Annotated in this window: 207 protein-coding genes and 6 pseudogenes (2 of these 213 cut by a window edge); 107 read left to right on the top strand and 106 right to left on the bottom strand. The window is 59.9% G+C overall.

Annotated features, from left to right (window positions below; translation table 11 throughout):
* The 3 genes from ACWHXD_RS31070 to ACWHXD_RS31060 form a co-directional block, all read left to right on the top strand.
* A protein-coding gene (locus tag ACWHXD_RS31070) for a PAAR domain-containing protein (RefSeq protein ID WP_138762560.1) crosses the window boundary here: on the top strand, window positions 1–140 show its 3' portion. 1282 nt of this gene lie to the left of the window's left edge; only the last 140 of its 1422 coding nucleotides appear in the window; its start codon lies beyond the left edge, outside the window; the stop codon is at window positions 138–140.
* A complete protein-coding gene (locus tag ACWHXD_RS31065) occupies window positions 137–526 on the top strand; it encodes a hypothetical protein (protein ID WP_032894467.1) in 390 nt (129 codons plus the stop codon). The genes ACWHXD_RS31070 and ACWHXD_RS31065 overlap by 4 nt, the downstream gene beginning before the upstream one ends.
* Window positions 527–1067: 541 nt before the next feature.
* Window positions 1068–1457, top strand: a complete 390-nt coding sequence (locus ACWHXD_RS31060) for a hypothetical protein (RefSeq protein WP_138762561.1) — start codon at window positions 1068–1070, stop codon at window positions 1455–1457.
* Window positions 1458–1584: 127 nt separating this feature from the next.
* On the opposite strand, the gene ACWHXD_RS31055 is transcribed toward ACWHXD_RS31060, so the two are convergent.
* The 18 genes from ACWHXD_RS31055 to aspA form a co-directional block, all read right to left on the bottom strand.
* Window positions 1585–2811 carry a hypothetical protein gene (locus ACWHXD_RS31055; RefSeq protein ID WP_032894469.1) on the bottom strand — a complete coding sequence of 409 codons (1227 nt, stop codon included), beginning with the start codon at window positions 2809–2811 and terminating at the stop codon, window positions 1585–1587.
* Window positions 2812–3262: 451 nt separating this feature from the next.
* Window positions 3263–4222, bottom strand: coding sequence for a PDR/VanB family oxidoreductase (locus ACWHXD_RS31050; protein WP_138761975.1), 960 nt, complete (start codon window positions 4220–4222; stop codon window positions 3263–3265).
* Window positions 4219–5253, bottom strand: a complete 1035-nt coding sequence (locus ACWHXD_RS31045) for a Rieske 2Fe-2S domain-containing protein (protein WP_034134089.1) — start codon at window positions 5251–5253, stop codon at window positions 4219–4221. Before ACWHXD_RS31045 ends, ACWHXD_RS31050 begins: the two co-directional genes overlap by 4 nt.
* A gap of 19 nt (window positions 5254–5272) precedes the next feature.
* The gene (locus ACWHXD_RS31040; RefSeq protein ID WP_032894471.1) at window positions 5273–5500 is read right to left on the bottom strand and encodes a recombinase-like helix-turn-helix domain-containing protein; all 228 of its coding nucleotides are present in this window, start codon (window positions 5498–5500) and stop codon (window positions 5273–5275) included.
* 17 nt (window positions 5501–5517) lie between these two features.
* Window positions 5518–6660, bottom strand: a complete 1143-nt coding sequence (locus ACWHXD_RS31035; RefSeq protein ID WP_138761976.1) for an FAD-dependent monooxygenase — start codon at window positions 6658–6660, stop codon at window positions 5518–5520.
* A 13-nt stretch (window positions 6661–6673) separates the two neighbouring features.
* Window positions 6674–7639 carry a VOC family protein gene (locus tag ACWHXD_RS31030; protein WP_014720531.1) on the bottom strand — a complete coding sequence of 322 codons (966 nt, stop codon included), beginning with the start codon at window positions 7637–7639 and terminating at the stop codon, window positions 6674–6676.
* The gene (locus tag ACWHXD_RS31025) at window positions 7636–9132 is read right to left on the bottom strand and encodes an aldehyde dehydrogenase (protein WP_032894473.1); all 1497 of its coding nucleotides are present in this window, start codon (window positions 9130–9132) and stop codon (window positions 7636–7638) included. The genes ACWHXD_RS31030 and ACWHXD_RS31025 overlap by 4 nt, the downstream gene beginning before the upstream one ends.
* 9 nt (window positions 9133–9141) lie before the next feature.
* Complete coding sequence (locus ACWHXD_RS31020) at window positions 9142–9945, bottom strand: aspartate dehydrogenase (RefSeq protein WP_032894474.1); 804 nt, start codon at window positions 9943–9945, stop codon at window positions 9142–9144.
* 10 nt (window positions 9946–9955) lie between these two features.
* Window positions 9956–11641 (bottom strand): thiamine pyrophosphate-binding protein, encoded by a 1686-nt coding sequence (locus ACWHXD_RS31015; protein WP_138761977.1) that lies wholly within the window; start codon window positions 11639–11641, stop codon window positions 9956–9958.
* Window positions 11634–12431 (bottom strand): SDR family oxidoreductase, encoded by a 798-nt coding sequence (locus ACWHXD_RS31010; protein ID WP_138761978.1) that lies wholly within the window; start codon window positions 12429–12431, stop codon window positions 11634–11636. The genes ACWHXD_RS31015 and ACWHXD_RS31010 overlap by 8 nt, the downstream gene beginning before the upstream one ends.
* 1 nt (window position 12432) lies before the next feature.
* Complete coding sequence (locus ACWHXD_RS31005) at window positions 12433–13266, bottom strand: IclR family transcriptional regulator (protein ID WP_003195671.1); 834 nt, start codon at window positions 13264–13266, stop codon at window positions 12433–12435.
* Window positions 13263–14141: an alpha/beta fold hydrolase gene (locus ACWHXD_RS31000; protein WP_138761979.1), complete on the bottom strand. Its 879-nt coding sequence runs from the start codon at window positions 14139–14141 to the stop codon at window positions 13263–13265. Before ACWHXD_RS31000 ends, ACWHXD_RS31005 begins: the two co-directional genes overlap by 4 nt.
* Before the next feature lie 4 nt (window positions 14142–14145).
* Window positions 14146–14685: a cupin domain-containing protein gene (locus ACWHXD_RS30995; RefSeq protein ID WP_032894482.1), complete on the bottom strand. Its 540-nt coding sequence runs from the start codon at window positions 14683–14685 to the stop codon at window positions 14146–14148.
* 13 nt (window positions 14686–14698) lie between these two features.
* A complete protein-coding gene (locus tag ACWHXD_RS30990; RefSeq protein ID WP_171905447.1) occupies window positions 14699–15466 on the bottom strand; it encodes an SDR family oxidoreductase in 768 nt (255 codons plus the stop codon).
* Window positions 15463–16239, bottom strand: a complete 777-nt coding sequence (locus ACWHXD_RS30985; RefSeq protein WP_032894483.1) for an ABC transporter permease — start codon at window positions 16237–16239, stop codon at window positions 15463–15465. The genes ACWHXD_RS30990 and ACWHXD_RS30985 overlap by 4 nt, the downstream gene beginning before the upstream one ends.
* 27 nt (window positions 16240–16266) lie before the next feature.
* The gene (locus ACWHXD_RS30980; protein ID WP_032894484.1) at window positions 16267–17259 is read right to left on the bottom strand and encodes an ABC transporter substrate-binding protein; all 993 of its coding nucleotides are present in this window, start codon (window positions 17257–17259) and stop codon (window positions 16267–16269) included.
* A gap of 39 nt (window positions 17260–17298) precedes the next feature.
* Entirely contained in the window at window positions 17299–18135 is an 837-nt protein-coding gene (locus ACWHXD_RS30975; RefSeq protein ID WP_050499539.1) for an ABC transporter ATP-binding protein, read from the bottom strand.
* Window positions 18136–18544: 409 nt separating this feature from the next.
* On the bottom strand, window positions 18545–19969 hold the full coding sequence (gene aspA / locus ACWHXD_RS30970) for an aspartate ammonia-lyase (RefSeq protein ID WP_003195657.1): 1425 nt from the start codon (window positions 19967–19969) through the stop codon (window positions 18545–18547).
* 181 nt (window positions 19970–20150) lie between these two features.
* Between aspA and ACWHXD_RS30965 the strand changes: the two genes are divergently transcribed.
* The gene (locus tag ACWHXD_RS30965; protein WP_032894486.1) at window positions 20151–21065 is read left to right on the top strand and encodes a LysR substrate-binding domain-containing protein; all 915 of its coding nucleotides are present in this window, start codon (window positions 20151–20153) and stop codon (window positions 21063–21065) included.
* Between the two features lie 61 nt (window positions 21066–21126).
* Here the strand turns inward: ACWHXD_RS30965 and ACWHXD_RS30960 are convergent, their stop codons facing one another.
* Window positions 21127–21780: a M12 family metallo-peptidase gene (locus tag ACWHXD_RS30960; protein WP_098950024.1), complete on the bottom strand. Its 654-nt coding sequence runs from the start codon at window positions 21778–21780 to the stop codon at window positions 21127–21129.
* Between the two features lie 361 nt (window positions 21781–22141).
* On the opposite strand from ACWHXD_RS30960, the gene purE reads away from it, so the two are divergent.
* The 4 genes from purE (at window position 22142) to ACWHXD_RS30940 (ending at window position 24695) form a co-directional block, all read left to right on the top strand.
* Window positions 22142–22633, top strand: coding sequence for a 5-(carboxyamino)imidazole ribonucleotide mutase (gene purE / locus ACWHXD_RS30955; protein ID WP_003195648.1), 492 nt, complete (start codon window positions 22142–22144; stop codon window positions 22631–22633).
* 11 nt (window positions 22634–22644) lie between these two features.
* Window positions 22645–23730, top strand: a complete 1086-nt coding sequence (locus ACWHXD_RS30950) for a 5-(carboxyamino)imidazole ribonucleotide synthase (protein ID WP_032894489.1) — start codon at window positions 22645–22647, stop codon at window positions 23728–23730.
* Window positions 23731–23835: 105 nt separating this feature from the next.
* Window positions 23836–24081, top strand: a complete 246-nt coding sequence (locus ACWHXD_RS30945; RefSeq protein ID WP_003195642.1) for a GlsB/YeaQ/YmgE family stress response membrane protein — start codon at window positions 23836–23838, stop codon at window positions 24079–24081.
* Window positions 24082–24158: 77 nt separating this feature from the next.
* Window positions 24159–24695 (top strand): DUF3299 domain-containing protein, encoded by a 537-nt coding sequence (locus ACWHXD_RS30940; RefSeq protein WP_003195640.1) that lies wholly within the window; start codon window positions 24159–24161, stop codon window positions 24693–24695.
* A 143-nt stretch (window positions 24696–24838) separates the two neighbouring features.
* Here ACWHXD_RS30940 and ACWHXD_RS30935 read toward each other — a convergent pair whose 3' ends face one another.
* A complete protein-coding gene (locus ACWHXD_RS30935; protein WP_138761980.1) occupies window positions 24839–25738 on the bottom strand; it encodes a D-hexose-6-phosphate mutarotase in 900 nt (299 codons plus the stop codon).
* A 58-nt stretch (window positions 25739–25796) separates the two neighbouring features.
* The gene (locus tag ACWHXD_RS30930) at window positions 25797–26201 is read right to left on the bottom strand and encodes an acyl-CoA thioesterase (protein ID WP_003176975.1); all 405 of its coding nucleotides are present in this window, start codon (window positions 26199–26201) and stop codon (window positions 25797–25799) included.
* A gap of 561 nt (window positions 26202–26762) precedes the next feature.
* On the opposite strand from ACWHXD_RS30930, the gene ACWHXD_RS30925 reads away from it, so the two are divergent.
* The 7 genes from ACWHXD_RS30925 to ACWHXD_RS30895 all read left to right on the top strand — a co-directional run bounded on the left by ACWHXD_RS30925 (window position 26763) and on the right by ACWHXD_RS30895 (window position 36313).
* Window positions 26763–28043 (top strand): MFS transporter, encoded by a 1281-nt coding sequence (locus ACWHXD_RS30925; protein ID WP_192901635.1) that lies wholly within the window; start codon window positions 26763–26765, stop codon window positions 28041–28043.
* 186 nt (window positions 28044–28229) lie between these two features.
* Window positions 28230–29216, top strand: a complete 987-nt coding sequence (locus tag ACWHXD_RS30920) for a phosphate ABC transporter substrate-binding protein PstS (protein WP_003195633.1) — start codon at window positions 28230–28232, stop codon at window positions 29214–29216.
* A 484-nt stretch (window positions 29217–29700) separates the two neighbouring features.
* Complete coding sequence (locus tag ACWHXD_RS30915) at window positions 29701–31734, top strand: ABC transporter permease subunit (RefSeq protein WP_169918549.1); 2034 nt, start codon at window positions 29701–29703, stop codon at window positions 31732–31734.
* Between the two features lie 15 nt (window positions 31735–31749).
* Entirely contained in the window at window positions 31750–33420 is a 1671-nt protein-coding gene (gene pstA / locus ACWHXD_RS30910) for a phosphate ABC transporter permease PstA (protein WP_003195629.1), read from the top strand.
* 163 nt (window positions 33421–33583) lie between these two features.
* Entirely contained in the window at window positions 33584–34417 is an 834-nt protein-coding gene (gene pstB, locus ACWHXD_RS30905) for a phosphate ABC transporter ATP-binding protein PstB (RefSeq protein WP_003195626.1), read from the top strand.
* Between the two features lie 70 nt (window positions 34418–34487).
* Entirely contained in the window at window positions 34488–35249 is a 762-nt protein-coding gene (phoU, locus tag ACWHXD_RS30900; RefSeq protein ID WP_003195624.1) for a phosphate signaling complex protein PhoU, read from the top strand.
* 164 nt (window positions 35250–35413) lie between these two features.
* Window positions 35414–36313, top strand: a complete 900-nt coding sequence (locus ACWHXD_RS30895; protein WP_014720514.1) for a response regulator — start codon at window positions 35414–35416, stop codon at window positions 36311–36313.
* A 131-nt stretch (window positions 36314–36444) separates the two neighbouring features.
* On the opposite strand, the gene ACWHXD_RS30890 is transcribed toward ACWHXD_RS30895, so the two are convergent.
* The 3 genes from ACWHXD_RS30890 to phoB form a co-directional block, all read right to left on the bottom strand.
* A complete protein-coding gene (locus ACWHXD_RS30890) occupies window positions 36445–37785 on the bottom strand; it encodes a hemolysin family protein (RefSeq protein ID WP_003195620.1) in 1341 nt (446 codons plus the stop codon).
* A 269-nt stretch (window positions 37786–38054) separates the two neighbouring features.
* Entirely contained in the window at window positions 38055–39341 is a 1287-nt protein-coding gene (phoR, locus tag ACWHXD_RS30885; RefSeq protein WP_178110596.1) for a phosphate regulon sensor histidine kinase PhoR, read from the bottom strand.
* Window positions 39342–39436: 95 nt separating this feature from the next.
* Window positions 39437–40126, bottom strand: coding sequence for a phosphate regulon transcriptional regulator PhoB (gene phoB, locus ACWHXD_RS30880; protein ID WP_003195617.1), 690 nt, complete (start codon window positions 40124–40126; stop codon window positions 39437–39439).
* A 154-nt stretch (window positions 40127–40280) separates the two neighbouring features.
* Between phoB and ACWHXD_RS30875 the strand changes: the two genes are divergently transcribed.
* Complete coding sequence (locus ACWHXD_RS30875) at window positions 40281–40658, top strand: COG4315 family predicted lipoprotein (protein ID WP_138761982.1); 378 nt, start codon at window positions 40281–40283, stop codon at window positions 40656–40658.
* 120 nt (window positions 40659–40778) lie between these two features.
* Here the strand turns inward: ACWHXD_RS30875 and ubiA are convergent, their stop codons facing one another.
* On the bottom strand, window positions 40779–41669 hold the full coding sequence (ubiA, locus tag ACWHXD_RS30870) for a 4-hydroxybenzoate octaprenyltransferase (RefSeq protein WP_014720511.1): 891 nt from the start codon (window positions 41667–41669) through the stop codon (window positions 40779–40781).
* On the bottom strand, window positions 41669–42232 hold the full coding sequence (locus tag ACWHXD_RS30865; RefSeq protein WP_138761983.1) for a chorismate--pyruvate lyase family protein: 564 nt from the start codon (window positions 42230–42232) through the stop codon (window positions 41669–41671). The genes ubiA and ACWHXD_RS30865 overlap by 1 nt, the downstream gene beginning before the upstream one ends.
* Window positions 42233–42427: 195 nt before the next feature.
* On the opposite strand from ACWHXD_RS30865, the gene ACWHXD_RS30860 reads away from it, so the two are divergent.
* The 3 genes from ACWHXD_RS30860 (at window position 42428) to ACWHXD_RS30850 (ending at window position 44246) form a co-directional block, all read left to right on the top strand.
* Window positions 42428–42595 (top strand): rubredoxin, encoded by a 168-nt coding sequence (locus tag ACWHXD_RS30860; protein WP_014720509.1) that lies wholly within the window; start codon window positions 42428–42430, stop codon window positions 42593–42595.
* A 36-nt stretch (window positions 42596–42631) separates the two neighbouring features.
* The gene (locus ACWHXD_RS30855) at window positions 42632–43780 is read left to right on the top strand and encodes an NAD(P)/FAD-dependent oxidoreductase (protein ID WP_003195591.1); all 1149 of its coding nucleotides are present in this window, start codon (window positions 42632–42634) and stop codon (window positions 43778–43780) included.
* 190 nt (window positions 43781–43970) lie between these two features.
* The gene (locus ACWHXD_RS30850) at window positions 43971–44246 is read left to right on the top strand and encodes an HU family DNA-binding protein (protein ID WP_003213368.1); all 276 of its coding nucleotides are present in this window, start codon (window positions 43971–43973) and stop codon (window positions 44244–44246) included.
* A gap of 93 nt (window positions 44247–44339) precedes the next feature.
* On the opposite strand, the gene ACWHXD_RS30845 is transcribed toward ACWHXD_RS30850, so the two are convergent.
* The 12 genes from ACWHXD_RS30845 to tssA form a co-directional block, all read right to left on the bottom strand.
* The gene (locus tag ACWHXD_RS30845) at window positions 44340–45002 is read right to left on the bottom strand and encodes a hypothetical protein (RefSeq protein ID WP_032894500.1); all 663 of its coding nucleotides are present in this window, start codon (window positions 45000–45002) and stop codon (window positions 44340–44342) included.
* A 13-nt stretch (window positions 45003–45015) separates the two neighbouring features.
* Window positions 45016–49380 carry an RHS repeat-associated core domain-containing protein gene (locus ACWHXD_RS30840; RefSeq protein ID WP_238344548.1) on the bottom strand — a complete coding sequence of 1455 codons (4365 nt, stop codon included), beginning with the start codon at window positions 49378–49380 and terminating at the stop codon, window positions 45016–45018.
* Between the two features lie 12 nt (window positions 49381–49392).
* On the bottom strand, window positions 49393–49827 hold the full coding sequence (locus ACWHXD_RS30835) for a DcrB-related protein (protein ID WP_060763892.1): 435 nt from the start codon (window positions 49825–49827) through the stop codon (window positions 49393–49395).
* Between the two features lie 15 nt (window positions 49828–49842).
* Window positions 49843–51786 (bottom strand): type VI secretion system Vgr family protein, encoded by a 1944-nt coding sequence (locus ACWHXD_RS30830; protein ID WP_032894502.1) that lies wholly within the window; start codon window positions 51784–51786, stop codon window positions 49843–49845.
* A 159-nt stretch (window positions 51787–51945) separates the two neighbouring features.
* On the bottom strand, window positions 51946–54606 hold the full coding sequence (gene tssH / locus ACWHXD_RS30825) for a type VI secretion system ATPase TssH (RefSeq protein WP_138761984.1): 2661 nt from the start codon (window positions 54604–54606) through the stop codon (window positions 51946–51948).
* On the bottom strand, window positions 54599–55642 hold the full coding sequence (tssG, locus tag ACWHXD_RS30820; protein ID WP_032894505.1) for a type VI secretion system baseplate subunit TssG: 1044 nt from the start codon (window positions 55640–55642) through the stop codon (window positions 54599–54601). The genes tssH and tssG overlap by 8 nt, the downstream gene beginning before the upstream one ends.
* Window positions 55606–57465: a type VI secretion system baseplate subunit TssF gene (tssF, locus tag ACWHXD_RS30815; protein WP_003195564.1), complete on the bottom strand. Its 1860-nt coding sequence runs from the start codon at window positions 57463–57465 to the stop codon at window positions 55606–55608. The genes tssG and tssF overlap by 37 nt, the downstream gene beginning before the upstream one ends.
* Entirely contained in the window at window positions 57462–57977 is a 516-nt protein-coding gene (gene tssE / locus ACWHXD_RS30810) for a type VI secretion system baseplate subunit TssE (RefSeq protein WP_003195563.1), read from the bottom strand. The genes tssF and tssE overlap by 4 nt, the downstream gene beginning before the upstream one ends.
* Before the next feature lie 72 nt (window positions 57978–58049).
* Complete coding sequence (locus tag ACWHXD_RS30805) at window positions 58050–58538, bottom strand: Hcp family type VI secretion system effector (protein WP_003195562.1); 489 nt, start codon at window positions 58536–58538, stop codon at window positions 58050–58052.
* A 160-nt stretch (window positions 58539–58698) separates the two neighbouring features.
* The gene (gene tssC / locus ACWHXD_RS30800; RefSeq protein ID WP_003195559.1) at window positions 58699–60195 is read right to left on the bottom strand and encodes a type VI secretion system contractile sheath large subunit; all 1497 of its coding nucleotides are present in this window, start codon (window positions 60193–60195) and stop codon (window positions 58699–58701) included.
* 2 nt (window positions 60196–60197) lie between these two features.
* A complete protein-coding gene (gene tssB, locus ACWHXD_RS30795) occupies window positions 60198–60704 on the bottom strand; it encodes a type VI secretion system contractile sheath small subunit (protein ID WP_003195557.1) in 507 nt (168 codons plus the stop codon).
* 54 nt (window positions 60705–60758) lie between these two features.
* A complete protein-coding gene (gene tssA, locus ACWHXD_RS30790; RefSeq protein WP_138761985.1) occupies window positions 60759–61778 on the bottom strand; it encodes a type VI secretion system protein TssA in 1020 nt (339 codons plus the stop codon).
* A gap of 393 nt (window positions 61779–62171) precedes the next feature.
* Between tssA and tagH the strand changes: the two genes are divergently transcribed.
* The 13 genes from tagH (at window position 62172) to ACWHXD_RS30725 (ending at window position 79658) form a co-directional block, all read left to right on the top strand.
* Complete coding sequence (gene tagH / locus ACWHXD_RS30785; RefSeq protein WP_138761986.1) at window positions 62172–63500, top strand: type VI secretion system-associated FHA domain protein TagH; 1329 nt, start codon at window positions 62172–62174, stop codon at window positions 63498–63500.
* A gap of 57 nt (window positions 63501–63557) precedes the next feature.
* The gene (tssJ, locus tag ACWHXD_RS30780) at window positions 63558–64067 is read left to right on the top strand and encodes a type VI secretion system lipoprotein TssJ (RefSeq protein WP_138761987.1); all 510 of its coding nucleotides are present in this window, start codon (window positions 63558–63560) and stop codon (window positions 64065–64067) included.
* Between the two features lie 18 nt (window positions 64068–64085).
* Entirely contained in the window at window positions 64086–65420 is a 1335-nt protein-coding gene (tssK, locus tag ACWHXD_RS30775; protein WP_138761988.1) for a type VI secretion system baseplate subunit TssK, read from the top strand.
* A gap of 6 nt (window positions 65421–65426) precedes the next feature.
* Window positions 65427–66716 (top strand): DotU family type VI secretion system protein, encoded by a 1290-nt coding sequence (locus tag ACWHXD_RS30770; RefSeq protein WP_499084986.1) that lies wholly within the window; start codon window positions 65427–65429, stop codon window positions 66714–66716.
* Window positions 66713–70213 carry a type VI secretion system membrane subunit TssM gene (gene tssM, locus ACWHXD_RS30765; protein WP_138761990.1) on the top strand — a complete coding sequence of 1167 codons (3501 nt, stop codon included), beginning with the start codon at window positions 66713–66715 and terminating at the stop codon, window positions 70211–70213. Before ACWHXD_RS30770 ends, tssM begins: the two co-directional genes overlap by 4 nt.
* Window positions 70210–70863: a type VI secretion system-associated protein TagF gene (gene tagF, locus ACWHXD_RS30760; RefSeq protein WP_047712083.1), complete on the top strand. Its 654-nt coding sequence runs from the start codon at window positions 70210–70212 to the stop codon at window positions 70861–70863. Before tssM ends, tagF begins: the two co-directional genes overlap by 4 nt.
* A complete protein-coding gene (locus ACWHXD_RS30755; protein ID WP_034129104.1) occupies window positions 70864–71583 on the top strand; it encodes a PP2C family protein-serine/threonine phosphatase in 720 nt (239 codons plus the stop codon). It begins immediately after the preceding gene.
* Window positions 71580–74558, top strand: coding sequence for a serine/threonine-protein kinase (locus ACWHXD_RS30750; protein WP_138761991.1), 2979 nt, complete (start codon window positions 71580–71582; stop codon window positions 74556–74558). The genes ACWHXD_RS30755 and ACWHXD_RS30750 overlap by 4 nt, the downstream gene beginning before the upstream one ends.
* Window positions 74558–75262 carry an ABC transporter ATP-binding protein gene (locus tag ACWHXD_RS30745; RefSeq protein ID WP_138761992.1) on the top strand — a complete coding sequence of 235 codons (705 nt, stop codon included), beginning with the start codon at window positions 74558–74560 and terminating at the stop codon, window positions 75260–75262. The genes ACWHXD_RS30750 and ACWHXD_RS30745 overlap by 1 nt, the downstream gene beginning before the upstream one ends.
* Complete coding sequence (locus tag ACWHXD_RS30740; protein WP_138761993.1) at window positions 75262–76446, top strand: FtsX-like permease family protein; 1185 nt, start codon at window positions 75262–75264, stop codon at window positions 76444–76446. Before ACWHXD_RS30745 ends, ACWHXD_RS30740 begins: the two co-directional genes overlap by 1 nt.
* The gene (locus tag ACWHXD_RS30735; RefSeq protein WP_138761994.1) at window positions 76439–78151 is read left to right on the top strand and encodes a formylglycine-generating enzyme family protein; all 1713 of its coding nucleotides are present in this window, start codon (window positions 76439–76441) and stop codon (window positions 78149–78151) included. The genes ACWHXD_RS30740 and ACWHXD_RS30735 overlap by 8 nt, the downstream gene beginning before the upstream one ends.
* An 84-nt stretch (window positions 78152–78235) precedes the next feature.
* A complete protein-coding gene (gene tagQ / locus ACWHXD_RS30730; protein WP_003195532.1) occupies window positions 78236–79159 on the top strand; it encodes a type VI secretion system-associated lipoprotein TagQ in 924 nt (307 codons plus the stop codon).
* Between the two features lie 124 nt (window positions 79160–79283).
* On the top strand, window positions 79284–79658 hold the full coding sequence (locus ACWHXD_RS30725) for a hypothetical protein (protein WP_003195530.1): 375 nt from the start codon (window positions 79284–79286) through the stop codon (window positions 79656–79658).
* 271 nt (window positions 79659–79929) lie between these two features.
* On the opposite strand, the gene ACWHXD_RS30720 is transcribed toward ACWHXD_RS30725, so the two are convergent.
* A complete protein-coding gene (locus tag ACWHXD_RS30720) occupies window positions 79930–80172 on the bottom strand; it encodes a DUF6124 family protein (protein WP_057710580.1) in 243 nt (80 codons plus the stop codon).
* Window positions 80173–80695: 523 nt separating this feature from the next.
* Here ACWHXD_RS30720 and ACWHXD_RS30715 point away from each other — a divergent pair.
* Together ACWHXD_RS30715 and ACWHXD_RS30710 are read left to right on the top strand one after the other, a co-directional pair.
* On the top strand, window positions 80696–82162 hold the full coding sequence (locus tag ACWHXD_RS30715; RefSeq protein WP_138761995.1) for an S-type pyocin domain-containing protein: 1467 nt from the start codon (window positions 80696–80698) through the stop codon (window positions 82160–82162).
* Complete coding sequence (locus tag ACWHXD_RS30710; protein ID WP_138761996.1) at window positions 82162–82638, top strand: DUF6392 family protein; 477 nt, start codon at window positions 82162–82164, stop codon at window positions 82636–82638. Before ACWHXD_RS30715 ends, ACWHXD_RS30710 begins: the two co-directional genes overlap by 1 nt.
* Before the next feature lie 187 nt (window positions 82639–82825).
* On the opposite strand, the gene ACWHXD_RS30705 is transcribed toward ACWHXD_RS30710, so the two are convergent.
* From ACWHXD_RS30705 to exbB, 6 genes are all read right to left on the bottom strand, one after another.
* Window positions 82826–84226: an aminoacyl-tRNA deacylase and HDOD domain-containing protein gene (locus tag ACWHXD_RS30705; protein WP_094774741.1), complete on the bottom strand. Its 1401-nt coding sequence runs from the start codon at window positions 84224–84226 to the stop codon at window positions 82826–82828.
* Window positions 84227–84438: 212 nt separating this feature from the next.
* Complete coding sequence (gene recG / locus ACWHXD_RS30700; RefSeq protein ID WP_138761998.1) at window positions 84439–86514, bottom strand: ATP-dependent DNA helicase RecG; 2076 nt, start codon at window positions 86512–86514, stop codon at window positions 84439–84441.
* 8 nt (window positions 86515–86522) lie between these two features.
* Window positions 86523–87443 (bottom strand): hydrogen peroxide-inducible genes activator, encoded by a 921-nt coding sequence (locus ACWHXD_RS30695; protein WP_003195523.1) that lies wholly within the window; start codon window positions 87441–87443, stop codon window positions 86523–86525.
* 156 nt (window positions 87444–87599) lie between these two features.
* Window positions 87600–88346, bottom strand: coding sequence for an energy transducer TonB family protein (locus ACWHXD_RS30690; RefSeq protein WP_003195521.1), 747 nt, complete (start codon window positions 88344–88346; stop codon window positions 87600–87602).
* A complete protein-coding gene (gene exbD / locus ACWHXD_RS30685; protein WP_003195519.1) occupies window positions 88343–88768 on the bottom strand; it encodes a TonB system transport protein ExbD in 426 nt (141 codons plus the stop codon). Before exbD ends, ACWHXD_RS30690 begins: the two co-directional genes overlap by 4 nt.
* 6 nt (window positions 88769–88774) lie before the next feature.
* Window positions 88775–89758 (bottom strand): tonB-system energizer ExbB, encoded by a 984-nt coding sequence (gene exbB, locus ACWHXD_RS30680; RefSeq protein WP_032894531.1) that lies wholly within the window; start codon window positions 89756–89758, stop codon window positions 88775–88777.
* Between the two features lie 187 nt (window positions 89759–89945).
* Between exbB and ACWHXD_RS30675 the strand changes: the two genes are divergently transcribed.
* Window positions 89946–90797, top strand: a complete 852-nt coding sequence (locus tag ACWHXD_RS30675) for an SDR family oxidoreductase (RefSeq protein ID WP_098950042.1) — start codon at window positions 89946–89948, stop codon at window positions 90795–90797.
* Window positions 90798–91260: 463 nt separating this feature from the next.
* Here the strand turns inward: ACWHXD_RS30675 and ACWHXD_RS30670 are convergent, their stop codons facing one another.
* The 6 genes from ACWHXD_RS30670 to ACWHXD_RS30645 form a co-directional block, all read right to left on the bottom strand.
* Window positions 91261–92001 (bottom strand): hypothetical protein, encoded by a 741-nt coding sequence (locus tag ACWHXD_RS30670; protein WP_003195513.1) that lies wholly within the window; start codon window positions 91999–92001, stop codon window positions 91261–91263.
* Window positions 92002–92057: 56 nt separating this feature from the next.
* Entirely contained in the window at window positions 92058–92438 is a 381-nt protein-coding gene (locus tag ACWHXD_RS30665; protein ID WP_003176922.1) for a RidA family protein, read from the bottom strand.
* Between the two features lie 24 nt (window positions 92439–92462).
* A complete protein-coding gene (gene spoT / locus ACWHXD_RS30660) occupies window positions 92463–94568 on the bottom strand; it encodes a bifunctional GTP diphosphokinase/guanosine-3',5'-bis pyrophosphate 3'-pyrophosphohydrolase (protein WP_003195510.1) in 2106 nt (701 codons plus the stop codon).
* Between the two features lie 60 nt (window positions 94569–94628).
* Complete coding sequence (gene rpoZ, locus ACWHXD_RS30655) at window positions 94629–94892, bottom strand: DNA-directed RNA polymerase subunit omega (protein WP_003195508.1); 264 nt, start codon at window positions 94890–94892, stop codon at window positions 94629–94631.
* A gap of 167 nt (window positions 94893–95059) precedes the next feature.
* Window positions 95060–95680 carry a guanylate kinase gene (gmk, locus tag ACWHXD_RS30650; RefSeq protein ID WP_003195506.1) on the bottom strand — a complete coding sequence of 207 codons (621 nt, stop codon included), beginning with the start codon at window positions 95678–95680 and terminating at the stop codon, window positions 95060–95062.
* A 10-nt stretch (window positions 95681–95690) separates the two neighbouring features.
* The gene (locus ACWHXD_RS30645; RefSeq protein ID WP_003195504.1) at window positions 95691–96554 is read right to left on the bottom strand and encodes a YicC/YloC family endoribonuclease; all 864 of its coding nucleotides are present in this window, start codon (window positions 96552–96554) and stop codon (window positions 95691–95693) included.
* A 287-nt stretch (window positions 96555–96841) separates the two neighbouring features.
* Between ACWHXD_RS30645 and rph the strand changes: the two genes are divergently transcribed.
* Together rph and ACWHXD_RS30635 are read left to right on the top strand one after the other, a co-directional pair.
* Window positions 96842–97564, top strand: a complete 723-nt coding sequence (gene rph / locus ACWHXD_RS30640; protein WP_003195497.1) for a ribonuclease PH — start codon at window positions 96842–96844, stop codon at window positions 97562–97564.
* Window positions 97565–97586: 22 nt separating this feature from the next.
* Window positions 97587–97955, top strand: a complete 369-nt coding sequence (locus ACWHXD_RS30635) for a DUF4870 domain-containing protein (RefSeq protein WP_032894534.1) — start codon at window positions 97587–97589, stop codon at window positions 97953–97955.
* 59 nt (window positions 97956–98014) lie between these two features.
* Here the strand turns inward: ACWHXD_RS30635 and crc are convergent, their stop codons facing one another.
* Complete coding sequence (crc, locus tag ACWHXD_RS30630; RefSeq protein ID WP_003195493.1) at window positions 98015–98794, bottom strand: catabolite repression control protein Crc; 780 nt, start codon at window positions 98792–98794, stop codon at window positions 98015–98017.
* Window positions 98795–98876: 82 nt separating this feature from the next.
* On the opposite strand from crc, the gene pyrE reads away from it, so the two are divergent.
* Window positions 98877–99521, top strand: a complete 645-nt coding sequence (gene pyrE, locus ACWHXD_RS30625) for an orotate phosphoribosyltransferase (RefSeq protein WP_003195489.1) — start codon at window positions 98877–98879, stop codon at window positions 99519–99521.
* A 162-nt stretch (window positions 99522–99683) separates the two neighbouring features.
* Here the strand turns inward: pyrE and argB are convergent, their stop codons facing one another.
* From argB to coaBC, 4 genes and pseudogenes are all read right to left on the bottom strand, one after another.
* Entirely contained in the window at window positions 99684–100589 is a 906-nt protein-coding gene (gene argB / locus ACWHXD_RS30620) for an acetylglutamate kinase (protein WP_032894535.1), read from the bottom strand.
* A 19-nt stretch (window positions 100590–100608) separates the two neighbouring features.
* Window positions 100609–102015 (bottom strand): annotated as a pseudogene (locus ACWHXD_RS30615) (phosphomannomutase/phosphoglucomutase); the annotation flags it as partial.
* A 254-nt stretch (window positions 102016–102269) separates the two neighbouring features.
* On the bottom strand, window positions 102270–102725 hold the full coding sequence (gene dut, locus ACWHXD_RS30610; RefSeq protein WP_003195482.1) for a dUTP diphosphatase: 456 nt from the start codon (window positions 102723–102725) through the stop codon (window positions 102270–102272).
* Window positions 102726–102730: 5 nt separating this feature from the next.
* Window positions 102731–103939, bottom strand: coding sequence for a bifunctional phosphopantothenoylcysteine decarboxylase/phosphopantothenate--cysteine ligase CoaBC (gene coaBC, locus ACWHXD_RS30605; protein ID WP_003195481.1), 1209 nt, complete (start codon window positions 103937–103939; stop codon window positions 102731–102733).
* Window positions 103940–104081: 142 nt separating this feature from the next.
* Between coaBC and radC the strand changes: the two are divergent.
* From radC to ACWHXD_RS30585, 4 genes and pseudogenes are all read left to right on the top strand, one after another.
* A pseudogene (radC, locus tag ACWHXD_RS30600) lies at window positions 104082–104597 on the top strand (RadC family protein); the annotation flags it as partial.
* 495 nt (window positions 104598–105092) lie between these two features.
* Window positions 105093–106130, top strand: coding sequence for a hypothetical protein (locus ACWHXD_RS30595; protein ID WP_003253411.1), 1038 nt, complete (start codon window positions 105093–105095; stop codon window positions 106128–106130).
* Window positions 106096–106470, top strand: a complete 375-nt coding sequence (locus tag ACWHXD_RS30590) for a hypothetical protein (protein WP_223255136.1) — start codon at window positions 106096–106098, stop codon at window positions 106468–106470. Before ACWHXD_RS30595 ends, ACWHXD_RS30590 begins: the two co-directional genes overlap by 35 nt.
* On the top strand, window positions 106467–107363 hold the full coding sequence (locus tag ACWHXD_RS30585; protein WP_014754857.1) for an alpha/beta fold hydrolase: 897 nt from the start codon (window positions 106467–106469) through the stop codon (window positions 107361–107363). Before ACWHXD_RS30590 ends, ACWHXD_RS30585 begins: the two co-directional genes overlap by 4 nt.
* On the opposite strand, the gene ACWHXD_RS30580 is transcribed toward ACWHXD_RS30585, so the two are convergent.
* Window positions 107356–107889 (bottom strand): hypothetical protein, encoded by a 534-nt coding sequence (locus ACWHXD_RS30580; protein WP_009682000.1) that lies wholly within the window; start codon window positions 107887–107889, stop codon window positions 107356–107358. The genes ACWHXD_RS30585 and ACWHXD_RS30580 overlap by 8 nt on opposite strands.
* A 99-nt stretch (window positions 107890–107988) precedes the next feature.
* Between ACWHXD_RS30580 and ACWHXD_RS30575 the strand changes: the two genes are divergently transcribed.
* Entirely contained in the window at window positions 107989–108528 is a 540-nt protein-coding gene (locus ACWHXD_RS30575) for a hypothetical protein (RefSeq protein ID WP_003253418.1), read from the top strand.
* Window positions 108529–108803: 275 nt separating this feature from the next.
* Window positions 108804–109040: a hypothetical protein gene (locus ACWHXD_RS30570; RefSeq protein ID WP_074059229.1), complete on the top strand. Its 237-nt coding sequence runs from the start codon at window positions 108804–108806 to the stop codon at window positions 109038–109040.
* A gap of 535 nt (window positions 109041–109575) precedes the next feature.
* Here the strand turns inward: ACWHXD_RS30570 and ACWHXD_RS30565 are convergent.
* Entirely contained in the window at window positions 109576–110250 is a 675-nt protein-coding gene (locus tag ACWHXD_RS30565; protein ID WP_003253420.1) for a heavy metal response regulator transcription factor, read from the bottom strand.
* Between the two features lie 489 nt (window positions 110251–110739).
* Window positions 110740–112083, bottom strand: coding sequence for an OprD family porin (locus ACWHXD_RS30560; RefSeq protein ID WP_019818113.1), 1344 nt, complete (start codon window positions 112081–112083; stop codon window positions 110740–110742).
* Window positions 112084–112487: 404 nt separating this feature from the next.
* Here ACWHXD_RS30560 and ACWHXD_RS30555 point away from each other — a divergent pair, with 404 nt between their 5' ends.
* From ACWHXD_RS30555 to ACWHXD_RS30535, 5 genes are all read left to right on the top strand, one after another.
* A complete protein-coding gene (locus tag ACWHXD_RS30555; protein ID WP_016712696.1) occupies window positions 112488–113759 on the top strand; it encodes a TolC family protein in 1272 nt (423 codons plus the stop codon).
* Window positions 113760–113827: 68 nt separating this feature from the next.
* Window positions 113828–115078, top strand: coding sequence for an efflux RND transporter periplasmic adaptor subunit (locus ACWHXD_RS30550; RefSeq protein WP_003253426.1), 1251 nt, complete (start codon window positions 113828–113830; stop codon window positions 115076–115078).
* Between the two features lie 24 nt (window positions 115079–115102).
* Window positions 115103–118264: a CusA/CzcA family heavy metal efflux RND transporter gene (locus ACWHXD_RS30545; protein WP_003253428.1), complete on the top strand. Its 3162-nt coding sequence runs from the start codon at window positions 115103–115105 to the stop codon at window positions 118262–118264.
* A 162-nt stretch (window positions 118265–118426) separates the two neighbouring features.
* Window positions 118427–118750: a DUF2790 domain-containing protein gene (locus ACWHXD_RS30540; protein WP_003253432.1), complete on the top strand. Its 324-nt coding sequence runs from the start codon at window positions 118427–118429 to the stop codon at window positions 118748–118750.
* Window positions 118751–118951: 201 nt separating this feature from the next.
* Window positions 118952–120949: a heavy metal translocating P-type ATPase gene (locus tag ACWHXD_RS30535; protein ID WP_046786872.1), complete on the top strand. Its 1998-nt coding sequence runs from the start codon at window positions 118952–118954 to the stop codon at window positions 120947–120949.
* 90 nt (window positions 120950–121039) lie between these two features.
* Here ACWHXD_RS30535 and ACWHXD_RS30530 read toward each other — a convergent pair whose 3' ends face one another.
* From ACWHXD_RS30530 to ACWHXD_RS30520, 3 genes and pseudogenes are all read right to left on the bottom strand, one after another.
* Entirely contained in the window at window positions 121040–121264 is a 225-nt protein-coding gene (locus tag ACWHXD_RS30530) for a hypothetical protein (RefSeq protein ID WP_003253436.1), read from the bottom strand.
* A 127-nt stretch (window positions 121265–121391) separates the two neighbouring features.
* Entirely contained in the window at window positions 121392–122417 is a 1026-nt protein-coding gene (locus tag ACWHXD_RS30525; protein WP_003253439.1) for a hypothetical protein, read from the bottom strand.
* A 298-nt stretch (window positions 122418–122715) separates the two neighbouring features.
* Window positions 122716–123030 (bottom strand): annotated as a pseudogene (locus ACWHXD_RS30520) (porin); the annotation flags it as partial.
* Here ACWHXD_RS30520 and ACWHXD_RS30515 point away from each other — a divergent pair.
* A pseudogene (locus tag ACWHXD_RS30515) lies at window positions 123018–123308 on the top strand (phospholipid carrier-dependent glycosyltransferase); the annotation flags it as partial. The pseudogenes ACWHXD_RS30520 and ACWHXD_RS30515 overlap by 13 nt on opposite strands.
* 82 nt (window positions 123309–123390) lie before the next feature.
* On the opposite strand, the gene ACWHXD_RS30510 reads toward ACWHXD_RS30515, so the two are convergent.
* Window positions 123391–123612 carry a hypothetical protein gene (locus ACWHXD_RS30510; protein ID WP_003253450.1) on the bottom strand — a complete coding sequence of 74 codons (222 nt, stop codon included), beginning with the start codon at window positions 123610–123612 and terminating at the stop codon, window positions 123391–123393.
* A 266-nt stretch (window positions 123613–123878) separates the two neighbouring features.
* Between ACWHXD_RS30510 and ACWHXD_RS30505 the strand changes: the two genes are divergently transcribed.
* On the top strand, window positions 123879–124466 hold the full coding sequence (locus ACWHXD_RS30505) for a hypothetical protein (RefSeq protein WP_003253452.1): 588 nt from the start codon (window positions 123879–123881) through the stop codon (window positions 124464–124466).
* A gap of 57 nt (window positions 124467–124523) precedes the next feature.
* Here ACWHXD_RS30505 and ACWHXD_RS30500 read toward each other — a convergent pair whose 3' ends face one another.
* Both ACWHXD_RS30500 and ACWHXD_RS30495 read right to left on the bottom strand, forming a co-directional pair.
* Entirely contained in the window at window positions 124524–125942 is a 1419-nt protein-coding gene (locus tag ACWHXD_RS30500) for a heavy metal sensor histidine kinase (protein WP_009682005.1), read from the bottom strand.
* Entirely contained in the window at window positions 125939–126613 is a 675-nt protein-coding gene (locus ACWHXD_RS30495) for a heavy metal response regulator transcription factor (RefSeq protein ID WP_003253457.1), read from the bottom strand. Before ACWHXD_RS30495 ends, ACWHXD_RS30500 begins: the two co-directional genes overlap by 4 nt.
* A 689-nt stretch (window positions 126614–127302) precedes the next feature.
* On the opposite strand from ACWHXD_RS30495, the gene ACWHXD_RS30490 reads away from it, so the two are divergent.
* The gene (locus tag ACWHXD_RS30490; protein WP_003253458.1) at window positions 127303–127629 is read left to right on the top strand and encodes a DUF2790 domain-containing protein; all 327 of its coding nucleotides are present in this window, start codon (window positions 127303–127305) and stop codon (window positions 127627–127629) included.
* Between the two features lie 32 nt (window positions 127630–127661).
* On the opposite strand, the gene ACWHXD_RS30485 is transcribed toward ACWHXD_RS30490, so the two are convergent.
* The 3 genes from ACWHXD_RS30485 to ACWHXD_RS30475 form a co-directional block, all read right to left on the bottom strand.
* Window positions 127662–128012 carry a DUF3147 family protein gene (locus ACWHXD_RS30485; protein ID WP_003253461.1) on the bottom strand — a complete coding sequence of 117 codons (351 nt, stop codon included), beginning with the start codon at window positions 128010–128012 and terminating at the stop codon, window positions 127662–127664.
* Window positions 128013–128169: 157 nt separating this feature from the next.
* The gene (locus ACWHXD_RS30480; protein ID WP_003253462.1) at window positions 128170–129075 is read right to left on the bottom strand and encodes a cation diffusion facilitator family transporter; all 906 of its coding nucleotides are present in this window, start codon (window positions 129073–129075) and stop codon (window positions 128170–128172) included.
* A 54-nt stretch (window positions 129076–129129) separates the two neighbouring features.
* On the bottom strand, window positions 129130–129330 hold the full coding sequence (locus ACWHXD_RS30475; RefSeq protein ID WP_223255137.1) for a zinc ribbon domain-containing protein: 201 nt from the start codon (window positions 129328–129330) through the stop codon (window positions 129130–129132).
* On the opposite strand from ACWHXD_RS30475, the gene ACWHXD_RS30470 reads away from it, so the two are divergent.
* A complete protein-coding gene (locus ACWHXD_RS30470; protein WP_003253464.1) occupies window positions 129310–129516 on the top strand; it encodes a hypothetical protein in 207 nt (68 codons plus the stop codon). The two genes, ACWHXD_RS30475 and ACWHXD_RS30470, sit on opposite strands and share 21 nt — an antisense overlap.
* Before the next feature lie 440 nt (window positions 129517–129956).
* Window positions 129957–131654: a phosphoethanolamine transferase gene (locus tag ACWHXD_RS30465; RefSeq protein WP_003253466.1), complete on the top strand. Its 1698-nt coding sequence runs from the start codon at window positions 129957–129959 to the stop codon at window positions 131652–131654.
* A gap of 323 nt (window positions 131655–131977) precedes the next feature.
* Here ACWHXD_RS30465 and ACWHXD_RS30460 read toward each other — a convergent pair whose 3' ends face one another.
* Window positions 131978–133204: an OprD family porin gene (locus ACWHXD_RS30460; RefSeq protein WP_009682006.1), complete on the bottom strand. Its 1227-nt coding sequence runs from the start codon at window positions 133202–133204 to the stop codon at window positions 131978–131980.
* 202 nt (window positions 133205–133406) lie between these two features.
* Here ACWHXD_RS30460 and ACWHXD_RS30455 point away from each other — a divergent pair, with 202 nt between their 5' ends.
* The 3 genes from ACWHXD_RS30455 (at window position 133407) to ACWHXD_RS30445 (ending at window position 137744) form a co-directional block, all read left to right on the top strand.
* The gene (locus tag ACWHXD_RS30455) at window positions 133407–134318 is read left to right on the top strand and encodes a LysR family transcriptional regulator (protein ID WP_003253472.1); all 912 of its coding nucleotides are present in this window, start codon (window positions 133407–133409) and stop codon (window positions 134316–134318) included.
* A 112-nt stretch (window positions 134319–134430) separates the two neighbouring features.
* A complete protein-coding gene (locus ACWHXD_RS30450) occupies window positions 134431–135870 on the top strand; it encodes a YfcC family protein (RefSeq protein ID WP_003253475.1) in 1440 nt (479 codons plus the stop codon).
* Window positions 135871–135914: 44 nt separating this feature from the next.
* The gene (locus ACWHXD_RS30445; RefSeq protein ID WP_003253477.1) at window positions 135915–137744 is read left to right on the top strand and encodes a CocE/NonD family hydrolase; all 1830 of its coding nucleotides are present in this window, start codon (window positions 135915–135917) and stop codon (window positions 137742–137744) included.
* A 130-nt stretch (window positions 137745–137874) separates the two neighbouring features.
* Here the strand turns inward: ACWHXD_RS30445 and ACWHXD_RS30440 are convergent, their stop codons facing one another.
* The 3 genes from ACWHXD_RS30440 to ACWHXD_RS30430 form a co-directional block, all read right to left on the bottom strand.
* Entirely contained in the window at window positions 137875–138795 is a 921-nt protein-coding gene (locus ACWHXD_RS30440) for a hypothetical protein (protein ID WP_003253479.1), read from the bottom strand.
* Window positions 138796–139751: 956 nt separating this feature from the next.
* Window positions 139752–140111 (bottom strand): histone-like nucleoid-structuring protein, MvaT/MvaU family, encoded by a 360-nt coding sequence (locus ACWHXD_RS30435; protein WP_003253484.1) that lies wholly within the window; start codon window positions 140109–140111, stop codon window positions 139752–139754.
* Window positions 140112–140260: 149 nt separating this feature from the next.
* Window positions 140261–140581: a helix-turn-helix domain-containing protein gene (locus tag ACWHXD_RS30430; protein WP_003253486.1), complete on the bottom strand. Its 321-nt coding sequence runs from the start codon at window positions 140579–140581 to the stop codon at window positions 140261–140263.
* A gap of 83 nt (window positions 140582–140664) precedes the next feature.
* Between ACWHXD_RS30430 and ACWHXD_RS30425 the strand changes: the two genes are divergently transcribed.
* A complete protein-coding gene (locus tag ACWHXD_RS30425) occupies window positions 140665–141087 on the top strand; it encodes a hypothetical protein (RefSeq protein WP_003253488.1) in 423 nt (140 codons plus the stop codon).
* Between the two features lie 8 nt (window positions 141088–141095).
* On the opposite strand, the gene ACWHXD_RS30420 is transcribed toward ACWHXD_RS30425, so the two are convergent.
* Genes ACWHXD_RS30420 through ACWHXD_RS30405 form a run of 4 tightly spaced genes read right to left on the bottom strand, consistent with a single transcriptional unit; the run spans window position 141096 to window position 146617 of the window.
* On the bottom strand, window positions 141096–141455 hold the full coding sequence (locus ACWHXD_RS30420; protein WP_003253491.1) for a hypothetical protein: 360 nt from the start codon (window positions 141453–141455) through the stop codon (window positions 141096–141098).
* Window positions 141452–143854 (bottom strand): site-specific integrase, encoded by a 2403-nt coding sequence (locus ACWHXD_RS30415; RefSeq protein WP_003253492.1) that lies wholly within the window; start codon window positions 143852–143854, stop codon window positions 141452–141454. The genes ACWHXD_RS30420 and ACWHXD_RS30415 overlap by 4 nt, the downstream gene beginning before the upstream one ends.
* Window positions 143851–145458 (bottom strand): site-specific integrase, encoded by a 1608-nt coding sequence (locus tag ACWHXD_RS30410; RefSeq protein ID WP_003253494.1) that lies wholly within the window; start codon window positions 145456–145458, stop codon window positions 143851–143853. The genes ACWHXD_RS30415 and ACWHXD_RS30410 overlap by 4 nt, the downstream gene beginning before the upstream one ends.
* Window positions 145451–146617 carry a tyrosine-type recombinase/integrase gene (locus tag ACWHXD_RS30405; protein WP_223817826.1) on the bottom strand — a complete coding sequence of 389 codons (1167 nt, stop codon included), beginning with the start codon at window positions 146615–146617 and terminating at the stop codon, window positions 145451–145453. The genes ACWHXD_RS30410 and ACWHXD_RS30405 overlap by 8 nt, the downstream gene beginning before the upstream one ends.
* 73 nt (window positions 146618–146690) lie before the next feature.
* On the opposite strand from ACWHXD_RS30405, the pseudogene ACWHXD_RS30400 reads away from it, so the two are divergent.
* Window positions 146691–146852: pseudogene (locus ACWHXD_RS30400) on the top strand (JAB domain-containing protein); the annotation flags it as partial.
* 126 nt (window positions 146853–146978) lie between these two features.
* Here ACWHXD_RS30400 and ACWHXD_RS30395 read toward each other — a convergent pair.
* The gene (locus ACWHXD_RS30395) at window positions 146979–148571 is read right to left on the bottom strand and encodes an ABC transporter substrate-binding protein (protein WP_138761999.1); all 1593 of its coding nucleotides are present in this window, start codon (window positions 148569–148571) and stop codon (window positions 146979–146981) included.
* 457 nt (window positions 148572–149028) lie between these two features.
* Here ACWHXD_RS30395 and rpmB point away from each other — a divergent pair, with 457 nt between their 5' ends.
* Together rpmB and rpmG are read left to right on the top strand one after the other, a co-directional pair.
* Complete coding sequence (gene rpmB, locus ACWHXD_RS30390) at window positions 149029–149262, top strand: 50S ribosomal protein L28 (RefSeq protein ID WP_003176907.1); 234 nt, start codon at window positions 149029–149031, stop codon at window positions 149260–149262.
* A gap of 11 nt (window positions 149263–149273) precedes the next feature.
* Window positions 149274–149429: a 50S ribosomal protein L33 gene (rpmG, locus tag ACWHXD_RS30385; RefSeq protein ID WP_003176906.1), complete on the top strand. Its 156-nt coding sequence runs from the start codon at window positions 149274–149276 to the stop codon at window positions 149427–149429.
* Window positions 149430–149578: 149 nt separating this feature from the next.
* Here rpmG and ACWHXD_RS30380 read toward each other — a convergent pair whose 3' ends face one another.
* Window positions 149579–149941, bottom strand: coding sequence for a cupin domain-containing protein (locus ACWHXD_RS30380; RefSeq protein WP_014720478.1), 363 nt, complete (start codon window positions 149939–149941; stop codon window positions 149579–149581).
* A gap of 230 nt (window positions 149942–150171) precedes the next feature.
* On the opposite strand from ACWHXD_RS30380, the gene ACWHXD_RS30375 reads away from it, so the two are divergent.
* The gene (locus tag ACWHXD_RS30375) at window positions 150172–151665 is read left to right on the top strand and encodes an aldehyde dehydrogenase (RefSeq protein ID WP_003195472.1); all 1494 of its coding nucleotides are present in this window, start codon (window positions 150172–150174) and stop codon (window positions 151663–151665) included.
* A 159-nt stretch (window positions 151666–151824) separates the two neighbouring features.
* Window positions 151825–152967 (top strand): MFS transporter, encoded by a 1143-nt coding sequence (locus ACWHXD_RS30370; protein WP_138762000.1) that lies wholly within the window; start codon window positions 151825–151827, stop codon window positions 152965–152967.
* 125 nt (window positions 152968–153092) lie between these two features.
* On the opposite strand, the gene ACWHXD_RS30365 is transcribed toward ACWHXD_RS30370, so the two are convergent.
* Both ACWHXD_RS30365 and ACWHXD_RS30360 read right to left on the bottom strand, forming a co-directional pair.
* On the bottom strand, window positions 153093–154661 hold the full coding sequence (locus tag ACWHXD_RS30365; protein ID WP_138762001.1) for a phospholipase D family protein: 1569 nt from the start codon (window positions 154659–154661) through the stop codon (window positions 153093–153095).
* Between the two features lie 61 nt (window positions 154662–154722).
* Window positions 154723–156147, bottom strand: coding sequence for an aminotransferase-like domain-containing protein (locus tag ACWHXD_RS30360; RefSeq protein WP_138762002.1), 1425 nt, complete (start codon window positions 156145–156147; stop codon window positions 154723–154725).
* 166 nt (window positions 156148–156313) lie between these two features.
* Between ACWHXD_RS30360 and ACWHXD_RS30355 the strand changes: the two genes are divergently transcribed.
* Window positions 156314–156538, top strand: coding sequence for a DUF1127 domain-containing protein (locus ACWHXD_RS30355; protein ID WP_032894543.1), 225 nt, complete (start codon window positions 156314–156316; stop codon window positions 156536–156538).
* Here ACWHXD_RS30355 and ACWHXD_RS30350 read toward each other — a convergent pair whose 3' ends face one another.
* Window positions 156539–157831 (bottom strand): NAD(P)/FAD-dependent oxidoreductase, encoded by a 1293-nt coding sequence (locus ACWHXD_RS30350; RefSeq protein ID WP_138762003.1) that lies wholly within the window; start codon window positions 157829–157831, stop codon window positions 156539–156541. It abuts the gene before it with no gap.
* Between the two features lie 114 nt (window positions 157832–157945).
* On the opposite strand from ACWHXD_RS30350, the gene ACWHXD_RS30345 reads away from it, so the two are divergent.
* The gene (locus ACWHXD_RS30345) at window positions 157946–158299 is read left to right on the top strand and encodes a YkgJ family cysteine cluster protein (RefSeq protein ID WP_003195461.1); all 354 of its coding nucleotides are present in this window, start codon (window positions 157946–157948) and stop codon (window positions 158297–158299) included.
* A gap of 132 nt (window positions 158300–158431) precedes the next feature.
* Here the strand turns inward: ACWHXD_RS30345 and ACWHXD_RS30340 are convergent, their stop codons facing one another.
* Entirely contained in the window at window positions 158432–158920 is a 489-nt protein-coding gene (locus ACWHXD_RS30340) for an Lrp/AsnC ligand binding domain-containing protein (RefSeq protein WP_003176896.1), read from the bottom strand.
* Between the two features lie 156 nt (window positions 158921–159076).
* On the opposite strand from ACWHXD_RS30340, the gene dadA reads away from it, so the two are divergent.
* The 6 genes from dadA (at window position 159077) to ACWHXD_RS30310 (ending at window position 165176) form a co-directional block, all read left to right on the top strand.
* On the top strand, window positions 159077–160378 hold the full coding sequence (dadA, locus tag ACWHXD_RS30335) for a D-amino acid dehydrogenase (RefSeq protein ID WP_003195458.1): 1302 nt from the start codon (window positions 159077–159079) through the stop codon (window positions 160376–160378).
* Entirely contained in the window at window positions 160350–160703 is a 354-nt protein-coding gene (locus ACWHXD_RS30330) for a RidA family protein (protein WP_032894546.1), read from the top strand. Before dadA ends, ACWHXD_RS30330 begins: the two co-directional genes overlap by 29 nt.
* A 77-nt stretch (window positions 160704–160780) precedes the next feature.
* Complete coding sequence (gene alr / locus ACWHXD_RS30325; protein WP_032894547.1) at window positions 160781–161854, top strand: alanine racemase; 1074 nt, start codon at window positions 160781–160783, stop codon at window positions 161852–161854.
* Window positions 161855–161970: 116 nt separating this feature from the next.
* On the top strand, window positions 161971–162519 hold the full coding sequence (locus ACWHXD_RS30320; RefSeq protein ID WP_032894548.1) for a cupin domain-containing protein: 549 nt from the start codon (window positions 161971–161973) through the stop codon (window positions 162517–162519).
* Between the two features lie 182 nt (window positions 162520–162701).
* Window positions 162702–163115: a c-type cytochrome gene (locus ACWHXD_RS30315; protein ID WP_032894549.1), complete on the top strand. Its 414-nt coding sequence runs from the start codon at window positions 162702–162704 to the stop codon at window positions 163113–163115.
* 138 nt (window positions 163116–163253) lie between these two features.
* A complete protein-coding gene (locus ACWHXD_RS30310) occupies window positions 163254–165176 on the top strand; it encodes an acetyl-CoA hydrolase/transferase C-terminal domain-containing protein (protein ID WP_138762004.1) in 1923 nt (640 codons plus the stop codon).
* Between the two features lie 132 nt (window positions 165177–165308).
* On the opposite strand, the gene ACWHXD_RS30305 is transcribed toward ACWHXD_RS30310, so the two are convergent.
* A complete protein-coding gene (locus ACWHXD_RS30305; RefSeq protein ID WP_003195447.1) occupies window positions 165309–165881 on the bottom strand; it encodes a xanthine phosphoribosyltransferase in 573 nt (190 codons plus the stop codon).
* A 58-nt stretch (window positions 165882–165939) separates the two neighbouring features.
* On the bottom strand, window positions 165940–167949 hold the full coding sequence (gene rep, locus ACWHXD_RS30300) for a DNA helicase Rep (RefSeq protein WP_003195444.1): 2010 nt from the start codon (window positions 167947–167949) through the stop codon (window positions 165940–165942).
* A gap of 266 nt (window positions 167950–168215) precedes the next feature.
* Between rep and ACWHXD_RS30295 the strand changes: the two genes are divergently transcribed.
* Complete coding sequence (locus ACWHXD_RS30295) at window positions 168216–169880, top strand: putative bifunctional diguanylate cyclase/phosphodiesterase (RefSeq protein WP_032894551.1); 1665 nt, start codon at window positions 168216–168218, stop codon at window positions 169878–169880.
* Window positions 169881–170456: 576 nt separating this feature from the next.
* Here the strand turns inward: ACWHXD_RS30295 and ACWHXD_RS30290 are convergent.
* Complete coding sequence (locus tag ACWHXD_RS30290) at window positions 170457–171860, bottom strand: NorM family multidrug efflux MATE transporter (protein WP_138762005.1); 1404 nt, start codon at window positions 171858–171860, stop codon at window positions 170457–170459.
* 152 nt (window positions 171861–172012) lie between these two features.
* Between ACWHXD_RS30290 and ACWHXD_RS30285 the strand changes: the two genes are divergently transcribed.
* The 3 genes and pseudogenes from ACWHXD_RS30285 to ACWHXD_RS30275 all read left to right on the top strand — a co-directional run bounded on the left by ACWHXD_RS30285 (window position 172013) and on the right by ACWHXD_RS30275 (window position 175086).
* Window positions 172013–172933: a LysR substrate-binding domain-containing protein gene (locus tag ACWHXD_RS30285; protein WP_003195439.1), complete on the top strand. Its 921-nt coding sequence runs from the start codon at window positions 172013–172015 to the stop codon at window positions 172931–172933.
* A 176-nt stretch (window positions 172934–173109) separates the two neighbouring features.
* Window positions 173110–174183: pseudogene (locus ACWHXD_RS30280) on the top strand (Cache 3/Cache 2 fusion domain-containing protein); the annotation flags it as partial.
* A gap of 42 nt (window positions 174184–174225) precedes the next feature.
* Window positions 174226–175086, top strand: a complete 861-nt coding sequence (locus ACWHXD_RS30275; RefSeq protein WP_425608145.1) for a methyl-accepting chemotaxis protein — start codon at window positions 174226–174228, stop codon at window positions 175084–175086.
* Between the two features lie 32 nt (window positions 175087–175118).
* Here ACWHXD_RS30275 and ACWHXD_RS30270 read toward each other — a convergent pair whose 3' ends face one another.
* Both ACWHXD_RS30270 and ACWHXD_RS30265 read right to left on the bottom strand, forming a co-directional pair.
* Window positions 175119–176615 (bottom strand): YifB family Mg chelatase-like AAA ATPase, encoded by a 1497-nt coding sequence (locus tag ACWHXD_RS30270; protein ID WP_138762007.1) that lies wholly within the window; start codon window positions 176613–176615, stop codon window positions 175119–175121.
* 740 nt (window positions 176616–177355) lie between these two features.
* Window positions 177356–177619, bottom strand: coding sequence for an accessory factor UbiK family protein (locus ACWHXD_RS30265; RefSeq protein ID WP_003195432.1), 264 nt, complete (start codon window positions 177617–177619; stop codon window positions 177356–177358).
* Window positions 177620–178042: 423 nt separating this feature from the next.
* On the opposite strand from ACWHXD_RS30265, the gene glnK reads away from it, so the two are divergent.
* The 4 genes from glnK to sutA all read left to right on the top strand — a co-directional run bounded on the left by glnK (window position 178043) and on the right by sutA (window position 180826).
* A complete protein-coding gene (gene glnK, locus ACWHXD_RS30260; RefSeq protein WP_002555808.1) occupies window positions 178043–178381 on the top strand; it encodes a P-II family nitrogen regulator in 339 nt (112 codons plus the stop codon).
* A 34-nt stretch (window positions 178382–178415) separates the two neighbouring features.
* Window positions 178416–179753 (top strand): ammonium transporter, encoded by a 1338-nt coding sequence (locus ACWHXD_RS30255; protein ID WP_020302863.1) that lies wholly within the window; start codon window positions 178416–178418, stop codon window positions 179751–179753.
* Window positions 179754–179962: 209 nt separating this feature from the next.
* A complete protein-coding gene (locus ACWHXD_RS30250; protein ID WP_032894557.1) occupies window positions 179963–180388 on the top strand; it encodes a secondary thiamine-phosphate synthase enzyme YjbQ in 426 nt (141 codons plus the stop codon).
* Window positions 180389–180490: 102 nt separating this feature from the next.
* On the top strand, window positions 180491–180826 hold the full coding sequence (sutA, locus tag ACWHXD_RS30245; RefSeq protein ID WP_003195427.1) for a dormancy-specific transcriptional regulator SutA: 336 nt from the start codon (window positions 180491–180493) through the stop codon (window positions 180824–180826).
* Between the two features lie 189 nt (window positions 180827–181015).
* Here sutA and ACWHXD_RS30240 read toward each other — a convergent pair whose 3' ends face one another.
* From ACWHXD_RS30240 to lptM, 6 genes are read right to left on the bottom strand one after another with little or no spacing between them, the layout of a single operon-like run.
* Window positions 181016–181711 (bottom strand): HAD family hydrolase, encoded by a 696-nt coding sequence (locus ACWHXD_RS30240; protein WP_138762009.1) that lies wholly within the window; start codon window positions 181709–181711, stop codon window positions 181016–181018.
* Complete coding sequence (gene xerC, locus ACWHXD_RS30235; protein WP_056790979.1) at window positions 181708–182607, bottom strand: tyrosine recombinase XerC; 900 nt, start codon at window positions 182605–182607, stop codon at window positions 181708–181710. Before xerC ends, ACWHXD_RS30240 begins: the two co-directional genes overlap by 4 nt.
* A gap of 2 nt (window positions 182608–182609) precedes the next feature.
* A complete protein-coding gene (locus ACWHXD_RS30230; protein ID WP_014720458.1) occupies window positions 182610–183326 on the bottom strand; it encodes a DUF484 family protein in 717 nt (238 codons plus the stop codon).
* 13 nt (window positions 183327–183339) lie between these two features.
* The gene (gene dapF, locus ACWHXD_RS30225; protein ID WP_056790985.1) at window positions 183340–184170 is read right to left on the bottom strand and encodes a diaminopimelate epimerase; all 831 of its coding nucleotides are present in this window, start codon (window positions 184168–184170) and stop codon (window positions 183340–183342) included.
* 3 nt (window positions 184171–184173) lie between these two features.
* Window positions 184174–185421: a diaminopimelate decarboxylase gene (gene lysA, locus ACWHXD_RS30220; protein ID WP_078467847.1), complete on the bottom strand. Its 1248-nt coding sequence runs from the start codon at window positions 185419–185421 to the stop codon at window positions 184174–184176.
* Between the two features lie 14 nt (window positions 185422–185435).
* On the bottom strand, window positions 185436–185603 hold the full coding sequence (lptM, locus tag ACWHXD_RS30215) for an LPS translocon maturation chaperone LptM (protein ID WP_003195417.1): 168 nt from the start codon (window positions 185601–185603) through the stop codon (window positions 185436–185438).
* A gap of 238 nt (window positions 185604–185841) precedes the next feature.
* On the opposite strand from lptM, the gene cyaY reads away from it, so the two are divergent.
* From cyaY to rnk, 3 genes are all read left to right on the top strand, one after another.
* Window positions 185842–186174, top strand: a complete 333-nt coding sequence (gene cyaY / locus ACWHXD_RS30210; RefSeq protein ID WP_032894564.1) for an iron donor protein CyaY — start codon at window positions 185842–185844, stop codon at window positions 186172–186174.
* Window positions 186175–186176: 2 nt separating this feature from the next.
* Window positions 186177–186395: a DUF1289 domain-containing protein gene (locus ACWHXD_RS30205; RefSeq protein ID WP_032897694.1), complete on the top strand. Its 219-nt coding sequence runs from the start codon at window positions 186177–186179 to the stop codon at window positions 186393–186395.
* 131 nt (window positions 186396–186526) lie between these two features.
* Window positions 186527–186940, top strand: coding sequence for a nucleoside diphosphate kinase regulator (rnk, locus tag ACWHXD_RS30200; RefSeq protein ID WP_032894565.1), 414 nt, complete (start codon window positions 186527–186529; stop codon window positions 186938–186940).
* On the opposite strand, the gene ACWHXD_RS30195 is transcribed toward rnk, so the two are convergent.
* From ACWHXD_RS30195 to ACWHXD_RS30185, 3 genes are all read right to left on the bottom strand, one after another.
* Complete coding sequence (locus tag ACWHXD_RS30195) at window positions 186937–189777, bottom strand: class I adenylate cyclase (RefSeq protein WP_138762010.1); 2841 nt, start codon at window positions 189775–189777, stop codon at window positions 186937–186939. The genes rnk and ACWHXD_RS30195 overlap by 4 nt on opposite strands.
* Before the next feature lie 169 nt (window positions 189778–189946).
* Entirely contained in the window at window positions 189947–190198 is a 252-nt protein-coding gene (locus ACWHXD_RS30190) for a TIGR02647 family protein (protein ID WP_138762011.1), read from the bottom strand.
* Between the two features lie 95 nt (window positions 190199–190293).
* On the bottom strand, window positions 190294–190581 hold the full coding sequence (locus ACWHXD_RS30185; RefSeq protein WP_138762012.1) for a hypothetical protein: 288 nt from the start codon (window positions 190579–190581) through the stop codon (window positions 190294–190296).
* Window positions 190582–190706: 125 nt separating this feature from the next.
* Here ACWHXD_RS30185 and ACWHXD_RS30180 point away from each other — a divergent pair, with 125 nt between their 5' ends.
* Window positions 190707–191366: a glutathione S-transferase family protein gene (locus tag ACWHXD_RS30180; RefSeq protein WP_138762013.1), complete on the top strand. Its 660-nt coding sequence runs from the start codon at window positions 190707–190709 to the stop codon at window positions 191364–191366.
* A 96-nt stretch (window positions 191367–191462) separates the two neighbouring features.
* On the opposite strand, the gene argH is transcribed toward ACWHXD_RS30180, so the two are convergent.
* Window positions 191463–192857 (bottom strand): argininosuccinate lyase, encoded by a 1395-nt coding sequence (gene argH / locus ACWHXD_RS30175; RefSeq protein ID WP_020302866.1) that lies wholly within the window; start codon window positions 192855–192857, stop codon window positions 191463–191465.
* A 501-nt stretch (window positions 192858–193358) separates the two neighbouring features.
* Between argH and ACWHXD_RS30170 the strand changes: the two genes are divergently transcribed.
* From ACWHXD_RS30170 to ACWHXD_RS30140, 7 genes are all read left to right on the top strand, one after another.
* Complete coding sequence (locus ACWHXD_RS30170) at window positions 193359–194105, top strand: LytR/AlgR family response regulator transcription factor (RefSeq protein WP_098950059.1); 747 nt, start codon at window positions 193359–193361, stop codon at window positions 194103–194105.
* Window positions 194106–194243: 138 nt separating this feature from the next.
* The gene (hemC, locus tag ACWHXD_RS30165; RefSeq protein WP_098950060.1) at window positions 194244–195185 is read left to right on the top strand and encodes a hydroxymethylbilane synthase; all 942 of its coding nucleotides are present in this window, start codon (window positions 194244–194246) and stop codon (window positions 195183–195185) included.
* Window positions 195182–195940: a uroporphyrinogen-III synthase gene (locus ACWHXD_RS30160; RefSeq protein ID WP_098950061.1), complete on the top strand. Its 759-nt coding sequence runs from the start codon at window positions 195182–195184 to the stop codon at window positions 195938–195940. Before hemC ends, ACWHXD_RS30160 begins: the two co-directional genes overlap by 4 nt.
* An 18-nt stretch (window positions 195941–195958) precedes the next feature.
* A complete protein-coding gene (locus tag ACWHXD_RS30155) occupies window positions 195959–197074 on the top strand; it encodes a uroporphyrinogen-III C-methyltransferase (RefSeq protein ID WP_032894572.1) in 1116 nt (371 codons plus the stop codon).
* A 5-nt stretch (window positions 197075–197079) separates the two neighbouring features.
* The gene (locus tag ACWHXD_RS30150) at window positions 197080–198321 is read left to right on the top strand and encodes a heme biosynthesis protein HemY (protein WP_032894573.1); all 1242 of its coding nucleotides are present in this window, start codon (window positions 197080–197082) and stop codon (window positions 198319–198321) included.
* 236 nt (window positions 198322–198557) lie between these two features.
* Window positions 198558–199079 (top strand): disulfide bond formation protein B, encoded by a 522-nt coding sequence (locus ACWHXD_RS30145; protein WP_098950062.1) that lies wholly within the window; start codon window positions 198558–198560, stop codon window positions 199077–199079.
* Window positions 199080–199288: 209 nt separating this feature from the next.
* A complete protein-coding gene (locus tag ACWHXD_RS30140; protein ID WP_032894575.1) occupies window positions 199289–199747 on the top strand; it encodes an Rsd/AlgQ family anti-sigma factor in 459 nt (152 codons plus the stop codon).
* A gap of 52 nt (window positions 199748–199799) precedes the next feature.
* Here ACWHXD_RS30140 and ACWHXD_RS30135 read toward each other — a convergent pair whose 3' ends face one another.
* The gene (locus ACWHXD_RS30135) at window positions 199800–200477 is read right to left on the bottom strand and encodes an FKBP-type peptidyl-prolyl cis-trans isomerase (protein ID WP_138762014.1); all 678 of its coding nucleotides are present in this window, start codon (window positions 200475–200477) and stop codon (window positions 199800–199802) included.
* A gap of 192 nt (window positions 200478–200669) precedes the next feature.
* Between ACWHXD_RS30135 and ACWHXD_RS30130 the strand changes: the two genes are divergently transcribed.
* On the top strand, window positions 200670–201857 hold the full coding sequence (locus tag ACWHXD_RS30130) for an AlgP family protein (protein ID WP_138762015.1): 1188 nt from the start codon (window positions 200670–200672) through the stop codon (window positions 201855–201857).
* On the opposite strand, the gene ACWHXD_RS30125 is transcribed toward ACWHXD_RS30130, so the two are convergent.
* Window positions 201854–202318 carry a TIGR02444 family protein gene (locus tag ACWHXD_RS30125; RefSeq protein ID WP_032894577.1) on the bottom strand — a complete coding sequence of 155 codons (465 nt, stop codon included), beginning with the start codon at window positions 202316–202318 and terminating at the stop codon, window positions 201854–201856. The genes ACWHXD_RS30130 and ACWHXD_RS30125 overlap by 4 nt on opposite strands.
* Before the next feature lie 50 nt (window positions 202319–202368).
* Between ACWHXD_RS30125 and abc-f the strand changes: the two genes are divergently transcribed.
* The 5 genes from abc-f (at window position 202369) to ACWHXD_RS30100 (ending at window position 208121) form a co-directional block, all read left to right on the top strand.
* Window positions 202369–204279, top strand: coding sequence for a ribosomal protection-like ABC-F family protein (gene abc-f, locus ACWHXD_RS30120; RefSeq protein ID WP_003195374.1), 1911 nt, complete (start codon window positions 202369–202371; stop codon window positions 204277–204279).
* Window positions 204279–204845, top strand: a complete 567-nt coding sequence (locus ACWHXD_RS30115) for a mechanosensitive ion channel family protein (RefSeq protein WP_003195372.1) — start codon at window positions 204279–204281, stop codon at window positions 204843–204845. The genes abc-f and ACWHXD_RS30115 overlap by 1 nt, the downstream gene beginning before the upstream one ends.
* 168 nt (window positions 204846–205013) lie before the next feature.
* Entirely contained in the window at window positions 205014–205646 is a 633-nt protein-coding gene (locus ACWHXD_RS30110) for a LysE family transporter (RefSeq protein WP_005792425.1), read from the top strand.
* A 122-nt stretch (window positions 205647–205768) separates the two neighbouring features.
* Window positions 205769–207664 (top strand): FTR1 family protein, encoded by a 1896-nt coding sequence (locus ACWHXD_RS30105; protein WP_032894580.1) that lies wholly within the window; start codon window positions 205769–205771, stop codon window positions 207662–207664.
* Between the two features lies 1 nt (window position 207665).
* Window positions 207666–208121 (top strand): YaiI/YqxD family protein, encoded by a 456-nt coding sequence (locus ACWHXD_RS30100; protein WP_032894581.1) that lies wholly within the window; start codon window positions 207666–207668, stop codon window positions 208119–208121.
* A gap of 106 nt (window positions 208122–208227) precedes the next feature.
* Here the strand turns inward: ACWHXD_RS30100 and elbB are convergent, their stop codons facing one another.
* Window positions 208228–208893, bottom strand: coding sequence for an isoprenoid biosynthesis glyoxalase ElbB (gene elbB / locus ACWHXD_RS30095; protein WP_032894583.1), 666 nt, complete (start codon window positions 208891–208893; stop codon window positions 208228–208230).
* Between the two features lie 115 nt (window positions 208894–209008).
* Between elbB and ACWHXD_RS30090 the strand changes: the two genes are divergently transcribed.
* Window positions 209009–210244 (top strand): sterol desaturase family protein, encoded by a 1236-nt coding sequence (locus tag ACWHXD_RS30090; RefSeq protein ID WP_138762018.1) that lies wholly within the window; start codon window positions 209009–209011, stop codon window positions 210242–210244.
* On the opposite strand, the gene ACWHXD_RS30085 is transcribed toward ACWHXD_RS30090, so the two are convergent.
* Window positions 210225–210860, bottom strand: a complete 636-nt coding sequence (locus ACWHXD_RS30085; protein WP_032894585.1) for a DedA family protein — start codon at window positions 210858–210860, stop codon at window positions 210225–210227. The two genes, ACWHXD_RS30090 and ACWHXD_RS30085, sit on opposite strands and share 20 nt — an antisense overlap.
* Before the next feature lie 208 nt (window positions 210861–211068).
* Here ACWHXD_RS30085 and hemB point away from each other — a divergent pair, with 208 nt between their 5' ends.
* Together hemB and ppk1 are read left to right on the top strand one after the other, a co-directional pair.
* Window positions 211069–212082, top strand: a complete 1014-nt coding sequence (gene hemB / locus ACWHXD_RS30080; RefSeq protein WP_032894586.1) for a porphobilinogen synthase — start codon at window positions 211069–211071, stop codon at window positions 212080–212082.
* 18 nt (window positions 212083–212100) lie between these two features.
* On the top strand, window positions 212101–214323 hold the full coding sequence (gene ppk1, locus ACWHXD_RS30075) for a polyphosphate kinase 1 (protein ID WP_138762019.1): 2223 nt from the start codon (window positions 212101–212103) through the stop codon (window positions 214321–214323).
* Window positions 214324–214451: 128 nt separating this feature from the next.
* On the opposite strand, the gene ppx is transcribed toward ppk1, so the two are convergent.
* Window positions 214452–215954 carry an exopolyphosphatase gene (gene ppx, locus ACWHXD_RS30070; protein ID WP_003195352.1) on the bottom strand — a complete coding sequence of 501 codons (1503 nt, stop codon included), beginning with the start codon at window positions 215952–215954 and terminating at the stop codon, window positions 214452–214454.
* Window positions 215955–216433: 479 nt separating this feature from the next.
* Here ppx and ACWHXD_RS30065 point away from each other — a divergent pair, with 479 nt between their 5' ends.
* From ACWHXD_RS30065 to ACWHXD_RS30050, 4 genes are all read left to right on the top strand, one after another.
* Entirely contained in the window at window positions 216434–217081 is a 648-nt protein-coding gene (locus ACWHXD_RS30065; RefSeq protein ID WP_032894588.1) for a DUF1120 domain-containing protein, read from the top strand.
* Between the two features lie 104 nt (window positions 217082–217185).
* The gene (locus ACWHXD_RS30060; protein ID WP_499084968.1) at window positions 217186–217887 is read left to right on the top strand and encodes a fimbria/pilus chaperone family protein; all 702 of its coding nucleotides are present in this window, start codon (window positions 217186–217188) and stop codon (window positions 217885–217887) included.
* A gap of 7 nt (window positions 217888–217894) precedes the next feature.
* The gene (locus ACWHXD_RS30055) at window positions 217895–220393 is read left to right on the top strand and encodes a fimbria/pilus outer membrane usher protein (protein WP_238344549.1); all 2499 of its coding nucleotides are present in this window, start codon (window positions 217895–217897) and stop codon (window positions 220391–220393) included.
* On the top strand, window positions 220359–220934 hold the full coding sequence (locus ACWHXD_RS30050) for a DUF1120 domain-containing protein (RefSeq protein ID WP_499084966.1): 576 nt from the start codon (window positions 220359–220361) through the stop codon (window positions 220932–220934). Before ACWHXD_RS30055 ends, ACWHXD_RS30050 begins: the two co-directional genes overlap by 35 nt.
* Here ACWHXD_RS30050 and ACWHXD_RS30045 read toward each other — a convergent pair.
* The 4 genes from ACWHXD_RS30045 to ACWHXD_RS30030 are packed head-to-tail and all read right to left on the bottom strand — an operon-like array spanning window position 220906 to window position 223745.
* Window positions 220906–221643, bottom strand: coding sequence for an amino acid ABC transporter ATP-binding protein (locus ACWHXD_RS30045; RefSeq protein ID WP_138762021.1), 738 nt, complete (start codon window positions 221641–221643; stop codon window positions 220906–220908). The two genes, ACWHXD_RS30050 and ACWHXD_RS30045, sit on opposite strands and share 29 nt — an antisense overlap.
* Complete coding sequence (locus ACWHXD_RS30040; protein WP_032894590.1) at window positions 221630–222280, bottom strand: amino acid ABC transporter permease; 651 nt, start codon at window positions 222278–222280, stop codon at window positions 221630–221632. The genes ACWHXD_RS30045 and ACWHXD_RS30040 overlap by 14 nt, the downstream gene beginning before the upstream one ends.
* On the bottom strand, window positions 222277–222945 hold the full coding sequence (locus ACWHXD_RS30035) for an amino acid ABC transporter permease (protein ID WP_138762022.1): 669 nt from the start codon (window positions 222943–222945) through the stop codon (window positions 222277–222279). Before ACWHXD_RS30035 ends, ACWHXD_RS30040 begins: the two co-directional genes overlap by 4 nt.
* A 14-nt stretch (window positions 222946–222959) precedes the next feature.
* Window positions 222960–223745, bottom strand: coding sequence for a transporter substrate-binding domain-containing protein (locus ACWHXD_RS30030; protein ID WP_032894592.1), 786 nt, complete (start codon window positions 223743–223745; stop codon window positions 222960–222962).
* A gap of 255 nt (window positions 223746–224000) precedes the next feature.
* On the opposite strand from ACWHXD_RS30030, the gene ACWHXD_RS30025 reads away from it, so the two are divergent.
* The 4 genes from ACWHXD_RS30025 to ACWHXD_RS30010 form a co-directional block, all read left to right on the top strand.
* Window positions 224001–224696 (top strand): FadR/GntR family transcriptional regulator, encoded by a 696-nt coding sequence (locus tag ACWHXD_RS30025; RefSeq protein ID WP_032894594.1) that lies wholly within the window; start codon window positions 224001–224003, stop codon window positions 224694–224696.
* A gap of 120 nt (window positions 224697–224816) precedes the next feature.
* Window positions 224817–225146 (top strand): thioredoxin TrxA, encoded by a 330-nt coding sequence (trxA, locus tag ACWHXD_RS30020; protein ID WP_032894595.1) that lies wholly within the window; start codon window positions 224817–224819, stop codon window positions 225144–225146.
* A 234-nt stretch (window positions 225147–225380) separates the two neighbouring features.
* On the top strand, window positions 225381–226640 hold the full coding sequence (gene rho / locus ACWHXD_RS30015) for a transcription termination factor Rho (RefSeq protein ID WP_003176825.1): 1260 nt from the start codon (window positions 225381–225383) through the stop codon (window positions 226638–226640).
* Between the two features lie 157 nt (window positions 226641–226797).
* Window positions 226798–227874: the 5' portion of an acyltransferase family protein gene (locus ACWHXD_RS30010; protein ID WP_138762023.1), read on the top strand. Its footprint extends 906 nt past the window's final position; 1077 of the gene's 1983 nt are visible here — the first part of the coding sequence; its start codon is at window positions 226798–226800; the stop codon falls past the right edge of the window.

The following is a 227874-nucleotide window of genomic DNA, read 5'->3' as shown; positions in this document are numbered from 1 at the left end:
TTGGCGTAGCCACCGGAGGTATTGGGGGCGTTGTCTGTGTAGCAGCTGTAGTAGGGGGTAGTACATGGGCCGGTACGACAGTCGGTGGATTGGGGGGCGAATACATGGGCGAGTTAATTTACGAGGTTACTCAGCCATGACCAGTATCGATACCTGGCCAACGTGGGTTGCGCTGATTTTTGTTGGAGGTCCAACTCTGCTGGCCATCGTCGGCCTTTCATACAGCTTGTACATGACCCACCACCATCTGGAGGCTATAAAAGAGGCCCTGAAAAACAGCCGTTACATTTACCTTTGGGGGCCGAGCCTAGGGAAGCGTGGCTTGATTTGGTCCCTCTACGAGATGGCAAAGATCGCCGGAATGATAGTGTGGCCCAAGGCAGCGATCATTAACGGAGAACTGGATCCTGTCGATCTGAAAAACTTCCCGCCTCAGCTAAAACGCCGTCTGATTATCCTAACGACAATGTCGTTCACTGGTGTGGCTTGGGCGGTAATGGCTGCGGTGCTGATAAAGCTCAGATAGGTCAACAGCCAACTGTTTCAAACTGACAGCCCCCTAACGGTCAACAGCCAGCCAGTGTTCAACGGGATAAAGTCACAGTCCAGGGGGGGCTGTAGCAATGCTCATCCCCACTAGGCGTTGTCTCCCCTGAGGCCCCAGCGAGAGCAAGCTCCCTGGCCACCGATGGCGCTCGCCTTTGATTGACGAGGTACCAGCCGACTCCAGCCTTGAGTAACCACGCGCCCAAAAAAATTGGCCGCTGGTGGGTGACATCAGGTGCCTGCTGTCGTCATTGAAATCGCAGATTTATACGACTAAGAACACGGAATCGTCTGACTTTACCCTAAGTAAATCCCTCTCCAAAGTTTGGCTTGCCACTGACTTTTCCTGACTCGTTTACCTCGATTAGAACGCGCCACGCGTCAGTTTTCTTATCGAGATGAGCAGGAAATCAGGGCAAAAAACCATGGGTAAGAGGTAAGAAAATGAGCGTAGGTCATTTCATCTGTCAGGGTGGAGGGGGCGAGTATTTGGGAGATAAAATTTATGAGGTTTCTCAACCATGACCAGTATCGACACTTGGTCACCTTGGGTTGCGATATTTGTGACTGGGGGGCCAATTATTCTTGGGGTTGTGAGCACTGCATACACCCTTTACCTGAGCCACCGTCACTTGGATGCCATGAAGGAAGTCCTGAAGAATAGCCGCTACATTTATCTATGGGGGCCAAGTTTGGGGAGACGGGGCGTGATTTGGTCTCTTTTGGAAATAGCGAAAATCGCAGGAATGGTCACATGGTCAAAAGCGTATATCCGAACTGGAGATGTAAACCCTGTTGATCTTGAAAACTTTCCGCCCTACCTGAAACGTCTTTTGTTCATTGATGCAGCGATGAAAATCGTTGGTTTTAGCTGGATTATTATCGTGGGCGTATTGCTGAAACTGAAGTAGTGGGTGATTGATAATGAGGCCGCCCCCTGTGGGAGCGGGCTTGCTCGCGAAGGCGGTGGGTCAGTCAACGCATGCAGTGGCTGGTATGGCGCATTCGCGAGCAAGCCCGCTCCCACAGGGGGGGATGTCAGAAGTAGTAACCGATGTTGACGTTGGTGCGGTAATACCAGTCGTTGCTCCCCACCGAATTGGTGCTGGTAAAGCCGCTGCCATTCTCCGCACCACCATAGGGATTGGCATTGCGCGCCCAGGTGAGATCTACCCAGGCCATCACTGGCATCGCTAGGAACTGCGCGCCCACGGTGAACATCTGCGAGTCGTCCCAGGCACTTTTGTCTTTCATCATCCGGCTGTAATCGCTGTACAGCTTGATCTTCTTCAGTTGTCCCAGCCGGGGCGTGTGGATGTCGTAGCCGACGTTGAGCGAGGCCAGGCTGGCCTTGGAGGCGATCAGGTACGCAGGCGTCAGGCCATTGCCGCCCATCAGCACCGAGTCGTTGCTCACGCCGGCCGGGTTTTCGGGGTCGTATTCGTAGCGGATGGCTTGGGTGGTGACGGTCCACAGGCCCTTGCTGATGATGGCGTGCACGCCGGCGGCCCAGTAGTCGCCATTGTCCTTGGTGGTGGCGTTGTACAGTTGGGCGGTGGCGAGCGAGGCGCCGACTTCGGTCTTCCAGCCCTCGTTGTTGAAGGTACGTGCCACGCGGGCGTTGAATTGGTTGCGCTTCTCGTTGTCCTGGCGCGATTGGGTGAAGGCAATCGCGTTGTCATTCAAGTCGGCGTAACGCCCCACTTCCGGTGAGTAACGCAGGTCGCTGGGCAGCATGCGTGGGAAATAGCCGAGCTGCACGTCCCAGTCCTGGTCCTTGTAGCTGTATTTAAGGCCGGTGCCGGCACTCACCGCGTAGCCCATGAAAAACGGCAGGTGGTAGCTCCAGCCAAATTGCGGATAAGGCTCCAGGCCGAAGGGTTTGAACGGTGCCCCCAGTTGCAGGTTGGCGTTGGCATTGAGCCGGTAGCCCACAAACCCGCGATCAATGGAACGCTTGCCGTCATCCTGGAACCAGTAGCCGACATCGCTGTAGAGGCTCTTGTAGGTGGCCTGCACATCCAGGCGGAACGTATCGAACAGAAACCGGCCGTTATTCTCGGTGGTGTCCCAATGCTCGTCGCGATAGTTGGTGCGCAGCGCCCCGCCGATGTCCAGGCTGCTGTCGCCGCTATCGCTGCGCCAGGAGATATGCGGGAAAGGTTTGTTGGCGGCGTTGGCCCGCACCGGCTCGGAGGGAATGGGTTCTGCGGCGAAACTGCTGAAACTGGCAAACATCAAACCTGCACACAAGACGCGCTTCATAGAGACCTCTCTACCGGGTGATCGGCAACACTCGTCCGCTTGCCTTTAAAGGCAACTAAGGAGGGAGCGGGTCTTACCGGGTTTAAGTGTTGGTTATTATTGTTTTATCGGCGAAACGCCGTTTAATCAGTGAATGCACAGGAGTAGAGCAGGAAGTGTGCCAGGCAGGCTGTTAGTTTGTTTTTTATAAAAAACATCATCAAAAACAGTTGTTTATATGGGAAACAAAGCTGTTTGTATAACCCGTGAAACAACCCGCAAGTGCGGTAACAAAGTTGCCCGTGATAGGTGCGTATTTATTGCACGCTGCCTATGAAACGGGCACTTTGCGGGTGATCCTGTAGGAGCGAGCTTGCTCGCGAAAAACGTTAACGGTAATACGTGCACCCTGAAATAACGCGGTGCCTGGACGTTCTTCGCGAGCAAGCTCGCTCCTACAAGGGGTGGGGGGTTAAAGGTCGAGCACCAACCGTCGGCTCTTGCAGCCAGAAACGCACACCATCATCGATTTGTTCGCCGCCCGCTCGGCTTTGGTCAGCACCCCATCGCGGTGGTCGATTTCGCCTTCCACCACCCGCGTTTCGCAGGAGCCACACACGCCTTCGCGGCAGCTGTGATCAATGTCGCAGCCCGCCTCCAACAACACATCCAGCAAACTCAAGCCAGGTTCCACCGCCAGGGTTTTGCCGGACCTTTTCAGCTCAACGCTATAGCTGCTCTGGGCGTCTTCGCTGGGCGGCAGTTCGGCGGCGGCAAAGCGCTCGATGTGGGCATGGGGATAACCCAGGCGCTCACAGGTACTTTCGAAAGCGTCGAGCATCGGCGTCGGGCCGCAGCAGTACAGATGGGTATCGGCAGGTTGGCCGGCGAGGTAGGCGGCAAGATCAGGCGGCACGCCTTTTTCGTCGTTGAAGTGGTAGGTCACCCGCGCATCGAGCCCGCTCAAGGCTTCCACCAGCGCTGCCTCCTGGCGTGAGCGGGCGCAGTAGATCAACTCGGCGGATTTTCCCAGCGCCAGCAAATGGCGGAACATGCAGTAGATCGGCGTGATCCCGATGCCACCGGCCACCAGCACACTGTGGCTGGCGCTCAGGTCCAGTTCGAAGTTGTTGCGCGGCGGCGAGATCGACAGCGGCATGCCGACCCGCAACTGGCTGTGTACATACTCCGACCCGCCACGGCTGTTGCGGTCACGCAGGATGCCCACCACATAACGCCCACGGTCGCTGGGCGAGTTGAGCAGCGAATAACTGCGCACCAGGCCGTTGGCCAGGTGCAGGTCGATGTGCGAGCCGGCGTCGAACGGCGCGAATACGGTATCGCCCAAAGGCCGCAGTTCGACGCTGATGATGCCTTCGGCTTCATAGCGCAGGGTGTGGACGCGGGCGTTGAGGAGCGCGGCTTTATTCATGGCAATTGCTTCGCGTCGATCAACTCGAGCTGGGCTTTGGCGGCGTTCTTCAGGTAGCGCCGCAGCCGCACTACGCCCAGGTCGTGCTGGTAGAGGTTTTCACGTTGATTGGCATCCGGCTCCATGAATTCCAGCAGCACCCGATCTTGTTCCAGCACCGCCCAATGCCGCGCTTCCAGACGGTTTTTGTACAAGAAGCGCCAGGTGTCACGCTGCCAGCCGGTCAGTGGGCGGCAGCGCCAGTGAAATGCGGCGGCCAGCGAACGACTGCTGGGGGTGTAGCTGCCGATGATGGTGAAGTTGCCGCCGGGACCGCCGGTTTTCGGATAGGGGATTTCCAGGCGCAACCAGTGGCAGCCGTTGTCCACGAACTCGGTCCAGTCGAAGTTCACGCCGCGCTGGCCTTCCTTCTCGAAGAAAAAGCCGGTGTCGGTGTCGCGGGTGACGAACTTGGCGGTGGCTTCGCCTTCGCTCATCGAGTGCGACATCTTGTGCAGGTAGGTGCCGTGCATCGGGTCCATGACGTTGTCGATCACGTAGCGATAGTCGCCTTTCCACTCGGTGTAGCAGACGAAGCTGCTCCACTCGGGCGAGGTCAATTGTTCGGGCAGCACCAGCTGTGGCGCAACGTCCAGGTGCGGGTCGGTGGCGTTGAACAAGAAGATCGCGCCAGCGGCTTCGCGGGTGTGGAACATCCGCGTGGGCCGGCTGCCTTCCAGTTTGCAGCCGGGGCTGCCGGGTACTTTGGTGACGGTGCCGTCGCAGCGCACTTCAACGCCGTGATACGGGCACTGCAGGCGATCGCCCAGCACCGGCCCTTGGGACAGCGGGGCGCCGCGATGGGGGCAATGGTCTTCCAGCGCGTGAACGCTGCCATCGTTGTCGCGCCACAGGGCGATCTTGTAGCCCAGGCGTCGTATCGACAGCGGCTTCTCACCCAAAAGGTCCGACGGCAATACCGGGAACCAGAGGTCTTTGAGGCCATTGGCCAGATGCTGTTCAACAGGGTCGACGGTCAATTGCATGTTCATTTTTTTTCCTTCTGCCGGGTCATTCGCCCAGCCGGGCCATCAGGGTTTTGTAGGCGTCTTCGGTCCACTCGCCGCTGGTCAGCGGGCACGGCGGGCCGGCCAGGTTCAAGTGCGCGAGCAGGGCCGCAAGCTCGGTCACGCCACTGCCGAACGCGCGCTCGATGGAGTCGCCCAGCAACTCTTCGAACTGGGTGTTGGGCCGTTTACGCGCCTGATGGGGTTGCAGGTAGGGTTCGTGAGTACTCATGGTGTTGACCTCCGTATTCAGGCTGCGTGAGTTGTCGAGACGCCCCAGGCGTCGTAGCCGTAGACCCAATCGGCATTACCGCCGTCCTTGAGCCACTGGTTGCCCCGCGAGCCGATCTGGATCTGGCTGGTACGCTCAAGACGCGCTTGCTGGTAAGCCTGCAAGGCACCGGCCACCGAGGCCTGGCTGTCGAGGTCTTGCAGGTAGCGCGCGAGCACCACCGCATCTTCGATGGCCTGGCCGGCACCCTGGGCCATGAACGGCATCATTGGGTGGCAGGCATCGCCCAGCAGGGTGATCGCGCCCTTGGACCAGAACGGCAGCGGGTCACGCTCGTACAGCGCGGTCTTGAGCACATCGGTGCAGGCATCGAGCAGGGCGCGGGCGTCCGGGTGGAACGCCTGGTAGTGGCTGCGCAGCTCATCGGCATCGCCGGCGCTGGTCCACGACTCTTCGTGCCAGCTGTCCTGGGCGGTGGTGGCGAAGATGAAGATGTCTTTGCCCTGGTTCAGCGGGAAGGTGACGATCTGGCTTTGCGGGTTCGGCCCCCACCATTTGGTGAACGCCTGGATGTTCGGCACATGCGCCACCTGCTCGGCCGGCACCACCGCGCGATACGCCACCACGCCGGTAAAGCGCGGATGCTCTTCGCCAAACAGCGCGTTGCGCACCACCGAATGGATACCGTCGGCGCCAATCAACACGTCACAGCGGTGCTGGCTACCATCCTTGAAGTGCAAGGTAATGCCGTCGTCAGCCTGCTCTACCCGTTCGGCACGTTTGGCGAACTGCACGTTGCCCAGTGGGAACACCTCGGCCAGGGCCGCGAGCAGGTCGGCGCGGTGGATGGTCAATTGCGGCGCGCCGTATTTCTGTTCGGCGGCGTCGGACATCTCCAGGCGCGAAGTCTCCTCGCCGGTGTCCCACATGCGACTGATGCGGTGAGTAGGCCGGGCCGCCGGGATGCGCACGGCGGGGCCAATGCCCAGGCCATCCAGCGCACGGACTGCGTTGGGGGTGAGGTTGATATCGGCACCGACGCGCAAAAACGCCTTGGACTGTTCGAACACGGTGACCTGGTGACCGGCGCGATGCAGGGCGATGGCGGCGGTCAGGCCGCCGATACCGGCACCGGCGATAGCAATATTCAGGGAGGGCATGGGCGACTCCTGCTCAAGGTTTGGGTTTGTCGGTGAGGAACTTGCCTTGCGGCGCCTCGACGTGTTGCTGGCGCCGGGTGTTGCCGTCGATACCGCCAGCAATGGCCCATTCGGCGAACACTGTGGGGCCGGGCTCAAAGGTGCGTGGCTGCCATTCGCCGGTCAGTTGGTCTTCATCGGCGTAGTACTCCACCAGCGCGCCTGCCGGGTTCTTGAAGTACCAGAAAAACGCCGAAGACACCGGATGGCGGCCCGGCCCGATCTCGGTCGGCCAGCCGCTGCGGGACACGTGCATGCCACCACCAAACACCTCATGAACATCGCGCACGGTAAACGCCACATGGTTCAGCCCCGCCCGTGGCGCCGGCAGTTGCAGCATGAACAGGTCGTGATGGCCACCTTCTTCGGCGGTGCGCAAGAAGGCCCCGCGGTCGGGGTAACGGTCCGAGGCCTGGAAGCCGAAACGCTCGTGGTAGAAGGCTTCGCAGGCGTTTACGTCCTTGACGAAAAACACCACATGGCCGACCTCAATCGGTGTGGCGCGCTCATAGATCGGCGCCGCCTTGTTGATCCGGCCCTTGGTCTGCCAGGTGTTGTGGCCGCTGCATTCAATCTCCAGTTCACGCTTGCGCGTGACTTGCAGGCGAATCGCCAAACCGTTGGGGTCGGTGCAGCCGATGCGCCCGTCGCGTTCGATAAACCCGGGGTCATTGGCGATGCGTTGGCTGTACAGCGCCAGGTCGGCAGTGCTGGCCACACCCCAGACCACTTCGCGCACCGTGGAGCCGGCTTCGATGGCCGGTGGCAGGCCCGGCTTGTTCAGGTCGGCAAGCACTACGCGGCAGCCGTTGAGGGTCTCGAATACCACTTCATCCGGTTGCGCGCTGACTTGGGTCAGGCCCCAGTCGCTGAAAAAACGCACACAGGTGTCCAAGTCCTCGACGCCATAGGTGACTTCATCAATCCCTAACACGCTCATTGCGCTACCTCTCGTGGCACACCGGCCCAGGCCAGTGGCTGTTCGTTCATGCCCCAGTAGAGGCTCTTTTGTTCCATGTACTGCAGGATGCCCAGGCGACCTTTTTCCCGGCCCAGGCCGCTGTCGCGCCAGCCGCCAAACGGCGTGGAGATCGAGAACTGCTTGTAGGTGTTGATCCACACCGTACCGGCCTGCAAACGCCGGCCCAGGGCCCAGGCGCGCTTGTAGTCGCGGGTCCAGATGCCAGCGGCGAGGGCGTAGACGCTGTCGTTGGCCTGCTCCAGCAGTTGTGCTTCGTCGTCGAACGGCATGGCGACCAATACCGGCCCGAAGATTTCCTCTTGGCACACTTGCTGGTGGTTGCTCAGGCCCTCGAGGATGGTCGGCGGGTAGAAGTAACCCTGGTCATACACACCACCGCTGGGGCGCTGCCCACCCAGGCGCAGGCGCCCGCCTTCGGCCAGGCCGAGGGCGACGTAACGCTCCACGGACTCGCGATGGCTGGCGCTGATCAACGGGCCCATCTGTGTGTGTTCGTCGGCTGGGTCACCCACCCGCAGGTTCGCGGCGGCGGCGACCAGGCGCTGCATGAAGGGCTCGTACAAAGCACGGGCGATGAACAACCGTGAGCCGGCGATGCAGGCTTCGCCCGACGAACTGAAGATGCCGTACAGCACCCCGGCCACCGCATGCTCAAGGTCGGCGTCCTCGAGGACGATGGTCGGTGACTTGCCGCCCAGCTCCAGGGACACCGGCATCATCTTGTCGGCGGCGATATGGGCGATGTGCTTGCCGGTGCGCGTACCACCGGTAAACGACACGCGCTTGACCAGCGGGTGGCGGGTCAGCGCATCCCCCAGCAACGAACCCTTGCCCGGCAGCACGCTGATCAAGCCCTTGGGCAGGCCGGCTTCTTCACACAGACGCGCCAGGCGCAGGGCCAGCAGCGGGGTGATTTCCGCAGGCTTGATCACCACCGCGTTGCCGGCTGCCAGTGCCGGCGCAACCTTCTGCGCCTCGCTGGCAATCGGCGAGTTCCACGGGGTGATCGCGGCGACCACGCCCATCGGTTCATACACGCTCATGCTGACGAAATCACCGCGTGACGGCGTGATGGTTTCTTCCAGGGTTTCGCAGGCTGCGGCGAAAAACTGGAAGGTGCCGGCAGCACTGGCTACCAAGGCGCGGGTTTCATTGATCGGCTTGCCGTTGTCCTGGCGTTGCAGTTGCGCCAGCTCTTCGCTGTGCACGCGGATCAGCTCGGCGATGCGGTACAACACACCGGCGCGCTCATGGGGTTTGCGCTGGGCCCAGCCGCTGTGCAGGAACGCCTGGTGTGCGCCCTGGATGGCCTCTTCTACATCCTGCAGGTCGGCGGCATTCAGCCAGGCCACGGCTTCGCCAGTGGCCGGGTAGCGGCTGGCGTAGCGCTCGCCACGGCCTGGGCGCCACTGGCCGGCGATGCAGATGGGTAGTGTCTGTTCAGTGTTCATCGACGGCTCCTAAATGGAAATCGCGTGGGCATGGTTGCCCAAGGCACGGACCACGCTGTACACGGTCAGCGCCGAGGTTTTCGGGTTGGCCAGCAAGGGCTTGCCGCGCAGGCTCAACTCGAAGCGGCCAAAGGCGCCACGGGCTTCGAAGTAGTGGACGTTTTCATCGCTGTGGGGGTCGGCGATCAACGTCACATGGGTGCGGTCCAGGCCCAGCCCGGCCAGCGACAGGGTGGCCGCGACGTTGGCGTTCTTGGGGTACAGGCGCGCCGCTTCGCGAGCGCTGCCCTGGAAGATCACCGTGGCTTGCTCGATGGTGTCCAGGTCGCAGGCCTGTTCGCCGGGGGTGTTCTTCCAGGCGCGGGCCGGCTTGCGGCCGGTGTAGTTGACCGCGTCCAGCCCGCCGACCTTGGCCGCCGACAGCGCATCGATGCCGCCGATGGCGCCGGGCAGCAACTCGATGCGGGTCTTGCCGCGCTCGGCCGCCGCTTCCAGGCGTTCCACCAGGCCGACCTCGGACAGCGCGCCCACCGACACAATCAGGCAGGCAATGCCACGCTCCAGCGCCGGCAGCACATGTTCTTCAATGGCGCGATGCCCGGCGCACTCCACCAGCAAGTCCGGGCGGGCATCGGCGGGCAAGGCGGTCAGCACCTGTGGCGGCTGTTTGAAACTGGCCAGGCGCTGGCGCACCAAGGCTTCGGAGCCCTCGGACGCGATGACGTAATCCACGCACAGCTGTGGGTCGTTCTCCAGCAGCTCCAGCACACCGACGCCAATGGCACCGCAGCCGATCATGGTGATATGCAACATGGTGCGATCCTCAGGCGGTGGCCTTCTGGGCTTTGGTTTCGCTGTTGGGCGGGCCGGCAAACTGGGTGGCGAAGTTGCCGACGCTGAGCATGTCCACTTCCAGCAGGAACGGGCCCGGCTGGCTCAGGGCGCTGTCCACCACCTTGCCGAAGTCCTTGAGATCGGTGACCAGGCCATGGCGCAGGCCCAGGGAGTCGGCGAGCTTGGTGTAGTCCGGGGTGTGCAGGTCGACGTAGCAATGGCGGCTGCCGTAGACCGCGTCCTGGATATTGCGGATCACGCCGTAGCGCTGGTCGTTCATCAGCAGGATCACCAGGTTGGCGCGCTCCTGCACCAGAGTCGCCAGCTCACCCAGGTTGAGGATGAAACCGCCGTCACCCGCGATGGCGAACACTTTGCGCTCGGGCGCTGTTTCCGCTGCGGCGACCGCTGCGCCGATGCCCATGGCCAGCCCCTGGCCAATTCCGCCGCCCAGCGCATGGATGCCTGCGCGTGGGTGATACAGGGTCAGCAGGCGGTTGCCCCAGATGCTGTTGGACAGGGTCACATCGCGTACCCAGGAGAAGTTGCGCCCGGTCACGGCCTGCAATTGCTCGACCATGGCCGAGTACGGCCCGAGGTCGGCCATCAGTTGGCTACGTGATTGCTCGCGCACGGCTTTGAGTTCAGCGAGAAAGCTCGGGTCGGTGTGCAAGCGACCTTCCAGGCGATCCGCCAGGCCTTCGAGCGCCAGCGCCGCATCGCCGCAGACAAACAGTTCGCTGGCGTAACTGCGGCCTTCGATTGCCGGGTTGGCGTCGATGCGCAAAAGGTTCGACGGCAGTTTCAATGCGTACTTGAAGGTTTCGTTACTGCGCAGGCGCGAGCCGGCGATCAGCAGCGCATCGCAGGTTTGCAGGAACTGTTCGACGCGCTTGTTTTGTGAGAACGCCCCCAGGCAACGCTCGTCGTCTTCATTGACCACGCCGCGTCCTTGCGTGGAGGTGATCACGCCCACGCCCATCGCCAGCAGGCGCTTGACCTGTGCGCCTGCATGCCGGGCGCCGCCGCCGAGCCAGAGCATCGGCCGCTTGGCGCTGGCCAGGCGGTCGGCCATAAGGTCCAGGGCTTCCGGCGCGGGCACGGCCACCGGGATCGGCAGGGGCGACAGGTCGGTGGGCATCGGGATAAAGGTGGACTGGATATCGATAGGGATTTCGACGCTCACCGGCCCGGTGGGTGCGGTGAGAGCGGTCTGCACCGCGAGCTTCATGGTGCTCAGGGCGGTCTCGACGCTGCGTACGCGAAAGGCGGCCTTGGACACGGCCTTGAGCATGTTCAACTGGTCGCGGGCTTCGTGGATATAAGCCAGTTCCTGGTCCAGGTACGGCGTTTCGATCTGCCCGGTGATGTGCAGCAGCGGGGTGCCTGCAGTTTGGGCTTCGACCATCGCGCCGGCGGCATTGCCGGCGGCGGTGCCGGTGGAAGTCAGGCACACACCCAGGCCGCCGGTGGTGCGGGCATAGGCGTCGGCCATGTTGGCGGCGCCGGCTTCGCCCCGGGCCATGACGAAGCGGATATTGCCGCGCACTGCAAAGGCATCGAGGATCGGCATGTTGTGGATCGAGATCACGCCGAACACAGCCTTGACGTCGCATTGCTCAAGGAAGGCGGTGATGGCAGCGCCCACGGTGACAGTGTTGTTTTCATTACGCATGGCGGGACAGGCCTCCGGATACATCGATATGGCTGCCTGTGGTGTAAGCCGACAGAGGCGAGGCCAGAAACAGGATCGCGCGGGCCGCTTCAATCGGCAGGCCCAGGCGCCCCAAGGGAATGTGTTTTTGTTGTGCTAGCCGTGCGGTCCATTGCGCCCAGCCGAGGTCGCGTTCTTCGCGCGCTTCGAAACGCCGGCGCCATTGGCCGGATTCCACCAGGCCGATCAGGATGCCGTTGACGCGGATGCCCTGCGGGGCGAATTCAGTGGCCATCGAGCGCACCAGGTTCTTGAGCCCGGCGCGTGCGGCGGAGGTGGCGACCATGTGCGGTTCGGGCTGGCTGGCCAGCAGCGAATTGACGCAGACGATGGCGGCGTCAGGCTGGCTTTCCAGCTGAGGCTTGAAGGCGCGGACCGGGTTGATCACCGAGAAAAACTTCAGGTTCAGCTCTTCGGTCCAGGCGCTGTCGGTGGTGTCGGCAAAGGTCGAGACCCGGCCTTGCCCGGCGTTATTGATCAGCACGTTGGCCGCCCCCAGCGCAGCCAGGCTGGCGGCGGCAAACGCGTTGACCGACTCGGCATCGAGCACATCGCAGGCCTGGGCCAACAGGCGGGCTTTCGGGAAACGCTCGCGCAAACCGGCTTCAGCACGGCGCAGGCGCTCTTCATCGCGACCGCAGAGCGCCACCGCCGCACCGGCTTCCAGCAGCAGTTCGACACAGGCCAGGCCGATGCCCGAAGAACCCCCGGTGACAATGGCGACGCGGCCCTGCAATTGGTAAAGGCTCATGTCAGTCTCTCATCAAGGCGGTGACGCGCGGCTGACCGTTATGGGCGCCGCCGTTGTAGTTGAGCAGGCGCGACAGCTCGTCGGCGCTGCGCCGGACCTGATTCAAGAGTTCTTCAAAGTTGACGTGGCCGATCTGCGCCGTCGGGATGGTCACGCCCAGGGCCGCGACGATGCCGCCGCTCTGGTCACGCACTGGCGCGGCCACGGTAGAAATCGCCGATTCGAAAAAACCTTCGCCGCTGACAAACCCGCGCTGACGGTCGGCCTGGACCAGGTCGAACAGGGCCATCACGGTTTTCGGCGTGCAGGGCGAGTGTTGTTCCAAGTGCTCTTCGGGGTACAACTCGCGCAACTCGGCCAGCGACAGGTCTTCGAGCAGGATGCGCCCCAGCACGGTGGCGTGGGCGGGCAGGCGGGTGCCGACGTTGACCGCGTTGGAGAACACCGAAGGCGGCGAAACCTTGGCCACGTAGACAATCGAGCGACCGTCACGCACCACCAGGTTGCTCGGGTAGTTGACCCGGTCGCACAAGCGCGCCAGCAACGGCTGGCCCAGTTCGGTCAGCTCCAGCGACGCCAGGTACTCGAAGCCCAGGCGCAGCACGGACATGCCGAGGCGGTATTCATTGCCGCTGCGGGTGACGAAGCCCATGGTCTCCAGGGTGGTCAGCAGGCGGAAAATGGTCGAGCGGGGCAGTGCCAGGCGGCGTGCCAGCTCCGGCGCGGTCAGGGTGCGGTTGCGCCGGCTGAACTCGCAGAGCAGGAGCAGGCCGCGCTCCAGGCCTGGAACGATGTATTTGTCCTGAGCGTCTTTGAGCAGATCGGAATCGTTCATAGGGTTCTACCAGTCAGGGATTGATGAATGGCGCAGGCCAGGCGCCCGGCTACCACTTGGGGTTGCTCGATGGGGCTGGCGTGGCCGGCGTCGGCAATCAGGTTGAAGCTGGCGCCCAGCGCCTTTGCCACGCTCAGGCAGGCCTCGGCGGGGGTGATGCTGTCGGCTTCACCGCAATGCACCTCGCAGGCCATGTCCGGTTGACCATGGCGCAGCAGGTCATCGCCGCACAGCAATTCAATGGCCTGGCGATAACCCACGGGGTTCAGGCGCGCCATGTTCCAACGCACCCAGGCCAGGGCCTGGGGCGTGGCGCGAGGCGACAACATGTGGGCGCTGCGTTTTTCGGCCAGGCCAGCGATGCCCAGGCGTTGCAGGTTGTCCAGGCGTTGCTGACGCACCTGTTGGCGCTGTTGGCCAAGGGCTGGAGCGCCGTAGCCGCGCGCCGGGCTGATCAGCACCAGCCGGTTGACGCGATGGGCTTGTGAACTGCGGGCGAACGCCAGGGCGGTGAGGGCGCCAAGGGAATGGCCGACCAGCACACATTCCTCGACACCCAGTGCATCCAGCATCTGCGCCAGACGGGCTGCGTACTGTTCGGCCTTGGGCGCATCCGACTCCAGCGGGCTGGAGTCGCCGTAGCCGGGAGCGTCCCAGGCGATGACACGGGCCTGGGGCGCCAGTTGCCGCGCCACTTGCAGCCAGGACGCCGCCCCGGAGCCGATACCGTGCAGCAGCACCACCACCGGCCCCGCGCCACACTCGCGCAACGCCTGCTGACCACCGGCCGAGGCCACCAGGCGCTGAGGAAAATCGCGCTCCAGCTGGGTTTGCAGGTCGGCCGTCGGCGCGGCTTGAGAGAGTCCTGGCAGCATGGGCTTATCCGCGCTTGATCGAGGCCAGAGGGTGCTCTGGCGGGTAGGTCGGCGTGATGGGTTTTTTCGCGCCGAGCATCACGCACATCAACGCATCTTCATCGCCGATGTTGATCTCTTCGCGGTACACGCCCGGTGGTACGGAAATCACGTCGCGGTCGGTGAGGATGGTCTCGAAGCGCTCGCCGTCTTTTTCCAGCACCACTTTGAGCTTGCCGCGCAGCACGAAGAACACTTCTTCGACATCGATGTGCAGGTGCGGCGGGCCTTCGTGGCCGGCCGGGATCACCATGGTGGAAAAAGTGAAATGCTCCGACGGGATGGTGTTCATGTCGGTGCTGATACCGGTGCCACCTGTGCCGATGTAGCGCATTTGTGCACGGCGGAACTTGGGGTCGTAGTCGGCCTGGAACTTCAGCGCATCCCAGTCGTACTTGCGCGTTTCGTAACGGGCGATACGGGTGTTCATCCAGCTTTCCAGGCTGGCGCCGGTCGGGCGATCCCAGCTTTTCGGGGTGTCGTTTTGGGCAGATAGATCAGTCATGACAGTCTCCAGATCAAGGCATGACGAACCCGCCGTTGACCGGCAGGGTTTGTCCAGTGATGAAGCGGGCAAGGTCGGACAGCGCGAACAGCACGGCGCCGCTGACGTCTTCGGGCAATTGCGGGCGTTGAATCGCCCGCTGGTCGTTGTACAAACGGTGGCGTGCCTCGGGCACGTAGGCGGTGGCTTCCACCAGCACCAGGCCAGGGGCGATGGCGTTGACCGTGATGTTGTCGGCGCCCAGCTCGCGGGCCAGGCTGCGGGTCATGGCGATGATTGCGCCCTTGCTGGCAACGTAGGCCAACAGGTTCGGCGCGCCCCACAGGGGCGTGTCGGAGGCCAGGTTGACGATGGCGCCGTGGCCGCTGGCTCGCAGCGCCGGCAGGCAGGCGGTAGTCATCAGCCAGGTGCCGCGCACGTTGACCTGCATCACCTGATCCCAGGTGTCGATGCTCAGGTCTTCGCAGCCTTTGCCACCGGAGTTGGTGATGGAGGCGTTGTTCACCAGGCCATCGAGGCCGCCCAGCACATCGAGTGTCGCGGCGATGCATGCCTGGATCGACTCAGGCTGGGCCAGGTCGACAGTGACAGCGTGAACGTCCAGGCCCAGGGCCTGCAGTTCACAGGCTGCCTGTTGCACACGGTCTTGCAGCACATCGGCAATCACCACGCGCGCACCGGCCTGGCCGATGGCTTGGGCGAACCCGTAACCCAGGCCACGGGCACCGCCGGTTACCAGTACGCGACGACCTTCGAGCAAACGGTTTTGATTGTTCATCATTGCGTGCTCAACATGGCTTTGGGCATGTAGTGCAGGACGCGTTTTTCTGCCCACACCACGGCGCCGTAGGCGACCACCCCAATCAGGGTGAGCATGACGATGGCGACGAATACCCCGGCCGTGTTGCCTTGGCCCTCGGCGTCCACCAACAGGAAGCCCAGGCCCTGGTTACCGCCGACCAGCTCGCCGACGGTGACGCCGATCACCGCCAGGGTAGAGGCGATGCGCAGGCCGGAAAACAGCGCGGCCATGGCGGAGGGGAATTCCACCAGGCGAAAGATCTGCCAGCGGCTGGCGTTCATGGTGCGCACCAGGTTGATCATGTCCGGGTCGACCGTGCGGATCGCCGAGAGCACGTTGATCATCACCGGGAAAAACACGATCAGGATCGCGATCAGAATCTTCGGGTAGATGGTGTAGCCCAGCCACATCACGAACAGCGGCGCAAAGGCGACCTTCGGTGCAATCTGCAACGCCAGGATATAGGGCGACAGCATCGCTTCAGCCGCGGGCGACAGGCCCAGGGACACCCCAATCATCACGCCCAGCAAGGCGCCCAGGGCAAAGCCGACGACGATCTCCATGGCGGTGATCAGAGTGTGTTCCAGTAGGCCGCCGCTGTGCCACATCACCAGGCTTTCCTGGGCCACGCGGCTGAGTTTGGGCATGACGAACTCGGGCATGCCGAGCAGCCCAGGGCCCCATTGCCAGAGCGCCAGGAACAGGATCAGCAGCGCCACGCTACCGAGCACGGAGGGGTTCAGGTTTTTCATCGTATGCGTACCTTGTTGTCCGGTGCGTTATTGCGCGGCGACCGGGCTGTCGACGAATTGGTTGGTGAACAGCTCGTCCAGCGGGGTTTCCCGGGGGACGATGCCTTCGCTCACGTAGAACTGACGCACCTTGTCCAGACGCTCGGGGTCGATGTGCCCCAATACGCGCTGGTTGGCGTAGACGTGCTCGACATAGAGCTTGAAGATCTTCTCCAGCGAGTCTTCCTTGCCGGCGTAGGTCGGGACCGCTTTGGCAAAAGTGACGGCGGCGGCGCGCGGGTCCTGGATAATGTCGTGCATGCCTTTGAGGGTGGCCTGGACCACGCCGCGTACCACCTGGGGGTGATTCTTGATGGCGTCATCCGAGGCGAGGATGGCCTGGGCCATGCTTTCGAAAATCTGCTCCTGGGGAATCAGCTTGATCTGCGCGCCGGCTTCTTCGGCGGTGACCATCCAATCCGGCACACCGGCCATGGCCTGGGCCTTGTTGGCTGTAAACAACTGCCAGACCCCGGCAGGCCCCGCGGCCTGAATGTCCACGTCGTTCTTGCCAAGGCCCGCCTTGCGCAACGAAGCGAGCAGCGCGTAGTAGGTGGTGTCGGAATACGACATCACCGTCATGGTCTTGCCCTTGAGGTCGCTGACGTTATTGATGTTGTCCTTGGAGTGGGTTGCGATCATGGTCACGCCGCCCGCACCCAGCACCGCCACGGCGCGCACCGGGATGCCGTTGCCGCGCACCATGATCGGCGTGTCGCCGATGGCGCCGCCGAGCAGGGCATTGCCGGCGCCGATCTGCTTGGCCACATCCACACCACCTTTGGCGGCAATGAACGTGAGGTTCAGGTTCTGGGCCGCGTAATAGCCTTTTTCCTTGGCGATGATCCACGGTGCAAAGGCTGGCAAGTTGGGCGGGGCCGGCAGCAGGTAGGTGACGTCGGTTGGCTGCGCCTGGGCCGCGCAGGTCAGGCCGAGGCCAAGGCTGAGCGCGCAAAAACGTTGGAACAGAGACTTGAGCATGGGAACTCCTGAATCGGTTGGGGGCCGCAAGTGCGGTAATCAGTGCAGTTCGGTGTCGGCGCCGACGTGCAGCAGCTCCATCAGGCGACCGACCAGCGGGCCGATCTCCGGTAGCTTGCGGCGCTCCAGCGGGTTATCGCGAAACGGCAGGTCGATGCTGATTTCTTCGATGATGGTGCCGGGGCGGGCGCTCATGACCAGCAACCGGTCGGACATGGCGATGCCCTCGATCAGGTCGTGGGTGATGAACAGCGCAGTCTTCTTTTCATCGAACAGCATCCGCGCCATGTCCTGTTGCAGGATCATCTTGGTCTGGGCGTCGAGGGCGGAAAACGGCTCATCGAGGAACAGCACCTGGGGGTCGATGGCCAGGGTGCGTGCCAGGGCGGCGCGTTGGCGCATGCCGCCAGAGAGCTGGAACGGGTAGTGGTCGGCGAAGCCGTTGAGGTGGCAACGGTCGAGCAAGTCCAGGGCTACCTTCTGCCGGGTCGCGCTGGGCACGCCTTGAATCTCCAGGCCCAATTCGACGTTGCGGCGAATGCTGCGCCAGGGCATCAGCAAATCTTTTTGCAGCATGAACGCGACTTGTGGCACAGGCCCGGTCACCGGCTCGCCGCCCACGAAGACTTCACCTTCAGTGGGCCGATACAGGCCAGAACCCATATTGAGGATGGTGCTCTTGCCACAGCCGGACGGACCGATGATCGACACGACCTCGCCGCGACGAATCTTGAAGTTCACATCGCGAATGGCAAATGGCGCTTCTGTTTTACCTTTGGCTGGGAAACATTTACCGACATTACGGAATTCAATTTCAGTCGGCTCCAGCTCTTCCTTAAGTGCGGGCGTATTCCATTGGGGCGTCACGGCGTACATCTCTTTCACAGCCATCAGGAAGGTACTCTGGTCTGTTTTATAGGTGATACGCCGTTTAGTGCATGAACAATGCCAGTGAGTTAATTCCTACAAATTTTTGTTGAATTCCCTTTTAAATTAATTGGTTGCGAGACTAAGGTTGCTTATTGAGCGTTTCATATATGAAACCATTGTTTTTATATGGCACGAAACTGCACACCGTTTGTGCATGCAATGGGAACTTGCAATGAATCAATGCTTTTTCAAGTAACGCCGCAGGCGTGATGTTTTATAGGTGAAACGCATTAACAGCGCTTTATATAAGGAGAGGAATTACGGGCAAAAAAAAGGGCCTGAAGAACGAGTCTTCAAGCCCTCAAAAGGTGAGAGGTGTCTAGTCCCTCAGCCTGGTGAGCGGTGCAACAAACGCTTAGGCCTTCAGTGGGACCAAGCGTGGGGCAATCATGTTTTCCGGGCGCAGGATGTCGTCGAGCATGGCGTCGTCGAGCAAGCCTTCTTCGCGTACCAGTTCCAGCACGCCGCGCCCGCTTTCAAGCGCGATACGCGCAATGCGGGTGGCGTTTTCATAGCCGATGTACGGGTTCAGCGCGGTGACCAGGCCGATGGAGTGTTCCACCAGTTCGCGGCAGCGGGCTTCGTTGGCGGTGATGCCGACGATGCAGTGCTCGCGCAGCATGTCCATGGCGCGTTGCAACAGGCGGATCGAGTCGAAGATCTTGAAGGCGATCAGCGGCTCCATCACGTTCAACTGCAGTTGGCCGCCTTCGGCTGCCATGGTCAGGGCCAGGTCGTTACCGATGACCTGGAACGCTACCTGGTTGACCGCTTCCGGGATCACCGGGTTGACCTTGCCGGGCATGATCGAGCTGCCTGGCTGGCGAGCCGGCAGGTTGATCTCGTTGATGCCGGTGCGTGGGCCGCTGGACAGCAGGCGCAGGTCGTTGCAGATCTTCGACAGCTTCACGGCGGTACGCTTGAGCATGCCGGAGAACAGTACGAAGGCGCCCATGTCGGAGGTGGCTTCGATCAGGTCGGCCGCCGGTACCAGCGGCTGGCCGCTGATGGTGGCCAGGCGTTGTACGGCCAGGGCCTGGTAGCGCGGGTCGGCGTTGATGCCGGTACCGATCGCGGTGCCGCCCAGGTTCACTTCGGTCAGCAGCTCTGGCGCCAGGGTTTTCAGGCGGGCCAGGTCTTCACCCAGGGTGGTGGCGAACGCGCGGAATTCCTGGCCGAGGGTCATCGGCACGGCGTCTTGCAATTGGGTGCGGCCCATTTTCAGCACATGGCTGAACTCGGCGCCTTTGGCGGCGAACGCCTGGATCAGGCTGTCGAGGCTGGCCAGCAGCGCGTCATGGCCCAGCAGCAGACCCAGGCGGATCGCGGTCGGGTAGGCGTCGTTGGTCGACTGCGCCATGTTCACGTCGTTGTTGGGGTGCAGGTACTGGTACTCACCCTTCTGGTGACCCATGGCCTCCAGCGCGATGTTGGCGATGACTTCGTTGGCATTCATGTTGGTTGAAGTGCCAGCGCCGCCTTGAATCATGTCCACCACGAACTCTTCGTGGAAATCGCCGCGGATCAGACGAGCACAGGCTTCGCTGATGGCAGCGTGCTTGGCTTCGCTGAGCTGGCCCAACTCGCGGTTGGCGTCAGCCGCTGCTTGCTTGACCATTGCCAGACCGACCACCAATTTCGGGTAATGCGAAATCGGAACGCCCGAGAGACGGAAGTTATTCACCGCTCGCAGGGTCTGGATGCCGTAATACGCTTGAGCCGGTACTTCGAGTACGCCAAGCAGGTCTTTTTCGGTACGGAAAGATGCAGCAGAGGACATGACGGAAATCATCTCAATATGGACCCGGGACTGGCCGGAACGCTGCGAATGCTAGGCTTGTAGAACTTTTTGGGCCAATGCTGTTAAACACTGGCCTATGCACAAACGGCATAATGTGGATGTGACCCGGTTATCTTGGCGGGCGTGTGTGCCAAAATGGTGCATTCCGTGGGAGGCAGTGATGAACCTTGAGAGCAAGTGGTTGGAAGACTTCAGCGCCCTGGCGGCGACGCGTAGTTTTTCCCAGGCGGCTGAGCGGCGCTTTGTCACCCAGCCGGCGTTCAGTCGGCGTATCCGCAGCCTGGAAGCCGCGTTGGGGCTGACGCTGGTCAACCGTTCACGCACGCCGGTGGAGCTGACAGCGGCCGGGCAGTTGTTTCTGGTGACGGCGCGCACGGTGGTCGAACAGCTGGGCGAAGTGCTGCGCCATTTGCATCACCTGGAAGGCGGGCAGGGCGAAGTCATGCAAGTGGCGGCCGCCCACTCCCTGGCCTTGGGGTTCTTCCCGCGGTGGATCGCGCAGTTGCGCAACGAAGGGCTGAACATCGCCACGCGATTGGTCGCCACTAACGTCGGCGACGCGGTACATGCCCTGCGCGAAGGCGGCTGCGACCTGATGCTGGCGTTCTACGACCCGGACGCGGCGATGCAAATGGATGCCGAGATTTTCCCGTCGCTGCACCTGGGCAACACCGAAATGCTCCCGGTGTGCGCCGCCGATGCCGATGGCAAGCCGCTGTTCGACCTGGAGGGCGAGGGCAGCGTACCGCTGCTGGCCTACAGCGCCGGCGCGTTCCTGGGCCGCTCGGTGAATTTGCTACTGCGCCAGCGGGCCCTGCGCTTTACGACCATTTACGAAACCGCCATGGCCGACAGCCTCAAGAGCATGGCGCTCGAAGGCTTGGGTATTGCTTGGGTGCCGCAGTTGAGCGTGCGTGCAGAGTTGGCACGCGGCGAACTGGTGGTGTGCGGCGGGCCGCAATGGCATGTGCCCCTGGAGATTCGCTTGTATCGCTGCGCGTTGGTGCGCAAGGCGAATGTGCGGTTGTTGTGGCGCAAGCTCGAGAGTGGCATCGCAGTGAGTTCCTCCGCATGAGCGGAGGCAGGTCAGTGATTGTTCGAGCTGATGGAAGTAAAACGTAAAAGCGCAGTTGGTATTAATCTTTACTGGCCAGATAATTCTTAATATTTTGCCGATTGGCGGGGCTGAAAGTGTAAGTGGTGGAACTACTACTGTGGGGTGCCATATAGGTATAAGTCTTAATGTCCTCGTACCAGCTTCCGAATAGCCGCCAAGCCTCAAGGAGCTTAATACCACTGGCCCAGCGGCGCTTGATATGCACTTCAGAGTCGTCATGTTTGGCCCCTAGTAAATGACCGATCTCATGCGCGACGACTTCTGGCGAGACCAATGAAGCGATGGCGAATGTTCCGCCTTTGCTTTCCCCATATGTCCTCGCGGCGCCTAAAACTCTATCGTTTAATTTGTCGTTGGTAACGAGAACGACTTTGGTCAAATCATTGGTTTTTAAGCCGTTTTTAGTCATTTCGTCGAGAATTTTAGCGCCGAGAGTTGTCCAGCGTGTTGCAGCGTCATCAAAATCATCACCTTTGTATTCCATACTGCTTTGGGGCTCGCCCTGCGCGAAGATGACATTGATTTTCCGCTCTGCGAAGCTCTCCAGCTCTTTTACGACGGCGTGAAAATAATCAGCGTAAATGGTTTTTCGTTTGGACTGTGCCACGTCATTATGAATAACAGCGATAATGGTAATGTCTTTTTTGGATGTACCTTCGATTGTCTGAGTCATCCTTTAATCCTTCAAGAAGTTAAAAGTAATTGATAGTGAATCAGGATGCCGGTGAGTTTATTGAATGAGGGCGTTCCCTCTGGCGGTAATTAATTCTCGACGGTACGTCGGTTTGGCGAGCGGACGTGAGTGTCGTGCTTTGGGTGCGTTAGAGGCTGACCTTAGAGTCAATAAATCGCTCGGTAGCTAGGAATGACAGATGGTCATCCCAGGGGCTGTTTATCTGGATTATTACGGTATACTGCGCGGCCTTCGGCCGGTCCAACCGGCCTTAATTCGTACACCAAGCCACGCCGGATTTCCTGCGTGGCTTGTTGTTTTTTGACGCGCCTGCGGGCGCCCAGAGAGAAGAGGCACGACGATGAGTGCATTGGTTGGCGTGATCATGGGCTCCAAGTCCGATTGGTCCACCCTTAGCCACACCGCCGATATGCTGGAAAAACTCGGCATTCCGTACGAAGTGAAGGTGGTCTCCGCCCACCGCACCCCGGATTTGCTGTTCCAGTATGCCGATGAAGCAGAATCCCGTGGCATCGAGGTGATCATCGCCGGTGCCGGCGGCGCTGCGCACTTGCCTGGCATGTGTGCGGCCAAGACTCACCTGCCCGTACTTGGCGTGCCGGTGCAGTCGTCGATGCTCTCGGGCGTGGATTCGCTGTTGTCCATCGTGCAGATGCCGGCCGGCATCCCGGTGGCAACCCTGGCGATCGGCAAGGCCGGCGCGATCAACGCAGCCTTGCTGTCGGCCAGCATCCTGGGCGCCAAGCACCCGCAGTTTCATGCGGTGCTGAAAAAATTCCGTGCTGAGCAGACAGACAGCGTGCTGGACAATCCAGACCCACGCATTGCCTGAGGTTGTTATTGATGAAGATCGGTGTAATCGGTGGCGGCCAACTGGGCCGCATGCTGGCTTTGGCGGGTACGCCGCTGGGGATGAACTTCGCTTTCCTGGACCCGGCGCCTGACGCCTGCGCTGCGGCCCTGGGTGAACACCTGCGCGCTGACTACAGCGACCCGGACCACCTGCGCCAACTGGCCGATGAAGTTGACCTGGTGACCTTCGAATTCGAAAGCGTCCCGGCCGAAACCGTGGCCTTCCTGTCGCAGTTCGTGCCGGTGTACCCGAGCGCCGAAGCTTTGCGCATCGCTCGCGACCGCTGGTTCGAAAAGAGCATGTTCAAGGACCTGGGCATTCCGACACCCGCCTTCGCCGATATCCAGTCCCAGGCCGACCTGGACGCTGCGGTTGCCAGCATCGGCCTGCCGGCGGTGTTGAAAACCCGCACCCTGGGCTACGACGGCAAGGGCCAGAAAGTCCTGCGCACCGCCGCCGATGTGGTCGGTACTTTTGCCGAGCTGGGCAGCGTCGCCTGCCTGCTGGAAGGCTTTGTGCCGTTCACCGGCGAAGTCTCGCTGATCGCCGTGCGTGCCCGCGATGGCGAAACACGCTTTTACCCGTTGGTGCACAACACCCACGTCAACGGCATCCTGAAGGTGTCGGTAGCCAGCACTGACCACCCGCTGCAGGCCCTGGCCGAAGATTATTCCAGCCGCGTCCTCAAGCAACTGGATTATGTCGGCGTGATGGCGTTCGAGTTCTTTGAAGTCGACGGTGGCCTGAAGGCCAACGAAATCGCCCCGCGTGTGCACAACTCCGGGCACTGGACCACCGAAGGCGCCGAGTGCAGCCAGTTCGAAAACCACCTGCGGGCGGTGGCGGGCTTGCCGTTGGGCTCCACGGCCAAGATCGGCGAGAGCGCCATGCTCAACTTCATCGGTTCTGTGCCGCCGGTAGAGCGCGTGATGGCGATCAAGGATTGCCATGTGCATCACTACGGCAAGGCCTTCAAGGCTGGGCGCAAGGTCGGCCACGCCAACCTGCGTTGCAAGGACCGTGCGACGTTGCAGGCGCAGATCCTCAAGGTTGAAGCGCTGATCGCCGAACAATAAGCCTGGCCCTGGCGGGAACCATTGGGGTTCTGCGTCTCTCTGATTGCAGGATGCCAAAGCCTGACTAGGCTTTGGCATGACTCATACCAATCAGAGGGAAATGCCATGGGTATCATCGGAACCATCTTTATCGGCTTGATCGTCGGCCTCCTGGCGCGCTTCCTCAAGCCTGGCGACGACAGCATGGGCTGGATCATGACCATCCTGCTGGGTATCGCCGGTTCCCTGGCCGCGACCTACGGCGGTCAGGCCCTGGGGATCTACCAGGCAGGCCAGGGCGCAGGCTTCATCGGCGCGCTGGTAGGTGCCATCGTGTTGCTGGTGATCTACGGCCTGGTCAAAAAGAAGTAATCAGCCGACAAAGTCCTCTGCGCTGCGCAGGCGCAGAGGGCTAGAATGCTCGGCACTTGTATTTGCCGAGCCTCTCCATGCGCCGTCTTCTGTTAACGCTTCTTCTGCTGGGCTCTGGCCTGGCGCACGCTGGCGAACTGCCGGAAACCGACTGGCTCGACCTGATGCCGCTGTCGGATCAGAAAGCCCTCGAGGCCATGCCCGAGATCGACCACAACTCCCCCGAAGCCCAAGGCACGTTTACCGAAAAGGGTGGCTTGAAGCAGAGCAAGGGCCTGCCTGCGGTGATGTATTCCACCAAGACCGTAGCGGCCATGAACGGTAAGAATATCCGCATTGGTGGGTATCCGGTGCCGCTTGAAACGGACGCCAAGGGCCGCAGCACGCTGTTCTTCCTAGTGCCTTACCCGGGCGCATGTATCCATGTGCCGCCACCGCCGCCCAATCAATTGGTGCTGGTGCGCTATCCCAAGGGGCTGAAGCTGGATGATATCTACACGCCGCTGTGGGTCACGGGCACGCTGAAGGTGGAGAAGGTCAATAACGACTTGGCGGATGCTGCGTATGCGCTGGAGGCGGGGAAGGTGCGGGTAGTAAAGGAATCTGATCTCTAAAGCCCAATACATAACCAATGTGGGAGGGCCCTGAACTCTGTAGGAGCGAGTTTGCTCGCGAAAAACGTCAACGATAACGCGTGTTTCCTGAATAAACACGGCGTCTGTGGGTTTTTCGCGAGCAAGCTCGCTCCTACAATTTACTACAGGGTGATAGCGGTGATGCTTACGCCCAGAGTGTGGCTTTCACCGGGTGCCAAAGCCACCACATCATCCAGCACATTCGCTGTCTCGATGCACAACATACCCTGCCAGCCGTCATCGGCCATATCGTCGAAAGCCTTGGCGCGTTCGGTCCAGGGGTTCCAGACCACGGTGGATTTGGAGCCTTCGCTGGTGAGCTGGATACGGCGCTGCCAGTCGCTATCAACGATATTCAACTGTGCAGGCGTATTCAGGTAAATGCGGTCTGTCTCGGCGCGAAAGTGCAGCAGCCCGGCTTGCTGCTTCTCGGCCCACCCATCGGCGGTATCGATGTAATCCACGCCATCCAGGCCCTCGACCTGCACCTTGCGCACATCGCTCACGGCGAAGTAGGTGTGCAATGCCTGGCTGAGGGTCACGGTGTCGGTGCCACGGTTGTGACTGGTCAGGCGGATATGCAGTTGATCGTCCAGCAGCAGGCTCAGCGTCAGGTCTACCTGATGGGGCCAGCCTGGAAAACCGCCCGCCGGCACCGGCAATACCAGGTCGACTCGCAGCGTCTGGCCGTCGAGTTCGGTGGCGGCCAGTTCCCAGCGGGCGGTGCGCACAAAACCGTGGGCGCCGGCAGGCTGATCGCTCTGGCGCATGGCTTTGACGCTTTGCGGGTTGCGGTCGAACACCCCAAACCACGGCCAGCACACCGGTACGCCGGTACGAATGCCTTTGCCCTGCTTGAACACGGCCTCAGGGTTCGGCCAGATCAGTGGCTGTTCGCCCTCGCGCTGGTAACTGAAGATATGCGCACCCTGTTGGGCCACCATCAACTCGGCGCCGTTGTGGCGGATGCGCCAGCAGTCCAGCTCGTCGATTTTTACCGTCTCAACGTGGGGCGTAGGCATGACAAAGCTCTCTTAGTGGCAGGCAATGGGGCAATTGACCGTTAAAACCCGGCGAGGTTTAACGCGCCCGTGACGGTACCGAGCGCGTGCGGCCGCTGCCATCGATGGCGACGAACACAAATACGGCTTCGGTCACCTTGCGCCATTCGCTGGACAACGGATCGTCGCTCCACACTTCGACCATCATCTGGATCGAGCTGCGGCCGATTTCCAGGGCTTGGGTATAGAAGGAAAGCTGCGCGCCCACGGCCACCGGCACCAGGAACGCCATGCGATCAATGGCCACGGTGGCCACGCGCCCACCGGCGACCTTGCTGGCCATTGCCGTGCCCGCCAGGTCCATCTGTGCGACCAACCAGCCGCCGAAGATATCGCCAAAGCCGTTGGTTTCACGCGGAAGCGCGGTGATTTGCAGGGCGAGATCGCCTTGCGGGATAGGATCTTCTTGTTCGAGTTCGATCATGCCGGGGGTGCCTCTGACCCGTGACTCTTGGACTATGTAATCGGTGAATAGCCGTCTTGGAAAAACGATTCAGCCCCGAACATACTACGTTCGTCACGTTTTTCGAAAGGCGCCTTGAGGGAAACTCTGCGAAATCGGCTGGCCGGTGCCAACGACGGTTTCGCGCAACTTCCACGCAATAGACAGGTGCAGGGCTGGGAGTATATCGGTCGATAGCCTGCGCGACGACCATCTGCTCCTGATTTTGTGCATCTATATAGACGAGTTTCCAGGCGTCAAAAAATTGGCCAAAACGGTCATTCAAGTTGAGGGGTTTGACCATTGTTTCTTTTTAGCGCTGGCCGTCAGTATTTGATGGCGTTTTCGGCCCCCCATAATAATTCGGGAAGGGAATAAGTCGCTTCGCAAGTGGGGATGCTTGCGAGGTGGCGCTGATGCGGCGCAAGGGTTTGGACTGTGCTTTTCCGGGCAATTTGCTATCGTGCCGGACCTGCCAGGCGCAAACCCACGCTGTTGCGGATTCCTGATCTGACTAATAAGAGAAGCCTTGCCATGACCACAGTGCCTTCAAGCATTGCGCCGCCCGCACGACCACTTAACCGCAACGACTACAAAACCCTGTCGCTGTCTGCCCTGGGTGGGGCGCTGGAGTTCTACGACTTCATCATCTTCGTGTTTTTCGCCACCGTGGTCGGGAAACTGTTCTTCCCTGTCGACATGCCCGAATGGCTGCGCATGATGCAGACGTTCGGCATCTTCGCGGCCGGCTACCTGGCGCGCCCGCTGGGCGGCATCATCATGGCGCACTTCGGTGACCTGCTGGGCCGCAAGAAGATGTTCACCCTGAGCATCTTCATGATGGCCGTGCCGACCCTGATCATGGGCCTGCTGCCGACCTATGCACAGATCGGCCTGTGGGCGCCGCTGCTGCTGCTGTTGATGCGCGTGATCCAGGGCGCAGCGATTGGCGGCGAAGTACCGGGCGCTTGGGTGTTCGTCTCCGAGCACGTCCCGCCGCGCCACATCGGCTACGCCTGCGGCACCCTGACCAGCGGCCTCACCGCCGGTATTTTGCTCGGCTCGCTGGTAGCCACCGCTATTAATACGGCCTATACACCGGAACAGGTCTCTGATTACGCCTGGCGTATCCCGTTCCTGCTCGGTGGCGTATTCGGCCTGCTGTCGGTGTACCTGCGTCGCTGGCTGCATGAAACCCCGATCTTCGCCGAGATGCAGCAACGCAAAAGCCTGGCCGCTGAACTGCCGTTGCGCGCCGTGTTGCGCGATCACCGTGGCGCCATTGTGCTGTCGATGCTGCTGACCTGGCTGCTGTCGGCCGGCGTGGTGGTGGTGATCCTGATGACCCCGACCGTGCTGCAAACCATCTACCACTTCAGCCCTACGGTTGCGCTGCAAGCCAACAGCCTGGCCATCGTGACCCTGAGCCTGGGCTGCATCGCCTCGGGTGCCCTGGCCGACCGTTTTGGCGCCGGCCGCGTGCTGGTAACCGGTTGCGCACTGCTGCTGGCAACTTCCTGGACGCTGTACCACAGCCTGATGGCCCACCCGGACTGGCTGTTCCCGTTGTATGCCTTGACTGGCCTGTTTGTCGGCACCATCGGTGTGGTGCCCTACGTGATGGTCAAAGCCTTCCCGCCGGTGGTGCGCTTCAGCGGTCTGTCGTTCTCCTACAACGTTGCTTATGCCGTGTTCGGTGGGCTGACGCCATTGGTGGTGTCGCTGCTGATGAAGGAGAGCCCGATGGGGCCGGCTTACTACGTGGCTATCCTCTGTGTGATGGGGATGGCGGTAGGCGGCTACCTGTGGAAACGCGGCCGCTAAAAACCGCCTGATCACTGTGGTGGGTGAGTAGGCTTCCTCACCACAGTGAACGTGTTTGTTCTGTTTTTTACTTCGCTTCCCGATAGTGGCCTTTCATCTAATTGTCATATTTAAGACATAGAGTGTTCACACGGCCTGCCGATACTTGGCCCCGATCCAATTATCCCTATCTGCTAGGAGCAAGGCATGAAACTGAAACGTTTGATGGCGGCAATGACTTTTGTCGCTGCTGGCGTTGCGACCGCCAACGCGGTGGCCGCTGGTGTTGATCCGGCAATCCCGGCTTACGTCAAGACCACTGGTGTGTCGGGCAACCTGTCCAGCGTCGGCTCCGATACCCTGGCTAACCTGATGACCCTGTGGGCCGAGGGTTACAAAAAGGAATACCCGAACGTCAACATCCAGATTCAAGCTGCCGGCTCTGCCACTGCGCCACCTGCGTTGACTGAAGGCACCTCCAACCTGGGCCCGATGAGCCGCAAGATGAAGGACACCGAATTGGCGGCCTTCGAGCAGAAGTACGGCTACAAGCCAACCGCTATCCCGGTTGCCGTGGATGCCCTGGCGGTATTTGTGCACAAGGACAACCCGATCCAGCACCTGACCATGGAACAGGTCGACGCCATCTTCTCGTCGACGCGTCTGTGCGGCGCCAAAGCCGACGTGAAAACCTGGGGCGACCTGGGCGTGACCGGCGACCTGGCCAACAAGCCAGTGCAACTGTTCGGGCGTAACTCGGTATCCGGCACCTACGGCTACTTCAAGGAAGAAGCCCTGTGCAAAGGCGACTACAAGCCAAACGTGAACGAACAACCGGGTTCGGCTTCGGTCGTGCAGTCGATCAGCTCCTCGCTGAACGGCATCGGTTACTCGGGCATCGGCTACAAGACCGCCAGCGTGAAGACCGTGCCACTGGCCAAGAAAGGCAGCACTGACTACATCGAAGACTCCGAAGAAAACGCCCTGAACGGCAAGTATCCGCTGTCGCGTTTCCTCTACGTGTACGTCAACAAAGCCCCGAACAAGCCACTGGCGCCGCTGGAAGCTGAGTTCGTGAAACTGGTGCTGTCCAAGCAGGGCCAGGAAGTCGTGGTCAAAGACGGCTACATCCCACTGCCAGCCAAAGTCGCCGCCAAGGCCCTGGCTGACCTGGGTTTGAAAGAAGGCAACTAAGTAGCTGGGCTGGGTAAAACCGGCCCTTCTGTAGGAGCGAGCTTGCTCGCGAAAGACGATAGGGCACCGCGTTTATTCAGAAATGGCGCGTTATCGTTGACGATCTTCGCGAGCAAGCTCGCTCCTACAGAGACTCCTAATTTTTTATCCGCTGCCAGCCCTGCTTCGCGGCGGATTTGTTGCGTCACTTCACTGTCATCTTTCTGTCATACAGGATCGCTAGGGTGTGCGCATGAATGATCTGGCCAATTCCACCATGACGACGACTTCCCCTCCCAAGCGCATTGATTTCAATACGCCTGAGCTGCAACGCAAGCGCCGCATCCGCGCGCTCAAGGATCGCTTCACCCGTTGGTATGTGCTGGTCGGCGGCCTCGCCGTGCTGGCGGCCATTACCCTGATCTTCTTCTTCCTCGCCTACGTGGTCGCGCCGCTGTTCCAGGGCGCCTCGTTGACCAAGGAAGACGCGTTGACGCCGGCCTGGATGCAAGACGCCGGCAAGCCGTTGATGATCTCCCTCGAAGAACAGAACCAAGTTGCCATGCGGGTCTCCGACAAGGGCCAGGCGTTGTTCTTTGCCGTGGACACCGGTGCCGAGCTCAAGCGTGTCGACCTGCCGCTTCCGGCCGGTACCAGCGTTGCTTCCATTGGTGAAGACCAGCCGGGCAGCCCGCTGGTGATCCTCGGCTTGTCCAATGGCCAGTCTTTGGTGTTCCGCCACACCTATAAGGTGTCGTACCCGGACGGCAAGAAAACCATCAGCCCAGCGATCGAATACCCCTACGGCGAAACGCCCATCGTGCTGGATGACGCCGGTCGGCCGCTGGAACACGTTGCGCTCAACGCCACCGACACCTCCCTGGTGGTGGCAGGTTCCGCTGGTTCGCACTTGAACGTGCTGACCCTGAGCCGCGAAGAAAACATGATGACCGGTGAAGTCACCAGCGAGCAGAAGCGTGTCGAGCTGCCGCAGATGACCGAGCCGGTGAAAGCGATCTTCATCGACCCACGCCAGCAGTGGCTGTACGTGATCAACGGCCGTGCCCTGGCCGACGTGTTCAGCCTGCGCGACAAGAGCCTCAACGGTCGCTACAAACTGCTGGAAGACGCCGACACGGAAATCACCGCCAGCACCCAGTTGGTTGGCGGCATCTCGCTGATCCTGGGTAACTCCAAAGGCGGCCTGGCCCAGTGGTTCATGGCCCGCGACCCCGATGGCGAACAGCGCCTGAAGCAGATCCGCACCTTCCAGATGGGCACCGCGCCCATCGTCGAAATCAGCGCTGAAGAGCGCCGCAAAGGCTTCACCGCCCTGGATGCTGCTGGCCAGTTCGGCGTGTTCCACAGCACCGCCCATCGCACCTTGCTGGTGGACCCGGTGGTCGATGGCCAGGGCCTGTTCGGCATGTCGCCACGGGCCAACCGTGTGATCGTCGAGGCGGGTGGCAAGCTGCAACCGTTGTTGCTCGACAACCCGCACCCGGAAGTGTCGTGGAGCGCGTTGTGGAGCAAGGTCTGGTACGAGAACTACGACGAGCCTAAATACGTCTGGCAATCCACGGCCGCCAACACTGACTTCGAACCCAAGATGAGCCTCGCCCCGCTGACCTTCGGTACCTTGAAGGCTGCGTTCTACGCCATGCTGCTGGCGGCGCCGCTGGCGGTTGCCGCGGCGATCTACACCGCTTACTTCATGGCACCGAGCCTGCGCCGCAAGGTCAAGCCGGTGATCGAGCTGATGGAAGCCATGCCGACGGTGATCCTCGGCTTCTTCGCCGGCCTGTTCCTGGCACCGTATGTGGAAGGGCACCTGCCGGGCATTTTCAGCCTGTTGATGCTGTTGCCGATTGGCATCCTGGTGGCGGGTTTTGTCTTCAGCCGCTTGCCTGAGTCGATCCGCCTGCGCGTTCCCGATGGTTGGGAAAGCGCGATCCTGATCCCGGTGATCCTGTTCGTGGGCTGGCTCTCGCTGTACATGAGCCCGTACCTGGAAACCTGGTTCTTCGGCGGCGACATGCGCATGTGGATCTCCCACGATCTGGGCATTACCTACGACCAGCGCAACGCCCTGGTGGTCGGCCTGGCCATGGGTTTTGCGGTGATCCCGAACATCTACTCCATCGCCGAAGACGCCGTGTTCAGCGTGCCACGCGGCCTGACCCTGGGCTCCCTGGCCCTGGGCGCCACGCCGTGGCAGACCATGACCCGCGTGGTCATCCTCACTGCCAGCCCGGGCATCTTCTCGGCGCTGATGATCGGTATGGGCCGCGCCGTGGGCGAGACCATGATCGTGCTGATGGCCACCGGCAACACCCCGGTGATGGAGATGAACCTGTTCGAGGGCCTGCGCACCCTGGCGGCCAACGTTGCGGTGGAGATGCCCGAGTCGGAAGTAGGCGGCAGCCATTACCGCGTGCTGTTCCTCTCGGCGCTGGTGCTGCTGTTGTTCACCTTCATCATGAACACCCTCGCCGAGCTGATTCGTCAGCGTCTGCGCAAGAAATACTCGTCGCTTTAAGAAAGGTAGAAGTCTGTGAAACAGAACTCCCTGAATGGATGGTTCAAGAGCGGCGCTCCCGGCGTCTGGATCAGCGGTGGCGCGGTGTCCATCGCGGTCATCATGACCATTGGTTTGCTGGCTGTGATTGCGGTGCGAGGCCTGGGCCATTTCTGGCCGGCCGACCTGATCCAGGCCAACTACAACGTGCCAGGCCAGGCCAACCACATCGTGATCGGCGAAGTGGTGCAGAAAGAAGAAGTGCCGCGTGAACGCCTGAAAAGCGCGGGCCTGCCGGTGCCGGACCAAGGCCCGGAGTTCATGACCCGTGAGCTGATCAAGGTCGGCAACCGCGACCTGAACGGCAACGACTTCACCTGGATCGTCGGCGAGTGGCTGAAGGACCAGACCAAGCCTGCGAACCTGATGGCCATCGAGCGTCGTGAGTGGGGCAACTTCTACGGCACCCTGGTCAACGTCAAGCAGGATGGCAAGGTTATCGCTGAAGGCGAAGCTGCGTGGCCGGAACTGCAGGCGCGTGTCGAGCGTGTGAACAAGCTCGCCGCTCAGCTCAAGACCTTGGAAAAATCCGATATCGGCGCGATCAACGCAGGGCTGGAGCGCATCCGCCTGCACGGTCGCAAACTGGAGCTGGAAGGCAAGCTCGACGCAGCCGCCCAGGCCGACATGGACGCCGACCGCGCCGAGCTGAACGCCCGCTACCAGGACATCGAAGCGCGCCTGGCCGACCTGCACGCACAGTTCAACCGCGACGCCCTCACCGCACGTGACGGCAACGGCAAGGAAGTGGAAATCGGCATCGGCAAAGTGGTGCACGCCTACCAGCCGAACGCCATGGGCACCATGACCAAGATCGGCTTCTACTTCAGCAAGGTCTGGGAATTTCTCAGCGATGACCCACGGGAAGCCAACACCGAAGGCGGGATCTTCCCGGCCATCTTCGGCACCGTGATGATGACCCTGATCATGGCAATGATCGTGACCCCGTTTGGCGTGCTGGCCGCGGTGTACCTGCGTGAATACGCCAAGCAGAACACCTTGACCCGCATCATCCGCATCGCCGTGAATAACCTGGCCGGTGTACCGGCCATCGTCTACGGCGTGTTCGGCCTGGGCTTCTTCGTGTATGTATTGGGGGGCTCGGTCGACCGTCTGTTCTTCGCTGAAGCCCTGCCGGCGCCGACCTTCGGTACGCCGGGGCTGCTGTGGGCCTCGCTGACCCTGGCGCTGCTGGCGGTGCCGGTGGTGATCGTGGCCACTGAAGAAGGCTTGGCGCGCATTCCCCGCACCGTGCGTGAAGGCTCCCTGGCACTCGGCGCGACCAAGGCGGAAACGCTGTGGAAGATCGTGCTGCCGATGGCCAGCCCGGCGATGATGACCGGCATGATCCTCGCCGTGGCGCGTGCCGCCGGTGAGGTGGCACCATTGATGTTGGTGGGTGTAGTGAAGCTGGCGCCGTCGCTGCCGCTGGACGGTAACTATCCGTACCTGCACCTGGACCAGAAGATCATGCACCTGGGCTTCCATATTTATGACGTCGGCTTCCAGAGCCCCAACGTCGAAGCCGCACGGCCACTGGTGTACGCCACTGCCTTGCTGCTGGTACTGGTGATCGCCACGCTCAACCTGTCGGCGGTGTGGATTCGTAACCACCTGCGCGAGAAGTACAAGGCGTTGGACAGTTAATGCGATCCAATGTGGGAGCTGGCTTGCCTGCGATGCAGACGACGCGGTGTATCAGTAAGACCGCAGTGATGCCATCGCAGGCAAGCCAGCTCCCACAGACACAGAATTTGAGTAAGCCGCCCCGGCGGTTCAACGAATGAATTGGTAGCACAGGGAGCATCCCATGCAACACGAAACCCAATCCCACGGCATCAACATGTCTGCCCTGGGTCGCGACAAGCAGAGCCTGAGCCTGGCCCAGGAAACCGTGGCCATCGAAGTCCCTGGCCTGAGCCTGTACTACGGCGACAAGCAGGCGTTGTTCGACGTCAGCATGAACATTCCCAAGCAACGCGTGACCGCCTTCATTGGCCCGTCGGGCTGCGGCAAGTCCACGTTGTTGCGTACCTTCAACCGCATGAATGACCTAGTGGACGGTTGCCGTGTAGAAGGTGCAATCAACCTCTACGGCACCAATATCTACCGCAAGGGCGAAGACGTGGCCGAGCTGCGTCGCCGCGTGGGCATGGTGTTCCAGAAGCCCAACCCGTTCCCCAAGACCATCTACGAAAACGTGGTTTACGGCCTGCGTATCCAGGGCATCAACAAGAAACGCATCCTCGACGAAGCGGTTGAATGGGCGCTCAAGGGCGCGGCATTGTGGGACGAGGTCAAGGACCGCCTGCACGAATCGGCACTCGGCTTGTCCGGCGGCCAGCAGCAGCGTCTGGTGATCGCCCGTACCATCGCCGTAGAGCCGGAAGTGTTGCTGCTCGACGAACCGTGCTCGGCCCTCGACCCGATCTCCACGTTGAAAGTCGAAGAGCTGATCTACGAGCTCAAGTCCAAGTTCACCATCGTCATCGTGACCCACAACATGCAACAGGCGGCGCGGGTGTCCGACTACACCGCGTTCATGTACATGGGCAAGCTGGTGGAGTTCGGCGATACCGACACCCTGTTCACCAATCCGGCGAAGAAGCAGACCGAAGACTACATCACCGGTCGCTACGGCTAGGAAGCTGTGGTTCTGATTGTACTGACGCTGCGGTTCTCCGCACCTTACCGGACGCTCCAAGGACGCCAACATGATTAGCAAAGAAGGCCTTACCCACCACATCTCCGCGCAGTTCAATGCCGAGCTTGAGGAAGTGCGCAGCCACCTCCTGGCGATGGGCGGGCTGGTGGAGAAGCAAGTCAACGATGCGGTCACCGCGCTGATCGAGGCCGACTCGGGCCTGGCCCAGCAGGTGCGTGAGATTGACGAGCAGATCAACCAGATGGAACGCAATATCGACGAAGAGTGCCTGCGCATTCTTGCCCGCCGCCAGCCGGCGGCCTCGGACCTGCGTTTGATCATCAGCATTTCCAAGTCGGTGATCGACCTGGAGCGCATCGGTGACGAAGCCACCAAGATTGCCCGCCGCGCCATCCAGCTGTGCGAAGAGGGTGAGGCGCCCCGTGGCTACGTGGAAGTGCGCCATATCGGTGATCAGGTGCGCAACATGGTGCGTGATGCCCTCGACGCCTTCGCCCGCTTTGACGCCGAACTGGCGTTGTCGGTGGCCCAGTACGACAAGATCATCGACCGCGAATACAAGACCGCGCTGCGTGAGCTGGCCACTTACATGATGGAAGATCCGCGCTCGATCTCGCGGGTCTTGAACATCATTTGGGTGCTGCGTTCCCTGGAGCGTATCGGCGACCATGCGCGCAATATCTCGGAGCTGGTGATTTATCTGGTGCGCGGCACCGACGTGCGGCACATGGGCCTCAAGCGCATGAAGGCCGAAGTTGAAGGGACTGCTGATCTAATCCCTAATGTTTCGGGCGAATCTGACGATAAGTAAGGTTGCCCGAGAAATTAACGCCCGGCCTCTGGCCGGGCGTTTTCGTTTGTGGCATCTGAATTTTTTGCACAGCAGGCGCCATAAAGTCCTTCTGTGACCCGCGAGTTTTGGCAAAATGCCATCAGTCAGGCGTTTTGCAGACGTTTTTATAGGATGAAGGGTCGATGAGTAAAGTCAGTGTGTTGGTGGTGGATGACGCCTCGTTTATTCGCGACCTGGTGAAGAAGTGCCTGCGCAATTACTTCCCTGGGATCAAGATCGAAGATGCGGTGAACGGCAAAAAGGCGCAATCCATCCTGATGCGCGAAACCTTCGACCTGGTGCTGTGTGACTGGGAAATGCCGGAAATGTCCGGTATTGAGCTATTGACCTGGTGCCGCGAGCAAGCGCACCTGAAGGCCATGCCGTTCGTGATGGTGACCAGCCGTGGCGACAAGGAAAACGTGGTGCAGGCGATTCAGGCGGGCGTTTCCGGCTACGTGAGCAAGCCGTTCACCAACGAGCAGTTGCTGAACAAGGTCAAGCAGGCCCTGCACAAGATCGGTCGCCTCGATGCGCTGATTGCCAGCGCGCCGACCAAGATGAACTCAGCCTTCGGCAACGACTCCCTGAGCGCCCTGACCGGCGGCAAACCCGAAGCGGTCAAGCCGGCCCCGGTGGCGGCGCCCAGCAAAGGCCTGCTCAACACCCCACCCGTGAAGGCCCCCGCAGCGGCGGCGCCGGCTGGCAGTCGCGGTCAGGGCCAGTTGCGCCTCGCAAGCGGCACCCAGCAATGCGTGATCAAGGCCCTGAGCATCAAGGAGGCGTTGCTGGTGGTGAAGCGTGGCGAGGTCCTGCCTCAGGTGCTGGAAAGCGCCGTGCTCGACCTGGAGCAGGGTGACAACGCCGAAGTCGCACGGCTCAACGGTTACTTGCACGCCATCGTCGCCTACGAGCCCAAGCCCGACAGCGACTGGTTGCAACTGACCTTCCGCTTTATCGACCAGGATGCGCAGAAGCTGGACTACATATCCCGCCTGATCGCCCGTGGCACGGCGCAGAAGCATTTCGTGCCGGGTGCGTAAAGCGCTGCCCCCTGTAGGAGCGAGCTTGCTCGCGAAAAACGTAAACGATAACGCGTGCGTCCTGAATAAACGCGGCGCCTGTGCGTTTTTCGCGAGCAAGCTCGCTCCTACAGGAGGCGCCAGGTCCACAGTCAGTCCAGCAGCAGCACCTTGGCCAACACGATCTTCGGCCCTTTCATCTTCTTGATGATGATCCGCAAGCCTTCAACTTCCAGCACTTCTTCCTCTTCCGGCACGCGCTTGAGCGTGTCGTAGATCAGGCCGGCCAGGGTTTCGGCTTCGATGTGGTCCAGGTCGACGCCCAGCAGGCGTTCCACCTTGAACAATGGCGTGTCGCCACGTACCAGCAATTTGCCGGGCTGGTAGGCGAGGATGCCGCGCTCGGCCTTGCGGTGTTCGTCCTGGATATCGCCCACCAGCACTTCCAGCACGTCTTCCATGGTCAGGTAACCGATGATCTTGCCGTCGGCTTCTTCCACCAGGGCGAAGTGCGCGCCGCCTTTGCGGAACTGCTCCAGCAGTTGCGACAACGGCATATGCCGCGATACGCGTTCCAGCGGGCGGGTCAATTCGGCTAGGTTGAACGATTCGGGGATATGGTCCAGCGCGGCCAGCTCCAGCAGCAAATCCTTGATGTGCAGCAAGCCGACAAACTCGTTGCGCACCGCGTCATACACCGGGTAACGGCTGAATTTGTGACGACGGAACAGCGCGAGGATTTCTTTGAGCGGGGCGTTGAAGTCCAGGGTCACCAGGTCTTCCCGGGAGTTGGCCCAGTCCACTACTTCCAGCTCGCCCATTTCCACGGCGGAGGCCAGTACGCGCATGCCTTGGTCGCTGGGGTCCTGGCCACGGCTGGAGTGCAGGATCAGCTTGAGTTCTTCGCGGCTGTAATGGTGCTCATGGTGAGGGCCAGGCTCGCCTTGGCCAGCGATGCGCAAAATGGCGTTGGCACTGGCGTTGAGCAGGTAGATGGCCGGGTACATCGCCCAGTAGAACAGGTACAGCGGCACGGCCGTCCACAGCGACAGCAGCTCGGGTTTGCGAATCGCCCAGGATTTGGGGGCCAACTCACCGACCACGATGTGCAGGTAGGAAATCACGAAGAAGGCGGCAAAGAACGAAACGCCCTTGATCACTTCCGGCGACTGCACGCCGACCGCGCCCAGCATCGGCTCGAGGATATGCGCAAAGGCTGGTTCACCGACCCAGCCCAAGCCCAGGGACGCCAGGGTGATACCCAACTGGCAAGCCGACAGGTAGGCGTCGAGCTGGCTGTGCACGGTACGCAGGATCTGCCCGCGCCAGCCGTTCTTATGGGCGATGGCCTCGACGCGGGTGGCGCGCAGTTTGACCATGGCAAATTCCGCCGCAACGAAGAAACCGTTGAGCAGTACCAGGATCAGTGCAAAAAGAATCATGCCGAAATCGGCGAAGAGTGTAGCGAGGGTAATGCCAGGGGAAGGGTCCATGATGGGGTTTTGCAGGTTCCGTGTGTTCAATAAGGGGTGACAGGTGGGCCTGAAAGGCAGGCACAAGTCGGCCAATGTAGCGGCTGACGGGGCGCTTGCCTAGTGCCCGCTGCCCGGCGGGGCTGCAATGCTTGCTTTGAAACAACACAAATCCAGTGTGGGAGCGGGCTTGCTCGCGAATGCGGTGGGTCAGTCAGTTTATTCATTCACTGATACCCCGCATTCGCGAGCAAGCCCGCTCCCACATTTAGCCCTGTTGTGTTTCGAGATTATTTATCTTCTTCGAGTGCTCGCGAACGGGTCACCTGCGCCGGCGGAAAATGGCAGGTAAAGGTACTGCCATGCCCCAGCACGCTGCTGATTTCCAGGCGGGCCCGATGGCGCAGCAGCACATGCTTGACGATGGCCAGGCCCAGCCCGGTGCCGCCGGTGTTGGAGTTGCGGCTGGAGTCGACCCGGTAGAAACGCTCGGTCAGGCGCGGCAGGTGCTTGGCGTCGATACCGATCCCCGAGTCCTGCACGCTCAGGTGCGCACCGTGCTCGTCGGCCCACCAGCGAATGCGGATATTGCCCTTGTCCTGGGTGTACTTCACCGCGTTGAACACCAGGTTGGAGAAGGCGCTGCGTAGTTCGCCTTCGCTGCCCTTGAGCAGTACGGTTGGGTCGGCCTCCAGCGTGATCTGCTGCCCGCGTTCGCCCGAGAGCGCCTGGGCATCGTTCTTGATCGTCTGCAACAGGCTCTGCACGGCCACGGGGTGGTTGTCCGAGGGGTAGTCCGTGGCCTCAAGCTTGGCCAGCAACAGCAGGTCGTTGAGCAGGGTCTGCATGCGTGAGCCTTGCTGCTGCATCTGTTGCAGGGCACGGCTCCAGCGCGGGTTGATCTCGTCGACATTGTCGAGCAACGTCTCCAGATAGCCGCAGATTACCGTCAACGGCGTGCGCAGCTCGTGGGAGACGTTGGCGACGAAGTCTTTGCGCATCTGTTCCAGCTGGTGGATACGGGTCACGTCACGCACCAGCATCAGGTGCTCGTTGTTGCCGTAGCGGGTCAGGTACAGCTGGATGCGTACGCGGTCGTTGGTGGGCGAGGGGATTTCCAGGGCTTCTTCGTAGTTGTCCTGCTCGAAGTATTCCTTGAAGCGCGGGTGACGCACCAGGTTGGTCACCGGCTGGCCGCTGTCCTGGGGCGTCTTGAGGCCCAGCAGGGTCTCGGCGGCACGGTTCCACCATTCCAGGTTGCCGTCGCTGTCGAGCATGATCACCGCGTCTTTGAGCGCGGCGGTGGACTCCTGCACCCGGTCGATCACCGCTTGCAGGCGCCCGCGTACCCGTTGGTCGCGGCGTTGCAGGTGGTAGATGCTGTCGAACACCTCGCCCCACAGGCCGTAGCCATCGGGCGGTGCTTCATCGGGTTTGTGCTGGCGCAGCCATTCATGCAGGCGCAGCAACTGCTTGAGGGTCCAGCCCAGGTACAAGGCAATGCCCGCAGCCAGGCTCCAGCCGTAGTAGCCGCTGACCAGCCCCACCAGCAGGCAGCCGGTGACCAGCAAGAGCATGTGGCGGATCAGGGTGCCATGCCAGTTTTGGTTCACTTGAACATGCGTCCTTGTCAGCTGTTTAAGTCAGGCGATTAAGTCACGAAACGGCTGGCTCAGCCTTTGGTAGAAAACCGATAGCCGGTGCCGCGCACGGTTTGTACCAGATTCTCGTACGCATCGCCCAAGGCTTTGCGCAGGCGGCGGATATGCACATCCACCGTGCGCTCTTCCACATAGACGTTGCCGCCCCACACCTGGTCGAGCAGTTGGCCACGGGTGTAGGCGCGCTCCTGGTGGGTCATGAAGAATTGCAGCAGGCGGTACTCGGTCGGTCCCATCTCCGCAGGCTTGCCGTCGATGGTCACGCGGTGGCTGATCGGGTCCAGGATCAGGCCGTCGACTTCGATAGGCGCTTCGCCATCGGTCGGGCCGGCGCGGCGCAGCACGGCTTTGAGGCGCGCCACCAGCTCCCTGGGGGAAAACGGCTTGGTGATGTAGTCATCGGCGCCGACTTCCAGGCCCTGGATCTTGTTGTCCTCTTCGCCCTTGGCGGTGAGCATGATGATCGGAATATCCCCGGTCAGCTCGTCACGCTTGAGACGGCGGGCCAACTCGATGCCCGAGGTGCCGGGCAGCATCCAGTCGAGCAGGATCAGGTCCGGCTTGCGGTCGACGATAATGGCGTGGGCCTGTTGGGAGTTTTCCGCCTCCAGGCAGTCATAGCCGGCCATTTCCAACGCAACGGCGATCATCTCGCGAATGGGCGCTTCGTCGTCAACAATCAGAATGCTCCTGCCAACCATGCTCAAAATCCTCTTGTCATTTAACTGTCTTGCGCCGCATTAGATAACGGAATTATTGCAGTCGTGTGACAGTAATTTAGTCGCTTGGGCAATTAACGGCACTCTGGACTACCCTTTGGGTCCGAATCCTGACAACCACAAAAGGAAGGTTCCGATGACTTACAGCACTGTTTCCTGGAAAGCCCTGCTGGTATCTGCGGTGTTGACGCTGCCAGGCCTGGCGTTTGCGGCAGAGCCGGCGATGACTAACGACGGGATGTTGGTGGATCACAAAGGGATGACGCTCTACACCTTCGATAAGGACGCTGATGGCAAATCAGTGTGCAAGGACCAGTGCGCGACCAACTGGCCACCGCTGAAGGCAGAATCCACCGACACCAAGACCGGCGATTGGACGGTGATCACCCGCGACGACCAGACCAGCCAGTGGGCGTACAAAGGCAAGCCTGTCTACACCTACAAGGACGACAAGAAAGCCGGTGACAAGACCGGTGATGGCAAGGGTAGCGTTTGGCACATCATCAAACCCTGACTAAGCGGCGGCTTTGAGGCCTTCGCGAGCAAGCCCGCTCCCACTTTTGATGTGCGAATACAATCAAAATGTGGGAGCTGGCTTGCCTGCGATGGCGCCCCAACAATCACCACAGAATCCTCAGCGAACCGCGTAATCCACCACAATCCCGACAAAAATCGCCAACCCCGCCCAGTGGTTATGCAAGAACGCCTTAAAGCACTTCATGCGGTCCCTGTCCCGCGTGTACCAGAACTCCCAGACAAAACAGCCCGCCGCCGCCAGCAACCCGAGGTGGAACCACCCGCCCAACTCGAACCGCGCGCCGGCCAGCAACAGGCACGCCAGCGCCAGGCCTTGCAGGGTGAGAATGATCACGCGGTCGGCATCGCCAAATAGAATCGCGGTGGATTTCACCCCGATCTTCAAGTCGTCATCGCGGTCGGTCATGGCGTAATAGGTGTCGTAGCCCACCGTCCACAACAGGTTGGCGATGTACAGCAGCCACGCCGTGGCAGGCAAATGGCCGGTCTCGGCGGTAAACGCCATCGGCATGCCCCAGGAAAACGCCGCGCCCAGCACCACTTGGGGGTAATAGGTGTAGCGCTTCATGAACGGGTAGCTCGCCGCCAGAGCCAGGCCGCCCAGGGACAGCAGGATGGTGCTGGCGTTGGTCAGCAGCACCAGCAGGAAACTGATGCCCATCAACACGGCAAAAAACACCAGCGCTTCTTTCGAGCTGATCTTGCCGCTTACCAGCGGGCGTTGCTCGGTGCGTTTCACATGGCCATCGACCTTGCGGTCGGCCCAGTCATTGATCACGCAGCCGCCGGCCCGGGTGAGTACCACGCCCAGCACGAAAATCACGATATTGATCAGCGACGGCGAACCCTTGCCGGCGATCCACAGTGCCCACAGTGTCGGCCACAGCAGCAGGTAGATGCCGATGGGTTTGTCCATGCGCGTCAACTGAATGAAATCCCAGGCCCTGGGGTTCAGGCGGTTCAAGGACTTGAGCAGACGTTGGTACATCAGCAGTTCTCCGGATGTGCGTGCAACGCGTGCCAGAAACTCGGCAGGAAGACTTCCGCCACCAGCACGCTCAGCGCCCCGCGGTCGAAGCGTGAACGGCGCGCCCACAGATTATCGGCCTGGTCCGCTGTCGGCAGCCAGGCACGAGGGTAGTGACACACTTCAATGGCCTGGCGGGTAAAGGCGCGGTCGCAGAACAGCAACTCGCCGAGCGAACGGCTGCCCAACTCGTCCATGTGCAGCCCATCGCCCTGCAAGGCACTGCGGGCCGCCACGCTGCGGGCGAACACCCAAGGCTGGCCGTGCCCGCGCAAATACACCTCGCGTACCCAACCGATACTGGCCGGCGGCAGGTCCAGGGCGGCACATTCGTCGTCGCGCAACGGTTGCCAGCCTTCGAACAGCGGCGTCACGCTGAAACCCTCGTTGGACAGCCACGTCAGCCGTCGCGTCAGCGAGCCTTGGTCAAACAGCCAATTGAGGGTCAAGGGCGTGGGCAAGGGGCTCAGAAGGCTCTGGGTCAGCCATTGGCAAGCGTCGGGAAGGGCGATTGAGTGCGGCACGGTGAGTCAGTATTGGCAGCAAAAGAGGCGGCGAGCTTACCATGGCACCCTGGGCTTTTGCCGTGCCAAACCCGTCGTTTGCGTCGAACGTGCTTGCATCTGCCGGCCCCGATCAGTACAAAACGCCCTGAGCCGCGCGGCAACGCTGGATCCATCGACCGCCGGCCAACACGCCTGAACCTGAGGAAGCACGTAATGAAGAAGTGGCAATGTATCGTCTGTGGCCTTATTTACAACGAAGCGGACGGCTGGCCGGATGACGGTATTGCACCAGGCACTCTGTGGCAGGACGTCCCGGAAGACTGGCTGTGCCCGGACTGCGGCGTGGGTAAGTCGGACTTCGAAATGATCGAAATCGCGTAATCCCGAATTTAAGAAACGTACTACAAGGAGAAAGGAATGAACGCACCTGTCGTGATCATCGGCACAGGATTGGCCGGTTACAACGTCGCCCGGGAGTTTCGCAAGCTCGACAGCGAGACCCCGTTGCTGCTGATCACCGCAGATGACGGACGCTCCTACTCCAAACCCATGCTCTCCACCGGCTTTGGCAAGAACAAGGAAGCCGATGGCCTGAGCATGGCCGAACCCGGCGCCATGGCCGAGCAACTCAAGGCCCAGGTGCGCACCCATACCCGTATCAGCGGCATCGACCCAGGCCACAAGCGCCTGTGGATCGGCGAGGAAGCGGTGACCTATCGCGACCTGGTCCTGGCCTGGGGCGCAGAAACCGTGCGCGTACCGGTCGAAGGCGATGCGGCTGAGCTGATTTTCCCGATCAACGATCTGGAAGACTACGCGCGCTTTCGTGCCGCCGCTGCCGGTAAACGGCGCGTGCTGCTGCTCGGCGCCGGCCTGATCGGCTGCGAATTTGCCAACGATCTGATCCTGGGCGGCTATGAAATCGATCTGGTCGCGCCCTGTGAGCAAGTCATGCCGACCCTGCTGCACCCGGCGGCGGCCGCAGCGGTGCAAGCCGGGCTGGAGGGCATCGGCGCGCGTTTCCACCTGGGCCCGGTGCTCAATCGCCTGCAACGCACGGCTGATGGCCTTGAAGCGCACCTGTCGGACGGCGAGGTGATCCACTGTGACCTGGTGGTGTCTGCCATTGGCCTACGCCCGCGTGTAGACCTGGCCGCAGCGGCCGGCCTGCAAATCAACCGCGGGATCATGGTGGACCGCCACCTCAAGACCTCCCACGCCAACATCTATGCCTTGGGCGACTGCGCCGAGGTCGATGGCTTGAACTTGCTGTACGTGATGCCGCTGATGAGCTGCGCCCGTGCCCTGGCGCAAACCCTGGCCGGCAATGCCACGGCGGTGAGCTATGGGCCGATGCCCATCACCGTGAAAACCCCGGTGTGCCCGCTGGTGGTATCACCTGCGCCACGGGGCACGGAAGGCGTGTGGAGCGTCGAAGGGCAGGGCGCCGACATCAAGGCCCTGTGCCGCGATGCCAGTGGCCGCCTGCTGGGTTATGCGTTGACCGGCAGCGCCGTCATGGAAAAACTGGCGCTGAACAAAGAACTTCCGCCGCTGCTGGCGTAAATACCACCCGTTCTGTCGCAAACATCACGTTCTTACCCGGAGAAAGGCCGCCGCGAGACTGGCGCGGCGCCCGAGGGCATGCCATCCTCACTCCCGTCTGCCGCAGAGTAGAGCCTGCGGCGCCTTGGCGCTGCTCCACCAGAGAGCAGCACGGACATAACAACAAAAAACCGTCAAAGAGGCTTCACATATGCGTAAACCAGAACTCGCAGCCGCCATCGCTGAAAAAGCCGATCTCACCAAAGAACAGGCCAACCGCGTCCTCAACGCCGTCCTCGAAGAAATCACCGGCGCCCTGCACCGCAAAGACAGCGTCACCCTGGTTGGCTTCGGCACTTTCCTGCAACGCCACCGCGGCGCCCGCACTGGCAAAAACCCGCAAACCGGTGAGCCAGTGAAAATCAAGGCGAGCAACACCGTAGCGTTCAAGCCGGGCAAGTCGCTCAAAGACAGCGTCAACCCGTAATAGTGGTACCGCCTGAAGGGAGGCGGGAGGGTATGAAAAATGGGCACGCCGGCGGGTCGGGTGCCCATTTTTTTGCTCTTTGTGTTTGTGTGATCAGCTAAATTGAACGAGGAAATAGCCCCCCATTTCGCCTTCTTTCATTTTTTTCGCTCGATTATCGGCGAACACGTAACCTATACCGCCACCAAATATGCCTTCGTGACGAGCGCTTACTTTTGCGATATCGGTATCGGTCAACTGAGCCAGGAAATAGTAGCGAGGGCTTTCATACAGCGGGTCTTGCAGCCAAGCGGGGCGCCCTAAAACCTTGCTGATACCTACGCCACACTCCACGTCTTCCAGTTCTTCTTCCATTTGTTCGGGAGTCAATGGTTGCTGTGCAATATACTTTCGTGGAATCGGATCAGCCAATGTAGCGGGTGTGAGCTCAGCGGATGCGAGCGTGTGAAGCAGGACACGGCCATGGCCAGTTTGAAGTTTCTGCATCTCGCTTTGTTGATGAACAGCCAACTTGCGCACTGATGCCCGCGTGTAGGTTTCGTCATTTCGCTCAACGCTGACAAACACCGTCAGCGCCATTCCAGGAGGAATGAATGGCACACTCAGAAACGTTGAAGTCATCGTCATCACAGGCAGCATCAATTGGCCGGTTTGTGGATCTCTCGGCCAGAGATCAAGATCTGTCAGCCACGCGCCTCCACCTACTTGTCCAAGGCCATGATCTTGCTCTGAGAGAATGATTTGGTTGATGCCCATAGCGCGTGATCCTTTAGAAACAACCTTTTCGTTTGGCGAATGAAGTGGCGGAGCGCCTCGCCGTTCTGGCCTGTTGTTGCGTAATGATGCCGGTTTTGACCAGCGAGTTGTGTATGGCTTGAGACATGAGGCGAATTTCCAGCTTGCCGCGCTTGAGCATTTGGTTAGGGCCCATGCCGCGAGCGCGCCTCAAACGATTTTCCTCGGCATGTACCATGTCGTGATGCTTAGGGGACAGCGCGATGGACGGGTTGCCCTTGTAGCGGCGACCTTTGGCAATACCTTTTTCTTCCAAAAATTTATTTCGGACAATCTCGTGTGCTTCCAGTCCATCATTCTTGTGGGCCTTTGCACCGTAACCTGCCACTTCGCCTTCTTTGAGCAGCCCAAGCGGGTCAATCCACCCGGACGTATTGGGTGCGTATTGATAGAGGTTATAACTCCCCGCCAAACCAATCGGATCCGGCGTCGTAAACCGCCCCACATCCGGATCATAAAACCGAAACGTGTTGTAGTGCAGCCCAATCTCCCGATCCAGATACTGCCCCTGGAACCGCAAATTCTGCTCTTCGATAAAGTACGCTTCACGCACTTCTTCGTCCGCATTCCCCCACACCTGATAGCGCGCCTGCCACACCGTTTTTCCATCAGCTTCGGTCAGTTGCTCAGGCAATCCATTCAGGTCGTTGTGGTAGTAGCGTACGCTTTGATGCTCGCCCGTGCCGTCCACGCGAGCCAGCGGTACATAGCCGTCTTCTTCATAGAGATAGAGGCTGGTCTGGCTATGCCGATGCTCCTGCAGCAGGCGCAACCCCTCCCAATCAAAGCGGGTTTCACCCAACGGATAACCGTTGCTGTCATGTTCGGTTTTAGCGATGCGCCGTCCGAGGGGGTCGTAGGTCATTTTCACGACCGTTTCGCGTCCATCCTTCTGGCTACGGACTTCGATCAGGCGATGCTCTGCGTCGTAGGCAAAAAACTGTACGCCGCGTAGGGCACTGCGTTTTTCGATCATTCGGCCAAAGCCGTCGTAACGATAGCGTTTGTCCTGATAGGTCAACAGCTTGTTATGCACCACCAGCCCCGCACTGGCTGACGGACCGTCCAGCAGGTTGGCGGCGGCATCATAGGCAAACGTTTCTCGCTGGCCCTGAGCGTTGTCCTGGCTGGCGATAATGCGCCCGGTCGCGTCGTAGTGGAGCAGTTGGCGCTGATCCCGATGGTTATCGCGGTCACGCTCCAGGCGGCCGATCAGGTTATCGGCCGGGTCATAGTCAAAGTGTTTTTGCTGGGCGGCCGGCAGTTGCGTGGGCTGGCCGTTGGGACGGCGTATCCGTGAGCGCAGGCGGCCGCTGCGGTCGTATTCGCTGCGCGTAGTGATCTGGCCTTGGGTACGCAGGACTTCACGGTGCAGGCGGTCGCGTTCGAAGTCGCAGATGATGCGCCCGTCGAGGTTGATCTGGTGCAGGTGGCCGCTGCCGTAGTACAGGCGGTTGAGCCAACGGCCGTCGGGCAACTGCGTCTGGATCAGGTTGCCGAGTTCATCGTAGTGGTAGTTCAGGCTGCCGGCGGCGCTTTGTTCGATGAGTAGTTGGCCGCGCGCGTCGTAGGCGAAGGCCAGTGCCTGGGTGGTTTCGTCATTGCCGATGAAGGTGACAGCGGTAAGTTGGTCCAACGGGTCATAGGCGTATTCGGTGCGACCATCATCGGTTTGTTTCAACAGCAAGCGGCCCACTGCATCGCGTTCGAGTCGATGCACAATTGAAGGCTCAGGCGTCTGCCCTGTGGGCACGTACTCAACGGCGGCTACGTTATCCAGAAGGTCATAGGCATAACGTCGGGCGCTGCCGTCGAGGTCTTGCTGCTCTACCAGACGGTCGCACGGGTCCCAGGTAAAGCGGTAACTCTCACCATTTTCATTGGTCAGGGTTTGGAGGTGTCCGTAGGCGTCGTAGCGGAACTCAATCTGCCGGCCATGGGCATCTATTCGTTGGCGCACCTGCCCGCGGCGTCCGTACTGGTAGCGGGTGGTGTGACCTGCGGCATCGGTATAGCCGATCAACAGACCGCTGGTATCGCGCAGGTACTGCTCGATGCGGCCGTCCGGCATTTCGCTCTGTAGCAACCGGCCTTGGCTGTCGTGTTGATAGCGCTGGCGCTCACCCAAAGCGTCGATGACTACCTGCAAATGACCCTGGCGGTCGTACTCGAACGCTGTGGGGTACCCCGAACAGTCGATATGCTGGATTAACTGTCCGGTTTCATTCCAGCGCAGGGTTTTGCTTTTGCCCGTGGCATCGATGATCTCCACCACCTGTCCAAACGTATCGTAGCGATACCGTGTGACATGCCCCAACGGGTCGATTTCACTGACGCAATTGCCTCGCTGGTCGTACTGATATTGCCACGCGTGGCCTGCGGCATCGGTCTCCACCAGCGGCAGCGACCAATGCTCCAGCCACAACGTCGATTCGATACGCCCCACCGGATCCTGGGTGCTGCACAGGTTGCCGGACTCGTCGTAGCCGAACTGCCATTTGCCGCCTTGTGGATCGGTGGCGCTGAGCAGCTGACGCTCGTCATTCCATTCAAACTGCCAGGTTTTTCCCAGGTTGTCGGTGTACTCGGTTATCTGGTACTGCGGGTTCCAGCGGCGTGTGCTGACCCGTTGCAAGCCATCAGTAATGCGCGTCACGCCACCCGGCAAGTCATAGTCGAACCGGTACTCGTCACCTTCATCGGTCCAGTGCCGCACCACGCGCCATTCGCTACCGTCCACACAGTCCCATTGGTAGTAACAACGCAGCCCGGTGGGCAACTGATGCTCGACCATGCGCTGGCCGCTGTCGTAGGTGAAGCGGCGTTGCACATTTGCGTCGGTATCGCGAACTTCGGCCAGGTCGCCGCGAGCATCGTAGCCGTAACTGATAAGGGTTTCTCGGCTGTGATCGGGGTATAGCCGTTTGACTTGCTCCACTCGCGCAGGCCATTGCTGGCTGTAAACAAATTCGACACGCACATGGTCGAACGTATCTCGTAAGTGGCTCAGCCGACCCTGAATGTCATAGTCAAGGAAGATTCGGTTGTCGTTGCGATCCCCCAATTGGCTAAGGCGCAGGCGTGAGGCGTTACCTGGCGTTGGTTCGAATAGCCGATACAGCCCGTCAACGCTTTCGATCAGTAGTTGGCCATTGGTATTGCGCCGTACGCTCAAGCCTTCTCCTGCGCTGAATACGGCACCGCCCAGCGGGATCACGCCCATGTCGATCTGTCGCGCTTGCTCATCGGTATAGACCAGCCGTTCCCCACCTTCGGGGTGTATGCCGATCTCGACGCAGACCTCGTAGATCACGCTCCAGCTGGCACCGAACAGACCGTCGCGACGCTCGTCCCGGCTGCTGTAGTAGCGCTGCCACTCGATAGGGAGCAGGCCGGGCAGGGCGAAGTCCAGATCGTCTTCCCCATCAAGAATTTTCGCGCCCGTGGAGCTGTGTACCGGGTTAGGCGAGCCTGCTACTGCGGAGGTAATGGCATTGGTCACTTGGCTGGTGCCCCACGACACCAGTCCACCAACGACCATGCACGGCAGCTTGCTGAAAAACTTGGAGCCACCACCGCGCAGCATCAACAGCGCGGTCACCGCCAGCCCGACACCGGGGGTCTTGCCGCTGCGGATCTCGCGCACCACCACGGGGCTGCCGCCAATACGCACGTTGCTGGAGATCATCCCCGACTCGACAATCGATGCGTCGCAGGTACTTCGGTCACCGCTACGGGCGGCCGGCTGACCATTAATCGTGACCTTGCTGGAGCCTTCGGCAATAAACTGCGGTGGCATGGGTGGATGCTTGGTGCAGATGACGATGTCCAGCGGTTTGGGGACTGCGCCCGGCGCAGGAACCGCCACAGTGGGGCGCCACATCTGCGAGAAAAATCCCTTGGCCATGTCCAGGTAGCTGGCTTCCTCGGGATTGCCGCCTTCGGCAGGTTGCGGGCTGACCGGGCCGATTGCGCCTGCGGCACGCGCAGCGGGTATGCCGTTGGTGAAGGTGTTATGTGAGCCGGTGGCAATGGTCGCCATCACCACCGGCGGGAATAACGCGTTGCCTATCCAGTCACAAACTTTTGTCAGTCCCTTGTCTGCCCCCGTCTTGCTCATGCCTATGCCGACGATGATGCCCACCACGGCACCCAGTACAAAGCAGCCTAGGCCGCCGGTTACGACCGTAATACCGGTGGCGGCCACAATCGCAGCCGTGGCGACGGCCGTAATAGCGATGTTGGCCGCAATTTCCAGCACGCCGCCCAGGATGTCGGCCATCGCCGAGGTGTGCAGCAGGCCGTCGCCGAGACGTGCCGCCCAGAGAGCGTCAGACATGGATTAAGGGCTTCAAGGTTTGGGATTGAGCTGCAAGGTGCTTTTGATGGTTGCCCAATGGGCGCTTTCAGCATCGCCCAGGGGTTGGGCTTTGACATAACTCAGGGCAAGCATCTGCCGAGTGCCGGGTATCACAAGCGCTAACTGGTATTGATGGATACGCTCGGTGCCCTTGCTGAACTGGTTATGTACTTCGATGGCGTCTATATCCTGCGCCGCGCCTACACGAAGAGCCTTGGCCGGTTGGTAGCGCAAGTCCTGTACCTGCTTTTCCAGCTTCGCCAGTTGCTCTTCGAAGTTGCTCTGCAGCGTCTCGCCATCACCCAGCAGGCTGCGGCTGACGATCAACGAGGTACCCAGCGCGGCGAACTTCAGGATATTGATGGAAGCATCCTGAACCTCATCGCTGGGCAGGGTGAATTCAAATTCATTGAGTCGATAGGTCATTGAAACGGAGTCTCGTTATTGGCCGGAAGACGGCTTGGGAAACATGGCGTTGACGGCGGCGTCAATGTCGCCCTTGACCCCCTGGCCCATGGGAGTGGTGCCGCCTTTGCCGCCAATGTTCAAATGCAGATTGCCTCCGGTGTTGATCTCGGAGCTGCCTTCGGAGTACACGTTGATCTGAACGCCAGTGAGATTGATCTGCCCGCTGGCATTGAGCTCCAGCACGCTTTTGCCACAGACCAGGCGCAGGTTTTCGCCCACTTCAATCAGGTAACTTTTACTGATGGCGTCTGTCTTGCTGAACCCCACCATGAGCATGTCGTCGTGCTTGACTGCGCGTACCCGGTCGTTACCGACGGTCACGACTTCGTCATGCCCGATGCTTTTATTGCGGTCATGCCCCACCGAATGACTCTCATCCACCTCCACCACGATGTCCTGGTTACGCTCGGCATGGATATACAACTGCTCCAGCCCCTTCTTGTCCTCCATGCGGATTTCATTGAAGTTGGCTGGCGTGCCGCCTTTGCTGGAGCGGCTTTTCATGCCGCTCTGGGTAGCGTTCTCTGGCAAATCGTAGGGCACCGTCTGCTCAGCGTTGTAGACGCGCCCAGTGATGATCGGCCGGTCGGGGTCGCCTTCGAGGAAGCTGACGATCACCTCTTGGCCGATGCGTGGAATCTGCATCGAGCCCCAGTTCTTGCCGGCCCAGGATTGCGACACACGAATCCAGCACGAGCTGTTTTCGTTGGATTGGTCGTGGCGGTCCCAGTAGAAATGCACCTTCACGCGCCCGTACTGGTCGGTCCAGATTTCCTCGCCCTTGGGGCCTACCACCAGCGCGGTCTGCGGGCCTTTGACGATGGGGCGGTGGGTGTTGGCCAGTGGGCGGAAACTCTGTTGGGCGTCGATGCAGGTCAGGCTGCTTTCAAACTGCGCCGAGCCTGAACCGCCACCGCTTTCCAGGCTTTCCTGCACGATGAAGTAACGGCAACCGACGATCAGGTATTCGCGGTTCTGGTCCTGGCGGCTGAAACCGGTGAGGCTGAACAGATGGCCCGAGCCCAGGCCGCGCGCATTGCCGCTGAACTCGATCTGTTCATGCAGGGTTTGCAGGGCTTCGATGCGGGTGCGCGCATAGTGTTCGCCGTCGGCGCTTTGCACGTAGGTGCCGGGGTAGTCGTACAGCGGATAGTCACCGGCGGTGTGCGGGCGCGGCATGGCCGAGCGCACATCGATGCTCGCGCTGGGGCGCTGGAAGTCGTAGTCGTTAAGCTCCAGCGAGCCCGGCTGCACCTCCTGCGCCAGGTGCCAGTTGTGCATATGGTCGCGTTCGCGCTGTTGCTCGTCCTTGGGGTAGTAGGGGATCGACGCATAGCCGGGCACGCTGGTGTGAGCGCCATAGGCGTCGGCCAGTACCAGCACATGGCGGTCCTGTTCATGGCGGAAGAAATAGTAGATGCCTTCCTGTTCCATCAGGCGGCTGACGAAATCGAAGCTGGTCTCGCGGTATTGCACGCAGTATTCCCACTCGCGATACGGCCGGCTGAGGGCGTCTTCGAAGTCGGAAAAGCCCAGGTCGCGGAACACCTGCTTGATGATCTGCGGGATGCTCAGGTTCTGGAAGATACGGCAATCGGAGGTACGGCTGAGCAACCACAGCCAGGGGCGCAGGGTGGCCTGATAACTGGCGAACTGGCCCTGGTCGATGTTCTGGCTGCAACGGGCGACGATTCCATGAAAGTACCGTTCGCCACCGTCGGCCAGTTGCAGGCCCACGCTCATCGGTTTGCCCAGCAACTGGTTGAGGTCGATGTTGGCGTCCAGGGACGTCAGTTGCAGCTCATAGTTGAACAGCCGGCCCAGCTCTTCACCGCCGCCCATTTCGTTGAGCAACAGCACATCCGGCCCGAGGGGGCTGGTGATCTTGGCCAGGCGTGAGGCTTGGTTGAATAGCATCGGTAGTCCCGTAAATACCTTAATAACTGAAGAAACCGAATCAAAAATGTGGGAGCGGGCTTGCTCGCGAAAGCGGTGGGTCAGTCACCGGGTGTATCACCTGATACACCGCATTCGCGAGCAAGCCCGCTCCCACAGTTTTGATCGCATTCCGTCAGATCAAACCGCGTCGCTGAAGTCGTAGTGCAATTCATTATCCCGACTGCTGATCCGCACTCCCGCCAACGCCTTGCCTTCCAACATGCGCGTGAGGAACTCGCGGCTCATGTCCGGCAGCAGGCTGTTGGTGAGGATGGTGTCGATCATGCGCCCGCCGCTTTCAGTCTCGGTGCAGCGCGAGACGATCAGGTCGACCACGGCGTCGTCATACTCGAACGCGACTTTATGGGTGTTCTCCACACGCTTCTTGATGCGGTTCAGTTGCAGGCGTGTGATCGCCTTGAGCATCTCGTCGCTGAGCGGGTAGTACGGGATGGTCACCAGTCGACCGAGCAACGCCGGCGGGAAGATCTCCAGCAGCGGCTGGCGCAGGGCCTTGGCGATTTCCTCGGGCTCGGGGATGTTCGCCGGGTCCTTGCAGACGTGGGAGATCAGCTCGGTACCGGCATTGGTGGTCAGCAGGATCAGAGTGTTCTTGAAGTCGATCACCCGGCCTTCGCCGTCTTCCATCACGCCCTTGTCGAACACCTGGAAGAAAATCTCGTGCACGTCCGGATGGGCTTTCTCCACCTCATCCAGCAGCACCACGCTGTAGGGTTTGCGCCGTACCGCTTCGGTCAGCACACCGCCTTCGCCGTAGCCGATATAGCCCGGAGGTGCGCCCTTGAGCGTGGACACGGTGTGGGCTTCCTGGAACTCGCTCATGTTGATGGTGATGACGTTCTGCTCGCCGCCGTACATGGCTTCGGCCAGGGCCAGGGCGGTTTCGGTCTTGCCCACACCCGAGGTGCCGGCCAGCATGAATACGCCAATCGGCTTGCTCGGGTTGTCGAGGCCGGCGCGGGAGGTCTGGATGCGCTTGGCGATCATCTGCAAGGCATGGTCCTGGCCGATGATGCGTTTCTTCAAGTGTTGGTCGAGGTTGAGCACAGTTTCCAGCTCATTGCGCGCCATGCGGCCCACCGGGATGCCGGTCCAGTCGGCGACCACCGAGGCCACGGCCTGGTAATCCACGGTCGGCAGGATCAATGGGGTCTCGCCTTGCAGAGCGGTGAGGCGTTGTTGCAGGTCGACCAATTGCGCACGCAATGCATCGTTGCCGCTGTCCACCACCCCGGCTTTTTCGCGCAAGGTGGCACGAGTGGCGAGCAGTTCATCCACCAAGGCTTTCTCTTCAGCCCAACGGCTTTCCAGGGTCGCCAGGCGCTCGCGCTCGGCGCTCAACAAGGCTTCGCTGTTGCTCTGGCGCGTACCGGTGGCAATGCCGATCGCATGCTCACGGGCGATGATTTGCAGCTCGGTTTCCAGGGCCTCGATACGCCGACGGCTGTCGTCCACCTCCGCTGGCACCGCGTGCAGGCTGATGGCGACGCGGGCGCAGGCGGTGTCCAGCAGGCTCACGGATTTGTCCGGCAACTGGCGCGCCGGAATGTAGCGGTGGGAGAGCTTCACCGAGGCTTCCAGGGCTTCATCGAGGATCTGCACCTGGTGGTGTTTTTCCATGGTGGAAGCCACGCCGCGCATCATCAGCAGTGCCTTTTCTTCCGACGGTTCGGCAACCTGCACCACCTGGAAGCGGCGGGTCAGGGCCGGGTCTTTCTCGATGTGCTTTTTGTACTCAGCCCAGGTAGTGGCAGCCACGGTACGCAAGGTGCCACGGGCCAGGGCAGGCTTGAGCAGGTTGGCCGCGTCACCGGTGCCGGCAGCGCCACCGGCACCCACCAGGGTGTGGGCTTCGTCGATAAACAGGATGATCGGCTTGGGCGAGGCCTGCACGTCTTCGATGACCTGGCGCAGGCGCTGTTCGAACTCGCCTTTCATGCTGGCGCCGGCTTGCAACAGGCCCACGTCGAGGCTGCGCAGCTCCACGTCCTTGAGCGCAGGCGGCACGTCACCGGCGACGATGCGCAGGGCGAAACCTTCGACCACGGCAGTCTTGCCTACCCCGGCTTCACCGGTGAGGATCGGGTTGTTCTGGCGCCGACGCATGAGGATATCCACCAGTTGGCGGATCTCTTCGTCACGGCCGACGATGGGGTCGAGCTTGCCGCTGCGGGCCTGTTCGGTCAGGTCCACCGTGAAACGCTTGAGCGCTTCCTGCTTGCCCATTGCACTGGGCGCCATGGCCCCGCTGGCTTCGCCAGGGACACCGGCATTGAAGCCGTCGCTGGCGCTCAAGGCGTTTTCCGGTGAGTCACCGACGTATTCATCAAAGCGCTCGCTCAGGGCCTCGGCCTTGATCTTGTCAAACTCGCCGGACAAACCCAGCAGCGCATGGCGCAGGCTCGGCGTCTTCAAGATGCCCAGCACCAGATAACCGGTGCGCACCTGGCTTTCGCCAAACATCAGGCTGCCATACACCCAGCCGCGTTCTACGGCCTCTTCCACATGGGAGGACAGGTCGGTGATCGACGTGGAGCCGCGCGGCAGGCGGTCCAGGGCTTCGGTGAGGTCGCGAGCCAGGCGTGCCGGCTCCACGTTGAACTGGCGGATGATGCGGTGCAGGTCCGAGTCCTGCAGTTGTAGCAACTGGTGAAACCAGTGGGCCAGTTCCACATACGGATTGCCCCGCAACTTGCAGAACACCGTGGCGGCTTCGATGGCCTTGTAGGCCACGCTGTTGAGTTTGCCGAACAGTGCGGCGCGACTGATTTCACCCATGCTCTGGATTCCTTGAGGTGGTGGCGTGGTCGGCGTAATGCCGGGCCAGGATTAGGTCGTTGGCGTCATGCGCAGGTTGGCCGAGCCAGGTGTTGAAGCCCAGGCGGAACTGGCCGTTGAGTTGCAGCGCCGGAACTTCGGGTTGTTGCAAAACCAGGTTCAAGTCCCAGTCCAGTTCATGGCCCAGGTACTCGGCCACCCACGCCACCAGCTCGTTGAACGGCTGTTGGCCAGGCAGCATGCCCATGTAGTCATCCAGCGTGAGCGGGCCCAGGCGGATGCGGAATTTGTGCTGGCGGTCCCACACGTGGCTGCCCAGGCAGAAGTCCACGCCCAACTGGTTGGCGCTGACCCCCACGCGGCTGCGTTCGGGCAGTTCCAGCCATTGGCCGACGTATTCTTCGATCGCTACCGGCAGGCCAAAGTACTCGCCGAGGATCGCTTTCAAGCCATCCGGGTAGCGGGTTTGCGCCGACAGATGGCCGCTGTAATGCAGCTTCGCGGTATCGGGGATCAGCCCTTGATTGAGCAGGCTCGGCATCCCACGGCCACTCAGGGCGGCGAGGCGGGCGGACCAGTAGTCATCGTCCGGGCGGTCGTGGCTGACGGTAGGCCGCGCCTCGGCCCAGGCCCGATAGAACAGAGTCAGCAGGCGATGGTGGAACACATCCAGGAACTGCTTGCTGGTGCTGTCGGCGTTGTTGCGTTGGCGCTCGCGTACGTACTCGGTGATGTGCAGCGGCAGCGGGCCGTTGGGGCCGCCGAGGCCGAAGAAGAACTGCTCCAGCCGCGCCGGCTTGCCATCGCCTCCCGGGTCGACCGAGGCGAGGGTGGCGGGTGCGAAGGTGCAATCGGCCTGCTGCCCCAGGCGCAGCGGATCATCGGCCAGGCGCAGGGAATGGCCCAGGCGTGGCAGCTCGGGCGTTTCGCACTCGATGCGCCGCAATGCCTGGAAGAAGTCATATTCCCAGGGCTCCTGGTGCATCGCGTCCAGGGTGCTCACAGGGTCGGACGCCGTCCGGGCTTGGCTTTCCATCGCATGATCTCGCCGCGTTCGGTGGTACGGATCACCGTCTCGGTAAAGCTGTTGATCGACACGTAGCGTGCCAGGAAGCGCTCCAGCACCGCACCGAGCAGGAACACGCCGGTGCCGCGAAACGCGTTTTCATCGAACTCCAAGGTGATTTCCAGGCCGCGCCCAAACACAATCGGGCCAGGCATCGGCAGGCGTCGGGTCACCGCCTTGCTGCTGACTTCGCGCAGGCCTTCGATCTGCAATTGCAGGGCGGCGTCATTGCTGTCGCCGTACAGGCGCAGCAGTTCGCGCAAGGCGCCGGCGCCCTGGCCCTGCTCGCTCAAGGACAGGTAGTTGAGCGACAACTGGCTGATCAGGCGCCAGGCCTTGGCGTCATGCGCATGGCTGGCACGCGGGCGGCTTGGCCCCGCCACGCACCGCACGGCCAGTACCGGCGCGCTGTCGGCCAGGGTGAAGTCGGTCTTGCCGTTGCCCACGCTCATGAACAGCGGCAGATCGCGGTTGGTACACAGCGCCGTCACGCCCAACTGGCGCAGGTCATGGCGATACGGCGCCTGGCGGCTGTCCACCAGGCTGACGAAGGTTTCGCTGCCCACATAAGTGGAGCGCGGGCCATTGCGGCGTTGGTCGCTGGACAGCACCCGCGGCTCGCGGCGCACGCTGTAATAGGCCTGGTCGCGGCCATAACGCGACGGATCGCGCACCGCATAGAACGGCAAGAACGGCTGCTCCGGCCCGGTGCCGTGGCCGGTGATGCCGCTCAAGGAGTGAATCTCGAAATCCATCGGCCGCGTACGGTCGGCGATCACATGGTGTTCATTGACCCGGTCGGACAAGTGGATACGGTCCACGCGCTTGGGGAACAGGTTGATGGCGGGCGTGCAGAACGGCAAAAACTGCGCTGCGCCGACGCTGCCCTCCAGGCTCGGTTCGTGGCGGTCGAACAGCACGATCAGTTCCAGCTCCTGGCCGTCACAGCGCTTGACCGCGCGGCTCAACTCGGCGAATTCAACGAACAGGAAGCGATGGGGCAGGGCGAAGTACTCCTGCAACAGGCGATAGCCCTGGAATGCCCGCGCCACCACCGGCATGGCCGCATCGGCATCGTCGAACCCCCGCGAGCGCAACGCGCCCTGGGGCAGGCGCTCGACCCAATCGCCACCGGGCTGGCGCGCAAACACCGCACAGGCGTTGCCCAGCAGTTGTTCGTAGAGGCGAAACGGTTGTTCATCAGCGCCGCTCAGGTACAGCGGCAAGGTGTCCAGGTCGAGACTGTTGAACGGCAGCTCGGCACCGGTGCGCAAGGTCAGGCGCAGACCGGCCTTGGCCTTCGGTTCGCTGGCGGCCAGGCGCCCGAGCACGGCGGCGGGGTTGCCGAAATATTCGGCGTTGCTGACCTGCAACGGCCACAGCGTCACCGGGTGCGCGGTGCGGTACTCGCAGCAGGTCTGGGTTTCACGGCCCAGGGCGGCACGCAGCACCGTGTCACGGGGCAGCGGGAAACCGCCGGCCAGGGAGCCTTCATCGGGGTCGGTCTGCAATTGCACCACGGTCATCGACGGCGTCGGTGCCAGGTAGTGCGGGTAGGCGATTTCCAGCAAGTTGTGGGTGAAGGTCGGGTACTCGGCGTCGAGCTTGAGCTGCACGCGGGCCGTGAGATAGGCGAAGCCTTCAAGCAAACGTTCGACGTACGGGTCGGCGCAGTCCATACCGGACAGGGTCAGCCGACTGGCGATCTTGGGGTATTCCTTGGCGAACTCGGCGGCGCTTTCGCGCACGTGGTGCAGTTCCTGGTTGTACAGCTCCAGCAGGCGCGGGTTCATGGGCGTCTCCGCTGGTCGGCATTGAGCACGCGCACATGGCCGGACTCCAGGTCCACGTCGGTCTGCAACAGCAAACGCAACGGCACCGGCTGTGCCCACAGGTCGCCTTCAATCTCGAAACTCAGGGCGTTGTGGTTCATCTCGCCATGGCCCATGCGCGCCTTGACCCGCAATGTGTGGCGCAAAATACGCGGCTCGAAGGTGGCGATGGCCTGGTAAATCAAGGCTTCCAGGGCTTTGATATCGACGCTCGAAGCGCTGTTGCCCGCCAGTGCCGGCAGGCCGTAATTGACCACCGACGTGCCGGCCGGGGTGTGCAGCGTGGCATCGGTATCGAGTAACGAGGTGGTGTTAAGCAACCACGCCAAGTCACGCAGCACCGAGGCCTTCAATTGGGTCAGGGACAGCACGCGTTTGTCCGCGCTTTCCTTGGGGTTGGTCGGGTCGTCGTCGGTCAACCGGTCCAGCAGGGACGGTTGCAGACGGTCGCGGGAAGCGATTTCAGTTACCACCAAAGCAGCTCCACGGACGGGTTGCGAGAGGGACACAATGGCCGTGGCACCAGGCCACGGCCACAAGGGCTATCAGCGTTTGGTGTTGGAACGGATGTTCCAGCCGAACTTGATGGCGCCGCCGTCTTTGGTGCCGTCGGCTTTCTGCGGCTGGTAGTCGACCATCACTTGGGCGAAGTTCAGGGTGACGTTTTCGGTCAGGCGGTCATCGCTGCCCGAACCGCCGGTGCTCAAGGAGGTGACCAGCACTTCTTCCAGGTTGATCACCATGTACTCGACCTGGCTCTCGCCACCGGCCTTGCGCACGGTCAGCTTGACCTTGTCGATGTGCTTGCCGCTGGCGCAGTGCATCATCAGGTTGGGCGAAGCCTTGTCGACGTATTTGGTCAGCGACAGGTCCTGGATATTCACCTTGCCCGCGCCACCGCCACCGCCGACGTGCATGTTGCCGGACTGGGACATGCCCCAGCTCCAGTTCAACACATCGATTTCGTCCTTGTGGGCCTTGTCCATGGACTCGCCCTTGATGTCGCCGATCTTGATGAAAATATCAACAGCCATGTTTTCTCCCTGTGTGGCCCATGCCACTTGATTGGGTGATCGTTCCCACGCTCTGCGTGGTAACGCATCCTGTGACGCTACGCGTCACCGGGACGCAGAGCGTCCCGGGCGGCATTCCCACGCGGAGCGTGGGAACGAGCTAGCGAGCCGGTCCGGTTAGTTAGGCGCTTTTCGCCGAAGGCAGCTTCGATACCAAACGCAACGACACCGTCAGCCCTTCAAGCTGATAGTGCGGGCGCAGGTAGAACTTGGAGTTGTAATACCCCGGGTTGCCTTCGACTTCTTCCACGATCACTTCGGCGGCGGCCAACGGGTGCTGGGCCTTGGTGGTTTCGGTGGAGTGCGCCGGGTCGCCATCGACGTAGTTGAGGATCCAGTCCTGCAACCAGCGCTGCATTTCGTCCTTCTCTTTGAAGGAGCCGACCTTGTCGCGCACGATGCACTTCAAGTAATGAGCGAAACGGCACGTGGCGAACAGGTACGGCAGACGTGCGGCCAGGTTGGCGTTGGCGGTGGCGTCCGGGTCGTCGTATTCGGCAGGTTTTTGCAGCGACTGGGCGCCAATGAATGCGGCGAAGTCGGTGTTTTTCTTGTGCAGCAGCGGCATGAAACCGTTCTTCGCCAGTTCCGCTTCACGGCGGTCGCTGATGGCGATTTCGGTCGGGCACTTCATGTCCACGCCACCGTCATCGGTCGGGAACGTGTGGGCCGGCAGGTTTTCCACTTCACCGCCAGACTCGATGCCGCGGATGCGCGAGCACCAGCCGTAGTGCTTGAACGAACGGTTGATGTTCACCGCCATGGCGTAGGCGGCGTTGGCCCAGGTGTACTTGGAGCTGTCGGCGCCGTCGGTGTTTTCTTCGAAGGCGAAGGCTTCCACCGGGTCGGTCTTGGCGCCATACGGCAGGCGTGCCAGGAAGCGCGGCATGGTCAGGCCGATGTAGCGCGAGTCTTCCGATTCACGCAGCGAGCGCCAGCCGGCGTATTCCGGGGTGGTGAAGATCTTGGTCAGGTCGCGTGGGTTCGACAGTTCCTGCCACGAGCCCATGCCCATCACAGTCGGCGAGGCCGCAGCGATGAACGGCGAGTGCATGGCGGCGCAGACTTTCGACAGCTCGCCCAGCAGTTCCACATCGGGCGGCGACTGGTCGAAGTAGTAGTCACCCACCAGGCAGCCGTACGGTTCGCCACCGAACTGGCCGTATTCTTCTTCGTACATCTTCTTGAAGATCGGGCTCTGGTCCCATGCAGTGCCCTTGAATTTCTTCAGGGTCTTGTGCAGGTCTGGCTTGGAGATGTTGAGCACGCGAATCTTCAGTTGCTCATCGCTCTCGGTGTTATTGACCAGGTAATGCAGGCCACGCCAGGCGCTTTCCAGTTGTTGGAAATCCTGGTGGTGGATGATCTGGTTGACCTGGGCGGTGAGCTTGGCGTCGATAGCGGCGATGATTGATTCGATCGACTTGATTGCGTCGTTGGACACCAGGTCGGTTTGCGCCAGGGCCTGTTCAGCCAGGGTGCGCACCGCAGTTTCAACGGCTTCGCGGGCACGCTCGGTCTTGGGTTTGAACTCTTGCAGCAGCAGGTTCGCAAACTCGCTGGCTTCTTCGGTGGTACCCAGGATCTGGCTGCCTTCGCGGGCGGTATTGTCCGTCATGATTACTGCTCCCCTGCAGGCTTGGGCGCGCTGGCAAGTGCCTGAAGCAATGCCGGGTCCTTGATCGCCTTCATGATGATTTCTTCAGCGCCAGTCTTGCCGTCCATGTAGGTCAGCAGGTTGGCCAATTGGGTGCGGGCTTCGAGCAGTTGGTTCAGGGAGTCGACCTTGCGCGCCACGGCGGCCGGGCTGAAGTCGTCCATGCTTTCGAAGGTGATGTCCAGGCTCAGGTTGCCTTCGCCTGTCAGCTCGTTGGGGACGTGGAACGCGACGCGTGGCTGCATGGCCTTGAGGCGTGAGTCGAAGTTGTCGACGTCCACTTCAAGGAACTTGCGGTCGGCCACGGGTGCCAACGGCTCGGCAGGCTTGCCGGCGAGGTCGGCCATCACGCCCATTACGAAGGGCAGCTGGACCTTTTTCTCGGCGCCGTAAAGCTCGACGTCGTACTCGATCTGCACTCGAGGCGCACGGTTGCGCGCGATGAATTTCTGAGAACTTTGCTTCGCCACGTTGCTGCTCCTGGTCGCTTGAGCGACGGTGTTGTTACTGCACGGTCCGGCGGCTTACTCGCTGTCGGGGCCGCGCAGGTTTTCAAATTGGGACATGCCATCGGGAATCAGATTGCGCACGATGGCCGCAAAGTCGGCATGCACCAGATTCTTGGCTCGGGTCAACAACACCGGCAGCGGGCTCGAAGGCTCGTGGCGGGTGTAGTACGCGAGGATTTTGTCGAGGCTGCGCAGCACATCGTCGCGGGTGGCGATGTCGCCAGAAGGGCGAGGGGCTGCGGGCGCGGCGGCGTTATCGACCGAGGGGGCATTGTCTTCACTGACGGCCTCGGGATCGCTGCTGCTGTCGGTGCCTGGCACCGCTTGGTTGAGCAGTTGCAGGGCCTGTTTGAGCGGCTGCTTCAAGGCGCTGAGGTCCACGCCCTGGGCGGAACCGACTTGGTCATTGACCTGTTGCTCAATGGCCTCGCACGCCGCACGCGCCGCGCTCAAGGCGTCACGGGTGGCTTGCAGTTGTTCGGGGTCGCTGTCCAGGAACGCGGCATTGAGTTGCTGGTTGCCCAACTGCTCATCGGTGAAACTTTGCAGGCCGCTGGCGTTGAGCGCTGCGCGCAGGGTCACGGGCCCGAACGTGCGCGAGCGCGTCAGGATGCTTTCGCGCAGCAGGCGAATATTGGTCTCGCAGGTCAGGCCGGTAAGGGCGTTGATGCGCACGGTGGGGTCGTTGTCATCGTCGGCATCCAGGCGCGGGTGCAGCTCGGCCCAGTATTGGCGCAGCAAGGCGTCGATCAGCGTGAGGACTTCGGCCAGCCCGGCCACACCCTGGAGGGCGAGGGTGCTTTGCAGCAGAAAGTGGGTGATGCGCAGGTCTTTGCTGCGCTGCAACAGGTCCAGGCTTTGCTGCTGGATGCTGCGCCACTCGGGCGGCTCAGCGGGCAGGATCGAGTCGCCCATGCTGCGTTCGGGTTGGCCCTTGGCATCACGTTCCAACTGCAGAAATTGCGCGTCATATTCCATGTCCTCGCCACAGGGCGACGTCGCGGAAACGGCGGTGAGCAGCAACGGCACATCCACTGAATTCGATCTCCTTATCGGCCCGCTGGACGGCGGGCAATGCATGCACTAGTTGCGTAATGAACTTTGCATGTTTTCTTGGTCATATACTCAGCGTGCCACTACTGCGCCATCACTGATGTTCAAGAAGTTGTGCATTTTTGGTGTAGTACTTATGGCTTGTCAAGGTAAGCTATTCGCCCTCTGTGACAGATGTGCGGTGTTTAACAACCTGCGCGACTGGCGAGTCGAAAGGCGCGCCCAGAGCGGATTTTTGTCATGGAAGCCAGTTAAGATCAGCGATCATGCTGGTAAAAGCAGATTTTGGCGGTCGTTTGTACGACAGGACGGGACTCTCCAGGGTGGCACTGCCTCCTGGGTAGGCTGCGCGCGATGTATCAGCAAGGAGGCAAGATGTCGCTGTGTTTGACTATCACTAGTTATCACAAGATTACCCCTGGGCAATGCCCCGAAAAGTCCATGGATCAGGGCGTGATGGCTATTGGCCGCAGTTCTGACAATGACTGGGTATTGCCCGACCCTGAGCGTCTCGTCTCTTCGCAACATTGCGTTATTCAATACAAAGATGGCCGTTACTACTTAACCGATAACAGCACCAATGGTGTGGAATTGGTCAAGGCGGGTATTCGTATGCGTCGCGGTAACAGCGAGCCGTTGCAAGACGGTGAGTTGATCCGCATCGGTGATTACGAAATCCAGGCACGTATCGACTTCAATGTGCAGGCCATCGACAGCCAGCCATTTGCCGGTGACTCACCCAACAGCTTTGAAGCGCTGATGGGCGCCGTGGTGAGCCAGCCTGCGCCCACGCCGATGATCGCCCCGCAGTTCCAGGGCGCCTCGGCCATGGAAACCCTGCCCGACCTGTTCGACTTCCTCAGCCCCACCGCCGTGCCGCCGCCCACCGTGGCGGACCATGTGCCATCCGAGCAACACGATTTTCGCCCCCCGGCTCCGGTGGTCGTATCGGCGCCCGAAAAGCCGGCGGTGCAAGGCGCGGTGATTCCCGAAGACTGGGACCTGTTCGGCGACGCGCCCGCGCCCGTGGTCAATGCTGCGCCCGCCCCAGACCCGATCATCCCGCCGCCACCTGTGGTTGAGCCTGTTGCGCTCCCCGTGGCCAATGCCGAGCCACAACCGGACCTTTTGCAGGCCTTCCTGCGCGGTGCGGGCCTGGACCAGTTGCGCCTGGACAAAGCCGACGCCTGCGCGCAGATGGAAAGCATCGGCCGCAGCTATCGGCTGATGGTCGAGGGCTTGATCGACGTATTGCGTGCGCGTGCCAGCCTCAAGGGCGAGTTCCGCATGCAGCAGACGATGATCCGCCCCGCCGAAAACAACCCATTGAAATTCGCCCCGAATGCCGATGAAGCGTTACTGCTGTTGCTGCGTCATGGCAACCAGGCATTCATGGCGCCGGACCTCGCCGTACGTGACAGTTTCGACGACCTGCGCGCCCACCAGTTGGCCGTGATGGCTGGCGTGGAAGCGGCGATCAAGCACCTGCTCACGCGCTTTGAACCGGCGCAATTGGAGGAGCGCATGGGCAAACCCGGCGGCCTCTCGAGTCTGTTCAACGGTTCGCGCCAGGCCCAGTACTGGCAGCAGTTCACCGAGCTCTACAGCAATATTTCCCGCGAGGCCCAGGACGATTTCCAGGACCTGTTCGGTCGCGAGTTCAGCCGGGCCTACGAAGAACACAGTGCACGACAGCGAGGCTGAAAACGCCTCGCACTCATGGATAAAACGGATAGCTAAATACGTCATTGAGGACGCAGGATGATTCCCAGGTTTTTACTCGCAGCCGCTACCGCGCTGCTGCTGACGGCGTGTGCCAACGACACTGCCAAGCCCCAGGCGGCTGCCGAGGCCGAAGCTGACACGGCCGCCGTTGAGCTGCATTTTCACGCGATTGCCGGGCTTAACCCCGGTGTCAACGGCCAGGCCGCGCCGGTGCGGGTGCGCATTTTCGAATTGAGAAACGCCGCGACCTTTTCACGCTCCGATTACTTCGCCCTGGCGGACCGTGCGCAATCCACCCTCGGCCTGGACTTGCTGGACCAGGACGAAGTGATGGTGCAGCCCGGCCAACAACTGAGCGTGCAGCGCGACCTCGACCCCTCCACGCGCCAGATCGGCCTGCTGGTGGGCTACCGCGAGTTGGACCGTGCGCAATGGCGCGCCGTCATCAACGTGCCGCCGCGCGAATACAGCGAATACCAGATCAGCCTCGACGTGCATGCCGTGCGCGCCGACGTCGTGGCTTCCCCATCCAGCCCAGCCCAATAACAAGCAATCGGAGCCCCCATGTCCTGGAACAATCGCGTGGTCTGGTCGGAAGGCATGTTCATCGGAACGCAGCACTTCCAGCAGCATGACCGTTACCTGGAAAACCTGATCGACGCCCGCAGCCGCCCGTTGTCGGCGGGTGCCTGGGGGTTCTCCGAGTTGCTGATCGACCAGGGCCTGCTGGCCCAGGGCAAGCTGGCGATTGTGTCGGCCCGCGGCCTGCTGCCCGATGGCACGCCGTTCAATATTCCCCAGGATGACCTGGCGCCGAGCCCGTTGAACATCGACGACAACCTGCGCGACGGCCTGGTGTACCTGGCCCTGCCGCTCAAGCGCGCCGGCGCCCGTGACACGGTGGGCGAGGGCGAGGCCCTGGAAGCCGCCCGCTACGTGAGCCAGGTGCGTGAAGTGCGCGACGACAACGCCCCGTTCGAAAACCGTGCACCGGTGGCCGTGGGGTCGCGGGCATTGCGCCTGCTGACAGCGCAGGATGGCATCAGCGACTACGCCGCCATCGGCCTGGTACGCATCAAGGAAAAACGCGCCGACCGCGCGTTGGTGCTCGATGACACCTACATCCCGCCGGTGCTGGACGTGTCCGCGAGCAAACCGCTGACGGCCTTTCGCAGCGAACTGCTGGGCCTGTTGCACCAGCGTGGCGAAGCCCTGGCCGGTCGCGTGGTGGCCTCGGGGGCTGGTGGTGCCTCGGAGATCGCCGACTTCATGCTGCTGCAACTGGTCAACCGCGCCCAGCCGCTGATTCAGCACTTCAGCCAGTTGAGCCCGTTGCACCCGGAGCGCTTCTTCAGCGAACTGGTCAGCCTGGCCGGTGAGTTTTCTACCTTCTCAACCTCCGGCCGCCGCCCCCAGGAATACCCGCAGTACCAGCACGACGACCTGGCCCTGAGTTACATGTCGGTGATGGCGGCCCTGCGTGAGGCGCTGTCGATGCTGATCGACAGCAAGGCCACGCCGATCCCGATCGTGGAGAAAGCCTACGGCATCCATGTGGCGATGCTGGCCGACAAGACCCTGCTCGACAACGCCAGTTTCATCCTCGTGGTGCGCGCCGATGTGCCCGGCGAAACCCTGCGTGCGCGCTTCGGCCAGCAGAGCAAGGTTGGCTCCGTGGAACACATCCGCGACATGGTCAACCTGCAACTGCCGGGCATCGGCCTGCTGCCGTTGCCGGTGGCACCACGCCAATTGCCTTACCACGCCGGCAGCACCTACTACGAGCTGGACCGTGGCAGCGAGCACTGGCAGCAGCTGAATAATTCCGGCGGTTTCGCCTTCCATATCGCCGGGCAGTTCCCGGGCTTGAACCTGGCCTTCTGGGCGATCCGAGGATAATTGGCGATGCATCCCAATGATGATGACCGCACCCAGTTCATGCCGCGCCCGGGTGGCCGAGAACCTGCACCCGCGCGTGCCGAACCGGCTCCGCTGGCGATGCCGGCCGCGCCGATCCTCACCGGCAAGAGCCAAGGCCTCAACCCGCTGGAAAGCGCTGCCGGCCCGTTGCTGGCGTTGTTGACGCGGTTGCGCAACACCATTGCCCATCCCGCACCGGCCAGCCTGCGTGCGCAGTTGCTGGCGTACCTGCGCCAGTTCGAAGAGCGCGCCGAAGCCGCCGGCGTGGCACGCAACGAAGTGCTGTTGGCCCGTTACGCGCTGTGCACCGCCTTGGATGAAGCGGTGCTGAGCACGCCGTGGGGCAGCACCAGCGATTGGGGTAAACAGAGCCTGCTGATCACCGTGCACAACGAAGCCTGGGGCGGCGAAAAGGTTTTCCAGTTGCTTGACCACTGCCTGCAAAGCCCACGGGAACGCCTGTACCTGCTGGAGCTGTTGTACCTGTGCATGTGCCTGGGTTTTGAAGGGCGTTACCGCGTGATGACCGACGGGCGCAGCCAGTTGGAAGCCTTGCGCGAACGCACCGTCGCAGCGATACGCAGCGCCCGTGGCGAGCACGAGCGTGAGCTGTCGCCGCACTGGCGCGGTGTGACGGTTGCCCGTGATCGCCTGGCGCAATTCATGCCGCCATGGATCGCCGTGGCGATTGGCTTGGCGCTGCTGTTGGCGTTGCTGTTCGGCCTGCGCCTGAAACTGGCGGCGGATGCCGAGCCGGTGTTCAAGAACATCCATGCCCTGGGCGAGATTCCCGTGCAGGCCATCGACCGTCCGGTGGTGCAGCCCAAAGTGATCGAGCGCCCGCGCCTGGCCGGGTTCCTGGCCGACGACATCAAGGCCGGACGCGTGGCGGTGGAAGACAAGGTTGACCGCTCTGTCGTGACCATTCGTGGCGATGAGCTATTCGCCTCGGCCAGCTCCAGCATCGTCGATGACTACCAGCCGCTGATGCTGCGCATCGCTGACGCCATTCGCAAGGTCAAGGGCCAGGTGCGTGTCACCGGGCACAGCGATAACCGCCCGATTGCCACGTTGCGCTTCCCGTCCAACTGGGCGTTGTCCGAAGCCCGGGCCAAGTCGGTGCTGGAAATTCTCGCGGCCAAGACCGGCCAGGCCGAGCGTTTCAGTGCTGAAGGCCGCAGCGACACCGAGCCGCTGGCCACCAACAGTACTGCTGAAGGCCGTGCCCGCAATCGTCGGGTTGAAATCACCGTATTGGCGGAGGGCGTCGAGTGAAGGCGTTTTTCAGTTTCATGATTCGCTGGGTGATTCCCGTGCTGGGCCTGATTGCCCTGAGCCTGATCATCTGGTTTGTTGGCCCGCTGCTGGACGTGCTGGTGCCCGAAGGGCGCCGTTGGGCGCTGATCGTGCTGGTGTTTGCGCTGTGGGTGGCCTACCGCGTGTTCCGCATCATCCAGGCCCGTCGCCAGGCCGCCGAAGTGATGCGCAGCCTGGCCGCAGAAACCCCGGTCGACCCCAACAGCGTTGCGACTGCCGAAGAGCTGTCGACGCTGCGCCAGCGTATGGATGAAGCCCTGGCACTGCTGAAAAAAGCCAAGTTGGGCGGCGATGAGCGCCGCAACCTTTACGAGTTGCCGTGGTACGTGATCATCGGCCCGCCGGGCTCGGGCAAGACCACCGCGCTGGTCAATTCCGGGCTGCATTTCCCGCTGGCGGCGCAATTGGGCGCTGGTGCGGTGCGCGGCGTGGGGGGCACGCGCAACTGCGACTGGTGGTTTACCGACCAGGCCGTATTGCTCGACACCGCTGGCCGCTATACCACCCAGGACAGCAACTCCACGGTGGATAAAGCCGCCTGGCTGGGCTTTCTCGACCTGCTGAAAAAGCAGCGTTCGCGCCGGCCTATCGACGGTGCGTTTATTGCCATCAGCCTCTCGGATCTGTTGTTGGGCACCGACGCCGAGCGCGCCGCCCATGCCGCCGCGATTCGTTTGCGCATCCAGGAGCTGTATACGCAACTGGGCGTGCGTTTCCCCATCTACCTGATGCTCACCAAGCTCGACCTGGTGCCAGGCTTCATGGAGTTCTTCGACAACCTGAGCAAGGAAGAGCGCGCCCAGGTGTGGGGCATGACCTTTGCCCTGGACGACGGCAAAAACAGCGACAGCCCGCTGGCGCACCTGCAAAGCGAATTCGCCGGCCTGGAGCAGCGCCTCAACGAACGCCTGGTCGAGCGCCTGCAACAGGAACGCGACCCGGCACGACGCGACCTGATCTACGGTTTCCCTCAGCAGTTCGGCGCGTTGAAAGATTGCCTGCAAAGCTTTCTCGAAGGCGTGTTCAAACCCAATGCTTTTGAAGAGCGCGTGTTGCTGCGTGGCGTGTACTTCACCAGCGGTACACAGGAAGGCAGCCCGATTGACCGCCTGATCGGTGCCATGGCCCAGAGCATGAACCTGGACCGCCAGCACCTGGCGCGCCAGAGCGGCACCGGGCGCAGTTACTTCATCGAAAAACTCTTCACCGCCGTGGCCTTTGCCGAGCGCGGCTTGGTGGGGGTGAACCCGAAAGTCGAGCGGCGCCGCAAATGTATCGCCCGTGGCGTACTGGCGGCCACCGTCGCGCTGGTGGTGGTGGTCAGCAGCCTGTGGTGGGTGAGCTATCGCGCCAACCAGGCGTATATCGCCCAGGTCGATCAGAAGGTCGCGCCCCTGGGTCAGACCGTCCAGAACCTGAGCCCGGCACAGCGGGAAGTGCTTGCCGTGCTGCCATTGCTCAACGCCGTGAAGAACCTGGCGGGCGATTCGCCGAGCTGGTCCGAAGGGCTGGGGCTGTACCAGGGCGATATGCTCGAAGCCGAGTCCGCCAGCGTGTACCGCAAACTGTTGATCGCGGTCTTCGCACCACGCCTGGTGACGCGTATCGAAGAACAACTGCACGGCGGCGGTAATTCCGACTTCCTCTACGAGGGCCTCAAGGCTTACCTGATGCTCGCCGACACCGAGCATTACGACCCGGACTTCATCAAGGCGTGGATCGCCCTGGACTGGGACCGCAACCTGCCCCGCGACCTGCCGGCCGACCAGCGCCAGGCCCTGGCCGGGCACTTGCAGGCGCTGTTCGAACGCCACCCGCCGAGCGCACGTCTGGACCCACGCCTGATCGACGACCTGCGTCGCCAATTGCAGCAACTGCCGGTGGCCCAGCGCGTGTACGACCGGGTCAAGCGCCAGAAGCTGCCCGAGGGTATCCCGGACTTTCGGCTCAATGAGGCCGCTGGCCGCGATGCCGCGCTGGTGTTCAGCCGCAAGAGCGGCAAGCCGTTGGGCGAGCCGTTGAGTGGTTTCTTCACCGCCAAGGGCTATCGCCAGGCGTTCTTGCTTAGCAGCCTGAACCAGACCGGCACCCTGGCCGAAGAGCAATGGGTGCTGGGCCATGAACAGGCCGACCAGCAGAACGTGGTGAGCCTGGCCGCTGACGTGCGCCGCTTGTACTTCCAGGATTACCAGCGCCAGTGGGACGCGTTGCTCGCTGACATCGACTTTGTGCCGATCACCAGCGTGGCCCAGGCCGCCGATGTGCTGCGGGTGATTTCCGGGCCGACCTCGCCGTTGAAAAAGCTGCTGGTGGCGGTCGCCAGGGAAACCGACCTGCAAGCCGAAGAACGCCAATTGGCCGCCAAAGGCGTGCCGGTGGAAGGCGGCGTGGACAAGCTCAAGGAGCGCCTCGGCAGCTTGTTGGGCGAGGCGCAACCGACGGCGAATGCCCCGGCGCCGGCGGATGATCCGGTGACTGCGCACTTTGCCGAACTCAACAGCATCGTCAGCAAAAACGAAGGCGAACCGGCGGCCATCGACGGCCTGCTGTCGGACATGAATGCACTGTATGTGCAGGTCAGCGCCATGGTCGGTGCCAGCGGCGATGCCTTGCTCGGCGAGGCCAAGAACCAGGCGTCGGCAGCGGCCACGCGGGTCAGCCTGAACGCCGAGCGTCAGCCGCCGCTGGTGCAGGGCATGGTCAAGTCGGTGGTCAATTCCACCACCAACAGCATGATGGGCGGGGTGCGTAACCAGCTGAACGCCGCCTGGGTCAGTGAAGTGGTCAACGTGTATCGCCAGTCATTGGCCGGGCGTTACCCGATGTCGCCGGGCAGTGCGCGGGACGCCACCCTGGATGACTTCGGCCAGTTCTTCGGCGTGGGCGGGGTGATGGACAACTACTTCCGCAAATACCTGCAGCCCTATGTGGACACGTCGGCACAGACCTGGCGCTGGCAACCGGGGGCGGCGCAGAAGCTGGGGATTGCGCCGGGCGTGCTGCAAACCTTCCAGCGTGCGGCGACGATTCGGGACGCATTCTTCCGCTCCGGTGGCACCCAGCCCATCGTGCGTTTCGAGCTCAAGCCGGTGTCGATGGACCCCACCATCACCCAGTTCCTGCTGGACCTGGACGGCCAGCAACTGAGCTACGACCACGGCCCGAGCCGCCCAGTAGCGATGCAATGGCCGAACCCCGGCAGCATTGGCGTGGTGCGTATTTCCATCATGCCGCCGTCGGCCAGTGGTCGCTCCGGCATCACCCTGGACGGCCCTTGGGCCTGGTTCCGCCTGCTGGAGCAATCGGACCTCACGGCAGGCAACTCGCCGGACCGTTTCAACCTGCGCCTGCGGGTCGATGGCGCGAGCATCGCCTACGAGTTGCGCGCCAACAGTGCCTTCAACCCGTTCAAGAGCCGAGTGCTCAGCGGCTTCAGCCTGCCGGAGCGGCTATGACGACCCTGGGTTTTTACGGCAAGTTGGCCAGCCGCGGCGACTTTGTCAGCCGCGCCTTGCCCCAGAGTTTTATCGGCCCATGGGACAGCTGGCTGGCGGCGGGTTTGCTCGCCAGCCAGAACAGCCTGGGCGCTGACTGGCTGAATGCGTACCTGGTCAGCCCGTTATGGCGCTTTGTGCTGGCGCCGGGCGTGTGCGGGCCGGATGCGGCGGCGGGCGTGGTGATGCCGAGCATTGACCGGGTCGGGCGGTACTTTCCGCTGGCGGTGGTGACCTTGCTGGATCACGACACTAACCCGGCGTCGCTGGTGGGCGGTTCGGACGCCTGGTTCGAGCAGGCTGAAACCTTGTTGCTCAGCACCCTGGACAGCGGCGCAACCTTCGAAGGCTTCAATGCCGGGCTCGACGAGCTGGGTGTGCCGGCCAGCGAGCCGCGTGCGGTGGACAGCCGTTTCGCCGGCCTGCAAAGGGTGGCAGCCACCGTGCCGCACCAGCGTATGACCGCGCTGGCCGAACAGGCGTGCGAGGGCGCAAGCCTGTGGTGGGGGCGAGGTTCGCAGCGTATCTCCCCCGGTTTATTACGGTGCCAGGGCCTGCCTGCCGCCAGCGATTTTGCGCAGTTTTTGCTCGGACAAGAAGGTGTGGTGTAGATGGGCGTGACGTACGAATCCGCGAGCAAAAGCCATGTGGGCATGGTTCGCCAAGTCAACGAAGATGCCTTTCTGGACCTGCCGGAAAACCGCTTGTGGGTGGTGGCCGATGGCATGGGCGGGCACGCGGCGGGGGACTATGTCAGCAGCTTGATCGTCGACAGCCTGCGCCATGTGCCGCTGGGCCGTTCCCTGGATGAATACTCGGCGGCGCTGCGCAACGACCTGCTGCGCATCAACGCGGCTGTGCGCGAAGAAACCGCCAACCGTGGCGTGACCATGATGGGCAGCACCGTGGTGGTGTTCGCCGCGCGCGGCTTGCGCGGGGTGTGCCTGTGGGCCGGCGACAGCCGCCTGTACCGCCTGCGCGACGGCGTGCTGGAAAGCATTTCCCGCGACCACAGTTACGTGCAAGACCTGCAAGACAGCGGCCTGCTCAGCGAAGCCGACGCCCGTACACACCCGCGCTCCAATATCGTCACCCGCGCCATTGGTGTGGAGGCCCAGTTGGACGTCGCCTCGGTGGACCTGTTGATCGCGCCCGGCGACAGCTATTTGCTGTGCAGTGATGGCCTCAACAAAACCGTCGAAGACCACGAAATCCGCGACGTGCTCAGCCATGACGCGCCGGATGAAATCGTGCGCAGCCTGGTGCACCTGGGGCTCAATCGCGGCGCACCGGACAACATCACCACCCTCGTCGTGAAGGTCTCGTCATGAACATTGTCATCCCGGGTTATGACATCGAAGGCGAGATTGGCGAAGGCGCCATGGCCAGCGTGTACCTGGCGACCCAGCGCTCGCTGGAGCGCAAGGTGGCGCTGAAGGTGATGGCGGCAGCGCTGGCGGCCGACCCGAGTTTCTGCGAGCGCTTCCTGCGCGAGGGCAAGACCCTGGCGCGCTTGTCGCACCCGCACACGGTGACCATCCATGACATCGGCAACGTTGGTGAGCTGTATTACATGGCCATGGAATACCTGCCCAACGGCACGCTCAAGGAGCGCATTGCCGCTGGGCTGACCCCGGAGCAGGGCGTGACGCTGATCCGCCAGATTGCCTCGGCCCTGGGCTATGCCCATGCCCAAGGGCTGGTGCACCGCGACGTCAAGCCGGCGAACATTCTGTTCCGGGCCGATGGTACGGCAGTGTTGTCGGACTTCGGGATTGCCAAGTCGTTGGACGATCGCACCCAATTCACCCAGGCCGGGTTTGCCGTGGGCACGCCGAGCTACATGAGCCCCGAGCAGGCGCGAGGCCAGGAGATCGATGGCCGCGCCGACCTCTACGCGCTGGGCGTGGTGCTGTATGAAATCCTCGTCGGCAAGCTGCCTTACAACGGCACCGATGCGCTCTCCACCGCGCTGGCGCACCTGACCGAACCCTTGCCGCAATTGCCGGTGCACCATGGGCGCTATCAGGGCGTGCTGCGCAAGTTGTTGGCCAAGGACCCAGCGGAACGTTATCCAGATGCGGCAGCGTTGTTGTTGGCGCTGGATCAACTGCCGGCGGATGAATCGGACGCCACGCTGGTGCGGCCGCTGCCGATTCCATTGAGCTTTGATCTGGCGGGCATGACCCCTGTCACCGTCGATATTCCGACGGATAAACCGCAGCCGCAGCCAATAGCGCGTCAAGCGGTGGTCACGCCGACGCAGCACAATGCCCCGTCCGAGCAGCGCCGTGGGCCGGTATTGGCCTTGGCCGCCGTGGCGGTCGCCGTCGCGTTGGCCATTGGTGGCGCCAGCTACTGGTGGTTGAGCGGCGGCGATGAACCGGCCCAGTCGCCAGCCGCCGTGGTGCCCAAGGTGACGCCACCGGTGGCTGTCGCTGAAGTGGATGGCGGTCAACGCCCATTGCTGATGGCAGGCAAGAAAACCTTGTTCCAGCGCGTACTCAGCAAACCTGGCGCCCAGCTTTCAGCGGACGCAGGGAGCCCGCCGGGTAAAGCGTTGCCGGCGTTTTCCGTGCTCTACGTGTACCAGCGCAAAGACGTCGACGGCAGCCCGTGGGTACGCGTCGGCGCCGCCACCGATGGTCGCAGCGACGGTTGGCTGCCAGCCTCCCAGGTCAGCGACTGGAAACAAAGCCTGGTGCTCAAGTTCACCGAGCGCTCGGGGCGGGCGCCCGTGATGTTCCTGCGCCAGCCCGCAGAGGTGGAAAAACTGCTGGCCGACCCCGCCGCCGCGAAAAGCGCCTTGGCCAAGGCGCAGAACAACCGTGAAGACAACCAGCAAGTCCTGGCCCTGGAGCCGACCGCCAGCGCGGTGCCGCAGAACCAGTTCTACCTGTTGCCGATCTTTGATTCCAAAGAGAGCTTCGACGACAACGGCCAACCGGTGCAGTTGCTCAACGTGGCTTCCATCGACCCAGGCAGCCGCGCCACGGCCAAACCGGCCAGCCCGACGCTCAGCGCCCATGCCGACGCGTTCCGCACGGCCGTGGTGCTGGTGGTGGACACCACCGTGTCGATGCAGCCCTACATCGACCAGATTCGCGACGTGGTGCATGAGCTGCAAACCCGCATTGCCGAGCGCGGCGAGTTGGACAGCGTCAGCTTCGGCATGGTCGGCTTTCGCAGCAGCATTCAGAAAACCCCGGGCCTTGAGTATGTCGCCAAGACCCTGATCAGTCTCGACCAAGGCCGCGACCCGCAGCGCTTTCTGGATATGGCGCGCCAGGTCAAAGCGTCGACGGTGTCCAGTCACTCCTTCAACGAAGACGCGTTTGCCGGGGTGATGCAGGCGGTGGACGGCATGGACTGGTCCGGCTACGGCGGGCGCATCATCCTGCTGGTTTCCGATGCTGGCGCGTTGCGCAAGAACGACCCGTTCGCCGCCACCCAGATGAACGAAGCCGAGGTGCGCCAGGCCGCGCTGGGCAAGCAGATCAAGATCTATGCGCTGCACCTGCGCACCGACGCCGGCAAGAAAACCCATGCCGGCGCCGAGAGCCAGTATCGCGTCCTCACCGCCGACGCCAACCCGCAGATCGGCGACCTGTACACGCCAGTGCCAGGCGGCGATGTGCGCAAGCTGGGTGAGCGCGTCGATGAGATCGGCACGGTGTTCGCCAACCTCGTGCATCAGGTGCGCAGCAACACGCCGCAGCCCGTGCCGTTGCTCAGTGCCGCGCCGAGTCTGGCGGACAAGTCCGCCGCCGTCGGCTATGCCATGCACATGGACTTTCTCGGGCGCAAAACCGCGAGCCAGGCACCGCAATTGGTCAGCGCTTGGACCGCCGACCGCGACCTGACCAACCCAGCGCTGCCGGCGTTCCAGGTGTGCGTGATGCTGACCAAACTGCAACTCAACGACCTGCAACAATCGTTGAAGTTGATCGTGGATGCGGCGCGCAAGACCCAAAGCTCGCCCAAGGATTTCTTCCAGGAAATCGCCAGTGCCTCGGCCTATATGAGCCGCGACCCGCAGGCCCTGCGCAAGGGCGGCAACCTGGCTGACGGCGGCCTGCTCGGTGAATACCTCGAGGGCCTGCCGTACCGCAGCAAGTCGCTGAACATGACACAGGACCTGTGGTTGTCATTGAGCGTGGCCGAGCAGGAAGACTTTATCGACGAGCTGGATTCGAAAATCCGCCTGTATGAAACCTTCCATAACGACGTGGCCAACTGGGTCCGTTTCGGCGATGCCGAACCGGGCGATGCGTTGTACCGCGTGCCACTGTCGACGCTGCCGTAATGTTGAGGCTGAACGCGGTGCACAAGAGCCGGGGTGTCGGTAGCCAGCGCTATAGCCTGGTGATCCCGGCGTTGCAGCTGGGCGCGGGTGAACAACTGGCGATTGTCGGCCCCAGTGGTTGCGGCAAGAGCACTTTGCTGGACGTGCTGGCGCTGGTGTTGGCGCCGGATCAGGTGGGGCAGTTTGCGTTCAACCAACAGGACATCGGCGCGCTGTGGCGTGCTGATCGGCAATCGGCGCTGGCCGCGTTGCGCAGCCAGCACTTGGGCTATGTGCCGCAGACCGGAGGCTTGCTGGGGTTTCTGGATGTGCGCGGCAATATCGCGCTGTCGCGCCAACTGCTGGGCTTGCAGGACGACGGCCGCGTGGCGCGCCTGGCTGAGCAGTTGCAGATCAGCGATCAGTTGGCCAAGCGCCCGGCGGCGTTGTCGGTGGGCCAACGCCAGCGGGTCAGCTGTGCGCGGGCTCTGGCCCATGGGCCGCAACTGGTGCTGGCTGATGAGCCGACGGCGTCCCTGGACCCGCTCAACGCCGAGCGCGTGATGCAGGCGCTGCTGGCCCAGGCCCGCGAACACCGTACGGCCTGTGTGATCGCCACCCATGACGAACCGCTGGCCCGCGCCAGTGGCTTGCAGGTGCGACGTATCCGTTGCCAGCGCGACCCAGACGGCGGCGTCACCGCAACCCTCGGGGAGGCGTGCTGATGCGCATCGGCCTGGTTGCTTCGCTTGCGTGGCAGGACTACCGCAACGATGGGTGGCTGTCGGCCTGTTCGGTGTTGGCATTGGTGGCGGTTATCGCGCCATTGCTGGTGTTATTCGGGCTGAAATTTGGACTGGTTAGCAGTTTGACCGAACGCTTGGAGACCGACCCCGCAAGCCGTGAAATCATCCCATTGGGTGGTGGCCGATTCAGCGCGGCGTTTATCGCGCAACTGGGTGAGCGCAGCGATGTGGCCTTTGCTGTGCCGCGCACACGGCAGATTGCAGCCACGGCGCAGGTGGGCACCTTGACCCTGGAAATGCTGCCGACTGCCGCAGGCGACCCGTTGTTGGCAGGCTTGCCGATGCCCCACGGCCTGGACCACATCGTGCTCAGCCATACCGCCGCTGAAAAGCTCGCGGCAAGGCCCGGTGACTGGCTGGAAACCAGCTTTGCGCGGCAGGTGGCGGGGCGCGTCGAGGCCCAGCGCACGCGGTTGCAGGTGCTGGCGGTGTTGCCGCTGGAAGCCTTCGCTCGCGAGGGCCTGTTTGCCGATCTGGGGTTGCTGGAGGCAGCGGAAGATTACCGCGATGGCCGTGCGGTGCCGGCGTTGGGTTGGGCCGGTGAAGCGGCCAGCGTGAGCGAACAGCGTATCTACCCGGCGTTTCGCCTGTATGCGCGCAGCCTCAGTGATGTGGAACCGTTGCGGGTGTATTTCGCCGGGCAGAACCTGTTGGTTTCAACCCAGGCGCACACCATCGCTCAAGTGCAATCGTTGAGCCGCAACCTGTCGATTGTGTTCTGGATCATCGCCGGGCTGGCGTTGGCCGGGGCGTTTGCGGCTATTTTCGCGGGCACCCTGGCGGCGGTGGCGCGCAAGCATCGGGAACTCTCGGTGTTGCGCCTGCTGGGGTTTTCCACCGCCGCGTTGTTGCTGTTTGTGCTGCTGCAAGCGCTGTACAGCGCGGGTTTTGCCGCTGTGCTCAGCGTTGGGCTGTATGGCCTGGCCGAGGCCGCGTTGAACAAGCTTTTTGTGCAGGTGCCGGGCGAGTACGCCAGCCACCTGTTGGCGCGCCATTACGGCCTGGCCCTGGTGGCGGTGCTCGGCGTCAGTGCCGTGGCGGCCGCCTGTGGTGGTTGGCGGGTGGCACGTATCCAGGCTTCTGAAGGAATCAGAGATGTATAAATTACTGGGCGCCTGCGTGGCGCTGAGCCTGGCCTCGCTGGCCTGGGCCGATGAGGCAAGTGACAAGGTCGACAACCCCAAGCCGTTGCCGGACGACGTGAGCCTGCCGCTGCCCTGCGAAGGCAACATGGTGTTCCGCTACGCCTACATCCTGGCCCAGGGCACCCTGGATGACCGTGAAATCAACCTGGGCTACCCCTTTGCCGAAGGCGAGGCGGGTTATCAGCAGTCGTTTATTTCCGGCTACCGCCGCGACTTCATCAACGGCCAGTTCACCCTCAAGGACTTGCCCAAGGACTGGAGCAAGGTCATCGCGCCGCAGATGCCGAAGACCGACGCCAAGACCCCGCTCAAGCCCATGCTGTATTTCATCGGCAAATATGAAGTGACCGCCCGCCAATACGCCCAGGTGATGGCCCAGGCGCAATCCCTGGCCAGCGGTGAACCGGCGCCGGCGTGTGACGTGCCCACTGGCATGGCCGGGCGTTTGCCCAAGGTGAAACTGTCGCGCTTTGAAGCCGAGCGTTTTTCGGCGGTGTACAGCGCCTGGCTGATGAAATACCACCGCGAGCTGCTGCCGGTGAGCGGGCGCGGTGCGTCCGCCGAAGACGGCGGCCTGGGCTTTGTGCGCCTGCCCACCGAAGTGGAGTGGGAGTACGCCGCACGCGGCGGCCAGGCGGTGAGCCGCCAGGACCTCGAAGGCCGGCTGTATCCACGCCGCGCCGAAGGCAGTGAAAGTGATGGCCCGCTGGCCGATTACGCCGTGTTCAACCAAGTGGCCGGCGGCACCGGCCAGGCGGCGCGGTTGATGCCCATCGGTACCAAGTTGCCCAACCCCATCGGCATGTTCGACGTGATCGGCAACGCTGCGGAAATGGTCCAGGAATCCTTCCAGTTGGTCCACGCCGGCCGCCGCCAGGGCACCTACGGCGGTTTTGTGGTCAAGGGCGGCAACTACCTGGAAGGCGAGGGCACGCTGTTCACCGGCATGCGCCGCGAATACCCCTTGTTTGCCGCTGATGGCACCGAGCAAAGCAACGAGACCACCGGTTTTCGCGTGGCGATTGGCGCGTTGTCGGCGCCGCGCTCGCGCTACAAGGAATTGTTCGCCCAGTGGCAGAAGGAAGGCCGTCTGGCCTCCCTGACCGACGCCATCGACGACGCCCAGGACCCGACCAAGCGCCTGGACAGCATCATTGCCGCCAGTGTCGATCCCAAGCTGCAAGCCGAGCTGGGCCTGGTCAACGAAGAGCTCAAGCGCAACGTGTCGTTGATCGCCCAGCAACGCGAAGAAGCGGCGGGCAACCTGATCCAGTCGGCGGCGTTGGTGGCCGAGACCATCAGCAACTACAACATCCGCCTGGCCAACCTGCAGAAGAGTCGCCAGCAGGCGGTGGACAGCAAGGACGAGGCCAGCACGCAGCTGTTCGATATGGCCATCACCAATGGGCGCAGCGCGTTGGACGGCGCGGTGGCGATTTACATCGACAACCTGGCCACCGGCACGCGCTACACCGATGCGGTGATCCAGGCGCAGTTTCAACGGATCAAGGAAGAGTTGGATCGCAAGCCAGTGCTCGGCAAGAGCCTGGTGACGCGCGCGACACTGTTCGTTCGCCATGTCGGCAACTACCGCAAGCAACAGCGGGCCGACCCGGCAACGATCTTGAAGGAATTGCTCGCAGCGAGCGGTCAGCGGTCTTGATCGTTGGCTGTCTAGCGAGCTTGGAAGGGACTCAGGCGGCGGTGGGCCGTGCTGGGCAAGTCAAACTTAACAGAGATCACATCTATGCTTTTTTCCCGTAAGGCGGTTTCCAAGCGTCACCTGCTGCTGATCGCAGCTGGTTTCAGCACCGTGTTGACTGGTTGCGCTACGTCGCCTGCGTCCAAGGTAGCGTCGAGCACCAAGGTCGAGTACTACCCCAACTGCTACGAGCCGGTGCAGCACCTGCGCGCCACCGATTCGGACATGACCAAGTCGGTCGTCACCGGTGCCGCGATCGGCGCGGCCGGCGGTGCCCTGCTGGGCGCGCTGACCGGCGACAAGGACAGCCGTGGCCGCAATGCCGCAATCGGTGCCGCAGGCGGCGCCCTGGCTGGCGGCGCGGCGGGTTACTACACCGAGCGTCAGAAGCAGATCACCGATGACAACCAGCGCATCGCGTCCTACTCCACCGACTTCAACAAAAGCGCCTCGGACATCGACCGCAGCACCGCCTATGCCAAGGCCTCGCAGCAGTGCTACCAGAGCGCATTCACCAAGCTGGTGGCTGATCGCAAAGCCAAGACCGTCAACGACACCGAAGGCCGCAAGCGCCTGGCGGAAATCGTCGCGGGCCTGAAGGAATCCAATGACCTGATCGTGACGGTCAACGGCAAAGCCAGCGAAGACCTGAACAACTACACCCAAGCGTACGAGAAAGATCTGCAACAGGTCGGCGTACAGCGCAGCGATGTGGTGACCGTGGCCACCGCCGATACCACGCCAGTGGTCGCTCCGGCCAAGGGTAAAAAAGCCGTCAAGCCTGCCAAGAAGCCGGTGCTGCCGACAGTGCCGAAAGAAGCGGTAACCACCGAGCGCAGCATCCAGACCGTGCAGGCCAAGCAAGCTGAAAGCAAGCAGGTTGCCAGTGCGGGTAAGACCCAGATCGAAGCGACCTGCCGCAATCCAAACCTGGCCGACTGGGCGCCAGTGCCGTGCCCTAACGTTTAAGTACTTGTTGCTATAAGCGTTAAACGCCAACCGATCTGCGCCTAAAGCGCGAGATCGGTGGCGTTCTTTTTGCAAATCGTTACACTGCTGCGGCCACTCCAATAAATACACCGAGGCCGTGTGCATGAAATTTCGTCTTCTCCTGTGGGTGCTGGGCCTGATGATGGGCAAAGCCAGCCGCACCAACCCCGCCTTCCAGCAGCAACTGGGTGACAAAGACCTGGCCTTCCAGCTGCAGACCCTCGACGGCAAGGTTGCCCGTCACTTCATCGTCAAAGACCAGCGCATCACCAGCCGCTCAGGTGTCCACCCGGCGCCGGCCTTCGCGATTGCCTTCAAGGATGCCGCCTACGGCTTCGCCACGATGCAGGCGAAGAACAAGCAACTGGCGTTCATGACGGGGATTCAGGACAAGTCGATCCAGATCAAGGGCAACCCGGCGCTGGTGATCTGGTTCCAGGGGCTGACCAAGTATCTGAAGCCGAAGAAAAAGAAGTAACGATGACGCGGGTTGCCTGCCGCCCCGCGGTGTTCTCAGGTTTTTCGCGAGCAAGCTCGCTCCTACATTGAGGGGGGATGTTCAGGGACTCCGCGTTGGATTCATCGCAGGCAAGCCAGCTCCCACAGTGACCGCGTTCCAACTTGGAAATACGGTCAATTGTGGGAGCTGGCTTGCCTGCGATAGCGGTGTAACAGGCGGCGGGTTTACCCCTGGCTGCGCAACAGGCGCACCGCCAGACATACCAGGTTCTCGGGGTATTGCCGTCATCTCACCGGGTTACTTGCCCCGAGACATTGAGTACCCGATCAGCTAGCAACTGTGCCAGTTCGATTAACTGCGCAACGCCCAGCAGCTCCTCTCGTTTTGGTCCTTCAAGGTCAAAGGCCAGATCGCAACTCAGCGCATTGGCCGAGGCCAGTGTTTCGCTGAGGTTGACCAACAGGTCTTCGGTACTGATGCCTGCGGCTACAGTGAACAAGCGGATGGGGGGATGGGGGGTAGGTTGGATCATCGTGAACTTCCTGATTTAAGTGGAGCTGCCACAGATCGCCGCGACGCGATCGGGTGGTAGCTGTACGCAGGTTCGCGGACCGGAATCAGGAAACCGGCATACCCGAAGGTATCCCGCGCACAGCCACCATAACGCCGCACAGTAGACGATAAAAAGGCGTCATCTGAAAGCGGAAATGGCACTTTGCGTCTGATTAAACCGGGCCGCGACGCCCAACCGCTGCGTGTGCAGCGGTGTACGAAGACTAGAGGTCGAGTGTCCTAGGGACAACCTCAAAGCCTTGTAAGACGTTTCTGTTTTTCCCACTACCTAGCCGAACGGACAGTTGTTTGGCTTTGCGCTCGTCAGCAATATCTTCCTTGCGCCATTTCGGCGCCCTTCCTTTTGCATAGCAACGCAACGACCGCGTTTGAGCATCCTTGCGCGCTAAAAAAGGACCAAACATGAAGAGCATTGATTTTCAAGTTCAGCAGCCAGTTGGACCGACCAACGCCAACCTCATCGACTGCATGGAGAACCCAATGTGAGGCGCTACAACATCACCACAGGTTCAACCACCACGGTGGGTGGCAAGGTAACCAGCGGTTGTGAGGGCACCAGTTTCAACGGCGAAATGATCTCGAGGGAGGGTGACCGGGTCGCTTGTCCGGCTTGCGGCACTGAAGGCTTCATCGCGCTTACCGGCCCTCATTTGCACGAAGAGTGGAACGGCAAACAAGCGGCACTGGAGGGTGATCTGTGCATCTGCAAATGCGATCCGCCGCCGGAGTTGATTGCCAATCAGAGTTCCAAATCTCAGGAGTTTGGTCCCCAACCTCAACGTGTCACCCCGATTGTAATGAGGCCGACTGCATCCGCCTCGCCCCCTGCGAATTATGCCGCGCCCGTTGCGTCGAATCGTGCCGCTGATGCCTGCGTTTTTGCCAAGTCCTGCGTTTCGGTACCGGCCGGTTCTACAGCTGCGGGCACCGCCCCGGAAAACGCCAAAAACTTCGGCACCACCGCCCTCATGGCTTCAACCGGTAGCACGGGCGCCGTCGGCAGGGTAGCCGGCACACTCGGCAGCGACCTCGGTGCCTGGGCTGTACGAGGCTTGGCCGGCGCCAGTTCCGCCCTCAACCTCGTGCTGCTGGCATTCTGGCCACGGGATATCGGTGATTCAACGCTGTACACCCCGGAGCAGTTGGAGGGGATACGTTTGGCCAGCACGCGAGTGCGTTTCCAGTTTCGCCAGGATGAGTCCGGTGAACTGCGTGTTTATGGCCTACATACCCAACCTGGCAGTGGCGCTGACCGTGTGCCGGTTGCACAAGCCCGGTGGAATGTGGACAAAAGCGCGATGGTGGCGGTGCTGGATGGCATCAGCATCACATGGACGCCGAACCATGGGCCGGTGGTCAACGCGCCGAGTCCGTATCCGGGTGCACAGGAACGTCTGGATAATTTGTTCGTTCATCCGATTGCAGTGGGGCAAGACTCGGCAATCAGCCACTACCCTGGCCGGGAAGCTAACGAAGTTACCTGGCAGGATACGATCATTTCGTTTCCTGCTGACTCGGGTATGCCGCCGTTGTATTTGGTGTTTGCCAAGCCAATGGTTCACCCACTGGAAGTTGGGCCATATGACGACTTGAGCAGTCGCAGCATCAAAGACGGCTATGACATCGATCATCTTCCGGCTCGTAAAGTGCTTGAAGCTGTTCTGCTAAAACTTGACGGAGAAATGGATCCACGGGAAATAAGGGATTACCTTCGGCGAGCCCCAAGCATCGCTATTCCTGCCCGAGTCCACCAAAAATATAGTGAGACCTACGGCGGGCGTAGTACCAAAGCAAAGCAGATGCAGGATGCCTCCGACCTGAGGGCCGCGGTGGACAGCAACTTCAATGCGATTAAACGCGGACTTCTGGAGGAAGGCTTCACCGAAGCAGACGTCGAAGTGGCTCGGGAGCAACTGCATAGGCTCAGTAAAGAACAGGGGTGGTATTGATGAGTGTGCAAACTATTAATGGCTGGATCAGAAATCTGGGCAAACGCTACGAAGATTTGATTACCGAAGGGCTGATACCGAACCAGCCATTACAAGAACTTTATGACGGGCGGGATCGCCTGCACTTAGAACCTGCATGGGGACTTTCCCTGAGTTTTTGGGCAGAAACCAAGCGATTGGAAGCGCTGTTCATCACTCTGATTAAAAGCACTCCGTCGACATTGGAATATAAGGGCGAGCTGCCCAAACCTCTCGCTTCTACGATGACGAAATCCGACATTCGGTCGCATTTCGGCGTCCCTGTAGAATCAGGTGTTCCTGTAAAAATGCCACAGCCCGGGGGTATGACTGGAGGGTGGGATGCCTATCATCTTGATCCAAGCACACATCCGAATACCAAGCTGGTTTGCAAGTACACCTCCACTTTTCAGGTAAAAGCGTTGGTGTTTACATTGATTGATAAGAACCACGACTGATCTGCGTTCTGTTCCCAACTGGTTCGCCCCGCGTGGGAACGAGCGTCAAAGACGTAGAGCGTTCAGATGCACCGCGTTGGATTCATCGCAGGCAAGCCAGCTCCCACAGTGACCGCGTTCCAACTTTGAAATACGGTCAATTGTGGGAGCTGGCTTGCCTGCGATAGCGGTGTAACAGGCAGCAGGTCTATCCCTGGCTGAACTGCGAAGCCAATTCGCGCAACAGCACCTCGGCATCCAACACTTTACCCACCACATCCTCCGCCTTCTCGCGGCTCAAGCCCAGGCGCTCAAGCAGTGCATCCGGAATGGATTCATCCGGCCCGGAGCCGATCCCCCGGCTGCGCAACAGGCGCACCGCCAGGCACACCAGGTTCGGGTATTCGGCGTATTGCCCGTCATACGTGGGGTCGTGCTGGAAGCGCAGGGCGGTGCACAGTTCGTCCGGCATGTCCCAGTAGCGCATCAGCCAGGCGCCGATCTGTTCGCGGCTGATGCCCAGCAAGTGTTGCTCGACGTAGCTGTGGCACAGGTGCGGGTTGACCTCCAGGTGCCGGCAGATCAGCGAGAAGTGCGGCGGAAACACGTGGGCCAGCAGCAGGTAGCCGAAGTTGTGCAGCAAACCTGCCAGGTAGGTCAGGCCGGCTTCCGGACGCTGGGTACGGGGCATGGCGCGGGTCAGGCCCTCGATCACGGCCGCGGTGTAGATCGACTGGTGCCAGTACGGCGTGGACAGGTGCGGGCGGTCCTTGGGCAGGCTCAGGGTTTTGCCCAGGGCCAGGCCCAGCGCCAGGTTGATCACAAGATCAAAGCCCAGCACGCGCACGATGGCGTCTTCCACTGAGCGGATCTTGCCCGGCGAGGCGTAGTAGGGCGACGCGGCCCAACTTACGACCTGGGCGGCAAGGGCTGGGTCGGTTTCCACCACGCCAGTGATGTCGTCGATGGTGGCGTTGGGGTCGACACGCAGCTTGATGATCTTCTGCGCAGTGTCGGCCAGCGGCGGAATCTCGATGGTCGCTTCCAGGCGTTGCTGGATACGGCGCGCAGTGAACGCTTGCATCGCCTGGGTGATTTCCTCGCGGTCATCATTAGGGCGGTCGAGGTTCGGGCGGATGTTGCTCAAGGGTTCGCCAAACTGGGCGGCGCTGGCCTTGGTGAGCAGGCTCTTGAAGGCGTCGGTGGGGATTTCCAGCAACAGCCCGGCTTCGCCCGAATGCACCAGCAGGCTCGGCTCATTGAGCAAGCGGCCTTCGTACAGGCATGGCGAACTGGTCAGTGGCGGCAAGCCTGGCAGCAGGCTCAAGTCATGCTTGCCCAACATCCGCTCGACACGCTCGGGGGCCACGGCCGTGAGGCGGCGACCGGTGAGTTCGGCGAGGCGGTTGAGGTCCAGCAACTGGCTTTGGGGGAACAGCACCATGAGCGCGCCAACCGCATCCTCAAGCAACACCGCCTGGACCTTTCGGGCAGGGTTCAGGCCAGGCTGTTCGATGACTTCCGTGTAGGGGATGGCGAGCTTTGCGAGCAGCGCCCGAATGACCGGCGGGGCGGTCAGTGGGGCTGTGGCGAGGGCAACTTCTGACATGGCCTGATCCAATTTCTTACATTCATTGGAGTATAACCAGCTTGATACAGGTGTTGGTCGGATAAGTGTTCTTTGTGACGAGGTTGGCTGCGCGCCGATCCCGCTGTAGGAGCGAGCTTGCTCGCGAAGAGCTTCCTGACGGCGCGATCACCCAGAATGTCCGCGTTATCGTTGGCGTTCTTCGCGAGCAAGCTCGCTCCTACAGGAGGGGATCAGACTTGGCCGTATTGCTGGCCGTGGCGCAGCCAGCGGTTGAGCAACGGGCTGACGTGGTCGGGCCAGCGTTCAAGCAGGGCCTGAGCGGCGTCGCGGACCGCGGGCAGCAGGTCGGCATCGCGCATCAAGTCGGCAACCTTGAATTGCAGCAGTCCGGTCTGGCGCGTACCGAGCATTTCACCGGGGCCGCGCAGTTCGAGGTCTTTTTCGGCGATGACAAAACCATCGTTGGTTTCGCGCATGATGCCCAGTCGCTGGCGACCGATCTGCGACAGCGGCGGGTGATAGAGCAGCACGCAGTGGCTGGCGGCGCTGCCCCGGCCAACCCGGCCACGTAACTGGTGCAGTTGTGCCAGGCCCAGGCGCTCGGGGTTTTCGATGATCATCAGGCTGGCGTTGGGAACGTCCACGCCCACTTCGATCACAGTGGTGGCCACTAGCAATTGCAGGTTACCGGCCTTGAACTCGGCCATCACTGCGGCTTTTTCCGCCGGTTTCATACGGCCATGGATCAACCCGACCTTGAGCTCACCCAAGGCACTGGTGAGGTCCTCATAAGTGGTTTCGGCGGCCTGGCAGGTCAGTTCTTCGGACTCTTCGATCAGGGTGCACACCCAGTACGCCTGGCGGCCTTCGGCGCAGGCACCGCGCACGCGCTCGATCACTTCGACGCGCCGCGTGTCGGTGACCAGCACGGTGTTGACTGGCGTACGCCCTGGCGGCAGTTCGTCGAGAATCGAGGTGTCGAGGTCGGCGTAGGCGCTCATGGCCAGGGTGCGTGGGATCGGCGTGGCGGTCATGATCAACTGGTGCGGGTTCATGCGCCCGCCCACGCCTTTCTGGCGCAGGGCCAGGCGTTGTTGCACGCCAAAGCGGTGCTGTTCGTCAATGATCACCAGCGCGAGGTTCTTGAACTGCACTTCGTCCTGGAACAGTGCATGGGTGCCCACCACCATCGGTGCGCCGGCAGCGATCTGCTCCAGGGCGGCCACGCGGTTCTTGCCTTTGAGCTTGCCAGCCAGCCACGCCACTTCCAGGCCCAGGGGTTCGAGCCAGCGCTTGAAGGTGATGAAGTGTTGTTCGGCGAGGATTTCCGTGGGTGCCATCAACGCCACCTGGTAGCCAGCTTCCAGGGCTTGCAAGGCGGCGAGGGCGGCGACCACGGTTTTGCCGGCGCCTACGTCACCCTGGATCAGTCGCAGCATCGGTTCTTGCTGGCTGAGGTCGTAGGCGATTTCATTGCCCACGCGCTGTTGCGCGCCGGTGGGTGCAAAGCCGAGGTTGGCCAGGTATTGCGCAGGCAGCCGCGTGGCCTTGGGCATTGCCGGGGCGCGCAGGGAACGCATGCTTTCGCGCAGGCGTTGCTGGGACAGCTGGTGCGTGAGCAGTTCTTCAAAGGCCAGGCGATGCTGGGCCCAATGATGGCCGAGGGCGAGCTCGTCCACATTGGCATCGGCGGGCGGGTGATGCAAATACCGTATCGCATCGGCCAGGGGCGCCAATTGATAGTCGCGGGCCAGCTCCAGGGGCAGCCAATCGGGCAGGCTTTGCGGGCCGAGCATGGTCAGGGTCTGCATGCACAACTGGCGCAGACGTTGCTGGGTCAGGCCCTCGGTCAGCGGGTAGATCGGCGTGAGCGTGGTGTCCACCGGTGGCGGTTCATCGCCGGTAATGGCGCGGTATTCCGGGTGGTAGATTTCCAGGCCCGAGGCGCCTGGGCGTGCCTCGCCGTAGCAGCGCACGCGGGTGCCACGCTTGAGGCCTTCCTTCTGCGCGTTGCTGAAGTGGTAGAAGCGCAGGCTCAAACCGCCAGTGCCGTCCTGCAGGCGCACCACCAGGCTGCGGCGCTTGCCCATCACCACGTCGGCGCCACTGACGGTGCCTTCGATCACCGCGTCCTGCCCAGGGCGCAAATGGCCGATGGGCACCACGCGAGTGCGGTCCTGGTAGCGCAGGGGCAGGTGGAACAGCACGTCCTGAAGGTTCTCCAGGCCGACCTTGGCCAGTTTCTCGGCCATGGCCTCACCGACACCCTTGAGTGCCGTCACCGACACCTGCGACAACTCAGTCATACCGTGGCTTAGCTCGCAACGGGCGGCTTGGCCACCGAACACAGGCGGATCGAGTCCGCGAGGATCTCAATCGCTTTGGGGCGCGGGAAGCTGGCGCGCCAGGCAATCGCCACGGTACGGAACGGCACCGGCGGCGTGAGTGGGCGCACTTCGATCACGCCTTGGGCGTAGTGATGGCTGTCTACCGCAGACAGCGGCAGGATCGAAATACCCAGGCCGGAAGCGACCATATGGCGAATGGTTTCCAGGGAGCTGGATTCCACCGTGGTGTGCTTGGCGCCGTCGTTGCCCTTGGTCAGGGTCGGGCAGGCTTCCAGCACCTGGTCGCGGAAGCAGTGGCCTTCACCGAGCAGCAGCAGGCTCTTGTCATTGAGCAGGCCGGCGTCGATGGTGTCCTTCTTGGTCCACGGGTGGGAGGCCGGCATCAGCACGTAGAACGGCTCGTCGTAGAGCGGCAGGGTCAGCACGTCCGCCTCGTTGAAGGGCAGGGCGATGATGATCGCGTCCAGCTCGCCGTTGCGCAGTTTGTCGCGCAGCACGTGGGTGAAGTTTTCTTCGATATACAGCGGCATCTGTGGCGCAACACGGTGCAGTTGCGGAATCAGGTGCGGGAACAGGTAGGGGCCGACTGTGTAGATGGCGCCGACTTTGAGCGGTGCGGTCAGCTGGTTCTTGCCGGCCTGGGCCAGTTCGCGAATGCTTTGCGCTTGTTCCAAGACCTTCTGGGCCTGGGCAACGATGCCTTCGCCCACCGGGGTGAGGCGCACGGCGCTCTTGCTGCGCTCGAAAATCAGCACACCGAGTTCGTCTTCAAGCTTTTTCACACCCACCGACAGCGTCGGCTGGCTGACGTGGCAACGTTCGGCGGCATGGCCGAAGTGCTGTTCTTGGGCGAGGGTCACGATGTAGCGTAATTCTGTAAGAGTCATAGCGGGCGTCCATGAGGTTGCGGGCCAAGCATACCGGCTGCAATCGATAGACGCACGTTATCAGAACTTTGCTGGGGATTGAGTGGGGAATGTCGGAATTTTGCTGAGGTCATAAAGCGCATGTGGGAGGGCGCAGGTCCCTCCCACAGTGCTCTGTCAGCGGCGACGCTTGTCGATGTTGTAAACGAATGGCGCGACCAGTTCGACGCTGCCGTTTTTCAACAGGTCGGCCGGCGGCTTGGGCAGAGGCTGAGCCTTGCGGATCATCTCAAGGGTTGCGCGGTCCAGGTCGGCGTTGCCGGAGCGGCCTTCCAGTTCGTAGGACAGTACATTGCCTTCGCCATCGACCACGAAGCGCAAGCGGTTCATACCTTCCTTGCCACTGCGTTGAGCGCCAGGCGGGTACTTCTTGTACTTCTGCAGATGCGCCAGCAACGTGCTTTGCCAGGAAGCCTGAGCGGCAAGCTGCTGCGCCGATGGGCCCGGCGTAGGTTGTGCGGACTTCTGCGCAGGTGCGTTGCTCGGCGGCGTTTCGCTCGGTGGCTCCTCGGAAGGTTTCTCCTTGGGCGGCTCGGGCTTCTTCTCCACCGGCTTTGGCGGTTGTGGCTTAGGCTTGGGCTTGACCGGCTTGGGCACCTGGATCGTTGGCTTGGGCGCCTCGGCCAGCTTCGGCAGGGGCAGCTCTTCGACCGGTGGCGGCGGCGGCGCAACGACCTTGGGCGGGGCTGGAGGCGGCGGTGGCGCTGGCAGCGGCGCCAGGTCGATGACCATGGCGGCGGGTGGCAGCTGGATCGCCTGCGGCGCGGACCATTGGAGCGCGATGATGATCGCGACGGCATGCACGCCCAGCACGACGGCGAGGCTGGTGCCATAACGCGTCAGTTTGTGGCGCGTCGTGATCATTTCTTGGCTGCCGTCTCAAGTCCGACCAGGCCGACCTTGAGATAGCCGGCTGCCCGCAGGGCATCCATCACGCTCATCAGGTCACCGTAGTCCACGCCTTTGTCGGCTTGGAAGAAGATCGTCGTGTCTTTCTTGCCTTGGGTCTTGGCGTCCAGCACCGGCCCCAGGGTCTCAGCCTTGACTTCTTCTTCGCCCAGGAACAGGCGTTGGTCCGCCTTGACGCTGAGGAAGATCGGTTTCTCTGGCCGCGGCGCCGGCTTGGCGCTGGACGCGGGCAGGTCCACTTTGATGTCCACGGTCGCCAGCGGTGCCGCCACCATAAAGATGATCAGCAGCACCAGCATCACGTCGATAAACGGCGTGACGTTGATTTCGTGGTTCTCGACGAGTTCGTCGTCGCCTTGATTCAAATGCAGGCCCATGGCCGATTACCCCACTTTCACCATGTGCGGTTGCGAGCTGCGCTCGGTAGGCAGGTGATCGAGGTCACGGCTGACCAGCAACAGGACTTCAGCCGATGCATCCGACACCTGGGCCTTGTAGCCGGCAATCGAACGGGCGAAGACGTTGTAGATGACCACCGCAGGAATCGCGGCAACCAGGCCCAGGGCGGTCGCCAGCAGTGCTTCGGCGATGCCGGGGGCAACGACGGCGAGGTTGGTGGTCTGGGTTTTGGCGATGCCGATGAAGCTGTTCATGATGCCCCACACGGTACCGAACAGGCCGACGAAGGGCGCGGTGGAACCGATGGTGGCGAGTACGCCGGTGCCGCTGCTCATGTTACGGCCGCAGGCGGCAACCAGGCGCTCCAGGCGGAAGCTGACACGCTCCTTGATGCCTTCTTTTTCGCGGGTGTTGGCCGACAGGCGCATTTCTTCCAGCGCGTCGTGCACCAGCAGGTTGGCCAGGGTGCCCTTCTTGGTCGCGGTTTCGCTCGCTTCCTTGAGGGTGGTGGCTTTTTTCAGGTGGACGATTTCAGCACGCAGACGACGCTTGGCGCCCAACAGCTCGAAGCCTTTGGCAATCCAGATGGTCCAGGTGATGATCGAGGCGATGGCCAGGCCGATCATCACGGCTTTCACCACTACGTCAGCATTCTGGTACATGCCCCATGGCGACAAGTCGTGGGCCATGCCCAGGGTGTTGTCTTCTTCCAGTACCACGCCGGTTTCGTCGGCAGGTGCGGCAGCACCGGCGGCCTGGGCCGGGTCGGTAGCCACTGGCGCGACGGCAGGCGCTGCCGGGGTCGCGGCATTTTGCTCGGCGGCTGCTGGAGCGGCGGGGGCGGTGGCGTCAGCGAATGCGGCGGTCGGTGCCAGCAGTACGCTGAACAGCATCGCAGCAATCGCACGCCAGGCGCGGGAGGGACTGTGAAGCTTGGTTGGCGAAGCGGGGGTTGTGTGACGTGTCATGCTGGCCGGACCTGAGAGAAAAAATGGGTGATCGTCCTTCCAGACCCAAAGGGTCGAGGACAAATGGGCGGTCATTATTGCAAGTAATTCTTGTTAACAGAAGTAATACAGTAACTTTATTTGTGCTTTTTCTGGCCGTCGGTCATGTCTGGCGGCTAATCTGCGCCTTTAAGAATGGAGTTTTGTAATGTCTGCGCCTTCTGTTGTGATTGCCGGTTGCGGCGATGTGGGTAGTCGGCTGGCTAGCCAATTGCTGGCCTCGGAATGGGAGGTCCACGGCCTGCGCCGTGATATTTCGCGCCTGCCCGACGGGGTGATCGGCATCGCCGGCGACCTGTTCAAAAAGGATTGCCCTGACACCTGGCCCATCGGCGGGGTGGATTATCTGGTGTACTGCGCCGCTGCCACTGACCACGACGAAGCCGGCTATCGCGCCGCCTACGTGCAAGGGTTGCTGCATGTGTTGGAGTGGCTGGACGACTACGGCCAGACGCCCAAGCATTTGCTGTTTGTTTCCAGCAGCAGTGTGTATGGGCAGCAAAACGGCGAGTGGGTCGACGAAACGTCCGAGACGCAAGCGAAGGGCTATTCGGGGCAGGTGATGCTGGAAGCTGAGCAAGTGGCGCTCAATAGCGGTATTCCAGCCACCATCGTGCGTTTGACCGGCATCTACGGGCCTGGCCGTGAATGGCTGCTGACCCAGGTGCGTCAAGGCTACCGCGTAGCGGTTGATCCGCCGTTGTATGGCAACCGTATCCACGCCGATGACGCCGCGGGCCTGCTCGCCTTTTTGCTGCGGCATGTGGAAAAGGGCGGCTCGCTGGACAAGGTCTACATCGGCGTTGACGATGCGCCTGCGCCATTGGCCGAAGTAGTGGCCTGGCTGCGCGAGTATCTGGGTGTGACCGAGTGGGCCGAGGACGCCAGTGTGCGCCGTGCTGGCAGCAAACAATGCAGTAATGCGCGTATCAAGGCGTTGGGCTGGGTGCCGACATACCCGACTTACCGGGAAGGCTATGCGGCGATCCTGAAAGGCTGAAACGCGGTCAAAACTGTGGGAGCTGGCTTGCCTGCGAAGACGGCCTCACAGTCAACACAGTTGAACCGGGTACATATCCGTTATTTAGGTAACGGCCACCTAGGGTTCCGCTCTGACAGCGGGTCACTTTTGGAAGGACCCAAAAGTAACCAAAAGGTCCTCGCCCCACCACTCGGCACCTCGCCTAGGCTCGGTGTGCCCGTAATCCGCCAGTGATTTGGGGGGCCGCCGCCACGCGCCATCCATGGCGCGGGGCGGCTAAACCGGCATCCCTGCCGGTTTACCCCCCAAATCCCTGTCGAATTCCGGCCAGCGTGGTTTAACGGGGCGCCTGAGATCAAAAGCAGATCAAGATCAAGAGCGACTCGCTTCGCATCGTGGTTACCGTTGATCGAGTTGTGTGGAGACCTACGATTCTCGCAGGCAAGCCAGCTTCCACATTTTGATTCAGGTGAGGCTTTTATTACTTTTCAAGCAGCCACTGGCGAGGGCCTGGCGTAAACGAAGGCACTTCATCGGCCTGCGCAGTATTGATCGCCTGGAAGATCTCCAGTTGCTCACCCTTGCGCGCGAAAATCCAAGGGTTGCCCTGGCCATTCAGTTGCAGCCAGATGCTGTCATAGCCGCCGCTCATGGAGGCGCAGTCGCCTGCCAGGCAGAGTGAATAACGATCAACCCCCGGCAGGCCGGCGACTTTGCCGTCAGCCTGGAACTGCACCGTGGCGCCGCTGCCGGTGCCGTCGCTGATCTTCCAGTCGCCGCCCATGTAGGCCGCGTACAGTGCGCGTTCGAAGTTGGCGCCCAGTGGCGCGCCTTCTGGAGCCGGGTCTTTGGCGCGGGCAAACAGCTGCTCGGGCTCATTGTCGTTGGCCACTTGCAGCAGTTGCTTGCCTTTGCGCTTGAGTTCGGTGGCAGAGCTGCCATAGAAGTCCACGTTCCACGCGCCGGGTTTTTCACCCGACAACTTGCCTTCCGCCACTTCAAAACCGTTGTAGTAGCGCGCCTGCAAGGCCTTGGTGTTGACCTCCCACTCAAGGTTGGGGCCATAGGACTGCAGGGCTTCACGCAAAGGGCCGCCCTTGGCTGCCGCGTCGATGGCGGCCTGGTTGATCCAGGTGCCGCTCACATCCAGGTCGGCGGGGTTGCTGGCACAGCCGCCGAGCAACAGGGCGAGCAACGAGGAGGCTACAAGCGCTTTGCGCATTACGAAATCCTTCTGAAACGAAGTCGGCGCAGCCTGTTGGGGCTGCGCCGGGTGTTTTACTCGATGACCAGAATGGCGTCCATCTCAACCTGTGCGCCCTTTGGCAGGGCGGCAACGCCGATGGCGGCGCGGGCTGGGTAAGGTTGTTCGAAGTACTTGCCCATAATCTCGTTGACCTTGGCGAAGTGGCTGAGGTCGGTGAGGAAGATGTTCAGCTTGACGATGTCCTTGAACGAACCACCGGCAGCTTCAGCCACGGACTTGAGGTTTTCAAAGACCTGTACGGTCTGGGCTTCGAAGCCTTCAACCAGTTCCATGGTCTTTGGGTCCAGTGGGATCTGGCCGGACATGTAGACGGTGTTGCCCGCCTTGATCGCCTGGGAATAAGTGCCGATGGCAGCTGGAGCTTTATCGCTGGTGATAACTGTCTTGGTCATGAATGACTCCTTGTAATGGATCGGTTATGCACGCATGCGGGTGATGCGGATCACACCGGTCAAGGCGCGCAACTTTTTGATCACGCGGGCCAGGTGCACGCGGTCGTGCACGCTGACCACCAGTTGGACCACGCTGATGCGACCATCGCGTTCGTCCATGCTGATTTTTTCGATATTGCCGTCGGCGGCGTTGACGCTGCTGGCCAACAGGGCGATCAGGCCGCGCTGGTGTTCCAGCTCCACCCGCAGCTCGACGTTGAATTCGCCGGTGACATCCTTGGCCCACGAGAGCTGGATGCATTTTTCCGGGTTGTGGCGGATTTCGGTGATGTTGCGGCAGTTGTCCAAGTGCACCACCATGCCCTTGCCTGCGGACAAGTGGCCGACAATCGGGTCGCCCGGGATCGGCGTGCAACATTTGGCGTAGCTGAGCACCAAGCCCTCGGTGCCGCGAATCGCCAGCGGGCCTTCAGGGCTCGGCAGCTGTTCGCCTTCGCCCAGCAGGCGTCGGGCGACCACGTAGGCCATGCGGTTGCCCAGGCCGATATCTTCCAGCAGGTCTTCGATGGTTTCCTGGCGGTACTCGTGGAGCATCGCTTGCACGCGCTCTTGCGGGATCTTGTCCAGGGCGCTGTCGAAGCCGTTGAGTACCTTGTTCAGCAGGCGTTCGCCCAGGCTGATGGACTCGGAGCGGCGCTGCAATTTCAGTGCGTGGCGAATATGCGTACGCGCCTTGCCGGTGACTACGAAGTTGAGCCAGGCCGGGTTCGGGCGAGCGCCCGGTGCACTGACGATCTCCACCGTGGAGCCGCTTTGCAGCGGTTCGGACAGCGGGGCCAGGCGCCGGTTGATGCGACAGGCGATGCAGCTGTTACCGACATCGGTGTGCACCGCGTAGGCAAAGTCGACCGCCGTGGAGCCTTTGGGCAGCTCCATGATCCGGCCTTTGGGCGTGAACACGTAGACCTCGTCCGGGAACAGGTCGATCTTCACGCTTTCGATAAATTCCAGGGAGTTGCCGGCACGTTGCTGCATTTCCAGCACGCCCTTGACCCATTGGCGCGCACGGGCATGGGTGCCTTTGGGCTGCTCGTCGCCGCTGGACTTGTACAGCCAATGGGCGGCGATGCCGTTGTTGGCCATCTCTTCCATTTCACGGGTGCGGATCTGGATCTCGATCGGCACCCCGTGCATGCCAAACAGCGTGGTATGCAGGGACTGGTAGCCGTTGGCCTTGGGAATTGCGATGTAGTCCTTGAAGCGGCCCGGCAGGGGTTTGTACAAATTGTGTACAGCGCCCAGCACGCGGTAACAGGTATCGACCTTGTCGACGATGATCCGGAACGCATACACGTCCATGATCTCGTTGAAGGCCCGACGCTTGCCGCGCATCTTCTTGTAGATGCCGTAGATGTGCTTCTGCCGGCCGCTGACCTCGCCCTCGATCTCGTCGATCGCCAGGCAATGGCTCAGGGACTCTTCGATCTTGTTGACGATTTCCTTGCGGTTGCCCCGTGCGCGCTTGACCGCCTGGTAGATGCGTGCCGAGCGCATGGGGTGCATGGCTTTAAAGCCAAGGTCTTCGAATTCGATACGAATGGCGTGCATGCCCAGCCGGTTGGCGATGGGCGCATAGATTTCCAGGGTCTCCTTGGCGATGCGTCGGCGTTTTTCGCCGGACAGCACTTCCAGCGTGCGCATGTTGTGCAGCCGGTCGGCCAGCTTGACCAGGATCACCCGAATGTCTCGGGCCATGGCCATGGCCATCTTCTGGAAGTTTTCCGCCTGGGCTTCGGCCTTGGTCTCGAAGTTCATCTGGGTCAGCTTGCTGACCCCATCGACCAGTTCGGCCACGGTTTCGCCAAATTGCGCACTGAGCGCTTCCTTGGCAATGCCGGTGTCTTCGATCACGTCATGCAGCATCGCGGCCATCAGGCTCTGATGGTCCATGTGCATGTCGGCAAGAATATTGGCCACCGCAAGAGGATGGGTGACATACGCCTCGCCGCTACGTCGGCGCTGGCCGTCGTGGGCTTGTTCGGCGTAGAAATACGCTCGGCGAACCAGGTTGACCTGGTCGGCGCCGAGGTAGGCCGATAAGCGATCGGCGAGGGCGTCTATGCTCGGCAAAGTGTGAACTCCTGCCGATGGCTGTGACCCCGCGCCGTGCTACGTCGACCAGGCATAGGCTTAGACGTCCTCGTTGGACTCGCCTTCGAACGCTGCAAACAGCGGTTCGTCTTCAACGATTTCGGCGTTGGCGATGAACTCGTAGCTCATCAGGCCTTCAGCGATTTCACGCAGGGCTACAACGGTAGGCTTGTCGTTTTCCCACTGGACCAGGGGCTCTTTGCCGCCAGTGGCCAGTTGACGGGCACGCTTGGTAGAGAGCATGACCAGCTCAAAGCGGTTATCCACGTGTTCTAGGCAGTCTTCAACGGTTACGCGGGCCATGGTATTCCTCGGAGCGAATGCAAGATGCGCGCTGCCCGGTTGGGCGAGCGGACTGAGCAGTTTAAAAAATCACCAGCGTTTAGGGAAGCGCTGATTTTTCGCAGGCCTTCGCAAAACCGCTACAAGTGCCAATGTAAGGCCCTTGCAGCTGTTTTGGGAAGAGCCAATCAGCCGAGCAATTCGGCGAGTAATTTGCCGAAACGTTGCTGTTGGCGCTTTTGCTGCAGTTGGTTGGCGCGGAAAATCGCCTTCAAATCGTCCAGTGCGTGGGCAAAGTCGTCATTGATGATCAGGTAGTCGTAGTCGACGTAGTGGCTCATTTCACTGACGGCTTCACGCATCCGGCCCTCGATGATCTCGTCGCTGTCCTGGCCGCGGTTGGTCAGGCGTTGGTGCAGGGCTTGGAGCGAGGGCGGCAGGATGAAGATGGAGCGTGCCTTGGGCATCAGCTGGCGCACTTGCTCGGCGCCCTGCCAGTCGATTTCCAGGATCAGGTCGTGGCCTTCGTCCAGGGTCTGTTGCAGGTGGCTTTGCGAGGTGCCATAGAGGTTGCCGAACACTTCGGCGCGCTCCAGGAAGTCACCGTGCTCGATCATCTTGACGAACTCGGTACGCTCGACGAAGTGATAGTGCACACCGTCCACTTCGCCCGGACGCATGGCGCGGGTGGTGTGGGAGACCGAAATGCGGATCTGCTCGTCGGCGTCGGTCAAAGCCTTGACCAGGCTGCTTTTGCCCGCGCCCGAAGGGGCGGAAATGATGTAAAGGGTGCCGGTGCTGTGGGTCATGGAGGGTGCCTTACTCAATGTTCTGTACTTGTTCGCGCATTTGCTCGATCAACACTTTGAGGTTGACCGCCGCCGTGGTGCTGCGCGGGTCGAACGCCTTGGAGCCCAGTGTATTGGCTTCGCGGTTGAGTTCCTGCATCAGGAAGTCCAGGCGCCGACCGGCGGCACCGCCCGACTTGAGTACGCGGCGCACTTCAAGGATATGGGTGCTCAGGCGGTCGAGTTCTTCGGCCACGTCGCTCTTCTGCGCGAGCAGGACCATTTCCTGTTCCAGGCGCGTCGGGTCGAGGTCGGCCTTCATGTCGGTGAAGCGGTCGAGGACCTTCTGGCGCTGGGTGGCGAGCATCTGCGGTACCAGTTCGCGCAGGGTCACCACGTCGGCTTCGATCGACGTCAGCCGCTCGTTGATCAGGCGCGCCAGTTCGGCGCCTTCGCGCTCACGGCCGGCCTTGAGTTCCTTCAGACCCTGGTTGAACAGGGCGAGGGCTTCGGCATTCAAGGCCTGTGGGTCGGCCGCGTCGGCCACCAGCACGCCGGGCCAGGCCAATACTTCCAAAGGGTTTAATGCGGCCGGCTGCTTGATCAGCCCAGCGATGGTTTCGGCCGCGGCCACCAGTTGGGCGGCGCGGTCGCGGTCGACCTGCAGCGGCTTGCCGGTGGTTTCTTCGGTAAAGCGCAAGGTGCATTCCAGCTTGCCACGGGAAATGCCCTGGCGCAGCGCTTCACGCACCGCTCCTTCGAGGTCGCGGAACGACTCTGGCAGGCGCAGGTGCGGCTCCAGGTAACGGCTGTTGACCGAGCGCAGTTCCCAGCTGAGGGTGCCTTGGGCCCCGGCTTTTTCGACACGGGCGAAGGCGGTCATGCTGTGCACCATGGAGGTACCTCGCGTTGGATAAATAGAAATTGACCAGGCCGACCTGTAGGAGCGAGCTGGCTGGCGAAGAACGCAAGGGCACCGCGTTGAATCAGGAAGGCCCCGTAATCGTTGACGTTTTTCGCGAGCAAGCTCGCTCCTACCGTCTGGAGGCGCAGGATTGTAGCGCAGTGGGAGGGGGTCGCCCAAACCCGGGCATTGGTAACCGGATTTTTTAGAAGTGCCCCGAACCGGTTCGCGGCTCTATAATGCTCGGCAGTTTTTCGTCCTCAGTACAGGTATCCCCTATGAAACGTCCAAGTGGTCGCGCTGCCGATCAGCTCCGCTCGATCCGCATCACCCGCAACTACACCAAACACGCCGAGGGATCTGTACTGGTCGAGTTTGGCGATACCAAGGTCATCTGCACTGTCAGCGTCGAAAACGGCGTGCCGCGCTTCCTCAAGGGCCAGGGCCAGGGTTGGTTGACCGCTGAATACGGCATGCTGCCGCGCGCCACTGGCGAGCGTAACCAGCGTGAAGCCAGCCGTGGCAAGCAAGGCGGGCGAACCCTGGAAATCCAGCGCCTGATCGGTCGTTCCCTGCGTGCCGCTCTGGATATGTCCAAGCTGGGTGACGTCACCCTCTACGTCGATTGCGACGTGATCCAGGCAGATGGCGGCACCCGCACGGCGTCCATCACCGGCGCCATGGTGGCTCTGGTCGACGCGCTGAAAGTGATCAAAAAACGCGGTGGCCTGAAAGCGGGTGACCCGCTCAAGCAAATGATCGCCGCTGTATCGGTTGGCATGTACCAGGGCGAGCCTGTGCTGGACCTGGACTACCTGGAAGACTCGGCTGCCGAGACCGATCTCAATGTGGTCATGACCAGCACCGGTGGTTTCATCGAAGTGCAGGGTACTGCCGAAGGCGCGCCATTCCAGCCGGCTGAGCTGAACGCCATGCTGGCCTTGGCCCAGAAGGGCATGACCGAAATCTTTGAATTGCAGAACGCCGCGCTGGCTGACTGAGCCGGCCCCAAGGAGAAGCACCATGAATGACAGCCAGTTGCCAGTTCCGGCACCGTCCAAGGAAGTACGCCAGTGGGCAATGTTGTGTCATTTCGCGGCATTCCTGGGGTTGGTATTTCCCTTCGGCAGCTTGTTGGGGCCGTTGATCCTGTGGCAGTTCAAGAAAGACATGGACCCGCTCGTCGATGACCAGGGCAAGGAGGCGCTGAATTTCCAGATCACCGTGGCGATCGCCTGGCTGGTGTGCCTGTTGTTGGGCTTTGTGGTGGTCGGCTTCTTGCTGATGACCGTGCTGGTGATTGGTGCGTTGATTCTGACGATCATCGCCGGTATCAAGGCCAACAAAGGCATTGCCTATCGCTATCCGTGGACCTGGCGCCTGGTCAAGTAACCGAGCGGCCACAAAAAAACCGACATCACTGTCGGTTTTTTTGTGCCTGGAGAATGACCTCAGATGGTCAATGTCCAGTCGTAGTCCACGATCAGCGGCGCGTGCTGCGAGAAGCGCGGCTGGCGCGGCAGGCGTGCGCTGCGCACGAACCGGCGCAGGCCCGGGGTCAGCAACTGGTAGTCGAAACGCCAGCCCAGGTTGAGCATCTCGGCCTGTTCGTTATCCGGCCACCAGCTGTACTGGTCGCCTTCGCGGCTGACTTCGCGCAGGGCATCGACATAGCCCATGTTGCCGACAATCTCGTCCATCCAGGCGCGTTCCGGCGCCAGGAAGCCTGGGGATTGCTGGCTGTCGCGCCAGTTCTTGATATCCAGCTTCTGTTGCGCCACGTACAGCGAGCCACAATAAATGTACTCGCGACGTTTGCGTCGCTGTTTATCCAAGTAACGGGCGAAATCGTCCATTAGCTTGAATTTCTGGTTCAAGTCTTCATCGCCGTTCTGCCCGGAAGGAAGCAGCAAGGTCGCGATGCTGACCTTGTCGAAATCGGCTTGCAGGTAACGCCCGTAGCGGTCGGCTGTCTCGAAGCCGAGGCCGCTGATGACCGCCTTGGGTTGCAACCGCGAGTACAAAGCCACGCCACCTTGGGTGGGCACTTCGGCATCGCAGGCATAAAGGAAGTAGCCATCCAGTTGGAAGGCTGGGTCGTCCAGTTCAAAGGCGGAGGCACGGGTGTCCTGCAGGCAGATGACGTCGGCATTCTGTGCTTGCAGCCAACTGAGCAAACCACGCTCGACTGCAGCCTGAATACCATTAACGTTCACACTGATGATCCGCATAAATGGCCCCAAAAATCGCGTGCGTGTATGATACACGCCGTCCACCCAATTAGCTAAATCCGTGGTATCTGAGGCTTTTTTCATGCAGGCGTATCAGCGCGATTTCATTCGTTTTGCCATCGATCGCGGCGTTTTACGCTTCGGTGAGTTCACCCTCAAGTCCGGGCGCACCAGCCCGTACTTCTTCAATGCGGGCCTGTTCAACTCAGGTTCGGCCCTGGCTCAGCTGGGCCGTTTCTATGCGGCAGCCATCGTTGAGAGCGGTATTTCCTTCGACGTACTCTTTGGCCCGGCCTACAAGGGCATTCCCCTGGCTGCGGCGACGGCGGTCGCCCTGGCGGAGCATCACGGGCAGGACCTGCCGTGGTGTTTCAACCGTAAGGAAGCCAAGGCCCATGGTGAAGGCGGCAGCCTGGTTGGCGCACCGTTGACCGGCGATGTGCTGATCATCGATGACGTGATCACCGCGGGTACTGCGATCCGTGAAGTGATGCAGATCATCGCTTCCCAGGACGGCGCCAAGGCTGCCGGCGTGCTGATCGCCTTGAACCGCCAGGAGCGCGGCAACGGTGAGTTGTCGGCGATCCAGGAAGTGGAGCGTGACTTCGGTATTCCGGTGGTGAGCATCGTGTCGCTGAACCAGGTGTTGCAGTTCCTGGAAGATGACCCGCAGCTCAAGCAGCATTTGCCAGCTGTGCGTGCATACCGAGAGCAGTTCGGCGTCTGACGCCGCTCTCCCTGTAGGCGCGAGCTTGCTCGCGAAAAACTCCCAGGCGCGGCGTTCATTCAGGAAGCACGCGTTATCGTTGACGTTTTTCGCGAGCAAGCTCGCTCCTACAAAAAAAGCCCCGCTCAATTCAATTGAGCGGGGCTTTTTTGTTTGCAGCGATTAAGGACGCTTGCGGTTACTGATCAGCGTGCCCATACCGGTATCCGTGAAGATTTCCAGCAGTACCGCATTCGGCACGCGGCCATCGATGATCAGCGAGCTGCCGACGCCGCCTTGCACTGCTTCCAGCGCGCAGCGGATCTTGGGCAGCATGCCGCCGTAGATGGTGCCGTCGGCGATCAGGTCGTCCACCTGTTGGGTGGTCAAGCCGGTCAGTACCTTACCTTCCTTGTCCATCAGGCCGGCGATGTTGGTCAGCAGCATCAGCTTTTCAGCCTTCAACGCTTCCGCCACTTTGCCCGCCACCAGGTCGGCGTTGATGTTGTACGACTCACCATTGGCGCCCACGCCGATCGGCGCGATCACCGGGATAAAGTCGCCCTTGACCAGCAGGTTGAGCAGGTCGGTGTTCACCCCCACCACTTCACCCACTTGGCCGATATCGATGATTTCCGGCTGGGTCATCTCGGGCGTCTTGCGGGTAACGGTGAGCTTTTTCGCACGGATCAGCTCCGCATCCTTGCCGGTCAGGCCGATGGCGCTGCCCCCGTGGCGGTTGATCAGGTTGACGATGTCTTTGTTGACCTGGCCACCGAGGACCATTTCCACCACGTCCATGGTTTGCGCGTCAGTGACACGCATGCCATCGATGAAGTGACTCTCGATCGACAAACGCTTGAGCAGGTCGCCGATTTGCGGGCCGCCGCCGTGGACGACCACCGGGTTGATCCCCACGGCCTTCATCAGCACGATGTCGCGGGCAAAGCCGGTTTTCAGCTCATCGCTTTCCATGGCATTGCCGCCGTACTTGATCACCAGCGTCTTGCCGACGTAGCGTCGAATATAAGGCAACGCTTCGGACAGGACCTTGGCGGTGTTGGCAGCGGCTTCGCGTTCGAGGGTCATTCAGGGCTCCGGGCAAAAATCAGAACGGTAATTGGAGATCAGGGGCAACACGTTTCAACTGGGCGTGGAACACGTCCTTGATGCGCTGCAACTCCGCTTCGGTATCCGCCTCGAAACGCAGGACCAGCACCGGTGTGGTGTTGGACGCGCGAACCAGGCCCCAGCCTTTGGCGTAATCGACTCGCACACCATCAATGGTGGTCAGGTTGGCGCCTTCACCCCATTGCGCATCGTGCAATGCGTCAATGATGCTGAATTTGCTCTCCTCGGTCACATGGATATTGATCTCAGGCGTAGAAATATCATTCGGGAAGGTCTGAAACAGCTCTTCGGCCGTGGATTTCTCCTTGCTGAGGATCTCCAGCAGACGAGCGGCGCTGTAAATACCGTCGTCAAACCCGAACCAGCGCTCCTTGAAGAAGACGTGACCGCTCATTTCACCGGCCAACAGCGCGCCGGTTTCCTTCATTTTCTTTTTGATCAACGAGTGACCGGTCTTCCACATTAGCGGGCGACCGCCGTATTCCTTGATCAATGGCGTGAGGCGACGCGTGCATTTCACGTCGAAGATGATCTCGGCGTTGGGGTTGCGCGCCACTACGTCACGGGCAAACAGCATCAGCAGGCGGTCCGGGAACACGATCTCGCCGGTTTCGGTCACCACGCCTACACGGTCGCCGTCGCCATCGAAGGCCAGGCCGACGTCGGCGCCCACTTCCTTGACCTTGGCGATCAGGTCCACCAGGTTTTCCGGCTTGCCTGGGTCTGGGTGATGATTGGGGAAGTTGCCGTCCACTTCGCAGAACAGTGGGATTACTTCGCAGTTCAGGGCTTCGAGCAGTTGCGGGGCAATCACGCCGGCTGCGCCGTTGCCGCAGTCCACCACGACTTTCAGGCGGCGCGCGAGCTTGACGTCACGGGTGATTTCATCGGAGTAGCGCGGGAGGATATCGACCTTAGTGATGCTGCCGGTGCCACTGGTCAGGTCGTTGGTCTTCAGGCGGGTGTGCAGGGCCTGGATCTGTTCATTGGCCAGGGTGTCGCCAGCGATGACAATCTTGAAGCCGTTGTAGTCCGACGGGTTGTGGCTGCCGGTGAGCATGACCCCGGATTTGCCCGCCAGTACGTTGGCGGCGTAGTACAGCGCGGGGGTTGGTACCAGGCCGACGTCGCTGACGTGGCAGCCGCTGTCAGCCAGGCCCTGGATCAGTTGCTCGACCAACTCCGGGCCGGACAAGCGGCCGTCACGGCCTACCGAGACGTTGGGTTCGCCCTGGGCCAGGCTCTGGGAGCCGATGGCGCGGCCGATCCAGTAGGCGGTTTCGGCGGTCAGGGTCTTGGGGACCACGCCACGGATGTCATAGGCGCGAAAAATGCTGTCGGGAAAGGTCGGGGCTACGCGGGCTGCGGTACTCATCGCGGGGGAAACTCCATCTGAAAGGGGGCAAGGCAGGCCTGATGTGGCTGGCCGGCAGGCTCAAACTGAAGGGTATGACGGCGTTTTCGGCAGAGAGTTCGTGGTGTAAAAATGCCATCGGCGCTTTGGCGCTAGCATTATTTTTACGTAGTCCTTTGATTTCATTAGAGAAATCTCGATGATTATTTCCGCGCATTCTTCATCCTGAAAAGCCGGGCGGTGGCGCGTGGTCGGACGATGGCGTCCGGCCACGTTCAGCTTAGTCAGTGACTGCCGGAATGCCCAAAACCGCCTGCGCCGCGTTGGGTTTCGTCGAATTCCTGCACCAATTCAAAATGTGCCTGCACCACCGGCACCAGCACCAGTTGGGCGATGCGCTCGCCGATGGCGATGTTGAAAGCCGTCTGGCCACGGTTCCAGCACGACACCATCAACTCGCCCTGGTAGTCCGAATCGATCAGGCCGACCAGGTTGCCGAGCACGATGCCATGTTTGTGACCCAGGCCGGAGCGCGGCAGGATCAGCGCCGCCAAGCCTGGATCGCCGACATAGATCGACAGGCCAGTAGGAATCAGGATGGTCTGGCCCGGCTCAAGGACGGTGTCCTCTTTGAGCATGGCGCGCAGGTCCAGGCCGGCGGAGCCCGGTGTGGCGTAGGCCGGCAGGGGGAATTCGTTGCCGAGGCGTGGGTCGAGGATCTTGGCTTGCAAAGCGTGCATGGAGATTAAACCTGGTTCAGCCGTTGGGCGATAAAAGAGATCAGTTGGCGGGCAATCTTGCCCTTGCTGGTCTGGGCGAAAAGGGTGGCGTGCAGTTCGCGGTCGATCACGCTGCACGCATTTTCCTCGCTGTTGAAGCCGATGCTCGGGTTGGCGACATCATTGGCAACGATCAGGTCGAGGTTTTTGTCTTTCAGTTTGCGTGCGGCGTAGTCCAGCAGGTGCTCGGTCTCGGCAGCGAAGCCGACGCTGAACGGGCGGTCCGGACGGGTGGCGATGGTGGCCAGGATGTCCGGGTTACGCACCATTTGCAGGAGCAGGCCGTCGCCGCTCGTAGGGTCTTTCTTGAGCTTCTGTGGGGCCACGACCTCCGGGCGGTAATCCGCAACCGCTGCCGAGGCGATAAACAGGTCGCAGGGAATGGCGGCTTCGCAGGCTGCCAACATGTCCCGGGCGCTGACTACGTCGATCCGCGTGACACGATCAGGGGTCGGCAAATGCACCGGGCCTGTGATCAACGTGACCCGTGCGCCTGCCTCGACCGCGGCTTCAGCCAACGCAAAGCCCATTTTTCCTGAGCTATGGTTGGTGATGTAGCGCACCGGGTCGATGTTTTCCTGGGTTGGGCCGGCGGTGATCAGCACGTGCTTGCCGGTCAGGGCCAGGTGCTGGAAGCACTCGGCGGCGCATTGCGCCAGGTCCGTGGCTTCGAGCATGCGGCCCAGGCCGACGTCGCCGCAGGCCTGGCTGCCGGACGCCGGGCCGAACACCTTGAGGCCGCGGGTTTGCAGGAGTTGGGTATTGGCCTGGGTGGCCGGGTCGCGCCACATGGCCTGGTTCATGGCCGGAGCGATAGCGACGGTGGCGTCGGTGGCCAATACCAGGGTGGTGAGCAGGTCATCGGCAATGCCTTGGGCCAGGCGGGCGATCAGGTCGGCGGTGGCCGGGGCGATCAGCACCAGGTCGGCCCATTTGGCCAGTTCGATATGGCCCATGGCGGCTTCTGCGGCCGGGTCCAGCAGGTCGAGGTGAACCGGGTGGCCGGACAGGGCCTGCATGGTCAGCGGGGTGATGAACTCGCTACCACCACGGGTCATGACCACGCGCACTTCGGCGCCCTGGTCCAGGAGCCTGCGAACCAACTCTGCGCTCTTGTAGGCGGCAATGCCGCCGCCGACGCCGAGAACGATGCGTTTCCGATACAGACGCTGCATTGGTTTGCCTTTCCAGTTCAGTGATGCCAGTTCAGTGACGCCTGCGATGACCCCTCCCCAGGTGAAATCGCCGGCAAAAAAGAGGGCCCTACGATAACACAGCGCCCGCCGGGCAACAGCGGAGCAGATACAGGGAGGTGGGATGAGTATTCGTGATTGGCCCGTGGCGGAGCGTCCGCGGGAGAAGTTATTGGACGGTGGCGCGGCGAGCCTGTCCGATGCCGAGCTGTTGGCGATCTTCCTGCGTACGGGAGTTGCCGGCCGAAGTGCGGTCGACTTGGCGCGCCATCTGTTGGCGCAATTCGGTGGCCTGCGCCCGTTACTGGAGGCCAGCCAGACGCTGTTCAGCCAGCATCTGGGGCTGGGCCCGGCGAAGTTCGCTCAACTGCAGGCGGTGCTGGAAATGTCCCGGCGCCACCTGGCCGAGCGCTTGCGAGCTGACTCGGTGCTGGAGAGCCCGTTGGCCGTGCGCGAGTACCTCAAGGCGCTGCTGCGCCATGAGCCCCATGAGATCTTCGGCTGCCTGTTCCTGGATTCCAGGCATCGGGTGCTGGGGTTCGAGGTTATGTCCCAGGGCACCATCGACGCTGCGATTGTCTATCCGCGGCAAGTGGTCAAGCGCGCCTTGGCGTACAACGCGGCGGCGTTGATTCTGACGGGTTATGGTGTCAACTCTAGTGTTTCACTCGGCTGAAGTGCCCGAGATAGAAGCATTCCTTGATGCTTATTCAGATTTTGATGTTCCATATTCAGTGTTGCAGAGCAAATTTGATTTTAGGCCCAGGCGGGCCACCACAGCAGTCAGCTTCACCAACAATTGTGATGCTAGGTCCCGGATGACTGGGGCTCAGGCTGTTGCTTGCGGTTCACAGAAAAGCTGGGAATTCCTACCCATCTTCCCGAAAAAGCTGAACATTACGGCAAAATCTGATGGAACCTACTCCACGTGGCCAAGGGATCCTACATCGCTGATGGCATTTTGACCTTCTCCACTCATTGTGTACCGCTGGATAAAAAGGCGAGAATGCGCGCGCAATGGAAGGCATGATGCGCGCAGGTCGGCGCTCTCGTGGCAGGATGTCACCGGCTTCATGCCTCCACAGCCAAGGCTCGCACGAGCCTTTAAGCTTAATGCCAATTTGTGGAGAGTGATGTGCTGAGTGACGACGACCAAAAGCTAGCCAAGATCCTTTTTGGCCTTCTGAAAAATGCGACTAGCCAAGCCGTCGTCAAGGAATTCCTCCGGACGAAGGGCATCCCCGTTTCTGCGCAAAACTGGGACGATCTCTATGAGAAGCGGATCGAGCCTGCCCTCAAGGATAAAAAACTTGCCCTGAAAGACCTCCGTGATCTACTGCAGCAGGTGGAGGAGTTTGGCAAGCAGCACTCGTTCCTTTTCCAGTGCACTGAAGAGCGGGCAATCGGCCTGCTGTCTCCTACGCGCATCGCTTCAATCGCAGCAGCTGAGGGCCTTTCGGGGCTGTTTACTCACCCGCTGGATCTTGAGATGCCCGACGAGGCCACAATCGTCGACATCCGCCTGTACCGTCCGGACCCGCAGAAGACACCGGTTTCGCTTACGATCAAAGTCGTCGAAAGCCGTGACATCAATCGTCTCAGCGCTGTGGAGACGGATCCAGCAACTGGCGAACTGATTCGACGCTATGCGACCACAAAAAAACGTGCGGTGAATATTGTTCACCTGGACCACACTGGTTTATTGGAGTTTCGTATTGCCTCTCAAGATAATCAGGCAAAGAAATATTCCGAGCTCTTGTGGGTGTTGAAAAACAAAGTAAGGAAATTTCTACCGGACGATGGGTTCGCTGAAGTTTCGCTTAGCCCCGCTAAGAATAAGATTCTGCGCGAGCGCGATAACCTCTCCCAAGAAATCAGATATAGCAATTCAACGGCTCGAAATGAATTCGGGGCCCAAATGCAGATTACCTCCGCATCGGTTGATGAAAACCTTTCATCGGATGAGGGTTCGATGTCTGCGTTGGATCGCTTCTTGGAGCGTGATGGCGAAGTGACGGGAGCCAATATTTACGTTAAACTACCAGACAGTGATCCTCCCCGTGAACTGAGGCTTTTGATTTCGGGTGAGAGAAACGAGTTTGCGGTGACCGTAGCGTGCTCCGCCGGAGAATACGAATATGTTCGCGGAAAAGTTATCGCCTTTAATACTTAACCATCCAGACGAGGCTGAAGGCCTCCGAAGATTGGCTAGTTTTATCCAGGGCTATGAATCCCAGGGTGGCGAAGCTTTGCCTAGAATTCGGCTAAACCCGAATCGCATGTTCGATATTATGCAAGCCGGTACTTCCGCGCACCTTGCAATCTTGATTAATATCTTGGTAACGGGCCGGATTATCAAGAGATTCCTTATTGTTAGGTGCCCCAGCGGCGAAGGTCTCTCATTCCAATCTTACGGCGATATCCCAGAGATTGTTCGTGATCCTGGGATGGATACCGAATTTGAAGTACTTGCCGCCAACGTGGAACCAACCTATAGATTGGTGCTCGATTGAAGCCTGTTGATATTGTTACCCTTGTTCGATCGACTTGGGAAAATACGATTGAGACCAAACGACTGGCCCAGCTGCAGGCAATTAGGGCAACTCTGGATGCCGAGCATCTGGAGCTGTTTGACTCGTTAGTCGATATGCAGATTTCTAATGTCAAAGATGATGCTCAGGCCATCACGCTCATGCTTGTCCATGGTATTCAAACTGATGGTTCCTGGCACGAGCTGGTAAAAGCAGCCTTCCGAGATGTTGCTCATGTCAGAGTCAAAGGTCTTGGCTACCATTGTGTGACCGCGCTGCAGCTTGCGTGTCCGTTTCGATCTACGCCAATCAATAAGATCGCAAATGACTTCCGAGACGCACGGCTTATGGAACCGACTGCTCGCATTATGGTCATTGCCCACAGCTTCGGCACCTATATCATTAGTCGGATCCTCGCCAAATACACTGACATCAACATTGAGAGAATTGTTCTCTGCGGCTCCATAATAAAAGGCAATTATGCCTGGGAGAAGCATGCTCGGCACATGGCTGCAGGCAACATCGTCAACGATGTCGGGACGCGAGATTTTTACCCCGTCCTAGCTACCTTTTCGACTATAGGCTACGGCGGGACTGGTCGAAACGGATTTAAAAATACACGTGTAGCTGACCGTTACTTTGATTACGGCCATAGCGATTTTTTTGAGCCCGACAAGGACCATATCGTCAAATATTGGAAGCCTTATATTCTAGATGGGACCATCGTCGAGTCTGAGTGGGATAGCATAAAGCCGAAGACCCATCTGGGAATCATGCTGGCTTGTCACCCTTGGATCGGCAGACCTGCCTTCTATGCAACCGTTGGGTTAATTACAGCTGCCGTAGCGGGTTTGGCTTGGTGGCTACTCACCTGATCTTCCACTGCTCTGTTTCAGGGTCCCTTACCAAATGCTGCTCTGAGACGACATCCAAGCCTACGGACCTAAAAATACTGAGCATTAGCGTCATAGAATAGTAATAGAGTCGCTGGTGTCGTCCCTTGTCTGAGGCCACAAACACCCCGTCAATCCGTCCATCCTCACTAGTCGCGAATTCGAATACGTACGAGTGGATTACCTGGTTCGCGACAAAAGTCATATCCCGCAGTTCTTTGTAAACTTTAGTAGTTTCGTAGTTTTCCATTATGTTGTGCCGATTGAAGTAGTCTACTGTCTTGCCACTGGTGATCGGGTAGTACGGTAGATGGAGCTTAATTTTCTTCGTTGATTCAGAGATTTTGTAGGTCTCGATTAGCTTGCGTACCGTATAAAAACTGACAAAAATTTCACGTTCTGCTTTCGCATAAATGCGCCCTTCAGAACACTCTTTTACACGAGCCTTCTCAAGCCAACGAGCTGAACGAAGAAGTGACTTCCTCCAATCATCAGACTCGTAAATCATCAGGATTCTCCTTGACTGAGAAATAAATAAAGCGTCAGTCTATTACTGCTGCATCAATACAATATTATCACCTCGGCTAGCATAGGACGCAATAGGTCAATGACCCAGGCTCTAAAGCAATATATCGCGAAAAGCATTAACTCAGTTATAATGATGGCCCCGCTTAAACGGGAGGTGATACGCCTCATCATATGCTGCTCTATAGCAATTATCCTGAATGCCATCCTATTCTTTGGTGTAGAAAACGACGGTACCATCAAGCCATGGGCAGAGATACCACTGAAACTGTTCGCCTCAACAACTTTATTTGCCTTTATGGTGAAGATTTTCCTTCCGCTTTTCGGTTGGACCATATTGAAGGCAGTGTTATTGAGCGCCAATAATGCCTTTAGTGGGGTGCTAAGCTTTCTAGGGAATCAATTTACAGGTGCTTTGTATTGTTCGGCCTTTATCCTGGCTTCTCTTACACTTAAGCAGTATGTAATTTCAGGGTTTATGGATCCTCAATTGGCTCTGATGGCGCCTACTGTTCTCTTTGCGGGCTTCTTGTACTTCTATATTTTTCAGTGCGCTATTCAAAAAACAATGACGCCTGCTCTGTGTGCTCCGCCTCTCCCGCGCTCTAGCAGGGTGCCGTGACTACCTGTTCTTGTAGGGGCAGGTTCGAATAGCAAGAGTCACTTGATGGCGTGATTTGATCTCTATCCTGGTGCCATAGCATGGCGCCAAAATTCCGCCGGCATAAAAATCTCCTGCCTGACACAATCAGAATAATAAATGCTACGAAAGTAGGCTGCGTACTGAGCGATTATGGAAAACTTCGCTGGAATCTATTCGTCATTACGTGATAAAAATTATTCTGTGCCCCGGTAAAGTGGCACAAAAATATAGAGCAACAGTTCAAGGGAATAGATATGGCTCAGTATAAGCACGGCAATTTTCTGCACAAAAGTGATCATTCGGAGTACGATAAAAAGTATTCGCCTGGTACCGAAGCGCCAAATCCAGGCATTTACCGATGCGTCTCCTGCGGGGATGAGATCGGTATTGCCAAAGGGCATGTTCTTCCTCCACAGAACCATCACCAGCATGCACCTGGCGCGGGCAAGATTGAGTGGCAGTTAGTGGTTTTTGCACAGCAGCGGAAATAAGGTTTTTGGGCTCAGTAGAGCTCTGCAACGTGGGTTCTACTGAGCACTCAATAAAAGGACGGAATCCGTATTGACTATTCAAACCACTATGAGGAGGGTGATCGTGAGCGTGCCTGGTTACGCATATATTCGGATATTAGATTGCCGAAATTGATGTCGGCCTCTTCAACAAAAATATTGACGTGGCAGTAAAACTCTTCAGGACCCCTGAGATAATTGAAAATTCTTGATCTGACGACGCCACAAACCCCCGCTTTGACGGCCGTAGAGGGTAGGTTGACTACATCGCCAACACATGGGATAAGAGCTAAGCCATGCTCACTGTTAAAGACAATATCAGCTGAGCGGTCATCAGGCCTGACAAACTCTTGATCCTCCGAGACCTGCTGATAATCAATGCTATACCTCATGCACAGCCTACCTCATTTGCGGGGTAAGGAATCAGCGCCGCGGGTCGTAAATAGTAAAATCCAGTTCAGTAGGCACGTTTGCGACGGAATTAGTTAGCCGATCTCGATACTATATAGTTTGGCAATTAACGCTTTTCAAGTACATACCCTACGCCTCTAAGTGTGTGTATCAGCTTGGTTTCGAAGGGGTCATCTATCTTGGCTCTGAGTCTTCGAATCGACACCTCTACAACGTTCGTGTCGCAATCAAAATTCATATCCCAAACCTGAGAGATAATCTGCGTACGGCTCAGTACCACCCCGGTGTTACGCATCAAGTAGTGCAGCAACGCGAATTCTTTGGTGGTCAAATCAATACGCTGACCGTCCCTGAATGCCCTGTGCCGGCTTTGATCAAGTTCCAGATCGGCCACGCGAATGACCTCCACAGATGCGGGGTGATCTGACCTGCGCATCAAGGCGCGAACCCGGGCTAGCAGCTCTGGGAACTCAAATGGTTTGATCAGATAGTCATCTGCGCCGTTCTCCAGCCCCCGGACCTTATCCGCCAATCGGCTTCTCGCCGTCAGCATCATGATGCGGGACGGGCAGTTTTTACGGCGCAACAACTCAAGGACCTGCCAACCGTCCATCTCTGGTAGGTTTATATCGAGGATAATCAGCTCGTACTCATGCTGCTTGGCCAAGAATAATCCATCTGATCCGGTGTGGACGCAATCTACGACATAGCCACACTCCGTCAGACCTTGACGCACATACTCCGCAGTTTTTACTTCATCCTCAATTACCAGAATTCGCATGGGATTTTGTCTCGATATCACTGAGCAATTAACCGCGCACGCGCGCCGGCATTATTGAAAGGGATGGTAAATCAAAATGAGCGTGCCGGGGCTCAAATGACGGATTTGTAATTTCTAGGTAATACAGTTGATAGTCTGGCGGTATATCTTGTCGCGGTTTGGGTTTGACAGTTGCGGGCCCTCTCTCCAGCAGGTGATTTGACCTTATGAAGTATTGGGTTATTTTCTTTTTTGTGCTGGCTTCGTTCCGCTCAGATGACGGCGAGGTCGCTCACATCGAGGAAGCTGGTCATTGGTGTAGTCATGAACTTCACCGGCATGCAATGCGTACAATCGAACGCTTGCTTGAATTTTAGGTAAAAAAAAGGCGCCCAATGGGCGCCAAATATCCACCTTTTACCAAAGGAGCACTTAAGCCACTCAAGGTGAATTCGTAATGCTCGTTTTACTAATAGGACCAGTTAATGAATAACTGGTCCAGTTAGCGAATTACAGAATCGAAAGCGGGTACTCAATGATCACACGGGTTTCATCCAGATCCGATTCGAATGCAGTGGCACGTGTGGTTGCCTGGCGCAACCGGAAGGACAGATCTTTTGCTGGACCGGTTTGGACAACGTATTTGACTTCGACGTCACGCTCCCAACGCTTCTGATTGTCGAGCGGGTTGCCGTTGTCATCAGTGCGCATGTAGAACTGGTTAGCGTTCGAGTAATCCGCGCCCGAGCCTCTGGCGTAGCGGGTCATGAACGTCAGGCCTGGAATGCCGTAGCTGGTGAAGTTCAGGTCATAGCGCAGCATCCAGGAACGCTCTTTCGGCGAGTTGAAGTCGCTGTACTGGATGGAGTTGTCGACGAAAATCGAGTCCGACTGACGCAGGTAGTCAAAATCGTCGTCGCCGTTGTTGCGCTGGTGCGACAGGGCTAGGGTATGGGCACCGTAACGCACGCCGACCTTGGCACTCCAGATGTTGTTGTCGAATTCACCCAGGCGCTTCTTACCTTCATCTACGGCTTTGTAGTAGTTGAAGCCACCGATCAGCGCCAGATCGTCGCTCAGCGGGTAAACCACGCTGGTGCCGGCGTAGTACTGATTCCAGACGTCTTTCAGCTGGCTGGCGTAGACGCTCACAGTCCAGTTGTCGTTGATCGAGTAGTCACCGCCACCGTAACCGATCCATGGCGAGTTGACCGGGCCGCCGTAGAACGTCACGAAGTTGTCGTTCAGGTTGCTTGAGAGCGGCTGGCTCATCGCATGCAGACGACCACCCTGCAGGGTGAGGCCTTGGATGCTGGTGTTCTCAACGGTCACGCCGCGGAAGCTTTCTGGCAGCAGGCGAGAGTCGCCGGATGCAACGACCGGAGTCGATGGGAAAACATCACCTACTTTCACGATGGTATCGAACAAGCGGACTTTGGCTGCGCCGCCGACCTTGGTGTATTCGTCGCGAGCTTCGCCCTTGTTATCAACGGGTAGCACGTCGAAGGAGCTACGGCCGCCGTTGCGCCCATCACCGGTGTCGAGCTTGAGGCCGATCATGGCGAAGGCATCAACGCCAAAGCCAACTGTTCCCTGGGTAAACCCAGAGTTGAATTTGCTGATGATCGCGTGCGCCCAGGCTTCGGAGTAGCCGTTGGTGTTGCCCTTGCCACTGTTATAAGTGGGGGCAGTGCTGTCGCGGTTATCACGGTTGAAGTAGAAGTTACGGTTCAGCACTGTAAGGCTGCTGCCTTCAATGAAGCCTTCTGGCTTGTCTTCTGCCTGTGCCGAAATAGCATAGCTTCCAGACAGCGCAGAAACTGCCGCCAAATACAGTGGTACTTTGATTTTCATCCGATGCTCCTTTGATTCACGGCAGTTTTTATTATGTTTACCGGCGCGGGTGTCGTTAATTGTTCTGACCAGGCGGCGCGCCTAGCGTAGCGCGAGCTCATATTTGCAGGCCGAAGATAACGGGGGGGGTGATAGGAAAATTACAATTTCGTCATCTACCTGTTGTTCGGGCCTTCGCACCGCGTGTTTGCCATCTCCGTTGCTTGTAACGAAATCATCGTGTCGGGTTTGGTTTCCCAGTATTTTCGGGCATTACAGGACATTCTTACGGAATTGTAATTTTCTAGCCACCCCTCTGATAGCTACAGGTTATTAGAGTGACATCACCTAATCAAGTGGGGCTTGGCAGCTGTTTCGGCGTTCTCGCCAAGCTTTATCGAAGTTTGTGCACGAGGACCATCAAAGTGCCCCGGTATAACCGCAATGTCTTATCCAAGACCTCCGTCTCGCCCTGGAAGATCGCTGCACTCTGTGCAGTCATCTCTGGATTGATGGCACCTGCAGCTCTTGCCCAAAGCATCAGCTTGCCCCAGGCGCTTTCGACGGCCATGGATGCCAACCCTGACCTGGCCGCGGCCCGGCAAGAGATTGGCATCGCTGATGGTGCTCGCAAGCAGGCCGGGCTTATCCCCAACCCCACTATTTCGTACGACGTGGAAGACACCCGTCGTAACACCAGCACGACGACCGTGTCGCTTAGCCAAACCCTGGAGCTGGGTGGTAAGCGGGGAGCTCGTGTTGACGTCGCCACTTACGGGCAGACCGCCGCACAGCTGGAGTTGGACCGTCGCGTGAACGGTCTGCGGGCAGACGTCGTACAGGCCTTCTACGCCGCATTGCGGGCCCAGACAGGCCTTGACCTGGCCAAGCAATCTCTCGAACTGACTGAGCGCGGTCTCCGCATCGTCGATGGTCGTGTTCGCGCAGGTAAATCGTCTCCAGTAGAGGCCACCCGCGCCCAAGTACAACTGGCCGAAGCAAAGCTGCAAGTTCGACGTGCCGAAACCGAAAAGACGACCGCTTACCAGCAACTCGCTCAAATTACCGGGAGCTCGGTCACCGTCTTTGATCGACTCGAATCGCCAACCCTCTCCCCGGGACTGCCACCGCGGACTGAAGAGCTGCTGGCGAAGCTCGATCAGACCGCAGAAATGCGCCAGGCCGTGGTACAGATCGACAAGAGCGATGCCTCGCTCGGTTCAGAGAAAGCTCAGCGTATCCCGAACCTTACCGTCAGCGTAGGTAGCCAGTACGACCGCTCTGTGCGCGAGCGTGTCAACACTGTGGGCGTCTCTATGCCTTTGCCGCTGTTTGATCGCAACCAGGGCAACATTCTTTCCGCTTCTCGTCGTGCAGATCAGGCCCGAGACCAGCGCAATGCTGTGGAGCTGCGGCTGCGCACCGAAACCCAAACCGCGTTGAACCAGTGGTCCACCGCCATGCAGGAGGTCGAGTCCTACGACAAGACCATTCTGCCGTCAGCCCAACAAGCCGTAGATACCGCAACCCGCGGCTTCGAGATGGGCAAATTCGGTTTCATCGAAGTGCTGGATGCCCAGCGCACCTTGATCGTCGCTCGTGGCCAATATCTCGAATCGTTGGCAGCGGCGACCAATGCGCGTGCGCAGGTGGAAAGGGTTTATGGCGAAGTCGGCTCAACTGCCGGCGCTCGCTGAACGGGCCAAACATTTTCTTCGGCACACAGCCTTGAACAAGCCGGTGCCTACGATCAGCAGGAGTAGCAATGGATAACAAACGCAAGATCGCCCTCGCGGTAGCCGCTGTGGCAGCCCTCGGATTTGGCAGCCTTGCCTGGAACAACAGTTCTGGACAGCAGGCCGCTAGTACCGCCGAGCATGGCGCTAACGATGGCCATGGCGACGAAAAGAAAGCCGCATCTGCCGCCAAAGAGGAGGGTGATGAGGGCCATGGTGAAGAAGGCCACAGCGAAGAGGGCGGTGAAGAAGAGGGCAAGCTGACGCTTAGCGCTGAGCAGATCAAGGCTGCCGGCGTTGCCCTGGAAGCTGCAGCGCCGCGTGACTTGGGTACAGTCGTGAGCTTCCCGGGCGAAATTCGCTTCGATGAAGACCGGACCGCCCACGTGGTTCCTCGTGTTCCTGGCGTTGTAGAGACTGTCCAAGCCGACCTGGGTGAGACGGTCAAAAAGGGTCAGGTCCTCGCTGTAATCGCGAGCCAGCAGATCTCTGACCTGCGCAGCGAACAACAGGCCGCACAGCGTCGCGTCGAACTGGCGCGAGTGACCTTCGAGCGTGAGAAGCAGCTGTGGCAGGACAAGATTTCCGCGGAGCAAGACTACCTCCAAGCACGCCAAGCGCTGCAAGAAGCGGAGATCTCCTTGGCCAACGCCAAGCAGAAGGTCGGTGCGATCGGTGCTTCGGTTAACTCCGTTGGCGGTAATCGTTACGAACTCCGAGCTCCTTTCGACGCCGTGGTGGTGGAGAAACACCTGACCGTTGGCGAAGTCGTCAGCGAGGCGACCAACGCCTTCATCCTTTCTGACCTGAATCAGGTCTGGGCAACCTTCGCCGTCCCGCCTACAGATCTGGGCAAGGTCACGACTGGTCGTGCGGTGAAAGTCTCTTCGCCTGACATGAATGTCGAGGTCGAAGGGAAGGTGGGTTATGTCGGGAGCCTGCTGGGCGAGCAAAACCGCGCAGCCACTGTCCGCGTCACCTTGACCAACCCCAACGGTGCCTGGCGTCCAGGCCTGTTCGTGAACATTGCGGTCACTTCCCAGACTGATCGAGTTGCCGTAGCGGTCCCTGAGCACGCAGTCCAGACCGTTGAAGACAAACCCTCGGTATTCGTACGCACCCCAGATGGGTTTGACACCCGCCCGGTAAAACTGGGTCGTCGCGACAATGGGTACGTGGAAGTCATCGACGGTATTGAAGCCGGCGCCCAGGTAGCAACCAGTGGCAGCTTCACACTCAAGTCCGAGCTCGGCAAAGCTTCTGCCGAACACGGTCACTGATGCGAACTGACAGGATGATTTCTCATGTTTGAACGTATCATCAGATTCGCCATCGAGCAGCGCATCGTAGTAATGATCGCTGTTCTGATCATGGCGGGTATCGGTATCTACAGCTATCAAAAGCTGCCCATCGATGCGGTACCCGATATCACCAACGTCCAGGTGCAGATCAACACTGCAGCGCCTGGTTATTCGCCTTTGGAAACCGAACAACGGATCACGTTTCCAGTTGAAACGGCCATGGCCGGTCTCCCGGGCCTTCAGCAGACCCGTTCCCTGTCTCGCTCTGGCTTGTCTCAGGTCACCGTGATCTTCAAGGATGGCACTGACATCTTCTTTGCCCGCCAGTTGATCAACGAGCGGCTGCAGGTTGCGAAGGAACAGCTGCCAGAAGGCGTAGAGGCCGTTATGGGCCCGGTATCTACCGGCCTCGGCGAGATCTTCCTGTGGACCGTTGAAGCCGAAGATGGCGCGGTCAAAGAGGACGGTACGCCTTACACCCCGACCGACCTGCGCGTGATCCAAGACTGGATCATCAAGCCTCAGCTGCGCAACGTCCCGGGTGTAGCCGAGATCAATACCATCGGCGGCTATGCCAAGCAGTTCCTGGTTGCGCCAGATCCTAAGCGCCTGGCTACCTACAAGCTTACCCTCAATGACCTGGTCGCAGCGTTGGAAAGTAACAATGCCAACGTCGGCGCCGGCTACATCGAACGTAATGGTGAGCAGTTGCTCATCCGTGCGCCCGGCCAGGTAGGCAACATCGAAGACATCGCCAACATCGTGATCACCAGCGTGGATGGTGCACCGATTCGCATCAGCAGCGTTGCTGACGTCAGCATCGGTAAAGAACTCCGCACAGGTGCTGCTACTGAGAACGGCCGCGAAGTCGTGCTCGGTACCGTGTTCATGCTGATTGGTGAAAACAGCCGTACTGTGTCTCAAGCTGTCGCCGCCAAACTGGCGGACATCAACCGCACCCTGCCAAAGGGCGTGGTGGCTGTGACCGTTTACGACCGTACCAACCTGGTTGAAAAAGCCATCGCGACGGTGAAGAAGAACCTGGTAGAAGGCGCGATCTTGGTAATCGCGATTCTGTTCCTGTTCCTCGGCAACATCCGTGCAGCCCTGATCACCGCGATGGTGATTCCGCTGTCCATGCTTTTCACCTTCACAGGCATGTTCAACAACAAGGTCAGTGCCAACTTAATGAGTTTGGGGGCACTCGACTTCGGCATCATCGTCGACGGTGCCGTGGTTATTGTAGAAAACGCGATCCGTCGACTGGCTCATGCGCAGCATAAGCATGGCCGCATGCTCACCAAAACCGAACGCTTCCACGAGGTCTTTGCCGCGGCGCGAGAAGCTCGCCGGCCGCTGATCTTCGGTCAGCTGATCATCATGGTGGTGTACCTGCCGATCTTCGCCCTCACCGGCGTCGAAGGCAAAATGTTCCACCCTATGGCGTTCACCGTTGTGATGGCTCTGCTGGGCGCAATGATCCTGTCCGTTACCTTTGTTCCTGCAGCTATTGCCATGTTCGTCACTGGCAAGGTGAAGGAAGAGGAAGGCGTGGTCATGCGCACAGCTCGACTGCGCTATGAGCCGGTTCTGCAATGGGTGCTGGGACATCGGAACATCGCTTTCTCGGCCGCAGTAGCCTTGGTCGTGCTCAGTGGTGTGCTGGCAAGTCGTATGGGTAGCGAGTTCATCCCAAGCCTCAGTGAGGGTGACTTTGCGATGCAGGCCATGCGTGTGCCTGGAACGAGCCTCACTCAGTCCGTCGAGATGCAGCAGCGTCTGGAGAAAGCGGTAATAGCGCAGGTGCCTGAAGTCGAGCGGATGTTCGCACGCTCGGGTACCGCGGAAATTGCATCTGACCCGATGCCACCGAACGCCTCCGACGCCTACATCATGCTCAAGCCTCAGGATCAGTGGCCTAACCCCAAGAAGCCTCGCGATGAGCTGATTGCTGAGGTGCAGAAGGCCGCAGCGGGTGTTCCAGGAAGCAACTACGAGTTGTCGCAGCCAATCCAACTGCGTTTCAACGAGCTGATTTCGGGCGTGCGTAGTGATGTCGCTGTGAAGGTCTTCGGCGATGACATGGACGTGCTCAACAACACCGCCAACAAGATCGCGGCAGCGCTCAAAGCGGTACCGGGCTCGTCGGAAGTGAAAGTTGAGCAGACATCCGGCCTGCCGGTGCTGACAATCAACATCGACCGCGAGAAAGCAGCACGCTACGGCCTGAACATCGCGGATGTTCAGAACTCGATCGCTATCGCCGTGGGTGGTCGCCAGGCCGGCACGCTGTATGAGGGCGACCGTCGGTTCGACATGGTAGTGCGCCTGCCTGAGACCGTTCGCACCGACGTAGCGGGGATGTCCAGTTTGCTGATTCCGGTGCCTGCCAATGCGGCTCAGGGTGCCAACCAGATCGGTTTCATCCCGCTGTCGCAGGTCGCTAATCTGGACCTGCAACTGGGCCCGAACCAAATCAGCCGCGAGAACGGCAAGCGTCTGGTAATCGTCAGTGCCAACGTTCGAGGCCGTGACCTGGGATCCTTCGTTGAGGAGGCGACCGCTTCGCTGGATCAGAAGGTGCAAATCCCTGCGGGCTACTGGACGACTTGGGGTGGCCAGTTCGAGCAGCTGCAGTCGGCTGCCAAACGGCTGCAGATCGTTGTTCCAGTCGCCTTGCTGCTGGTCATGACCTTGTTGTTCCTGATGTTCAACAACCTGAAGGACGGCATGCTGGTCTTCACCGGTATTCCATTCGCACTCACCGGTGGTGTTGTGGCGTTGTGGTTGCGGGACATCCCACTGTCGATCTCGGCAGGTGTCGGCTTCATTGCACTGTCCGGCGTTGCAGTACTGAACGGCCTGGTGATGATTGCCTTCATCCGCGGGCTAAGGGAGGAAGGGCGAACGCTCAGGCAGGCAGTCGATGAAGGTGCATTAACCCGTCTGCGACCTGTTCTGATGACTGCCTTGGTAGCTTCCCTGGGCTTCATCCCGATGGCTTTGGCCACCGGTACCGGTGCAGAAGTTCAGCGGCCACTGGCGACTGTGGTGATTGGCGGGATCCTGTCCTCCACCGCATTGACCTTGTTGGTACTGCCTGCCCTGTATTACTGGGCACACCGCAAGGATGAAGACGGCGACGAGGCCGAAGTGGTTAGCTAACAGGCTCCGCTAAAGAGAAGCCCACAACACGTGTTGTGGGCTTTTTTGTTTAAAGTGAAGTAGATGCACTTACCTTTCAAAATTGTAAGTTTCTCGTCATGCCGGTGATGCCTATGCATTGCTAAGGTTACGCCCGAGAAGTTTTGAAATTGAGAGGGTTTTATGAAAAAGCTAATTATCGCTGCTGCACTTGTTGTTTTCTCGGTGGCTTCGCAGGCCAACACTTTTTCCGAGAGCAAGCAGCTGCAATACACCAAGGAGCACCAGACCGCAGTGGCCAAGTACGCGGAGAAAAATGGCAAGCCAATGCCAGAGATTCAGGATTACAAATATGGCATGAAGATAGACGTTGCTAAGTTCGTACGTCAGTCGCAGGACCCACGTACCTGCCAGGTCTACCCACGGTTGATGACCTTCGAGGACTCCCAGGGCACGCTCAAGACTGTTCGTTACTCGATGTATTCGCAATGCATCAACAACAAGTAGTAAACGATTTGAACAGAACAATTAGAGAATTCATAAATGCCAGGCAGTGCCTGGCATTTTTTATTACGCCCGATGCCCCATGGTTTTGACATGTTAACGCCTGGGCCGGGGCAAACCGTGCAATAGGTCTTAGCTAACCAACCGCGACGGCTCCCAACTGCAGAGGGCAATTGGAAGCCTTGACCCCAGAAGGGACGAGTTATGAAGAGTTTGCTTGAACGCCCTGATGACCAAGCTGGGCATGAAGGTCATAGCCATGAGCATGGCGGCATTTTTGGCATGAACACGGAGCTGTTTTTCGCGCTGATCTGTGGTGCTCTCCTGGGTGCCGGAGCCCTCGCAGGAAAACTTGGGCTGATTGATCGACTTCCCCTTATTCTGTACGTGTCGGCCTATGTGTTCGGTGGATGGTTCACCACCAAGGAAGCGATCAGCAACATCCGCCAGAAACGCTTCGAGATCGATTCGCTGATGCTTCTCGCCGCAGCCGGTGCCGCGAGCATTGGCGCCTGGGCGGAGGGGGCTCTGCTGCTGTTCCTGTTCAGTCTGGGGCATTCCCTTGAAAGCTACGCGATGGGGCGGGCCAAGAAAGCGATTGAGGCACTGTCCAAGCTCGCACCAGCCACCGCGATCGTACGCAGAGCAAATGGCACGTTGGAAATGCCTGTGGAGCTGCTGGTTCCCGGTGACGTTGTCATCGTGCGCCCCAATGACCGCCTACCGGCCGATGGTTTTGTTGTAGTGGGCTCCTCAAGTATCAACCAGGCGCCAGTAACCGGTGAGAGCGTCCCCGTGGACAAGCAACCTGTCCCTGATGCCGAACTCGCACGCAGCAAGCCAGATGCAGTGGATGCAGCCTCGAAAGTCTTCGCCGGTACCATCAATGGCGAAACGCTCATCGAGGTTGAGGTAACACGGCGCTCTACGGAAAGTACCCTGGCGCGGGTCATCAAGATGGTCAGTGAAGCCGAAGTCAGGAAGTCACCGACCCAGCGATTCACGGACCGCTTCCAACGCATATTCGTCCCGTTGGTTTTGCTGCTGGTAGTCGGGCTGCTATTTGCCGGCATTTTCCTTGATGAGCCGTTCCGTGACTCGTTCTACCGGGCGATGGCCGTACTGGTTGCAGCCAGCCCCTGCGCGCTGGCGATCGCAACACCAAGCGCCATTCTATCTGGCATCGCCAGGGCAGCCCGAGGTGGCGTGCTGATCAAGGGCGGTGCACCGCTTGAAGAGCTCGGCTCCTTGAATGCCATGGCATTCGACAAGACCGGTACCCTGACCGAAGGGCGCCCACGCATCACCGATGTAATACCGGTAGGCGGCACGCAGATCGAGGATCTACTAAACGTCGCCATCGCTGTGGAGTCGATGAGCGACCATCCGCTGGCTGCGGCAATTGTGCGTGACGGTGAAGAGATGATTGGCACACGGCGCCGATTGCAAGCCAAGAACATGAGCAACATGATTGGCCGCGGCGTACGTGCCGAGCTTGATGGGCAGTTCGTCTGGATTGGCAAGGTCGAGATGTTCGGTACCAATGGTATTCCCGCACTGAGCAAGGCAGCCTTGGAGGCTGCGGAGCGTCTGCGTCAGTCGGGCCGCACAACCATGGTGGTACGTCGCGCTGACAAGGATCTGGGCGCTATCGGGCTATTGGACACACCCCGAGAGGGTGCCAAAGAGGCACTCCAGAAACTCAGAGAGATGGGCATCGACCGCATGGTCATGATTTCTGGGGACCACAACCGCGTTGCAGAGGCGGTAGCCAAACAAGTTGGCTTAGATGAGGCGTGGGGAGACCTAATGCCGGAAGACAAGGTCAAGGCCATCAAGAACCTGCGCCTCAGCGCCAGGGTGGCCATGGTGGGTGACGGCGTGAATGATGCCCCTGCCATGGCCAATTCGAGCGTTGGCATCGCAATGGGGGCTGCCGGATCTGATGTCGCCCTGGAAACGGCTGATATCGCGCTTATGGCTGACGACATCAGGCAACTCCCATTTGCGGTGGGGCTGAGCCGTCACACGCGATCGATCATCCGCCAGAACCTGTTCGTCAGCTTGGGGATTGTGGCCATCTTGGTTCCGTCTACCATCATGGGCTTGAGCATTGGTGCCGCCGTTGCGATCCATGAGGGCTCCACACTGCTGGTCGTCTTCAACGCCTTGCGGTTGTTGGCCTACCGCAGAAGCTCCTGATCCCTGAGCTTCAATCATGAAGCTAAGCAGGGAAATGACTTGAAGTAGAAGTACGGGTCGTGCGCGATCAGCGCACGACCCGTACTTTTCTCACTCGTCGATCCCGATGCGCTTGAGGCTTTCAAGGGCCTTCCCACACTCAGGTGAGCCGTGCCTTAAGCCGCAGGCCAACGCAGCTTTGAGACTCATGACACCGGCTACGAAACCGACTTGATTGCCGACCCCTTGTCCGTTCGCAAATCCCTGATCATACGCAATCTCCACAAGTGCATTGATCGCCGCCAGGGTGTCTTGTTTGTTGGTACTGTTCTGCATATCTACTCCGCGAGCATTCAGCTCATATCGCTCGGTTAGATGGCGGCGCCTTCAGGTTTGGGGTGAGCGAATCCCGCTCCCATAGCCAATCCCTAACGGGGGGCATAGCCCGCCACCGTAAGGAAAATCAGCTATTGAGAGCAGGTGACTCGTTTTGGTCACGCGTGCTGCTCGCCTCACCGCATTGGCACTGAGTGGGTACATCCGGATAGCCGCTGTGTTTCTCGACGAACAGCGTTTGGCAGGTGGTGCACCCATAAATCCGCGGCAGAGACTTCAGACCACCTGGCAGCACATCGCTCAAGGGCTCGTTATGCCAAGGAGCCCCGTCAAGGATCTTGGAGCGCAGGATGTTTCCCAGCCGCCAGGTGTTACTTTGTGCGCGCCAGAACCACATCGGCGCCGAAAGTGAATACTGGATGAAGGTCTCTTCCGGCTGTTTGGAGAGCATCGGAAATTTAGGGCGGGTCGATCCGGAATCGATGATAGTGAACCCCATGCCCATCTCAGCGCTCGGATGGGTCTGTTCACCGAAATAGCGGTCGTGACTCGCCGAAGCCGTAGCTTGATGATCAGTCGGCGGAAATACCCACAGATAGCACTCGCTTCGAGTCACCATTTCGACGAGCTGGCTCTGTCCCCGTATAGGGAAATCTGCAGCCAGTGCGAAGCGATCTTTCCACGTGATTTTCGGAGGCGGTGCCATACCCGCCGCAATGGCCAGCGTCGCCGTTTTCGGGACGAATCGATCGCCGAGCTCGTTCAGATCCAGATTCTTGCAAAGGGCTTTGAATGCCTTTTTACGAGTCTTCGAGGTGAAGGAGGGGTCGAGGAGCAGGCGAACCTGGTTCACGCCTATCCCTGCAGCTCGTAGTACTTCGATGACTTCTTCAGCCACGCCGACTGCTTGAAGATCGGTCAATCCCAAGCACTTTTTCGCCCGCTCAATCGTCTCGTAGAGGTTGTACTGCCTGTCGCTGTCACGGCATACCTGGATTGGCAGATTGTCTTGGGAGTCAACTTCTGGGGAGACGGAGCCAATGGCAGCGTGGAGCAACTGGTGAATGTGCTGGTGAGCGTACGGGCGACCGGAAGCCGAGAATGAGGCGTGCAGCTGAGCAGCGAGAGGTTGAAGCAGCTTTTTGGCAGACATGACTATCCCCTAATGAGCGACGTTGGGGTAGCTGCGCTTGTAGGGCCGTTAGACGCGAAGCTGGACGTCGAATCAGGTTCAATCATGAGTAGGAGTCAGGTTTGGTTTGCTTGCACGGCCACCATGCAAAACCCGACGCGGCAATCACACCAGATTCGCCGAGTTTTGGCAAGAGAGGTCATCAGGTGAGCGAGAGCAGGTAGGAGGAGGACGCTCCAAGCTCGATCACGTCAGAAACAGGGAAGCCGGAAGCACATTGAGCGCTTCCGGCTTTCTCACGTCAGACTGATGAGAGGGATCAGAAGACGTATTGCAGGCGGGTCACGATTGCATTGCCGCTGTCGTCGCCCACGGTGTTCTCGTTATTGTCAGTACGCACGTTGATGTAGTTGGCACTGAGTTTCACTGCCTCGTTGACATACCAGTTCACACCCACAGTGTGGCTCTTGGCCTTGCGCTCGTTCGATTGATCCGCTGCGGTGACCAGGTTGCCGTCTTCGACCTTGATATCGTCAAAGCGGTAGAAAACTTCCCAGGCCCCCAGTTCCTTGTTCTCTGGTTTGATAGTGTCGAACTTGGCACCGTCGAGCTTGTAGATACGCGGCTCCCCTGATCTATCCTGGCCGCCGCTCATACTCGTCGGAGTTTTACAGCAGCGGAAAGTCCGAGAACATCAAGGATCCTGCCAAGTGGCCGCAGGATGGCTCGTTCTATCTGTCCAGGCGCTTGCGAGACAGCAAGGATGGTCTGCCCGCTGATCTAGCATGTACAGCGATCACCGAAGCGAACGCCAGCCAGCTCATGCTGTGCCATTGGAAACGTACCGTACAAGGTGCCGAGGGTCTGGCTGGAGAAAGCAATGCGGAAACGCCTCGCAAGAACGAAGGCTAAATTCCAAGCACAAAAAAGCCAGGTTTTATCCTGGCTTTTTTGTCGATTTCTTTCGTCATTTGAAGTCCTATTTAACCGCCGATTAATTGTCGGCTTGTTCCTTACCATCCTTGCTTTCTTTCTTTTGCTCTTGAGCGACTTGTTGTTTGTTCTGGTCCGAAGAGTCATCGCTCCATAGGCGAGCCTGTTCGGTTCGGAAGTTTTCATTGAACTGTTTCGCTCGCTCGAAGCCACCTTCAGCGTAAGCGGTACCCATGAGACCCAGCAGCAGGCTGCCAATAGCGATAGATTTGACAAATTTCATTGTGAACCTCGGTTCATACTAGGCCTGCCTGATTAGCGGCCTTTGTTGGTTTGTAGTTTAGGAACGCGAAGCTAACGACAAGGTGAGTCAATAATTACAATTCCGTAATTTTGGCGGCAGGCAGGATGCGTTAAATCCTCAAATCTGGAAGGATCATGTCTATCTCGGCACTGTCGAGGGCGACTAAGAATTTTCTCTTAAATTACAATTTTGATATCTAGCGCGTTAATTCAGCGCGGCGTTGTTGGCCGCCCTAGGAGATAGCCATGAATGACATAGAGCCCTGGGCAGTTGCTATCGGTGACTTTCGCCGCTGCACTGAAAAACTCACTGTCCAGCTCGATGAGCTGACCTCGCAGACGCGGACCTCCAGCGCTGTTCTGGAGAGGTCGAACGAACTGGTGGAGCAGGTGGACGCTGTCGGCCGGCAGATTCAGGAGGAGGTGCGAAAGGCGGAGAAGGCTTGGTCGAACGCGGAGGAGGTTGCCTTGCGCGCCGCTGCATCAGCGTATTCAGCTGCATGCCGCGGAGTCGACACCGCCATCCAGCCACTGATCTCGGAGCTTACAGCAGCGACAAAGGCGGCGGACGCCTCTATCCAGGAGCTCAAGCGGGCACCGGTGCTGGCCAAGCGTTATGTGATGGTGGTCGCCACGTCGTTCTTCATTCTGGCGCTGATCTGTGTCTACTCGACCATGCGCCTGATCGATGCCGCCGGCAGCGTAAGTGCTCAAGAGAAAGTGAATGCTCAGTACTTCTCACACCTGTGGAAGAACGCCAATCCTGACGAGCAGAAGATCATCAAGTCGGTGATTCTGCGGTCGCCTATGGACCCTGTGGTCCTCCGGCACTGATGCATTGAGCAAACAAAAAGGCCCGTCGATGGACGGGCCTAATCATGTCTGCGCGGTTTAAGCGGCGGTCATTGCTGGCTGCAGTTGCTGGGCTGCGGGAAAGTGAAGGTGGAACCAGGTGAAGTTTTCTTCGGTCACCTCCACGCTCGCCGACCCTTGGTGCAGGCTCATGATCGACTGCACAATGGCCAAGCCAAGACCGGTACCGCCTTCGCTCCGTGCTCGGCTCTTGTCCACACGGTAGAACCGCTCAAATAAGTGCGCATGGTGTTCCTTGGCAATACCGCGGCCGGGGTTGCCGACACTCAAGGTCGTACCGCTCGCACTATGCTGCACCTTCACGTAGACCGTGCGGCCGCGAGGGCAGTAGCGGATCGCGTTCGACACGAGGTTTGAGACGGCCCGTTGAACCATCAGGCGGTTCCCGCGTACCACATCATCACTCCCAGAAATCTGCAGCTGGATCTCGCCTTCCTCTGCCGAAATGCTGAAGAGGTCGCATACGCGCTGAACCTCGTCGACCAGGGACACCGGTTCGAACTCCACCATGGACGCAGGGTGACTGACCTGGGCCAAGAACAGCATGTCGGAAACCATGCGGCTCATGCGGTCCAACTCTTCTGTGCACGACTCTAGAACCTCCCGGTACTCGGAAAGCGATCTTTCTCTGGTCAAGGCAACCTGGGCCTTGCCCATCAGGTTGGAAAGCGGTGCTCGAAGTTCGTGGGCAAGGTCGTCAGAGAACTGCGAGAGCTGCTGAACGCCATCATCCAGGCGAGCCAGCATGATGTTGATGCCGTCGGCGAGCTTCTTGAGTTCTGCCGGCATCCCATCAGTCGGAAGACGATGGTCGAGGCTCTCCGTTGAGATCTTTGACGCCACCTTGAGGAATTTGGTCAGCGGCAGCAGGCCTCTGCGCACGGTCCACCAGCCAATGGCCAAGATCAGTGCGAGGATGACGGGGGACATCATCAAGGCCCAAGTCAGCAACGCATCAAGCAGTGCCTCACTGGATGACTGGTCCATGGTCATATAGACGCTGACCTCTGTTCCATCGCCCAAGCGCATGATCCGAGAAGCACTCAGCAGAGGACGGTCCTGCGTATCACGCCATTCATGCTCTTTAGGCTGGGCCGCCGGCTGAAACTTGTGCACCTCCAGATTGACCTGTTTCGAGCCAATCGAGAGCAGAGGAGTCTGATTCTGTGAGGTATCGAATATGCTCACATACAGGTTGTTGTGGCCCATGACCAAATCGACAAGCTGATGTGCATCTGCGTTGACGCCGGAGATATCCGGGATGGTGGACAGGTTGTGAGCCATCCCCGCCATCTTTACTTCCAGGTCCGCTCGGGCATTTCTTTCCAGAGCCTTACCTACCATCAGATAGCCAAAGGTGGCGAACAGAAGCAGCAACGCTGCGCTCATCAACCCAACTTTTAACCCCAGCTTTGCAGCCAGGCTGAATGGCCTCATGCGCGTTCCTCAAAAACGTACCCAACGCCACGAAGCGTGTGAATGAGCTTGGTTTCAAACGGGTCATCGATCTTCGAGCGCAAGCGCCGGATGGCTACATCGATGACATTGGTGTCGCAATCGAAATTCATATCCCAGACCAACGAGATGATCTGGGAACGAGTCAGCGCTTCGCCCGTTCGGCTCATGAGCAGGTGCAGAAGCGCAAATTCCTTGGTGGTGAGATCGATGCGTGTGCCACCGCGGAAGACGCGATGGCGGACGGAGTCGAGTTCCAGATCCGCAATTTTCAGCGAGCTCTTCTCGACCAACTCATCACCACGGCGTTGCAGCGAACGGATGCGAGCAAGCAGTTCAGGGAATTCGAATGGCTTCACAAGGTAGTCATCCGCGCCGCCGTCCAAGCCCTTGAGCTTGTCATTGATGCGTCCGCGGGCGGTCAGCATGATGATGCGGACCCGGCTGGTCTTACGGATGGTTTCCAGCAGGTCCCAGCCGTCGATACCGGGGAGGTTCACGTCCAGAAGGACCAACGAATAGACATTAGTGTTGAACAAGTGCAGGGCATCTACACCGTTGTGCACGATATCTACGACATACCCGCTTTCGGATAGGCCCTGCTGAAGATATTCGGCAGTTTTAATTTCGTCTTCCACAACTAGAACGCGCATAACTTATCTCAAGGTGTGAGGAAGGAGTTGGCCTAATCCGCCAAGATTATGGTTGCAGGCTGTTCGAAAGATAGGCTGAGGGTATGGCATGTGGTAGTCGCTACCTCTGTCCATACGCCGGGTCACCTGAGGACGCTTGAATCTTAACGCGAAGAAGCTGGCCGCGGCGAAATCCTACAAATTTGTAATGTAGCCGCAAGATTTCTGACAGTCATGCAGGCTCCAGCTCTGAGCTTAGCGGATTCTGGGGTCTGCGACGGTGTATGACAGCTTCGCCTGACAGGCGGAATCGGCCATGACAGGCAGTATTTCGGTCGCCAGCTTGCAGAGACTGGCGCTGGCCTTGCATCGAGTGCGCCACGCAGGCAGTCCCCATGCACGGCCGCGAACTGCTACGCCTTTCTGCGAATTAGTTCACTTGGTGGCTCAGTAGTCTCCCGAATAATTACCTTACAATCTATTACATGTCCAAATTGTAATTGCGCGATCATCTTGGTGTTAGCCTCCTTTGCTAGTTTAAGGGCAGCGGAAGAGGCATCGCTGCTTTGGAAATTGTCTCATTTCAAAGCAGCTTGGCAAGAGCAGCGGGCAGTTGTTCTCGTCAATGCATTCACCTGTAAACCATACGCTCCTTTGGTAGGTGAATTTTAGCGCCCCCCTACGGGCGCTTTTTTATTAAGGGACTTCTTATGAACACTACTGTATCAGCGATCGCCGTGTTTATGCTCTTCACATCACTAACAGCCAATGCACAAAGCGGTATGGAAATAAACCAACGCATTGAGCGTTCTGCTAGAGAGGCTACTGCGGATTATGCTCAGCGCGTAAAAAAGCCCATGCCTCAACTTGAAGACTATGCCTACGGTATGGACCTTGACGTTGGTAAGTTGGTGTATGTATCACCCAGCGTGCGGTACTGCGGTAATGTAAGAAGTATGATGACCTACGAAGACTCGAAAGGCGAGCTGCACATGGTTCGCTACCTGGTGAAGGGCGAGTGTATTAACAGCCGTTAAGGCTCATCAAGATGATGTCTGCGGTCGCCGGATCATAGAAGCTCAATGCCGAACCGGCGCAGCAGTACGGCGAAACATCCGAAACTGGCCATTGTGATGAGGATGCTGCTGATAAGGGTCGGCCAGAAGCCGAGCTTAGGTAGCAGCAACGGGAACGCGATAAACATCGGCAGTGTAGGAAGCACGTACCAGAACGTGTACCAAGCATGATTGGAGATCTTCTCCATGCTCTGGTTCTCCAAATAGAGCCAGACCAGCGTCAAGACAGTGACCAGGGGTAGGGCGGCGACCAGGCCGCCCAGCTTGTCACTGCGTTTCGCCAGCTCTGATACGAGAATCACTATTCCGGCAGTGAGTAGGTACTTCGTGATGATCCAAGCCATCGCTGAACCTTCTGGGGATTGTGGACGGGGGAGGTGAAGCCATTCTCCAACCCCTCTCGAAGTGCTCCTGCCGTTTACGCCATCCCTCATCGCATTTCTTCTACAACATCCCCCTCAGCCAGGAAGGGGATGTGTCTGCATGGTGTTTACCGATCGATCAGTGCGAGGGCGAGGGAACGCTCTCGTGGAAAGCTGCCCGCTCGATCTGGATGGTGCAGTGATGGATTTCAAATCCATCGCTGACAGCATCCACGACGGCCGCCAACACAGCATCCCCATCTGCAGAATCCCGTACCACTACGTGCGACGTCATCACGTTGCTGCCACTGCTGACGGCCCAGACGTGCAAGTCATGAACGTCCGTGACCCCATCTACGCCGCGGATGGTGGCCTCGATTGCCGTAACGTCGAGCCCCCTCGGCACACCCTCCATGAGAATCCCCAGGCTTTCGCGAAGCAACTGCCACGTCCGCGGCAGTACCCAAAGTCCGATTGCCACAGCGACAATCGTGTCGACCCAGGTCCAGCCCGTGAAGCGGATGATGAGTGCTGCAATGATTACGCCTAGCGAGCCGAGCATGTCGCTCCAAACTTCGAGGTAGGCGCCTTTGACGTTAAGGCTCTCGTTGCTCGCAGATGCCAGAAGGCGCATCGAGATTAGGTTGATGATCAGGCCGGCGATTGCGATCCACATCATCGCCCCGGTAGCGATCTCCGCCGGCATGAAAAAGCGCTGGTAGGCCTCGTACAAGATGTACATCGCCACCAGGAAGAGCAGCACGGCGTTGAACGTCGAAGCCAGAATCTCCAGGCGCGCATAGCCGAAGGTTCTTTTCTGATCCGCCGGGCGCTTGGCTATCTGAAGTGCAATCAGTGAGATCGCCAAGGCGGCAGTATCTGTGAACATGTGGGATGCGTCAGACAGCAGCGCCAGGCTGCCGGTAATCCACGCACCGATCACTTCTGCAATCATGAAGCTGCCAGTCAAGGCGAGCGCCATGATTAGCTTCTTCTGATGCCCCTCGCGTACTGCAGCGCTGCCATGGTCATGATTTGAACCCACGTATTTCTCCTTGCGCAGGGTTGTGGTCTCGTTGGCCTTCCTGTCTGCCTATCGTTAGAGCGTCGCTTGGCCACACTGACTGCAGAATTTTGCTCCTGCGCTCAGCAACGAGCCACAGGCGGTGCAACCACTCGATAGTGGTGTTCCGCAGTTTAGACAAAAGCGTGCTGACGGATCGTTGGCCGTCCGGCACTGCCTGCAGCCCTGCAGATCTTTAATGGGGGCTGGAGTGGCATGGCGCCCGCCGTCATACACCTGGTTGCCGCCGTCGCAGCCCTGCTGCCGGCCATGGCGATCGTATTGCTCGGCCCCATGTCCCCCGCTGTGGTGCTTGCCTCCACCGTGGTTTCCACGGCCATGGTGCCCGCCCAGGATATTTTTGAAAAAGCTCATGGTATTCGCCCCTCATTGATGGGTGACATATTAACGAGCAAAAGTTGAAAAGAATGTTCTGCTCGCGAGAAAGACTTGTAAGTTAAAGTGAAAGTTCAAAATTAGCCTACGTCAAAACGAAGCCGTTTTGTTTGTGAAATTAAATTTATCTAGCTGAGCGGTGCTCTGCGTTTAATAGATGGTGTCGCCCTAATTTTTATCATAGCCTGGTCGATGGCAATTAAAACAGCAGTTATTGCATTTCTGTCAGCATTGTAATCACGAGGTCATCGTGTCGTTATCAGGCGCCGGAAATAATGCGCTCAGCGAGATTTATTTCTCTTTTGTCCCTATGCCTCACACATTCTAAGCGTCTCCAACGCCTAGGCCCTAAGGCCTCTGGCGCTCCGCACATTGCGCAATCGCTCAGCATCTGTCGATGGTTTGCCAAGCAGCTCCCGCTAACTCCACAGCTAACGCATGGATAAGCAGCCTCTCAGAGTTTGATAATGACACCTTCAAAATCCATTGTTCACACCCTGTTAAGTAAATGGATCTTTGCTATTCGCACTGCCCGACAGGAAGGCATCAGCACTAATCTGCTCATTGGGCTGGTAACTCTTTGGTTGCTGCTATTCGCGAATGCTGAGCTCTGGAGCGTGCTCTGGAAGCTGGTATTCAAAACCGATGAAGTGAACTGGCTGCTAGCAGCTAGCCTCCCAGTCATAGTATTCGCATGGGTGTTTACGGTTCTGAGCTTGCTGTCATGGGCGCGGCTGACCAAACCTTTTCTATGTCTCGTACTGATCAGCGCGGCTTTTGCGAGTTACTTCATGAATGCCTATGGCATCGTGATCGATTACACAATGTTCACCAACGTTGTGGAGACAGACGTCGCTGAGGCAACCGAGCTGCTGAATTGGAAGCTCGGTCTGTGGGTCGCAATGGTTGGGGTGTTGCCCGTCTACCTGATCTCCCGGGTTCCCCTCCGGCGCAAGCCTTGGGCCAGAGCTTTGGTCAGCAGGGTCATTGCTCTGTCGCTCGCTCTGTTGACCTTGTCTGGCATCGTGCTGAGTCAATACCAGTCATATGCCTCCTTGCTGCGCAACAATCGGGAGATCCGACTGATCCTGGTACCCACCAACTTGTTTGCGGCTGGCCATGGTTACCTGAAGCGCCAGCTGGCCACACCTAAAACGCTGACGGCCATTGGAACTGATGCGGTAGTTAATCGACAGGGGGCGGCCCGTAAACCTAGGCTGCTGGTACTGGCTGTAGGAGAGACCGCCCGCTCCGCCAACTTCTCCCTCAATGGCTACACCCGTGAAACGAACCCGGAGCTGGAAAAACGCAACGTCATCAGCTTCTCCAACGTCAGCTCCTGCGGCACCGCCACCGCAGTTTCGTTGCCATGCATGTTCCTGGATGTGGGTAAGGCCGAGTACAAAGATGGCTTGGCCAAGAGCCGAGAAGGGCTGCTCGACGTGCTTCAACGCGCAGGCATTAGTGTCATGTGGACTGACAACAACTCGGGGTGCAAAGGGGCCTGCGACAGGGTTCCCAACCACAAGGCTGCCTCTCACGCGGATCCCCAACTTTGCACCAGCGAGGAGTGTAAGGACGGGGTGCTGCTCTCGGAGATGCAAGACTTCATCAAGCGTCAAGAAGGCGATGCTGTCCTGGTGCTCCACTACAAAGGTAGCCATGGCCCGGCCTACTACAAGCGCTACCCCGCGCAATTCAAGAAATTCGCGCCGGTGTGCGAGACCAACGAGCTCGACAAATGTAAGCAGCAGGAAGTGCTCAATGCCTACGATAACTCGATCCTTTACACCGACTACGTTACAGCCGGGCTGATCGACATCCTGGCAGCGAACACCAAATTCGACACTGGGCTCCTGTACGTTTCTGACCACGGAGAATCACTGGGTGAGGGTGGGCTCTACCTGCATGGGCTGCCTTATGCGATGGCTCCTGAAGAGCAAACCAAGGTGCCATTGGTGCTTTGGATGTCCGATTCTCTTGCGAAGAGTGAAAGGCTCAACGTCGGCTGTTTGAAAGCTCAAGCAAGCTCACCTCTTAGCCACGACAACCTGTTTCACACAGTGCTCGGGATGATGAATGTCCAGACGTCCTCGTACCGCTCAGCCTTGGATTTCACTGCCCCGTGCAAGCCCTTGCCAGGAGGCTCTTACTCAGGCCTCTAAGACACGAAGTAGGATGGCCCCTCTGGGATGCCAAGTGCTTCTGCTCCCGTCCGCTTTGACAGCTATAAGAAGCTGGACTAACTACATAGCAGCACCCACCAACCCAAGCGATAAAGGAAATCTCGCATGAGCATCAAGCCAGGCCCTAAACGAACTAACGAAGATGGCACTCCGGATAAAAGGCAGCGAGTCACGCCTGAGAAGCAGAAGGACCATCCGGACCTGAAACCCCACAAGCACAAAAAGGGGGAGTAGGTTAACAAGGCAGCTCCCGACTGCGGGAGCTGCCTTTAGATGACGGCTTCAAGGGGAACTTGAAGCTATCACCACAATGCAATGTCGTACGTCAGATACAAGCGGTAGTTATCCCGGTCACTGCTGTACGTGCTCCTGGCCACTGCATATCGAAACTCAGCCCCCACACCTTTGAAGAGCCCGTCCTGGATCACATATTTCAGGTTCGTATTGGACTCGTGCTCCCGGGCTTCCTGACCACGATAGACCCCATCCTCGCCCTTGTAGTAGCGGGTCATGAAGCTCAGTCCAGGAATTCCCATGCTAGTAAAATCGTAGTCGTACCTCGCCATCCAGGTCCGCTCTCCGGGCTGAATGAATTTGCCAACGCTAGCATTGCTGAACGAGTAGACCGTGCTTACGCTCACGTACGGAAGTGCGGTGCTGCCATCAACCTTTTGATATCCAGCACTGAACGTGTGGCCACCCAGACGATAACTGAGTAAACCGCTAAACATATCGCTATCAACTACACCATTACGGGCTGCGCCAGCATCATCACTGATAAAGTAACGTAGATCGCTAGTTAGCTTGCCTGGGCCAAGCGGCAGTGTGTAAACCAACCCGAAAAATTGTTGGCGGTAGAAATCCCGAAGTTCCCCGTAGTAGCTGCTAAAACTGAGCTGTTTGGTGAGGTCGTAGCGCATCCCCGCAAAATCAAAGTCCGTACCGCCACCTCCGGAATATCCCTGAGGAAATATATCGACGCTATCGGTAGAGTTTCGGGCTTTGAATTTGTCTAGATGCCCAGCTTGAAGGTACAACCGATCAACACCGGTGTACTCCGCTTGGGTACCTCGGAACGTTTGAGGTAGTAGTCGACCATCGTTGTAAACCAGGACGGGGATTTTGGGGAGGAGAGTGCCACCACTGACCAAAAGGTCATTCCATTTGGCCTTAGCGGTAATGCCAAGACTCGAATATTCGCTAGCTGCCCGACCATCGTCGTGGACCGGCAGAAGGCCTGTCCCCGCATGCTTAGCGCTTGAGTCGAGCCGGATTCCTGAAAGTCCCAGTGCCTCCAAACCAAAGCCTACAGGTCCTTCGGTGTAACCTGACTGTAGCTTGAGCAGAAAACCCTGCGCCCACTCTTTGCGATCTTCGCCCCCATCACGAAATCCATCATTGAAATAGTAATTTCGCAGAGCCAGCCGGCCCTCGGAGTCTTTGAAGAAGTCTGCTTCAGCAAAATTGGGGAACAAGCTAGCAATGACGCTTGCACACGCGAGTGTGCGCGATGTTGTGAGGGTGTTCATCGGAAATCTCTGCTGTGTATTGTGATTTTTGGCAGCATCAAAATGGAGCGACCCAGTACTATCCATCGCAGATTACGCAGCGTCATGCTGGACGGGATTCACTCATGCGGCGGACACTAACCCGTCGTGGAATCGGCAACAACGTTATGAGTAATACGCATGAGGCTATGCGTTTAGTTGGTAAGAAACCTCGGAGTATCTTGTGAACCTCAAACAACTCGAAGCTTTTCAAGCCATCATGACAACGGGCTCTACCATCGGAGCTGCTACCCGTATGGGCTTGTCCCAATCGGCCGTCAGCCGCTTGTTAACTCAGCTCGAAGATCACTTAGGCCTCGCGCTCTTCCTTCGACGTAAGGGCAGATTGATGGCGACTCCTGAGGCGGAAGAACTCCTTGGACAGGTGGCGGAGCTCGTAGACAACCTCCAGCGCGTACAACGCATGGCAGATGAGCTGAGACTGGGTCATTCGCGCCGGAGTCTGCTCAAGGTTGCAGTACCGACCAGCATGTCTCAACACTTGCTACCGAGGATCGTTGCCGAATTCATGCAGGGCCGTGAGGACGTCGTCGTAGAGGTCATCACCGGCGGATACGATGCGCTGGAAAGGGCCGTACTCGACAAAAGCGCTGACTTCGCTTTCGTGCGTTTGCCTACGGAACTTCAGCATTTTGAAGTGCTACCGGTACTGGAGACCGAAGGGATGTGCGTCATGCACCAAAGCCATCCACTGGCGGAGCTATCGGAGGTCAGTCTCGAAGCATTGCGGTATGAACCCCTCGTGCTTCTGGGGCGGCAAAGGAGCCTTCGATCTGAACTCGACCTGCGTTTCCGAGAGGCTGAAATTACCCCTCAAGTTCGCGTAGAGGTCCACTCGGTCAGTGCTGCTTGCGCATTCGTTGCAGAGGGTATGGGGGTCTCAATTATCAATGGTCTTTTGGCCAAAGAGTTTGGTGGCCTTCCTTTGATCGCCAAGCCGCTGAGACCTGCGCTTTGCTATCGTTTTGGCCTGATTTTCCGCAAAGACCAGCCACGCTCTTTGCTGGTTGAGAGTTTCGCGGAGCACATGCGTAACAGGCTCACAGAGGTGAATGGTTCTACGCCAACGCAATAAATTGCATAGCCCAACCCGATTTACTCATAACGTTGAGTGACTGCATCCGATTGAACTAGTGTGCGCCCTGTAGCCCTGGGCCCCTACAAAACAATAATCGAGATCGCGCACCATGAACCTACCTCATGCACCGGCGGCGCAAGCCGCGCCTGCTGGAAAAGCAGACATCCCTCGCCCGGCCAAGCAGCTCAATCCTGCGTTGATCCTGTTGAGCATTGTTTTCATGGCTCTGGCCTTCACCTACTTCGTCGATTCAGGCCAGTTCCAGCGCAAAGACATCGCTGTTGTCCCCGGTTCGTACCAGACCTTGGAAAAGGACGCCTCTCTAAGCCAGCTATTTTCCACAGAGCCGCGTGCCACAACCGATTCTGCTGCACGTCCGGTCTCCTTGGTTGAGGCTTTCATGGCCATTCCACAGGGCATCGAGAAGCGAGCCGGCCTGATCTTCATGGTTTTGTTCATCGGCGGAATGTTTGGCGTGCTGAACAAGGCCGGGGCAATCGATGCTGGTCTTGAGCGGATACTTGGCCTTACCCGGGGCAACATCTACGTGCTGGTACCCTGCTTGATGCTGGTGTTCTCGGCCGGTAGCACGTTCATGGGACTGGCCAAAGAGTTCATCCTGATCGTCCCGCTAATGGTAGCGATGGCCAATCGCCTGGGGCTGCCCAACATTGTTGGTCTGGCGATCGTGGTGATCTCGGTGAAAATCGGCTATCTGGGTTCGATTACCAACCCCGTGGCATTGGCGGTTGCCCAGCCGCTAGTGGGCGTTCCAATGTTCAGCGGGCTGAATATGCGTGTGGCAGCCTACTTGGTGTTTCTGCTGGTCGGCATTGGCTTCGTGTTAATGACTGTACGCCGACTGGGTTACGACGCCAGTGCTGAGTTTACTTTTAAGCGCACACCGCTAGCGCCACGCCACAGTCTCAACCTTCTACTGCTGGGAGCGGGCGTCGCCTTCCTGGTTTATGCCTCCAATCGCTGGCACTGGAAGTACCCAGAGTTGTCTGCGTACTACTTGGCGATGAGCATGGTGTTCAGTGTGGTGGCTGGCATCGGTGCCAGCGAGGCTGCCGGCGCATTCGTCGACGGAATGAAGAAGGTGCTAATGGCCGGCGTGCTGATCGGTCTCGCCACTGCGGTGGAGATCATCCTCAGCACTGGCCAGGTGCTCGACACTATCGTCAACAACCTTTCCAACCTGGTCAGCGATCACGGCCCTCTAGTTTCGGCGTACGGCATGTTCTTCGCACAACTCGGGCTGGATGTCCTGATCCCGTCCACGTCGGGGCAAGCAGCAGTGACCATGCCAATCTTCGGACCGTTGGGGCAATTGTCAGGTGTGAGCGCTCAGACCACTGTGTATGCCTTTTTGCTGGGCAATGGTCTAACAAACCTGATCACTCCTACCTCAAGTGGCCTACTAGTGCTGCTTGCGACCGCTCAAGTCGGATGGGGTCAATGGGCGCGATTCATCTGGCCGTTGTGCCTGGTATTCGCGGCCATCGCCATGTGCCTCCTCTCCATTGCCGTTCTGACCGGCTACTGAAATCTCGGGCCGCGTATGCGGCCCTACTGCTTTGAGTGTCAAACATGCAAATCCTCAGAAACCTGATGGTCCCGATGCGCGATGGCGTTCGGTTGGCCACCGATGTCTACCTGCCTGATGAAAGTACCGGCGTGTGGCCAGTGGTGATCGAACGCACTCCATACGACAAGAGCAAGCCCTCACGCTCGGAGAAATGCCTGAATGGTCATCACTTAGGGCGTGAAGAGATGGCCCAAGCCTTTGCCGAACATGGCTTCGTCACTGTGTTTCAGGACTGCCGCGGTCGCTACGCCTCCGAAGGCGAATTCATCAAGTACGTCAACGAAGCAGAAGACGGCTACGACACTTTGGCCTGGTTGGTCGAGCAGCCTTGGTGCAATGGGAAGGTCGGAAGCATGGGTCTTTCTTATGCAGCCCATACTCAGCTCGCTATGGCCTGCTTAAATCCTCCAGGGCTGAAGACGATGGTGCTGGACTCTGGAGGCTTCGCCAACGCTTATCAATGTGGCATCCGCCAAGGAGGCGCATTCGAGCTCAAACAGGCCACATGGGCATACAAGCAGGCCAAGGAAAGTCCGGCAGCCAAAGCCGATCCACTATTGCGCGAAGCATTGGAGCAGGAAGACATCCGGCATTGGTTCGCCCATATGCCGTGGCGTCCAGGATTTTCACCGCTGCGTCATGCGCCAGCGTATGAGGACTACCTGTTCGACCAATGGGGCCGCGGCTGTTTCGATGCCTATTGGCAACAGTTGGGCATTTGCGCCGATCACTATCGCAGCAACATTCCCGATATTCCGGTGCTGCACATGTCGAGCTGGTATGACGCCTATGTCAGCTCAACCCTGGATAACTTTGCTGCCTTCGTCGCGAACGGTAAGGCACCACAACGACTCGTGATGGGCCCTTGGCTGCATGGCGACCGCAACATTAGCCACAGCGGCGATGCCGAGTTTGGCCCAGCCGCCGCTTTCGATGGGCAAGTGGCGCAGGATTGGCTGTCCTGTCGTATTGAGTGGTTTGTAAACCATCTGCAGCTACAGATCACTGCACCAGCCCAACAGGTGCAGGTATTCATGATGGGCGGTGGTAGTGGTCGCAAGCTTCAGGACACGCGAATAGATCATGGTGGTCAGTGGCTTGATGCACAGCAGTGGCCATTACCTGGCAGCCAGCGGTTGGATCTTTATCTTCATCCTGACGGTCAGTTGAGCAAAGGGGGGCCAGCGGCAACCGATGCTGCTTGCCACTTCCTCGCCGATCCATCTAATCCAGTACCGACCATCGGCGGCGCGCTGACTTCCGGCGCTCCTGTCTTCGAAGGCGGAGCGTTTGATCAGCGAGAAACACCACGCTTCTTCGGCGCGCGCGGAGATGGCAGTGCCATCTGCCAGCGCAGCGATGTGCTGTGTTTCGAAACTGAGCCGCTTGAAGCTGACCTTGCTGTCGCCGGTCCGGTAACGATCCAGCTGTGGGTCGAGACCGACGGCTTAGACACTGACTTTACCGCTAAGGTGGTCGACGTCTATCCGCCAAGCGATGACTTCCCAGAGGGGTATGCCATGAACATTACAGACGGCATCATTCGTTGCCGATACCGGGACAGCTGGAACGATCCGAAGCCGACGGTACCTGGGGAATGTTTCAAGGTGCAGATCGAACCGTTTGCAACCTGCAACCTGTTCAAGCGCGGTCACAGCTTGCGCCTTGAGATTGCCGGCAGCAATTTCCCACGGTTCGACGTAAACCCCAACAGCGGTGAGCCGGAAGGCTGCGCGAACAAAAAAAGGACTGCTCGAAATACCGTACATATGGGGGCTAAGCGGCCCTCCAGGATTCAGCTAACGGTCGTCCAAGCACCAGCTGGTAGCTGATAGCGGTATAGAGCTATCGCTTGGCAGCAGTTCTGGACAGCTGCCGAGCGCTGTCCCTGTAAACCAGTTTTTTTACCTGTTAACCACTGTAGTTAACAGGTAAAAAAATAGGTTTACACGATGCTCACCTCTACCCGTTCGACACCAGCAAATCGCCTAGCTCTTCACGGGCCATATCCACTCGGTCCATCCTGCGATAGGGATGATCAACAGGCATTCGGATGAGGCTCTCGAACCAAGCCGGATCGAATTTGAGCACCTGCTTGTGAATGTGCTCAAGCTCACCTTTGCGAAGCTGGGACACTACAAACTCCATGCTCTCAACCAGGCCGGATTCCTCGTTATCCTTAGAGATCCGGTGGCGGATGAAACTCATCTTGAGATCGAAGTAGGGGCCTTTCATCCCAGGAAGGCTCTTCGCCTCCAGCCGGCCTTTGGTGCTGATTTCCGCCCCTGGCACTTGAGACTCTATCGCTTTCACAAGCTCAGCATTCCCACCTATCTTCTGGCCAAAGAGCCGAGTGGCGTCCGACATATAGGCGAAGATCCATGGCACGTTGCGTAGCGTCGCACCGGTATAGAGGTAGCCGCGCTCCCCTTTGTAACGCTGCAGCATGCCTCGCAAGGCTTTCTCCGAGAGCACCACCTGGGTTTCCTTCTCCAGGATGTAAACCACGCGGTCAAACTGTTCTATCAAAAGCCTGAGAATCTTCCGCGGTACGCCGTCAAAACCGGTTTTTCGGTCGGTCTTCTTGTGCTGACGGGGCTGGAAGTATGGGCAATCGTTACGGGCCTCTCCATCAAATGGAGCGATACCGCGAATGCTCTTCGTCGCGTGCTTTCCGAAGGGATTTTTTACGTTTGGGGGTAACTCATACAGCCCTACCAGCTGGACAGGGTTGTCGCATGCCGGGCACACCGCGAACTGAGCCAGCTTGCCCGCGCTTCCGGGCTGATACCACGGCTCCCTGCGGAAGGTCTCAGACTCGAACCGATCCTTGTCTATGGTTTTGCTTTCAGTGTCTTCAATGCGGAGCTTGTACACATCCATCTTTGCCAAAACCGTATCAATAGAGGGTTTATTGATCGTACCCAGCGAAGTTCGGTAGCAGGAAGGCCTATCTGCCCCTTAGGTGGTCACCCTCCGGTGGCAGGCCTTGCCAGAAGCATGGGATTACCCCGTAAGGAGTCTGTGAGCCCCAGAAACAACTAACCCCCTGGTGCGCAGTGCAGGTCTGGGACCCGCCCGAGGCGTGGAGGCTATTCTTGTAGAGAAAATAACACCTGCCACGGAACGGATCAGTTGGTAGGCAGACCAGCCGTCAGCTATGGCCCAGCACCGTCGATCAAGGCCGCTCAATCAGCAAATCGTCGTCTTCTATGGCGTCTCCAAAACTGAACCAGTCGTGCAGGCTGTAATGCACGAAGTCTTCATCCTCCGCATCGAGCATAGTGAAATTCTGCAATACCGTGACATCCGCCCCCGAAGTACAGCCCCTCGTTGAGGTTTACGAAATGCTCCAGCAATTCGTTCAGCTGATCATGCAACTGACTTGTAAGCCTGGCGTGCTCTCGCTTGGTCTAAAAACGGAACATCACTTCATGCGCTTCGGGCGGGGCGCGAACTGGTCCCCAAGTTCTGCTTTTTTGAGGCATCCACTGGGTAAGCCGGCCACATGATTCGGAGGTGCAGATGTCAAGGCTCGGTAACCGACTTAGACGGTGAGACAGGCGTCGCGATCCCGGATCGAATGGCTTCGGCAGTAGGAGGGGGGGTGATCCAGTGGAGCATGAGACCAGCCAGGATGCTTGCGAGGGTGTTTACTGAGATTGTGACGAGAGCATTGCGCATTTTGGAGCGTCCGTTTCTGAAGTGGACCTCTATTTAATGCGCATAAATGGTGTGTCATTACCACCTACCAAAAAAATCGTCGCGCCCCAGAATGGGAATTCGCATTTGGCGACGATTCACGTTTATGCTCCTGCCACAGGTCGACTACAGCACAGTCAGTTGGCTAACCAGGACTCAACCACCTCGGCACCGTACTCTGCCTTCCAGGCCTTCAGAGTGCGCTGATTGCCCCCCTTCGTCTCAACGACTTCTCCGCTATGCGGGTTCTTGTAGGTTTTCACTACTCGTGGTTTCCGTGCAGGTTTTTGTGCAATAGATCCGGAATCTACGGGCTGCGGATCAATGATCTGGATCACGTGACGCAGGCTGTAGCCGTAATCGTTGAGCAGGTTGCGGAGCTTCGTTTCGAATTCCATTTCCTGCTTCAGGGCGGAATCATTCTTCAGTGCTTCCAGTTCGGCGAGCTGCGCGGCGAGCTGTTGTTCGAGAAGGCGAAATTCAGCGAGACGGGACATGAGATTCTCCAAGAAGTGGCCTGAGATTTTATCAGGCTAGACAGAAAGCGTGCTAAGTATCTTGTGGCCTAAACAGCCCTGCAATAGAGCAAAATCCAGTCCCCCCATTGGCGCTTGGGCAATCGCTTCGCGGCATTAGCAGGTGGTGATCAGCTCTGGTGTGAGGTTTTGCTTGAGTCCGGGAAGGCCGTTGCAAGGTCCATGCGTTCAGCTTCTTGAGTGATTTGAGCGAGTAACTCTGCCACTGCTCGGTTCTCTTTGAGGGCATAGCTCCCAACCAGTAATGTGATCGGATGAACTCCCAGCACTGGTGCGATGGTGTCCAGTTTCTCGATGGTCGGGACGTATCGTCCCCTTTCCAGCGTGCTGATGTAGGTACGACTGCTCACCGTCGCGAAGTCTTCTTGGGTCAGCTTTTGCTGGACTCGCATCCACTTCAGAACCCGACCGAATGCCTGTCTCAATTCCACTTTGCATCTTCCGCAAAAGGAAAGATGAGGCACCCGTGAACAGTATATGACTACAATGTATGCTGTTCATTTGAGAGGGGGTCATGATGTTTATCACCAACCGATGGGCAGAGGTGGATCGCTCCTTCGCCTGGCTGGCTGAGGATCAGCAGGCTTGGCATTTCGTGGAGCAACGGCTGTCATCGCCATGGATTCACATCACGGTGACGAGGGAGCGGGGAGAGGACACGTGTGTGGAGGTCTTCTTTCTGGAGGACATGCGTGGGCTGGAGCAGTTCACGCGTTTAACCCTGAATGGTGCCGTTGAGTTATCCCTTCAGATTGTTACTCCCGGGTGGATGAACGGTAGTAGCGGGTGGGCGATGGAGCATCTGGAGGTCATTCATGAAAGCGAGGATCGTTTGTACAGGTGTTACACCGTTCAAGGCGGTCGTCGGTATTACCAGCCTAACAGCTCCGAGTGCCGTGAGTATGGCTTCTTCAAGGAACTTTACAGACGAGGATAGCTGGTGAGTCAGCTCGTGGTATCTTCGAAGTATCGTCTTGGGTCAATTGCATCCTCGGTCATTAGCTGAGCGGCTTTGACGATTGTCTGAATTAATCGATTGTTCTCCATGCGTGCTTTTTGTAGCTGTGCTTCGAGAGCATAAATTCTCGCATCACTATTTTTACGCCCGACCTTTTTGAAGTCTTTAAGATGGGTCTGAGTGGCCGTATATAAAGATCGTATTTCCTCATCTCTCCAGAGCGTTTGACGACTAACACCCGCCTGCTGGGCAAGGCCACTTTGGGTGAGCGGTTCCTGAACCCGTCCGGCCTCATATTCGGCGAGAATGGACCGCACGTGGTCCTTCCATTTTTTTTCCTGCTTCATGATGAAGCCTTCTTAGGTTTTGAGTAAGCTTCTAAGGCCGTTTTGCAGCTCGTAACCATATCCATCACAAACAGAACGTGCTGATCGAAAGCGTGAGTATTATCGAGCTCAGCCTCAATACTAGACGTGATGTCAGTTTGGTTGTCAAAAATTGCCCTCAAAATTTTCTCGTACTCGCTGAGTAAGCTCTCGATAGCGGCCTTTGCTTCCAGATCATCAGGGTTCAGGTGAAAGGATTTACATCCAGAATCTGTACCGAAGCCTCTGATACACATGAGGCCCCTGTCGCACGGACTGATATAGAGCTCACGTGTACACCCGCCCCAAGGCGTTAGGTTGAGAATGCTGAGTTTCTCGATGATCATCTCTTCGATTTGTTCGTCAGCGATTGACTCCTCCCGCCATCGGATTACTAGCCTGCCCAAAAAGTCTGGGGGAGGGTCAACGGCCAAGTATAAAGATCTCACATATTCTGCTCGCTCTTTGGCAGTACGGTAGTCATATTGACGGCTTTGGCGTGGGGTTCGCCCCATCCATAGGTCCACAGCTGTTTCAGAGGGACCAGAACGAAGAATTGCCGTGGTAACCCAACGACGGATTTGATGAGGAGTGATGGAAAAGATTTCACCGTCTTGCCCTCGTAGGTCAAGGCGCTGAAAGATTGTTTTTTTTGAGGAGTTCGAAGAGAGATAGTTGTAGAGATCGGCTCTAAATAGGGGGCGGGGGATGATCCCTAGCTCAGATATCGAGTCAAACTGGTTTTCCCAGATTACAAGTAAGTTGTCACTCAGCTTGCTAGGATAACCTTTGGCAGTGTGCTTCGCATGATAAGGTGCTTCACTTCCATCACCAGGCATTGAAAATTGTTCTTCAAAATGGCGTCGCAGGTGAAATCTGTATTTATCTTCTAAAAGGCGCTTGAGCAGTCTGATATCTATGACCAGGGATGGTACTCCCGCCCCGAATCCTCTTTGAGATAACATAAGTTCTCTGATGCTTGCCCACTCATTCCGGATGTCGAAGAGTTGCGCATGTGAAGGATTGTTTCCAGGCTTGAAAAGCCCGTCGTGAACCATTCCCTTGAGAAAGGTGCGCAGGTGATCTACAAACCATTTGCTCTTTTTTACTGACGCCTCGGAGGATTTTGTGTGTTTTGCAATGTCAATGACGGATACGCTATAACAGTTCTTTTTGTACTCATTGAGAAAATTAGACCAATCCCAATTATGCATTCGTTCATCTATCCAAATTGCGATTCGAGCGGCCGTTATTCTAGGGAGTTCAACGCTGCTGCTGTAAAATCGCCCACCACTGTAGAGCTCTTTTGGAGATACGGGGAAGCACTTACATATCTCCTCAACAAAGTAGTGATGTTCTACGGGCAGATCCAACGATGAGAGTTGATCCACCGCGCCGGGATCTAACGGATGGTTAGCGCGATAGGCTGCGAGTGCTTTATCTATAAATGAGAAACCATTGGTTTCAATGTCAAGAGCACGCTCTCTAGCATCCTGAGTGACAGCCAGCAAGTACTCGTACGCTTCGGTGAGTGGTGCGCTCCATAGGTCTGCGACGGGTACGGCGTTGGGGATGCAGTTTTTTTCTACAGGCACTCGTACGAACGTCGTGTGAGTGTTGGGATCTTGGAAAAGGCAACTCTTTGGAAGATTCGCGATCTCACCAACTCTCAAACCGAGCGCCATTCCAAAGCAGGTCGCCTCAAGTCGAATTCTATCGAAGCCCGCAGTTGGCTCCAAATGTGGGTTCTGCTTGATCAACCACCTGGCTTGTGCAATCCCTTTGTGCAAGTCAGAAGAGTATAGATTTTCTTCTCTTTGCTGAAACTCTCGTGATGTGAGTTCAAGCGCACTATGAGTCGGGTTGGGTATCCCAGTTTGCCATTTGATAAACCTATCGACGAATCGCAGCAGTACTCCATCGACCATTACGCTAAGTTGGTTGAGGAAATCAACAAATGCCTTGAGGGCATTTGCTCTATGGTAAATGGTAGAGTCTGAACGTCCATGCCTGATCGAGTCTACGGTGCGGTCGAAGACTTTGCGCGTTATGTCGCTCCACTCAATGTTTTCGCTATCCATTACTGCGGATAGATGCCTAATCGAGGCCATTCTGCCGATAATCAGCTCTGCTGACGGATGTGCCAGAATTTCTTTAACTATAAAGCAGCGCGCAAGCTTGCCAATCACTAGCGGGAGAGGGGGTTGGTCTTGATTTCGCCTGTTGAGAGGATCGAGTGATGTGAAGGGAATATTACTCGATCGATACTGCCATACCTTGCCCTCGAAATCTCCTGCTACTAATCCGTTGGCCTTGAGGTCATTAAATTGTTGCTCTGCATGTTTGTATCGGTCGTCTAAGACCATCATTGATATGCTCATTCTTTCAACTCCTTCACAGCAATGATTACTGACTTAGCGCCGTGAATTGCTGCTTCGACCTGTTGGGCCATAGCGCCAGTGGAATTGCTCCCGAGCATCTGCTGGAATTTAGTGATGTCTGCTAAAGCCCCTTCATGATTAGCATGACGGCTAGGTCTGAATTTAGGGCATGCATAGCAAGTGACCGTCGGGTGGTAAGGACATGGCTCTTCAGAATTGCATGATCCTAAGCCACTTATTGGCCTTAGCGCGGATCTGTCAGGGATTTCTTCCATGAATTTGCCGCACCACATCTGCACGGCTGCATTGATCTCCGGGCTTGCCATGTGGGTCGTATTTATGAACTCTTGCAGCTCAAGGTTGTAATGGAAGTAGTGCTTTATAGAGTTCAGATTTGAATGATCTAAAGCTTCAGCGACCTCTTCAGGGGATGCACCGGAAAGAACCATTGAAGTAGCCTTGGTCCTGCGCAGTCGGTACGCGGTGATCCGCATGAAGGGCTCTGTTTTTTGTATGGGTCGATGAGGGTCTGGTAACTGGAGTATCCAAGTGAGAGATGTTAGCGCATAACTTATTCTATGGTTGTCGAGATGTAATGTGAATGGTGTCAGCTTGGGGTTGGTGAGGAAGCGTAAAAGGCGGTTTTCGGTTGTGTACGCCGAGGGAAACAACGGCGTAGGAAGTACTGGAGTGCTTATTCCATGCCTGGCACATATCGCGTTGATTTCCTTCGATGCGGCATTGCATTGGGTCTCAGCTAAAGTGCACTGAAGTTCTACTGCCTCTGCAGTATCGTTAGCGATGTAACGTTTTACCAGGTTGCTCGGATGCCTCCTGAGCCTTGAACGTCTAATTCCTTTAACACTCGGCACCTTTACAAAGGGGCCGCCCTCATCGATCCCGAAGTCAGTAACCTGCATTAGGGCCAACTGTATAGGGCGAAGAGCCCAGTCGCGACAGAGCAAAAAAAGCGTGCGTTGGGCATGAGTGATGAGCGGATTGTTGGCAAGCTTCATCTCAATGTTCGCGAGTTGTACGCGAGTGAAAGGGCCAAAGTCATCATCTCGCATCGTGACTAAATGCCTGTTATCATGCGCCTTTACTGTAAGCTGTGATAGTTCAAGGCTGTCATGTTCGTTGAAGCCTGGGACTTCTTCATCCAAGCACCATCGATAAAATACTCGAAGAGCAACTAGCTCCTCATACCAGCTTGATGCTTTTAATCGAGTGCATTCACGTACAGCAAATGTCGATAACCTATTGCCAATAGTATCCGCGTCATTTCCCGAAAATTTATGCTGGGCCAGAAGCCGCTGGACGACAATCAGAGGCCTAAGGTCGATGTGGGTTTGGAGTCTGTCGATGAACCACCCTCTGAGTAGCCACTCAACTAACAAGTTAGAATGTAGGGGCTTGCTCCACGCAATATTCATCGGAGCACACCCGACAATCTCTACCGTTATTCTCTCAACCCACGCATCATTGTTGTGAATTGTTATAGCCTGACCGAAGGTGGATTTGACTGTGGAAGGAAAGGCATCGGCCTCGATGCCGAAGCGACATTCAATCTCGGCTACGAGTTCGGCAGGCGAAATTTTAATCATCTTCATTGCCTCGAAAATTTGAGCTGTCTGAGCTTCTGATTATTTCGCCGAGCCGATCAGATATGGCCTGTCGAGAGTAGCGCTGAACACTTTCGCTGCTGGGGCTCCATCCGCCCAGATACGCCAGAGCATCTTTTACATTAATGCTGTTGGCGCCACTTTTTTCAAACTTTTTGCGAGCTATATTTGCCCCTGTCGCCCTCAAGCCGTGCGGATGAATTCGTGTTGAAAAGTTTGGCAAGCCGAGGCTGGCTGCAACGGTACGAAGAATGGTGTTTACGGTTCGCGCAGATAGCCGTCTCCCGTCACGGGAACTCACGAATAGGGCTGTACAAGGTCTTTTTGGTTTGATCAGTTTAGGGCGATGATCGGAAATGTATTCGTTCAGAACCGCGGCTACCGATGCGGTTATGGGGACTATCCGACCGCGCGTCTTGAGACTAGCCCCGTCCAGTCTCCGCTCCCTGTTGATATCGCTTGGGCGCTTGATGCGTATTGTAGGTGAGGGACCAAGGTCAACGTCGTCGAGTTCTATGAGAACCACTTCGCCACGCCTGGCAAGTGTTTCAAGCATTACTAAGAACAGACAGTAATTGCGTGCCTGTATCTGTTTACTTTGGAATGGGTTCCTAAAGTCATCAGGACTGAGCACCCCTTTGAATAAGGCTTGTCCGCCGGAGTCAAGTGGCGTTGCTGGTAGCGGCGGTTCTGATTGATATGCAATCTTGGTGATTTTTTTTTGAAGATTTCGCAGATTCTTGGCTTTGTTTTTTTCCGCTTGGCTTTGCTCAAGTAGACCTAGTCGATTGAGCTCAACGTAGTGCTCGAAGGAGAAATCTATGAATGATTTGACAGCTTCGAGTCGTCGGGTGCATGTCGATTGGCTCGCACCCGCACCGCGTTTGGTGGAGCAGAGGCGTTCGGCCAGCGATGTCAGTTCCGCTGAGCTGAACACCGCTAGGCGCTCAAGCTTCGCTTCCAGTGGAGAACCTCGGCTGAGAGCCCACTCGTACGCGATAGCGATGTCACGTAGGTAATTTTCGACGGTATTGAGACGCGATCTGTGGAGCAAATCCTCCGCCCAGAGGTTTGCTAGGATCACTGGAACCCCCTGCACCAGCAGGTATGGCCTGAGGCCGCTGGAGGCAGTACGAATCATTCGGATCTCGCAGAAAGGGACGTCTGGCATCGGTAGCTCCAGATCTGCAACGTTTCCGAACATATACCATAAGTGTCACAACCACCCGTCGGGGAGTGCGGAGCCCAGCGCGGCTGATCGAAAATTGACCAAGTTGCTGCAAAAGGCGCTGGATGTGGTGGATGTGCGGGTGCTGGACCACATCATCGTGGGCGATGGTGATCCGTTGTCGATGGCTGAATACGGTTGGCTGTAATAACCCCGCCTCTGTCTGTAGGAGCGAGCTTGCTCGCGAAAAACCTGAGAACCCCGCGGGGCGTCAGGCTTGCCGCGTCATCGTTGGCGATTTTCGCGAGCAAGCTCGCTCCTACAGGTGGGGGGCTTAGGGCTTGAGGCTGACCTTCGAGTAGTCCTGGCGGCCGAACGGGCTTACCTGGTACCCGTCGATGTTCTTGCGGGTCAAGGCAAACGCTGTCGGATGCGCCAGCGGTAACCACAGCGCTTGTTGCTGGATCTGCGCCTGGGCCTGTTGATACAGCTTGCTGCGCACACCTTGCTCGCTGGTGGTTTTGCCGGCACTGATCAACTTATCCAGGGTGGGGTCGCAATAGCGGGCGAAGTTGGTGCCGGACTTTACAGCGGCGCAGGAGAACTGCGGCGTCAGGAAGTTATCCGGGTCGCCGTTGTCGCCGGCCCAGCCCATGAACAGCAAGTCGTGCTCGCCGGCTTTGGCGCGGCGGATCAACTCGCCCCATTCGATCACGCGAATCTCGGCCTGGATGCCCACCTTGGCCAGGTCGGCCTGCAACAGTTGGGCGCCGAGGTTCGGGTTGGGGTTGAGCAGGCTGCCGGTAGGGCGGGTCCATATCGTGGTTTTGAAGCCGTCCTTGAGCCCGGCGCGGCCCAGCAGCGCCTTGGCTTTGGCGAGGTCCTGCGGGTAGCCTGGCAACTCTTTGGCATAGCTCCAAGTGTTCGGCGGGTAGACACCATTGGCCGCTTCGGCGGTGCCTTCGAACACGGCCTTGAGGTAGCTGCCCTTATCAAAGGCCAGGTTGATTGCCTGGCGTACTTCGGGCTTGTCCAGCGGCGGGTGCTGGCTGTTGATGGCGACGAATGCGGTCATGAAGGCGGCGGTTTTTTCCACCTTCAGCGCCGGGTCTTTTTCGGCCTCGCTCACATCCAGGGGCTTGGGTGACAGGGCGATCTGGCATTCATCGCGGTGCAGCTTCTGCAGGCGCACGTTGGCGTCCGGGGTGATGGCGAAAATCAGGTTATCCACCGCCGGTTTGCCGGCGAAGTAGTCCGGGTTGGCCTTGTAACGCACCACGGCGTCTTTCTGGAAACGCACGAACACAAACGGGCCGGTACCGATGGGCTGGCTGTTGAGCTTCTCGGGTGTGCCGGCCTTGAGCAATTTGTCGGCATATTCGGCCGGGTAGATCGAGGCAAAGCCCATGCTCAGCGCCGGCAGGAAGGTGGAGTCGGCGTGGTCGAGGGTGAAGCGCACCGTCAGCGGGTCAAGGGCGTCGATTTTCTTGACCAGTGTGGGCAATTGCAGGGATTGGGCGTGAGGAAAGCCGCTCTGGGCGATCTTGTGCCACGGGTTGGCCGGGTCGAGCATGCGCTCGAAGCTGAAGCGTACGTCTTCGGCGGTCAAGGTGCGGCTTGGGCTGAAATAGCTGGTGCGATGGAATTTCACATCGGGGTGCAGCTTGAAGGTGTACGTCAGCCCATCGGGCGATACTTCCCAGCTGTCTGCAAGGCTGGGTACCAACTTGCCACTGGCCGCGTCGAATTCCACCAAACGGTTCATCAGCACATCGGCCGAGGCGTTGGTGGTGGTCAGCGAATTGTACTGCACCACATCGAACCCTTCGGGGCTGGCCTCGGTGCAAACGCTCAAATTGGTGGCCGCAACGGCCACTGGCGCAATAAAGAGAGGGGCAAGCAATAGGGGTAGGGCAGCGAGGCGCATATTCGGTTTCCTGTGCAGATCGAAGGCCCATCTGCGAGTGCAGTCTGGAAAAAGCCTACCGTAGAGGTCTGATTGATAAATGACTAGCCCATTTTTGCCTGTGCTTTTGGCGCAAATGCTGTTTTGATGGCGCCTGCGCGTGTTGCGCCGTGCACTTCCCTGTGACCGCAGGCGTGGTAAATCATTCTGTGCGACGAGCGGTCGGCTGTTACAGCGGCCCCTCCTGGCAGCGGTTCAGGCACTTGCGGCCGAGATTTACGTTGCTAAAAATACACAGGTTGTTGTTGCACTGGGGTCTTTCTGGTATAAAGCAGCGCTCTTTTCTAGGGGCCCGGTTCCTTCACTGTAGGTGTAGCCGGTAAGACCCTAAAGAAACGCGGCGCCTGGCGCCAAATGACTGAGAGATTAAGCGGCCAACCCATGCCGGGTTGGGCATGTGGTTTTAGAGGGCTGAGGCATGTCGAGAGTCTGTCAAGTTACCGGTAAGGGTCCGGTGACTGGGAATAACATTTCCCACGCAAATAACAAAACCCGTCGTCGTTTCCTGCCGAACCTGCAGCATCACCGCTTCTGGGTTGAAGAAGAGAAACGTTTTGTTCGCCTGCGTGTATCTGCTAAAGGCATGCGTATTATCGACAAGCGTGGCATCACTGTCGTGCTGGCCGAAATCCGTGCCGCTGGCAAGATCTAAGGAGCTCTATCATGCGTGAATTGATTCGAATGATCTCTAGCGCCGGTACTGGTCACTTCTACACTACCGACAAGAACAAGCGTACTACCCCGGACAAGCTCGAAAAGAAAATGTTCGACCCGCGCGTTCGCAAGCACGTGATCTACAAAGAAGGCAAAATCAAGTAATTGATTTTCTTCCTTGTGAAAAAAAGCCCGTATCTCACGATGCGGGCTTTTTTTTGCCTGATCGTTCCCACGCTCTGCTGATCGTTCCCACGCTCTGCGTGGGAATGCCCTCTCGGACGCTCAGCGTCCCGCTGTCGATCAATCAATGATCAGGCTTTCTCTTCAAACACCACATAGATCTTGCGGCACGCTTCCAGCACTTCCCAGGTACCGCTGAAACCGGCAGGGATCACAAAGCGGTCGCCGGCCCGCAGGGTCTTGGCATTCCCCTCGGCATCGCGCAACACCGACACGCCTTGCACGATCTCGCAGTACTCATGCTCGGTGTAGTTGACCTTCCACTGGCCCACTTCACCTTCCCAGACGCCAGCGTTCATCTGGCCGCATGGGCTGTTGTAGTGGTTGTAGAGTGTCTGCTCGGGATCGCCCTTGAGGATTTTCTCGGCGGCAGGGCGGTAACGTTCGGGGGCGGTGTTGGCTTGGCTGAAATCGACGATGTCCTGGATGCTCATGTGCATTTCCCGTCTGGCCTGCGGTTGGAGAGCCCAAAGTCTATGTTTATTAAAATGAACATCGCAAGGGCGTTTGCCACCGTTATGTCAAATATATTGAAACATCCCCAGCCGCTGGTTTAGGGTGGCAGCTGCCTTGAGCCGAACCGCAGGCTGGTCGGGCAAGCATTCGTGATGGCGCCGGGATAAACCTCCCAGGCCCTTGTATTCAATAAGAGGAGGACACTCGCATGACCACCCTGACCCGTGCCGACTGGGAACAACGCGCCAAGGCTCTGAAGATCGAAGGCCGCGCCTATATCAATGGCGAGTACACCGCCGCCGTTTCCGGCGATACCTTCGAATGCATCAGCCCGGTGGATGGGCGCTTGCTGGCCACTGTCGCCAGCTGTGATGCCAGCGACGCCCAGCGCGCCGTAGAAAATGCGCGTGCCACTTTCAATTCCGGCGTGTGGTCGCGCCTGGCGCCGGCCAAGCGCAAGTCCGTCATGATCCGTTTCGCCGCGCTGCTCAAGGCTAACGCCGAAGAGCTGGCGCTGCTCGAAACCCTGGATATGGGCAAGCCCATCAGCGATTCCCTGAACATCGACGTCCCCGGCGCGGCGCAAGCCCTGAGCTGGAGCGGCGAGGCGATCGACAAGATCTACGACGAAGTCGCCGCCACGCCTCACGATCAATTGGGCCTGGTGACCCGCGAGCCCGTCGGCGTCGTGGGCGCCATCGTGCCGTGGAACTTCCCGCTGATGATGGCCTGCTGGAAACTCGGCCCGGCGCTGTCCACCGGTAACTCTGTCATCCTGAAGCCGTCCGAAAAATCCCCGCTGACTGCCATCCGCATTGCCGCGCTGGCCGTAGAGGCCGGTATTCCAAAAGGCGTGTTCAACGTGCTGCCTGGCTATGGCCACACCGTGGGTAACGCCCTGGCGGTGCATATGGACGTCGACACCCTGGTGTTCACAGGCTCCACCAAGATCGCCAAGCAACTGTTGATCCGCTCCGGCGAGTCGAACATGAAGCGTGTCTGGCTGGAAGCCGGTGGCAAGAGCCCGAACATCGTCTTTGCCGATGCGCCGAACCTGCAAGCGGCCGCCGAATCCGCCGCCAGCGCCATTGCCTTCAACCAGGGCGAAGTCTGCACCGCCGGCTCGCGTCTGCTGGTCGAGCGTTCGATCAAGGACACCTTCCTGCCGCTGGTGATCGAGGCCCTCAAGGGCTGGAAGCCCGGCAACCCGCTGGACCCAGCCACCACTGTGGGGGCCTTGGTGGATACGCAGCAAATGAACACCGTGCTGTCGTACATTGAAGCCGGCCACGCCGATGGCGCCAAGCTGGTCGCAGGTGGCAAGCGCACCCTGGAAGAGTCCGGCGGCACCTACGTCGAGCCGACGATTTTCGACGGCGTGACCAATGCCATGAAGATCGCCCAGGAAGAGATCTTTGGCCCAGTCCTGTCGGTGATTACTTTCGACAGCGCCGAAGAAGCCATCGCCATTGCCAACGACACCCAATACGGCCTGGCCGCAGCGGTGTGGACGGCGGATATCTCCAAGGCGCACCTGACGGCCAAGGCTCTGCGTGCCGGTAGCGTGTGGGTTAACCAGTACGATGGTGGTGACATGACCGCACCGTTCGGTGGTTTCAAGCAGTCGGGTAATGGCCGCGACAAGTCGCTGCATGCGTTCGACAAGTACACCGAACTGAAAGCGACCTGGATCAAGCTCTAAGCAACACCGCTGATCCCCCTGTAGGAGCGAGCTTGCTCGCGAAGAACCTGAAGGCGCCGCGTTTATCCAGCATGAACGCGTCATCGTTAACGTTTTTCGCGAGCAAGCTCGCTCCTACAGTTCGTTTTGCAAACCAGAATTATCCACAGGAGCGTGGCAATGCGTTGGGCGACTTATTTCGCCGTGCTGGCCTCGGTACTCAGCGTTGGCCTGGCCCTGGGTGTCAGCATGCCGTTGGTATCCCTGCGTCTTGAAGGCTGGGGTTATGGCAGTTTCGCCATTGGCGTGATGGCGGCGATGCCGGCGTTCGGCGTGCTGCTGGGGGCCAAGGTATCCAGCCGTATGGCGTCCTGGCTCGGCACTGCCAACCTGATGCGCCTGTGCCTGTGGGCCGGTGCGGTGTCCATCGGCTTGCTGGCGATCCTGCCCAGCTACCCGGTGTGGCTGGTGCTCAGGCTGATGATCGGGGTGATCCTGACCATCGTCTTCATCCTTGGCGAAAGCTGGATCAACCAGTTGGTGGTCGAACAGTGGCGTGGCCGGCTGGTGGCGCTGTATGGCTGCAGCTACGCCTTGAGCCAGCTCTCGGGGCCGTTGCTGCTGGGCCTGATTGGCACCGACCATGACTACGGCTTCTGGGTTGGCGCGGGCCTTTTGGTGGTGGCGCCGCTGCTGTTGCTGGGACGCACCGGGGCGCCGACGGCGGACTCGTTCAGCGTGACGTTTGGCGACCTGTGGCGCTTTTGCCTGGGCCTGCCAGCGATTGCCTGGGCCGTGGCGTTGTTTGCTGCCTTCGAAGCGATGATCCTGACGCTGTTGCCGGTGTACTGCCTGCAACAGGGCTTTACCGCCGAGATCGCCTTGGCGATGGTCAGCACGGTGGTGGTGGGTGATGCGTTGCTGCAATTGCCCATTGGCGCACTGGCCGACTACCTGCCGCGACGGACCCTGTTCCTGGCCTGTGCGCTGCTGTTGCTGGCGTCGAGCCTGGCGGTGCCGTTATTGATGCACACCGTGCTGATCTGGCCGGTGTGGGTGCTGTTCGGCGCGAGTGCCGGCGGATTGTTCACCTTGTCGCTGATTTTGATTGGCGAGCGCTACCGCGACGATGCGTTGGTGCGTGCCAACGCTCATGTGGCGCAGCTGTGGGGCATTGGCTGCCTGATCGGGCCGCTGGTGGCGGGAGCGGGCAGCCAGTGGATCAATGGGCATGCGCTGCCGCTGCTGATGGCGGCGGGGGCGTTAGGGTTGGTGGTGCTATTGCTGCGCCAAGGGGCATTCGGTGTCACACAGCCCGCCTGACCTCAAAATGTAATCTATTGTAGGAGCGAGCTTGCTCGCGAAAAACCGGAGGACGCCGCGTTAAACCAGATGCGCTGCGTTATCGTTGACGTTTTTCGCGAGCAAGCTCGCTCCTACAGGGTTTTTTAGAGCATGCGTTCCAGGCCAACACTGGTGGCGAACCAGGCATTGAACCGCCGCCACCAACTGCCCGGTTCGCGGGTCAGGGTGTGCATCTGGCCGTTGTCTTCTGTCACCCACACCAACTGGCCGTCCTGCAGTTTGGCCTCATAGCTCAACGCTGGCGCCATACCTTCCAGAGCCAAGTTGCGTACGTGTTCGGCCAGCTCGGGGCTGTCCACCAGTACGCCGACTTCGGTGTTCCACAACACTGAGCGCGGGTCGAAATTGAATGAGCCGATAAACGACTTTTCTCGATCAAAAATCATCGCCTTGCTGTGCAGGCTGGAGTCCGAGCCGCGCCAGCTGCCATGCCGAAACAGGCGCGGGCCGCTGCTTGCGCTGGGGTCGCCGGGTTGCCTGCGCAGTTCATAGAGCTTCACTCCGTGCTCCAGCAACGCCTTGCGATACGGTGCGTAACCACCATGCACGGCCGGCACGTCGGTGGCTTCGAGGGCGTTGGTCAGCAGGCGCACCGAAACACCCGCATCGGCGCGCCCTGTGAGGTAGACCAGCCCAGGTTGGCCCGGCACGAAGTAAGCCGAAATCATGATCAGCTCATGGCTGACCCCCGCGAGCTCTGGCGCCAGCTGAGTGGTCAGCAGCAGTCGCGGGTCGGGGTCGGCCTTGGCCAGTACCTTGCTCGGTGCGTCCCACAGCGCCTGGTTCCAGGCCCAGATCAACTCGCGGCGCCAGATGTCCATGCGGGGTTGGGTCTGGTACGTGCGCAGGCGGTTATACAGCGCGTGGTTCTGCTGACGGGACTGGGCCAGTGAGGCCTCAAGGCGCCCACGGGCGACGGCGAGGTCGACCTTGGAGGGTTTGTTCGAGACAAAGTCATCGATCGGCTTGCTCAGGGCGCTGTTCCAGTATTGGTCGAAGCTGTGACCCAATTGCTCGGCCACCGGCCCCACGCTGAGCATGTCGATGTCGGTGAAATTCAGATTCGGTTCGGCGTCGAAATACTCGTCGCCGAGGTTGCGCCCGCCCACGATGGCCACGCTGTTATCGGCCAGCCACAGTTTGTTATGCATGCGCCGGTGTTGCAGTGACAGGTTGAATACCCGGCCCATGGCGCGTGTAACGCCGGTGCTGCGCCCTAGGTGCAGCGGGTTGAACAGGCGTATCTGCACCTTGGGGTGGGCGGCAAGGGTGGCGATGATCTGGTCGAGGCCATCGCTGGTGGTGTCGTCCAACAGAATGCGCACGCGCACCCCGCGGTCGGCGGCTTTGAGCAGTTCGTCCACGAGCATGCGTGTGCTGATGCCGTCGTGCACGATGTAGTACTGCAAGTCGAGGCTGGTCTGGGCGTTGCGGATCAACTCGGCGCGGGCCATGAAGGCCTCACTGCTGTTGGGCAGCAAGCGAAAGCCCGAGCGCCCTTGGTGGGGGGCGGCCTGGGCCTGGATCGAGCGACCGAACGAGGAGTCCTGCGCGGGCAGGGCATCGCTGGGGATGCGCGGGGTGTCGACCGTGGCGCAGCCGCCCAGGGCCAGGATGCCCAGCAGGCAAAACGGTAAAAGCCGTCGAATCATCAAGGAAACTGCTTCCAGGTCAGGGCGGTTGTGGCATATGACGGCAATTGCGTGGGAAAGGTCAGTCCGCCGTCTCTTCCAGCATCTTGCCAGCGGCTGCCCCCACCTTGCGCACGGCCTCTTCAATCTGCGGCGTTGGCTTGGCAGCGTAATTCATGCGCAAGCAGTTACGGTACTTGCCGGAGGCGGAGAAGATACTGCCCACCGCCACCTGTACGCCTTGTTCCAACAGCACGCGGTTGAGCTTCAAGGTGTCGAACCCTTCAGGCAGTTCGATCCACAGCATGAAGCTGCCCTGGGGCCGGCTGGCGCGCGTGCCAGCGGGGAAATAACGGCTGACCCAATCAAGCATCAAGTCGCGATTACGCTGGTATTGGGCGCGCATCCTGCGTAAATGCGGCTCGAAATGCCCGCCTTTGAGGAATTCGGCAATCGCAATCTGCGGCTGCGTGGCCGTAGAACCGGTGCTGATGTATTTCATGTGCAGCACCCGTTCCAGGTAGCGTCCCGGTGCGACCCAACCAATGCGCAGGCCGGGCGCCAGGGTTTTGGAGAAGGAGCTGCACAGCAGCACACGGCCGTCTTCATCGAAGGATTTAATGGTGCGCGGGCGCGGGTAGCTGTAGGCCAGTTCGCCATACACATCGTCTTCGATAATCGCCACGTCAAAGCGCTGGGCCAGGGTCAGCAAGGCGCGTTTGCGCGCTTCAGGCATGATGTATCCCAAGGGGTTGTTGCAGTTTGGGGTGAGCTGGATGACTTTGATCGGCCACTGTTCCAGCGCCAGCTCCAGGGCCTCCAGGCTGATGCCGGTGAGCGGGTCGGTGGGGATTTCCAGGGCTTTCATACCCAGGCCCTTGAGGGTCTGCATGGCGCCGTGGAAGCTGGGGGAATCCACCGCGACGATATCGCCGGGCTCACAAATCGCGTGAATGCTGGCGGAGAGGGCTTCGTGGCAACCGGTGGTGATCACGATGTCTTCGGCGCTCAGTTGGCAGCCGGAATCCAATGACAGCCGGGCGATTTGCTCACGCAGTTCCATACAGCCGAGGATGTTGTCGTAATACAGCCCCGGCAGGTCTTGGCGGCGGCTGACACGGGCGAGGCTACGCAGCAGCGGCTTCAAGGTGGGTGACAGTACATCTGGCATGCCGCGGCCCATCTGTATGACGTCTTTGCGCGGCACTGCGCGAATCAGTTCCAGCACCAGGTCCCACTGGGAGATTTCCACTGGCCGTTGGGCCGGGCGGCCTATCTCGGGCAGCGCCGGCAGTTCACGGCCCACCGGCACAAAATAGCCCGACTTGGGCTTGGGCGTCGCCAGGCCGTTGTCTTCCAGCAACCGATACGCTTGCTGCACGGTGCTCAGGCTCACCCCATGTTCCACACTCAAGGCTCGCACTGAAGGCAGCCGATCGCCCGGCCGATAGAAGCCCTGTTCGATGCGGGTGCCGAGCAATTCGGCGAGGTTGACGTAAAGGGTCATGGTGCTCACTCCCGAGGGACCAGTACAGATAGGGGCAAAATACAGGATTCAGCCACGCAGAGGGAGTATCTGTATGGGTTTAATAAAAGTTGGCTGAATCTGTCATGGTTCTGGCCGCCCGCGCATGCTGGTCACTCAAGGCAACAGGCCAATGAGGGGCAGTCAAATGAGCGGCATGAGCGATGTACGGCTGGCGTTACGCAGTCAGGAACTGGAAGCGGGGCAGGAGCAGGTGATCACTGCCCCGGCGCCTGGCCGCTGGAGTCTGTTCTGGCGCCGTCGTCATACGCGCAAGGCCCTGCTGGACCTGAGCCGCGAGCAGTTACGCGACATTGGGCTGACCGCCGAGCAGGCGCGCCGTGAGGGCTTGAAACCCTTCTGGCGCGATTGATCAGAGCAGTTCTTTGAGGCGGTGCCAGAGCATTCCCAGGGCCAGCAGCGGCGAACGCAGGTGTTTACCACCGGGGAAAGTGATGTGTGGCACTTGGGCGAACAGATCGAAGCGCCCCTGTTGCTGGCCGCTGATGGCCTCGGCCAGCAGCTTGCCCGCCAGGTGCGTGGCGTTGAGGCCATGGCCGGCATAGGCCTGGGCGTAATACACGTTGGGTTGATCGGGCAGGCGGCCAATCTGCGGCAGGCGGTTGGCGCCGATGCCGATCATGCCGCCCCATTGGAAGTCGATTTTCACGTCAGCCAATTGGGGGAATACCTGCAGCATCTTCGGCCGCATGTAGGCGCCGATATCCTTGGGGTCTCGACCGGAGTAGTGGCAGGCGCCGCCGAACAACAGGCGACGGTCGGCGGACAGGCGGAAGTAATCCACCGTCACGCGCTGGTCACACACCGCCATGTTCTGCGGCAACAGGCTGGTGGCCTGCGCTTGGCTCAAGGGCTCGGTGGCAATGATGTAGCTGCCGGCGGGCAGCACCTTGCCGCTCAGTTGCGGGTTGAGACCGTTCAGGTAAGCGTTGCAGGCCAGTACCAGGGTCTTGGCGCGCACTGTGCCTTGGGCGGTATGCACCTTGACCTCAGGGCCATAGTCGATGCGGGTCACTTGGGATTGCTCGTACAGCGCCACGCCCAACTGCTGGGCGACGGCAGCCTCACCCAGTGCCAGGTTCAGCGGGTGCAGGTGGCCGGAACCCATGTCGATCATGCCGCCTACATAGCGATCGGAGCCGATGACCGTGCCCATCTCGCTGGCTTGCAACAGGCGCACTTCGTGGCGGTAACCCAGGCTGCGAAGCTCTTCGGCATCTTCGGCCAAGCCTTTCAGGTCGCGGGGTTTGTTGGCCAGGTCGCAGTAGCCCCAGGTCAGGTCACAGGGGATCTGGAAGCGCTCGACACGCTCGCGCACGATCTCCACGGCTTCCAGGCCCATCAGCTTCATCTGGCGCACACCGTCGCTGCCGATCACCTGGGTGAACTGATCCAGCCCGTGGCCGACACCGCGAATCAACTGGCCGCCATTGCGCCCGCTGGCGCCCCAGCCGATCTTGCGCGCTTCCAGCAACACCACGCGAGAGCCGCGCTCGGCCAATTCCAGTGCGGTGTTGAGCCCGGAGAAACCCCCGCCGATCACGCAGACATCGGCGTTCACCTCACCCATCAACGTCGGGTAATCCGGTTGCGGCACGCTGCTGGCGGCGTAGTAGGAAGCGGTGTGCCGGGCGCTGGCGGTCATGGGAACCTCCGTGTCTGGAAAATTTGACGCAGGATACAGTGGTCGCACGACGCTGTCTGCGCGGGGCGTTTTGCGTCAGAATCCACGTCTATTCGCCGTTCGGTATGGGTTTCGATGAGTTGCAACAGTCAGAAAATCAGCGCGCTGCGTCGCCAGATTCCATCGTTCGAGTGCGTCCCGGGTTGCCACGACTGCTGTGGGCCGGTGACCACCTCGCCCGAGGAAATGTCGCGCCTGCCGCGCAAGACCGCCGCCGAGCAAGAGGCGGCGATGGACGAGCTGAACTGCGTGCACCTGGGGCCCAAGGGTTGCACGGTGTATGACGAGCGGCCACTGATCTGTCGCCTGTTCGGCACCACCAAGACCTTGCCGTGCCCCAATGGCCGGCGGCCGGTGGAACTGATTCATCCGCGGGTGGAGAAGCAGATTCATGAGTACATGGCGAGCACCCGGCAGGTGCTGGTCTAGCGGATGTACTCGGTTAAAACTGTGGGAGCTGGCTTGCCTGCGATAGCGGTGGGTCAGCTAGCACCTATGCCTCTGAACCGACGCTATCGCAGGCAAGCCAGCTCCCACATTTGACCGTGTGGTGTCAGTGGGTCAGTCAGGAATCGGCAGGTTCAGGCTCTCTTTCACCTCTTCCATCACGATATAGCTCTTGGATTCGCGCACATGGGGGAGTTTGAGCAGGATATCGCCCAGCAATTTGCGGTACGACGCCATCTCGGAAATGCGCGCTTTCACCAGGTAGTCGAAATCCCCCGACACCAGGTGGCACTCCAGCACATGGGGTAGTTTCAGCACCGCGCGACGAAATTCTTCAAAGGTGTCACCCGACTTGTAATCCAGGCTGATCTCGACAAATACCAGCAAACTTCCCTTCAAATGCTGGGGATTGAGCCGTGCGTTGTAGCCCATGATGATCCCTTCGCGCTCCAGGCGCCGCACGCGTTCGGTACAGGGCGTGGTGGACAGCCCGACCTTTTCCCCCAGCTCCGTGAACGAGATGCGCCCGTCGGTTTGCAGGATGCGCAGGATATTGCGGTCGATCTTGTCCAGCTCCCGCTTGGTCTGGGTGTTGGTACGCATAGGGGATACGCCTCTGTAAAAAGGGTTTTTGCCAAGAATTGTCGCCAAATATAGGCATTTATATAGTGAAATGCACTGCCGATTGTTTTTTACACTGCGCCCATCATTGCTCGAATAACACACGTCAGCGGCCAAGCCCGCGATGAGGATATAAAAATGCGCGTTCTGGTCTTGGGTAGCGGCGTCATTGGGGTGACCAGTGCCTACTATTTGGCGCGGGCCGGCTTCGACGTTGTGGTGGTTGATCGTCAGCCTGCCGCTGCCATGGAAACCAGTTTCGCCAACGCCGGCCAGGTGTCCCCTGGCTACGCCTCGCCATGGGCCGCGCCGGGTGTGCCACTCAAGGCGATCAAGTGGTTGCTGCAACGTCATGCGCCGCTGGCGATCAAGGCCACCGCCGATATCGATCAATACTTGTGGATGGCGCAGATGCTGCGCAACTGCACGGCCAGCCGCTATGCGGTGAACAAGGAGCGCATGGTGCGCCTGTCCGAGTACAGCCGCGACTGCCTCGACGAGCTGCGCGCCGAGACCGGCATTGCCTACGAAGGCCGCAGCCTCGGGACCACCCAATTGTTCCGCACTCAGGCCCAGCTCGACGGCGCCGCCAAGGACATCGCCGTGCTGAAAGAGTCCGGCGTGCCGTTCGAATTGCTCGACCGCGCCGGCATTGCCCGGGTTGAACCGGCCCTGGCCAGCGTCACCGATATCCTCGCTGGTGCCCTGCGCCTGCCCAACGACCAGACGGGCGATTGCCAGATGTTCACCACCCGTCTGGTCGACATGTGCAAACAGTTGGGCGTGGAATTTCGCTTCGAACAAGACATCCAGCGCCTGGACTACGCAGGCGACCGCATCAACGGTGTGCTGATCGACGGCAAGCTGGAAACCGCCGACCGCTATGTCCTGGCCCTCGGCAGTTACTCGCCCAAGCTGCTCAAGCCACTCGGGATCAAGGCACCGGTGTACCCGCTCAAGGGTTATTCGCTGACTGTGCCGATCACCAACCCGGCAATGGCGCCGACCTCGACCATTCTAGATGAGACCTACAAAGTCGCGATCACCCGTTTCGACAACCGCATTCGCGTCGGTGGCATGGCTGAAATAGCCGGTTTTGACCTGTCGCTGAACCCGCGGCGACGCGAAACCCTGGAGATGATCGTCAACGACCTTTATCCTCAGGGCGGCGATCTGGCCCAAGCCAGTTTCTGGACCGGCCTGCGCCCGACCACCCCAGACGGCACACCGATTGTGGGTGCCACGCCCTTCAAGAATCTGTTCCTGAACACAGGCCACGGTACCCTCGGTTGGACCATGGCCTGTGGTTCCGGTCGCTTGCTGGCCGACCTGATGGCGAAAAAAACGCCGCAGATCAGCGCCGCAGGCCTCGATATTTCCCGTTATGGCAACCACCAGGAGTCCGCACAACATGTCAATCCAGCGCCAGCTCACCAATGAGCGCATGAGCCAGATCGTTGTCCACAGCGGTACCGTGTACCTGGCAGGGCAAGTCGGCGACGATATGAGCGCCGGGATTGAACAACAGACCCGTGAAACCCTGGCCAATATCGAGCGTTTGCTGGACCTTGCCGGTACCGACAAGACCAAGTTGCTGTCGGTGACGATCTATCTGAAGGATATCGACGCCGACTTCGCCCTGATGAACGCGGTATGGGACAAATGGCTGCCCAAAGGCGTCGCCCCGGCCCGCGCCACGGTGCAAGCCAAGCTGTGCGAACCCGAGATTCTGGTAGAGCTGTCTGTCGTGGCTGCGCTGCCTTAACAACGATCCCTCTCCCGGTGCCGAGGTTGTTGGTCGGCACCGGTTTTTTTTACTTTGCTGCCTAGAAGCCTGCCGCCATGCGTCCAGCCCGTGCCCTGATCGACCTCCAAGCCCTGCGCCATAACTACCAATTGGCCCGAGAAGTCACCGGGGCCAAGGCCCTTGCTGTCATCAAGGCCGATGCCTACGGCCATGGTGCGGTGCCCGTGGCCCAGGCGCTGGAAGCTGAAGCTGACGGGTTTGCCGTGGCGTGCATCGAGGAAGCGCTGGAACTGCGCGCCGCCGGCATTCGTGCGCCGGTGTTGCTGCTGGAAGGTTTTTTCGAAGCCGACGAGTTGCCGCTGATCATCGAGCAGGATTTGTGGTGCGTGGTGCATTCGTTATGGCAGTTGGAAGCCATCGAACAGGCGCGCCTGAGCAAACCGCTGACGGTGTGGCTCAAGCTGGACTCGGGCATGCACCGTGTGGGCCTGCACCCCAAGGATTACCAGGAGGCGTATCAGCGCCTGCTGGCCAGCGGCAAAGTGGCGAAGATCGTATTGATGAGCCATTTTGCCCGCGCCGATGAGCTCGATTGCGTCAGCAGCAACGAACAAGTAACGGTCTTCGAGGCGGCGCGCCAAGGGCTGGCCGCTGAGGTCAGCCTGCGTAACTCGCCGTCTGTATTGGGCTGGCCAAGCGTGTCCAGCGACTGGGTGCGCCCCGGCATCATGCTGTACGGCGCAACGCCCTTTGGCGAGGACCAGGCCCTCGCTGCGCGCTTGCAGCCGGTGATGACGCTGGAGTCCAAAGTGATCTGCGTGCGCGAATTGCCAGCCGGTGAGCCGGTGGGCTATGGCGCCAGGTTCGTCACGCCCAAGCCGATGCGCGTCGGTGTGGTTGCCATGGGCTATGCGGACGGTTACCCGCGCCATGCGCCGACCGGCACACCGGTGCTGGTGGCTGGCCAGCGCAGCCGGTTGCTGGGGCGCGTGTCCATGGACATGCTGTGTGTCGACCTCACCGACCTGCCCCAAGCGGGCCTTGGTTCCACTGTGGAACTGTGGGGCAAGCACATCCTCGCCAGTGATGTTGCCGTCGCCGCCGAGACCATCCCCTATCAGATTTTCTGCAACCTGCGCCGAGTGCCAAGGCTCTATTGCGGCGCTTAGCCGCCGGCAACGAACCGAGCACGCCGGGATTTAGGCCCAAGTGTTGTAAATACTGAACGCTGTCGCCATGATAACGCTCAATTACAACAAAGCCTGAATCCTAGGAGGCTCCTGCATTGGACGTCGGCGAACGACTGCAATCCATCCGTAAACTCAAAGGTCTTTCCCAGCGTGAGCTCGCCAAGCGTGCGGGTGTCACCAACAGCACCATTTCGATGATCGAGAAAAACAGCGTCAGCCCCTCGATCAGCTCCCTGCGCAAGGTGCTGGGCGGTATCCCCATGTCCATGGTCGAGTTCTTCTCCGAGGAAGTCCTCCAGGAAATACCGACGCAGATCGTCTATAAAGCCAATGAGCTGATCGACATCTCTGACGGTGCCGTCACCATGAAACTGGTGGGCCGGGCGCGCCCGAGCCGGGCCATCGCGTTTCTCACCGAGATCTACCCGCCAGGTGCCGACACGGGCGAAGAAATGCTCACCCATGAAGGCGAGGAAACCGGGATTCTGGTGGAAGGTCGCCTGGAGTTGGTGGTCGGCCTTGAAACTTTTGTGCTCGAGGCGGGCGATAGCTACTACTTTGAAAGTACCAGGCCCCATCGTTTTCGCAATCCGTTCGACGTGCCGGCGCGACTAATCAGCGCAGCCACCCCCGCGAACTTTTAAGAATAGAGGCGCCCTGCCAGCGTTGCAGAGGTTCCCGCAGCTGTACACCGTGAGGCCGAATCTCCCTTTATTTAATAGGGTTGTTTCGGCCGGGCGGGCTAACCGTTATACTTTCGCCGCCTGCGAAACCGTGGCCGCAGGCGTGAATAGCCACCATTGAGGGTGAACGCGTGAACCTAATTATGAAAATGCTGGCTGCACCAGCAACCGTACTGGCCCTATGGGCTGTCAGCGCTCAAGCTGCGACCAATGATGACATTGCCAAGCGCCTGGAGCCTGTGGGCCAGGTTTGCGTCCAGGGCCAGGAATGCAAGGGCATGGAAGTCGTCGCGACTGCGGGCGGCAGCGGCGGTGCGAAAACGCCGGACGATATCATCGCCAAGCACTGTAACGCTTGCCACGGCAGCGGCCTTTTGGGTGCGCCGAAAATTGGCGACACCGCCGCATGGAAAGAACGCGCCGACCATCAAGGTGGCCTCGATGGCATCCTGGCCAAGGCCATCACCGGTATCAACGCCATGCCGCCCAAAGGCACCTGCGCTGACTGCTCGGACGACGACCTCAAGGGTGCGATCAAGAAGATGTCCGGGCTCTAATCGGCCGATCTTCGCCAAAAATGCCGCTTACGAGCGGCTTTTTTGTGCCCGTAATTTAGGTATTGAGGCTGTTCATTGCAGCAAAGACCCGGCAAGCTCGGTCCAACTCCAATTCATGGAATGTTCGGGAGCAGTCGGATGGTGCAGTTGTGTTCAATCGAGCAAGCAGTTGACGACGTACTGGCGCGGTTGCCGGCGCATATCCACATGGGCATGCCGCTGGGGCTGGGCAAGCCCAATTTGTTCGTCAACGCGCTGTACCGGCGCATCGCCAAGTTGCCGGAGCGGGCGCTGACTATCTACACCGCGTTGAGCCTGGGTCGCCCGACGATGGGGGATGGCTTGCAGAAACGCTTTCTCGAACCCTTTATCGAACGGGTGTTTGGCGACTACCCCGAACTGGACTTTCTCGCCGACCTGCACAAGGGCAGCCTGCCGAAGAATATCCGTGTGCAGCAATTCTTCATGCAGCCGGGCAGCCTGCTCCACAGCGCCGCGGCGCAGCAGGATTATGTCAGCAGCAACTACAGCCATGCCGCCCGCGACATCAACGCCGCCGGCCTGAACCTGGTGGCGCAACTGGTTGCCAGTAGCAGCGAGCATCCCGACCGCCTGAGCCTGAGCTGCAACCCGGATATCACCCTCGACCTGATGCCCATGATCGCCAAGCGCCGCGCGGCCGGGGAGACCATCCTGGTCGTTGGCCAGGTCCATAGCGATTTGCCCTACATGCCTGGTGATGCCGAACTTGGCATGGATGAGTTCGACTACCTGCTGGATGAAAAAGACAGCACCACGTTGTTCTCCACGCCGAACATGCCGGTGGGCTTTCAGGACCATTTTATCGGCCTGCATGCCAGCACCCTGGTGCGTGATGGCGGTACGTTGCAGATCGGTATCGGTTCCATGGGCGATGCGCTGACGGCTGCCTTGCTGGCGCGCCAGGCCGACAACGAAGCCTATCGCCTGTTGCTCACCGACTTGGATGTGTACCAGTGGGCGCCGTTGATCAGCCGCGAAGGCGGTGTCGAGCCGTTTGCCCGTGGCCTTTACGGTTGCAGCGAGATGTTCGTCAACGGCCTGCTGGTATTGGCCGATGCCGGGATTGTGCGGCGCAAGGTCTACCCGGATGTAGCGACCCAAACGCAGGCCAACGCGGGCACCCTGGACGACGCCGCGCAACCCGACGGCGTGGCGATCCATGGTGGTTTCTTCCTGGGGCCGCGCAGTTTTTACCAGCGCTTGCAAGAAATGCCCCACGCCAAGCGCCAGGCATTCAACATGACCCGCATCAGCTACATCAACGAGCTGTACGGGCAGGAAGAACTCAAGCGCCTGCAGCGCCTGGATGCGCGGTTTATCAACAGCGCGATCATGGTCACCTTGCTCGGCGCTGGCGTGGCCGATCAGTTGGAAGACGGTCGCGTGCTCAGTGGCGTGGGCGGGCAATACAATTTCGTGGCCCAGGGGCATGCGCTGGAAGGCGCTCGCTCAATCCTGATTTTGCGCAGCTGGCGCGAGTCGGCGGGGGAGGTCAGTTCCAATATCGTCTGGGAGTACGGCCACTGCACCATTCCCCGGCACCTGCGGGATGTTGTCATTACCGAATACGGCATTGCCGACTTGCGCGGCCAGACGGATGCCAAGGTGATCGAAGCGCTGCTGAACATCACTGATTCCAGGTTCCAGCACGACTTGATTGAACAGGCGCAAAAGGCCGGCAAATTGCCCAAGGATTTCCAGCTGGATCCGCGTTTTGCCGACAACACGCCAGAGCGGCTCCAGGCGATTCAGGCCAAGCATCGTCGCCTGTTCCCGGAATACCCCTTGGGCAGCGACTTCACGGATGAGGAGCGGGATTTGTTGCGGGCGCTGAACTGGCTCAAGAGCAAATTCAAGCTCACGGAGATTCTGGAGTTGGGCAAGGCGGCACTCGACGCGCCGGAGCCGGAGGCATTTCCCAAGCATTTGCAGCGCATGCGCCTGGCTAAGCCGGAGGGCATCAAGGAAGACCTGTACCAACGCTTGCTGCTGGCGGGCTTGCAGGCCACCGCGGATTAAAATCCGGCGCAAAACCAAGTGTGGGAGCGGGCTTGCTCGCGAAGGCGGTGGGTCAGTGATGAATATATCAACTGACACTGCGCATTCGCGAGCAAGCCCGCTCCCACATGTTTACCCATGTTCAGGCAGACGTTATTCGATAAAGGTCACGACACCACCGGCCAGCGACTTCACCCGCGCCAGCGACTCAACCCGATAACCCTGAGCATCCAGTTCCGCACGCCCACCCTGGAACGACTTCTCGATCACAATGCCCAGGCCGGCTACGGTCGCGCCAGCCTGCTTGATGATCGAGATCAGCGCCTGGGATGCCTTGCCGTTGGCCAAAAAGTCATCGATCACCAGCACGCGGTCGCTGCTGGTCAGGTGGCGCGGGGAGATCGCCACGGTGCTTTCGGTTTTCTTGGTGAAGGAATACACCGTGGCCGACAGCAGGTTTTCCGTGAGGGTCAAGGATTGCTGTTTGCGGGCGAAGATCACCGGCACGCCCAGGTTCAGCCCGGTCATGATGGCCGGGGCAATGCCCGAGGCTTCGATGGTGACGATCTTGGTGATGCCCGAGTCCTTGAACAGTGCGGCGAACTCGTCGCCGATCAGTTTCATCAGCGCCGGGTCGATCTGGTGGTTCAAAAAGGCGTCAACCTTGAGGACCTGATCGGAAAGCACGATGCCTTCTTCGCGAATTTTCTTGTGCAGTGCTTCCACGGAAAGCTTCCTCTAATGGCGCGTTGTGCGCCGAAAGTAGATTAAAAAGTAGTCGATTCTAGCGCTTTAGCATCGCGCGTATATCCGCCAAGGCGGTGTTGCCGCGAACGGCCTTCACCTCGGTGGGTGTGTCGTCATTGCCTTCCCAGGCCAGGTCGTCCGGCGGCAGTTCATCCAGGAACCGGCTGGGGGCACAATCGATGATTTCACCGTATTGCTTGCGCTTGGCGGCAAAGGTGAAGGCCAGGGTCTGACGTGCGCGGGTAATGCCCACGTAGGCCAGGCGGCGCTCTTCCTCGATGGTGTCGGCTTCGATACTGGAGCGGTGCGGGAGGATTTCCTCTTCCATGCCCATGATGAACACGTAGGGAAATTCCAGGCCCTTGGACGCATGCAAGGTCATCATCTGCACGCCTTCGGCGCCGTCTTCCTCTTCTTGCTGGCGCTCGAGCATGTCGCGCAACACCAGCTTGCCGATGGCGTCCTCGACGGTCATTTCGCCGTCTTCGTCTTTTTCCAGGGTGTTCTTCAGCGCTTCGATCAGGAACCAGACGTTGCCCATGCGGTAATCCGCGGCCTTGTCGCTGGAGCTGTTGGTGCGCAGCCAGTTTTCATAGTCGATGTCCATGACCATGCTGCGCAGGGCGCTGATCGGGTCTTCGCCGGCGCACTGCTCGCGCACCTTGTCCATGAAGCGCTTGAAGCGTGACAGGCGATCAGTGAAGCGCGTGTCCAGGTGTTCGCCCAGGCCGATTTCGTCGGTAGCGGCGTACATCGAGATCTTGCGTTCGGTGGCGTAGTTACCGAGCTTTTCCAGGGTCGTGGAGCCGATTTCCCGGCGCGGCACGTTGATCACGCGCAGGAAGGCGTTGTCGTCGTCCGGGTTCACGATCAGCCGGAAGTAGGCCATCAGGTCTTTGACTTCCTGGCGTCCGAAAAAGCTGTTGCCGCCTGAAAGGCGATACGGCACCTGGTGATGCTGCAATTTCAGCTCGATCAGCTTGGCCTGGTAGTTGCCGCGATACAGGATCGCAAAGTCGCTGTAGGGCCGGTCGGTGCGCAAGTGCAGGCTGAGGATTTCCACGGCCACGCGCTCGGCTTCGGCGTCTTCGTTGCGGCAGCGGATCACACGGATCTCGTCGCCATGGCCCATCTCGCTCCACAGTTGTTTTTCAAACTCGTGGGGGTTGTTGGAGATCAGCACGTTGGCGCAGCGCAGGATACGGCTGGTGGAGCGGTAATTCTGCTCCAGCATCACCACTTTCAAGGAGGGGTAATCTTCCTTGAGCAGCATCAGGTTTTCCGGGCGGGCGCCGCGCCAGGCGTAGATCGACTGGTCGTCGTCGCCCACCACGGTGAACTGGTTGCGCGTGCCGATCAGCAACTTCACCAGCAGGTATTGGCTGGCGTTGGTGTCCTGGTATTCGTCCACCAGCAGGTAGCGTACCTTGTTTTGCCACTTTTCCAGGATGTCCTTGTGTTCCTGGAACAGCTTGACCGGCAGCAGGATCAGGTCGTCGAAGTCCACCGCGTTGAACGCCTTGAGCGTGCGCTGGTAGTGGGTGTAGACGATGGCGGCGGTCTGTTCCTTGGGGTTGCGCGCGGCTTCCAGGGCTTCGGCGGGCAGGATCAGGTCGTTTTTCCAGGCGCCGATCATGTTCTTGATCTCGTCGACGCCGTCGTCGCCCGCGTATTCCTTCTGCATGATGTCGGTCATCAAGGCCTTGACGTCGGTCTCGTCGAAGATCGAGAAGCCCGGCTTGTAGCCCAGCCGCACATGCTCCTTGCGGATTATATTCAGGCCCAGGTTGTGGAAGGTACACACGGTGAGGCCACGGCCTTCGCCACCCTTGAGCAGGGTGCCGACGCGCTCTTTCATTTCTCGCGCCGCCTTGTTGGTAAAGGTCATGGCGACGATGTACTGGGCGCGGATGCCGCAGTTCTGGATCAAGTGCGCGATCTTGCGGGTGATCACGCTGGTCTTGCCGGAGCCTGCACCGGCGAGCACCAATAGAGGGCCGCCGACGTAGTTCACGGCTTCTTGCTGCCGGGGATTGAGTCGGGACATACGGAATTTTAGGGGTCGTTGTTCAAAAGGGCGGGCATTTTAACAGGCTGGAAAGATTCTGCTGCCATAGAACGACGGTGTGACGTACCACTCGATCTAAATTTGCCGGTTTTGCTACTTTGCCGCAGGATGTGGAGGAATATCCGAGACGATTATTTACAGTCTGCGCATTTGATAACAACTATCATTTGTCATCCTTTGTCATTGTCAGGCCGCACGTCATAATGGCACCGCTAATGAAATTTTGCAGAGTCTAGGGAGTTAGCGTGTCTACGCCTGTCGAACCCTTGCGTTTGCTGCTGCTGGCCGATGAGCCCGAGTGGGCAGCGTTGTTGCGCGAGTGCCTGGCGCCGATGGGCGAAGGGGCTGTGCTGATCAGTGCGCCCAACTGGGACTCGGTGAGCCGCCTGTTCGATGACGACCAGGGTGCTGTGTTATTGACCACGCCCAGCCTGCAGCCCGGCCCCGGCCGGTGCAGCCTGCCGTGTGTATTACTGCTGGAGCAGGAGCCACTGGTGTCGCCGCTGGGGGTCAGCGATTGGTTGGTGCTGGAGGCATTGGACGCCGACACATTGCGCCGCTGCCTGCGCCATGTGCGCGAGCGCGGCGTGCTGGAGAACACCTTGCAGCGCCTGGCCGAGCAAGACCCGCTCACCGGTATCGCCAACCGCCAGGGCTTCCAGACCTTGCTGGCCGCGCGCTTGGCAGAAAACGACGGCCGCGGCCTGGCCCTCGGTCACCTGGACCTGGACAATTTTCGTCACGCCAACGATGCCCTCGGCCATCAGGCGGGCGACCGGTTGATCCTGCAAGTGGTGTCGCGGCTCAAGAGCCAGCTCGAAGCCGGGGACCAACTGGCGCGCCTGGGCAGCGATGAGTTTGCCTTGCTGATTGATACCCGCCGGGCGCCCCAGCGCGCCGAATGGATGGCCGAGCGCATCACTGAAGTGATGGCCGAACCCTATTGGGTAGATGGCGAAAGCCTGTTGATCGGTTGCAGCCTGGGCATGGCCCATGCCCGAGCCCGTGCGGGCGCCGACCCGTTGATGTGGCACGCCCATATCGCCATGCAGCAGGCCAAAAGCACCCAGGGCTGCACCTTTCATATCTTCAATGAACGCATCAACCGCAACGCCCGCAGCCTGGCCGACTTGGAAAGCGAGCTGCGCCGGGCCTTGCGCCGCGATGAGTTGGAGCTGCATTACCAGCCGCGCCTGGACCTGGACGACGGCCATATCGTTGGCCTCGAAGCCCTGGTGCGCTGGCGCCACGGCGAGCGGGGCCTGTTGCCGCCCAGCGAATTCGTGCCGCTGGCCGAACAGAGTGGCCTGATCGTGCCATTGGGCTACTGGGTGATCTCCCGCGCCCTGCGCGACATGCAAGACCTGCGCGAACGCGGCCTGCCGCCGCTGCACATGGCGGTCAACCTGTCGTTTCGCCAGTTTCAGGACAGCCAGTTGCTGTCCACCCTCAGCCGCCTGATTGCCGAGCGCGGCGTGGAAGCGCAATGGCTGGAGTTCGAACTGACCGAAACCGCCGTGATGCGCCGCAGCGACCTGGTCAAACAAACCATGGATGCCCTTGGCCGGTTGGGTGTGCGGTTTTCCCTGGATGACTTCGGCACCGGTTTTTCATCGTTTGTGCACCTCAACAGCCTGCCGATTGCCTTGTTGAAGATCGACAAGAGTTTTGTTGGCGGCATGGAGGAGCGCGAAGAAAACCGCAAGCTGGTGCACGCCATGATCAACCTGGCCCACAACCTTAACCTGGAAGTGGTGGCCGAAGGCGTGGAAACCCCCGAGCAGCTTGAGCTTTTGCGCTTGTTTGGGTGCGACCAGGTCCAGGGTTACCTGATCAGCAAGCCGTTGCCCTTGCCAGAACTGGTGGAATACCTGCTGTTCGGGCAAAGCCAGCAGGCGCTGTTGGGTTAAGCCTTTAAAGTGGTCCAAATGTGGGAGCTGGCTTGCCTGCGATAGCGGCCTGCCAGCCGTCGCCTATCTACCTGACACCCCACAATCAAACTGTGTGGGCTTGCTCGCGAAGGCGGCCTGGCAGTCAACACAGTTGGATTGTGTGTATATCCATTGCTGCGGTAACGGCCACTTAGGGTTCCGCCTGACGACGGGTCACTTTGGAAAAGAGCCCCAAAGTAACCAAAGGGCTCTTGCCCCACCACTCGGCACCTCGCTTAGGCTCGGTGTGCCCGTAATCCGCCAGTGATTTGGGGGGCCGCCGCCACGCGCCATCCATGGCGCGGGGCGGCTAAACCGGCATCCCTGCCGGTTTACCCCCCAAATCCCTGTCGAATTCCGGCCAGCGTGGTTTGACGGGGCGCCTAAGATCACAAGCAGATCAAGATCAAGATCAAGAGCGGCTCGCTTCGCATCGTGGTTACCGTCTGCTGTTACAACCCACAAAGTTGTGTAGATCCTATGCTGCGATGGCGGTGTTGGATTCACTACCGCTATCGCAGGCAAGCCAGCCTCCACATGGACCGCGTGCACTCGCTAGTCAGGCAGTGCCGCTTGGAAACCAACAGGAGCATCTGGCTCTTGGCGAATCATCCGCTTCATCTTCGCCTCAAACGCCCAGGTCAGGCTCACCGCCGCACACGCCAGGCCTAGTGCCAGGCCCCACCAGACGCCGGTTGGCCCCCAGCCCAGGGTGAACGCCATCAACCAGGCCGACGGTGCACCAATCAGCCAATAGCAACCCAGCCCCACCAGGAAGGTGGTCTTGGCGTCCTTCAAGCCACGGATACAACCCATGGCGATGGTCTGCACGCCGTCGAACAATTCGAACCAGGCAGCGACGGCCAGTAGGCTCACTGCCAGCACGATGACGTCATGGAATGCCGGGTCGTCATGGTCGAGGAACAGTCCGATCAGCGGGTCGGAAAACAGCCACAGCACCGCGGCAAATCCCAACATCACCATGGCGCCGAACCCTATGCCGACCCGCCCGGCCAAGCGTGCTTGCAGCAACTGCCCGGCGCCGTAGTGCTGGCCGATGCGCATGGTCACCGCGTAGGACATCCCCGCCGGCACCATGAAGGCCACCGAGACAATCTGCAGGGCGATCTGATGCGCCGCCAACTGCGTGCTGCCCATGGTGCCCATGCATAACGCTGCAAAGGCAAACAACCCGACCTCTACCGCATAGGTGCCGCCAATCGGCAGGCCCAGGCGCCACAGTTCGCGCAGGTAGTGGGTATTCAGACGCAGCAGGCCGGTGCCCAGCGGGTAGGCGGCGTAGGCGCGGTTGCTGCGGATGTACCACATCAATGCCAGCGCCATGCCATTGGCGACGATGGCGGTCACCAGGCCGATGCCCATCAGGCCCAGTTTCGGCAGGCCGAACATGCCTTCGATCAGCGCATGGTTGAGCAGGTAGTTGACCACGGTGCCGCACAGGCTGATCACCATCACCGGGGTGGCCTTGCCGATGGCGCTGGTAAAGCCGCGCAGGGCCATGAAGCTCAGGTAGCCGGGCAGGGCAAAGGGCAGGATCGTCAGGAATTGCCCGGCTGCCTGCACGTTGGTTTCGGTCTGGCCGAACATCAACAGCACCGGCTTCAAGTTCCATAGCAGCAGCGCCGCCGCCAGGGCCATCAACCACGCCAGCCACAGCCCGGCCTGGGTGAGGCGAGTGGCGCCGTCGATATCGCCGGCGCCATGGCGAATGGCGACGAGGGTGCCCACGGCTGCAATCACGCCGATGCAGAAGATCGCCACGAACGAATAGCTCGCCGCGCCCAGGCCTCCGCCGGCCAGGGCCTCGGGGCTCAAGCGCGCCATCATCAGGGTGTCGGTCAGCACCATCAGCATGTGCGCCAACTGTGAGGCAATCAACGGCCCCGATAGCCGCAGAATGGCCCAGAGTTCGGTACGTGCCGGATGTTGCATGATCATCACACTCGAATGGTCAGGAAGATGGGGAAGGGTTGATTCTCGGCGCATTCAGCCCATTGCACAAAAGGATAAAAGCGATCGTTGGCATGATTAAAACTCATACTTGAGCGATTCTGGTAGGGTTTCCAGATTGCGCAGTCGGAGCTTTCAGCATGTCCCGTCGTCTTCCTCCTCTTTACGCCTTGCGGGCATTTGAAGCCGCCTCCCGCCACCACTCGTTTACCCGTGCGGCTGAAGAATTGTCGATTACCCAAAGTGCGATCAGCCGGCATATCCGCACGCTCGAAGATTATTTTGCCTGCCGATTGTTCCAGCGCAGCGGTCGCACGTTGCAGCTCACGGAAGCGGCGCGTTTGTTGCTGCCTGGCGTACGGGAAGGCTTCGCTGCCCTGGAGCGTGCTTGCCATACCTTGAATGCCGAAGATGACATCCTGCGTATGAAGGCGCCGTCCACCTTGACCATGCGCTGGCTGCTGGCGCGGCTGAGTCGCTTCCGGGCCTTGCAGCCGGGCAATGAGGTGCAGCTCACCAGTGCGTGGATGAGCATCGATGAAGTGGACTTCAACCAAGAACCGTTCGACTGCGCGGTGTTGCTCAGCAACGGGCACTTTCCGGCGGACTGGGAGGCCAGTTATCTGTTTGCTGAAATGCTGATCCCGGTGGGAGCGCCCAATCTGCTGGACGACGGTCCCTGGGACGTGACGCGGTTGGCAACCGCCGAGTTGCTGCACCCGACCCCGGACCGTCGCGACTGGCGTTACTGGTTGCAGCGCATGGGGCTCTCGTCTCAGGTTTCACTCAAGGGTGGGCAGGTGTTCGACACGCTTGAGCTGGGCATGATCGCCGCCGCCCGAGGCTATGGCGTCTCCATGGGTGATTTGCTGATGGTGGCCGAAGATGTAGCACAGGGGCGCTTGAGCCTGCCATGGCCCACGGCGGTCGCCAGCGGGGAAAGCTACTACCTGGTATGGCCGAAAACCCGCCCCGGTGGTGAGCGCTTGCGACGGCTGGCGGAATTTCTTCAGGGTGAAGTCAAGGCGATGGAATTGCCCCAGGTCGAACGCCTCGATTGAGTGGCGGCGAGCTGCTAGTGCAATCGTTTGCGGGATACCCCTGTGATTCGCTCAAGTATTGCCAAATGCCGCCGAAGAAGGGGGTTGGAACCATCGTGCATCAACGTTTCCCACTAGATAATTTGCCGAGCAGCGCTATGAGATCAGGATGATCCTGGCCTCGGCCAGGAGCTGTCATGTCTCAACCCCGTGCCCGGATTGCCTCCCAGTTAGGCCTCGCACTCGCCGTGATTCTCGCTGTCGTCATCAGCGGCAGTACGGTCTTTGCCTTGCGTACCCTCGACTCCGCCAACCTCGCCACCCGCGAGGAGCACCTGGCCAGCGAGGCGCGTTTGCTCGCCGACCAACTCAACACCTTCCACAGCACCCTGCGCGAAAGCACCCAGCGTTTGAGCGGGCTGTTTGAAAAGCGCTTCGGCGCAGGCTTGAGTGTGCGTGCGGACCAACCCGTGGCCGTGGCCGGCGTGCAGACGCCGAGCCTCTACCTGGGCAACGAGGTGCTGAACAACAACTTCGAAGAAGTGGATGAGTTCAAGCAGATGTCCGGTGGCGTGGCCACGGTGTTCGTGCGCAGCGGCGACGACTTTATCCGCGTCAGCACCTCCCTGGCCAAGCAGGATGGCAATCGCGCCATTGGCACCGTGCTTGACCGTCAGGGCGCGGCCTACCAGCGCGTTGTGAGCGGCCAGACCTACATCGGCCGTGCCGTGTTGTTCGACCGCTCCTATATGACCCAATACAGCCCCGTGCGTGACAGCAGTGGCCAGGTCATCGCCGTGCTGTTCATCGGTTTCGATTACACCGATGCCCAGAACGCCCAGTTTGAAAACCTCAAGCGCTTCCGCATTGGCCAGACCGGCTCCCTCGCGCTGCTCGATGAGCAAAAGCACTGGCTGGTGCCGCCGGCTGGCGTGCAAGCGCCGGATCAGGCGATTGCCGTGATGCTCGACCTGGCGAAAAAGCCGGGTGCAGGCCGTTTCTGGAGTGACAAGAACGAAGATTTCTATAGCGTTTCGGTGCCGTTCGAAGGCGGCCCTTGGGCGGTGGTAGCGAGCATGCCCAAGGCTGAGATTCGCGCCGTGACCTGGGAGGTCGGCATCCGCCTGGTGATCGGCAGTGTGCTGGCGATGTTGCTGGCAGTGGGCGCCGCGGTGTGGCTGTTGCGCAGCAAGCTGGCGCCATTGAGCGAGCTGGTGCGCCAGGCCCAGGCCCTGGGTGCGGGGGATTTGAGTGCGCGGCTCAATGTGTCCAGCCATGACGAAATCGGCCAGTTGGCGCGCAGTTTCAACCAGATGGGCGAAGCGCTGTCGACCATGGTGTCGCATATCCGTACTGCCGCCGAACAGGTTAACAGCCGCGCCCAGGCGTTGTCGGGCTTGTCTGGTGGTGCCTACGAAGGCATGGAGCAGCAGTCCGGCGAGATCACCAGCATGGCTGGCGCGGTGGAAGAGTTCAGTGCTACCTCGCTGAATATTGCCGACAACATGGGTAATACCGAGCGCCTGGCTCAAGAGAATGCCCAGCAAACCCGTATTGGCCGCACCTCGATGCAAGAGGCCTCATCGTCCCTGGAACATATCGCCACCGCGCTGAACAGCACCGCTGCCGTGATCAACACCCTGGGCCAGCGGTCCCAGGAAATCGGCGGGATCGTCGGGGTGATTACCGCCATCGCCGAACAGACCAACCTGCTGGCGCTCAACGCCGCCATCGAAGCCGCCCGCGCCGGCGAGCAAGGCCGTGGTTTCGCCGTGGTCGCCGACGAAGTGCGAAACCTGGCTTCGCGCACCCGCCAGGCCACCGATGAAATCTCCGGCATGATCCAGAGCATCCAGCAGGAAACCGGCAACGCCATCAGTACCATGGAGCATGGTAATGCGCTGATGCAGGAAGGCCTGTCCCGCAACGCCGACGTGGCCTCGGCCCTGGCGCGTATCGACGAGCAAAGCCGCTCGGCCGGCCAGCAGTTCGCAGCGATCACCACCGCCACCCAGGAGCAGAGCAGCACCGCGACCTTGCTCAGCAGCAACCTGCAGAGCATTGCGCTGGCCAACAGCGAGCAGCGTGAAGTGGTGTCGAACCTGGCGGTTACCGCCAAGGAACTGGAGACCTTGGCGGCAGGCTTGCGCCATGAGGTGGATCGGTTTCGCTGACGCACCGCTCCCACATTGATATTGCGTAAGGCTCAAGTCACGGATGTGGGGCGGTATTGCAGGGCCTCCTTCAGATGGTCACGGGTGATGGCGTCCATCTGGTCCAGGTCCGCCAGGGTGCGCGCCACCTTCAGCAGCCGATGGGCCGCCCGCAGTGACAGTGTCAGCCGCTCGCAGGCGGTCTCCAGCCAACCCTCGTCGACCTTTGGCAGCTTGCAGTGCTGGCGCAGCCCCGGCAGGTCCAGAAAAGCATTGGCACACCCCTGGCGTTGCTGTTGGCGCTCGCGTGCTTGCGCTACCCGCACCGAGGCATCGGCCGTTGTGTCGCCCGCCTGTTGAGTGGGGCTCAGGGCAGTGGCCTCCCGCGCGACGGTCAGGTGCAAATCAATCCGGTCCAGCAAAGGGCCGGATAGCTTGTTGCGATAGCGCTGGATCTGCTCCGGCGTACACCGGCAACGCCCGCTGGGCTCGCCCATGTAGCCGCAAGGGCAGGGGTTCATCGCCGCGACCAGTTGAAAGCGTGCCGGGAAGCTCACACGGTCTCGGGCCCGGGAGATCACGATATGCCCCGACTCCAATGGCTCACGCAGCACCTCCAGCACCTTGCGATCGAACTCTGGCAGCTCATCCAGGAACAACACCCCGTGATGGGCCAGGGTGATTTCCCCCGGTTGTGGCTTCGAGCCGCCACCCACCAGTGCCGGCCCGGATGCCGAGTGGTGTGGCTGACGGAACGGGCGGTTGGGCCAATGGCTCAGCGGTGCCAGGCTGACCACGGATTGGATAGCGGCCACTTCCAGTGCTTCCTGCTCGCTCAACGGCGGCAGCAAACCCGGTAGCCGGCTGGCCAATAAGGTCTTGCCGGTACCCGGTGGCCCGCTGAACAGCAGGTTATGCGCGCCCGCCGCCGCGATCAGCAATGCGCGCTTGGCCGCGAGTTGGCCCTGTACTTCACTCAGGTCCGGGTAAGGCTTGTTCATGTACAGCAAGCCGTCGGACCTATAGGGCTCAATCGGCACATGCCCATTCAGGTGCGCCACCACTTGCAGCAAGTGATCCACCGCAATCACCTTCAACCCTGACGCCAGGCACGCCTCCTCGGCATTGGCGCGCGGCACTATCACGGTGCGCCCGGCCTTGCGCGCCGCCAGCGCGGCCGGCAACACGCCCTTCACTGCGCGCACCTCGCCGGACAGTGCCAATTCCCCAAGGCATTCCACGTCATCGAGCATCAAGGCCGGCACCTGCACACTGGCCGCCAGAATGCCCAGGGCAATTGCCAGATCAAAACGCCCGCCGTCCTTGGGCAGGTCGGCGGGCGCGAGATTGAGCGTGATGCGGCGGGCCGGATATTGCAGCGCCGAGTTGAGGATGGCACTGCGCACGCGGTCTTTGCTTTCCTTCACTGCGGTTTCGGGCAAGCCCACCAGGGTGAGAGACGGCAGGCCATTGGCCATGTGCACTTCGACGGTGACGGCGGGGGCTTCTACACCGACCTGGGCGCGGCTGTGGACGATGGCGAGGGACATGCTCGTTCCTTGAATGAAAGGGCCGCTTCCTGCGGTTTTTTTCAAGGGTAGACGAGGTGGAATGGAGCGGGGCAGGGGAGGTTTTACAGAACGTATCCGGGCGGCAACGCAAAACAAATGTGGGAGCGGGCTTGCCTGCGATGGCGGTGTGTCAGCAAAGAATCATCCGCTGATGCACCGCCATCGCGGCATAGGTATCTACACAACTTTGTAGGCTGTCGCAGCAAACGGTAACCACGATGCGAAGCGAGTCGCTCTTGATCTGCTTTTGATCTTAGGCGCCCCGTCAAACCACGCTGGCCGGAATTCGACAGTGATTTGGGGGGTAAACCGGCAGGGATGCCGGTTTAGCCGCCCCGCGCCATGGATGGCGCGTGGCGGCGGCCCCCCAAATCACTGGCGGATTACGGGCACACCGAGCCTAAGCGAGGTGCCGAGTGGTGGGGCAAGAGCGTTTTGCTTACTTTTGCGCTTTTCAAAAGTGAGCCGCCGTCAGGGCGGAACCCTAAGTGGCCGTTACCGCAGGAATGGATATGTACACAATCCAGCTGTGTTGACTGTCAGGCCGCTATCGCAGGCAAGCCAGCTCCCACATTTGGATCGCGGTGCGTCAGTTAGAACAGCGTCGGCTATCCGGTCGTCACGGGAGCAAGCTCCCTCGCCACAGGTCCAGCGTCACACCAAAGTTGTGTAGATACCTATGGCCATCGCAGGCAAGCCAGCTCCCACACTCACCGTGTTTATTCAGCAGAGGGTGGCGTCAACCGTGCTTCAAGTTCAGCCACCTTCGCCTCCAGGCTCTCCAGTCGCGCACGTGTGCGGGCCAGCACCACCATCTGGCTGTCAAACTCTTCCCGGCTGACCAGGTCGAGCTTGCTGAAACCACTCTGTAGCAAAGCCTTGAACTGGCTTTCGATTTCATTGCGGGGCAGCGGGGTGTCGCCGCTGAACAGGCGAGAGGCGTGGCCGCTCAGGGCGTCGAGGAAGTCTTTGGGCGCGAGCATTGGACATATTCCGGAAAACAGTTGGCCGGCAGTGTATCACGCAGCGTCTATAGTCATTTTCACGCCCCGTTGCGCACGGTTTTCGCGCATTGGGGCGGGCGGTCGCGCACTGTTTTGATGCGCATTGCGGCCACGCAGGCGCCCCGTAGGTGGGCACAAGCGGGCAATGGATTGATTTCAGTGGTTTTTACGGAGCTGGCAAGGTTTCTGCTTAGACGATCATGACCCATGCACTGATGCAGTCGCTGTGACGAATGCAGTGCGCCGACGGATCCGGGGTACAGGGCTCGTCACCAGTGGTTCGCTGGCGTCGCGACGGCAAATGCCGAGGCGACGATGCGTTACAAAGCCAGGCACTGCGCTTAGACTTGAGACGGGTTTGTTTTCCTGGGGCAAGTCCACCAAATTCGGGAGAGAGTTTTCATGAAGCTAGTCACTGCCATCATCAAGCCGTTCAAGTTGGACGATGTTCGCGAGTCACTGTCCGAGATCGGCGTGCAGGGCATTACCGTTACTGAGGTCAAGGGCTTCGGTCGGCAGAAGGGTCATACCGAGCTGTATCGCGGCGCGGAATACGTGGTCGATTTCCTGCCGAAGGTGAAGATCGATGTCGCCATTGACGACAAGGATCTTGACCGGGTTATCGAGGCGATAACCAAGGCGGCCAACACCGGCAAGATCGGTGACGGCAAGATCTTCGTGGTCAATCTGGAACAGGCTATTCGCATCCGTACCGGCGAAACCGATACCGACGCAATCTAAGCCGCCAAACCCCAACGCCCCAGGAGAAAACAATATGACTCTGCGTAAATTCGCAGGGCTCGGAGCCCTGCTGTCCATCGTAATGCCAAGCCTGGCCATGGCGGCAGATGAAGTGGCTGCTCCAGTCCTCAATTCCGGCGACACCGCCTGGATGCTCACCGCCACCGCGCTGGTGCTGTTCATGACCATCCCTGGCCTGGCGCTGTTCTACGGCGGCATGGTCCGCTCCAAGAACATTCTGTCGGTGATGATGCAGTGCTTTGCCATCACTGGCCTGATCAGCATCCTCTGGGTCGTCTACGGCTACAGCATCGCGTTCGATACCACTGGTATGGAACAAGGTGTGGTCAACTTCAATTCCTTCTTCGGCGGCATGGGCAAGGCGTTCCTGGCGGGTGTCACCCCGGCCAGCATCACCGGGCCAGCGGCGCTGTTTCCGGAAGCCGTGTTCATCACCTTCCAGATGACCTTTGCCATCATCACCCCGGCGCTGATCGTCGGTGCTTTCGCTGAGCGTATGAAGTTCTCCGCGATGCTGATCTTCATGGCTATCTGGTTCACCCTGGTCTATGCACCGATCGCGCACATGGTCTGGAGCGGCAACGGCGGCCTGATGTGGGACTGGGGCGTGCTGGACTTCGCGGGCGGCACCGTCGTGCACATCAACGCGGGTGTGGCTGGCCTGGTGGCGTGCATCGTGCTCGGCAAGCGTAAAGGCTTCCCGACCACTCCGATGGCCCCGCATAACCTGGGCTATACCCTGGTGGGTGCGGCCATGCTGTGGATCGGCTGGTTTGGTTTCAACGCCGGTTCCGCTGCGGCGGCCAACGGCACCGCAGGCATGGCGATGCTGGTGACTCAGATCGCCACCGCCGCTGCGGCCCTGGGCTGGATGTTTGCCGAGTGGATCACCCACGGCAAGCCAAGCGCACTGGGCATCGCCTCGGGCGTGGTCGCCGGCCTCGTCGCCGTGACGCCGGCAGCGGGCACCGTGGGCCCGATGGGCGCCCTGGTGATTGGCCTGGTCGCTGGTGTGGTGTGCTTCTTCTGCGCGACCAGCCTCAAGCGCAAGCTGGGTTATGACGACTCCCTGGACGCTTTCGGCGTGCACGGTATCGGCGGTATCGTCGGCGCGATCCTCACCGGTGTGTTCGCAGCCCCGGCACTGGGTGGCTTCGGCACCGTGACAGACATCGCAGCTCAAGTCTGGATCCAGTGCAAAGGGGTGGGCTTCACCGTGATCTACACGGCGATCGTGACCTACGTCATCCTCAAGGTGCTCGACATGGTCATGGGCCTGCGTGTCACCGAAGAAGAAGAGGCGGTAGGCCTCGACCTGGCGCAGCACAACGAGCGCGGCTACAACTTGTAACTACGTGAAAAAAACATGCCCGGCTTGCCGGGCATTTTTTTGCCTGGCGTTTGTCTGTGGCTAAAGGTGCATGGGTTTTTTATCGAGTTTGTGATGGGATCCACACAGTACTTTTAAGGGTGCAAATGTCTTACAGGCATGAAGGCGTATTCGGCCCTTTGTTTTTTCTCAGAGCGCGCTAGAATGCGCGCCGATGGGCGGAGAACTGTATGTGGCAACAGACCCTGATTACCCTGCGGGCCAAGCCCCGGGGCTTTCACTTGGTAACGGACGAGTTGCTTGCCGGCTTGCCTGAATTGAAGGCATGCCGTGTGGGCCTGTTGCATCTGTGGCTGCAGCACACCTCGGCCTCGTTGACCATCAACGAGAACGCCGACCCGGCGGTTCGCCGTGACTTCGAGCGTTTTTTCAACCTGCTGGTGCCACAAGGTCGCGCAGGGTTTGAACATAACGACGAAGGTCCGGATGATCTGCCGGCGCACTTCAAGGCCAGTCTGCTGGGCTGCCAGTTGAGTTTGCCGGTCAAGGCCGGCCGCTTGGCGATAGGGACCTGGCAAGGTGTTTATCTGGGCGAGCACCGTGATCATGGCGGTGCTCGTAAAGTCCTCGCCACCTTGCACGGTGAAGGGGCATAAGCCATAGGGAATCCTGTGGATGTTGATTTTTTTCCAGCGGCCTCGACAGAGGGTGAAGCTGGGCTATAACTAATCTGCTTTTCGCAAGTCATGAGGTAGAACATGAGCGACGATGATCTGGAACAAGACGACCTCGAAGTAGGTGATGAAGACGACACCGAAGACGGTCTTGAAGCAGTAGCGGCTGACGACGTTGCGGAAGATGCCGATGACAGTGTTGGCGATGACGCGGCTCCCAAAGCCAAAGGCAAAGCCAAGGCGGCTGTTTCGGTAGACGAGTTGCCGAGTGTTGAAGCCAAGAACAAAGAGCGCGATGCCCTGGCCCGTGCGATGGAAGAGTTCCTCGCTAAAGGCGGCAAAGTGCAGGAAGTCGAGGCCAACGTGGTGGCTGATCCACCGAAGAAGCCGGATAACAAGTACGGCAGCCGACCTATCTGAGGTCTGCCTCCTGCTTGTAAGAAAAAGCCCGCCGTCGCTGCGGGCTTTTTCATGTCTGGAGCAATTTACCAGTTCGCTGCAATACCCTGTGGGAGCTGGCTTGCCTGCGATAGCGGTCTATCTGCGAGCCCTGTGTTGACTGACCCACCGCTATCGCAGGCAAGCCAGCTCCCACATTTTGGGTCAGTGTTAGCTCCAGCGACTCAGCAAGGGCGGCAACTCCGTCAGGCTGCGAATCTGCGCATCCGGTTGCTTGTCACCTTCCCAGGCCTTGCCCGTGGGGTTGAACCACACCGCCCGCAGCCCCGCCTGCTGCGCGCCGGCAATATCATCCCCAGGATGATCGCCCACATGCACAGCCGCGCTGGCGTCCACACCGCCACGTTGCAGCGCCTCCTGAAACAGCCGTGCATCCGGCTTGGCGATGCCGATATCTTCAGCGCGCAGGGCAAAGTGAAAGTAGTCCGCCAGGCCCACGCGCTGCACATCGGCATTGCCATTGGTGATCACGCCTAGCAGAAAGTGCTGGCGCAGCGCCTTGAGCATCGGCTCGGCTTCCGGGAACACGGTGAGTTGGTGACGTGCGTGGATGAACGCTTCGAAGCAGACATCCGCCATCTCTGTGGCCTCAGGCTGGGGATAACCGGCCTCCTCGAACGCATGCATCAACACGCGATGGCGCAGCAGGCTGATGCGGTGCTTGAGTTCGGGATGACGCTGCAACACCTGCTGGCGCAGGCTGGCAAAATGTTCAAGGGGCAGGTCGCCGACCTTGGACGCGTGGGTCGCCAGCCATTCGCGCATCGACGCTTCGGCGCTGATGATGACGGGTACGTTGTCCCAGAGGGTGTCGTCCAGGTCGAAGGTGATCAGCTTGATACTCATGAGTCGCCGCCCTTGATGCGTTTGGCCCGTGGATGGGCGCTGTCGTACACCGTTGCCAGGTGCTGGAAGTCGAGGTGGGTGTAGATTTGCGTGGTCTTGATATCCGAGTGCCCGAGCAGTTCCTGCACGGCGCGCAAGTCCTGGGAGGATTCGAGCAGGTGGCTGGCAAATGAGTGACGCAACATGTGCGGGTGCAGATTCTGCCCCAGCTCGCGCTCGCCGGCGGCCTTGACCCGCAGCTGGATCGCTCGTGGCCCCAGGCGCCGGCCTTGCTGGCTGACAAACACGGCATCGTCTGCCGGGTTGGTCAGCAGGCGTAGCGGCAGCCACAGCTGCAAGGCTTCGCGGGCTTTCCTGCCCACGGGCAGTACGCGGGTCTTGCTGCCTTTGCCGAGCACTTGGACGAGGCCATCGGCGAGGTCCAGTTGATCCAGGTTCAGGCCGGTCAGCTCCGACAGGCGCAGGCCCGAGGAATAGAACAGCTCAAGGATTGCCTGGTCGCGATGGGCCAGGAAATCATCCTCGACGGCACCGTCGAGCAGTTGCAGGGCGCGGTCGGTGTCCAGGGTCTTGGGCAGGCGCCGTTCGCCTTTGGGCGGCGACAGGCCATTGGCCGGGTCGTGGTCGCACAGGCCTTCGCGATTGAGGTAGTGATAGAGGCCGCGCACCGCCGACAGCAGGCGAGACAAGCTGCGTGAGGACTGGCCTTGCTGGTGCAACCGGGCGATCAGGCTGCGCAGGGCCTGGATATCCAGGGCTTTCCAACTGCTGACGTGCTGTTTTTCGCAATAGGCCAGGACCTTGTTCAAGTCCCGCCGATAAGCTTCCAGCGTATGGGGCGACACCTGGCGCTCATTGCGCAGGTGAGCGCAGTAAGCGTCCAGTTGCCGCTCCATGATCAGCGCACCGCGCGCAGGGTGGTGGTGTGACGTGGCAGGACGCGGCCCAGCACTTCGGCGATATAGGTCAGGAACAGCGTGCCCACCGAGCTTTTGTAGTGCGCCGGGTCGCGGCTGGCGATGGCCAGTACCCCGTGCAAGCCTTGATGGCTGAGGGCGATGACGGCCGTAGAGCCGATCTGCTTGCGCTGTTCGGCGCCAAACAGGAAGTCCAGCTCATGCTCGCGCAAAGTGCCGCTGACAGTCTTGCCTTCGGACAGCAGCCCGCCGATGGCCGTCTGCGCCTCGCCACCTGTGACCCAGCGACCCACCGGCATCGGGTTGTCGCTGAACAGGATCAGGCTGACGAAGGGCACCTGGAAATCCTCACGCAGGCTGTCCTCCACGGCGATCACCGTTTCTTCCAGGCTGGTGGCATCCATCAGGGTCAGAATCAGGCGGCGCGTCTTGTCGAACAAACGGTCGTTGTCGCGGGCCACGTCCATCAGATGAGAGAGCCGGTGGCGCATTTCAATATTGCGCTCGCGCAGGATCTTCATCTGCCGCTCCACCAGCGACACGGTATCGCCGCGCTGGTGAGGTATGCGCAGGGCTGGCAGCAGTTCTTCGTGTTCGACGAAGAAGTCCGGGTTAGCCTCAAGGTACGCCGCAACAGCAGCGGCCTCCAGGCTTTCACTCGGGGTTGCGTGTGCGGGTACTTGAGGCTTATCGGTCATTAGCTTGGCTCACTCATAGACGGACCTGTCCTTCGTATACACGCGTGGCCGGCCCGGTCATCATCACCGGGTGGCCAGGGCCTGCCCATTCGATGGACAAACGTCCGCCGGGCAGGTCGATCAACAGCGGCGAATCCATCCACCCCTGGCTGATCGCGGCCACGGCAGCGGCGCAAGCACCGGTGCCGCAAGCCTGGGTTTCGCCGACGCCGCGTTCCCATACGCGCAATTGCGCACGGTTACGGTCGATTACCTGCAAAAAGCCCACATTGGCCCGTGCCGGAAAGCGCGGGTGATGTTCGATCTTCGGCCCCAGTTCGTGCACCGGGGCGTTATTGATGTCGGTGACCCGCAGCACTGCATGGGGGTTGCCCATGGACACGGCGGCGATCTCCACGGTTTTGCCATCTACGTCCAACGAGTAACTGAGGGCCTGCTCGGTGGCCTGGAACGGAATATCCGCCGGCACCAGGCGCGGCGCGCCCATGTTGACGCTGATCTGGCCATCGTTGCGGATGTCCAGTTCGATCACGCCACCTTTGGTTTCGACGCGTATCTGGCGTTTGGCAGTCAGGCGTTTGTCGAGCACAAAGCGCGCAAAGCAGCGCGCGCCGTTGCCGCACTGTTCCACTTCAGAACCGTCGGAGTTGAAGATCCGGTAGCGAAAATCCACCTCCGGGTTGCTCGGCGCCTCGACCAGCAGCAACTGGTCGAACCCGATCCCGGTGTGGCGATCGCCCCACTGTTTGGCGTGCTTGGGCAGGATGTGCGCGTGCTGGCTGACCAGGTCGAGGACCATGAAATCATTACCCAGCCCGTGCATCTTGGTAAAACGCAGCAGCATGGCTTACTCCGGCAGCAGGCTTTCGCCAGCATACAACTCGGCTACCGTCTCGCGGCGACGCACTTCAAATGCTTGATCACCGTCCACCAGCACCTCGGCGGTACGCCCGCGGGTGTTGTAGTTGGAACTCATGACAAACCCGTAGGCACCGGCCGAATGCACGGCCAGCAGATCACCTTCCTCAAGCGCCAACTCACGATCCTTGGCCAGGAAGTCGCCGGTCTCGCAGATCGGCCCGACGATGTCATAGGCGCGGGCTTTGCTTGCGCGCGGCGTCACGGCGGTGACATCCATCCAGGCCTGGTACAGCGCCGGGCGGATCAGGTCGTTCATCGCCGCATCGACGATGGCGAAATCCTTGTGTTCGGTGTGCTTGAGGTACTCGACCTGGGTCAGCAGCACGCCAGCGTTGGCGACGATGTAGCGGCCCGGCTCGAACATCAGCGTGAGGTCGCGGCCTTCGATGCGCTCGCGCACGGCCTGGATATAGTCGGCAATCAGCGGCGGCTCTTCATCGCGATAACGCACACCCACGCCACCACCGAGGTCGATGTGGTGCAGGTAGATGCCGCACTCGCCCAGGCGGTCGATCAGCGCCAGCAGGCGGTCGAGGGCATCCAGGAACGGTGGCAATGTAGTCAGTTGCGAGCCGATATGGCAGTCGACACCCAGCACTTCCAGGTTCGGCAGTTGGGCGGCGCGGATGTACACGTCCTCGGCGTCGGCGATGGCAATGCCGAACTTGTTCTCTTTGAGACCGGTGGAGATGTACGGGTGGGTGCCGGCGTCGACGTCCGGATTGACGCGCAGGGAGATCGGCGCACGCACGCCCATCTCGGCGGCGACCACTTGCAGGCGCTCCAGCTCGTCGGTGGATTCGACGTTGAAGCAATGCACGCCGACTTCCAGGGCGCGACGCATGTCTTCGCGGCTCTTGCCGACGCCGGAGAAGACGATTTTGTCCGCCTGGCCGCCGGCGGCCAGTACGCGTTCCAGCTCGCCACGGGACACGATGTCAAAACCAGCGCCAAGACGCGCCAGGACATTGAGTACACCCAGGTTGGAGTTGGCCTTGACTGCGTAGCACACCAGGTGCGGCACGCCGTCGAGGGCGTCGGTGAACGAGCGGTATTGGGCTTCGATATGCGCACGCGAGTACACATAGGTCGGGGTGCCGAAGCGCTGGGCAATCGCGGACAAGGCCACGCCTTCCGCGAACAGCTCGCCGTCCCGGTAGTTAAAAGCGTCCATAAGTTTCCCTTGGTTTAGTAGGTGTCGTGCTTATGGGCTTTTGACGGCTTTTGCGACGATTGCGCCTGTTCGTTTGGATCTTTGCTGTCATCCGGCAGGTACAACGGGCCTTTCTGGCCACAGGCACTAACGAGGCAAGCGACCGCGACGAGCGCAGCAAGGGAAGAGATCAGGCGCTTCATGGCGAAATCCTTGAATATGCATTAATTGCGCCCGAGTATACCGACCACCCGCCAGCTTGCCTATGCGCCGCAACACCCGTCCGGCGGGGGTTTGCCGAGACAGTAGGGAAGCAGGCTACGATGCCTGGGGATATTTCGTACCGTCATCCGTGATCAAATCAGTATCCTTTGCAATCGGCGAAGCTCGCCCGTATCGTGCGGCGCTTGAGCAAAACCAGACACTTTTGAGGTTGCCACAATGAGTTTGACCGAAGCCCGTTTTCACGACCTGGTGGATGCCACCCAGCAGGGGCTGGAAGATATTTTCGACGACAGCGGCCTGGACGTGGACCTGGAAAACTCGGCCGGTGTGCTGACCGTCAAGTTCGAGAGCGGCCAGCAACTGATCTTCAGCCGCCAGGAGCCGCTGCGTCAGCTGTGGCTGGCTGCACGCTCCGGTGGCGTTCACTTCGATTACGACGAAGAAAGCGGCAAATGGCAGTGCGACAAGAGTGAAGAGTTGCTGGGTGAGATGCTCGCCCGCCTGGTCCAGGAATATACCGGCGACGAACTGGATTTCGACGAGATCTGATGGTGAGTGAGCCTGCAACCGTACGCCCGCCCAAGCCGCTGTTCAGCAATGTCAGCCCGGCGGTGCCGTCACCTTGTATCAGTTTGTGTCGCCTGGACGAGCAGAAAGTCTGCCTGGGCTGCTTCCGCCATGTGGAAGACATCCGGGAATGGCGCTCTGCCGACGATGCGCGGCGCCGGGTGATCTGCGCCGAGGCCGAGCAGCGCAAGGCGAGCACCTGACGGCGTCTTGTTTATTTGTGTCGCTGTGGTAGTGTCCGGATACACCTCCATTCATCGAGGTCCGTGAGAACCCCGCCTTTTCCTGGCGGGGTTTTGCTTTTGTGTGCAGAAAAAAGGAGTCTGCCTGAATCATGACCACCGCACCGTCCATCATTCTCACCCGTCTTGACGTGCAGCGTCTGGAGCAACTGATCGACCGCTTGGGCGACGAGTCTCCCGGCGCCGAAGCGTTGCAAGCCGAACTCGACCGCGCCGAAGACGTGGTTGGTCACGATGAAGTGCCTGCGGGTGTCGTGACCATGAACTCCAGCGTGCATTGCCGTGAGCAAGGCAGCGGCAAGGACTATCACCTGACGTTGGTCTACCCCAAGCACGCGAACGCCGACGAAGGCAAGATTTCGATCATGGCGCCGGTAGGCAGCGCATTGCTTGGCCTGCAAGTGGGCCAGCACATCGACTGGCCGGCGCCAGGCGGCAAGACCCTGAAGCTGGAATTGCTCAGCGTCGAAGGCCAGCCCAAAGATGGCGGCGCCTTCCCGCTCTAAACCTGATTCAAGGCCGCATTGAGTGACTGTTCCAGTTCGGCTTTATAGCGCAGGTACAGATTGCTTGGGCTTTGCACATCACCGAGCAGCCCTGACAGATCCAGGTCAGTGATATAGCAGCGGTAACGCTCGGTTTCCCGACGTTGCCCGACGATCTCCCGGGCGACCACCGTAAACAGCTGGTCGCCAAATTCCAGCTCGGAAAACTCCCGCTGATTGCAGTACAGGGTGATCCCTACCTGGCCCGGCGCGCCTTTGCCGATAATCGCCTGCACGTCATAAAACGCTTTGTTGGCAGGGTCTTGCGGGGCCGGCCGTGGCTCCACGCCTCGCGCACGGCCGTTGCCCGATGGCAACAGTTGGTAGTACAGGATCTGTAACTCGCCCGCGGGTTGCTGAGCGTCCAGGGACGATAGCGCTTCGCGGCGGTACAGGATCGATTGCAAAAAACGCTGCAGCGGCGCTAGCAGGCTTTGCTCATCATGAAACGGCAAGCGCTGTTGCCAGAGCGCGTTGAATTCGTCGAGCACGTACACGTCGGCGAAGCCTTCATTGACCCGGTAGAACACCTGCACACACTCGGCCTGGCCCATGGGCAGCAGCAGCGCCAGGTCGTGGTCTTCCAGGGCCATGGCGTCCAAGTGCCACGGGCTGTAGCTGGCCAACTCCTCGTTGAGGTAAGCGATCAGCGCGTCCTGGGTCGGCAGCGACACATGGGTGGCTTGGCCCGGCACCAGTTCCATGACGTGATAATGCTGCTGCACCTGGAGCAGGTAGCGATGATTGCCCTGGCCGAGCAGCAGATGCTGCGCGGTGTCGAATACCTCTTCCACCCGCTGGGCAATGAACTGCGCCCGGTTGTGGCAGAAGCAGCGCACCCGCAGGCGTGGCAGATGGTTCGATGGCAGTTGGTTGAGGTAGTCGCGCAGGCAGTCGAGCAGGGCGTGCGGGCCGTCATAGCGGCTGACCATCACTTCGTTCCAGCTGTTGAGCGTGACCTGGTCCAGGGTCAGCACCAGGTTGTCGCGCACGCCGGCATAGCTCAGGGAGTCGGTGCGCTCCGTGGTCATCAGGATATTCAGGTCGCGATGATGCTTGAGCGGGTCAACCCCAACGTTGATCAGCAGCAGCACTTCTTCTGGCACTGCCGGGCGCAGCAAGCGGCTCTCATCGACACTGGCCAGGGGCAGGGCGATGGTCTGTTGCAGGCTGCCCAACAGGTTGAACAGCTCGAACTCGGTCATGTCGCTGGTGCCGGGGTGCAGCGCCAGGCGGGTACTGCTGTCGATCACGCCGTTGCGATGGCACCAGGTGAGCATTTCCAGCAGGTCGCGGCTGCGTTTGATCGGCGCGAAGTGTTCCCATTCCAGGGCGGTAAGGTTGCCGTTATACAGGCCCCAATGGTGCTGGCCCGGCTCCTTGCGGTTGGGCGACTGCACCAGGGTCAAGGTGTCTTCGGCCAGGTCGGGGGCGATGCCGGGGTTGATGAACTCAACCTTGCCGGCCTTGCGCTCGAACGCCGCGTACAAGCGGCGGCCCAGTACATTGAGGTCGCGTTTATTGATCGGGCTGGCGGACTGTTCGCTGCGGGTGAACTGGGTGAGGAAGCGGTAGCTGTAGTTCAACTCATTGACCAGGGCGCGGCGCTCGGAGGCGACCTGGCGCACCTTCCATTGGCTGCGGCTGTCCAGCAGGGCCAGTTGGCGCGGGTCCCAACCCCATTCATGCGCCAGGCGTTCCAGCAGCTGCCGTTGCCAACCGGCGGTGCGCTGGCCGGCGCTGAGCTTGCGGTTGACCTTCAGGTACAGGCTGCGGCGCACCAGTTCCAAGCGCTCCAGCTCGTTGCGGGCCTTGAGGTATTCCTCGATGCGGCGGTAAACCATGATGTACGGGTCCAGCTCATCCAGGTCTACCTGATGGCTGAACACCGCCTGTTTGAAGCGCAGGCTCAGGCATTGCACCTTCGGGTGTTCGCTGGCGTAGACCTCGGTCAGCAGCAGCTTGAGCACCGATTTATAGGGCGACTCGATGCCCTTGAACAGTTGCCACAGCCCGGCGCCAATGAATTCGCCCGGGGGAATATGGGCTAAGTGGCCGAGGTCGAGGGTTTCATCAGCGCGGATAAAGCGCTTTGAAATCAGTGCGTTAGTAAACTCGGCGTAGCGGTTTTCTTCGTAGACCGGCACCAACCACCAGATGGGCGTGCGTCCGGCCAGCCAGATCGCGGTGCGATAGAACTCATCCAACAGCAGGTAGTGCTGGGTGGTGCCGCAGTCGTCGGAACTCAGTTGCGTATCGCGATCACCCAACACAAAGCGCGTCGGGTCGATCAGGAAAAAATGCGCCTCGGCGCCCATGCCCAAGGCCCAGGTTTCCAGCAGTTGGCACTTTTTGCGCAGCTCGGCCAGCTCGGTCTCGTTCAGGTCGGGGGCGTGGCACACCCACACGTCCATATCGCTTTGATCGGCCTGGGCCAGCGTGCCCAGGCTGCCCATCAGGAACAAACCGTGGATCGGCGTAGGCGGGTTGCCGTGGCGCGGTTTATAGGAAAATGAGCGGGTCAGGCGCTGGGCATCGGCCAGGGCCTGGGCGTCCGGTTCGAAATTCGACAACCCGGCCGGCGTGCTGCTGGAGACGTAGCCTGGCAACAGCGGGTGATTGACATGGAAAAACAGCGGCAACAAGGCCAGCACGCTTTGCTGGCGTGGCGTCAGCCCTTCGATGGCCCGGGCCATGCGGCCTTGATTGAGGCTCATGAAACGCGCGCGCAGTTGGGTCAGCACCTTGCGGTCGATGCCTTCGTCCAGATCAGGGCGGATTTCATGGGTGCGGGTCATGTCGAACTCGTTGGCTCGCAGGGCCCGACGCGGGCGGCCATGCAGGAGTTTACAGACAGTAGCGTAGGAGTTTTAGAGGGAAGTGGCTTTTTGGCGTCAGAATTTTGTATGCCGCGCAGCAATGCCCGCGGAATCCGCAGGCGGCGGACTCCATGGGCGGTATCAGGTATCAGGCGGCTTCTTTTTTCGTTGTGTTCAGAATCGTCAGCAGGCTTTGGGTGTGTTGAGCCGCATCCCGGCCAAGGCTGGTCAGGTAGCCACCATCTGGCTGGGTAATCAGCTCTTTGTCAAAGAGGCGCTTGGCAGCGGCAATGGCGGTGGAGGCAGCGGTCTGGTGGACTTTCAGACCTTCCTGGGAGCTGTCCAGGTTGAAGAGTGCAAGGATTTCCAGTTCGGCAACCAACTCAGGGGTATACGACATAAGGACTCCAGACTTTCTAAAATTTATTAGAGGCTAGCAGGCCATAAGGTGAACGCACTTTGCCGAACTGTCCAGCGTGTTGCTGCGTGCCGGGGTTATTGCTTTTCCGGCGGCAGCTCGGGCAGTGCCCGCAATGCCGTTTCATACCACTCGGTATTGAAGGCGCGGTCTTCGTCCAGCATGGCGTCGATCTCGAAGGCCAGCACGTGAGCCATCAGATTGAGGATGTCGTCGCGCTCGTAACCCACCAGGGTCAGTTTATTGAACGTAGCCTTGGCCGCTGGCGGGTTATCGTTCTCGATCTGGTTCTCGATGGCTTCGATCAGCGTGTTTTCGGTAAATTCTTCTTCTTCGTCGTGGTCGATATCGGTCGGCTCGCTCATGGCAGGCTCCTCAAGGAAAGGGCGCCAGTCTACCCCCATTCAGGGGGATGATGCTGCTGGTCAGGGTGCCCTCGAGGATCTATAACTCTTGCAGCCAACCCCACACCCGGCCTGGAGGCTTTGTGATGCTCAAGCTTTACGGATTTTCGGTCAGCAACTACTACAACATGGTCAAGCTGGCGCTGTTGGAGAAAGGACTGCCCTTCGAAGAAGTGCCTTTTTACGCCGGGCAAACCCCCGAAGCCTTGGCGGTAAGCCCGCGCGGCAAAGTGCCGGTGCTGGGTGTGAAGCAGGGGTTCATCAACGAAACCAGCGTCATCCTCGAATACCTCGAGCAGAGCCAAGAAGGCCCTGCGCTACTGCCCGCCGACCCGTTTGCGCGGGCTCAGGTGCTGGCGCTGTGCCGTGAGATCGAGCTGTACATCGAGCTGCCTGCGCGGGCGTGTTACGCCGAGGCTTTTTTCGGCATGACGGTGCCGGAGGCGATCAAGGAAAAATCCAGGGCCGAGTTGCTGCTTGGGATGGGTACGTTAGGCCGGCACGCTAAGTTTGCGCCTTATGTGGCGGGGGAGAGCTTCACCCTCGCGGACCTGTATTTCATGTACAGCCTGAACCTGGCCTGCGGTGTGGGCGAGAAGCTGTTTGGGCTGGACCTGCTGGCGCAATTGCCGAAAGCGAAGGCGTTGTTGGCGCGCCTGAATGAGATGCCCAATGCGCAGAAAGTTGAGGCGGACAGGCAGGCGGCGATGCCGGCATTCATGGCGATGATTGCAGCCAAGAAATAACCAATGTGGGAGGGGGCTTGCTCCCGAAAGCGGTGGGTCAGCTAAGATTTTCTTGTCTGATACACCGCCTTCGGGAGCAAGCCCCCTCCCACAGTTTTAGCGGCTGGCGAGCAATTGCTGGCCGCGCACGACCGCTGCCTTGACCTGCGCCGGCGCAGTGCCGCCCACATGGTTACGGGCATTCACCGAGCCTTCCAGGGTCAGCACGGCAAATACATCCTGCTCGATCTGGTCGCTGAACTGGCGCAGTTCTTCCAGGCTCATTTCCGCCAGGTCTTTGCCGGTGTCCACACCGTACTTCACGGCGTGGCCAACGATTTCGTGGCAGTCACGGAACGGCAGGCCACGGCGCACCAGGTAATCCGCCAGGTCGGTCGCGGTGGAGAACCCACGCAGGGCCGCTTCACGCATGATCGCGTGCTTGGGCTTGATCGCCGGGATCATGTCGGCAAAGGCACGCAGCGAATCGCGCAGGGTGTCGGCGGCGTCGAACAGCGGTTCTTTGTCTTCCTGGTTGTCCTTGTTGTAGGCCAGTGGCTGGCCTTTCATCAGGGTCAGCAGGCCCATCAGTGCGCCGAATACACGGCCACTCTTGCCACGCACCAGCTCTGGCACGTCGGGGTTTTTCTTTTGCGGCATGATCGAGCTGCCGGTGCAGAAGCGGTCCGGTAGGTCGATGAACTGGAATTGCGCGCTGGTCCAGAGCACCAGCTCTTCGGAGAAGCGCGACAGGTGCATCATCGCGATGCTGGCGGCGGCGCAGAATTCGATGGCGAAGTCCCGGTCCGACACGCCGTCCAGTGAGTTGCCGCCCACGGCGTCAAAACCCAGCAGTTGTGCGGTGTACTCACGGTCGATCGGGTAGGTGGTGCCGGCCAGTGCCGCGCTGCCCAGCGGCATGCGGTTGGCACGCTTGCGGCAATCGACCAGGCGCTCGTAGTCGCGGCTGAGCATTTCGAACCAGGCCAGCAGGTGGTGGCCGAAGGTCACCGGCTGTGCGGTCTGCAGGTGAGTGAAACCGGGCATGATGGTGTCCGATTCGCGCTCGGCCTGCTCCAGCAAACCTTTTTGCAGGCGGGTGATTTCGCCCAGGATCAGGTCGATCTCATCGCGCAGCCACAGGCGGATATCGGTGGCGACCTGATCGTTACGGCTACGGCCAGTGTGCAATTTTTTGCCGGTCACGCCGATGCGATCGGTCAGGCGTGCCTCGATGTTCATGTGCACGTCTTCGAGGTCGACGCGCCAGTCGAACGTCCCTGCCTCGATCTCACCGCGGATGGTGGTCAGGCCGTCGATGATGCTGTCACGCTCGGCATCGGTCAGCACGCCGACCTTGGCCAGCATCGTGGCGTGGGCGATGGAGCCCATGATGTCGTGGCGGTACAGGCGTTGATCGAAGGTGACGGAGGCGGTGAAGCGCGCGACGAAGGCGTCGACGGGTTCACTGAAGCGGCCGCCCCAGGACTGGTTGGTCTTGTCGGTGCTCATGGATTCGCTCGTGATCTGCTTAAAAGAGGCATGAAGGTGTGCCGGCGATCATAACAGGGTTGCCCGTGGAGGCGGTGCTGCGGGTGGTCGGCAATTTTATTTGTGTAAGAGATGGCTAAGTGCCTTGCCGCCGACCGCATCCAGGACGAGACTGGAGGCAGGTACTTATTGAAACGATATTTGACGATTGAGCAATGTCGCCTCAGTGAGCGTCTACAGTTGGACTGATAGTGTGTGAATGCACCAAAGTCGGGTGATGCGGTCATAACCAGACTATCCATTAAACAGGGGGGTATTCGGATTGTTTATCAGTGAACCCTACGACGATGCCCGGAGGCAGCGGGTCTTGGGCGCTATTGAACAGGTCCGGGTAAATTTGGGTGCCATTCTCAGGGCACTTTTTGCCGCTCGCGCTAGTCTTAGCGTGGATCGCTGTGACGTCAGTCACCGCACCTGTCTACGCTATCCTTGTGCGAGACTCACGCAGGAATCCAGCGCAATATGAATGTCCTGATCGTTGATGACGAACCCCAAGCCCGCGAGCGACTGAGCCGTCTGGTCAGTGAACTCGAGGGTTATACAGTCCTTGAACCGAGTGCCACCAGCGGCGAAGAGGCGTTGACGCTGATCGACAGCCACAAGCCGGATGTAGTGCTGCTCGATATCCGCATGCCGGGCTTCGACGGCCTGCAGGTTGCCGCCCGCTTGAGTGAACGCGAATCGCCGCCCGCCGTGGTGTTGTGTGCGGCGCAGGAAGAGTTTTCTGCACAGACGCTGGAAGACAGCGGTGTCAGTTTTCTCATCAAGCCGGCCACGGCCGAAGCCTTGCTCAAGGCCCTGAAAAAAGCCGAGCGCCCCAGCCGTGCCCAGCTGGCTGCCTTGACGCAGCCGGCTGCGCAAAGTGGTAACGGGCCACGCAGCCATATCAGCGCGCGTACCCGCAAGGGCATCGAGCTGATCCCACTCGGGCAAGTGGTCTACTTTATTGCCGATCACAAATACGTGACCTTGCGCCACGAGACCGGTGAAGTGTTGCTCGATGAACCGCTCAAGGCCCTTGAAGACGAGTTTGGCGAACGTTTCGTGCGTATTCATCGCAACGCGCTGGTCGCCCGTGAACGCATCGAGCGCCTGCAGCGCACGCCCCTGGGGCACTTTCAGCTATTCCTGAAGGGGCTCAATGGCGATGCCTTGATCGTCAGCCGACGCCATGTCGCTGGCGTGCGCAAGATGATGCAGCAGCTTTAGCCCGAGGGCTGCGGCGCGGTCTGCGTTCCTTATCCCGGTGCGACGTGGCCAGGGAGGCCCCGCACTTGCTGATTCAAATCAAAGCGTATTTGCCTGAGCTGTTATTATCCGTCGTATCTATTCAGTACGGATTGATCCATGTCCTCTCGCGAAATCCGCATCGCCACCCGTAAAAGCGCCCTGGCCTTGTGGCAGGCCGAATACGTCAAAGCACGCCTTGAGCAGGCCCATCCCGGCCTCAAGGTAACCCTGGTGCCCATGGTCAGTCGCGGCGACAAGCTGCTGGACTCGCCGCTGTCGAAAATCGGCGGCAAGGGCCTGTTCGTCAAGGAGCTGGAAACCGCGCTGCTGGACAACGAAGCCGATATCGCCGTGCATTCGATGAAAGATGTGCCCATGGACTTCCCTGAAGGCCTGGGCCTTTTTTGCATCTGCGAGCGCGAAGACCCGCGCGACGCCTTTGTTTCCAACACCTTCGCGTCCCTGGACGAATTGCCGCTGGGCAGTATCGTCGGCACCTCCAGCCTGCGTCGCCAGGCCCAGTTGCTGACGCGGCGTCCCGACCTGCAGATCCGCTTTCTGCGCGGCAACGTCAACACGCGCCTGGCCAAGCTGGACGCCGGCGAATATGACGCGATTATCCTCGCCGCTGCCGGCCTGATCCGCCTGGGCTTTGAAGACCGCATCACCTCGGCCATCAGCGTCGAAGACAGCCTGCCCGCTGGCGGGCAGGGCGCAGTCGGCATCGAATGCCGCACCGCCGACAGCGAAATTCACGCACTGCTAAAACCTCTCGATCACGCAGAGACCGAAGTGCGTGTCACCGCCGAGCGTGCCTTGAACAAACACCTCAACGGTGGCTGCCAAGTGCCCATCGCCTGCTATGCCGTACTCGAAGGCGAGAACCTGTGGCTGCGTGGCCTGGTTGGTGATCCGGACGGCGGTAACCTGCTGACCGCCGAGGTGCGTGGGCCGCAACGTGATGCCACGGCCTTGGGGATTCAGGTTGCCGAGGAACTGCTGGAAAAAGGCGCGGGTGCCATTTTGCAGAAAGTCTATGGCGAGGCCGGTCCGCAGTGACCGACTGGCGAGTGCTGCTGACGCGGCCTGCCGAGGAGTCGACGGCGCTGGCGGCAGTATTGGCCCAGCGCGGTATTCACAGCAGTTGCCTGCCTTTGCTGGAGACCGAAGCGTTGCCGGAGACCGCTGAGCAACACGCGATATTTGGCGCGCTGCCGCGCTATTGCGCCGTCATCGTGGTGAGCAAGCCGGCCGCGCGCCTGGCGTTGCAGCAGTTGGGGGGCAGTGTGCCGCCCATGCCCTGGTTCAGTGTCGGCGCGGCCACGGCCCAGATACTGGCCGATCATGGCCTCCACGTTCACTATCCCGCCACGGGCGATGACAGCGAGGCCTTGCTTGAACTGCCTGCCTTGCGCGAGGCTATTGCACTGCCGGGCGCCCGGGTGTTGATCCTGCGTGGCGAGGGCGGGCGCGAGTTGCTGGCAGAGCGTTTACGCGAGCAAGGTGCTAGTGTCGACTACCTGGAATTGTATCGGCGTTTTCTTCCGGTGTATGAGGAGGGCGCGCTGATGCAACGCATCCAGTTGGAACGCTTGAACGGCCTGGTGGTCAGCAGTGGGCAGGGTTTTTTACACTTGCACGCGTTGGCCGGCTCCGATTGGCCAGAGGTGGCACAGCTGCCGTTGTTCGTGCCCAGCCCGCGTGTATATGAAATGGCGCGGGCCGCGGGTGCAGAAAAAGTTGTGGATTGTCGCGGCGCGAGTGCCGCGGCTTTGTTAGTGGCGTTAGGGAGCTATCCCGTTCCCACTCTCTGATACACAAAGGACGGATACGTGAGCGAAACAGCCTTGCCTAAAGATGAAGCTCAGCCCGCGCTTGATGCGCCGGTCGAGACACCGGTCAGCGCGCCACGCCGTGGCAATGGCCTGGCCATCGTCGCCTTGCTGCTGGGCGCTGCGGGCGTAGCCGCCGGCGGTTGGGGGATCTGGCAGGTCCGTGCCCTGCAAGCCAGCAGCCAGCACCAGCTGGGCCAGGTGCAGACCCTGGATGACCAGTCCCAGAGCCTCAAGCAAGGCCAGCAACAGTTGGCCGCCCGCCTGGCGCAGTTGCCGGGTGCGGATGAGCTGGAAGAACGCCGCCGCCTGGTCACGCAGTTGCAGGGTGATCAGCAGCGCCTCAACCAGCGTCTGGAAACCGTGCTGGGTGCCAGCCGCAAGGATTGGCGCCTGGCCGAAGCCGAGCATCTGATCCGTCTGGCCAGCTTGCGTTTGTCCGCCTTGCAAGATATCAACAGCGCCCAGTCGCTGGTCCAGGGTGCCGACGAGATTCTTCGCGAGCAGAGCGACCCAGGGTCTTTCGCCGCACGTGAGCAACTGGCCAAGAGCCTAGCCGCGCTGCGCAGCACCGAGCAACCGGACCGTACCGGCCTGTACCTGCAACTGGCCGCCTTGCGTGACCAAGTGGTGCAGCTTGCAGCGATTGCCCCGGAGTATCAGCTCACCGAGCCCGCCTCCCAGGGGCGTCCCACCAGCGATACCCAGAACCAGTTGAGCCAGTGGTGGGAACAGATTTCCCGTTACTTCCGCATCGACTTCAACCCGGATGACAACATCCGCCCATTGTTGGCAGGCCAAGGTCTGAACCAAGTGCGGCTAGCCTTGAGCCTGGCGCTGGAGCAAGCCCAGTGGGCTGCGCTTAACGGCGAGGCGGCGGTGTACAGCCGCTCGCTGGGAGAAGCGCGCAGCGTGTTGCAGGACAACTTCAACCAGGACAACCCGCAGAGCAAGGCGATGCTGGCGCGTATCGCTGAGCTCGAGCCCAAGGCCGTGTCGGTGGTCACGCCTGACTTGGCCGCGAGCCTGGCCGCTGTGCAGGCGTACCTCGAACGTCGTCATCAGTCTGCCGACGAAGCCAAGGCCTCGGCTGGCAAACCGGCGACCCAGGAGTAGAGCTGATGAAGCGTTTCTATGTGATCCTGGTGCTCGCCATTGCGGTCGCCCTGGCCCTGGGCGTGGGCATTTCGAAGCACACCGGCTACGTGTTGATTACCTATCCTCACTTGCTGCATTACGAATCAAGCCTGTGGGCGACATTGGTGGCGCTGTTCGCCATTGGCCTGGCGATTTACCTGATCCGCGTGTTGTGGAGCCTGGTCACCACATCCGGTGGCGTGGTCAACCCTTGGTCACGACGCAACCGCAGCCGTCGTGTGCAGATTGCTATCGAGCAAGGCCAGATGGACCTCGCCGAGGGCCGCTGGGCCAGCGCCGAACGCCACCTGCACCGCGCCGCCGAAGCAGAGCGTCAACCCCTGCTGTATTACATCGGTGCCGCCCGTGCGGCCAATGAACAGGGCCGTTATGAGGAATCCGACGGTTTGCTGGAGCGCGCGCTGGAGCGCCAGCCCCAGGCCGAACTGGCCATTGCACTAAGCCATGCGCAATTGCAGATGGATCGTGGCGATACGGAAGGTGCCCTGGTCACTCTTCAGGCGATGCATGAGCGTCATCCGCATAACGCGCAAGTGCTGCGTCAGCTGCAACGCCTGCATCAGCAGCGTGGCGATTGGTCTTCAGTGATTCGCCTGTTGCCTGAGCTGCGCAAGGACAAAGTCTTGCCTGCCAATGAGCTGGCTGAGCTGGAACGTCGCGCCTGGGGCGAGAACCTGAGCCTGGCTGCCCAGCGTGAAGAGCAAGGCGAGGCGGGGTTACAGTCCCTGGAGCGCGCATGGGAGCAACTGACCGCTGCCCAGCGCCAGCAGCCACAATTGGTGTTGGCGTATGCCGATCAACTGCGTCGATTGGGCGCCGATGCCAAGGCCGAAGAAGTGCTGCGTGGTGCGCTCAAGCGCGGTTATGACAGTCACCTGATTCGGTTGTATGGCCTGCTGCGCGGCAGTGATCCTGCGCGCCAATTGAAGTTTGCCGAAGGTTGGCTCAAGGACCATCCAGGCGATGCCAGCCTGTTGCTGACGCTGGGCCGTCTGTGCCTGCAAAACAGTCTGTGGGGCAAGGCGCGCGATTATCTGGAAAGCAGCCTGCAAGTACAGCGCAATCCCGAAGCCTGCGCCGAACTGGCTCGCCTGCTGGCCCAATTGGGCGACACCGAACGCAGCAACCAGCTGTTTCAGGAAGGCTTGGGCTTGCTCGACAATCGTCTGCTGTCCTCGCCGCTGCCGGTGCCTGCACGAGTTTGAAGTAGGAAAGGGTGAGTGGATTGGCTCGGACCGATCCGCCCCCGGACCCTTAAAACCCTGCAAACACTCGGTTTAACTGGCCTTGTTGCTAATTCCTACTTGTTGTAACTGAATTTCCTCGGGCTCGTGGCGGGATGTCCTTATGTTTTCGAGGAAATGTCTGCTCTAGGGCGTATTGAAAGGGATCGGGCCTTTCCTCTACCGTAGCGACCTATCTCTTGCAGTGCGGATAAACAATGTCTTTGGCCCCTTTACGCTCTTTGTTTTTCCTGGCGTTCATGGCGGGTGCGCTGACGTTGGGCGCGTCTTTCTACCTTCAATACGGCGCGCTGCTACGACCTTGTTTTCTATGCCAGGTACAGCGCCTGTTCCTCGCGTCTTTTGCATTGATCAACCTGATTGCCGTGCTTCACAAGCCTGGGCGTTCCGGCCTTTGCCTGTACGGGCTGGCGAGTATGGGCTGTGCGTTGCTGGGCGCCATCACCGCAGGCCGGCAAGTGCTGTTGCAGAACAGGCCGGCAAGTCAGGTGGGGGATTGCTGGCCCAGCCTGCAGCACATGCTTGAAAACCTGTCTGTCTGGCAGGCAATGCGCTCGGTGTTCAATGGCACGGTCGATTGTGTCGAAATCAACTGGACGCTGTTTGACTTGAGCCTGCCTGAGTGGAGCCTGTTGTTCTTCGTGGCGATGCTGATCCTGGGGCTCATGCAGGTGTCACGGTTGTTGTTCGGCAGGCATTTGCGCCTCGCAATGCCTTGAAAACGAGACTCAGGTTGTAGGAGCGGATTAAACACTTGTATGAACATTCTCTCCTGCGTACCTTGAAGCCATAGTCATGCGGGCATAATCTGGCCCGCACGCGTTATCCAAACCGCTTGTCAGACGCGGCCTTGTCCGTCTGCTGCTTCATCCTTGAAGTGTTGCGCAGGTACAGAGCTGCGGCGCCCCAATAGGGAAGAGAGATCATCATGTTGGAAAGTTGTCAGAATGCTCAGGAACGCTGGGGTGGGGTGCACAAGCTGATCGACAGCTGGTTGAAGGCACGTCACGAACTGGTTCGGGCCTTTGATGCTCTCGGCGCCAAGCCCGAAGCGTTGGCCGAGAATCGCGAGACATTGCAAGATTTCTGCGGTGTGCTGGTGGACTACGTGTCTGCCGGACATTTCGGCGTCTATGAGCAACTGACCAAGGAGGCCGAAGCCTTCGATGATCAGCGTGGTCTGGAGTTGGCAGAGACGATTTATCCGCGCATCGATGTGATTACTGAAAAGCTGCTGGCGTTCACCGACCTGTGTGATGCCGGGAAATGTGTTGCGGAAAAATTCAAAGAATTGGGCGCGCTGTTGCATGAGCGTTTCGAGCTGGAAGATTGCTTGATCGAAGTGCTGCACAACGCTCACAAAGAAGAACCCGCCACCCAGGCCTGAACCTGATGGCGAGATAAAAAAACGGTGCGCATGTCGCACCGTTTTTTATGGATCAGTGGCGAGTACCGAGCAGTTCAATTTCGAACACCAGCGGCGTATAGGGTGGGATCAACTCACCTGCGCCGTCTGCGCCATAGGCCTGTGCCGAAGGAATTACCAGGCGCCATTTTGCACCCACCGGCATCTGTTGCAATGCACTGCTCCAACCGCTGATCACGCTGTCCAGGCGAAACCATTGCGGTTGCGTACTTTTGTCGAAGACGGTTCCATCAGGCAGTCGGCCCACGTATTTCACCTGTACTTCATCGCTGGCCGACGGCTTGTTGCCAGTGCCGTTTGCCAGCTCGGTGAGCAGGATGCCGTCGGCTAACTGACGAACGCCGGCGGCGGCTTTTTCCCTTGAGAGAAATTGCTGCTCGGCAGCCAGTGCTTTTTCGCTTTGCGGCAGTTGGGCGTCGGCGGCATTCTGCGCTTCGTGCTGCGCGAGGATCTGTTCGATGCGCGCGTTATCCAGCGCCAGGGGTTTGCCTTGGTAGGCTTGTTTGAGTCCGTCGAGCAGGGCCTGTATCTGCAGGTCGGGGACTTCCTGGCGCAACCGTTCGCCAAGGCTTGCGCCCAGGCTATAGGCAAGGTCGTGCGGGGCTACGGCGGTAGTGTTTGACGAGGGCTGCTCGCTTGCATCGGCCACGCAGATCGCCAAGCCGAACACTAGAAAAAGGTAACGCGACATGGGCATTCTCCCGGCGAAAGTGCGACGGATTATGCCAGTGCGAGGGCGTAAAAAGTGGCGCGGTTTTCCGTTATATCGATAAGAATTTTCGCACGGTGCAACGCAACGCAAAGGATACTGTCAACATGCCCTAGCGGCGGTAAGAGCAGAGGGCTAGTATGAGCCGCACCCACGTCAGCCAGGAGGTAAACCATGTCGGCCAAACAGAAGCCTGTAAATACCCCGTTGCACTTGCTCCAACAACTTTCGGGCAGCCTGCTCGAACATCTGGAAAGCGCGTGCTCCCAAGCCTTGGCTGATGCAGAAAAACTGCTCGCCAAACTGGAAAAGCAACGCGGTAAAGCGCAAGAAAAACTGCACAAGTCCCGTACCAAACTGCAAGACGCTGCCACTGCCGGCAAGTCCAAGGCCCAAGCCAAAGCCAAAGGCGCGGTCAAAGAACTTGAAGAGCTGCTGGATGCTCTCAAGGATCGCCAAGCCGAAACCCGCAGCTACATTTCCCAACTCAAAAAAGACGCTCAAGAAAGCCTGAAACTGGCTCAGGGCGTTGGCCGTGTGAAGGAAGCCGTAGCTAAAGCACTGGGTGCTCGTACGCCTGCAAAAGTAGCCGCCAAGCCAACTGCTAAAACGGCTGCTGCCAAACCAGCTGCAAAGCCAGCTGCTAAAACTGCTGCTGCCAAACCAGCCGCGAAGCCAGCTGCTAGAACTGCTGCTGCCAAACCAGCTGCCAAGCCAGTTGCTAAAACTGCTGCCAAGCCAGCCGCGAAGCCAGCTGCTAAAACTGCTGCTGCCAAGCCAGCCGCGAAGCCAGCTGCTAAAACTGCTGCTGCCAAGCCAGCCGCGAAGCCAGCTGCTAGAACTGCTGCTGCCAAACCAGCCGCGAAGCCAGCTGCTAAAACCGCTGCTGCCAAGCCAGCTGCCAAGCCAGTCGCTAAAACCGCTGCTGCCAAGCCAGCCGCGAAGCCAGCTGCTAAAACTGCTGCTGCCAAACCAGCTGCCAAGCCAGTCGCAAAAACCGCTGCTGCCAAACCAGCTGCCAAGCCAGTCGCAAAAACCGCTGCTGCCAAACCAGCCGCGAAGCCAGCCGCTAAAACTGCTGCCGCCAAACCAGCTGCCAAGCCAGCCGCTAAACCTGCTGCTGCCAAACCAGCCGCGAAGCCAGCCGCTAAACCTGCTGCTGCCAAACCAGCCGCGAAGCCAGCCGCTAAACCTGCTGCCGCAAAACCGGCCGCGAAGCCAGCCGCTAAACCTGCCGCCGCCAAGCCAGCCACTCCAGCAGCCCCCACTGCCACCCCGGCAGCAGCCACCGCTCCAACTGCATCGGCCAGCAGCACTCCTGCACCGGTAGCGCCAAGCACCACCCCAACCAGCGCTTCCTAAGTGTTGGCGGCCATGACGCGCAATTGCAGCAGCGCGTCGTGGTCAAGGTTGGCGGCTTCGGTCGCCAGGCCTTCAAGCCATTCTTGCTGACCCAGCACCTCGTTGATCGACCATGCCTGCGCCAGCGCTTCCAAGCGCGCCAGCAGCGTTCTTTCGGCCTCCAGCTCCAGTGTCTTGACCTGCTCGCGTAGCGATGCCAATTGCGCATCCTGCTGAGCCAAGTCCCGCCATTGCACGCGCATTTGTCGCAACGGTTCGACAACCTGCACCCGCCACGGATGAGCGATCTGTTGTAGTGCCTGAATGCGTTCGGGCTTGTACGCCACACCTCGTTGCTCCAGCCAAGCACCACACAACAACAGGCACACGTCTGCCCCTTGCTCCTGCAAGCGCAGGCACGCGGCCTCCACGCCCGGGCGGGCATAGGTCGAAAGGGCAAAGCTCCACAGGTCAGCGCACATATTCACACCCAAGCCAGCGGCCAACGAAGCTGGTAGACTCCGCCGCCATTATGATCCGACTTCAAAGCCTAACATTACAGCGTGGCCCGCAACGTCTTCTTGAAGACGCCGAGCTGACCCTGCACGCCGGTCACAAAGCCGGCCTGATCGGTGCCAACGGCGCCGGCAAATCCACGTTGTTCGCCTTGTTGCTGGGTGAGCTGACCCCGGACTCCGGGGACTGCCTGCTGCCGGCCGACTGGCGCATCGCCCATATGCGCCAGGAGATCGACACCCTGGACCGCATCGCCATCGACTACGTGCTCGATGGCGACCTGCGCCTGCGCCAGGTGCAACACGACCTCGCCGAAGCCGAAAAAGCCCAGGACGGTGCCGCCCAGGCGCGCCTGCACTCGGAGCTGGACAGCGCCGACGGCTACACCGCCGACGCCCGCGCTCGCAAGATGCTCGCTGGCCTTGGGTTTACCAACGAACAGATGGACCGCCCGGTCGCCGACTTCTCCGGTGGCTGGCGCATGCGCCTGAACCTGGCCCAAGCGCTGATGTGCCCCTCTGACCTGCTGCTGCTCGACGAACCGACCAACCACTTGGACCTCGATGCGATCCTGTGGCTGGAAGACTTCCTCAAGAGTTACCAGGGCACCTTGCTGCTGATTTCCCACGACCGGGATTTCCTCGACGCCGTGGTCGATAACATCGCCCATGTCGAACAGAAGAAAATCACCCTGTACCGTGGCGGCTATACCGCGTTCGAACGCGCCCGCGCCGAACGCCTGGCCCAGCAGCAACAGGCCTTTGAAAAGCAACAGGCGCAACGTGCGCACATGGAAAGCTACATCGCAAGGTTCAAGGCCCAGGCCACCAAGGCGCGCCAGGCGCAGAGCCGCATCAAGGCCCTGGAGCGCATGGAAGAGCTGTCGGCGGCCCACGTCGATTCGCCGTTCGACTTTGTTTTCCGTGAGTCGGTGAAGATCTCCAGCCCGCTGTTGGACCTCTCGGATGCTCGCCTGGGCTACGGCGACAAAACCATCCTGGAGAAGGTCAAGCTGCAGCTCACGCCGGGCGCCCGCATCGGTTTGCTCGGCCCGAACGGCGCAGGCAAGTCGACACTGATCAAGAACCTCTCGGGTGAGCTTGAGCCGCTGGCCGGTCGCCTCACTCGTGGCGAGAACACGGTGGTGGGTTACTTCGCCCAGCACCAACTGGACTCGCTGGACGCCAAGGCCAGCCCGTTGTTGCACCTGCAACGCCTGGCGCCGACCGAGCGCGAGCAGACCCTGCGCGACTTCCTCGGCGGTTTCGACTTCCGTGGCGCGCGCATCGACGAGCCTGTGCTGAACTTCTCCGGTGGCGAAAAAGCCCGACTCGCCCTGGCTCTGATCGCGTGGGATCGCCCGAACCTGTTGCTGCTCGACGAACCGACCAACCACCTGGACCTGGAAATGCGCCTGGCGCTGACCATGGCCCTGCAGGAATTCAGTGGTGCGGTATTGGTGGTGTCTCACGACCGTCACCTGCTCAAGAGCACCACCGACAACTTCCTGCTGGTGGCCGACGGCAAGGTCGAAGAGTTCGACGGCGACCTGGACGACTACGCGCGCTGGCTGACCGAATACCGCCTGCGCAACGCGCCGGCCAGCAACACGCCGGTCAACCCGGACAAAACCGACAAGAAAGCCCAGCGCCAGGCCGCCGCCGCGCTGCGCCAGCAGTTGGCACCGCACAAGCGCGAAGCCGACAAGCTGGAAGCCGAACTGGGCAAGGTGCATGAGCGCCTGGCCAAGATCGAAGCCAGCCTGGGCGACAGCGCTGTGTACGAGGCGGCGCGCAAGGACGAGCTGCGTGACTTGCTGGCCGAGCAGGCCAAGCTCAAGGTGCGCGAGGGGCAATTGGAGGAAACCTGGATGGAGGCCCTCGAGTTGCTCGAAACCCTGCAAGCGCAGCTGGAGGCGCTGTCCTGATGGAAGCGCTGCAATTGCCAGTACCGGTGCAATGGATCGAACCCATCTGGATCGGCGTGCAAATCCTGCTGATCCTGCTGGCCGGCTACTTGGCTCAGCGCTTCGTCGCCAAGGGCCTTACGCGCCTGGGTGAGCGCTACCCGTTCCCGCCGCAGTTGCTGATGCCCCTGCGCGGCGGCTTGCGCTGGCTGATCATGGGCAGTGCGTTGATCTTTGTGCTGGGCCGCCTGGGTGTATCCGCCACGGTGCTGTGGACGGCCCTGTCGGGCTTTGTCGCGGTGGCGGCCGTGGCGTTCTTCGCCATGTGGTCGGTGCTGTCCAACCTGCTGTGCGCGATCCTGATCTTTACCGTCGGGCCGTTTCGCCTGGGTGATATCGTCGAGTTGGTGGACACCGTCGACAAGCCGGGCGTGAAGGGCCGGGTCGTGGCGATCAACTTGCTCTACACCACGCTGATCGAAGTCGAGGAAGCTGGGACCAACAGCGCGATGGTGCAGGTGCCCAATAGTCTGTTCTTCCAGCGCTCGGTGCGCCGTTGGCCCGGCTCTGGCACCAACATCCTGTAGGAGCGAGCTTGCTCGCGAAGAACCTGAGAGCGCCGCGTTCATCCAGTTTGCCCGCGTTATCGTTGACGTTCTTCGCGAGCAAGCTCGCTCCTACAGAAATCTATAGCCAGCCTTTGGTCGCTGGAGTTAGCTTAAGGCACAACCGCTAACTCCCTTACGAGGTGTGCAATGGCTCTCGATACATGGCTGGCCTTTTTCCTCGCCAGTTGGATCATCTCCCTTTCTCCTGGCGCCGGCGCCATCGCCTCGATGTCCAGCGGCCTGCAGTACGGTTTTGTGCGTGGCTACTGGAACGCCATTGGCCTGCAACTGGGCCTGGCGATGCAGATTGCCGTGGTCGCCGGTGGTTTGGGGGCCATTCTGGCGGCGTCGTCTACCGCGTTCTATGCGATCAAATGGTTCGGCGTGGCCTACCTCGTGTACCTGGCCATCAAGCAATGGCGCGCCTTGCCCATGGACATGACCGATGACGCCGCCGTACGCCCCATCGGCAAACCGATGGCGATGATGTTCCGCGGCTTCCTGGTCAACGCCAGCAACCCCAAGGCGCTGGTATTCATGCTGGCGGTGCTGCCGCAGTTCGTGAACCCGCAGGCGCCGTTGTTGATCCAGTACCTGATCCTCGGCGCAACCATGATCAGCGTCGATATGATCGTGATGGCGGGGTATACGGGGTTGGCCTCGAAAGTCTTGCGCCTGTTGCGTACGCCTAAACAACAGAAGCGCGTAAACCGTACCTTTGCTGGCTTGTTTGTCGGCGCTGCGGGTTTCCTTGCCAGCCTGCATCGCGCCACGGCCTGACCAAGCGACTGGAGCAAGCCCGCTCCCACACTCGTTTTGGAGTGATATGAAATAACACCTTGAGTCGAATCCATTAAAGCTCAACAATAGTGTTACTTCGTATTTCCACTTGAGATTCATTCATGACCGCCCCTTTCCGCTTTCTCGCCTGGCTGATGCTGCCGGCGTTGCTGTCGTGCAGCTTCAATCTGATGGCCGCGACCGCCGAGGGCGCACCACAAGCCCTGCATTTGCTGGACTACATTGGCGCCGACTACCCACCCACGGTGGAGGCGGGCAAGGTGGTGGATGACTCGGAATACCGTGAACAGGTGGAGTTTCTCGGGGTATTGCAGGGGCTGGTGGCTGATTTGCCAGACAAGCCCGAGCGCGCCGAGCTGATAAAGGGCGTTGATGAACTGCTGGCCGCAGTCACTGCCCACCAGGACGGCGCGAGCGTTGCCCGCCAGGCTCGTCAATTGGGCGCCAAGCTGGCCGTGGCGTATGAAGTCAGCCAGGCCCCGGCCATCACGCCGGACCCAACGCGCGGCGCGCCGCTCTACGCCCAGCATTGTTCCGTGTGCCACGGCACAGCAGGTGCCGGCGATGGCCCCGCAGGCATGGGCATGACCCCACCACCCGCTAACCTGCGCGATGCCACGCGCCTGGATCGCCTGAGCCTTTACGCGATCTACAACACCCTCGGCCTGGGCGTCGAAGGCACCGACATGCCGTCGTTCGCTGACCAACTGGACGACCGCCAGCGCTGGGACCTGGCAACCTACATCGCTGGCTTCACCGCCGACCCGGCCGCCGCCAAAGGCGAGCAGACATTCAACCTTGCCGACCTGGCCCGCCAGACCCCCAATGAAGTGCTCGCCGCTGACGGCCCTGGCGCTGCGGCAACATTCCGCGCCCAGCGTGCGCAGCCGCCGCAGGTTCAGCGTGGCCCTGCGCAGTTGCTCGACTACACCGCCGCCACCCTGGACAAGAGCCTCGCGGCCTTCCGCAACGGCGACCACGAGCAGGCTTACGATCTGTCCGTCGCGGCCTACCTGGAAGGCTTCGAGCTGGTGGAAAGCTCCCTGGATAACGTCGATGCCAATGTGCGCAAAGACACCGAGAAGGCGCTGATGGCTTATCGGCAATCGTTGCAGGACGGCTTGCCTATCGAGCAGGTGCAGCAGCGCCTGGATGTGGCCAAGGGCAAACTCACTGAATCCGCTGGCTTGCTGGGCGGCGATGGCCTGAGCTGGTCGTTGAGCTATATCTCTGGCCTGCTGATCCTGCTGCGTGAAGGCCTGGAAGCGATTCTGGTGCTGGCAGCGATCCTTGCCTTCCTGCGTAACACCGGCCAGCAATCGGCAGTGCGTAGCGTCAACCTCGGCTGGGGCCTGGCGCTGTTGGCAGGCTTGGCCACCTGGGCCTTGGCGGCCTATGTCATTGACGTCAGCGGTGCCCAGCGAGAATTACTCGAAGGCTGCACGGCGTTGTTCGCCAGTGTGATGGTGCTGTGGCTCGGCGTGTGGATGCACGACCGGCGTCACGCGGCGGCCTGGCAGGACTACATCAAGAGCAGCCTGGTGGGCGGCGGTGGGCGTTTCGGTTTTGCCGTGCTGGCGTTCTTCTCGGTGTACCGCGAACTGTTCGAAGTGATCCTGTTCTACGAAACCCTGTGGCTGCAGGCCGGCCCTGCCGGGCACAACGCGGTGCTGGCCGGTGGTGCCACGGCGCTGGTGCTGCTGGTGGGCCTGGCCTGGGTGATCCTGCGTGGTTCGGCGAAGCTGCCCCTGGCGCTGTTCTTCGGCATCAACGCCGCGTTGCTGTGCGCGCTGTCGGTGGTGTTCGCCGGGCACGGTGTGAAGGCCTTGCAGGAAGCGGGCATCTTTGGCACGCGGCCAGTGGCGTTCTTTGACTTCGACTGGCTGGGCATTCACGCCGATGCGTATTCGCTGGGCGCGCAGGCCGTGGCGATTCTGGCGATTGTGGTGTTGTATGGCCGTAGTCGCCTGAGCGAAAAGCGCCGGGTGGCGACGTAGCATGCGCGTGTGGATCGACGCCGACGCCTGCCCTCGGGCGGCCAAGGACCAAGTGGTGAAATTCGCCCTCAAGCGCCAGTTTGAGGTGGTGCTGGTGGCAGGGCAAAGCCAGATCAAACCGAGCTTTGCCTGTGTGAAGTTGATTGTGGTGCCCAGCGGGCCGGATGCCGCCGATGATTACCTGGTGGAGCATGCCGTGCCCGGCGAACTGGTGATTTGCAGCGACGTGCCCTTGGCTGACCGCCTGGTGAAGAAGGGCGTGACGGCCCTTGACCCGCGTGGCAAGGAATTCAGCCCGGCGAACATGAGCGAGCGGTTGGCGGTGCGTAACCTGTTCACCGACCTGCGCGAGCAAGGCCAGATGGGCGGCGGCCCACCGCCCCACGGCGAAAAGGACAAGCAGGCGTTTGCCAATGCACTGGACCGAATCCTCACCCGCTTGATGAAGCCTCTGTAGGAGCGAGCTTGCTCGCGAAAAACGTCAACGATAACGCGGGTACTCTGGATGAACGCGGCGCTCTCAGGTTCTTCGCGAGCAAGCTCGCTCCTATAGAAAGAGGGCGTCAGTCGTTCTCGTGGGTCAATTCCAATACCCGATCCACCAGCTTGTTGATGCCTGACGCCACCTCGCTGATGTTCTTGCCCAGCATATAGGCCGGCGTACTTACCAGCTTGCGCGCCGGGTCCTCGACGATGTCCTCTACCGTGCATTCGATGTGGGTGGCGCCCATCTTGTCCAGGGCTGCGGCAGTGTCGGCGTCGTTGCCGATGGTGCAGGTCACGCCAGGGCCGTAGATCTTGGCGGCCAGGGCCGGCGAGATGCAGATCAACCCCACTGGCTTGCCCGCTTCGGCAAAGGCTTCAGCCAGCGCCAGCACCTGCGGGTTGATGCTGCAGCCGGCGCCTTCCACGGCAAAGTTAGACAGGTTCTTGGCCGCGCCAAAACCGCCCGGCACGATCAGCGCATCAAAGTCTGTGGCGTTGGCTTGGCCAATATCCTTCACGGCGCCGCGGGCAATGCGCGCGGACTCCACCAGCACGTTGCGTGATTCGGGCATTTCTTCGCCCGTGAGGTGGTTGATCACGTGCAACTGCGCAACGTCGGGTGCAAAGCATTCCACTTGAGCGCCGCGCTGGTCCAGGCGCAGCAGGGTGATCACGCTTTCATGGATCTCTGCGCCGTCGTACACGCCACAGCCGGAAAGGATCACTGCAATCTTTTTGCTCATGGGCATTTCTCCTGATTCATGGCGTTAAATGTCTACTAATTTGTAACCTGTTGCCAATGGGATCTCACGTCGCTGCACCTAATCTTGATGTAACAAAAATAGACCGGACTAGCCCATGGACTTCGTGCCTTACGCAGTACCGTTTTTTATTGCCCTGATTGTGGTGGAGTTGTTGGCCGACCGTTGGCGTGGCGTGCGCAACTACCGAGTGGCGGATGCCATCAACAGCCTCAGCACCGGTGTGCTGTCCACCACCACCGGCTTGCTCACCAAGGGCGTGGGCCTGCTGACCTACGCGTTCGCCCTCAAGCACTTGGCGCTTTTCGACTTGCCGGCCCAGAGTGCCTGGACCTGGGTATTCGCCTTCGTGTTCTATGACTTCTGCTACTACTGGCTGCACCGCATGGGCCATGAACGCAACATCCTGTGGGCCGCTCATTCGGTGCATCACCAGAGCGAGGACTACAACCTCAGCACTGCCTTGCGCCAGACCAGCACCGGTTTCCTGCTGAGTTGGATCTTCTACCTGCCGCTGGCGGTGGCCGGCGTGCCACTGGTGGTGTTTATCAGCGTGGCGTCGCTCAACCTGCTGTATCAATTCTGGGTCCATACCCGCCATGTTCCCAAGCTCGGCTGGTTCGAATGGTTTTTCGTCACGCCGTCCAATCATCGGGCCCACCATGCACAGAACGCTCTCTACATGGATCGCAACTACGGCGGGGTGTTCATTATTTGGGACCGGCTGTTCGGCACCTTCCAGGAGGAAGACGATAACGAGCCGGTGATTTTTGGCGTGACCACACCCCTGGCCAGCTGGAACCCGCTGTGGGCTAACCTGCAGTTTTATGCGCAGCTCTGGAGTGACGCCCGGCGTACTGAGCGTTGGTGGGACAAGCTGCGCATCTGGTTCATGCGCACTGGCTGGCGGCCAGCGGACGTCAAGGCCCAGTACCCGATGGCCAAGCCGGACCTGAGCCAGTTCCGCAAATTCGAGGTGCCGCTGGACGTGCGCCAACAGGTCTACATCGCCTTGCAGTTTGCGGCTTATGTGGGGTTTGGCAGCTATCTGATGAATTTCGGTGAGGGCTTGCCCACCTCGGCGCTGGTCCTCGGCTGGGGCACGATGGCGCTGGGGCTGTTTACTCTGGGCGTGGCACTGGAGAATCGCTCATGGGCACTGAAGGCCGAGCTGGCACGCCTGGCGCTGAATGTGCCCTTGGTATGGCTGGCGCCGCTGGTGGGGTTGTGGCCTGCCAGCAACCTGGGCTGGCTGGGCCTGGCGAGCTACAGCCTGCTCAGTATCATCGGCCTCTACTGTTGCAGAAGCCGGCTTACTCGGTTGGCGTCTTAGGGGTTTCGACCGGGGCTGGCTCGTTGGCCAGCCGAGCCTTGGCCTCGGCACAGGCTTGGCGGGCGATGCGGGCATTCTTGAAGCGACGGCGCAGCCACAGGCCAAAGCCCAGCACCAGCAAGGCGCCCAGCACCCACAGTTCGTATTTCTTGACGCTGCCGAGCATGCCTTCCAGCACCGCGCCGAAGTGGTAGGCCGCCGCCCCCAGTGCCGCGGCCCAGATCGCCGCGCCAATACCGTTGAGGACCAGATAGCGCAACGGTGGATAGCCAGACAAGCCAATCGCCACGGGCATCACCGTGCGCAAGCCGTAGACGAAGCGGAAACTCAATACCCAGATATCCGGATGCTTGCGGATATGTTCCAGCGCCTTGTCGCCCATCAATTGCCAGCGCGGCTTGCGCGCCAGCAACTTGCGGCCGTGCTTGCGCCCCATGTAGTACCAGAGCTGGTCGCCGGCGTAGCTGCCAAAAAAGGCAACGACCACCACCAGGTTGATATCCATGTAGCCACGGAACGCCAGGAAGCCTGCGAGTACAAGGATGGTCTCGCCTTCGAAGAACGTGCCGAGAAAGAGGGCAAAGTAGCCGAAGTCATGCAGAAATTGTTGAAGCATGGTCTAGGGTGCTGGCGAAATGAACGCGCAGCCTACGCCTTCACGAAGATTCATGAAAGTATCGAGATGTGTCACGAAGTGAACAATTCCTACGCAAATGACGAATGGGACTACAGGTCGCGTCGATAAGCACAACTGTCATTCATTCGTCATAATGGCCGCTTATAACTGCAACGCTCGCCCGTAAACACGGGCTCAGGAGTCTGTCGTGAGCTTTACCCCTGCCAATCGCCTGTTCCCCGCCACCCGTCTGCGTCGCAACCGTCGTGATGATTTTTCTCGTCGCCTGGTACGTGAAAATGTACTGACCACGAATGATCTGATCCTGCCGGTTTTCGTGCTCGACGGTGAAAATCGTCGGGAAGCGGTGGCGTCGATGCCGGGTGTGGAGCGTCTGACCATTGATTTGTTGCTTGAAGAAGCGGCGAATTGGGTCGAGTTGGGCATTCCGGCGTTGGCGCTGTTTCCAGTGACTCCGGCCGAACTCAAGTCCCTGGACGCTGCCGAAGCCTGGAACCCCGAGGGGATTGCCCAGCGTGCCACCCGTGCCCTGCGCGAGCGCTTCCCGGAACTGGGGGTGATCACCGACGTGGCGCTGGACCCGTTCACCACACACGGCCAGGATGGCATTCTTGACGAAGACGGTTATGTTCAGAACGACATCACCGTCGACGCACTGGTCAAGCAGGCGTTGTCCCACGCCGCGGCAGGCGCCCAGGTGGTGGCACCGTCTGACATGATGGACGGACGCATCCAGGCGATTCGCGAAGCCCTTGAGCTGGCTGGCCACGTCAATGTCCGGATCATGGCCTACTCGGCCAAATACGCCAGCGCCTACTACGGCCCATTCCGCGATGCGGTAGGCTCGGCGCTGAACCTGGGCAAGGCCAACAAGGCTTCGTATCAGATGGACCCGGCCAACAGCCAAGAGGCCCTGCACGAAGTGGCAGCCGACCTGGCCGAAGGCGCCGATATGGTGATGGTCAAGCCGGGGATGCCCTACCTGGACATTCTTTACCGGGTCAAAGAGGAATTCAAAGTGCCGACCTTTGTCTATCAGGTCAGCGGTGAATACGCCATGCACATGGCGGCAATCCAGAATGGTTGGTTGAGTGAAGGGGTGATCCTCGAATCCCTGACTGCCTTTAAACGTGCCGGCGCTGATGGCATTCTGACCTACTTCGCCGCCCGCGCCGCCCAATTGCTTAGAGAGCAACAATAGCCCTCACAGGAACACTCGATGAATACCGAAGGACTCTCAGAAGTTGCCGTAAAAGACGCTCACCCGGTGGTTGAACAAGTCGCCGAAACCCCGCCGGAGCTGGAGCCTGCACCGCCTGCGGTGGTAGCCGAAGCACCTGCGCCGGCGCCAGTGCCTGTGGTCACCAACCTGGATGACAGCAGCCTGTACATCCACCGCGAGTTGTCACAACTGCAATTCAACATCCGTGTGCTCGAGCAGGCGCTGGATGAGTCCTACCCCTTGCTGGAGCGGCTGAAATTCCTGCTGATCTTCTCCAGCAACCTGGACGAGTTCTTCGAGATCCGTGTTGCCGGCCTCAAGAAGCAGATCACCTTCGCCCGTGAACAAGCCGGTGCCGACGGCCTGCAACCGCATCAGGCCCTGGCGCGCATCAGTGAACTGGTGCACGGCCATGTGGACCGCCAGTACGCGATCCTCAACGATATCCTGCTGCCGGAACTGGAAAAGCATCAGGTCCGCTTCATTCGTCGTCGTCACTGGACCGCCAAGATCAAGACCTGGGTGCGCCGTTATTTCCGGGACGAGATTTCGCCGATCATCACCCCTATCGGCCTCGACCCGACGCACCCGTTCCCCTTGCTGGTGAACAAGAGCCTCAACTTCATCGTCGAGCTTGAAGGTATCGACGCCTTTGGCCGCGACTCGGGCCTGGCGATCATCCCGGCGCCGCGCCTGTTGCCACGCATCATCAAGGTACCGGAAGAGGTGGGTGGCGCTGGCGACAACTATGTATTCCTGTCGTCGATGATCCACGCGCACGCCGATGACCTGTTCCAGGGCATGAAGGTCAAGGGCTGCTACCAGTTCCGCCTGACCCGTAACGCCGACCTGGCGCTGGACTCCGAAGACGTCGAAGACTTGGCCCGTGCCCTGCGCGGCGAGCTGTTCTCGCGGCGCTACGGCGACGCGGTGCGTCTGGAAGTGGCGGACACTTGCCCCAAACACCTGTCGGACTACCTGCTCAAGCAGTTCAACCTGGCCGAATCCGAGCTGTACCAGGTCAACGGCCCCGTGAACCTGACGCGCCTGTTCAGCATCACCGGCTTGGACAGCCACCCGGAGCTGCAATACAAGCCGTTCACCCCGCAGATCCCGAAACTTTTGCAAAACAGCGAGAACATCTTCAGCGTGGTGAGCAAGCAGGACATCCTGCTGCTGCACCCCTTCGAGTCGTTCACCCCGGTGGTCGACCTGTTGCGCCAGGCCGCCAAAGACCCGCATGTGCTGGCCGTGCGCCAGACCCTGTACCGCAGCGGCGCCAACTCGGAAATCGTCGATGCGCTGGTGGATGCGGCGCGTAACGGCAAGGAAGTCACCGCGGTGATCGAGTTGCGTGCGCGTTTCGACGAAGAGTCCAACCTGCAACTGGCCAGCCGCCTGCAAGCGGCCGGTGCGGTGGTGATCTACGGGGTGGTCGGCTTCAAGACCCACGCCAAGATGATGCTGATCCTGCGCCGTGAGGCCGGTGAGATCGTGCGCTACGCCCACTTGGGTACCGGCAACTATCACGCCGGCAACGCCAAGCTCTACACCGACTACAGCTTGCTGACGTCCGACGACGCGCTGTGCGAAGACGTCGGCAAGTTGTTCAGCCAGTTGATCGGCATGGGCAAGACCTTGCGCATGAAGAAGCTGCTGCACGCGCCGTTCACGCTCAAGAAGGGCATGCTCGACATGATTGCCCGCGAGACCCAGTTCGCCCTTGATGGCAAGCCTGCGCACATCATCGCCAAGTTCAACTCGCTGACCGACCCGAAGATCATCCGCGCGTTGTACAAGGCCAGCCAGTCCGGTGTGCGCATCGACCTGGTGGTGCGTGGCATGTGCTGCCTGCGCCCCGGCATTGTGGGCGTGTCGCACAACATCCACGTGCGCTCGATCATTGGCCGCTTCCTGGAGCACACCCGTGTGTTCTACTTCCTTAACGGCGGCGAAGAGCAGATGTTCCTCTCCAGTGCCGACTGGATGGAGCGCAACCTCGACAAGCGCGTGGAGACCTGCTTCCCGGTGGAAGGCAAGAAGTTGATCATGCGGGTCAAGAAGGAGCTTGAAAGCTACCTGACCGACAACACCCACAGCTGGAGCCTGCAGTCGGATGGGCGCTACGTGCGTAACACCCCGACCGGCAACCAGAACCCGCGCAGCGCGCAGGCGACGTTGTTGGAGAAGTTGGGTAGCCCGATTCTGGCGGTGAACTAGCCCAGGTATACTCAATCCCATGTGGGAGCGGGCTTGCTCGCGAAGGCGGTGGATCAGTCACCAGATGCATTGACTGACCCACCGCCTTCGCGAGCAAGCCCGCTCCCACATTTGTTTTGCAGTGTGCTTTAGCGCAGGTTCAAGCTGAACCCCACCCGCGTCAGCCATTCCGCTTCCTGGGCGAAGTCCGCCTGGGTCAGCTGGTTTTCATCCAGCCAGCCTTTGGGGAACATCACTTCCAGGCTGTCGCCATCGGCGTGCAGTTTGACCTGAGGCATTTCCTGGGTACCACGGATGTGGTGGAACAGGATTGCAAAGCGCAGCAGCGCACACAGGCGGATCAGCTTGATGCCGTCTTTACCGAATTCGGCAAACTTGTCCTTGGGAATATTGCGACGATGGCCGCGCACCAACAGCGCAAGCATCTGCTGGTCTTCCCGCGAGAAGCCGGCCAGGTCCGAGTGTTCGATCAGGTAGGCGCCGTGCTTGTGGTAATGGTAGTGGGCGATGTCCAGGCCCACTTCGTGCACCTTGGCTGCCCAGCCCAATAGCTCGCGCCAGACGCCGTCTTCCAGGTCCCAGTCCTCGGCCACCTGGTCAAAGGCGTGCAAGGCTTTGCGCTCCACACGGGCGGCTTGTTCCAGGTCGACGTGGTAACGCTCCATCAGCGAGCTGAGGGTGCGCTCGCGCACGTCTTCATGGTGATGACGGCCTAGCAGGTCGTAGAGCACACCTTCGCGCAGGGCGCCGTCACAGTGGTCCATGCGTTGCAGTTCGAGAGCGTCGAAGATCGCTTCGAGAATCGCCAGGCCCGCAGGGAAAATGGCGCGACGGTCGGGCTTGATGCCGTCGAAGTCGATTTTCTCTGCATCCCCCAGCTTGAACAGCTTGCGCTTGAGCCACGCCAGGCCTTCGGCGTTCACCTCACCGGTGCCATGGCCACCGGCTTTCAAGGCCAGGCCAATGGCACGGATGGTGCCGGACGAGCCGATGGCTTCATCCCAGGTCAGGCGGTGCAGGGCATGTTCGATGCTCATGATTTCCAGGCGCGCTGCGGTGTAGGCCTGGGCATAGCGCGCCGGGGTGATCTTGCCATCCTTGAAATAACGCTGGGTGAAGCTCACGCACCCCATCTGCAGGCTTTCACGCAGCAGTGGTTCGAAACGCTGGCCGATGATGAACTCGGTGCTACCGCCGCCGATGTCGGCCACCAGGCGTTTGCCGGGCGTATCGGCCAGGGTGTGGGACACGCCGAGGTAGATCAGGCGCGCCTCTTCACGGCCCGAGATGACTTCCACCGGATGCCCGAGGATTTCCTCGGCGCGATGGATGAACTCGTTGCGGTTGCGCGCTTCGCGCAAGGCGTTGGTGCCAACGATCCGTACCGCGCCAGGCGGCATGCCGTTGATCAACTGGGCGAAACGCTTGAGGCAATCGAGCCCGCGCTGCATGGATTCTTCATTGAGCTTGCGCTCGTCGTCGATCCCGGCGGCCAGTTGCACTTTCTCGCCGAGCCGCTCAAGGATGCGGATCTCGCCGTTCTGGGCCTTGGCCACGACCATATGAAAGCTGTTGGAGCCCAGGTCGATGGCGGCGATCAAGGACAGATTCTTGGCTTGGGATTGCGGCATGGTTTGGGGATCTCGGTCGATAACCTTGCCATCGTGCCACGATCGACCGCTGACGCCAACGCGTTGTGCTTCGGTAATTGGCCCGATGTTGCCCGCGGGGAAATATCCGGGAAGTGTAGGGCGGCTTCGCGCACTTTAAGCGAATAGGTAATCCGATACTGTAAGACGTTTTAACTGTATGTCGTCGTAAGTTACGTACGACACTGCCTACAAGTAATTGGGGTAATAGATGATTCGGTTGCAGGTAGAGGACTACTTTGCTGGTGGAATAAATTCGCTTCCAGACTTAATAGAGGCCACAGTAAATACCGTGTTGTCTGATTTTTTTACCAAGCACCCAGGCACCAGACTGTCAGTCGGCAATTTTGCCTGGGTGTTATTTATTTATAGTTTTGTATTACGGAAAATAAGGTGTTGGGCGATGGAGTCGCCAGAACCAAAATAAAGAACGCCTGTTAATTCCAAATGACAGGACGAACATGAAAAAGATTATTGGATTAACCGTCGGTATGGCGTGCCTGGCTGCGACCCTCAGTGCCCAGGCAACCACCAGTGCGCAGTTGGTCGTCAGGGGCACGATTACACCGGCTGCCTGTAACCTCAGCCTGGCGGGCAGTGGCATCATCGACTACGGCACGATTCGCTCCGGCGAATTGTCCCAGACAGCGTTCAACCCGCGCGAAGAGAGGACCACTTCGCTGGTGATCAATTGCGGCACCACGCCTGCCAGGTTCGGGCTCACGTTTACCGATTTACAAGCGGGCAGCAAGGTGACGGGCATCCTCGGCGCGGGTTTCACCGAAGCACAGAACTATGGTTTGGGTATGGTGGGCGCCCGGCGTACCGGTGGCTATTCGGTCACTCTCAGGGACCTCAGGTCGTCCGGCACGACGCTGTTTCCGATCATGCGCACCGGCCTTGGGGCCTGGTACAACAGCGATGGCAAGGTGGCCCAGTCGCCCAGCCAGTACTCCTGGCGTAATGGAGCGGCGATTACCCCTGCCGCTATCAGCCAATTGACCGGCACGCTTGCGGTGAAAGCGGTGATCAATAAGGCTCAGGATCTGGATTTAAGCCGCGACATTTCCATTGATGGGCGCGCCACGCTTGTATTGAGCTACATCTAAATAACCCAAAACAGCCGATCAAGAAACTGACCCTTTCTTATTGGCTGTTTTTCTATGGGCGCGTAATTACCAATCGTCAACGGCATAAGTGAGGGGAATACTGAGTGCGTGGGTTTTTAATAAGTTGTGCGCTGTTGTGGCATCTGTTTTTCAGTACTGTTGCCGCCGCCGACGGTATGTTGCCGGAAACGACAGTGGTGGTGCTTTATGAAGAGGACGGCGAAGCTACTCTTAGTATCAAGAACACCGATGCGGGGCCGGCGCTGCTGCATTCCCTTGTTGAGAATGTGCCTGAAGACCTGGAGCCGCTACTGATTGTCACACCGCCGGTTACCCGTGTGGAGGCAGGCGACACCCAACTGGTGCGTTTTATCAGCACCCTGAAACAGCCGCTCAAGACCCAGCGGCTCAAGCGCGTGTCGTTTGAGGGCATACCCCAGGCGCGTGTTGCCGGTGGTGCGACCATCGGCATCACCCTGCGGCAGAATTTACCGCTGATCCTGCACCCCCAAGGCCTGCCGCGTCACCACACGCCCTGGGAGCTATTGACGTGGAAGCGCGTCGGGGACCGGCTCAGCGTCCACAACGACAGCGCCTATGTAGTGCGCCTGGCGCCGGATGTGCAACTGCTGCCACAAGGCACACTGGCGACATTGCCGCGCACTTACATTTTGCCAGGTGAGGCATTGGTGGCGAAGGGCCAAGGTCCGTTGGGCAATGTGGCTCACGTAGAAATCCAGCCCGCCACGGTTTACGGGTTTTCGGTAGATAACTACCGAGCGCCGGTCATCACCGATGAAGGTTGATCGGTTCATGATCCCTTCGAGGCGGGGCATCGCTGGTACTGCCTGGCCCGGTCGGTCCAAGTTGTCCATCGGCTTCGCGGCGCTCTGGAGTTTGCCTGGTATCGCGACCGCACTGGAACTCGGTGAAGGGTTTGACCTGGCGGCCCTCACCACCCACGGCATAGACCCCAAGGTTGCCGATTACTTTCGCAGTGCGGCGCGCTTTCGCGAAGGTGTCCAGGTGGTGGGGTTGCGGGTCAATGGCAACCCGCTTGGGCGGGTGGATGCTCGGTTTGGTCCACAGGGGGAGTTATGTTTCACCCCTGGGTTATTGGAGAAGGCCGGGCTGGTGAAACCCGGCGCAATCCTGCAGCCAGGCGCCAGGCCAGACCAGGCCTGTCATGATTTTCTCGGCGCATTTCCCGCCACGATGGTGCGCCTGCGTCCCGGTACCGATGAAGTGGTGCTGGTGGTGCCGACCCAGGCCTTGCGCGAACCCGAGTGGGATAGCGGGGATTTTTCCCAGGGCGGCGCGGCAGCGTTGTTCAACTATGACGTGCTGGGTTACGACAGCCATTCGCGCAGCGGACCCAGTCGGTTCGTGTCGGCCCACACTGAAGCGGGTTTCAACCTCGACGATTGGATTGTCCGCAGCCGCCAGTTCTATGTGTCGGACAACGGCCAGACCCGTACCGAACACTTGCATGCTTATGCCCAGCGGGATATCGCCGCGTTGCGTTCGACGTTCCAGGCAGGCCAGCTCTCCAGTAATAACCCGCTGTTTGGCGGGATCCAACTGTCTGGCGTGCAGTTTTCCCCCGATGGGCAGTCCAGGACACCCGCAGGCGGCAATATCGCAGTGGTCGAGGGGTTGGCCCAAAGCCAATCTCGCGTCGAGATACGCCAGTCCGGTGTGTTGGTCCACAGTACGTTGGTACCTGAAGGACCGTTCCGGCTGACGGGCTTGCCCCTGCTCAACGCCACCAGCGACCTTGAGGTCAGCGTGATTGATGTGCGGGGCGCCAAGCGCAGTTTCGTGGTACCGGCGGCGTCATTCGCGGGGGCTGCCCCGGCGGCGCCTGGTTACTATTTATCGGTGGGCGAACTGCGCAGAACGACGGGAGAGGAAGGGCCATCCCCGGTGATCGCCATGGGCAGTGGCACTTGGGGCCTGGGGAGTCATTCGTCTGCGGGTTTTGGCTTGTTGAGTACCGATGACTATTGGGCGGCAGGGGGGACCCTGAGCAGCGTGTTTTTCCAGCGGGTTTCTGTCAACGCACGCCATAACCTGTCCCGAGATAGCCATAAGGCCGTGTCCGGCTCACGCAGCAGCCTGTCACTGAGCAGCCCGGTCGGGGCCAATATCGACGTCAACCTCAGCGCCACCACCCAGACGCGTGGTTATCGCGAGGTCACGGAGGTGGGCCAGTCGCTCAGGGCCGATGATCTCAATTCCCACTTCAAAAACCAGTACACCGCAGGCGTGAGCTGGGCCGAACCCACGCTGGGCGTATTTTCTTTGAATTACACCCGCAGCGCGCAATTTGGCGGGCAAACCAGCGAGCATGTGTTTGCCTCATGGAACAAGTCGTTTGGCCGGGCCGACGTGGCACTGATCGCTGATTCCCAAGTGGGCGGTTCACGGGCTCGCCGTGACGCCAACTATGCCGGCAGCCGGCGTGATCGTGCGGTAGATAACGACGTGTCCCTGCGGTTGCAGGTCAGTGTGCCCCTGGGCGGCGATCGCCGTGTGAGCAGCTACACCAGCCGCCGTGGGGAGCAATTTACCGCCGGCACTGCACTGAGCGAACGGGTCAACGAGTATGTGAACTACGAAGTGGCGGTAGAGCGTGACATGCGGGCCCGGGAGCAATCGTTGCGTGGGCAAGTGGACGTGTTGCCACGCTACGCACGAGTGGGCCTGGGCGTCAGCCGCGACCCGTTGGGTAGCAGCTACACAGGCCAGTTGCAGGGGGGCGTGGTGGCTCATGAGGGCGGGCTGACCTTTTCGCCTTACAGCGTGCAGGACACGTTCGGCATCGTCTCGGTCGGCGATATCGGCTCGGCGAAAGTCGAGACGCCACAAGGCCCGGTATGGACCGACTTCAGCGGCCAGGCGGTGATCGCCGGCTTGCCGGCCTACACCAACAGCCGCGTCCAGGTGCAGACCCCTTCCTTGCCCAAGCAGGTAGACCTGAAAAACGGCACCCAGGTCCTTGCGGCGGGCCGAGGCTCATTCAATCACGTGGATTTTGACGTGGTGAAAGTGCGCCGGATGCTGGTGACCGCCAACGATCAGCACGGCCGGCCATTGCCTCAGGGCGCCTCGGTGTTCGGCAAGGGCAATCGCTTTGTCACCAGCGTGGTGGGCGAGGGCATGATTTTTCTCAACGACGTCTCCGAGTCGCAAAACCTGAGGGTTTCATTGCCCGACTCTTCCACTTGCCTGTTGCACATCGACCCCGAGGCCAAGCCCGACAATGACAAATTCTATGAAGCTGCATCGGCGGTATGCCAGGGTGGTTAAGCGTACCAGCCTGCCCTTGGCGCTCTCATGCATGTTGCTGGCAACGCTCGATGCGCAAGCTGAAAATTGTCGGCTATCGCTGAGCCCGCCGCGCATCGACTATGGCGCAATACGCCGCGATGCAGTGGTCGACAATGCCGCTGTGGTGCTGGCCACTCGCACGTTCAACCTGACTGTGCTCTGCGTTGAGCCGGCGGTAATGGCCCTGCGTTTTGTCGCAGCGCCTGCCGATGGGCAAGGGTTTCGGTTTGGTCGTGAGGGGCATTTTCGCTTGCGTCTCAAGCATGCCCAGGTCGACGGGCGAGCAGTCGGCTGGTCGTCTGCTCAAGCACCTGATGAGACGGCCAAAGGCCAGTTGTTACCCGGCCAGGCCTTGATTGCGCGCGCCGCAGGTGTGCCGGTGACAGGGCGGCAACTCACCGCCCAGGTCGATCTCGACACCGAACTGCCCTTCGATGCGTTGATGGTGCGCGGGGAGGCCCGCCTTGAAGGGCAGGGCAGTTTCGAACTGATCAGCCAGGCTGTTCCACCGAGCCAATGAAGTTAGCGAGCTCGACTGTTTGCGGGTTGGCGAACAACACCTTCGGGTCACCGGTTTCATGCACCTTACCCTGGTGCATGAACACCAGCTTGTCGCCGACCTCACGGGCAAAACGCATTTCGTGAGTCACCATGATCAGGGTCATGCCGTCCTGGGCCAGTTGGCGCACCACGCTCAGCACTTCATTGACCAGTTCGGGGTCCAGGGCCGAGGTGATCTCATCACACAGCAACACCTTGGGCGACATGGCCAGGGCGCGGGCAATGGCGACGCGCTGTTGCTGGCCGCCGGACAAACGATCGGGAAAGGCGTCGAACTTCTCGCCCAGTCCGACCCGGTCCAGCATCTGCCGGGCCAGTTCGGCAGCCTTGACCTTGGACACTTTCTGCACCACTTGCGGCGCCAGCATCACGTTCTCGCCCACGGTCAGGTGCGGGAACAGGTTGAATTGCTGGAAGACCATGCCGACCTTCTGCCGCAGGCTGCGCAGGTCGGCGCGGGCGGCGTCGAGGTATTCGCCATCGACTTCGATGACGCCGTCGTTGATCGACTCCAGGCCATTGAGGGTGCGCAGCAAGGTGGACTTGCCCGAGCCGCTGCGGCCGATGATCGCCACAACCTGGCCTTCGTCCACCGTCAGGTCGATGCCCTTGAGTACGTGGTGATCGCCGTAATACTTATGCAGGGCAGAAATTCTAAGCAGAGGCATGCAGTCTCCTTTCCAGGTAGCGCGCACTGAGGGACAAGGGATAACAGAGCAAAAAGTAACCGAGGGCCACCAGGCCATAGACCATGAAGGGCTCAAAGGTGGCGTTGGCGAGCATGCCGCCCGTCTTGGTCAGTTCGGTGAAGCCGATGATCGAGGTCACGGCGGTGCCTTTGACCACCTGCACCGAAAAGCCCACCGTCGGCGCGACAGCAATACGCAACGCCTGAGGCAAGATCACATAGCGCAGTTGCTCAAGCGGGTTGAGGGCCAGGCTGGCCGAGGCTTCCCATTGGCCGTGGGCGATAGAGTCAACGCAGCCGCGCCATATTTCAGCCAGGTAGGCGCTGGTAAACAGAGTCAAGGCAATCGCCGCGGCCAGCCAGGGCGATATATCCACGCCAAGCAGGGCAACGCCGAAAAACACCAGGAACAGCTGCATCAGCAGCGGCGTGCCCTGGAACAGTTCGATATAGGTGCGGGCCATATTGCGTGGGAACGCTTTGCGGCTGATGCGCAGGGTCATCACCAGCAAGCCGATCAGGCCGCCGCCCACAAACGCCACCAATGACAGCAGCAGCGTCCATTGCAAGCCGGTAAGCAGGTTGCGCACGATGTCCCAGAACGAAAAATCACTCATCGGCTGTTCCTCATGACAAACCGTCGTCCGATCCAGTTGAGCAATTGGCGAATCATCAGCGCCATGCACAGGTACACCAGGGTGGTCAGGGCATAGGTTTCAAAGGCGCGGAAATTACGCGACTGGATAAAGTTGGCGGCAAAGCTCAGCTCTTCAGTGGCGATCTGCGAACACACCGCCGAACCCAGCATCACGATGATGATCTGGCTGCTCAGGGCCGGCCACACCTTGCCCAGGGCCGGTAGCAGCACCACATGGCGAAACGCCTCGAAGCGCGTCATTGCCAGCGCCGCGGCCGCCTCCAGTTGTCCGCGTGGGATGGCCTGGATACCGGCACGGATGATCTCGGTGGAGTAGGCCCCCAGGTTGATCACCATTGCCAGCACGGCGGCTTGCCACTCGGTGATTTTCAACCCCAGGGACGGCAGGCCAAAGAAGATAAAAAACAGTTGCACCAGGAACGGCGTGTTGCGGATCAACTCGACATACACCCCAAAGAGCCACGCAAACGGCTGGACCTTCCAAGCCCGTACCACCGCGCCGACAGTGCCCACGGCCACGCCGAGGATGGCGCCAATGGCCGTCAGCTCAAGGGTGAACAGCGCGCCGCGCAGGAGCAGGTCGGTATTGGCCAGCACTGGCACAAAGTCGAATTGATAGGCCATCGTTGAGCTCCGCGTCAGAGGTCGGCAGGCAGCGGTTCTTTGAGCCACTGCATTGCGTTTTTTTCCAGGCTGCCGTCAGCCTTGGCTGCCACCAGGATCTGGTTGACCTTTTCCAGCAGCGCCGGCTCGTTCTTGTTCACGCCCACGTACACCGGCGAGTCCTTGAGTTTCACCTTCAGTGCCGGTACGCGTTTGGGGTTGCGTTCGCTGATGGCCACCATGACCACGTTGCCGCTGGCGATCAGGTCCACCTGGCCGGCCAGGTAGGCGGCGATGGTGGAGTTGTTGTCTTCAAAGCGCTTGATCGTGGCTTCCTTAGGGGCCACCGCGGTCAGCTCGATATCCTCGATGGCGCCACGGGTGACGCTGATGGTCTTGCCCTTGAGGTCGTCGAGGCTGGCGATGGCGGCGTCAGGCGGGCCAAACACGGCAAGGTAGAACGGTGCGTAGGCGTTGGAGAAGTCGATGACCTTTGCGCGCTCGGGGTTCTTGCCCAGGCTGGAAATCACCAGGTCGACCTTGCCAGTGGTGAGGAACGGGATGCGGTTGGTGCTGTTCACCGGGGTCAGTTCCAGTTTGACCTTGAGTTGGTCGGCCAGCAGCTTGGCGGTGTCGATGTCCAGGCCGCGTGGCTTCATGTCCGGGCCCACCGAACCAAACGGTGGGAAGTCCTGGGGCACGGCAACCTTCAGGGTGCCGCGGGCGACGATGTCATCCAGACCGTTCGCCTGGGCGGGTGCCTGGCTCAGCATCAGGCTGGCAAACAGGGCAGTGAGCAGGGCGCTGTAGCGCTTGGTCATGGCAACTCTCCGAAAATGGCGAAGGAATTTTCTGAGTTTGCCCAGTGCACAGCCCATGCCAGCACCGTTCGGATCGTCTGCAAGGCTGATGGTTGTTGAGGTGCACAGGTCTTACTGGTCTGAACAGTGGTCAGGTTTTGCGCACCCTTTTCGAGCGTTGGCAAAAAGCGGCGAGCCCCTTTGGGGCGTGGCTTGCAGCCGGCCATGAATAGTTTTACAACGGGTCACACCGCTATCTGGAACCCAGAGCTTTTTATGAATTCCATTGCCCAAGCCGTACCGGAAGCGGCCTTGCAGGCCATCCGCAAACTGATCAAGGAGCAAGGCTTCGGGCCGGGCGACGCGTTGCCGTCCCAGCGCGAGTTGGCGCTGCAATTGGGGGTGAGCCGGGCGTCGTTGCGCGAGGCGCTGTCGTCCCTCAGCGCCTTGGGCGTGGTCAGCGTGCAGCCGGGCAAGGGCGTGTTCGTACAGGACGTGCAAGAGGCGCCGGGGTTCGCCTGGCCCTTTGCGGCGCAGGCCACGCCTCCGGATATCTTCCAGTTGCGCTACGCCTTGGAGGGGTTTGCGGCGGGCTTGGCAGCGGTGACACTAACCCTCGATGCACTGGACAGCCTGCAAGACAATGTTCAAGCCATGCGTAAAGTGCTCAAGGCGGGCGATTTCGAAGCGGCTGCCCGCCTGGACTTCGAGTTTCACCAGCGCATTCTGCTGGCCAGCGGTAACCAGGCCATGCTGAGCATCCTCAGCGCCAGTGCCGAGGTGTTTCTGGAAAGTCAGAAGCTACCGTTCATCCGGCCGGAGCGGGCCATGGAAACCTGGCAGGAACATCGCAGAATCCTGCGCGCCCTGGCCCGCCGCAGCAGTACGGCGGCGCAGAAAACCATGCAGGAACATATACGTAATGCAGCGTTGCGCACGGGCATTGCGTTCGTGACGCCCGCTACGCCGTGACGGGGTCATACCCACACTCATTCAAGTTCATAGCAAGACTCAATCAGACGCGGCTTCCTGAACAGGGGAAGGGCGGCTATGATGGGCAACGTTTTTTTTGCTTACAATCCGGAGACATCCATGAGCAGCGATCTTATCAAGCACGTCACCGACGCGTCCTTTGAAGCCGAAGTCCTCAAGGCTGAAGGCCCGGTGCTGGTTGACTACTGGGCTGAATGGTGCGGCCCTTGCAAAATGATCGCTCCGGTCCTGGACGACATTGCGACCACCTACGAAGGCAAACTGACCGTTGCCAAGCTGAACATCGACGAGAACCAGGAAACTCCGGCCAAGCATGGCGTGCGTGGTATCCCGACTCTGATGCTGTTCAAGAACGGCAATGTCGAAGCGACCAAAGTGGGCGCGCTGTCGAAGTCCCAGCTGCAAGCTTTCCTCGACGCGAACATCTAAGCGTCGTCAAAAAAGCCCCGCAATTTGCGGGGCTTTTTCGTAAAACAGGGCTAGACGCTCCGAAATCCAGGTGGTACATTCGGCCCCGCAGTGGTTTCTCCACTGCCCCCTGCAAGCCGTCGCCGACGCATTCCTTTTCGATTAGTACGCGATCCTGTCGCCTTCTCTGCGGCGCGGCCTCATTAAGCCAAAAGCTTAATTTCCCCCCTCCATAAATGATTACGTCATTCCTATATGAATCTGACTGAACTCAAGCAAAAGCCGATTACCGACCTGCTCCAACTGGCCGAAGAAATGGGCATAGAAAATATGGCCCGTTCGCGCAAGCAGGACGTGATTTTCTCCCTGCTCAAGAAGCACGCGAAAAGCGGCGAGGAAATCTCCGGTGATGGCGTGCTGGAGATTCTCCAGGACGGCTTCGGCTTCCTCCGCTCTGCAGACGCGTCCTATCTCGCCGGCCCAGACGATATCTACGTCTCGCCGAGCCAGATCCGTCGCTTCAACTTGCGCACCGGTGACACCATCGTTGGCAAGATCCGTCCTCCGAAGGAAGGTGAGCGTTACTTCGCCCTGCTCAAGGTCGACACGATCAACTTCGATCGCCCCGAGAACGCGAAAAACAAGATTCTCTTCGAGAACCTGACTCCGCTGTTCCCGACCGTGCGCATGAAGATGGAAGCCGGTAACGGCTCCACCGAAGACTTGACCGGCCGTGTGATCGACCTCTGCGCTCCAATCGGCAAAGGCCAGCGTGGCCTGATCGTCGCACCGCCGAAAGCCGGTAAGACCATCATGCTGCAGAACATCGCCGCGAACATTGCACGTAACAACCCTGAAGTTCATCTGATCGTGCTGTTGATCGATGAGCGTCCGGAAGAAGTGACCGAAATGCAGCGCACCGTGCGCGGCGAAGTGGTTGCCTCGACGTTCGATGAGCCGCCAACCCGTCACGTGCAGGTTGCCGAAATGGTGATCGAAAAGGCCAAGCGCCTGGTCGAGCACAAGAAAGACGTGGTGATCCTGCTCGACTCCATCACCCGTCTGGCTCGCGCCTACAACACCGTGATCCCGAGCTCCGGCAAGGTGCTGACCGGTGGTGTCGATGCTCACGCCCTGGAGAAACCGAAGCGTTTCTTCGGCGCTGCGCGCAACATCGAAGAAGGCGGCTCGCTGACCATTATCGCCACCGCGCTGGTTGAAACCGGCTCGAAGATGGACGAAGTGATCTACGAAGAGTTCAAGGGTACCGGCAACATGGAACTGCCTTTGGATCGTCGCATCGCTGAAAAGCGTGTGTTCCCTGCGATCAACATCAACCGTTCCGGCACCCGCCGCGAAGAGTTGCTGACCGCAGACGACGAACTGCAGCGTATGTGGATCCTGCGCAAGCTGCTGCACCCGATGGACGAAGTCGCTGCCATCGAGTTTCTGATCGACAAGCTGAAAACCACCAAGACCAACGACGAGTTCTTCCTGTCGATGAAACGTAAGTAAATACTGCGTTTCTGGTCCAAAAAAATGGCGCCCCCCAGGGGGCGCCATTTTTTTTGCGTCGAGTTTGTGTGGTTTTTATGGCATAAGTATCAGTTAAGTAACAAAAATTGACGCGTGACTACGCTCGTTCCTTTCGTCACAGACTGACCACATTCATATGACCACTCTTGCTTACCGCAGAGACATCGACGGCCTGCGTGCCATCGCTGTCCTCGCAGTCGTGTTGTTTCACTTTGGCGTTCCAGGCATTACTGGCGGTTTTGTTGGCGTTGATGTGTTTTTCGTCATTTCCGGCTTTCTAATCACGTCAATTATTTGGCGAGAGCGTCAAGCCGGACGCTTCAGCTTCATCGACTTCTGGGCTCGCCGCGCCCGGCGTATCTTGCCGGCACTGTTTGTGATGATTGCGGCGACACTGGCAGTGGGTTGGTTTCTGTTGGCGCCCAAGGACTATGAAGAGTTGGGGCGGTCTGCGCACTATCAGGTGACCTTTACCTCGAACCTGTTGTTTTCACGCCAGCACGGCTACTTCGATGCCTCATCCGACATCAAGCCATTGCTGCATACCTGGTCGCTCGCAGTAGAAGAGCAGTTCTATATTTTCTTCCCGTTACTGCTGGCTTTGCTTTCCAGCCGTTTGAAGCACTGGCGCCTGGCATTGTTCGCGGTGCTGCTGGTGTCGTTTGGCATGAGCGTCTGGGCGGTTCAGCATGAGCCGCAGAAAGCTTTCTTCCTGTTGCATCTGCGGGCCTGGGAGCTACTGGCGGGTGCGATGCTGGCGGTGCAGCCCAAGCGTGAATGGCGCGCCTCGCCGGCCTTGGCCCAAGGCGTCAGCCTGGCTTCCCTGGCATTGATCCTCATCGCCGTATTAGGTTACGACGCGAAAACCCCGTTCCCAGGCGCGACCGCGTTGTTGCCCGTGCTGGGGGTGGTCGGGTTGATCTGGGCCAACGGCCAGCAACAGACCTGGGTCGCTCGCCTGTTGGGCACGCGGATCATGGTGGGCATCGGGCTGATCTCTTATTCCTGGTACCTGTGGCACTGGCCGGTATTCGTGTACGCCAACTATGCCGCGGTGGATGGCTTGAGCGCCCTGGAACTGGCGGGGCTGATGCTGCTTTCGCTGGTGCTGGGCTACCTGTCCTGGCGGTTCGTGGAAACGCCGTTCCGGGAAAAACGTTTGCTGGCCTCGCGTAAGGCGATTCTGGCTTCGGCGATGGTCGGCATTCTGGGG

Source organism: Pseudomonas fjordensis, assembly GCF_976987115.1.
This window is presented reverse-complemented; position numbering and strand designations above follow the sequence as displayed.

Excerpts from the sequence above, each read along its gene's own strand:
- ACWHXD_RS31065 (WP_032894467.1), top strand. The coding sequence starts at position 137 with ATGACCAGTATCGATACCTGGCCAACGTGGGTTGCGCTGATTTTTGTT.
- ACWHXD_RS31060 (WP_138762561.1), top strand. The coding sequence starts at position 1,068 with ATGACCAGTATCGACACTTGGTCACCTTGGGTTGCGATATTTGTGACT.
- ACWHXD_RS31055 (WP_032894469.1), bottom strand. The coding sequence starts at position 2,811 with ATGAAGCGCGTCTTGTGTGCAGGTTTGATGTTTGCCAGTTTCAGCAGT.
- ACWHXD_RS31050 (WP_138761975.1), bottom strand. The coding sequence starts at position 4,222 with ATGAATAAAGCCGCGCTCCTCAACGCCCGCGTCCACACCCTGCGCTAT.
- ACWHXD_RS31045 (WP_034134089.1), bottom strand. The coding sequence starts at position 5,253 with ATGAACATGCAATTGACCGTCGACCCTGTTGAACAGCATCTGGCCAAT.
- ACWHXD_RS31040 (WP_032894471.1), bottom strand. The coding sequence starts at position 5,500 with ATGAGTACTCACGAACCCTACCTGCAACCCCATCAGGCGCGTAAACGG.
- ACWHXD_RS31035 (WP_138761976.1), bottom strand. The coding sequence starts at position 6,660 with ATGCCCTCCCTGAATATTGCTATCGCCGGTGCCGGTATCGGCGGCCTG.
- ACWHXD_RS31030 (WP_014720531.1), bottom strand. The coding sequence starts at position 7,639 with ATGAGCGTGTTAGGGATTGATGAAGTCACCTATGGCGTCGAGGACTTG.
- ACWHXD_RS31025 (WP_032894473.1), bottom strand. The coding sequence starts at position 9,132 with ATGAACACTGAACAGACACTACCCATCTGCATCGCCGGCCAGTGGCGC.
- ACWHXD_RS31020 (WP_032894474.1), bottom strand. The coding sequence starts at position 9,945 with ATGTTGCATATCACCATGATCGGCTGCGGTGCCATTGGCGTCGGTGTG.
- ACWHXD_RS31015 (WP_138761977.1), bottom strand. The coding sequence starts at position 11,641 with ATGCGTAATGAAAACAACACTGTCACCGTGGGCGCTGCCATCACCGCC.
- ACWHXD_RS31010 (WP_138761978.1), bottom strand. The coding sequence starts at position 12,431 with ATGAGCCTTTACCAATTGCAGGGCCGCGTCGCCATTGTCACCGGGGGT.
- ACWHXD_RS31005 (WP_003195671.1), bottom strand. The coding sequence starts at position 13,266 with ATGAACGATTCCGATCTGCTCAAAGACGCTCAGGACAAATACATCGTT.
- ACWHXD_RS31000 (WP_138761979.1), bottom strand. The coding sequence starts at position 14,141 with ATGCTGCCAGGACTCTCTCAAGCCGCGCCGACGGCCGACCTGCAAACC.
- ACWHXD_RS30995 (WP_032894482.1), bottom strand. The coding sequence starts at position 14,685 with ATGACTGATCTATCTGCCCAAAACGACACCCCGAAAAGCTGGGATCGC.
- ACWHXD_RS30990 (WP_171905447.1), bottom strand. The coding sequence starts at position 15,466 with ATGATGAACAATCAAAACCGTTTGCTCGAAGGTCGTCGCGTACTGGTA.
- ACWHXD_RS30985 (WP_032894483.1), bottom strand. The coding sequence starts at position 16,239 with ATGAAAAACCTGAACCCCTCCGTGCTCGGTAGCGTGGCGCTGCTGATC.
- ACWHXD_RS30980 (WP_032894484.1), bottom strand. The coding sequence starts at position 17,259 with ATGCTCAAGTCTCTGTTCCAACGTTTTTGCGCGCTCAGCCTTGGCCTC.
- ACWHXD_RS30975 (WP_050499539.1), bottom strand. The coding sequence starts at position 18,135 with ATGTACGCCGTGACGCCCCAATGGAATACGCCCGCACTTAAGGAAGAG.
- aspA (WP_003195657.1), bottom strand. The coding sequence starts at position 19,969 with ATGTCCTCTGCTGCATCTTTCCGTACCGAAAAAGACCTGCTTGGCGTA.
- ACWHXD_RS30965 (WP_032894486.1), top strand. The coding sequence starts at position 20,151 with ATGAACCTTGAGAGCAAGTGGTTGGAAGACTTCAGCGCCCTGGCGGCG.
- ACWHXD_RS30960 (WP_098950024.1), bottom strand. The coding sequence starts at position 21,780 with ATGACTCAGACAATCGAAGGTACATCCAAAAAAGACATTACCATTATC.
- purE (WP_003195648.1), top strand. The coding sequence starts at position 22,142 with ATGAGTGCATTGGTTGGCGTGATCATGGGCTCCAAGTCCGATTGGTCC.
- ACWHXD_RS30950 (WP_032894489.1), top strand. The coding sequence starts at position 22,645 with ATGAAGATCGGTGTAATCGGTGGCGGCCAACTGGGCCGCATGCTGGCT.
- ACWHXD_RS30945 (WP_003195642.1), top strand. The coding sequence starts at position 23,836 with ATGGGTATCATCGGAACCATCTTTATCGGCTTGATCGTCGGCCTCCTG.
- ACWHXD_RS30940 (WP_003195640.1), top strand. The coding sequence starts at position 24,159 with ATGCGCCGTCTTCTGTTAACGCTTCTTCTGCTGGGCTCTGGCCTGGCG.
- ACWHXD_RS30935 (WP_138761980.1), bottom strand. The coding sequence starts at position 25,738 with ATGCCTACGCCCCACGTTGAGACGGTAAAAATCGACGAGCTGGACTGC.
- ACWHXD_RS30930 (WP_003176975.1), bottom strand. The coding sequence starts at position 26,201 with ATGATCGAACTCGAACAAGAAGATCCTATCCCGCAAGGCGATCTCGCC.
- ACWHXD_RS30920 (WP_003195633.1), top strand. The coding sequence starts at position 28,230 with ATGAAACTGAAACGTTTGATGGCGGCAATGACTTTTGTCGCTGCTGGC.
- ACWHXD_RS30915 (WP_169918549.1), top strand. The coding sequence starts at position 29,701 with ATGCAAGACGCCGGCAAGCCGTTGATGATCTCCCTCGAAGAACAGAAC.
- pstB (WP_003195626.1), top strand. The coding sequence starts at position 33,584 with ATGCAACACGAAACCCAATCCCACGGCATCAACATGTCTGCCCTGGGT.
- phoU (WP_003195624.1), top strand. The coding sequence starts at position 34,488 with ATGATTAGCAAAGAAGGCCTTACCCACCACATCTCCGCGCAGTTCAAT.
- ACWHXD_RS30895 (WP_014720514.1), top strand. The coding sequence starts at position 35,414 with ATGAGTAAAGTCAGTGTGTTGGTGGTGGATGACGCCTCGTTTATTCGC.
- ACWHXD_RS30890 (WP_003195620.1), bottom strand. The coding sequence starts at position 37,785 with ATGGACCCTTCCCCTGGCATTACCCTCGCTACACTCTTCGCCGATTTC.
- phoR (WP_178110596.1), bottom strand. The coding sequence starts at position 39,341 with ATGCTCTTGCTGGTCACCGGCTGCCTGCTGGTGGGGCTGGTCAGCGGC.
- phoB (WP_003195617.1), bottom strand. The coding sequence starts at position 40,126 with ATGGTTGGCAGGAGCATTCTGATTGTTGACGACGAAGCGCCCATTCGC.
- ACWHXD_RS30875 (WP_138761982.1), top strand. The coding sequence starts at position 40,281 with ATGACTTACAGCACTGTTTCCTGGAAAGCCCTGCTGGTATCTGCGGTG.
- ubiA (WP_014720511.1), bottom strand. The coding sequence starts at position 41,669 with ATGTACCAACGTCTGCTCAAGTCCTTGAACCGCCTGAACCCCAGGGCC.
- ACWHXD_RS30860 (WP_014720509.1), top strand. The coding sequence starts at position 42,428 with ATGAAGAAGTGGCAATGTATCGTCTGTGGCCTTATTTACAACGAAGCG.
- ACWHXD_RS30855 (WP_003195591.1), top strand. The coding sequence starts at position 42,632 with ATGAACGCACCTGTCGTGATCATCGGCACAGGATTGGCCGGTTACAAC.
- ACWHXD_RS30850 (WP_003213368.1), top strand. The coding sequence starts at position 43,971 with ATGCGTAAACCAGAACTCGCAGCCGCCATCGCTGAAAAAGCCGATCTC.
- ACWHXD_RS30845 (WP_032894500.1), bottom strand. The coding sequence starts at position 45,002 with ATGGGCATCAACCAAATCATTCTCTCAGAGCAAGATCATGGCCTTGGA.
- ACWHXD_RS30840 (WP_238344548.1), bottom strand. The coding sequence starts at position 49,380 with ATGTCTGACGCTCTCTGGGCGGCACGTCTCGGCGACGGCCTGCTGCAC.
- ACWHXD_RS30835 (WP_060763892.1), bottom strand. The coding sequence starts at position 49,827 with ATGACCTATCGACTCAATGAATTTGAATTCACCCTGCCCAGCGATGAG.
- ACWHXD_RS30830 (WP_032894502.1), bottom strand. The coding sequence starts at position 51,786 with ATGCTATTCAACCAAGCCTCACGCCTGGCCAAGATCACCAGCCCCCTC.
- tssH (WP_138761984.1), bottom strand. The coding sequence starts at position 54,606 with ATGGGTGAAATCAGTCGCGCCGCACTGTTCGGCAAACTCAACAGCGTG.
- tssG (WP_032894505.1), bottom strand. The coding sequence starts at position 55,642 with ATGGAAAGCCAAGCCCGGACGGCGTCCGACCCTGTGAGCACCCTGGAC.
- tssF (WP_003195564.1), bottom strand. The coding sequence starts at position 57,465 with ATGAACCCGCGCCTGCTGGAGCTGTACAACCAGGAACTGCACCACGTG.
- ACWHXD_RS30805 (WP_003195562.1), bottom strand. The coding sequence starts at position 58,538 with ATGGCTGTTGATATTTTCATCAAGATCGGCGACATCAAGGGCGAGTCC.
- tssC (WP_003195559.1), bottom strand. The coding sequence starts at position 60,195 with ATGACGGACAATACCGCCCGCGAAGGCAGCCAGATCCTGGGTACCACC.
- tagH (WP_138761986.1), top strand. The coding sequence starts at position 62,172 with ATGTCGCTGTGTTTGACTATCACTAGTTATCACAAGATTACCCCTGGG.
- tssJ (WP_138761987.1), top strand. The coding sequence starts at position 63,558 with ATGATTCCCAGGTTTTTACTCGCAGCCGCTACCGCGCTGCTGCTGACG.
- tssK (WP_138761988.1), top strand. The coding sequence starts at position 64,086 with ATGTCCTGGAACAATCGCGTGGTCTGGTCGGAAGGCATGTTCATCGGA.
- ACWHXD_RS30770 (WP_499084986.1), top strand. The coding sequence starts at position 65,427 with ATGCATCCCAATGATGATGACCGCACCCAGTTCATGCCGCGCCCGGGT.
- tagF (WP_047712083.1), top strand. The coding sequence starts at position 70,210 with ATGACGACCCTGGGTTTTTACGGCAAGTTGGCCAGCCGCGGCGACTTT.
- ACWHXD_RS30755 (WP_034129104.1), top strand. The coding sequence starts at position 70,864 with ATGGGCGTGACGTACGAATCCGCGAGCAAAAGCCATGTGGGCATGGTT.
- ACWHXD_RS30750 (WP_138761991.1), top strand. The coding sequence starts at position 71,580 with ATGAACATTGTCATCCCGGGTTATGACATCGAAGGCGAGATTGGCGAA.
- ACWHXD_RS30745 (WP_138761992.1), top strand. The coding sequence starts at position 74,558 with ATGTTGAGGCTGAACGCGGTGCACAAGAGCCGGGGTGTCGGTAGCCAG.
- ACWHXD_RS30740 (WP_138761993.1), top strand. The coding sequence starts at position 75,262 with ATGCGCATCGGCCTGGTTGCTTCGCTTGCGTGGCAGGACTACCGCAAC.
- ACWHXD_RS30735 (WP_138761994.1), top strand. The coding sequence starts at position 76,439 with ATGTATAAATTACTGGGCGCCTGCGTGGCGCTGAGCCTGGCCTCGCTG.
- tagQ (WP_003195532.1), top strand. The coding sequence starts at position 78,236 with ATGCTTTTTTCCCGTAAGGCGGTTTCCAAGCGTCACCTGCTGCTGATC.
- ACWHXD_RS30725 (WP_003195530.1), top strand. The coding sequence starts at position 79,284 with ATGAAATTTCGTCTTCTCCTGTGGGTGCTGGGCCTGATGATGGGCAAA.
- ACWHXD_RS30720 (WP_057710580.1), bottom strand. The coding sequence starts at position 80,172 with ATGATCCAACCTACCCCCCATCCCCCCATCCGCTTGTTCACTGTAGCC.
- ACWHXD_RS30710 (WP_138761996.1), top strand. The coding sequence starts at position 82,162 with ATGAGTGTGCAAACTATTAATGGCTGGATCAGAAATCTGGGCAAACGC.
- ACWHXD_RS30705 (WP_094774741.1), bottom strand. The coding sequence starts at position 84,226 with ATGTCAGAAGTTGCCCTCGCCACAGCCCCACTGACCGCCCCGCCGGTC.
- recG (WP_138761998.1), bottom strand. The coding sequence starts at position 86,514 with ATGACTGAGTTGTCGCAGGTGTCGGTGACGGCACTCAAGGGTGTCGGT.
- ACWHXD_RS30695 (WP_003195523.1), bottom strand. The coding sequence starts at position 87,443 with ATGACTCTTACAGAATTACGCTACATCGTGACCCTCGCCCAAGAACAG.
- ACWHXD_RS30690 (WP_003195521.1), bottom strand. The coding sequence starts at position 88,346 with ATGATCACGACGCGCCACAAACTGACGCGTTATGGCACCAGCCTCGCC.
- exbD (WP_003195519.1), bottom strand. The coding sequence starts at position 88,768 with ATGGGCCTGCATTTGAATCAAGGCGACGACGAACTCGTCGAGAACCAC.
- exbB (WP_032894531.1), bottom strand. The coding sequence starts at position 89,758 with ATGACACGTCACACAACCCCCGCTTCGCCAACCAAGCTTCACAGTCCC.
- ACWHXD_RS30675 (WP_098950042.1), top strand. The coding sequence starts at position 89,946 with ATGTCTGCGCCTTCTGTTGTGATTGCCGGTTGCGGCGATGTGGGTAGT.
- ACWHXD_RS30670 (WP_003195513.1), bottom strand. The coding sequence starts at position 92,001 with ATGCGCAAAGCGCTTGTAGCCTCCTCGTTGCTCGCCCTGTTGCTCGGC.
- ACWHXD_RS30665 (WP_003176922.1), bottom strand. The coding sequence starts at position 92,438 with ATGACCAAGACAGTTATCACCAGCGATAAAGCTCCAGCTGCCATCGGC.
- rpoZ (WP_003195508.1), bottom strand. The coding sequence starts at position 94,892 with ATGGCCCGCGTAACCGTTGAAGACTGCCTAGAACACGTGGATAACCGC.
- gmk (WP_003195506.1), bottom strand. The coding sequence starts at position 95,680 with ATGACCCACAGCACCGGCACCCTTTACATCATTTCCGCCCCTTCGGGC.
- ACWHXD_RS30645 (WP_003195504.1), bottom strand. The coding sequence starts at position 96,554 with ATGGTGCACAGCATGACCGCCTTCGCCCGTGTCGAAAAAGCCGGGGCC.
- rph (WP_003195497.1), top strand. The coding sequence starts at position 96,842 with ATGAAACGTCCAAGTGGTCGCGCTGCCGATCAGCTCCGCTCGATCCGC.
- ACWHXD_RS30635 (WP_032894534.1), top strand. The coding sequence starts at position 97,587 with ATGAATGACAGCCAGTTGCCAGTTCCGGCACCGTCCAAGGAAGTACGC.
- crc (WP_003195493.1), bottom strand. The coding sequence starts at position 98,794 with ATGCGGATCATCAGTGTGAACGTTAATGGTATTCAGGCTGCAGTCGAG.
- pyrE (WP_003195489.1), top strand. The coding sequence starts at position 98,877 with ATGCAGGCGTATCAGCGCGATTTCATTCGTTTTGCCATCGATCGCGGC.
- argB (WP_032894535.1), bottom strand. The coding sequence starts at position 100,589 with ATGACCCTCGAACGCGAAGCCGCTGCCAACACCGCCAAGGTCCTGTCC.
- dut (WP_003195482.1), bottom strand. The coding sequence starts at position 102,725 with ATGCACGCTTTGCAAGCCAAGATCCTCGACCCACGCCTCGGCAACGAA.
- coaBC (WP_003195481.1), bottom strand. The coding sequence starts at position 103,939 with ATGCAGCGTCTGTATCGGAAACGCATCGTTCTCGGCGTCGGCGGCGGC.
- ACWHXD_RS30590 (WP_223255136.1), top strand. The coding sequence starts at position 106,096 with ATGTTCGCGGAAAAGTTATCGCCTTTAATACTTAACCATCCAGACGAG.
- ACWHXD_RS30580 (WP_009682000.1), bottom strand. The coding sequence starts at position 107,889 with ATGATTTACGAGTCTGATGATTGGAGGAAGTCACTTCTTCGTTCAGCT.
- ACWHXD_RS30575 (WP_003253418.1), top strand. The coding sequence starts at position 107,989 with ATGACCCAGGCTCTAAAGCAATATATCGCGAAAAGCATTAACTCAGTT.
- ACWHXD_RS30570 (WP_074059229.1), top strand. The coding sequence starts at position 108,804 with ATGGCTCAGTATAAGCACGGCAATTTTCTGCACAAAAGTGATCATTCG.
- ACWHXD_RS30565 (WP_003253420.1), bottom strand. The coding sequence starts at position 110,250 with ATGCGAATTCTGGTAATTGAGGATGAAGTAAAAACTGCGGAGTATGTG.
- ACWHXD_RS30560 (WP_019818113.1), bottom strand. The coding sequence starts at position 112,083 with ATGAAAATCAAAGTACCACTGTATTTGGCGGCAGTTTCTGCGCTGTCT.
- ACWHXD_RS30550 (WP_003253426.1), top strand. The coding sequence starts at position 113,828 with ATGGATAACAAACGCAAGATCGCCCTCGCGGTAGCCGCTGTGGCAGCC.
- ACWHXD_RS30545 (WP_003253428.1), top strand. The coding sequence starts at position 115,103 with ATGTTTGAACGTATCATCAGATTCGCCATCGAGCAGCGCATCGTAGTA.
- ACWHXD_RS30540 (WP_003253432.1), top strand. The coding sequence starts at position 118,427 with ATGAAAAAGCTAATTATCGCTGCTGCACTTGTTGTTTTCTCGGTGGCT.
- ACWHXD_RS30535 (WP_046786872.1), top strand. The coding sequence starts at position 118,952 with ATGAAGAGTTTGCTTGAACGCCCTGATGACCAAGCTGGGCATGAAGGT.
- ACWHXD_RS30530 (WP_003253436.1), bottom strand. The coding sequence starts at position 121,264 with ATGCAGAACAGTACCAACAAACAAGACACCCTGGCGGCGATCAATGCA.
- ACWHXD_RS30525 (WP_003253439.1), bottom strand. The coding sequence starts at position 122,417 with ATGTCTGCCAAAAAGCTGCTTCAACCTCTCGCTGCTCAGCTGCACGCC.
- ACWHXD_RS30510 (WP_003253450.1), bottom strand. The coding sequence starts at position 123,612 with ATGAAATTTGTCAAATCTATCGCTATTGGCAGCCTGCTGCTGGGTCTC.
- ACWHXD_RS30505 (WP_003253452.1), top strand. The coding sequence starts at position 123,879 with ATGAATGACATAGAGCCCTGGGCAGTTGCTATCGGTGACTTTCGCCGC.
- ACWHXD_RS30500 (WP_009682005.1), bottom strand. The coding sequence starts at position 125,942 with ATGAGGCCATTCAGCCTGGCTGCAAAGCTGGGGTTAAAAGTTGGGTTG.
- ACWHXD_RS30495 (WP_003253457.1), bottom strand. The coding sequence starts at position 126,613 with ATGCGCGTTCTAGTTGTGGAAGACGAAATTAAAACTGCCGAATATCTT.
- ACWHXD_RS30490 (WP_003253458.1), top strand. The coding sequence starts at position 127,303 with ATGAACACTACTGTATCAGCGATCGCCGTGTTTATGCTCTTCACATCA.
- ACWHXD_RS30485 (WP_003253461.1), bottom strand. The coding sequence starts at position 128,012 with ATGGCTTGGATCATCACGAAGTACCTACTCACTGCCGGAATAGTGATT.
- ACWHXD_RS30470 (WP_003253464.1), top strand. The coding sequence starts at position 129,310 with ATGGCGCCCGCCGTCATACACCTGGTTGCCGCCGTCGCAGCCCTGCTG.
- ACWHXD_RS30465 (WP_003253466.1), top strand. The coding sequence starts at position 129,957 with ATGACACCTTCAAAATCCATTGTTCACACCCTGTTAAGTAAATGGATC.
- ACWHXD_RS30460 (WP_009682006.1), bottom strand. The coding sequence starts at position 133,204 with ATGAACACCCTCACAACATCGCGCACACTCGCGTGTGCAAGCGTCATT.
- ACWHXD_RS30450 (WP_003253475.1), top strand. The coding sequence starts at position 134,431 with ATGAACCTACCTCATGCACCGGCGGCGCAAGCCGCGCCTGCTGGAAAA.
- ACWHXD_RS30445 (WP_003253477.1), top strand. The coding sequence starts at position 135,915 with ATGCAAATCCTCAGAAACCTGATGGTCCCGATGCGCGATGGCGTTCGG.
- ACWHXD_RS30440 (WP_003253479.1), bottom strand. The coding sequence starts at position 138,795 with ATGGATGTGTACAAGCTCCGCATTGAAGACACTGAAAGCAAAACCATA.
- ACWHXD_RS30435 (WP_003253484.1), bottom strand. The coding sequence starts at position 140,111 with ATGTCCCGTCTCGCTGAATTTCGCCTTCTCGAACAACAGCTCGCCGCG.
- ACWHXD_RS30425 (WP_003253488.1), top strand. The coding sequence starts at position 140,665 with ATGATGTTTATCACCAACCGATGGGCAGAGGTGGATCGCTCCTTCGCC.
- ACWHXD_RS30420 (WP_003253491.1), bottom strand. The coding sequence starts at position 141,455 with ATGAAGCAGGAAAAAAAATGGAAGGACCACGTGCGGTCCATTCTCGCC.
- ACWHXD_RS30415 (WP_003253492.1), bottom strand. The coding sequence starts at position 143,854 with ATGAGCATATCAATGATGGTCTTAGACGACCGATACAAACATGCAGAG.
- ACWHXD_RS30410 (WP_003253494.1), bottom strand. The coding sequence starts at position 145,458 with ATGATTAAAATTTCGCCTGCCGAACTCGTAGCCGAGATTGAATGTCGC.
- ACWHXD_RS30405 (WP_223817826.1), bottom strand. The coding sequence starts at position 146,617 with ATGATTCGTACTGCCTCCAGCGGCCTCAGGCCATACCTGCTGGTGCAG.
- ACWHXD_RS30395 (WP_138761999.1), bottom strand. The coding sequence starts at position 148,571 with ATGCGCCTCGCTGCCCTACCCCTATTGCTTGCCCCTCTCTTTATTGCG.
- rpmB (WP_003176907.1), top strand. The coding sequence starts at position 149,029 with ATGTCGAGAGTCTGTCAAGTTACCGGTAAGGGTCCGGTGACTGGGAAT.
- rpmG (WP_003176906.1), top strand. The coding sequence starts at position 149,274 with ATGCGTGAATTGATTCGAATGATCTCTAGCGCCGGTACTGGTCACTTC.
- ACWHXD_RS30380 (WP_014720478.1), bottom strand. The coding sequence starts at position 149,941 with ATGAGCATCCAGGACATCGTCGATTTCAGCCAAGCCAACACCGCCCCC.
- ACWHXD_RS30375 (WP_003195472.1), top strand. The coding sequence starts at position 150,172 with ATGACCACCCTGACCCGTGCCGACTGGGAACAACGCGCCAAGGCTCTG.
- ACWHXD_RS30370 (WP_138762000.1), top strand. The coding sequence starts at position 151,825 with ATGCGTTGGGCGACTTATTTCGCCGTGCTGGCCTCGGTACTCAGCGTT.
- ACWHXD_RS30365 (WP_138762001.1), bottom strand. The coding sequence starts at position 154,661 with ATGATTCGACGGCTTTTACCGTTTTGCCTGCTGGGCATCCTGGCCCTG.
- ACWHXD_RS30360 (WP_138762002.1), bottom strand. The coding sequence starts at position 156,147 with ATGACCCTTTACGTCAACCTCGCCGAATTGCTCGGCACCCGCATCGAA.
- ACWHXD_RS30355 (WP_032894543.1), top strand. The coding sequence starts at position 156,314 with ATGAGCGGCATGAGCGATGTACGGCTGGCGTTACGCAGTCAGGAACTG.
- ACWHXD_RS30350 (WP_138762003.1), bottom strand. The coding sequence starts at position 157,831 with ATGACCGCCAGCGCCCGGCACACCGCTTCCTACTACGCCGCCAGCAGC.
- ACWHXD_RS30345 (WP_003195461.1), top strand. The coding sequence starts at position 157,946 with ATGAGTTGCAACAGTCAGAAAATCAGCGCGCTGCGTCGCCAGATTCCA.
- ACWHXD_RS30340 (WP_003176896.1), bottom strand. The coding sequence starts at position 158,920 with ATGCGTACCAACACCCAGACCAAGCGGGAGCTGGACAAGATCGACCGC.
- dadA (WP_003195458.1), top strand. The coding sequence starts at position 159,077 with ATGCGCGTTCTGGTCTTGGGTAGCGGCGTCATTGGGGTGACCAGTGCC.
- ACWHXD_RS30330 (WP_032894546.1), top strand. The coding sequence starts at position 160,350 with ATGTCAATCCAGCGCCAGCTCACCAATGAGCGCATGAGCCAGATCGTT.
- alr (WP_032894547.1), top strand. The coding sequence starts at position 160,781 with ATGCGTCCAGCCCGTGCCCTGATCGACCTCCAAGCCCTGCGCCATAAC.
- ACWHXD_RS30315 (WP_032894549.1), top strand. The coding sequence starts at position 162,702 with ATGAAAATGCTGGCTGCACCAGCAACCGTACTGGCCCTATGGGCTGTC.
- ACWHXD_RS30310 (WP_138762004.1), top strand. The coding sequence starts at position 163,254 with ATGGTGCAGTTGTGTTCAATCGAGCAAGCAGTTGACGACGTACTGGCG.
- rep (WP_003195444.1), bottom strand. The coding sequence starts at position 167,949 with ATGTCCCGACTCAATCCCCGGCAGCAAGAAGCCGTGAACTACGTCGGC.
- ACWHXD_RS30290 (WP_138762005.1), bottom strand. The coding sequence starts at position 171,860 with ATGATCATGCAACATCCGGCACGTACCGAACTCTGGGCCATTCTGCGG.
- ACWHXD_RS30285 (WP_003195439.1), top strand. The coding sequence starts at position 172,013 with ATGTCCCGTCGTCTTCCTCCTCTTTACGCCTTGCGGGCATTTGAAGCC.
- ACWHXD_RS30275 (WP_425608145.1), top strand. The coding sequence starts at position 174,226 with ATGGGCGAAGCGCTGTCGACCATGGTGTCGCATATCCGTACTGCCGCC.
- ACWHXD_RS30270 (WP_138762007.1), bottom strand. The coding sequence starts at position 176,615 with ATGTCCCTCGCCATCGTCCACAGCCGCGCCCAGGTCGGTGTAGAAGCC.
- ACWHXD_RS30265 (WP_003195432.1), bottom strand. The coding sequence starts at position 177,619 with ATGCTCGCGCCCAAAGACTTCCTCGACGCCCTGAGCGGCCACGCCTCT.
- glnK (WP_002555808.1), top strand. The coding sequence starts at position 178,043 with ATGAAGCTAGTCACTGCCATCATCAAGCCGTTCAAGTTGGACGATGTT.
- ACWHXD_RS30255 (WP_020302863.1), top strand. The coding sequence starts at position 178,416 with ATGACTCTGCGTAAATTCGCAGGGCTCGGAGCCCTGCTGTCCATCGTA.
- ACWHXD_RS30250 (WP_032894557.1), top strand. The coding sequence starts at position 179,963 with ATGTGGCAACAGACCCTGATTACCCTGCGGGCCAAGCCCCGGGGCTTT.
- sutA (WP_003195427.1), top strand. The coding sequence starts at position 180,491 with ATGAGCGACGATGATCTGGAACAAGACGACCTCGAAGTAGGTGATGAA.
- ACWHXD_RS30240 (WP_138762009.1), bottom strand. The coding sequence starts at position 181,711 with ATGAGTATCAAGCTGATCACCTTCGACCTGGACGACACCCTCTGGGAC.
- xerC (WP_056790979.1), bottom strand. The coding sequence starts at position 182,607 with ATGGAGCGGCAACTGGACGCTTACTGCGCTCACCTGCGCAATGAGCGC.
- ACWHXD_RS30230 (WP_014720458.1), bottom strand. The coding sequence starts at position 183,326 with ATGACCGATAAGCCTCAAGTACCCGCACACGCAACCCCGAGTGAAAGC.
- dapF (WP_056790985.1), bottom strand. The coding sequence starts at position 184,170 with ATGCTGCTGCGTTTTACCAAGATGCACGGGCTGGGTAATGATTTCATG.
- lysA (WP_078467847.1), bottom strand. The coding sequence starts at position 185,421 with ATGGACGCTTTTAACTACCGGGACGGCGAGCTGTTCGCGGAAGGCGTG.
- lptM (WP_003195417.1), bottom strand. The coding sequence starts at position 185,603 with ATGAAGCGCCTGATCTCTTCCCTTGCTGCGCTCGTCGCGGTCGCTTGC.
- cyaY (WP_032894564.1), top strand. The coding sequence starts at position 185,842 with ATGAGTTTGACCGAAGCCCGTTTTCACGACCTGGTGGATGCCACCCAG.
- rnk (WP_032894565.1), top strand. The coding sequence starts at position 186,527 with ATGACCACCGCACCGTCCATCATTCTCACCCGTCTTGACGTGCAGCGT.
- ACWHXD_RS30195 (WP_138762010.1), bottom strand. The coding sequence starts at position 189,777 with ATGACCCGCACCCATGAAATCCGCCCTGATCTGGACGAAGGCATCGAC.
- ACWHXD_RS30190 (WP_138762011.1), bottom strand. The coding sequence starts at position 190,198 with ATGTCGTATACCCCTGAGTTGGTTGCCGAACTGGAAATCCTTGCACTC.
- ACWHXD_RS30185 (WP_138762012.1), bottom strand. The coding sequence starts at position 190,581 with ATGAGCGAGCCGACCGATATCGACCACGACGAAGAAGAAGAATTTACC.
- ACWHXD_RS30180 (WP_138762013.1), top strand. The coding sequence starts at position 190,707 with ATGCTCAAGCTTTACGGATTTTCGGTCAGCAACTACTACAACATGGTC.
- argH (WP_020302866.1), bottom strand. The coding sequence starts at position 192,857 with ATGAGCACCGACAAGACCAACCAGTCCTGGGGCGGCCGCTTCAGTGAA.
- ACWHXD_RS30170 (WP_098950059.1), top strand. The coding sequence starts at position 193,359 with ATGAATGTCCTGATCGTTGATGACGAACCCCAAGCCCGCGAGCGACTG.
- hemC (WP_098950060.1), top strand. The coding sequence starts at position 194,244 with ATGTCCTCTCGCGAAATCCGCATCGCCACCCGTAAAAGCGCCCTGGCC.
- ACWHXD_RS30150 (WP_032894573.1), top strand. The coding sequence starts at position 197,080 with ATGAAGCGTTTCTATGTGATCCTGGTGCTCGCCATTGCGGTCGCCCTG.
- ACWHXD_RS30145 (WP_098950062.1), top strand. The coding sequence starts at position 198,558 with ATGTCTTTGGCCCCTTTACGCTCTTTGTTTTTCCTGGCGTTCATGGCG.
- ACWHXD_RS30140 (WP_032894575.1), top strand. The coding sequence starts at position 199,289 with ATGTTGGAAAGTTGTCAGAATGCTCAGGAACGCTGGGGTGGGGTGCAC.
- ACWHXD_RS30135 (WP_138762014.1), bottom strand. The coding sequence starts at position 200,477 with ATGTCGCGTTACCTTTTTCTAGTGTTCGGCTTGGCGATCTGCGTGGCC.
- ACWHXD_RS30130 (WP_138762015.1), top strand. The coding sequence starts at position 200,670 with ATGTCGGCCAAACAGAAGCCTGTAAATACCCCGTTGCACTTGCTCCAA.
- ACWHXD_RS30125 (WP_032894577.1), bottom strand. The coding sequence starts at position 202,318 with ATGTGCGCTGACCTGTGGAGCTTTGCCCTTTCGACCTATGCCCGCCCG.
- abc-f (WP_003195374.1), top strand. The coding sequence starts at position 202,369 with ATGATCCGACTTCAAAGCCTAACATTACAGCGTGGCCCGCAACGTCTT.
- ACWHXD_RS30115 (WP_003195372.1), top strand. The coding sequence starts at position 204,279 with ATGGAAGCGCTGCAATTGCCAGTACCGGTGCAATGGATCGAACCCATC.
- ACWHXD_RS30110 (WP_005792425.1), top strand. The coding sequence starts at position 205,014 with ATGGCTCTCGATACATGGCTGGCCTTTTTCCTCGCCAGTTGGATCATC.
- ACWHXD_RS30105 (WP_032894580.1), top strand. The coding sequence starts at position 205,769 with ATGACCGCCCCTTTCCGCTTTCTCGCCTGGCTGATGCTGCCGGCGTTG.
- ACWHXD_RS30100 (WP_032894581.1), top strand. The coding sequence starts at position 207,666 with ATGCGCGTGTGGATCGACGCCGACGCCTGCCCTCGGGCGGCCAAGGAC.
- elbB (WP_032894583.1), bottom strand. The coding sequence starts at position 208,893 with ATGAGCAAAAAGATTGCAGTGATCCTTTCCGGCTGTGGCGTGTACGAC.
- ACWHXD_RS30090 (WP_138762018.1), top strand. The coding sequence starts at position 209,009 with ATGGACTTCGTGCCTTACGCAGTACCGTTTTTTATTGCCCTGATTGTG.
- ACWHXD_RS30085 (WP_032894585.1), bottom strand. The coding sequence starts at position 210,860 with ATGCTTCAACAATTTCTGCATGACTTCGGCTACTTTGCCCTCTTTCTC.
- ppk1 (WP_138762019.1), top strand. The coding sequence starts at position 212,101 with ATGAATACCGAAGGACTCTCAGAAGTTGCCGTAAAAGACGCTCACCCG.
- ppx (WP_003195352.1), bottom strand. The coding sequence starts at position 215,954 with ATGCCGCAATCCCAAGCCAAGAATCTGTCCTTGATCGCCGCCATCGAC.
- ACWHXD_RS30065 (WP_032894588.1), top strand. The coding sequence starts at position 216,434 with ATGAAAAAGATTATTGGATTAACCGTCGGTATGGCGTGCCTGGCTGCG.
- ACWHXD_RS30055 (WP_238344549.1), top strand. The coding sequence starts at position 217,895 with ATGATCCCTTCGAGGCGGGGCATCGCTGGTACTGCCTGGCCCGGTCGG.
- ACWHXD_RS30050 (WP_499084966.1), top strand. The coding sequence starts at position 220,359 with ATGAAGCTGCATCGGCGGTATGCCAGGGTGGTTAAGCGTACCAGCCTG.
- ACWHXD_RS30045 (WP_138762021.1), bottom strand. The coding sequence starts at position 221,643 with ATGCCTCTGCTTAGAATTTCTGCCCTGCATAAGTATTACGGCGATCAC.
- ACWHXD_RS30040 (WP_032894590.1), bottom strand. The coding sequence starts at position 222,280 with ATGAGTGATTTTTCGTTCTGGGACATCGTGCGCAACCTGCTTACCGGC.
- ACWHXD_RS30035 (WP_138762022.1), bottom strand. The coding sequence starts at position 222,945 with ATGGCCTATCAATTCGACTTTGTGCCAGTGCTGGCCAATACCGACCTG.
- ACWHXD_RS30030 (WP_032894592.1), bottom strand. The coding sequence starts at position 223,745 with ATGACCAAGCGCTACAGCGCCCTGCTCACTGCCCTGTTTGCCAGCCTG.
- ACWHXD_RS30025 (WP_032894594.1), top strand. The coding sequence starts at position 224,001 with ATGAATTCCATTGCCCAAGCCGTACCGGAAGCGGCCTTGCAGGCCATC.
- trxA (WP_032894595.1), top strand. The coding sequence starts at position 224,817 with ATGAGCAGCGATCTTATCAAGCACGTCACCGACGCGTCCTTTGAAGCC.
- rho (WP_003176825.1), top strand. The coding sequence starts at position 225,381 with ATGAATCTGACTGAACTCAAGCAAAAGCCGATTACCGACCTGCTCCAA.